The sequence below is a fragment of the Marinobacter litoralis genome (assembly GCF_016427555.1).
In the GTDB taxonomy this organism is placed as follows: domain Bacteria; phylum Pseudomonadota; class Gammaproteobacteria; order Pseudomonadales; family Oleiphilaceae; genus Marinobacter; species Marinobacter litoralis_A.
On the sequence record NZ_JAELVS010000004.1, the window covers coordinates 57,672 to 232,622 of the forward strand.

A 174,951-nucleotide genomic window follows, 5' to 3' on the forward strand; every position below is an offset into this window, starting at 1 on the left:
CGAGACCATTAAAGCGGACCTGACCAGCGCCATCGAGAACGACAAGTTAATCTTGCCAACGCTGCCCGAAGCGGCCCTGCAGGTCCGGGAGATCGCGGAGTCCGAAGATACTTCGATTGCGGATCTTGTGGCTGTGATCAGTAACGACACCGCTCTGTCTGCCCGAATCATTCGCGTTTGCAACAGCCCGCTGTTTCGCGGCACCCGCGCCATTGAAAACCTGAACATGGCGGTAAGTCGCCTGGGCATGACCTATACCAGCAATCTGGCCATGGGGCTGGCCATGGAGCAAATGTTCCAGGCCACCTCGGATATGGTCGACAAACGGCTTCGGGCGACATGGCAGGCCAGCACGGAAGTTGCCGGCATCTGTCATGTACTGGCTCAGCACTACACAAAACTAAGACCAGACCAAGCCACTCTGGCCGGGCTGGTGCATCTGATCGGCGTGCTTCCGATACTTCGCTATGTTGAAGATCAAAGCCTGGAACTGAGCGGCATCGTATTGGATGCGGTGATCGAAGAACTGCACCCCCGCCTTGGCAGCTTGATCCTGAAAAAGTGGCAATTCCCGGAAGCCCTGCAGAGCGTGCCTCTGGAGTATGCAAACTTCCAGCGTGACGTGCCCCAGGCCGACCATGCCGACCTGGTGATGATCGCCAACCTGCAACGGGTTGCTGGCACTAGTCATCGCTGGAATGAGATGGATTTCTCGTCTATTTCGGCGTTCAGCCGCCTGGGACTGGATCCTGAAATGAACATGGCTGAGGAAGAAGATCTGAGCGCCCAAATGGAAGCAGCCATGGCGCTGCTCGGATAGCTGGCCGGATTCAGAAGTCGAGCAGCTGCTGCGAAGAGGCAGGCAGAGCCCAGTCAATCGGGCTCTGGCGCTGCTCTACCAACCACTGATTGGTACGCGAAAAATGCTGACACCCGAAGAACCCGCGATAGGCACTGAGCGGTGAAGGGTGCGGTCCTTCCAACACCAAATGGCGTTCCCGATCAATGATCTGCCCTTTCTTCCTGGCGTAACTACCCCAAAGCAGGAACACCACGCCTTCGCGCTGCTCATTGACCAGCCCAATCACCCGGTCCGTAAACGTTTCCCAACCCTTGCCTTGATGGGCTCCGGCTTTACCCTGCTCAACGGTCAATACCGCGTTTAGCAACAAGACGCCCTGATCCGCCCATGACTGCAGGCAGCCGTGCCCAGCTGGCGCAATACCGAGATCCTGCTGGATCTCTTTGAAAATATTCGTCAGAGAGGGGGGCGTTGGTACGCCAGGGGAGACAGAGAAACACAAACCGTGCGCCTGACCGGGGCCATGGTACGGGTCTTGCCCCAGAATCACGACTTTAACCTGATCGAGCGGTGTGCTGTTCAGAGCATTGAACAGCTGCGACCTTGGCGGGAAGAGCGTCTTTCCTGCGCTCTCCTCTTGTGCCAGAAATTCTGCCAGGCGATGCATATAGGGTTGGCGGAACTCGCCCGCCAACCACTGATCCCAGCCGTGCCCGGGCTTTAATTCCTGAGCCAGCGCCTCGACCGGGTGCATGCCTTATTCGTCTCCGGAAGTCTGCTCTGCTTTATGCTCCGGACGCATGGCCGGGAACAGAATCACATCACGAATGGACGGGGAATCAGTCAGCATCATCGCCAAACGGTCGATACCGATACCTTCACCCGCCGTTGGCGGCAAGCCGTACTCCAACGCCATCACGTAGTCGTCGTCGTAGAACATGGCCTCGTCGTCGCCGGCGTCCTTCTCGGCCACCTGCGCCTTGAAGCGCTCGGCCTGATCTTCCGCATCGTTCAGCTCCGAGAAACCGTTGGCAATTTCACGGCCGCCCACAAAGAATTCGAAACGCTCAGTCACGAACGGATCGCTGTCTTTACAGCGAGCCAGCGGCGACACTTCTTTCGGGTACTCGGTGATGAACGTGGGCTGCATCAAGCGGTGCTCGGCGGTTTCTTCGAAGATCTCGATTTGTACCTTACCCAAGCCCCAGATGTCTTTAACCTTGATGCCCAGACCTTTGGCCAGCTCGCGTGCCTGCGCTTCGTCGGCCAGCTGTTCGCGAGTGAACTCCGGGTTATAGCGCAGGATCGCGTCCACGACGGTCAAGCGCTCAAACGGCTTGCCGAAGTCGTATTCAACGACTTCTTCTGTGCCGTCTTTCAACACACGGGTATTGGTGACCGTGGTCGTGCCCAGCACTTTTTGCGCGATGGTGCGCAGCATGTCTTCGGTCAGATCCATCAGGTCGTTGTAATCTGCGTAGGCCTGATAGAATTCAACCATGGTGAATTCCGGGTTGTGGCGGGTTGATAACCCTTCGTTGCGGAAGTTCCGGTTGATCTCGAAGACTCGCTCGAATCCACCCACAACCAAACGCTTGAGATACAGCTCTGGCGCAATCCGCAGGTACATGTCGATACCCAGCGCGTTATGGTGAGTCACGAACGGGCGTGCAGTAGCGCCACCCGGAATCACCTGCAACATGGGCGTTTCAACTTCCATGTAGTCACGCTCGGTGAAATACTGGCGCATCACGTTGATGATTTTCGAACGCGCATGAAACACCCGTCGGCTATCTTCGTTCATCATCAGGTCCACGTAACGATGACGATAGCGGGCTTCGGTGTCAGTCAAACCTTTGTGCTTTTCAGGCAGCGGACGCAGTGATTTGGTGAGCAAGGTGTACTCATCCATTGCCACGTACAGATCGCCTTTACCCGACTTGCACAGCACACCGCGTACACCCACAATGTCGCCAAGATCCCAATGCTTGGTGTCTTTCTGGACATCTTTGGTGGCGTAGATCTGAATGCGGCCGGTCATATCCTGAACCACTTTGAACGCCTTGCGGTCGAGCATCATGCGGCCAGCGATGGCCACCTGGATGCCCATGGCTTCCAGCTCTTCCTTGGACTTGTCACCGTATTTTTCCTGCAATTCGGCAGCGGTGGCATCACGGCGGAAATCGTTCGGGAACGCATTGCCCTGCTCTCGCAAGGTGGCCAGTTTGGCACGGCGCTCGGCAATCAGCTTGTTGTCCTCGGGCTGGGTCGCGTTCTGGTTCTGTTCAGTCATGTTAGCTCACTAAGAAGTCGGGGGTGTCCGGTTCGGGTTGAATGGCGCTGTTCACAGCGCCATCTTCAGACTGGCTTCAATAAACTTGTCGATGTCACCATCGAGCACCGACTGGGTGTTACTGGTTTCCACCTTGGTGCGAAGATCTTTGATACGGCTGTCGTCCAGCACGTATGAACGGATCTGGCTACCCCAGCCGATGTCAGACTTAGAGTCTTCCTGCTTCTGTTTTTCGGCGTTGCGCAATTGCATTTCACGCTCGAACAGCTTGGCTTTAAGCTGTTTCATCGCCTGGTCTTTGTTCTGGTGCTGGCTTCGCCCAGCCTGACACGCCACCACGATTCCGGTGGGGTTGTGGGTCAGTCGTACCGCCGATTCAGTCCGGTTTACGTGCTGACCACCGGCACCGGAGGCACGGTATACGTCAACCCGCAGATCGGCCGGGTTGATGTCGATTTCGAAGCTGTCATCCACTTCCGGCGAGATGAATACGGAAGAAAACGAGGTATGCCGGCGATTACCGGAATCAAACGGCGACTTACGTACCAGACGATGAACGCCAGTTTCGGTCCGCAGCCAACCGTAGGCATAGTCGCCCTGAATATGAATGGTCGCGCTCTTGATGCCCGCGACTTCACCTTCCTGAAGTTCGACGATTTCAGCTTTAAAACCCCGGCGCTCGGCCCAGCGCAAGTACATGCGCAGCAGCATGTTGCCCCAGTCTTGGGCTTCGGTACCGCCAGAGCCAGCCTGAATTTCCAGGTAGGCATTATTGGCATCCATTTCACCGGAGAACATGCGGCGGAATTCGAGCTTCTCGAGTTCTTTATCCAGACCTTCAAGGTCGGCCTCGATTTCCTGAACGGTACCTTCGTCGTCCTCTTCCACGGCCATTTCAAGCAGACTTTCTGCATCGGCCAGGCCGGAGGTGAGGTTATCAATGGTTCTGACGATCAGTTCGAGGTCAGAACGCTCTTTACCCAGTGACTGGGCGCGCTCCGGATCGTCCCACACGGTTGGGAGTTCAAGTTCGCGTTCTACTTCGACCAGACGTTCGCTTCGCTGATCGTAGTCAAAGATACCCCCTCAGCGCTTCGGTGCGCTCGCGAAGCTCTTTGATCTTCGTCACTATGGGATTAATTTCCATGAAACCTTGTCTCGCTTTGGAAAATGGTGCGATAAAAACTGAGGGCGAATTCTACCGGAATTCGAGCGCTAAATCAGCTATTCGTAGATGGGTGCAGGCACCGTACAAGGTAGGGCTTTCCGAGGGGTAAGGGTCTGGCCCCGGGGTCAGACCCCACCCCGGTTCAGCGGCTCAAGATAATCGACCATCAACTGCAGGTTGGTCCGCCCTCGGAAGGTGTTGGCATCCGGCTTGTAGACCACCCGGGCACCGGAGCGGGTGTAGTCCGGCACTTCAGGGCCTGTGTTAAAGGCGATGGCATCGATAATGCCGCCACCCTCTGCAGGCTGCAGCACCAGTTTCAAATGATTCTCCCCGACAATGCGCTGACTGACGACGTTGAATTCCCCGTCGAACAGGGGCTCAGGGAAGTGCTGCCCCCAAGGGCCACTACGCTTGAGCAGGTAGGCGGTATCGAGATTCAGCTCGTTAGCTGCTAGCGGACCATCGGTGACGATCGCCGCTTCCAGATCCTCTGGTTTCAGGCTATCCCGCACTGCCTCGTCGAAAGCTTTGCTGAAAGCCTCCAGGTCATCACGGGCAATGGTCATGCCCGCGGCCATGGCGTGGCCGCCGTATTTTTTCATCAAGCCGGGCGACTTGGCATCCACCACCGCGAGGGCATCGCGGATGTGCAGACCAGGAATGGAACGGGCAGAGCCTTTCAAGCTAACACCATCGTCATCCGGAGCAAACGCAATCGTCGGGCGATGGGTCTGCTCACGAATTCTGGCAGCAAGAATGCCGATTACACCCTGATGCCAATCCGGATCAAACAATGCCAGGCCCCAAGGCAAACCGGCAATGTCGAGCGACATAGAAGCCAGCAATTCTTGCGCTTGCTGCTTCATGTCTTTTTCGATGGTGCGTCGTTCGCGATTGAAAGTATCCAGTTCTTGAGCAAGCCGCAGAGCTTCATCCGGGCTGTCCGCAAGCAGGCAGGCAATGCCGATACTCATATCATCCAGACGACCGGCGGCATTCAGACGCGGCCCGACAACGAAACCCAAATCGGTCGAACTGATCTCGGTATGATCCCGGCCCGCCACTTTCAGCAGCGCCAGTATACCGGGGCGTGCCTCGCCTTTGCGGATGCGCCTTATGCCCTGCTCAACGAAGATTCGATTGTTATGGTCCAGTGGCACAACGTCCGCCACCGTGCCCAACGCCACCAAGTCCAGCAAAGTGCCCAGATTGGGCTCAGGATTCGGCAGCAGGTTGCGATCACGCAGGTGCTTTCGCAGCGCCGTAAGCACGTAAAACATGACCCCCACGCCAGCAGCGTTCTTGCTCAGGAACGGGCAACCGGGCTGATTGGGGTTTACAATGGCGTCCGCATCCGGCAGCTCTTCTCCTGCCAGGTGGTGGTCGGTAACAACCACTTTGATTCCGAGATTCCGTGCCGCACGCACGCCTTCGATGGCGGAGATGCCGTTATCCACCGTCACCAGTAAATCAGGCAGCTCCCCCTCTTCCTGCAATCGATGGATAATTCCAGGTGTCAGCCCGTAACCATCCGAGAAACGGCTTGGCACGCGGAAATCGACCGATGGCACACCCAGCATCGACAAGCCGAGCATGGCAACAGCGGTACTGGTGGCTCCGTCTGCGTCGAAATCACCCAAAATCATCACGCGCTGTTTCTGCACAACGGCATCGGCAAGCAACTCCACCGCCCGATCGATGCCTCGCAATTGCATCGGCGATGCCAGGTGCTTCAGGGTGTATTGGAGCTGATCATCGGAATGCACCCCCCGGGCGGCGTACAACCGGCGAAGGATGGGAGGCAGACTGTGCCCCCAGTTCGGCGTATCAGCCGGCTGGGGGCGGCGCAGGATCTTTTTGGGAGTCATGCCGGATCAGGCATTTTTCCAGTGCTTGGACAAAAAGCCCTGCACTTCAGACAGATCGTTTTCAAGAACGGTATAACGCTCTTCCCGCTCGAACAGATCCGCCATGTGAGGCGGCAACTGCGGCTTCACCGACAAGCCAGACTCAACAATGGCATCCGGGAACTTGGCCGGGTGCGCGGTACCCAGAGTGATCATCGGAACCGTTGCGTCGCGGCGGCAGTTGCGAGCCGCGCGCACACCGATTGCGGTATGCGGATCGAGCAGGTATTCATTCTGCTCGTAAATCTCGCGAATGGTGTCGCAAGTGGTTTTGTCATCAACCGCGTCGCTATCAAACAGCTTGCGGGCAGACTTCCAACGGTAGTCCTCGATGCTGACCGGGCCTTTGGCCGCATTTTCCAGCAGGTCCTTCACCGCCGCGCCGTCGCGACCGTGCAAGTCGAACAGCAACCGTTCGAAGTTACTGGACACCATGATGTCCATACTCGGCGACAGCGTGTGCTCCAACTGCTGTTTCTCGTATCGGTTGCCGCTCATGAAACGGTGCAAGATGTCGTTGCGGTTGGTAGCAATCACCAACTGGCTGATCGGCAAGCCCATCTTCTTAGCCAGGTAACCGGCGAAGATGTCACCAAAGTTACCGGTCGGCACGGAGAACGCCATGCTACGGTCAGGGCCACCCAACGCCAGTGAGGCCTGGAAGTAGTAGACGATCTGGGCCATGATTCGCGCCCAGTTGATGGAGTTCACCGCCGCCAGTTGGGTTTTTCCGCCCAGGAACGACTGATCACCGAAGCTTTCTTTGACCATGCGCTGACAGTCGTCAAAGTTACCTTTTACGGCAATGTTGTGAATATTGTCGCCCTGCACCGTCGTCATCTGGCGACGCTGCACTTCCGACACGCGCTGGTACGGATGCAGGATGAAGATATCCACGTGCTCACATCGGCGGCAGCCTTCGATGGCCGCCGAACCGGTGTCACCCGAGGTCGCCCCCATGATCACCACGTGCTGCTTACGCTTTTCAAGCACGTAGTCGAGCAAACGGCCGAGCAATTGCAGCGCAAAATCCTTAAAGGCCAGTGTAGGGCCACGGAACAGTTCCATCACCCATTCGTTGCTGTCGAGCTGAACCAGCGGTGCCACCGACTGGTGAGCGAATCCGCTGTAGGTTTCATCCAACATTTTGCGGAAGTCGTCAGCCGGGATGGCATCTTCCACAAACGGGTACATAACGTTAAAAGCCAGCTCCGCGTAGGGCAGGCCCCGCCAGCTGCGAATTTCTTCCAGGCTGAAGTGTGGCAATGACTCCGGAACGTAGAGGCCACCGTCGGTTGCCAAGCCAGTCAGAAGAACGTCTTCAAAGCCTAAAGCGGGTGCTTCGCCCCGTGTGCTGATGTATCTCACGTGCGTACCTGTTAGTTAAAATTTTCTGCGCGGATGCGAACAACGGAACCATCTACGTCGACCAGCGATTCCATCTCTTCAATCGCCAGATTCATCTGACGCTCCTGAACCGTGTGGGTCAGGATGATGACCGGAATCCGGCCATCCGCGAACTCGGATTCTTTCTGCATGATCGATTCAATATTGATGCCGTGCTCGCTCAAAATCGATGCGATCTTGGCCAGAACGCCCGGGCGATCGAACGCCTGAATGCGCAGGTAGTAAGCGGACTGAATCTCTTCCATCGGCAGCACTGGCAAATCTTCCAGCGCATCTGGCGTGAAGCCCAGATACGGCACTTTCTGCTGGCTTTCACTCGCTACAGAGCGAGCCACGTCAACGATGTCTGCAATCACGGCAGAGGCCGTGGCCTCGTCACCGGCACCCGGGCCGTAATACATGGTTTGGCCAACCGCATCACCATCCACCATGACAGCATTAAGCACGCCATCAACCTGAGCAATCAGATGTGTTTTCGGAACCAGTGTGGGATGAACCCGCAATTCGATCCCATCGTCACGACGGCGGGCAATCCCCAGATGCTTGACCCGGTAGCCCAGCAGCTCAGCGTGGGCAATATCACTCGGGGTCAACGACGAAATACCCTCGGTATACGCTTTTTCGAACTGCAGCGGAACGCCAATGCCGGACGAGGCCAGGATCGTAAGCTTGTGGGCTGCATCGATGCCTTCAACGTCGAAGGTGGGGTCGGCTTCTGCGTAACCCAGCGCCTGTGCCTCTTTCAGTACCTCGTCAAACGGACGACCAGCACGCATTTCGGTCAGAATAAAGTTACCGGTGCCGTTAATGATACCGGCGATGGTATCGATGCGATTGGCGGCCAAACCTTCACGGACCGCTTTGATCACCGGAATACCACCTGCTACGCCGGCTTCATAGGCAACGACAACACCCGCTTTTTCAGCGGCCTCAAAAATTTCGTTACCGTGAACGGCAATCAGAGCCTTATTGGCAGTGACCACATGCTTGCCGTTGGCGATGGCCGTCAACACCAGTTCCCGGGCAACGTCGTAGCCACCAATCAACTCAACGACAACGTCAACATCAGGGTCATTCACCACATCAAAAATGTCGGTGCTGAACGGAATATTACCCAGCTCAAGATCGTCCCGGCGCTTTCGGCTCGCCACTCGGGCAATTCGAATAGTGCAGCCGATACGGCCCGAAATAATCGCCGCGTTGCGAGTCAGGACATTGAATGTACCGCCGCCTACGGTTCCTAATCCGCAAATTCCGACATTAACGTCTTTCAAGCTCTCACCTCTGATCCCGCTCGGGGTGCTGATGGATTGCAATTGGGGGCATAGTATACCGATTCAGGCGCGTCTGAATAAGCCCTGAATCGGTTACCTTTCAATCAGTGGGAAACGACCCCGAACCGGGGCCGGTAAAACTTAAAGCAGGCCAAGGCCTTCTGCCAGATTTCGGGCCGGAACATAGCCGCGGATCATGTTGCCGTCTTCCAGAACAATTGCTGGCGTGCCGGTGACTCCTACCTTACCGCCCAGGCGATACTGATCACCGACCGGGTTATCACAGGTCTTGCTTGGCACTGACTTACCGCCTTTGGCTGCGTCCATTGCATCCTGTTGATCATCCGCACACCAGACCGACTCGTACTTGCGGAACGACGGCGTATTAGGGCCGGAACGCGGGAAGGCATAATAATTAACGGTGATACCGTACTCATTGAGTTGTGGCACTTCGTCGTGCAGCTTGCGGCAGTAGGGGCAATCAATATCAGTGAACACATCGATCACGGCTTTTTGCTTGCCTTTCGCAGGGTATGAGATCAACCCGTCGTCACCAAACGCCGCCATTTGCTTTTGACGCACCTGAGCGCGAGCCTCTTCTGTTACGTTGGCAATACCGTTATCGGTAATTTTCAACATATCGCCCGTCAGCAGATACACGCCGTCTTCAGTGGTGTAGATGGTGTCACCGTTGCTGCTTTGCACTTCGTAAAGGCCTTGAGCCTCGGATGCACGCACCGACATAATCCGCAATCCCGGTACCGCCGTCGACAAGCGCTCCTTGATCGTTTCTTCGATATCGCCCGCAAGAGCCGCTGGCGCAATTACCAGAGACGCCAACAGACCAGCTACTGCGGCCAAACTTTTCAGCTTCATGAGATAACACTTACCTTGTTGTTGAAGAAATTCGGGACTCCAGCCCCACTCACAGACAGGCACACACCATCACCCACCTTCTTGCCTGAGTGCGACACAGAGCGGCAGCAAAAGTTCAATACCACACCATAACAGATCACCCTCTGGGATGGTGCGTCTGATGCAAGTCTTGTAATCGCTGACGAGCGACATGGGTATAAATCTGGGTGGTCGAAAGGTCTGAATGACCCAGCAACATCTGCACCACCCTCAGATCGGCACCATGATTCAGCAAGTGGGTTGCAAAGGCATGGCGGAGGGTATGGGGCGACAGATGCTTCTGTATGCCAGAGCGGGAGGCGTATAATTTGATACGGTACCAAAAAGTCTGCCGGGTCATGGCAGTGGCGCGATTTCCGGGGAAGAGCGCATCGCTGCTCTTGCCCTTTAAAAGCTCGCCCCGCGCTTCACGCATATAGCGAACCAGCCAATCGAGCGCCTCTTCGCCCAGCGGCACCAACCTTTCTTTCCCGCCCTTACCGCTAACACGAACAACACCTTGGCGAAGATTTACCTGGTCAACCGTCAGGCCGGTCAGCTCCGTGACACGCAAGCCGCACCCATACAAAATCTCCAGCATCGCCCGATCACGCAATTCCAGGGGCAACTCCGGGTCTGGCTCTGCCAGCAGGCGCTCAACATCATCTTCCGTCAGAGTGTCGGGCAATCGCCGGGGTAAACGCGGACTGTCGATTCGCAAAGTGGGATCTTCGTCGATCAGACCTTCCCGCAACAAGAAACGATAGAAGCGCCGAATGCCTGAGAGGCGGCGCGCAGCGGTACTCGCCTTCAAACCGTCCGCCATGCCTCGCGACATCCACGCCAACAGAAGGGTACGCGTTGCTGATCGCAAGACGGGCGCCCCGGGTTGTTGCTGCAACCACAGTGACAACCCCGACAAATCACTGGCATAGGCTGCCCGGGTCTTCTCGCCCAACCCGTCCTCAAGCCAAACGGCATCAGAAAATCGGGAAATCAGCGATTCATCTTCAGCTCTGATCAAACGCACCCCCACGACTCACGCAACACCGAAATTTAAGCACAAAAAAAGCAGCCGCTGGGGCTGCTTTTTTCGGTACTGATCGGTCGAGCCGATATCAGCCCAGCTTTTCCTTGATACGAGCTGCCTTACCAGACAGGTCGCGCAGGTAGTAAAGCTTAGCCTGACGAACGTCACCACGACGCTTCACGCTTACGCTGTCTACCAGTGAAGAATAAGTCTGGAAAGTACGCTCAACACCCACGCCGTAAGAAATCTTACGAACAGTGAAGGAAGAGTTCATACCACGGTTGCGCTTACCGATAACCACACCTTCGAACGCCTGCAGACGCTCACGGCTACCTTCTTTAACGCGAACCTGAACAACCACGGTGTCGCCCGGCGCAAACGCTGGGAGTTCCTTGGTCATCTGTTCTGCTTCAAGTTGACTGATGATGTTGTTCTTGCCGCTCATCGTAATGCTCCTGATACCCAATCTTTCAATGCCCTGATGATTCAGAGGCACCCGGTTCGTTCAAAATTTCACCCAGTAGCTGACGCTCTTCTTCCGTAAACACCCGCTCTTCGAGCAGGTCGGGGCGCCGCTCCTGTGTTCGCCTCAACGATTCTTTCAACCGCCAACGCCGGATCTGTTCATGGTGACCGCCCAAAAGAACTTCCGGCACCGCCTGACCTTCGTAAACCTCGGGCCGGGTGTAGTGCGGACAATCCAGCAAACCATCAGCAAAGGAATCCTGCTCTGCCGACTGCGCATGACCCAGCGCTCCGGGGATGAGGCGTGTTACCGCATCAATCACAGCCATCGCCGCCAGTTCGCCACCTGAGAGCACAAAGTCACCCAGTGACACCTCCCGGTCGACTTCCGCCGATATCAGACGTTCATCAACGCCCTCGTAACGACCGGCAACGAGAATCAGCTGTTTTTCGGCAGCAAGAGACTCCACTACCGACTGATCCAGCCTTTCACCCTGCGGAGAAAGATAGACCACACAGGCCTTGCCGGGTGCCGATGCCCTTGCCTCATGTATCGCGTCCCGGAGCGGCTGAATCTTCATCAGCATTCCCGGGCCACCGCCATAGGGCCGGTCATCAACAGTACGGTGACGATCATGCGTGAAATCCCGGGGGTTCCAGCTCTTGAACGTCAAAAGACCTTCCCGAACGGCCCTACCGGTGATTCCGTACTCCGTCACCGAAGAAAACATGTCCGGAAACAGGCTGACTGCGCCAATCCACACTCGTCAGAACTCCGGATCCCAATCGACCACCATACGCGAACCGTTCAGATCCACACTCATAACCACCTGGTCCGGCAGATATGGGATGAGCCGTTCACGCTGATCGATAGAACCGGCTGTCGCACGCACAACCAACACATCGTTGGCGCCTGTTTCCAGCAGATGATGCACCTTACCCAGGCACTCATCTTCAACCGTGAAGACATCCAGACCTTCCAACTGAAACCAGTAGTACTCCCCGTCAGGAAGCGCTGGCAGTTGTTCAGTTGGAACTCTGATCTCGGCCCCCGCGTATGTGCGGGCCACTTCACGATCATCAAGTCCTTTCAGCTTGACGACGATCCCCTGCCCTTGGCGGCGACCATCCTCAAGCTTTGCCGGGATACGCTTACCGTCCAGAACCAAAGTCCAGTTACGGTAGTTCAGTATTCCCTCTTTGGGATCGGTATCAGAGAAGACCTTAAGCCAACCCTTGACCCCAAACACCGAGGTTACCCGGCCGATCACAGTTTCCTGCGAAGTCTGTGTCATGCCTGTCAAACCTCGATATTAAACTGCAATTACTCTGCAGTTTTCAGCAGCTGCGCAACGCGATCGCTGGTCTGAGCGCCTTGGCCCACCCAGTAATCAACGCGCTCACGGTTAACACGCAGACGCTCTTCCTGGCCGCGGGCAACCGGGTTAAAGAAACCAACACGCTCAATGAAACGGCCGTCACGGGAGTTACGGCTGTCAGTGACTGTCAGATGGTAGAACGGGCGCTTCTTAGAGCCGCCACGAGCCAAACGGATTGTTACCATTTCGACCAATATCCTGTTCTGTTGTACGAACTTTGTACGCTTCTCATCACACTGAATGCAGCCGACGAGAAGACCCATACTCGAAAGGGGCGCTATTCTATGCGAAAAAAGCGCCAATGAAAATAGGGAAACACTCGGTTTCCCTATTTTATGTGTAAGGCTTTTTACATACGGCCAAACGGAGGCATTCCGCCACCGCCGCCACCGCCGCCACCGCCGCCAGGTGGCATCATACCACCTAGACCGCGCATCATGTTGGCCATTCCACCTTTCTTGCCAAACTTTTTCATCATCTTCGCCATCTGCTTATGCTGCTTGAGCAGACGGTTCACGTCTTGTATCTGGGTGCCAGAGCCGGCAGCGATACGGCGCTTCCGCGAGTTATTGATGACATCCGGGTAGCGACGCTCTTTCGGGGTCATGGAGCAAATAATAGCTTCCATCTGCCCTACCGACTTGTCATTCACCTGCTGCTGGGCCATCTGGACCATTTGCCCCATACCCGGCAGTTTGTCGAGCAAACCACCGATGCCGCCCATATTCTTCATTTGCTGAAGCTGATCCCGGAAATCCTCCAGATCAAAACCCTTACCCTTTTTGATCTTCTTGGTCAGCTTCTCAGCTTTCTTCTTATCGAGCTTGCGCTCAGCTTCCTCGATGAGCGACAACACATCGCCCATGCCGAGGATGCGTGAAGCCACCCGCTCCGGATGAAACGGCTCAAGCGCGTCTGTCTTTTCACCGACACCCAGGAACTTGATGGGCTTACCGGTAATCTGGCGAACCGAAAGCGCCGCACCACCGCGAGCATCACCGTCAGTCTTGGTCAACACCACACCAGTCAGCGGCAAGGCATCGTTAAACGCTTTGGCGGTATTGGCCGCGTCCTGACCGGTCATGGAGTCAACCACGAACAACGTTTCGATCGGCTCAACGGCCGCATGCAAGCGCCCGATCTCACCCATCATCTGCTCATCAATGTGCAGACGACCGGCGGTATCAAGAATAACCACATCCACGTGTTTACGGCGGGCCGCATCAATTGCACCGTTCGCAATATCAACCGGATCCTGGTCCGCACTACTCGGGAAGAATTCCACCCCAACTTCAGAGGCAAGGGTTTCGAGCTGCTGGATCGCCGCAGGGCGATATACGTCGGCACTCACCACCATAACCGACTTTTTCTGACGCTCTTTCAGGAAGCGCGACAACTTGGCTACGGTCGTGGTTTTACCCGCACCCTGCAGGCCGGCCATCATGATCACCGCAGGCGGACGGGTGGAAAGGTTGAGGGATTCGTTACCCTCACCCATTACACGTTCAAGCTCTTGCTGAACAACTTTGACGAACACCTGGCCCGGCGTCAGGCTTCGCTGCACTTCCTGGCCGATTGCGCGCTTACGCACACCCTCGACAAAGTCTTTGACTACCGGCAACGCCACATCGGCTTCGAGCAGCGCCATGCGCACTTCGCGCAGCGTATCTTTGATGTTGTCGTCGGTGAGGCGCGCCTGACCAGAGATCTTGCGCAAGCTACCGGATAGACGGTCCTGGAGATTCTCAAACATGTTGCTCTTCCGTACCCCGGAGAAATTGTTCACACAAACCAAGAAGCCAGCCCGGGCCGCTTGATTCCTGTTGCATAATCGCGACATTATACCCAGACTTGGGAGCCTCAGAACAACTCCGAGGCCGCTTTAACCCTTAGACCAGCATATAAAGGATGTCATGGGTACGCTGATTATCGCGGTTACCGCTCTTTTCTTGTACAGCGTTGGAACTGCCCTGCAAGCACTTCACTTCAGGGGCAAAGTCGAAACCAGCCTTGCCATTACTACACTCATCGGCATCCTTGCCTTGACCGGGCACGGCCTTCTCATCGCGCAAACCGTTTACCTCGATGGCGGTTTCGATCTGAGCTTTTTTAAAAGTTCGGTGCTGATTTCCTGGCTGATTGTATTTCTCCTGTTGGGCCTCAATCTGACCAAGCCCGTGGGCAGCCTCTTTTTGGGTGCCTACCCGATTGCCGCGATTACCATTGCAATGGCGCTGATGGTCCATACCGAATCGCGGCTGATCTCGGAGCAAAGCTACGGAATGCTTTCCCACGTGGCACTGTCCGTTACAGCCTACAGCCTGTTCACCCTCGCAGCCATTCAGGCCATTTTGCTTTATATTCAGAACCGGCAGCTCAAGCACAACTACAACAGCCGACTGATCCGCAATCTGCCCCCCTTACAAACCATGGAATCACTGCTCTTTGAAATGGTCTGGGCAGGTGTTGTCCTGCTGGTTCTGGCCATTATCACTGGCGCGGTTTTCATTGAAGACCTGTTCGCTCAGGATTTGGCCCACAAAACCATCTTCTCCCTGCTGTCGCTTTTGGTATTTGCCAGCCTCCTGGTTGGCCGCTACACCAAAGGCTGGCGAGGGCTTACCGCAAGCCGCTGGACCCTGGCCGGTTGCGCACTTCTGATGCTGGCGTTTTACGGCAGCAAATTCGTCCTCGAACTTGTGTTTCGATAAGGCCTGATCGTCACCCGCGGCAGCGCTTGACAGCGCTGGCTTTGACACCTTATTTTCGCAACTTGTCATCCATAGAAGGGCTCCCCTCTTGAACGAGACATCGCTCACCGCGCTGTTCATTCTCCTTGCCGGCTTAATCATCCTATCCGCCTTTTTCTCCAGCTCCGAAACCGGGATGATGTCACTCAATCGGTATCGCCTGAAACACATGGCGAATACCGGCCACAAAGGGGCGAGGCGTGCCCAGAAATTACTGAACAGGACCGACCAACTAATCGGCGTCATCCTGATCGGCAACAACTTTGTCAACATTCTCGCGTCGTCTATCGCTACCGTGATCGCCATTCGGATATGGGGCGATGCCGGTATTGCCATCGCAACCATTTTACTGACCATTGTCATTCTGATTTTCGCGGAAGTGACGCCGAAAACACTGGCGGCCCTGTTTCCGGAAAAGATTGCGTTTCCGGCCAGCCATGTACTGGCCCCGCTCCTCAAACTCCTCTACCCCCTGGTATGGGCCGTCAATCTTTTCACCACGGGCATCTTGCGCCTGATTGGCATTTCCTCCGCCCAGGCGAACGAAGACCACCTCAGCCGGGAAGAGCTGCGCACGGTTGTTAACGAAGCCGGAGCCCTGATCCCCGCAAAGCACAAAGACATGCTGGTCGGCATTCTCGACCTGGAAAAGGTGACCGTTACCGACATCATGGTGCCCCGGAACGATGTCGTCGGAATCGACCTGGAAGACGACACCGACGATATCATCCGACACCTGCGCAACAGCCAGCACACGCGCCTGCCGGTATTCGAAGGCGACATCAACAATATTCAGGGCATACTGCACCTGCGCAGCGTTGCCAAGTTGCTGCACGAAGACGACATCACCAAAGACATGATTCGACAGCTGTGCCAGGAACCTTACTTCATCCCGGAGAGCACGCCGCTCAATACGCAGCTGCTCAATTTCCAGAGCGTAAAGCGCCGGTTCGGCATGGTGGTTGACGAATACGGTGAAGTGCTTGGGCTAGCGACGCTTGAAGACATACTGGAAGAGATCGTCGGCGAATTCACCACCGACTACGCCTCGACCTCACCGGACATTATTCCGCAGAACGACGGCACCTACATTATTGATGGCAGTACGGCGGTACGGACCATCAATAAGACGCTGGACTGGAAACTCTCAACCGACGGCCCCAAGACGCTCAACGGACTTATCACCGAGCGACTGGAAAACATTCCGGATACCAACGTATGCCTCAAAGTCGAAGGCCACCGGGTTGAGGTACTGCAGATAAAAGATAACGTCGTCAAAGCAGCGATTGTGCACCCGAAACAGGCGTCAAAACGGCTCCGGGCGCGGCCAGCGCAATAAATCGAATAACCACGAAATAGTAGAGGCCTCACCCAGAATCTTGACCCAGATCCCAGCTTTCGGTTTATTTGTGTTCTTTGTGCAAAAAATGCGCTAAATTTAACAAAAAACGATAACGTGGAAATAGCTCGGTCATGTATCCGGTTAAGGCGTAGACAGGAGTTGGCCATGAACAAGCAGTCCGGTATACATTACCTTCGCGAGCACAGAGAGGCTGCCAGCAGTGATTCTGTGCCGTCAGAGGTGACTCGCATACGCAATACCGTTGTGGCCGGATTGGGAGATCTGCTGCAAGGCGCATTCGATGCTGTGGACGACTCGCTCTTTGAGCTCGCCAACAATGCCCGAAGCAACAACGAACAAAACCGTTACTTCGAAGCGATGCGGGAAATCCGCATCAAGCGGAAAGGTGTAGAGCGCCACTTCCAAAGCGCGGTATCACAGTTTTTCACCTCACCACCCTGTGCTGGCGCCCAGCAAGACCCAGAAACGCAGGCCGATGCCTCCAGCCTTAGCCTGCTCGGCAACGACGACCTGGAAGAACAGGTCGCCCTGAACGCCATGATCAGCAAGGCCAAAACCCATTTTCAGGGGGCACTGCTTCAACTGCAGGCACGCTTCACCCAGGTTTACCCCTCAGCCAATGACGATCAACCGGTCAATCCCATGGCGCCGGAGCACCTGTGCAGTGCCTTTACCGAAGCGATTCAGGCACTCGACATCCAGATTCGTGAACGCTTGATTCTGCTCAAGCAATTCGATCGCTACGTTGTTTCGAATCTGGGCATGCTGCTTGATGAAGCCAACCGGATACTGATCCAGGCCGGCATCATCCCCAACTTCCGCTACCAGGGTAAGAGCCACGGATCTAAAGCGAAACCCGCCAGCGGTGGCGCCCCGCAAGCCGAAACAACGGCCGACACCGCCGCATCCGAAGTGGATCGCGAAGACAGCCTGATGTTCGAGCAAATCCGCGAGATGCTCAGCCTGCAAAGACAGAACGCGGGCACCATGCCCCGCAGCGCTGACCCTTCGTTGCACGTGATCGGAGGCCGCGAGCTGGCCAGTATTCTCAGCTCGATCCCCACACAACCTGTCGAACAGGATTTCGGCGACTTGAGCGCTGGCGAACCGGTCACCGTTGATTTGCGTGAGCTGGTACAGCAGCTGCTGGCACAAACCCAGACACCGGACGGCCGCAAGCCTGCACTGAACGAAGTTGACGAAGATCTGATCAACCTAGTTTCCATGCTGTTCGAGTTCATCCTGGACGACTACAACCTGTCAGCGCCGGTCCAGGTTCTCATCAGCCGGCTTCAGATCCCGATTCTGAAAGTCGTTATTAAAGACAAGAACTTCTTCAGTAAATCCAACCATCCGGCTCGCAAGTTACTGAACTCGCTGGCCAAGGCCGGTATTGGCTGGAGCAATAGCGATGAGAAGGCGCGAGACAAGCTGTACGGACAAATCCATAGCGTCGTCCAGCGAATCCTGAATGAATTCGACGGTGACGTGGCACTGTTTGAAACCCTGAACACCGAGTTTGAGCAATTCCTCGAGCGGGAGAACCGTAAGTCTAATCTGGTGGAACAGCGAACCCGCGAATCAGAGCGCGGTCGCATCAAATCCCAGAAAGCGCAGGAAGCCGTTGACCAGCTCCTGAAAGAGAAACTGCTCCGTTATAAATTACCGGACTCCATTCACGAGATACTCACTAACGGCTGGAGCCGGGTCATGTTCCTTGCCTATCTCCGAGACGATTCCGAACATCGTTGGCAGGAAACCGTTAAAGTGGTGGACGACCTCATCTGGTGCCTGCACCCGCACGAAGAAGACGACGAGCGGGATCAGTGGGTCCGCGTGGTGCCAAGACTTCTGAGAACCCTTCGCAGCGGTCTGGAAGAAGTCTCTTACAACGCCACCAAGCTAGACGACATGATGGCGCAGCTGAAACACCAACTGGCGGAAGCGTTTCGAACCAATGCGACAATCGAAGCGCGCAAAGATGAACCGACCCCGGAAGAGGATGCACCAGCCCCCGAGACCCAAACCGCCATCCAGCGACAGCAAGAACTGGAAGACGCTGCGGTATCCGAGTTCGTTACCAAGATCGATCAACTGGAAATCGGAAACTGGGTCGAATTTCGTCTGGTCAATGGTGCGAGCTTCCGCTGCAAGCTTTCCGCAATTATCGAAGAAGCCGATTGTTTCGTGTTCGTCAACCGCATGGGCCTTAAGGTCATTGAGAAAACCCGGGTTCAACTGGCGCACGAATTACGCCGGGGCCGCCTGACCATGCTGGAGCAAGGAGCCTTAATCGACCGGGCCCTGAACGCCGTTGTGGGTAGCTTGCGCGCAAAAACCGCCTAACGCCCTATGCTGCAGTCTGATTCTGGCCCAGCCAAGTCCGTTCCGGCCTCGTACCGGATCGGCTTGGCGCTTTCCTTCGCCCTTCTGTCACATATCCTTCTGCTTGCCGGGCTGGCGTTCCCGTCGTTGGAAACACAGGATTTCAGTCATCGGCTGGTTTTCACCCTGAGTTCACCCAACTCTCCGCCCTCGGTGCAGTCCACGCCTGCTCCTTCTGAGCAGCAACCGCTGAGGCATACTGAGTTCAGCGTCGCCCCCCATCGCGAGCAACCCCCGCAGAGCACTGTCAGGACTGAGCAAACCAAAACGTCCAACGCGTCAAAACGGCAGGACGCTCTTCAGCAACCCAGCAACACGCGAGCAGTCACTGCCGAAACCGCTACCGCACAATCTTCACAGCTGAACACGTCGCGACACGAGAGCGGGGAAACGATTCAGAGAATCACCCGCTCCACTTCTGAGCAAGACCCCTATTTGATCAAACTCGCGGTGCATCTGGCGGAGGAACTGCAGAAACTAAGAGTGCCGGCGATATCGCAACTGAATGAAACCAAGGAAATGACGCTTGAACTGCGAATATTGGCCAACGGAGCCCTAACCCGCGCGCAGGTGAAAGAAACAACCGGTATCGCCAATATTGACCGGGCGGCGTATCGAGCGGCTTTGTCAGCCAGCCCCTACCCGAAACCGGTGGGAGAGACATCAGACCGCTTTGACGTGAAACTGGTGTTCACGCCCAAGCGGCCGGAAAGGTAAATCAGGCTTCAGCCGGCTTCACGGCATCTTTGACCATTTTCTCAAGCTCGCCGTTTTCGGACATCTCGAGAACGATGTCGCAACCGCCTACTAATTCGCCGCCGATATACAACTGCGGATACGTTGGCCAGCTGGAGTAAACCTTCAACGCTTCGCGGAGCTCCTGGTTATCGAGAATGTTCACAAACGCGAACCGCTCACCACACGCCATCAGCGCCTGAACCGTGCGGGCTGAGAAGCCACACTGAGGAGCTTGCGGTGTGCCCTTCATGTACAGAATAACCGGATTTTCTTCTAACTGGCTTTTGATGGTTTCATTGATATCCATGAACACATACCTCTGGTTGAAAACTGGGGCGCCGGCTGACGGCCTATTACGCCATTGTACACGGCTGACCGAGGCCGCACCAAACCACCCGCCCTGACCTCGAACAACTGCTCGTTCACGAGCGTTGTTTTAACGGGAATGAAGGGCTAGACTTGATTCCCTTTTCAAAACTCAAACCTTAGCGCAGTTTCCTTGAAACAGGGGCCATTCATGGCAGTAAGACATTTTCTGACACTTAACGACATGACAACCAGCGAACTCGAGCAGTTGCTGGACCATGCTTCACGGCTCCGTAAGGAATGGCGTGAAGGCAAAGTCAGGGACTCCCTGAAGAACCGCGTGCTGGCCATGATTTTCGAGAAGTCATCAACCCGTACGAGAGTTTCCTTCGAAGCAGGCATGACCCAACTGGGCGGTACTGCCATGTTCCTATCCCCCCGAGATACGCAGCTCGGGCGCGGCGAACCCATTGAAGACTCAGCCATCGTCATTTCGAGCATGGTTGATGCGGTCATGATCCGCACCTTTGCACACGAAACCGTACAAACCTTCGCCTCGGCTTCGAGCAAACCGGTTATTAATGCATTGACCGACGATTTCCACCCCTGCCAGCTGCTTGCCGATATGCAAACCTACCGCGAGCACCGAGGCAGCATTCAGGGTGCGACCGTCACCTGGGTTGGCGACGGTAACAACATGTGTCATTCATACATCAATGCCGCGAGAAAGTTCGACTTTCATCTGAACGTCGCTTGCCCGGATGGTTACGAGCCTGACCAAGCCCTGCTCGAAGCACATAAAGACCGGGTTACCATCTTCCGTGAGCCTGAAGAAGCCGCCCGGGGCTCGAACCTGCTGGTAACCGATGTCTGGGCATCCATGGGGCAGGAAGACGAACAGAAAGCCCGTGAAGAAGCGTTCCGGAGCTATCAGATCAACCCGGAGCTGATGTCTCTGGCCGACAAAGACGCCCTGTTCATGCACTGCCTGCCAGCCCATCGCGGCGAAGAGATTTCCGCCGACATGATGGAGCATTCAAGCTCGGTGGTATGGCACGAAGCGGAAAACCGCCTGCACGCGCAAAAAGCCCTGCTTGAATTCCTTATTCTCAACCGTCTGGACTGAGCCCCATGCCAGAACCCAAGGTGCAGCCAACTGACTGGCTACTGAACGTCAATAACCTGTCTGTCGGGTATGGCGGCGAAGCCGTGGTCAAGAACATCAACTTCGCTTTAAGCCACGGCGATATTGGCTGCCTCCTTGGCCCAAGTGGTTGCGGAAAGAGCACCATCTTGCGAGCGCTTGCCGGCTTTCTGCCCATTCGCCAAGGTGAAATCAGCCTGCAATCGAAGGTCATCAGCCAGCCCGGCCGCTCGGTGCCCCCGGAAAAGCGCAAAATCGGCATGGTGTTCCAGGATTACGCTCTGTTCCCGCACCTGAGCATCGCAGACAACGTGGGCTTTGGGCTGAAATCCCTGAGCAAAAGTGAGCGGCAGCAAAAGGTCAGTGAACTGCTCAACCTGGTTCACCTGCGGGATCTCGCAAACAATTTCCCGCACGAGCTGTCAGGCGGCCAGCAACAGCGAGTCGCACTAGCCCGGGCGTTGGCCCCCGAACCGACACTGATCCTGCTGGACGAACCCTTCTCCAACCTGGACACCGATCTTCGGCGTCGCCTCAGCCTTGATGTCCGCGAGATTCTGAAAACTCTGGGCATCAGCGCCATTCTGGTCACCCACGACCAGCAAGAGGCGTTTGCCATGTGTGATCAGGTCGCCGTCCTCCGTGATGGCCACATCCAGCAATGGGATGTGCCCTTCAACCTCTACCATGAACCCGCCAACCGCTTTGTTGCCAGCTTTGTTGGCCAGGGCGGCTTTATTCCCGGCAAGGTGCTCGGGCCAGATACTATTGAGTCGGAACTTGGCGTGATTCACGGCAATCGTGCGTATAACTGGAAGGCCGGCACCCTCGTGGACATACTGATTCGACCCGACGACATCGTTCACGATGCAGATTCCGAGTTACGACCGAAAGTCGTGGAAAAAACCTTTGCGGGTACTTCAACCCTGTACCGCTTCCGTTGTTCGGAAGACACCGAATTTGAAGCATTATTCAGAAGCCATCTGGACTTCAACCTCGGCGAGCAGGTTCCTGTGCGGGTCGAAGCAGACCACCTGATCGCCTTTGAACGAACGGCTTAAGTCTCTACGTCGAAGCAAATTTCAGGCAAAAAAAAGGGCTGGTAAAAACCAGCCCCAAAATGACGAATGAAACAAGGAAAGTTCGTAAGAACTACAACCTCTAAAGTCATCCCTTACGCCACCGAGTATCCGGCAATCAGCGGCCAGCTTCAGTAGCGGTTATGTAGTGGTTTGTTACATCCCGTGAGGGCGTGAGACGCACGTCACAAAACAGACTGATCGGATTTACGCCTCGGCCACACCAGGCTGAATTTGGCTCCTCCCAGCTGCTCGCTGCGGCCAACAAATGCCTGTCCACCGTGCCAATACAAGATTCGGCGCACTATCGATAAACCCAACCCGTATCCGCCCGAGGTTCGTGTGCGGCTGTCATCCAACCGGGCAAAGGCGGTAAATACCTTCTCCCAATCCGATTCCGGAATCCCCTGACCGTCGTCCTCGACATCCACACGGCAGTTCTCTTCGTCCATATGGCATACCACCAGAACCTTCCCTTGCGCATAGCGTGCCGCGTTCCCTACCAGATTCTGAACCGCACGATGAATGTACCTGGGCTCAACGTCGGACTGGGCCCAACGCCCGTCACCGTCGTCAATGCGACACGCTATTTCCACGCCTTCCCGAATAATCCGTTGCTCAGCCACAACCTGTTCCACGATTTCCGTCACGGAATCATCGCGCAAGGTAAACACCGGCCCGCCCTGCTCCAAGCGAGCGTAGGTGAGTATTTCATCAATCAGCTCATCGAGCTCCTGAATATCACCGTCGATGCCTGTCATTTGCTTTTGGAGCGCTTCCGGTGAACTGGCGGATTCGATCATCTGAACACCAAAACGAATCCGGGCCACCGGCGTTCTAAGCTCGTGCGAGACTGCATGAATCATCTCCCGCTGCACCTGCACCAGCCGCTGGATATGCTCTGCCATACCGTTAAATGCCAGCCCCAGACGCGACACCAACGTGCCATCCTGTGACTCCACCCGCGCGCCCATTTCGCCACGGGCAATCCGGAGTGCCACCGACTCCACTTTTCGCAGATGCCTGTCTACGAAACGAAGCGCCAGATACAGCCCCAGAGCCAGCACGCCACCTACCAACAGCGCCAGCAGCAGAACAATCGGCCACCCCCATGGATTAAACGCCTCGGGCATGTTGACCGCAATCAGGTCGCCTTCTGACAAGCGCACCACTCCTGAAAGCCCGCCCTGCTCCGTTCTCAACAGGGCCAGCCCCGAGGAACTCAACCGATCAAGCACAGTCTGCGCGGGCAAGTCGGCTTGTTGCTGTAACGGGTTGATCTGCACGCCCAGCGTTTGCGCCAGACGGCGTGAGGTGTCAGCACGAGCCCCCGGAGGGACGGCATCCAAATGCCAACGAACAATCAACGCTGTTGCACGGGCAAGGTCCCGATAGGGCTGCTCCAGATTCAATCTGACCAATCCACCTGACTCGGCAGCCACATAAAACACGAACCCTTCACCGGAAGGCTCCGCCACCACCTGACCGTAGCTCAGCCGTTCACGGACAACCGGGGATAATGGAAAATCACGGTGATCACCGGTTTTCATGCCAAACAAGGCAGGCATCCAGTGGTATTGCTCGGCGGGATCGGGCACCTTGGCCAGCCACTCCATCAGAGGCTGAAGTGAGCGCTCGTGCCAGGCTTGGGCCCGCACATCGTTCAAACCATTAAAAAGAAAGACGCACAGCAACACCACAACCGCGGCAACAGCGACAACCTGGGCGTATGCTTTGAGGAGAAATTTCAGCGACATGGGCGCAACCCGGTTATTGGTGCGACGCCTGAAAGGCACCGCACCAAAAGGACGGTCAGGCTTCTTTCACGAAGAGGTAACCTTTGCTCCGAACCGTTTTGATTCGCCTCGGATGGATGGGATCATCACCGATTTTAGGACGGATGCGCGAAACCCGAACATCAATCGAACGGTCCTGGCCGTCGTATTCAATGCCGCGAAGTGCCGTAAATATCTCTTCCCGGCTCAAAACCCGACCGGCGTTGCTGGCCAGCAGCCACAGCAGATCGAATTCCGCGCTGGTCAGGTCGATGCTGTCGTCGTTCAACCAGGCTTCGCGCATTGAGCGATCAACAATCAGATCATTAAACTGCAACCTGACCGGCTCTTCCTCGTCGGTGTCGGAGGTGGTTGCGGGAGTGCTCTCCGCGCGTCGCAACATGGCACGAATTCTCGCCAGCAACACGCGCGGCTGAACCGGCTTACCAATGTAGTCGTCCGCGCCCATTTCCAGACCCAACACCTGATCCAGGTCATCGGTTCTGGCGGTCAGCATGATGATTGGCCCGGAATAGTCGGGGCGAACCCGCCGGCAGATCGACAGGCCGTCTTCACCGGGCAACATGAGATCGAGCACCACCAGATCGGGCTGCTCCTTGCGAATCCGCTCAACGGCAGCGCCGCCATGAGTTTCCAAAGAGACGGCCAGTCCATTGCTCTCCAGATACTCGCGGGTGAGTTCCGCCAGCCGCTCGTCATCTTCTACAATCAGGATCCGCCAACTCTCGCTTGTATGTTCCACGCCGTCCATCTCTGATTATTATCTTTGATTTTAAGGTTATACACACAACAATACAGGCAACCAACGGTTACAGCAATTATACACTGCGGCCACAACCACACACATCACAACACAACCTTACGATCTGTGACAAAGTTCCAATTCTGACACATCACCGGCGGACCAAGGTTTACAACGCTACCACTAGAACAAAGGGCGCCCTTGTGTGATTTCATCGTCGGTTGCTTCGCGGCGACCCACAACTTCCAAATCAAAATATAGCGTAAATCCGGCCAAAGGGTGGTTGGCGTCCACTTTTACCAGATTGCCATCAATACTGACCACCTGAACAATCTGTGCCTGATCGCCTGAATTGGTCTGGAATTTCATCCCGACATCCAGCTTTTCGACACCCTCGAACAACGACTTTGGCACGGTCCGAATCAGATCTTCCCGGTGCTCCCCGTAGGCCATCTCTGGCGGCACGGTGACTTCCAGACAATCACCGGGCGAGCGGCCTTTCACCGCGGCCTGTATTCCCTCAATCACATCCGGGCTACCCATTAAAAAGTGCAGTGGCTCACTGCCTTCAGAGGTATCCACCAGCTCGCCAATTCGGTTCTTCAGGATGTAATGAACTGTGTAAACTTCCGGTCTGGTTTGCTGAGAATCTGCTTGCATTAGCTTTTTACGCTTCCTTTTTGGGTCGGAGAGTCAAGTTGCTGGAGGCCATGTAAAACCAGTTTCTGGTCAAGCTTTTCCCGAAAGCTATCCGGTTTCGATAATCCCATTCGCTCGATCATTGACCGGTAACGACCATCATCGCTTACACGCATGGCCTGCCAAAGGGTCGAGAGTTTACCACGGGGCGTTGCCGTTGCGGCCTTAAGCGACTTAAGGGCTTTCCCCAACGTCAGCTCGTCATCGGTAAAGTCCCGGCCAAACGGGAAAGCCGGAAACCAATCCCCTTCTCCCGCCGCGGCTAATGTCTCGCGAATCTGCTGCGGCGTATTGTTTGTCCAATCCTTTGGCATCTTAAATTCTGAAGACACTTTCCCTGCTTTCTTGGCCTGTTTGAGCAATGATTCCTGAAAACGGGAATCGGCGATGCGAATCAAGCTCAAAAACACATCTTCATCCGACTTGCCCCGGAGATCCGCTATTCCGTATTCGGTGATTACGATGTCCCGAAGATGGCGGGGAATGGTGCAATGGGGATAACTGAACACAATATTGGACACCGCCTCTCCACCCGATGTGCGCGAGGCCCGCAATGCAATAATGGAACGAGCACCGGGCAACTCGTGAGCCATGGCAACAAAATTATACTGACCTCCGACGCCACTGACGATGCGGCCATCGGCCAGCCCATCCGACACCGCCGCGCCATTCAGGGTGTACATCATCGTGGTATTGATAAACCGGCCATGTATTCGTTGAGCCGCTTTGAGTTTCTGATCGCCGTAGGCGTGATCGTACAGGTGGTTGATAAAGTTCACGCTGGTCATGCAGATTTTTTCGCGCTGCGGCTCAGGCAGGCTTCTCAGTTCCTGATAGAACTTCTCCGGCCCTACAAAAAAACCGCCGTGCATGACAACACCGCCGGAAATCTTCTCACCCAGCCCGTTAGCCAGCAGCTGTTTCCGGGTTTCCGGTTCGTCCAGATTCGCATCAACCGACAGACCGCCATCCAGCCGCAGGCGGCCGCCCTTAAGCTCAACCGACCTGCGGACAATACCGTGGTCGATCAACCACTGCAGATTCCGGTTGCGTATCGGTGAATCGATCAGCCCTTCAGCGCGCAACACATCCAGCGCTTCAAGGGATGGCTTCGCCGATATCTTGCCTTCATTGATCAGGCGCTGAAGCCCCTCATGCTCGAAGACCTCCCGCTTCAAAATACCTTCCTGAAGCAGATACAAGAAACCATCCACCATCATTTCACTGCAACCGTACAAGCCAATATCAAACGGCTCGGTGCCACCATAATCACGCACAACCGGGAATCGCTCGTCCACACGGGCCTGCTGATAGATGGCCTTCCAAGCGTCATTGTGCTTGTGTCGAAGGATGGCGCTGTGCACTAAAGCCACTCCCAGCGAACCAATCCCGACTTGCAAGGTGCCACCGTCTTTGAGCAGGCTGCTGGCGTAAAATCCAATCATATGATCGGCCGGGCTAACCGCCATTTGCGGTGCAGAAAACAAGGGATAGTCCGTTGCCGGAGCAGAGAGGATGACATCAAATTGACTGTCCGCCACCACCGAGTGGCGGCCAAACCAGGGAAGTTGAGGGTTTTGCTCAGCCACCATAGCAACCGGAGTGCCTTCGGCCTCGCGCTGTCGTAACAGGGGCAAAATATCGAGAGAAAGGTCCGGATTGCAGCTGAAGCTCATCTTGCCGGGCTGCCCATGAGGTGCTCCCGGCGCCATCAACTGCCCGACCACATTGACACCCTGAGCCATCAGATCCCGGACGGCATGGGTGTAATTGGTGCAGATATAGTTCCGTTGCTGGCCGGGATTCTTGAGGTAACTGCCCGCTTTAAAAAAGAACTCCGAAACCTTTACGTTATCGGGCAGCCGGTTGTTCACCACATCCCGTGCGTAGACCAACTCCGGAACCGCGCCATAAAGGCGCTTGACGAACGGTTCCATAAATCGCCGCTCCAACGATGAGCTGCCCTCGGGAGCCAGTAACGAGAGCGCGGTAACGATATGCAGGCGAATTTCGGGATCATCTTTCGATCTTTGGTACAAAGCGTTGGCAAAGCGGATTGGCTTACCCAACCCCAACGGCAAACCCAACGTAATGTCTTTACCAACCCGAGCTATCACCTGATCAACGCAGGCATCTGCATCATTCAAATAGACCGTGTTCTGCCCTGTCATCGCAACCCTCATCATTCAGGAATGAGTCTTGGCCTTGATCATCACACGGTAGCAGGCGCCTGACAATGCAGCAGGAGAGCGATTCAGAACATCCAGCGAAGGTTTAGGCAGGCGCCTTCATTCAGCAGCGCGATGCCGTGATCAGGCCGGGCAGGATCAGATGCGTAGGTTTTTCGGGAGGATTGGCCCCGGTTGAAGCTCCAGCTCAACAACCTTGAACCAATGGCAGCCAAGGCGTCGTCGTGATCGTCCTGCTCGTCACCGGACATCCACTCCTGGAGCTCGTAGATGTCTTCCGCTGACATGGACTCTTCCCGTTCTGCCAACATCCGGTCAAAGAGCAACGGCTCTGACCGGGGCGGTTCTGCGGCTTCGGCGCGCACGACAAAAGCGGCGCAATTCAAAACCAACAGGACAAGGAAGATACGGATAATCATGACGAATAGCGTGCCTCAAAACTTCAAAATATGTGCAACCGTCTTTGCACTAAAGTCTAACTATTCTACTTGATAATAGTGTGAGTTTGCACACAAAAGCGCCAGCGCTACGGCCTGAATTGATCAGTTTTTTGTCAATAAATGGACGGTTTGTTTTGCAGTTTGTAACGCCCCCGGCTTCCATTTTACGAAGCCGGGGCCATCCCAAAAATATAACCAATTGATCTTATAGGCGTTTTACGGGCAAGGGTAAGTAAACTCGCCATGTATTTCGTCAATTGCGGAGACAATGTCGGTGCTCAGGTTAATGTCGGCCGAGCCGATGTTTTCTTTTAATTGTTCCATTGTCGTCGCGCCGATGATGTTACTGGTGACAAAATCACGGCTATTCACCCAGGCCAGAGCCATCTGGGCCGGGGTCAGCCCGTGCTGATGCGCTAATTCTGCATAGGCTCGGGTCGCATCAGCGGCGTGCTCACCGTTATACCGCGAAAAACGGTCATACAGAGTTAAGCGTGCCTTTTCTGGCCGCTTGCCCCCGAGATACTTGCCGGTCAGCATGCCAAACGCCAGCGGTGAATACGCCAGCAACCCTGTGCTTTCCCGGTGCGCGAATTCAGCAAGCCCGGCTTCGAATGAACGGTTCAACAAACTGTAAGGGTTCTGGATCGATACCGCCCGGGGCCAAGCGTTCTCGCGAGCCAGACGCAGATACTCCATCACACCCCACGGTGTTTCGTTCGACAGGCCTATGTGACGCACCTTGCCCTCTTGCACCAACTCATTCAGTGCGCCAAGCGTTTCCTCGATGGGGGTCATCACCTCGTTCGGATCGTGCTGGTAGCCCAGTTTGCCAAAGAAGTTCGCGTTGCGATCCGGCCAGTGCACCTGATACAGATCGATGTAATCGGTTTGCAACCGTTTCAGACTGCCTTCACACGCCTCGCGAATCTGCGCCCGGGTCATTCTGGGCCCACCGCGCATGTAACCCAGACTGGGGCCCGGACCAACCACTTTAGAGGCAATCACCAGATCATCACGACGGCCGCGCCGGGCAAGCCAATTGCCCAGATACTGTTCGGTCAAGCCCTGCGTATCAGCCTTCGGAGGCACCGGATACATTTCAGCCGTATCGATAAAGTTAATGCCGGCCTCTACCGCATAGTCCAGTTGCTCGAACGCTTCTTGCTCAGTGTTCTGCTCTCCCCAGGTCATGGTACCCAGGCAAATCAGACTGACGTCGATGTCAGTTTTCCCAAGTTTTCGCATACGCATAAAAAGCTCCTTAGCGGCCTTCAACAAAAGGGATAAACAAGCGTAAAAGGAATGTCACGAGGTTGTCGCAGAGTTGTCATGGCCCGCTTGCATAGTGATCACATGATAAACAGACTTGCGGGATGCACCGTGACCGACACCCAGCGATCAAACCGGCACAGGCAACACATTACCATTGTTTCCGAGACCTTTCCGCCGGAAATAAACGGTGTAGCCAACACGCTTCGCTACCTTTGTCAGGGCCTGATGAACCGCGGGCACCACGTCAGTGTGATTCGGCCAAGACAACCCCGGGAATCCAGACGACCTGACCCTAACACCTGCAGTCCGCTGTTTGAACACGAACGGGTGGTCGCAGGATTGCCGATCCCCCATTACAGCGAATTCCGGTTCGGCATCACTCGTCCCAGCAGTCTCGAAACCCTGTGGCAGAACCAGCGCCCCAACTGCATTTATGTTGCTACCCAGGGGCCTCTTGGCTGGGCCGCTGTCGCGGCAGCGAAACGGCTCAATATTCCGGTCATCTCGGGATTCCACACCAACTTCCACAGCTACTCCCGCTATTACCGGCTGGGTGTGCTCGAACGCGTGCTGTGCGCCTACGGCCGATGGTTTCACAACCGTACCCAACAGACCCTCGTCCCTACCCGCAAGACCATTGCGACAGCCCAGAACATGGGCATCCGCAATACCGCGCTATGGAGCCGAGGGGTGGATTGCGATCGTTTCTCTCCCTCAAAGCGCAGCAAATCCCTGCGACAGCAATGGGGGCTGCAGGACAACGATCGTGCGGTTCTGTATGTCGGTCGCCTCGCTCCGGAAAAGAATCTTCCGTTGGCCGTAGTTTGTTTTGAACGCATCCGCAAACTGTACCCGACGGCCCGGTTCATTCTGGTCGGCGATGGCCCCATGAGAGCGAATCTGCAAGAACGCCATCCGGAGTTCATCTTCTGCGGCCTGCAACAGGGAGATGATCTGGCTGCACACTATGCCTCCGGTGACCTGTTTTTGTTCCCGAGCAAAACCGACACGTTCGGCAATGTTGTGCTGGAAGCCATGGCCAGCGGACTGGGCGTTATCGCATTCAACGACGCGGCCGCCTCGGAGCATATTCGCAACAACGAAAACGGCATGAAAGCGCCGCTGCACAACGACGACAACTTCGTCCAGCACGCTCTGAAGCTGGCCGATCAACCCTCACTACTGCAAAGAGTCCGCACCAAGGCTCGCCTTGATGCCCTCGATCTCAGCTGGAACCAACAAATAGACGTATTCGAACGCTTGGCGTTTAACTCTTTCACACAGGTCTCAAGCCATGCCGACAACAAGCAAAGCTTCCCAGTTCTTTGAGCGGGCGGACCAACTCGAGTTCGCTTTGTGCCAATCCATCAACCGCGCCATACGATTCCGCCCCATCAAAAGCTACTTTCGTCTGGTGAGTTGGCTGGGGGATGGCTGGTTTTGGTACGCCCTGATTCTGGCGATCCCCTTTTTCACCGCCAGCCACGGCCAAAACATGGCGATTCTGATGACCCTGACGGGGCTGACCTGCACCCTGACTTACAAGGCGCTTAAGCATTGGCTGATTCGGGAACGCCCGTTCATTTCATTCCCGGCCATCAGCTGTGCCACGCCGCCACTGGACCGTTACAGCTTCCCGTCCGGACACACAATGCACGCGGCCTGCTTTCAGGCCATGCTATTCGCCATGTTGCCGGCGCTGGCCTGGGCAACACTGCCGTTTACGCTGTCTGTGGCTGCGTCCAGAGTGGTTCTTGGCTTGCACTACCCCAGCGATGTGGCCGCCGGCGCAGTGATTGGCGGGTTAATGGGGTGGGTATCGGTGCAAGTGTTTGCCGATCTGGTCGCCTGATCAATCAAACAACCGCAGTTGGGTGACGGGGGCTTCGTCGTTACGAAAACGCACCCCTACCCCCATCAGCCGGACCGGCCTGTCTTCACGGGTAACCAGCTCGTCCAGCAGCGGCTGGTAATCCGCCGCTTCGGGCTCGGAAAGCTGCTCCCGTACCCGCTCCAGAGTGTGGGTGGAAAAATCACTGTAACGGATTTTGACGAACAATTTATGAATCGGTTTACCCCGACTTTTGCGTGCCAGGCGCAGATTCAAATCTGCCACCAATGATGGCATCACCGATTCACAGGCCGCTTTACCGGCCAGATCCTGCGAGAAGGTGCGTTCCACACTGACCGACTTGGCTACCCGGGACACCACCACCGGCCGTTCGTCCCGGCCATGGGCCATTTCAAACAAGCGATACCCTTGTTTGCCGAACTTTTCGATCAGCACTTCAAAGCCCAGCGCCTGCATATCACCGCAGGTGTTCACCCCCAGGTCGTGAAGCTTGCCCGCGGTCACCCGCCCTACCCCGAACAACTTTTCGACCGGCAACGCCTGCACGAAAGCATCCACTTCATCCGGTGTAATCACAAAAAGACCATCAGGCTTGCGCCAGTCGCTGGCAATCTTGGCGAGAAATTTATTCGGGGCCACGCCTGCGGAAATGGTGATGCCGGTTTCCCGACGAACACGCTCTCGCAGGTGTCGGGCCATCAGCGTGGCACTGCCTTTGTGATCTGTAATTTCAGAGACATCCAGAAAAGCTTCGTCCAACGACAGGGGCTCCACCAGATCGGTCATGTCGCGCAGTATGCTCATCACTTGCTGAGACACCGCCCGATACTTGCTCATATTGGTCGGCACCATCACCAGCCCCGGGCACAAGCGCCTAGCCTCACTGCCGGGCATGGCCGAGCGCACACCAAAAGCCCGCGCTTTATAGTTGCAAGTGGTGACCACACCCCGGCCGCCGTCACCACCGACCGCCAGCGGAACATCCCTCAGGGTCGGGTCGTCCCGCATTTCAACTGCGGCGTAAAAACAATCGCAATCTACATGGATGATCTTGCGCTGGGACATAATCCGGAGCTCAGGTTAAAAATCTGTATGTTTATACAGCCTTGTATCTTACGGCAACATGCTGAGAATGTCAGGAGCCCCACATTCACTCCGGTAACCAACTGCGAGGCACCATGAACAACCCTATTCCCGACTCCGAACGCACTGAAATCGAAGCCGCTGCCTTCAGACGGCTGGTTGAGCATCTGCGCCAAAACACCGATGTGCAAAACATCGACCTGATGAACCTGGCCGGTTTCTGCCGCAACTGCCTGTCGAAATGGTATCGGGCTGAAGCCCAAGAACGCGGCTTCGAGCTATCCGACCCGGCGGCCCGTGAAGAAATCTACGGCATGCCTTACGACGAGTGGAAAGAAAAATACCAAACCGGCCCCAAGCAGGATCACAAATAATGAACGTCACAGAAGCCGTCCGCATTCATTTGGCCTCGCTCCGCGGCGGCCACGCTGATTTTGACGACACGCTCGCCCTGATCGACCAGCACTTCGAGTTCCAGCCGACTGGTTTTCACAACGGCCCGCTCCGCAACGAGGCTGGTGAAAACAGCGGTTCTTGCCGCGTTTTCGGCCTCGGCCAATACTGCAACCTCAACGAGGACGACACGCTTACCCTGTTCGCGCAGCATTACCAACAGGTTCTGGGCGACCCGACAGGCTCCAGCCATGGTAATATCCGGCAATTCATCAGCACCGGATGGTCCGGCATTCGTTTTGACAGCCAACCGTTGCGGGCCAAAGCCGAATCTACCCAGTAACCCATCAGGGAAACGAGCATTCATGAGCGATACTGCTAACCCCGAAGTAAAACAGAGTTTCCAACTAAAAAGCGCAAACATCTCGCTAACCGCGCTGGAACTGTATTACTTCGATGAACATGAATTCGAAGCGAACCTGCGGGACAAAATCAGCCAAGCCCCCGGCTTTTTCAAAGACATCCCGCTGGTGATCAGCCTCGACAAGTACGAAGGGCTGGATAGCGAGATCGATTTCTTCAAGATCATCGGTACCTGTCGCCGTCACAACATTCAAGTGATTGGAGTACGAGCCGCCAACGACAACCAGCGGCGGCTGGCCAAGGGCGCCTCTCTGGCCGTGATGCCGGGTGGTTCGGTTCGTGAAAAGGCAGCCGCACCCGAGCCCGTTGCCGAGGCAGCTGAACCGGTTACTGAAGCCCCGGCACCAACACTTGCACCGGAGCCAGCCCCCACCAAAATTGTGACCCAAACTGTGCGCTCCGGGCAGCAAGTCCATGCGCCTGAAGGTGATCTGATTATCCTTGCCCCGGTGCAAGCCGGTGCGGAAGTACTGGCGGCGGGTAATATCCACGTTTACGGCGCATTGCGGGGCCGGGCGCTGGCGGGTATTCACGGAGCAGAGTCTGCGCGAATTTTTTGCCAGTCTTTGGAAGCAGAGCTTGTGTCTGTTGCGGGACACTATAAAATTCCGGAAGATCTTCAAAACAATGGCTGGAAAAGCGCTGTGCAAATCCAGCTCAAGGATGACGTGCTGGTGGTATCGCCACTGGAGAAAGGCTAGTAGTGCTATAACAAACAAACGTTGAAGACATGACGAATCCACCGCGGAACAGGAATTGAATCTTGGCTAGAATCATTGTCGTTACCTCAGGAAAAGGCGGCGTTGGCAAAACCACCACCAGCGCTTCAATCAGCACCGGGCTTGCCAAACGGGGCTTTAAAACAGTCGTGATCGACTTCGACGTAGGTCTGCGTAACCTGGACCTGATCATGAACTGCGAACGCCGGGTTGTGTACGATTTCGTCAACGTGATTCAGGGCGAAGCCACGCTGAACCAGGCGCTGATCAAAGACAAGCGCGTAGAGACGCTGTACATCCTTCCGGCGTCACAAACCCGTGAAAAAGAAGCCCTCACGAAAGAAGGCGTTGAAAAAGTTATCAACGAGCTTTCGGAAACCTTCGATTACATCATTTGCGACTCCCCGGCCGGTATCGAGCACGGCGCACTCATGGCGCTTTATTACGCCGATGAAGCCGTTGTGGTCACCAATCCGGAAGTGTCCTCAGTACGGGACTCCGACCGAATTCTCGGCATCATGCAAAGCAAGTCTCGCCGGGCAGAAATGGGGCAAGACCCACTCAAAGAACATCTGTTGCTGACCCGTTACAACCCGGATCGTGTCGAGCGCGGTGAAATGCTGTCCGTGCAAGATGTTGAAGAAATTCTGGCCATCCCTCTGCTTGGCGTCATCCCGGAAAGCCAGATCGTATTGAACGCCTCCAACCAAGGCGTGCCCGTCATCCTGGAAGAAGACAGTGATGCCGGACAAGCCTACGACGATGCGGTCGCACGACTTCTGGGCGAGGAGCGCGAACACCGCTTCATGACCGCGCAGAAGAAAGGTTTCTTTTCACGGATGTTCAAGGGGGGCTAAGGGATGAGTTTCCTGGATTACTTCAGAAACAATAAGAGCAAAAGCTCGGCCAATGTGGCCAAAGAGCGTTTGCAAATCATCGTAGCGCACGAACGCGGCCAAAGGGGGCAGCCGGATTACCTGCCCCAGATGCAGCAAGAGTTGCTTGCGGTTATTCGTAAGTACGTGCAAATCAGTGATGACATGGTGCAGGTCGAAGTCGACCGGAACGACAGCTGCTCGGTACTGGAGCTGAACGTGACCCTACCGGAGCAATAGCACCTTCGCCCGCCTTACCAGCGGGCAAAATGGTCCTCCATCAATCCCCGTAGTCCCGCTACGGGGATTTTTTTGCCCGACGCATCGGCCACAGTGCCTTCGAAGGTTCCGACAAACTGGCGAAAGTTGGACGCCAGAATGCCCGCATTCAACTTCTCTTTGCGCACACCAGCGGACACAAATGATAAATCCACTCTGCCGTCTTCAGTGGTTACTCGCCAGTTTGCATCCTGTTGATAACGATCAAACTTGAACTGCGCTGCTCCAAGCACGAACCTCTGGCCATTCAACCAGAGGGCGTTTTCCGTCATGCCCGTTTCGTTAACACCCGCCGCCAGATTCAGGCCCACAGCCACGCCCTCGTCAGTCTGACCCGCCAGACACGCCCAGTTCCAGGCGGTTTCCCGACGCATGAAACCGCAACTCCAGTCAATCGAACCACGGCTTTGGTCATCCGTTCGCCAAATGCTCTGGCCCCAGCGCACTTCCCCTTCAACCGGCAGTCCTGCGGACTTTCGAGTAAACACCCAACCCGTGTATCCCGCCGGGCACACCAACCGATGCGGGTCTTTGTCGTCAGTCAGTTCCAGATCAACCTCGATGTTTCCGGGCGCGCTTACCCGCACATTCCGGCCGCCAACCGTCGGCTTGATCGACAACGACACGTCGCCCTTTCTGAAAAAGGCGCTGCCGCGCTCGGGATAAGGTTCAATTTCGGTGTGCCGTGCGAAAGGCTGAAGAAAGGATTGCTCCAACATCTGACCGGATTCGAAATCGAACAGATAGAAAAAACCGGACCCGACCAGCTTCAAATCAACAATGGCCATCCCGAACACCCAGCCCGGCGCCATCGCACTGACAAATTGAAACTGATTGAAGCGCCATTGCCGCGCCAGACGGGAGCGCGGTTTGTCCATCACCGTGCGCAAGTCGTAATCCATGTAATTAATATCATCCACAGGCTCGGACAACAGCCCCGGCGCAATCCGCCCTTTCGGGTCGATCAGTTTTTTTTGGGTCATAGTTTTCGTCAAATAAGGCCAATTCGAGGTCGGGCAAGATCAGGAGGCTACCTGGTTCACAAACTCCCGTTACGGGCGCAAACAGCGGTAGCACACCGTGGTAGACTTTTCCCGACCATTAACCGCAAAGTGTAGCTTATGACCATCACTCCTGTCCGTGGCATTATGGGCATCCTATTCGGGTTCGCCACGCTGTTGTTAGCCATCCCTGCTTCTGCAGCCGACCACCCGGCCTTGCCTCCGGAAAACTCCGAACACTGGGTCCTGCAAAAGCAGGTGGAGAACATTCGCATCTACGCCATGGATCAGCCTGGCTCAGGCTTTCGGGCGTTCAAAGCCGTTGCTGACCTTAACGTTCCCATCAATGATCTGATGGCCGTCATGATCAATCCCGAATCCTGCAAAGAATGGGTACACAACTGCTCCGAATCCTTCGCCTTCGGCAAAGGCAACTTCCATGACCGCTACGCGTACTCGGTCAACGATATGCCTTGGCCCGTTTCCGACAGAGATTATGTGTTGCGTATTCGTACGCGCGGCAACGCCGATACCGGCGAAGTCGTTATGGACCTGAACGCCACCCCGGGCATGCGCGCCGAAACCAAAAGCCGCGTGCGTGTGGACGTATCCAACACGCTTTACCGGTTCACCCCCACCGAACAGGGCACCCACATGGTATGGATACAGCATACCGAGCCTAACGGCGCCCTGCCGGAATGGCTGGTCAACCAACTGGTTATTGATATTCCCGTCAAATCCTTACAGGCGCTCGAAGCCGTAGCCCGTAAAGAGCGCTATCAGGGCTACCGTATTCAATGGGCTGACGACGGCAACATTGAGGCCGTGGTTCCTGACACCCCCTAAGCGCTTGATCAAACGGGGGTGACGACAAGCCAAGGAACGGCTAAGCTGCATCTGAAACACTGCGATTGGAAGAGCTGATATCTGATGCCTATTCTCGCCCACGAGATCATGACCCCCACCATCAAAGCGGTCCCTCAAAACTGGACCATGGATCGCCTGGCCCGGTTTCTTACCGATAACGAAATAACCGGTAGCCCTGTCACTGACGACAACGGCGAAATCATCGGCATCGCCACGCTCAAAGACATTACCGAGTTTCGCTGGAACGCGTCTCACTCAGACGACAAACCCAAGCTGACGGAAGAAGAGCAAGACGAAGCCCGGCGCCTGCGCATGGTGATTTTCGAGGAAATGGGCAAAGTGCCGGTAGAAGTCAGAGACATCATGACCCCTCTGGTATTCTCGGTCGATGAGAACACCCCCGTTCGAGACATCGCCAACGTCATGATGAGCGAACACCTGCACCGTATCTTTGTCACCCGGAATTCAAAAATCACAGGCATCATTACCACTTACGACATGCTCAAACTGATTTCAGATAAAGAACTGTCCCAGCGCTGCGCCGAATGCGACTGACACAACAGAGGTAACGCATCTATGCCAAGAGCACCGCAAGCTCGCAAAAAAATGTACGTCCTCGATACCAACGTCCTGATTCACGATCCCAATGCCCTGCTGAACTTCGAAGAACACGCTGTCATCATCCCGATGACAGTCCTTGAGGAACTCGACAGTCTGAAATCCGGCAAACAAACGGTTGCGGCCGACTGCCGTCAGGCCATTCGCAATATCGACAAGCTGCTCGGTGATGCCAACCCGAAAGACATCGAGAAAGGTGTGCCCATTCTGCGCGGTAAAAAAGCCGACCCACTGGGCACGCTTGCCATCATCATGAGCACCGAACGCAACGGCAACCATTCACTGCCCGAGCACCTGAACGACAACAAAATCATCAACACCCTGGCAGCCCTGCAAGAGCGGCACACATCGCACGACATCATCCTGGTCAGTAAAGACATCAACATGCGCCTGAAAGCGCGGGGCTTTGGAGTAGAGGCTCAGGACTACCACAACGACCAGTTGCTGGATGACATTGATCTGCTGCCCAAAGGCTACACCGAGTTCCCCGATTCCTTCTGGGACAACATCGCCAAGGTAGAAACCGTTCAGCGCGCCGGTGTTACCGAACACTTACTGAAGCGCGAAGGCGAACTGGCGAAACTCAACATCAACGAGTTCGTCATCGATGAGCGCGGCTTCATCGGCCAGGTTGTGGATGTCTCCGACGATCAACTGGTGATCAAAGATCTGCTACACGACGACCTGATGAACGAAGAAGTCTGGGGCCTGGTGCCCAGAGACATCTATCAGGCCATGGCCCTGCACCTGCTGCTCGACCCGGAAATCCATCTGGTGAACCTGACCGGCTCAGCCGGCTCCGGTAAAACCATTCTGGCGCTGGCGGCTTGTATCGAGATGACCGTGGCCAGCAAGCTTTACAAACGCATCATCGCTACCCGCTCGACCCAAGGGCTGGACGAAGACATCGGCTTCCTGCCCGGAACCGAAGCCGAGAAAATGGAGCCCTGGCTGGGTGCCATTGTGGATAACCTGGAAGCGCTGCACGAAGACGACGAGAACATGTCGGCCAGCGTTGATTACATCCTCAGCAAGGTGCCGCTGCACTTCAAATCGATGAACTACATCCGGGGCCGCAGTTTCCAGCACAGCCTGATCATCATCGATGAATCCCAGAACCTGACGCCCCATCAAATCAAAACCATCATCACCCGGGCCGGCAACGGGTCAAAGGTGATCTGTCTGGGCAACCTGGCACAGATCGACACCCCGTATTTAAGCCCCCTCAGTTCCGGCCTGACCTACATGACCGAACGCTTCAAAGGCTTCAAGCACGGCGGCCACATTCATCTTCAGGGTGTCCCCCGATCGGTCTTGGCCGAGTTCGCGGAAGCCAACCTTTGATCGACCCGCTCAAACACAGGGCGAGTTCTCTCGCCTTGTGTTTAGGCCCTCCCTGACAACCCGTCCTGTCTTGACCTGGCCTCCACCAAGGGGCAGCATCCCACTATAACTATTACAACCAGAGCCAACAGGACACTCCATGGCCCAAACCTTTTCATCAGACGTGCTGGTCGCTGGCGGCGGCCTGGCAGGTATCATTACAGCCCTTGAGGCCCTTCGGGCCGGAAAAACCGTCACCCTTGTTGATCGCGATACGCCCGAACGCCTCGGCGGACTGGCCCTGTGGGCCTTTGGTGGTATGGCCCTGGTGGATACACCACTGCAACGACGACTGAAAATCCCCGATTCCCCTGAAACCGCTCTGAACGACTGGATAAGGTTTGGCGAGCTGGATCCTGATGACGAATGGCCGATGAAGTGGGCCCGCTACTATGTGGAAAACTCACGCACCGAGGTGTACGACTGGTTGCTGAGCGAAGGGCTGAAATTCATGCCTGCGGTGAACTGGGTTGAACGTGGGCGACTGGCCGATGGCAACACCGTGCCCCGCTACCACATTGTTTGGGGCACATCACGCGAGCTCACACGAAAAATGATTGAGGCCATGCATCGGGCCAATTCCGGTAACCGCCTGACGGTGCTGCATCAACACAGGATTACAGGCTTGGATCATGAGGGTGGAAAGGTGTCCGGAGCCGTTGCCATCAACGAGGAGACCGGAGAAGAAGTTCGCTTCAGCGCGCCCGCGGTGGTTCTCGCCATGGGCGGCATTAACGGTAGCCATTCAGAATGCCGCGCCAACTGGCCTTCCGATCGCCCGCAACCCAGCCAGATGCTCAATGGCGCCCACCCGTTTGCCGATGGCAAGCTGCATCACTGGACCGAAGACAACCTGGGCGCAAAGATCAGCCATGCGGGCGAGATGTGGAACTACGCCGCAGGCTTTCCCCACCCCTACCCGCACTTTGAAGGCCACGGGCTTTCCACCATTCCCTGTAAATCAGCCCTGTGGCTGAACCACCGGGGCGAGCGCATCGGCCCGGAGCCTCTGGTTACCGGTTTTGATACGCACTGGCTGTGCCAACAAGTGGCGGCTCAGGAAAAACCCTGGACCTGGCACCTGCTGAACCGGCGCATTGCCCTGAAAGAATTCGCCATATCGGGCGCCGAGCACAACGCCCGTATCCGAGAGAAACAATTCCCGCTGTTCCTGAAAGAGCTGCTGCTTGGCAATAAGCCACTGGTGAAGCAGATGGAACACGAAAGCCCGCACTTTTTGGTGGCCGACACCCTGGAAGAACTGGCCGACAAAATGAACCGGCTGACCTGCTCGGTGGATATCGATCCCGCCACACTGAAAGCCACTGCCGACGCGTTCGACGCCAATTTCCATAAAGGCAACCAGCTGAATAACGACCCACAGATCCGGTTGATCCAACACGCAAGGCAATGGGGCCCGGACCGGCTTCGAACCTGCAAACCCGCGCCCTTGCAGAAACCCGGCGCTGGGCCATTTATCGCCATTCACATGCAATTAACCACACGGAAAAGTCTCGGCGGACTGCGTACGGATCTTCAAAGCCGAGTTCTGGATGGCGACGACCAGCCAATCCCCGGTCTTTACTGTGTGGGGGAAGCAGCAGGGTTTGGCGGCGGCGGGGCCAACGGCAAGCGCTCTCTTGAAGGAACATTTCTACCAGGCTGTATCATGACAGCCCGGGCGGCGGCCCGCTCCATCTTGGCAGCGGGTTAATTGAGACTGTTACAACACCAATAAGAAGATTGATCAGGAGAAGTTCGATGCCTAACGGCGCTCAGGCTTTGATGAAAACTCTGGTAGATGCCGGAATCGAGGTTTGCTTCAGCAACCCCGGCACCAGCGAAATGCATTTTGTCGCTGCTCTGGATAATGAGCCAAAAATGCGTGCGGTACTGGCCCTGTTTGAAGGTGTCGCCACCGGAGCTGCCGATGGCTACGCCCGGATGGCCGATAAACCCGCGGCCACCCTGCTGCACTTGGGCTGCGGCTTGGGCAACGGCTTGGCGAATCTACACAACGCCCGAAAAGGCAAGGTGCCGATCGTCAACATTGTGGGTGACCACGCCACCTACCATGTGAAATACAACGCGCAACTGCAGTCAGACATCGAAACCGTCGCGCGGAACGTCTCACCCGGTTTCGTTCGCACCTCTCAAACCACCGAACAACTGTGCCAGGATGCCGCCGAAGCCATTGCGGCTGCCAAAGGCCTGCCCGGCCAGGTGGCTACCTTAATATTGCCCGCTGACGTTTCCTGGGGCGAAGGCGGCGTACCCTGCGCACCTCTCCCAGAGCCCGAACTCATCGGTGCCGACGATGCCACGGTTCAAACCGTTGCGGACGCGATCCGCAGCGACAAGAAAACCGCGCTGCTGCTGGGCGGCCGGGCACTTCGTGAACCCAGCCTGATGACTGCGGCAAAGATTGCCGCCCACAATGGCGTAAAGCTGTTCGCGGAAACCTTTCCGACGCGCATTGAACGAGGCGCAGGCCTGCCGCCGGTTGAACGAATCGCCTATCTCGCAGAACTGGCTACCCTGCAATTATCCGAATACGACAATCTGATTGTGGTGGATGCCAAGCCACCGGTGTCGTTCTTTGCCTACCCCGGCAAAGCCAGTGATCTGGTGCCGGAACACTGCACGCTCTACACCTTATCGACACCCGAACAAGACGCACTCACCAGTCTGAATAAGCTGGCGGAAGCGCTGGGGGCCAGCAAAGCTGAACCGGAACTGCAGCAGCCTGCCCGTCCCTCTCGGCCGCGCGGCAAACTGACCGCCGAGAAAGTCTGTAAGGCGCTCGGCCACATGATGCCGGAAAACAGCATCATCGTGGATGAAGCCATCACCTCCGGCTTGATGCTCAATGCCATGACCGCCGGCGCCCCCCGGCACGACATCATCACCCTGACCGGTGGCGCCATCGGCCAGGGTTTGCCCAGTGCAACCGGTGCCGCCATCGCCTGCCCGGACCGCCCGGTCTACGCATTGATCGGTGACGGCACCGCCATGTACACCATTCAAGCCTTGTGGACCATGGCGCGCGAGCAACTCAACGTCACCTCGATTATCTTCAACAACGCCTCTTATTCGATTCTGAACGTCGAGCTGGAGCGGGTGGGCGCCGAAGAGGCGGGCGACAAAGCCAAGTCTCAGCTGGATATCAGTGGCCCCGTGACCCACTTTGCCCAGCTGGCGCAAAGTATGGGCGTGCACGGCATTCGGGTACACACCACCGAAGAGCTGTTGAAAGCCATGGAATACGCGCAGAACAACCCCGGCCCGCACCTGATCGAGGCCATCGTGCCGGAGTCACTGAACGGTGTGAAACGGAAGGTCTTGCCGTGGCTGCTGCGTTCGCTGCCAAGCTTGCCACGGCCGGTGACCAAGGCGCTCAAAAAGAAAATCGCGCCTTAAATCGTCACTGTCATGGAGTCGGTGCGGGTGACATTCCCGCACTGGCTCAGTCTTTGAACTCAGCCTTATCCAGACCGTGTTTTTTCATCTTGTCGTACAGCGTTTTTCGGGCAATGCCGAGTGCCACCATGGTGTCTTTAATACTGCCCTGACAGGCATTGAGCGCACTCACAATGGCCGCCCGCTCGAACCCGTCCATCATTTCTGACAGCGTTTGCCTACCGGATAAATGCCGGTTGTCGGCACTGTCGTTGTCTTCCAGGGCCGCAGGCCCCAACAACACATAACGCTCCGCCAGATTTCGAAGCTCCCTGACGTTGCCGGGCCAGGAATGCTGCATCAGCCGGGCGGCTTGCCGGGCATCCAGCGGCACACTTTCGCGGTCGTAACGGGCGGCCGCAATCAGCGCGAAGTGATGGAACAAGGTGGGAATGTCGTCTTTACGATCCCGCAGTGGCGGAATATCCACTTTCACCACGTTCAGGCGGTAATACAGATCCGGCCGGAACTCACCGTCATCGCTCAGCTTTTTCAGATCGGCCTTGGTGGCGGCAATGATGCGTACATCCACATCCAGTACCTGGTTACTGCCCAAACGCTCTACTTTCTGCTCTTCCAGCACCCGCAGCAGCTTGACCTGCAACGGCATGGGCATGCTTTCCACTTCATCCAGAAACAGCGTGCCCTGGTGCGCGTATTCCACCTTTCCGATACGGCGCTTATCCGCACCGGTAAAAGCCCCCACTTCGTGACCGAACAATTCACTCTCGATCAGGTTTTCGGGCACCGCGCCGCAGTTGATCGCAACAAAGTTGTGGGCGCTGCGGGGGCTGCTCTCGTGAATGTAACGCGCCAGCGCATCTTTACCCGACCCCGTTTCGCCGTGCAGCAAAATGTTCGCGGAAATATCAAGAATCGGCTCAACCGTTGCCATCACCCGCTGCATGGTTGGGGAGTCCCCCAAAATTCTGGGCCCTGGCTTGGCCAGTTGCCGCAACTGCGCTTTCAAACGGCGGTTTTCCATCGCCAGATGGCGTTTTTCCAGCGCATGTTTCAGAAGCTCGATCAGTTCCTCGTGATCAAACGGCTTCTCGATGAAATCATAGGCACCCTGCTGCATGGCCGACACCGCGGTACTGATATCGCCCTGGCCGGTCAACAGTATCACGGGGATGTCTTCATCAATGGTTCGCACGGCCTGCAACAACTCCAGACCGTTCATGCCCGGCATGTTGTAGTCGCTTAGCACGATACCTTCGTACTCGGGCCCCACCTGTTCGAGTGCGGATTCCCCATCGGCAAAACAGGCCACTGGCAGATCTTCCAGCGCCAGCGTCTGCTCCATCACCATCCGAATATCGGGATCATCATCCACAAAGATCACTACCGGTGCGGTCATTCTTCTGCCCTACGCTGTTTCAGTTTCAGAACAAACTCGGCACCCGGGCCATCTGCCCGGTTCTGTCCAGAGAGCCTACCGCCGAGCGACTCTACAATCTGCTTCGAAATCGATAATCCCAAGCCCAAACCTTGCTTCACCGAGCGAGTGGTGAAGAAGGGTTCGAACACCTGCTCAGTGTTACTAGGCAAACCGTGGCCGTTATCGGACACCACGCAGCACCAATAGTCACCGTCTGCCACAATCTCTACCTGAATCTCCGGCTCGGCCTGCCCTTCCACGGCCTGAACCGCGTTGGCCATCAGGTTCACCATCACCTGCTCAACCCGGATCAAGTCCCCATGACACATGGTAGGGGCTTCCGGCCGCAACCAGCTGATATTAATGCCGTCGCTACTGCTTTGCGCGGTGATGATTTTCAAGGCCGCGTCTACCGGTAGCCGCAGGTCCACCAACGAGGGCGGACCTTCGGATTTACGTGCAAACACTTTGAACTGGCGAATCAACTCCGCCATTTTGTCGCACAAGGTCACGATTTCCTGCAGGTTGGCGTCTACCATGTCACCGGCACCGCGCTCCAGAAACTTGCGGCTGTTGCGGGCGTAGGCCTGAATCGCCGTTAACGGCTGATTGATTTCATGGTTCAGGCCCGCCGACATTTGCCCAAGCACCGCCAGCTTGGCGGCCTGTATGAGTTCTTGCTGGGTTTCACGCAACTCCGTTTGGGCGCGTTCCCGCTCGTGGATTTCCGCAAGCAATTGATCATTCGAGCGTTTTAGATCCACGGTGCGCTGGGCAACCCGGCGCTCCAGTTGCTCGCCCCGGGCCGCCAGTTCCCGCTCGCGTCTTTGCCGTTCACGCAGATACAGCCAGGTCAGAAAGCCCGCGAGAAATATCGCGCCGCCGCCCACCAGAAAACCAACCCGGTTCCAAAATACCGAACGCGTGTCTGCAATCACCACCAGCCGCCAATCCAACCGTGGCAACCCGGCATCCAACGCCAGATAGCTATGCTCCGAGTTGCCGTCTTTTATTCGCATGCGGGTTGCCTGCTCCGACAACACCCATGGGCCATCCTGCAAACGGAAATCGAGCGGCTTCAGATCCCGCTGGGGATAGCGCTGACGTATTTTGGGGTTGCCGGCGGCATCGCCTGTGGCTGAAAAATCCCGGTACAGCCACTTTTGGTTACTGGCCAGAAAACTGATGCCGTCGCCATCCAACACCACCATTTCGGCTTGGTGTTTAATGTCCGGGCGTTGCCAATGGGATTCCAGCTCATGCACCAACACCTTGACGGCAACCACACCTAACACCTCACCCCGTTGACTCCGCACCGGGTGGGAAAAGTACAAGCCGCGCTCCAGCGACATAGTCCCCAACGCAAAGTACACCACCGACCCACCGGTGTTCAGAGCATCGTAAAAGTAAGGCCGGTAAGAATAGTTGCTCCCCACAAAACTGTCGGGCTGGCCAAAGTTGTTGGCGGCAATCGCAAGACCGGTCAAATCCATCAAGTAGATGTCGGAGCCGCCCACGATTGTCGCCATGCGCTGCATTTGCTCATTGGCTTTGAGCAAGGTAACAGGATCATCAGGGCGTTCGAGGGCTTCAGCCAGCAAAGGATGTTCCGCGATCAACGCGGGAACAGGGATATAACGGTTCAGTTCGTTGGCAACCAACTGCCGGTAGCGGAATGCTTCCTGATGACTATCGTTCTCAAGCTGACGATAGCCGAACCAACCGCCGAGCACCCAAGACAACAACAGGGTGGCAGTCAGAACGACAACAACGCTGATCCGATAAAACATGGGGTCGGGTTCCGGAAAAGCCTCTAGACTAACGTCCGGAACCCGGCAGGACAACCGGCGGCCCTGCCCGTTGCCCTGCTCTGACTTAATCACGTCAGGCCGCGGCCAGTCCTGGCGCACGCTTACGCTGAATCAGGAAGGCAATCACCGCCAACCCGATACCCGCCAAGTCGGTCCACATACCGCCTTCGATGGTCAGCAAAGCGGCCGCAACCAGCAGCAAGCGCACCAAAACCGGAGCCGCCGATTTGGCGAACCAGCCCAGCACACCGGCGGACAACAGGTACACACCGAACACTGCGGTAATCAAGGCCCGGGCAATCTCAACCCATTCGGCTTCCATCAACAAGGCACCGTTGTAGAAGAACATGAACGGCACGATGAACGCGGCGATACCGATGCGGAACGATGCCACTGAGGTAGACATGGCATTGGCACCGGAAATACCTGCCGCAGCGTAGGACGCCAAAGCGACCGGCGGTGTAATCGCCGATACCACGGCAAAGTAGAACACAAAGAAGTGTGCGGTCAGCGGTTCAATACCCAACTGCACCAGGCCCGGAGCCACCACCGAAGCGGCGACGGCATAAGCCGCTGTGGTTGGCATGCCCATGCCCAGCAAAATGGAGATGAACATCGCAAACACCAGCGCCAGCAGATTGCTGTGAGCCGCCACATCCAGCAACAGCACCGAGAAGCGCGCACCCACACCGGTCAGCGAGATCACGCCGACAATAACACCGGCGGCCGCACACACCACAATGATCTGGATCGACATATAAGCCGCGATTTCAAAAGCCCGTAAAATTGAACGGATGCCCATTTTGTTGGGTGAAATCCAGCTCACAACCGCGGCCGAAACCGTCGCCAAGGTGCCGGCACGAATCACCGAATAGCCCTGGAACAACGCCACAATCAAAATGATGATCGGTGCGAACAAGTAGACCTGGCGCACCAGAACTTTCAGGTTCGGCAGCTCATCACTGCGCATACCACGCATGCCCAGCTTCTTGGCTTCGAAATCCACCATGAAGAACACAGAGGCGAAATACAGAATCGCAGGAATAATCGCCGCAATGGCAATGTCGGTGTAAGGAATACCGGTGATTTCCGCCATGATAAAGGCGCCGGCACCCATGATCGGCGGCATGATCTGCCCACCGGTAGAGGCAGCCGCTTCAACCGCACCTGCAGATTCTTTGCTGTAACCCACCCGTTTCATCAACGGAATGGTCAACGAGCCGGTAGATACCACGTTACCGGCACTGGTGCCGTTGATCATGCCCATCAGGCCAGAAGCAAAAATCGCCACCTTGGCAGGGCCACCACGGGAGCGGCCCGCCGCTGCAAAGGCAAAATTCACAAAGTAGTCACCCACCTTGGAGGCCTGCAGGAACGCGGCAAAGATGATAAACAGAATGATGTACGTGGACGACACCGCCGTGGTCGGCCCCAAGATACCGGCATCGGTATACACCTGACTGAAGAAACGCTGAACCGACAGCCCCGGATACCCCAGGAACCCCGGCAGATACGGGCCGACAAACACGTAGGCAAGAAACACCAGCCCGATCACGACCAGCGCCATACCCGCCACCCGGCGAGTCAGCTCCATGATCAACGCGGTACCGGCAATCGCCGCGAACGAAATACCCACCGGCGCAAAAGCCGTACCCGTGGTCATACGCATGGAGGTGTTGAACACCACCAGCAGGTAGGCGGCGACGGCGATCGAGCACACCACCAACACAAGGTCGGGCACACTGAAACGGGCACGATCACGCTGGTGGAACCAGCTCATCACAATACCGATGCCCGAGGCTGCCAACAACGGCCAGCCAAAATGCCAGGTTTCCAGTTCAGCCGGAACCCGGAAAGCGCCAGCCTTCAGCAAGCTATCGAAAGCATAGGTTTGGTACAGCGCATAAAACGCCGGAATCAAAGCAACCGCACTGATCCACGATGTCCATTTATGCCGTGCAGCACCCTCTTCGGAGGAAACAAAACGGGCACCGGCAAACAAGATAAACCCCATCACCAGGGCGCCGGCAACGTGCACAATCCGGAACGACCAGGTTTCCATGGGTGCCACGTTCAACGTGTACAAATGGAACACGGAATAGGCAATGGCCAGCATGATCACGAACTTGAGCAGCAGCCCGGTAAACAAGCGGCGGTTCGCCTCTACAGGCTCTTCGTCAACATCGTGCGCGAGCAGGTGATCGTCGTTAATCGTCAGGTTCTCAGCCAACGGCTTCTCACCATCAGCGGGAAAATGTTCTTTGGTCATGATTGGTCCTGCCTATGAACAAGGCGTATTTTCAGAAACAACCAAGCCCCGGAGGCGGCAAAGCGCTCCGGGGCTCAAGCCGCATTACTTGATGGCGTCGGCTTCGATGGTGTAACCGTTTTCGTTAAACCAACGAGCAGCGCCCGGGTGCCAAGGCAGCACCGTGTTCTTGCTGTAGTTTTCAGGAACAGAGAAGCGCGCCGCTTTGTGGATCGACACCATTTTCTCGTTGTTTTCCATGGTCAGCTTGGTGATTTCATACACAAAGCTTTCCGGCATATCGCAGTTCACCATGGCGAAGTTCCACATAGACACAACGCGCGAAGGCTCGTCCAGTGACTGGTAAGTACTGGCCGGAATCACAAACTCGGAAACCGGGAACTGATCAACAATCTTCTTGGCTTCTTCATCGTTCATGCCAATGATATTTACATCGGTCTGAACCTCCAGCTGGCTAACCGCAGGGATTGGAATGCCGGCGGCAAACGCAACCACATCAATCAAACCATCCTGCAACTGGCCACCCAGATCCGACCAGCTCCCGTTACGGCGCTTAAAGTTAACCCCGAGGGCTTCCATCATGCGCGGGAAGTAGGTGTCTGACGTGGAACCGGCCGGGCCAAACCCGATAGTCGCGCCATCCGGAATGTCGGAAATCGTTTCAATACCCGTGCTGCTCAGTGCGGTGATGGAGAACGGGGTCTCGTACATCGGGAACATGGCGCAGACGTTATCCATTTTCATACCCGGCGCCAGCGGGCTTTCGCCGTCGCGGGATTCACGGGCGGGGCCCATGGTGGTCAAACCGAACTTCAGGTCACCGGTGTGCACCAGCGCCATGTTCTGAACCGGACCGCCGGTGATTTCAGCACCACCAGACACACCCAGGTTTTCGGCCACAAAGTTTGCCCAGCCAGAACCGTAGGCGAAGTAGGTGCCACCCTGACTGGCAGTACCGACGGTGAAGCTGTCCGGCCAACCGGCGCGGTCTTGTGCAACAGCCGGTGTTGCAGCAAATACAGATGAGGCGAACGCTGCCGCCACGATGGTCTGAAGTTTCATAAAAAGGCTCCCGATGCGTTTTGTTAGTTCGGTGCAGACGAGGCCGCGATCGACCCCTTGATTCAACGAAAAGCAAACATCGAGCCAATAAGAACAAGATAAGTAAAAACAACAATTTAAGAATCCAATAAAGAAACCCAAAGAGCATTTTGGGTGGAAACCCACACACACCTAGAGCGAATTGGGTCGAAACCCACCAACACCGCCAATCACGCACTTTTCCAGCCGATTCATTCGCCTTCTAAACAATTAACACGCCCCGAAACACCGCTACAGCCCTGTTACCGAGCCAGATCAGCCAAAAAACCGATTGCATAGGCGATTTGATATTTAGTCTTCAAACCATTACGCTTATCGAAATTGAACGCCCATTCAAAAAATTGAACACGTATTCAGAGCGAGTGGAGCCGGGAGCTCATGGCAAGAATCGGAGTAGAAACAATTCGGCGTCAGCAACTCATCGATGCAACGCTGAAAGTAATTGAAGAGCATGGGTTTCAGGGCGCAACGGTGGGGAAAATCGCTGCGCTTGCCGGCTTATCGGTGGGCATTGTCAGCCACTATTTTGGCGGCAAGCAGGGGTTGCTCGAAGCCACCATGCGGCACTTGCTGTCTTCACTGCAGCAAGACGTGTCGAAACTGATGGCCGATCGGCCCAATACACCCCGGGAACGGTTGATGGCCATTGTCGATGCCAACTTCTCCGGCGTTCAGACCCACGCCCAGTCCTCCAAAACCTGGCTGGCGTTCTGGACCCAAGCCATGCACAGCCCGGACCTCATGCGCTTACAGCGCGTGAACGAACGTCGCCTGCTGTCCAACCTGATGTTCTATTTGCGTGAGCTGATGCCAGAGCCCCAAGTGCGCAGCACCGCTCAAACCATCGCCGCTCTGATTGACGGCTTCTGGCTACGAGCGGCCATGAGTGAAGGCCGCATTGAGCCCTCGCAAGCCGTCACTCTGTGCAAAACCTATATCGACCAAGCCATTCAAGCAAATAACGGAGCTTCCTGATGACGCTGCCCATTTATCAATCGTTTATTAACGGCCAACCCATGGCCAACCAAAGCGGTGAACGGTTTGATGTCGTGAACCCGGCAACCGGCAAAGTGATCTATCAGGTGGAACAAGCCGACGAATCCGTGATGAAAGCCGCCGTTGAGAGCGCTCGGGTAGGTTTTAACGCCTGGTCCGCGATGAGCGGTCTGGAGCGCGGGCGCATTCTTAACCGCGCCGCCAATATCCTGCGCGAGCGCAACGATGCACTGGCGAAAATCGAGGTACTGGATACCGGCAAGCCCTGGCAGGAAGCCAGCGTAGTAGACGTAGTAACCGGTGCCGATTCGGTGGAATACTTCGCAGGCCAAGCCTCCAGCATCACCGGCGAAAGCCAGCACCTGGGGCCGGACTTTTTCTACACCCGCCGCGAACCGTTGGGCATCTGCGCCGGCATCGGGGCCTGGAACTACCCGCTACAAATCGCCTGCTGGAAATCCGCACCTGCGCTGGCGTGTGGCAACAGCATGATTTTCAAGCCGTCAGAAGAAACGCCGCTGGGCGCCATCAAACTCGCCGAAATCTATATCGAAGCCGGCGTGCCCGCAGGCGTGTTCAACGTGATTCAGGGCGACCATCGCGTGGGTCAGATGCTGACCGCCGACCCGGCTATCGCAAAAGTCTCGTTCACTGGCGAAGCGAAAACCGGTCGCACGGTCATGGCCGACTCTGCCTCGTCGCTGAAGTCCGTCACCATGGAACTGGGCGGTAAATCCCCGCTGGTGGTTTTCGAAGATACCGATCTCGAGCAAGCCGTCTCCGCCGCCATGATTGGCAACTTCTACACCCAGGGCGAAGTGTGCACCAACGGCACCCGGGTGTTCGTTCAGCGTTCCATTTACAACGCCTTCCTCGATGAACTGGTAAAGCGCACCGAGAACAACATCATCCCCGGCGACCCGGAGCACCCGGACACCAACTTTGGCGCCCTGATCAGCGCCAAGCATCGGGATCTGGTGATGAAGTACATTGAAAGCGGCAAAGCGCAAGGCGCACGGCTGTTAACAGGCGGCACAGAGCTGCAACCCGCCGGTTGCGAAGACGGGTATTTCGTGGCACCCACCGTGTTTGCCGACTGCACCGACGACATGACCATCGTGCAGGAAGAAATCTTTGGCCCGGTGATGTCGGTGCTGCCGTTTGATACCGAAGAAGAAGTGATCAAACGCGCCAACGACACCGACTACGGCTTGGCCGCCGCAGTGTTTACCACCGACACCACCCGCGCCCACCGCGTGATTCATCAGCTGGAGGCCGGCATCTGCTGGATCAACAGCTTTGGTGCCTCACCCGCCGAAATGCCCGTGGGCGGCTACAAACTCTCTGGTCTGGGCCGCGAGAACGGTCGCGAAACCCTCGCCCATTACACCCAGACCAAATCCGTCTACGTCGGTATGGCTCCGCTTGAGGCCCCGTTCTGACCCCGTCATTCCCACGAGTATCGCTGCGGGCAACTAGCCCGCATCCGTATGAAGGAGACAGCTTTGAAGTTTGATAATGAATTTGACTACGTGGTTGTGGGCACCGGCTCTGCCGGCTGCGTGCTGGCCAACCGGTTGAGCGAAAGCGGTGAGCACCGGGTGTTGGTGCTGGAAGCGGGCCGCCGCGACGACACCTGGAAGATCCACATGCCTGCGGCGCTCATGTACAACCTCATGGACGACAAGTACAACTGGTACTACCACACCGAGCCGCAGGAATACCTCAACAACCGCAAACTGTACTGGCCACGCGGCAAAGTCTGGGGCGGCGGTTCCACTCTGAACGCCATGGTGTACATCCGCGGCCACGCTTACGACTACGACCGCTGGCACGACGAAGGCGCCAAAGGCTGGCGCTACCAGGACGTACTGCCCTACTTCCGCAAAGCCGAAAGCCGGGAAAAGGGAGCCGACGATTACCGCGGCGGCAACGGCCCGCTGAACGTTCATACCGGCGACGAACCCAACCCGCTGTTCGGCGCTTTTCTTGAAGCCACCCAACAGGCCGGCTACCCCTACACGGAAGACATGAACGGTTACCAGCAGGAAGGCTTTGGCGAAATGGACATGACCATTCGCAAAGGCAAACGCTGGAGCGCGGCCCAGGCCTACTTGCGGCCCGCGCTGAACCGGCCGAACCTGACGGCTGAAACCGGCGCCATGACCACCCGCATTCTCTTTGAGGGCGAAAAGGCCGTGGGCGTTGAATACGTGCAGGATGGTAAAACCATTCGTGTAGCCGCTCGCAAAGAAGTCATCGTCAGCGGCGGGGCGATCAACTCGCCGCAACTGTTGATGCTCTCAGGCATCGGTGCCGCAGACGAATTGAACGAACACAACATTCCGGTTGTGGCCGACCGCCCCGGTGTTGGTAAAAACCTGCAGGATCACCTGGAAATCTACGTGCAGCACAAGTCCACCCAGCCGGTCACGCTGTACAAGTACACCACCCAGCCGGGCAAAACCATTGCCGGCGTGAAGTGGTTCCTGAACCACGATTGGGGCGCCTGCCGCACCGCACATCTGGAAGCCGGCGGCTTTATTCGCTCCGAAGCGGGCGTACAGCACCCGGACATTCAGTACCACTTCCTGCCCTCTCAGGTGATCGATCACGGCCGGAAAGACGCTGAATGCCACGGCTATCAAGCTCACGTTGGCCCCATGCGCCCAACCAGTCGCGGTTTCCTGAAGTTGAAATCCGCCAACCCGACCGACCACCCGATCATCGATCCGAAGCTGCTCAGCACCGAAAGGGACCGCTGGGAAATGCGTCAGAGCATTAAGCTGACTCGTGAGATTTTCGCCCAGTCGGCCTTCGACCCGTTCCGCGGCGAAGAACTTCGCCCGGGTGCCAGCGCCACTACCGACAAAGACATCGACGCGTTTGTTCGGGAATACGCTGACAGCGCATACCACCCGTCCTGCACCTGCAAAATGGGCGCAGCCGACGACCCCATGGCCGTTGTTGATGAAGAAGCCCGGGTGTACGGCGTGAGCAACCTGCGCGTGGTGGATGCCTCCATCATGCCGAGCGTGGTCAGCGGTAACCTGAACGCGCCCACTATCATGCTGGCCGAGAAATGCGCCGACCACATTCTGGGCCGTGAATTGCTTGCCCCTTCGTCAGCCCCCGTCTGGGAACACCCCGACTGGAAGAACACACAACGATAACGACGTGACAAGAAACCAAGAAAGGAGAACGACTATGAAAAAGATCATGCTGGCCTGTGCTGGCCTTGCAATGAGCGGAGCTGCTGCAGCAGCCCCGAACGCCGAATGTAAAGCCGTTCGTTTCGCCGACGTTGGCTGGACAGACATCACCGCCACCACCGCACTCGCCTCCGAAGTGCTGGAAGGCATGGGTTACGAGCCCAGCGCCAAGGTGCTGTCGGTTCCGGTGACCTACCGCTCACTGAAAAACAAAGACATCGACGTATTCCTAGGCAACTGGATGCCCACCATGGAAGGCGATGTGCGCCCGTATCTGGAAAGCGGCGACGTTGAAAACGTCATCACCAACCTGGAAGGCGCGAAATACACCTTAGCCGTACCTCAGTTTGTGTACGACGCAGGTGTAACCAGCTTTGCTGACATTGCCAAGCACGCGGATGAGTTCAACGAACGCATCTACGGCATTGAACCCGGCAACGATGGCAACCGCCTGATTCAGGAAATGGTGGATCAGAATGCCTTCGGCCTGGGTGACTTCCGTGTGGTTGAATCCAGCGAAGCCGGCATGCTGTCGCAAGTCAGCCGTTCCATTCGCCGCAACCAGTGGGTGGTTTTCCTGGCGTGGGAACCGCACCCGATGAACGCCAACCACGATCTGGCGTACCTAGACGGCGGTGACGACTTCTTCGGCCCCAACTACGGGGGCGCCACGGTTCGCACCAACGTTCGCAAAAACTATCTGAACGAATGCCCGAACGTAGGCAAGCTGCTGACCAACCTGAAGTTCTCTCTGGACATGGAGAACGAAGTAATGGGCGCCATCCTGAACGACGGCGAAGACCCGCGTGAAGCCGCCAACGCCTGGTTGTCCAACAACCCGGACGTGCTGACCAGCTGGCTGGACGGCGTTACCACTCTGAACGGTGAAGACGCACTGCCTGCGGTAAAAGCCTACCTCAAGCAGTAAAGCTCCCGGGGTGTTAAACCAACACCACCGCGGCTTATACAAGTACGCCCCGAGCTGATGCCCGGGGCGCTTGATCTGAAGTTCCGATACCATTCACATCCCGTGCTGGCATTGCCCGCACCCAAAAAGACAGAAAACCATGAACTGGATAACTGAGCATCAACTGCCTTTCGGCGACTTCATGGAAGACGTTGTTGATTTTCTAGTCATCAATTTCAGCGGCTTTTTCGACGCTGTATCCGAAGGCTTGCAAAGCATGATTCACGGGCTGACCGACGCCCTGCTATGGATACCGCCCGCTGCCCTCGTATTGCTATTCACCGTGGCCGCCCACCTGCGCCATCGCCGCTGGGGCCTCACACTATTTACCGCCGCCAGCTTTCTGCTGATCTGGAACATCGGCTATTGGGAAGACACCATGGCCACCTTGTCATTGGTGCTATACGCCACCCTGCTGTGCATCGTGATCGGCATTCCCCTGGGTATTTACGCCGCCCACAGCCAGTGGCTGTACAAATTTCTGCAGCCCGTACTGGATCTTATGCAAACCATTCCACCGTTTGTATACCTGATCCCTACCCTGACCCTGTTTGGCCTGGGCGTGGTACCCGGCGTTATCTCCACCGTCATCTTCGCCATTGCGGCTCCAGTGCGACTGACCTATCTGGGCATTTCCCAGGTGCCGACAGAACTGCTCGAAGCCGGCAAAGCATTCGGCTGCACCAAGCGACAGCTGCTGTTCAAAGTGGAACTGCCCGCCGCCATGAGCTCCATCGGGGCCGGGATTACCCAATGCATCATGCTGTCGTTGTCGATGGTGGTTATCGCCGCGCTGGTTGGCGCTGATGGCCTGGGTGTGCCAGTAGTCCGGGCACTGAACACTGTCGATATTGGTAAAGGTTTCGAGGCCGGCCTGGCCATTGTACTGCTGGCCATCTGGATGGACCGTTTCTTCCGCCAACGCAATGCTGGAGAGCCCTCACAATGATCGAATTCGAGAACGTTAACGTTGTTTTCGGCAAACAGCCCAAGCAAGCGCTACCGCTGATTGAACAGGGGCTCGACCGTGCTGAAATCCGCGACAAAACCGGCTTGGTGGTAGGCGTACAGAACGCCAACCTGACGGTAAAGAAAGGCGAAATCTGCGTATTGATGGGGCTGTCCGGTTCCGGCAAATCCAGCCTGTTGCGTTGTATCAACGGCCTGAACGAAGTCACCAGTGGTGCCATTCGCATTGAACACGACGGCGAAATGGTGGACTTCACCCAAGCCAGTGAGAAAGTGCAGCGCGATATCCGCACCCGCCGCATTTCCATGGTGTTCCAGAGCTTTGCATTGATGCCCTGGCTGAGCGTTGAAGACAACGTGGCTCTGGGCCTGGAGCTGCAAGGCATGAGCAAAGCCAAGCGCCGAAAAAAAGTGGCGCGCCAACTGGAGTTGGTCGGCCTTACGGCTTGGGCCAAGTGTCGCCCGGATGAACTGTCTGGCGGCATGCGCCAGCGCGTTGGCTTGGCCCGGGCATTGGCCACAGAATCGGAAATCCTGCTGATGGACGAGCCCTTCTCCGCATTGGACCCGCTGATTCGTCATCAGTTGCAGGATGAACTGCTGAGTTTGCAGGAAGAATTGCAGAAAACCATCGTGTTCGTCAGCCACGATCTGGACGAAGCGCTAAAGCTGGGCTCGCACATCGCCATCATGAAAGATGGCCAGATCGTGCAGCACGGCAAGCCGGAATCCATCGTGCTGCACCCTGAAAACGATTACGTCAAAAGCTTTGTGGCCAGCACCAACCCACTCAACGTGCTGGCGGCCCGCTCGCTGGCCCTGCCAATTGGCGAAATTCAGGAAGATGCCCAAGGCAATCGTTGCCTGAACAAGCGCTACGACATCTGGCTGCACACGCCCGAATTGGCGGAGAAAGCGGTGGTTACCAGCAATGGCCAAACCTTCCAGACTCAATCCTGGCAAGAGGGCCAAGCCATCGAGAGTTTAGCCAAGCAGCCAACCCGCATTGCACCGAATACACCGCTGCGCGATGCCGTGGAAATCCGCTACTTCACCGGCCACAGCCTGCTGGTTGAAGAAGGCGGACAAATCACAGGGGCTATTGGAGACAGGGAGCTTTACCACGCCATGCTTGGGAAGCATCTGGATGACTGAGCATTAGCCTGCCTGCGCTTGGCCCGGCACTTTTCCGGTGCCAAGCGCCCTAACTTCCGCCTCTTTCTACATCACCAGCGCCCCTGCAGCGTCGCCACAATCTTTCTCCCACCCGCATGATTCCGGTGTTCGCACAGGTAAATCCCCTGCCACATACCCAGCGCCAATTTGCCGTGGGTGATGGGAATGGTCAGTGATGGCCCGATGATCACATTCTTGATGTGGGAGGTGGTGTCGTCTGGCCCTTCCAGTGTGTGTTCGTAATAATCGGCGTGTTCGGGCACCATCACATTGAAGTGGCGTTCCAGATCGCCCCGAACATCCGGGTCGGCGTTTTCATTGATCGCCAAGGATGCCGAAGTATGCTGGATGAAAAGGTTCAGCAGGCCGACTTCGCAGTTGGTCATTTCCGGTGCCCGAGCGAGAATCTCTTCGGTAACCAGATTGAAGCCCCGCGGGTAAGGCGGCAGCTCAATGATATTCTGATGCCAGATCATAATCTCTCCACAGCTTATTTCTGCAGGTCGTCCCACGGGTGAACCGGCACGGCCACATCTTCCGGCACTTCGCTTTCGTAGGAACTGCGGAAGTGGTCCATGGCTTTTTCAGCCTCGCCCAGCTCATCAAACCGGGCGATGTGGTAAATCGCTTCCCCTTCATTCACCAGGGGCAAGTTGTTCACACAAATGACAATGCCCGAACATGGCGAGGTAATCGCCACCTCCGTTTCACCGAAGGGATCTGCCACCATGGCAAGCTTCTGTCCTTTGCGAACACGCTGCCCAAGGCGCGCCACCGGGCGCATGATGCCATCCAGGTCGGCTCTTACCCACTGGGAATTTGCGGCGGTTTCCGAGCGCTTCTTCGGTGCTTTCGGGCCTTTCTTGGCTGGCACCATTTCCAGTTCCCGCATCACGCGTATGATGCCTTTTACGCCGCTGGCAATCACCACATCATCAAAACGCAGAGCTTCCCCCCCTTCAAAGGTGATTACCGGTATGTCCAACGAATCGGCGTAAGCGCGCAAGCTGCCATCCCGCAGGCCCGCATTGATAATGATTGGCGCACCGAAGGCTTCGGCCATGCGCGTGGTTTCGGGGTTTTTCAGTTCGGCGCGGATTTGCGGCAGGTTAAAGCGATGGATGGCCCCCGTGTGCAAGTCGATGATATGGGTGACCTTCGCCATGATCATGGTGCGCAGCAAGTAGGCAATCCGCCCACCTAACGAACCGGATTCCGAGCCCGGAAAACACCGGTTCAGATCACGCCGGTCCGGCAGATACCGGGTACGCTGAACAAACCCGAAGATGTTCACGATGGGCACCGCCACCAAGGTGCCCCGCAAATGGCGCAGAGCCGAGTTTTTCAGTACCCGGCGGATGATTTCCACGCCGTTAATTTCGTCACCGTGAATGGCACCGCACACCATCAATACCGGGCCATCCCGACGGCCGTGCACTACCTCAACCGGTATGTGCAGCGGGGTGTGGGTGTATAGTTTCGCCACCGGCACTTCGACGGTTTCACGGGTTCCGGGCTTGATCTGCACACCGGCAATTTCAAACGGGGCTCTCGCCATACGCTGTTATCCTCGGCCCTTGGTTTTGGTTTTCCAGGGCTTATAGTTTTTCTCGGTCCAGTTAATGATCATGCCCGCCACATTCTTACCGGTGGCATTCTCGATACCTTCCAATCCCGGCGACGAGTTCACTTCCATCACCAGCGGCCCGCGGCTGGAGCGCAGCAAGTCCACACCGGCCACGTTCAGGCCCATGGCTTTTGCCGCCGTCACGGCGGTGCGCCGCTCTTCCGGGGTAATGCGCACCAACGAGGCGGTGCCACCACGATGCAGGTTAGAGCGGAACTCGCCCTCGGCACCCTGGCGTTTCATCGCCGCAATCACTTTGTCGCCAATCACGAAACAGCGAATATCCGCACCGCCGGCTTCTTTGATGAATTCCTGCACCAGAATGTCGGCCTTCAGGCCCATAAAGGCCTCGATCACACTCTCGGCCGCTTTGCGGGTTTCCGCCAGCACCACGCCGATACCTTGGGTACCTTGGAGTAACTTGATCACCACCGGCGCGCCGCCCACCATTTTCAGCAGTTCCGGCACGTTATCCGGTTTGTTGGCGAAACCGGTTACCGGCATACCCACGCCTTTACGGGCCAATAGCTGCAGCGAACGCAATTTATCCCGGGAGCGGGTAATCGCCACCGATTCATTCAAGGGAAACACGCCCATCATTTCAAACTGCCGCAACACAGCGGTACCATAGAAAGTAACCGAGGCGCCGATCCGCGGAATCACCACGTCGAAATCCTCTAGCACTTCTTCGTGATAATGGATCTTCGGGTCTGCAGAGGTGATGTTCATCGAGCAATGCAAGCAATCGATAACTTTCACTTCATGGCCGCGATTGATGCCTTCTTCCATCAAACGCCGAGTGGAATACAGGTGACGATTGCGCGACATAATCGCAATTTTCATGATCAGTTCCTTGGTGCCGGTTCGCCGGCAAGATAAGAAGCTTCAGGGTACACAACGGCGCGGCCCGACATGGCGGTGCGCCCCAACAGCATCCGGAATCGCATGGTATCCCGGTTGGTCAATGTCATTTCAATGGGCCAGCTTTCATCGCCCACAGTGACCGTGGTTTCAATCACCAGCCGCAGTTCTTTGTGGCCGCCGGAATCTGTCACCGTGCGCTCGTCCAGCACTTTGGCATCGCACTCGATGACCTCCTGCATATCGTTCTGGACAGGGTGCACCCAGAACTTCACGCGGCGTTCCCCATTTTCAGTATAGGGCTCTGTGCGGAAAGTATGCAGGCAAGAAGTGCGCGCTCCGGAATCGACCTTGGCTTTCATCCGGCCAATGCCCAGCTCTGGCAGCCCCACCCATTCGCGCCAGCCCAGACCTATTCTATTTTCGGTTGAGGTAGGCGGCGTGCTTATCACTTCTTCAGTCGTTTTGATCGACATCCGGGAGACCCTTCTCTTTTTGTTGTTCCGGCGCTAACAGTTGCACCCGGAATGGCTCTGAATGACTACCCGCATAAATGCTGGTATGTGGAAACGGAATTTCGATGCCTTGGCCGTCGAGCATTTTCTTTACGGCAACCATCATGCTGCTGCGACCTTCAAGGAATCGGTCTTTGGGCACCCAAAAGGAAAACTGTAAATCCACAGAAGAGGCACCAAAGCCGGTCACTTGCACGAACGCTTTAGGCTCTTCCAGACAGGCGGCGTTATCTTTCGCAAGTTCCAGCAGCAACTCGCTGACGCGCTCCACATCTTCTGCGTAGGCAATCCCCAGCGTCAGGTCAATGCGCCGGATGGGGAAACGCGAACGGTTCACCACCCGTGTTTTAATCAAAGTTTCATTAGGAATTCGCACGTACAGGTTATCAGGGGTGCGCAACTTCACGCTTAGCAGGTCGATGGCCACGACTTCTCCGGTGGTTCCATCCACTTCGATCGCATCACCAATCTCGAACGGCCGCTCCATCACCAGAAACAAACCGCTGATGATATTCGACGCCGACGTTTGCGAGGCAAAACCGATGGCCACCGTCAGGATGCCGGCAGCGCCCAAAACGACTTCCAAGGAAAAGCCAGCTTCGCGCAGCGCCGCCACCGCAAACAGCATGAAAACCAGATAGAAGCACAAGCGGCGTATCATCACCTGATGGTGGCGAGAAACCCGCTCTCCCACCAACCGCCCGACACTGCGGGCGAACAAGGTGGCTAGCACAACCCCCAGCAATACCAGGAACCCTGCGGAAAACCACTGCCCCCATGCGATGCCATTGCCGATTTCGGCGATTGTTTGCTGTATCGAATCAAACAAAACACTACTCCTGTTTTGGCGATCAGCCAAAGATATTGTCAACGGCCCGCACTAATCGACGGCCCCGGGCGAGTTTTTCCCGCGCCGGGGCTATGGCTTCGCACTTGCCCGCTTCCGGGATCACCGCGTGATCAAGGTGCAAACTGGCCGAACTCATATCAGTTTCGCATTTCACCGTGACACCCGAGGTCCAGAGTTGTCCCCGCTCGTTCCGATAAATAGCCAGTAGAGGAGTCGGCAAGCTGAACCGCTCCAGCAACAAAGGTTTCTCCCGCTCATTGATAATGGTTACCGGTGTTACCGCACGCCAGGGGCGCTTGGGCACGGCCTCCAGCGCCAGACGACCATAGGTGGACGAGGCATAGCACAACTCGCCTTCGCGGGTGTTTCGACCGAGCCAGGTCATCGACGGCGGTGCCAGCGGAAACTCCGCCAGCTCGGTTCGGGCTTCGCCCACACAGACTTTCATCCACAGTGTCGTACCCACGTACAGCACACATCGGGCACCGGCGGGAATGGTCAGGGGCTCGAAGGGCCGAATAACCGTCGGCAAGTCCGCCATTGCCGGCACAAAGCAGAGCACGCCGTCGTCCTGTGTGCGCACGAAGCGCTGCACCTTCACATCGGCCGACGGCAGGGTATGACCCGTCGATTCGTACCAGTTTTCCGGGTCTGTACCTTGCTTCGTGGATTGCTCCCGAACCTGCCACTCCAGATCCAACAGCGTGATCCACAACCGGGTATGACCAAGCTGATGCTGCTGGGTCTGGCCAGACATTAGCTGATAGGGATGCGCCCAGACACCATCGCGCTGGTTTTCAAATTGCTCTGTCATACCGTGGAAAAAACTCCTTTTTCCTAGCAGGGATTATTGTTTAACTATAATCCAATCAGGCAATGTCAGCGAATATATAAGTTAATGATTTTTCGCCTGTAATTACCCTTATTCCACAGCACGAGGAAAACCTGCTCATGGCTGAACTGGTTTGGTTCCGAAACGACCTGAGAATCGCCGACAACGCGGCGTTGACCGCCGCCTGCAAGAGCGGCGGTTCCGTGCAGGCGTGCTTTGTCGTGACTCCGGAACAATGGCACCAACACGACTGGTCGGCGGCGCGTGTCCAGTTTGTACTGGAACATGCCAACGCCCTGTCGAAGCAACTGGCCAAGCTCGGGATTGCGCTTAATTTCCTTCACGCAGACACCTTTGACGAGTGCGCAGACCTGCTGGAAGAGCATTGCCGGCAGCACAACATAAGCCGCCTGCATTTCAATGAGGAATACGGTTTCAATGAGCGCAAGCGCGACAAGCAGGTTCGGGACCGGCTATCAGAGCTGGACATAACAGTTAAAAAATACCGGGATCAAACCGTGGCGCCGGTGGGGCAGATTCTCACCCAGAAAGACGAGCCCTACTCCGTTTTCACCCCGTTTTCCCGCCGTTGGCGTGTGTGGATTGAAGAAACCCGCCCCACACTTTATCCAGTGCCCTCTGCCGTGGGATCAGAAATCAAACCGGAACAAACCGACACTCTACCCGCCCCGTTCGAGAATGCCCCGGAGCCTCTGGTGGAAACCGGCGAAGACGCCGCCCACGATGCACTGGAAGAGTTTCTCACAGAGCGCGCCGCCAACTACAAAGACACCCGTGATTTCCCTGCGCTGGATGGCACCAGCCTGTTGTCGCCCTATCTGGCTAACGGTGTTTTATCAGGCCGGCAGTGCTTGATCGCAGCCCAACAAACCGGCAATACCGGCGAGGGCATAGAAACCTGGATCAACGAAATCGCCTGGCGCGATTTCTACATCAATATTCTGTACCACTACCCCCGGTTGAGCATGCACCGCGCCTTCAAGCCGGAAACAGAAGCGCTGAAGTGGAACGACCCGGGCGAGCATTTTGAAGCCTGGAAAGAAGGCCGCACCGGCATTCCGATTGTGGATGCGGCCATGCGTCAGCTAAAAACCACCGGCTGGATGCACAATCGCCTGCGGATGATCACCGCGATGTTCCTATCCAAAAACCTGTTCATCGATTGGCGCTTGGGCGAAGCCTGGTTTATGCAGAATCTGGTGGACGGATTTCTGGCTTCGAACAACGGCGGCTGGCAATGGAGTGCGTCCACAGGCACAGACTCGGTACCCTACTTTCGAGTGTTCAACCCGGTCACCCAGAGCGAACGTTTTGACCCGAAAGGCGAGTTCATCCGCAACTGGGTGCCCGAACTGGCAAAATTGGATAACAAACGAATTCACGATCCGTCGAAAGGCGGGGTTATTCCGAAAGGTTATCCACGGCCTATCGTGGATTTGAAAGAAAGCCGGAAGGAGGCTATTGCCCGGTTTCAGGCGTTGAAGGACTGAGCTTGCGTTCTTGCAGCGACGATATCACCGGTCAGGGTTGGGGCGGCTCTCCAAAAACCGCTCCTTCGGCACGTCCATGTGACGCTTCTGCTCCGCCATCCATGGCTCCGCACATTTTTGGAGAGCCGCCCCAACCCTGCCCTACTTTGGAGTTAGACCGAACATACGGGGCAGTCAGGATCTTTCAATAGCTTCATTTCTCGCCACTGCATCTGCCAAGCGTCCAGAATAAGCAATCGGCCCACAAGGGGAGTACCGATTTGCGCGATAACCTTTATCGCCTCCATCGCCTGAGCCGAACCAATCATGCCTACCAAGGGTGCGATAACACCCGCTTCCGAGCAGGTCAGATCCTCGTTACCCTGCTCTTCGTACAAACAGTGGTAGCACGGGCTTTCAGGGTTTTGAGGGTCGTATACGGATATCTGCCCTTCCCCCCGAATCGCCGCACCGGACACCAATGGAACACCAGCGGCAACGGAGGCACGATTAAGAGCGAAACGGGTGTTGAAGTTATCGGTGCAGTCCAACACCAAGGTGGCATCCGCCACCAACTGCGCAAGGTCATCACCGTCAACCCGGCGATTAACCGCTTCCACCGTAATTTCAGGGTTAATCGCGCGAACACGTTCGGCGAGACGCTCGGCTTTGGAGTCGCCAAGCCAGCTTTGCTGGAAACCGATTTGGCGCTGAAGATTAGCCAATTCGATCTGATCGTCATCCACCAGCGTTAAATGCCCCACGCCAGCCGACCCCAGATACAACGCAACCGGGCAACCCAAGCCGCCGGAGCCCAGAATCATTACCCGGGCCTCTTTCAGCTTTTGCTGACCGGCTATGTCAAATTGGGGGATCAGAATCTGGCGGCTGTAGCGGAGCAGTTCGTCATCGCTGAGCATAGGGGGTCTCGCAGTTAATCGCTGGCTGGCTTGCGGGCCAGAGTCATGCGGTCGTTGCCGCCGTAATCTTTGCGGGTTTCTATGTTGCGCCAACCGGCACAGGCAAACAACTCCCGAACCGCCTCACCTTGGTCGTAGCCATGTTCCAGCATCATCCAACCATCGCCGTTCAACCACGCCAGCCCTTGGATGACCAGCAAGCGAATGTCATCCAGCCCATCGTCGCCTGACACCAGTGCCGATGCGGGTTCGAAGCGAACATCGCCCTCGCGCAGATGACGGTCGCTGGCCGGAATATAGGGCGGGTTGGAGATGAGTAAATCGAAGGCGCCGGCCGGGATGTCGTCAAACCAATGGCTTTGAATTACCGTAATAGGCAGGTTCAGGTTCCGGCTGTTCTCGCGGGCCAGTTCGACCGCTTCGGCGATGCGGTCGGTAGCGGTTATCTGCCAAGCGGGCTTTTCGCTGGCGAGTGCCAAGGCGATGGCACCGGTGCCGGTGCCCAAATCCAGCACCTTCGCCGCTTCGGGCAACGCTATTGATAAGGCGGTTTCTACCAGGCACTCGGTATCGGGGCGAGGTATCAAGGTAGACGCAGACACCTTCAAAGGCAGCGACCAGAATTCCTGCTGGCCGAGCAGGTATGCAATGGGTTTGCCTTCCACCCGTTCGGCGACAAGCAAGAAGAACTGTTCAGCCTGTTCAGCCGTGACTTCTCGCTCGGGCCAGGCCCGAAAACTGGTGCGGCTCAGGCCGCTGACGTGGCTCAGCAGCAGTTCGGCATCCAGTTTGGGTGAATCGCCACCGATTCTGGTTACCGCTTCTTTAATGAGCGCTTCACAGGTCAACAAGGGCTTATTGATCCTGCGACAGTTCGGCCAGCAATTCCGCCTGATGCTCCTGCTGCAGTGGAACCACCACTGCATCCAGATCGCCACCGACCACTTCATCCAGCTTATACAACGTGAGGTTGATGCGGTGATCGGTCACTCGGCCTTGCGGGAAATTGTAGGTGCGGATGCGTTCGGAGCGATCACCACTGCCCACCAGACTCTTCCGGGTTTCGGCCATGCTTTGCTGTTGCTTTTCCAGCTCGGCATTCTGCAGGCGTGAGGCCAACAGGCTCATGGCTTTGGCGCGGTTCTTGTGCTGTGAGCGCTCTTCCTGACACTCCACCACCAACCCTGTCGGGAGGTGGGTGATCCGAATGGCGGAGTCGGTTTTGTTTACGTGCTGCCCACCGGCACCGGAAGCCCGGAAGGTATCAACGCGCAAATCGCCTTTGTTGATATCAACGGCTTCCGCTTCGTCTGCTTCGGGAATGACGGCCACTGTACACGCCGAGGTATGAATACGGCCCTGGGATTCGGTTTCCGGCACCCGCTGAACCCGGTGTGCGCCGGACTCGAATTTAAGGGCACCGTATACACCCTCACCCGACAAACGGGCGATCACTTCTTTATAGCCGCCGTGTTCGCCTTCGTTCTCGTTCAGAATTTCAACCTGCCAGCGGCGCTTTTCGGCGTATCGGGAATACATGCGGAACAAGTCACCGGCAAAAATAGCCGCTTCGTCACCACCGGTGCCGGCACGCACTTCCAGAAACACGTTCTTGGTGTCGTTCGGGTCTTTCGGCAACATCAACCGCTGCAGTTCCGCGTCCAGCTCTTCGCTGCGGGATTGGGCATCGGCCAACTCTTCTTCGGCCATGGCGCGCATATCGGCATCGCCGTCTTTAGCCAACTCTTTCGCTTCAGAAACATCATCCAGAGACTGCTGCCACGCCTGAAAGCATTTCACTACCGGCTCAATCTCTGCGTATTCTTTAGACAGATCACGAAACTTATTCTGGTCGGCAATCACTGACGCATCGCTTAACAGCGCACTCACCTCCTCGAACCGCTCAACTAACTGTTCAAGGCGGGATTTAATCGATGGCTTCATAGTTTTTCCGTGGTGGTGTGCTCGTCAGCATCCAACGCTTCAAGCTGATAAAGCTCACGCAGGAAGTCCGCAACTTCGGTACGCCCCTCGGCCATGGCTTTACGCACTTGCGTGGATGGTTGGTGCAGAAGTTTATTGGTAAGGCCCCGCGCCAGACTGCGGAGCGCGGTTTCAGGATCGGTGCCGTTGCGCAGCGCTCTGAGTGCTTTCTCGGTTTCCGCATCGCGGAGCATTTCCGCCCGTGACCGGAACACCTTCAAGGTAGAAACCGCATCCAGGGCGCGGAGCTGGTCAAGAAAATCCTGCACACCGCTGGCGATCAGATTCTCGGCTTCACGGGCGGCACCCTCCCGTGAGCGAACGTTTTCTTCGATAACCTGGCGTAGATCATCAACGGTGTATAAGTAGACATCCGCCAGGCCCCCGACTTCTGGCTCAATATCACGGGGTACCGCAATATCCACCATGAAATAGGGGCGATGTTTACGTTTTTTCAAAGCACGCTCTACCGCGCCTTTGCCAAGAATCGGCAGCGGACTGGCCGTTGAGGAGATCACGATATCAACGTCGGCCAGATACTCCGGAATCTCCGAAAGCACAATGCCCTTACCGCCGTGCAATCCCGCCAATGCCTGCGCCCGCTCCAGGGTTCGGTTGGCGACCAGAAAATCTTTCACACCGGCATCGGCCAAATGCCGGGACACCAGTTCGATGGTTTTACCGGCCCCGATCAGCAGTGCCTTATTACGGGACATATCCGAAAAAATCTGATGCGCCATACTCACCGATGCGTACGCAACCGACACCGGGTTTTCACCGATCGCGGTTTCAGTACGTACACGCTTGGCAACGGAAAACGTGTGTTCGAACAAACGGGAAAGGAAGGTACCGGTGGCGTTGTGCTCGCGGGCCAAGGCGTAAGCATCTTTAAGCTGGCCCAGAATCTGTGGCTCTCCCAACACCATGGAATCAAGGCCTGCTGCCACTCGCATCATGTGCCGAACCGCATCGGAATCCCGGTGCACGTAGATCACGTTTTCCAGATCCGCCGCGTCCAGGTCGTGGAACCCGGCCAGCCAACGCAATACTGCCGGCGCACAGTCATCATCGCCTGCCAGATAGAGTTCGGTGCGGTTACACGTAGACAGGATGCCGGCTTCACTGGCACCCGTCGCCACCCGCAGCTCGGCAAAGGCCTCGGCCATCCGCTCCGGTGTGAACGCCACTCGCTCGCGGATCTCCACGGGCGCAGTGCGGTGATTTATTCCCAGTGTCAGCAATGCCATGGTGAGTTCGAAACACCCTAATCCAATGGAAGATAAGCTGCCTCATTCTACCGGCGCCCGGCTGCACCTGCCACCTCAAAACGCCCCCGCTTCGGCAACTGCGGACATGTTGGGCAACTTCAAGCGCTTATGCCATTATAGGCGCTCGGCCTTGACCACGATCCGATCTGCCTCAATTTTATCAGGCAAATAACGGTCATTCTGAAACACAGCCTCGAGCTCACAGGACGTTGCATGCAAAGAAACGCACCATACCTGGCCACCTGCCTGCTGGGAATTACCTTCGCCACTTTATCCGGCTGTTCCAGCTTTTCAGGGTCATCCTCACAACCACCGGCCCCCGAGCCCGCTACTACCCCCGCACCTGAACAAACCGACATCGAATACGCCGACTTCGAGCCCGAGGTGCTTTATCAACTCCTGTCAGCGGAAATCGCAGCGCAACGAGGCCGCTACGACGTCACCCTGGTCAACTATCTTCAGGCCGCAAAATCGTCTAAAGATGATGGCGTGATCGAACGGGCCATGCGCATCGCTCAAACACTCAATGCCGACAACGCCCAACAACAGCTGGCTAACCTGTGGCTCGAAAAATCGCCCGATAATATTCAGGCTCACCGCGTGGCTGCCATTCAAGCGGTCAAACGACAGAACCTGGAAACCGCCCTGTATCACATGGAAGAGATCATGAACCAAGGCGAAGACGCTGACTTTGACAGCCTCGCTGCCATGGCCACACAACTTCCTCCGGCACAACAACAGGAACTCCTGGCGCTGTACTTGCGCCTGGCGGAGCGCCACCCGAACACCCCGGATCTCGAGTACGGCATCGCTCTGCTGATGAAGGTAACCGGCGCTCCCCAGGATGGCCTTGACCGGCTGGAAACACTGCTTGGCGGGCATCCGAATTTTCAGCCCGCCATTACACTAAAGGGTGATCTGCTTTACCAAACCGGCCAGACAAAAACGGCGCTGAACTACCTCACGACCCATACCCGGCGATTCCCGGACAATCGCCAAATGGGCACGCTGTACGGCCGCATCCTGATTAACGAACAGAAGCTGCAAGCCGCACAGGACGAGTTTCAACGCTTGGTTGAACGCCACCCCGACGTGCCCGGGCTTAAGCTGTCACACGCTTTGGTTGCACTGGAAAACCAACAGCCTGCCATCGCGCGCGCCGAGCTTACCGCGCTTGCTGAGCAAGGCCACCACACCAATGAAGCCAAGTATTATCTGGGCCGAATTGAGGAGGAAGCCGGAAACCTCGAGCTGGCTATCAACCACTATCAAAGCGTGGAAGATGGCAACTACTACTTCCCATCCCTGTCACGGGCCAGTGAGCTGAAAGCACAATCAGGGGAGCTGAGCGAGGCCATCAGCCACCTGCACGCCCTTCGGGCCAACAACCCCGAACAAGCCGAGCAGTTCTGGCTACTGGAAATCAATCTGTTGATTGATCAAAACGAGAAGGCAAAAGCCCTGGCCGCCACCAATGCAGCCCTTGAGCAGCACCCGGAAAACGTTGAGGCCCGATACGCGCGGGCCATGCTGCTCGACGCCAAGGGCGAAACAAGTGCGGCAGAACAAGACCTCAAAGCCATTCTGGACATTGAGCCGGCCAGCTCTATTACCCTGAACGCGCTCGGTTACATATTGACCGAACGAACCGATCGCCTTCAGGAAGCTCAGGGCTACATCGAGCGCGCCCTTGCTCTCGACCCGGACAACCCTGCCATTCTGGACAGTATGGGGTGGGTGTTATTCAAGCAAGGCCGCACAATGGAAGCGCTGGATTACCTGTCAGAAGCTTGGGGCGCCTACCCAGACCCGGAAGTATCGGCCCATTACGGCGAAGCCCTGTGGAGCATCGGCGAAGAGGAGCAAGCCCGGATTGTCTGGGAAGAAGGTCTGGATAACGACCCTGATCACGAGATCCTTCTCGAAACCATCGAGCGCCTGACCAACGAAGGGAGCGAAGAATGATTCGCAGAACACTCCCCCTGCTAGCCCTGCTTATTTCAATAACGGGCTGTACCACCATACAGCTGGAACCCTTGCCCGAGGGCATGACGGAGCAGCCACCCGCAGAATGGGCGGCTCGCTCGGACAAGCTCACCAGATTCAACCACTGGTTGCTGTCGGGCAAACTGGCCGTCAAACAACCCTCCGACAGCGGCACAGCGGTGATCAATCGCTGGCAGCAACGCGACGAGGTCTACGAACTGGCGTTGTCGTCGTCATTTCTTGGTATGGGTAGCACCCAATTAAAAGGCGTACCGGGCTACATTCATCTGACCATGCCCAACGGCGACAGCTATCAGTCCTCGGAGCCGGAAAAGCTGATCAAGGCGGCCACAGGCTGGCAACTGCCCATCGATAACCTGACGTGGTGGATCAAAGGCCTGCCCGCACCCGACGGAGACTTCCGCCTGTTGTTTGATGAACGCAACAAGCTGGCCATTCTCGAACAGAATGGCTGGGAGATCCGCTACGATCGATGGCACTCGTTCGTGGACAGCCTGCCCGAACTGCCGGCACGAATAACGGCCTTGAAAGACGATAAACGAGTCCGTGTCGTTATTAGTCAATGGCAACGCGAGGACTAACCCAGTGACCACCCGCATCACCCTGCCCTCGCCGGCAAAGCTGAACCTGTTTTTGCACATCACCGGCCAACGCCCGGACGGTTATCACGAACTCCAAACCCTGTTTCAGTTTCTGGACTACGGCGACGAACTGACCTTCACGTTAACCCCGGAACAGCCCGGGGTGCGCCTTGAAAACTCCATAGCCAGCGTGCCCGATGATCAGAATCTCATCATCCGGGCGGCCAAGGCTCTGGCCGCCCGCAGTCCGGATGCCTTACCGGGAATCAGCATCAATCTGAACAAACATTTGCCCATGGGCGGCGGATTAGGCGGCGGCAGCTCCAATGCCGCTACCACTCTGCTCGGTTTGAACTATCTTTGGAACTTGAACCTGAGTGAAGACGAGCTAGCCCAAATTGGCCTGACCTTGGGTGCCGACGTGCCCGTTTTTGTTCGCGGCAAAGCAGCGGTCGGCGAAGGCGTGGGAGAAATCCTGACGCCCGCAAACCCGCCCCAGGACTGGTTTCTGGTGCTAAAACCAAATTGCGAAATCAACACCGGAAAGATTTTTTCAGAAAAAGGGTTGACAAGAGACACCCCAAAAATGAAAATACGCCCCGCTTTTGAGGGAGACGCCTCGAGGTACCGAAATGACTGCGAGGATGTAGTTCGTGAACTGTATCCTGAGGTTGACCGAAGCCTGGAATGGCTTGCACAATTCGGACCTGCAAGATTAACCGGAACCGGGGCTTGCATTTTTGGACGTTTCCCTACAGAATCCGCAGCGCGGATCATCTGGGAAAGCAAACCCTCCGGCATCAAGGGGTTCGTAGCTAAAGGGGTGAACATTTCACCGCTTCACACAAAGCTAACAGAGCTAAGATGATGCCAAAAAAGCACGATACTGGGGTGTCGCCAAGTGGTAAGGCAACGGGTTTTGATCCCGTCATGCGCAGGTTCGAATCCTGCCACCCCAGCCACCTTTCTCCCGCTTCTTCTGAATCAAACGCCGATACCGAGAAGGATGCCTTCGTGTCAAAACTGATGATCTTCGCTGGCAACGCCAATCCTGAGCTTGCCAAAGCAATCGCAAAGAAACTCCACATTCCCATGGGCGAAGCCACAGTTGGCCGCTTCAGCGATGGTGAAACCACCGTTGAGATCAATGAGAATGTACGTGGCCATGATGTATTCATCATTCAGCCCACCTGCTACCCAACCAACGACAACCTGATGGAACTGATCGTGATGGCTGACGCCCTGCGTCGCGCCTCTGCATCACGAATCACGGCAGTTGTCCCTTATTACGGGTATGCGCGCCAGGATCGTCGCGTTCGCTCTACGCGTGTTGCTATCAGCGCCAAAGTCGTTGCCGACATGATCTCCAGCATCGGCGTGGATCGTGTACTGACGCTTGACCTGCACGCTGACCAGATTCAAGGCTTCTTCGACATTCCGGTGGACAACATCTACGCCACACCGGTGATGATGGAAGACATCGAGAAGCAGCGTTTCGAAAACTTTGTTGTGGTATCCCCCGACGTTGGCGGTGTTGTGCGAGCCCGTGCCGTTGCCAAGCGCATGGATGATGCCGACCTGGCCATCATCGACAAACGTCGCCCGAAAGCCAACGTTTCTCAGGTTATGCACATCATCGGTGATGTAGCCGACAAGACCTGCATTCTGGTGGACGACATCGTGGATACCGCCGGCACCCTGTGCAAGGCCGCTGAAGCCCTGAAAAACCGCGGCGCTTCAAAGGTTGTTGCCTACATTACTCACCCGGTATTGTCTGGCCCTGCCATTGAGAACATTAACGGATCTGAGCTGGACGAACTGGTTGTCTGCGACACGATCCCGCTGAGTGACAAAGCGAAGAATTGTGATAAAATCCGCGTCCTCAGTATGGCTGGCCTGCTGGCAGAATCTATTCGCCGGGTCAGCAACGAAGAATCTATCAGCGCTCTGTTTGAGAACATGTAATTCGGAACCTCCGGAATACAGCGCTCACTCAATCAGTTAAATAACGCTGAAGCCGTATCAGAGTCGGGAGCCTAACTAGGCTCCCGACTCTTTTAGTCAGCCGGAGAAATAACTCTCGGGCTATTCAAAAAACATCATCTGTTCAAATGCCTGGTCGCGGGCTGTTCAGATGACGATTGAGGTACATATCATGTCCCAGGAATTTGTTATTGAAGCATTTCCTCGTGACGATCAGGGGAGAGGTGCGAGCCGCCGCCTGCGTCGTGAGGAAAAGAAAATCCCAGCAATCATCTATGGCGAAGGCAAAGAAGCCGTTTCCATTTCTATCTGGGAAAACGAGCTGAAAAAAGCTCTGGAAAACGAATCTTTCTTCTCTCAGATCCTGACCATCGATCTGGACGGCAAAAAAGAAAGCGTTATCCTGAAGGATCTGCAGCGTCACGCGTACAAGCTGCGCCTGATCCACGCTGACTTCATGCGTGTAGACAAGAACCACGAGATCACTGTTCAGGTTCCTGTTCACCTCGTGAACGAAGACACCGCTCCTGCGATCAAGACTTTCGGTGGCGTAGCCTTCCGTCTGCTGACCGAAGTTGAAGTAGCGTGTCTGCCTAAGGACCTGCCAGAGTTCATCGAGATCGATCTGACCGACGTGGAATTGGATCAAGTTGTTCACCTGAGCGACCTGAAACTGCCAGAAGGCGTTCGCATTCCGGCTCTGCAGCACGATTCTGAGCACGACCAGGCTGTTGTGTCTATCCAGAAGCCGAAAGGCGCCAAGGCTGATGACGCGGAAGACGCTGAAGAAGCCGAGGAAGGCGGCGAGGAGTAATTACTCCGGAGGGACTGGCATATGGCACAGGATATTGTCATGGTGGTTGGCTTGGGTAATCCCGGTGCCGACTACGAGAATACCCGCCACAATGCCGGCGCCCTGTTCGTCGAAGCGCTGGCCCGCGATGCGGGTCAGACGCTCCGCCCCGAAAAGAAGTACCACGGGCTTTACGCTCGCATCCATTGGCAGGGCCTGGACCTGCATCTGCTCAACCCCAGCACGTTCATGAACCGCAGCGGCCTGGCCATCAAGGCACTCGCGGATTTCTTCAAGATCGCGCCTGAAAACATCCTGATTGCCCACGACGAACTCGATATCGCCCCCGGCACAGCCAAGCTTAAGAAAGGCGGCGGCCATGGCGGCCACAACGGGTTGCGCGATGCGATCGCACATCTGGGTACCAAAGACTTCCAGCGCCTTCGTATTGGCATTGGCCATCCCGGCGACAGCCGCAAGGTAACCGGCTACGTGCTCGGCCGTCTCGGTAAAAAAGAAACCGAAGAACTCAATGCCGTCACCGCAGAAATCATGCGCGTACTGCCCGACGCCGCCACCGGCAAACTTGCAGCGGCTATGAACCGCCTGCACAGCTTCAAGCCTACGGCCTGAACAGGTCACAACCCCTTACTCGCACCTATACCGATACACCGGTATAATCCGCGCAAATTATCAGTTCCAGCAGAGGCATTCCATGGGATTTAACTGCGGCATTGTCGGCTTACCAAACGTCGGCAAATCAACTTTGTTCAACGCACTCACCAAAGCCGGTATTGGCGCCGAGAACTTCCCGTTCTGCACCATCGAGCCAAACGCCGGCGTGGTGGCCATGCCCGACCCACGCCTGACCAAACTGGCGGAGATCGTCAAACCCGAGCGCGTGGTGCCGACCACCATGGAGTTCGTAGACATCGCCGGCCTGGTTGCTGGCGCATCCAAAGGCGAAGGCCTTGGCAACCAGTTTCTGGCCAACATCCGCCAGACTGATGCCATCGCACACGTTGTTCGCTGTTTTGAAGACAGCAATGTGATCCACGTTGCCAACAAAGTTGATCCGGCTTCCGACATCGAGATCATCAACACCGAGCTCGCCCTTGCCGACCTCGATACCGTCGAGAAAGCCATCAAACGGGTACAGCGTGTTGCCAAAAGCGGTGACAAAGACGCCAAAGCCCAGCTCGAGATGTTCGAACAACTGCTGCCGGTACTGAACGAAGGCAAGCCGGTGCGCAGCATGAACCTCGATGACGATCAGCTGGCGCTGATTCGTGAGCTGTGCCTGCTGACCATCAAACCGACCATGTACATCGCCAACGTCAGCGAAGACGGTTTCGAGAACAACCCTCACCTTGACGTTGTGCGTGATATTGCTGCGTCTGAAAATGCGGTTGTCGTCCCCATCTGCAACAAGATCGAAGCCGAAATCTCCGAACTGGAAGACGATGAAAAGGCCATGTTCCTGGATGAAATGGGCATGGAAGAGCCGGGCCTCGACCGCGTTATCCGCGCTGGCTATGCGCTTCTGGACTTACAGACCTACTTCACCGCTGGCGTGAAAGAAGTGCGCGCCTGGACCGTTCGCGTTGGCGCAACGGCCCCTCAGGGCGCCGGTGTTATTCACACCGATTTTGAGCGCGGCTTCATCCGTGCCGAAGTGATCAGCTATGACGACTTCGTACAATACAACGGCGAAGCCGGTGCAAAAGAAGCCGGCAAATGGCGCTTGGAGGGCAAGGAATACATCGTTCAAGACGGCGATGTCATCCACTTCCGCTTTAACGTGTAAATTTTCGGAAATTTTGGCTTAGAAGCCTTGACAGCTTGAAGCCAAATGCCGAAAATACGCGCCTCGTTTGGGGTGATCCCCGAAACGATTTGGCAAGGTAGCTCAGTTGGTTAGAGCACAGCACTCATAATGCTGGGGTCGGCGGTTCGACTCCGCCCCTTGCTACCAGTATTCTAAAAGCCCGACTCGAAAGAGTTGGGCTTTTTTTTTGCTCATACCTTCTGGAATCTGCTGCCATGTCCGAAAACATCGCGTCCGGTTTGTCCATCAATACCCTTGACCGAATCACCCGCCATTTCGATGAACGTTACATCCAGCCCGGCAAACTGCCCGGCGCGGTCACTCTCGTGGCCCGTCACGGCAAAGTGGTCTGGACACAGGCGCAGGGGCTGATGGACGTTGAACGCAACCGCCCTATGCAGCGCGACACCCTGTTCCGCATCTATTCAATGACCAAACCGGTCACCTCTATAGCCATGATGCAACTGTACGAACAGGGCAAATTCCTGCTCAACGACCCGGTGCACAAGTACATTCCGTCCTGGCGCAATCGGCGGGTGTACAAAAGCGGCAGCTATCCGAACTTCGAAACCGAACCGGCCACCACAACGATGACCATTCGGGATCTGATGACTCACACCTCCGGGCTGACCTACGGCTTTACCGAGCGCACCGAGGTCGATGCGGCGTATCGGCAACTTAAGCTGGATGGCAGCTCCATTCTCACACTGGACAAGCTGGTCAACCGGCTGGCGGAACTGCCTCTGGAATTCTCACCCGGAACCGCTTGGAATTATTCGGTATCCACCGATGTGCTCGGGTATTTGGTAGAGCTGCTCTCTGGCCAGTCGCTGGATGACTACTTTGACGAACACATCTTCAAGCCACTGGGCATGACCGACACGGGCTTTCATGTTCGCGCTGACCAGCAACACCGGTTTGCGGCCTGTTATCTGTATCAGCCCGGCGACTCCATGAAGCTTCAGGACGACCCCGAACGCTCGAAGTACCTGAAAACACCACGCTTCCTTTCCGGGGGCGGCGGCCTGGTGTCTACCATCGACGACTATCACAAGTTCGCGCAAGCTCTGTGTCAAGGTGGCGAATTTCAGGGCCGGCGCATTATCGGCCGCAAAACACTGGCGTTCATGTGCCGCAACCACTTGCCCGGCAACCAGGACCTGCCCGCACTGTCAGTTGGCGGCTTTAGCGAAACGCCTTACCAAGGCAGCGGATTTGGGCTGGGCTTTTCAGTCAAAACCGACGTTCCGGCCTCACACACGGTAGGAACGGAAGGCGAATTTGGTTGGGGCGGGTTAGCCAGCACCAGCTTTTTCGTAGACCCCGAAGAAGATCTGGCGGTTATCTTCATGACACAGCTGATGCCATCATCCTCCTATCCGATCCGGCAAGAGTTAAGAGCTTTGGTTTACGGTGCGATGACCTAGATCGCCGCGGGAACGCGCATTACGTAACACTACCTATTCGATCCTGGCGGCCTGTGGCATACTCGGCCTCCTTAGCCAATAACGAACAACTCATCAGCAAGGACTGTTGTCATGAAACCAGCAACTCTCGCCCTGCACGCAGGCTTTAAAAGCGACCCGACCACCAAGGCCGCAACCACGCCGATTTACCAGACCACATCCTACACCTTTGACGACACCCAGCACGGCGCTGATCTGTTTGACCTGAAAGTTCAGGGCAACATTTATACCCGCATCATGAACCCGACCAACTCGGTTCTTGAAGAACGCATGGCCGCACTGGAAGGCGGTATTGGCGCGCTGGCCGTTGCTTCCGGCATGGCAGCCATCACCTATGCCCTGCAAACCATTTGCCGCGTAGGTAACAACATCGTCAGTACCGGCCAGCTGTATGGCGGTACCTACAACCTGTTTGCACACTCGCTGCCGAACCAGGGCATCACCTGCAAAATGGTCGCCCACGACGATTACGACGCTCTGGAAAACGCCATCGACGACCAGACTCGCGCCCTGTTCTGCGAGTCTATCGGTAACCCTGCCGGCAACGTTGTCGATATCCAGAAGTGGGCCGAAATTGCCCACAAGCACGGCATTCCCCTGATTGTGGATAACACCGTCGCCACGCCGGTTCTGTGTCGCCCATTCGAACACGGCGCCGACATCGTGATTCACTCCCTGACCAAGTACATTGGCGGTCACGGAACGACGGTAGCAGGCATTGTTGTGGATTCCGGCAAGTTTGACTGGAAAGGCAACGCCGACAAGTTCCCGATGATGAACGAGCCAGACCCGTCCTACCACGGCGTGGTCTACACCGAAGCACTGGGCGAAGCCGCCTTCATCGGCCGCTGCCGTGTAGTGCCGCTGCGTAACACGGGTTCTGCGTTGTCACCATTCAACTCTTTCCTGATTATGCAGGGCATGGAGACATTGGCACTGCGGATGGAGCGCCACTGCTCGAACGCCGAGAAAGTCGCCCAGTTCCTGCAGGATCACCCCTCGGTTGAGTGGGTCAACTACGCTGGTCTGGCCGACAGCCCGTATAAAGCTACCTGTGAAAAGATCTGCGACGGCAAGGCCTCGGGCATTCTGAGCTTCGGCATCAAAGGTGGCCGCGAAGCAGGCGCCAAGTTCATCGATGCACTCGACCTGATCCTGCGTCTGGTCAACATTGGCGATGCCAAGTCTCTGGCGTGTCACCCGGCCACTACAACCCATCGTCAGCTTGATGCCGACGAACTGAAGAGCGCCGGTGTCAGCGAAGATCTGGTCCGCCTGTCTATCGGCATCGAAGATGTTGACGACATCATTGCCGACGTTGCGCAGGCTCTGGAAAAGTCCCAGGCCTGATCTTCACCAACCGGGTACGACCAAAGTCGTGCCCGGTACCCTCGTGATTGCCCGTATCCACCTTGTAACTGCACGCCCCGCCCTTTAACCTTTAGAGCTCACCTTATCTGATTCGAGAGCTCCCGACGCCATGAGCGACAGCGCAAAACCCCGCATTACCAGTGGTTCCAAATTCCGCAACGAACACGGTTTCGCCGCCATCAAAGACGGTGTGAAGCGAACGGCCTCGAATGCGGAAGACAAGCCTCTGGAGCGCAAGCCAAAATGGCTGAGAGCGCGTATGCCCGGCGGGGAACGTTTCGAAGCGGTACGTCGCAACGTGTCAGAGCACCGCTTAAGCACGGTTTGCCAGGAATCCCACTGCCCGAACATCGGTGAATGCTGGACCAACGGCACCGCCACTATCATGGTTATGGGTTCGGTTTGTACCCGAGCCTGTAAATTCTGCGCGGTTGATACCGGCAATCCGAAAGGCTGGCTGGACCCGGAAGAACCCGAGAACACGGCCAAGTCCGTTGAACTGATGGGCCTGCGCTACATCGTACTTACGTCCGTAGACCGGGACGATCTGGAAGACGGCGGAGCCGCCCACTACGCCGCCTGTGTATCGTCTATCAAGCAGCGCACACCGGAAGTTGCTGTGGAAGCTCTGACACCGGATTTCGATGCGGTAATGAGTGATGTGGAGAAGGTGGTGGATTCCGGTCTGGATGTATTCGCCCAGAACGTGGAAACCGTCAAACGCCTGACCAGCCGCGTGCGTGACCCGCGCGCCGGCTACGAAAAGACCTTGAGCGTTCTTGCTCACGCCAAGAAACACCGGCCAGACGTACTCACCAAAACCAGCCTGATGCTGGGTCTTGGTGAAACGGAAGAAGAAGTCCTCGAGACGATGGACGATTTGCGCGCCATTGGCGTAGACATTCTGACGCTGGGCCAATACCTCCGCCCTACCCCGAATCACCTGCCGGTAGAGCGCTACGTGACACCGGAAGAGTTCAACCGGTTCCGTGAGATCGGTTTGGAGAAAGGCTTCATGGAGGTGCCCTCAGGGCCAATGGTGCGTTCCAGTTACCGGGCCGACCGGGTGTTTGACAAGAACAACCTGGGGCTGACGGTACCGGAAGTTCCCGCGTCCTCTCAGGCTATGCAAATTCCCGTCAAGCACGTCGATTAAGCCGTTTTTGAAAATACCGCCGAAGCCTCGCTCCGGCGGTATTTTTATATCAGGCTTTCCCGGGTTCCGGGTTGTCTGGCGTACTGATCATTTCATCGTGTTCGGCCATTTCCCACGGCAGCTTGCCCGGGGATATATCGAGGAAGTGCAGATAGTTCTCGAACTGGTCCAAAATATCCTTGATCACATCGTCTTTGTCATACCCGTAAATATCGTAGGCCCGGCCACCCCGGCGCAGATACACCTCCGCCCGGAAGTAGACGTCCGGCTTGTCCGGGTCCCGTTTAAGCTCGCCGTAAACAAACCCCGGCATGGCGTGCTCGGTTAAGCGAATGTCGTAAACGAAATCCACGTGGTTCTTACGATGCACCATCAAATGCGAGCGCTCGTTTTCAGAATCGAATTCGGCGGAAGCACTCCAACCCTGCGCCGTTAACTCTTTCTCAACGTCCCGCATGGCCTCCATCACGGTGCCTTCAATGTAGGTGACCACATCTTGGCGCGAGGGAAAGTCCACCATAGCCGCCAATCGATGCTTCCATTGCGCCCCGGTCATGTGTCGGTTGCTGCTGACGTGGGCCTGCAAACTGGTTTCACGGTGCCCTTCGATCACCAGCGCCCGCCACATGCCAATCGCGGCAATCAGCATGATGATGGCGAACGGCAATGCGCTGGCAATGGTCATAGTCTGCAAGGCGCTCAAACCACCCGCCAACAACAAGACCGACGCGACCGCACCTTCCAATACCGCCCAGAACACACGCTGCCAGGCAGGCGTTTCAATAACACCACCGGAGGCAAGCGAATCGATCACCAGGGAACCGGAGTCCGATGAGGTAACAAAGAATGTCACGATCAATAGCACAGTCAGCAATGAGATAAAGAACGACCAGGGCAACACATCAAACAGCTTGAACAAAGCCACGGCATGGTCGGCCTGGACATCGTTGATCAGAGTATCTAACCCCTCGTTCATAATGAGCGTGAGGGCCGTATCGCCAAAAACCGAGAACCACAAGAAGGTAAACACCGACGGCACCAGCATCACGCCAAACACAAACTGCCGGATGGTGCGCCCGCGACTGATTTTCGCAATAAACATCCCGACAAACGGGGCCCAGGCGATGGTCCAGCCGAAGATGAACAGCGTCCAGTTACCGATCCAGTCGCTGCGGGTATAGGCTTGCAAGTTAAAGGTGCGCTCAACAATGCCACTCAGATAACTGCCGGTGTTCTGCAGGAAGGTTTCCAGTATGTGGATGGTCGGCCCGACGATAAACACGAATAGCATCAGAGAAATGGCCAAAACCATATTAAGGATGGACAGTCGCTTTACCCCCTTATCCATACCGGCCACAACGGACACGGTTGCGGCTGCGGTTATCACTGCAATCGCGATAATTTGTACGGTTGTGTTGATGGGAACATCAGACCAGAGGTAATTAATACCCGCATTGATTTGAGTGACCGATAACCCCAACGTGGTGGCGATACCGAACATGGTTCCGAGGATGGCAAACACATCCACCACATGCCCCAACGGGCCATAGATCTTCTCACCGATTAACGGATACAGTGCGGAACGAATCGAAAGCGGTAAGCCATGACGGAAAGCAAAATACGCTAGCACAAGGCCCACCAAACCGTATATGGCCCAGATGTGGAAGCCCCAGTGGAAGAACGCGATTTGCATGGCTTGTTTTGCCGAGTTTACGGTTTCTGCTGCACCCGCAGGCGGAGCGGCATAGTGTAAAACCGGTTCCGCCACGCCAAAGAACAACAAAGCGATGCCATAACCCGCAGAAAACAGCATCGCGAACCATTCAGGGAAGGAGTATTGCGGCTCGGCATGGTCTGGGCCGAGCTTGATGTTGCCCCATTTGGAAGCACCTACAGAAACAATAAAAACCAGAAAGATGGCCACCGAGAGCATGTAGAACCAACCGAATGTCTCCGTGATCCAGCTCAGCGTGGCACTGAATGCTTCGCCCGCCAGTTCCGGATTGCTGATTGTTCCGACGACCAGTAGCAGCGCCACGACAACGGCGGGTATAAACACCGGCACCAATATCGTAGACCGCATCGCTTTCTTATCCGAAGCCATAAAATGACACCCATCCTTTTGTTAAATAAGAAGTTCCAATTTGCGATTTTACATTTCCGCACAGAAGCAAATGCACCTAGCAACACTATAGAAGCTCTAGGCCATTATTCCATTACTGAGATTTTTCGAGCTATTTCAGAATCGTTACAGCAAACGCGGGGAGAAATCAGAAAATAAAAAGAAGAGGCCGGGCACCCACGGCCGGGGTGCCTCGGAATTACCACCAGTAATGAACGATTACTGAGACTGCATCTGACGCTGTTGCATTTGTTGCTGCATCTGTTGCTGCATTTGCTTCATTTTGCGGTCGAGCTCGTCACGCTGCTCTTTGGTGAAAACAGCATCCACTTTGGCTTGCATCAACGCAGAAAGCGCGGCAATTTTTCCGGTTACATCGCCCAGTTTTTCAGCTTGGGAACGAATGGCATCTTCATCGTAATCCGCTCTGATTTCGCCTTGCAGCTCACGCTGAAGCCCCTGAGCGTCCTGGCGCAGCTCACCTAACTCGCCTTCCATTTCGCTGATGATGTCGCGGATCTCCGCCTGCTGGTCATCGGACAAGCCTACCATCTGCGCCAATTGAGCAACCTGGTCTGTTTGCCCCTGCTGGGCAAATGCCGGCATCGACAAACTAATGGCTACCAAGGCCGATCCAATAATTTTTTTCAGTTTCATAAAACGCTCCAAACGTGAGTGGTCACTTCACCACAATAGGGTCCATTTTAGTTTCAGTGCTTTACACCCTAAATCATTCCAGCAGGCGATTTCACCCCGATCCCCCTGCTTTTTGTACAGTTTCGGGAAGCATCCGCCCACACCCCGCGCCACTCCGGCATTTTGACAATGTGAAAATTTAGTCATTCCACTGCATAATGGCGGCTTTACCCACCATACGGAGCAGACATCATGGCCATTAACTGGTTTCCCGGGCATATGCACAAGGCCCGCAAGGAGATCAAAAAAGTCATGCCCCAGATGGACCTCATCATCGAGGTGGTTGACGCACGACTCCCCTTCAGCAGCGAAAACCCGCTGGTGCCATCGTTGCGTGGCGATACGCCTCTGATCAAAGTGCTGAACAAGCGGGACCTGGCGGATCCGGAAATCACCGATCAATGGCTGGAATGGATTGAACAGGAACGAGGGGTACGCGCTATCACCCTGACTCATAACCAGCGCCAGGAAGCCTTGAACATTCTCAAGCTCGCCGAGGAAATGACCCCGAACCACGACCGCCAGAAAAGCGCGTTGCGAGTGATGATTCTGGGCATTCCAAACGTTGGCAAGTCCACCTTGATTAATACTTTAGCGGGCCGACCCGCAGCGAAAACCGGTAACGAACCAGCAGTAACACGTGCCCAACAAGCCATCAAACTCCCGGACAACGTTCTGCTGTACGACACGCCTGGTTTTCTCTGGCCTAAATTGTCGCCCGAGCAGTGTGGCTACCGCCTTGCCGTTAGTGGCGCCATTCGCAGCGCTGTGCTGGATTTTGAAGACGTTGCCGTGTTTGAGGCGGACTATCTGGTAAGTGCTTACCCTGAGCTGGCTATGTCCCGATACGGCCTTGATCAACGCCCTCAAGACGGCCTGGCGTTAATGGATGCCATTGCAGCCAAACGGCGCTTCCTGGGCCGCGGCGGTGTCCCTGATCTACACAAGGTTTCCGAGGTACTCATCAACGAGTTCCGAGCCGGCACCATTGGTAGGATTTCTCTGGAAACCCCCGCCATGGTCGAGAAAGAATTAGCGGAAGCCCGGGCTTTAGCCGAGGCCGAAGCCGCGGCCAAAGAAACCCAGGAGAAGAAACGCAAACAGAAAGGGCGCAAGCAATAACCTTTCAGAATTACGCACAAATACAGCTAGCTAGAACATTCAGTATAAAGCTATCTTCTTTTGATATACTTGCTTGGCGCTCAACAACCCGCCGTTACCGGTATCGGCGGGCTGTTTGTTTACATCCTTTATTTCAGGTCTGTTGGTTATGGCTAAGGCAATTCCTCTTCGCTCCGTTTCACCGCTCAAGGCCTCGTGCAACCAATGCAGCCTGAGCAATCTTTGCCTGCCACTGGCTGTCGAGGAAAACGATCTGGATAGCCTGGAGGATATTGTTCAGCAGGGTAGAATCTACAACCGCGGCGAGCACGTTTTCGACCAAAGCACACCGGTCAAATCCTGCTTTGCGGTGAAAAGCGGCTCGATCAAAACCTCTATCATCACAGAGAGCGGCGAAGAACAGGTGACAGGCTTTTTCATGCCGGGAGAGCTCGTCGGTCTGGATAGTCTGGGCAGCGATCAGTACGCCTGTACAGCCAAAGCCCTCGAGCGTACCAGCTTGTGTGAGTTCCCCATGGATAAGCTGGAAGAGCTGACCCTCAAATTGCCTGAGCTCCAGCACCACATGTACCAATTGATGAGCAAGGAAATCCAGAGCAGCCATCAGCTCGCCCTGCTGCTCAGCAAAAATACCGCGGAAGAGCGAATCGCGGCACTGTTGCTGTCGCTATCCAGCCGATTCCGCCGTCGCCGGATGTCAGGCACGACTTTCACTTTGCCCATGCCCCGTAACGACATTGCCAATTTTCTGGGGCTCGCGGTGGAAACCGTCAGTCGCGTGTTCACGCGCTTCCAAAGCCAGGGCATCTTACGTGCGAAAGGGCGAGAGGTTGAACTTCTAGACGTAGAAGCTTTGCAGACTGTGACTCACGAAGTCAGCAAACAAGCCTGCCGTTCATCACAGGCCTGAACGCCATACGAGCCTAGCTTATTGAGCGGGCTCGTTTTCGTTTTTTTCAGCGGCGGTCGCCATCAGAAACTCTTCTTCCAGCCAACGCCGCCACGGCAATTGTTTTATGCCAAAGGTGTTGCGTATCTTGGTGCACACCATGGTTGTGTTCATCGGTTCAAGGTGTCCCCAGTCCGGGTTTTCATCCACAACCCGAATGCCCTCAGGAATACCCGGCATGTCTGCGATTGACAACCCGAGTTCGTACAAGGATATCTCCTCGGCGCCCGCATATTGGTAAGTGCCCCAGGCTTCCGCACCGCAATCCAGCTGCATAATGATGGCGGCCATTACCCTCGCCAGATCTTTCACCGCCACCGGTTGCCCATAACAGCGGCCCGGCAATGGCAGCGCATCGGCATTGGCACTGTTTTCATACACTTTCTTCGCAATCCGGGCCAGACTCCACCCGGTTCGCAAAATAATATGCCGGGGCAACTGGCTGCGTAACGCCTGTTCGCACTCCCATTGCCAACGCCCTAACTCATTGATGGGCTGGCCGGGATTGGAGGCGATATAAGCATCTTGTTTGCGGCCATCGAATACATAGCACGACGACAACTGAAGCATGGCCATGCCACGATCCAGGGCATGGCCTGCGAGAGCCAGCGGCAAGGAGAATGCCGCCTCATGAGTTGCTTCACGCTCGGCTTCTGCCTTCTCGGGGTCACCCAGCCACAACGCGTTCACGATTAAATCGGTGTCGTTCGGAATCCAGCTTGCCAGCGCATGCAGGTCAACCCGGGCAGGATCGCTGATCAGCAGAGGACTGACCCGAAGGTGCGAGTTTTTCAGGCGATCAAGAAGCACCCGGCCTAATGGGCCGTAATCGTGAACAACTAAGACATGCACGGGAATCCACTACCTCCGAATTTCGCTGATATGACAGGTTAATCCACGTTAGGGCCAATGGCCTTAGCGGCGGTTTTACTGCACCATTCATCGTATCGTATAACAACTGACTTATTGTCAGTTTGAACCACGCTCTGCGCAGCAACGCCCTTGCGCCGGAACCATGAGCATACAACACCAGGACTGATCATGCTGAAACAACAAAGCCACATTGTTGCCCCCATCCCGGATGAACTCCGCACCCGTGCTCTATATACGGTTAGCGAGTTGAAAGCTCGCGGGAAAGCCGATAAGGAAGCCATCGACAAGCTGTACAACCTGATTGTCGACCTGACCGAAAACGGCCTTGATTTCTTTTTTCTGGAACCGCTACGGCGCCTGAATGCCGGCAACATGACCATGAGTATGGCCAAAATGGGCATCAGCAGCATGCTTAAAGGCAGCAAAATGGTGGTTCATAAAGTCCTTAAAAAGCTGAACGACCGCAGTCTGGCATCCATCCTGGATTTTATCGAAGAAATCATTCACGAGCCGGAAGCCCAGTAATTTCGGCCAACACAACCGGGCTGCCGTTTACCGGCGGACCCGGGGCACCCTCGCCGTCACCCCGGTCAGCAGTTCGTATCCGATGGTATTAGCACACGCAGCCACCTCATCCACGCTGACGGTCTTCCCCCACAACTCCACCATGTCGCCTTCCTGAGCCTCTGGAACACCCGTTAAATCAACGGCCAACATATCCATTGAAACCCGGCCTAGCAGGCCTATACGCTGCCCTCGAACGGCTGCGGGCGTGCCGGTACCGGCGTGGCGGGGATACCCATCGCCATACCCGATCGCGACCATTCCCATGCGAGTTTCGGATTCGGCCACCCAGGTTGAACCGTACCCGATGGACTCTCCGGGCTGTACAATCCGTGTCGTGATTAAGGGCGCCTCAAGTGTCATCACCGGCTTGAGCCCCAAGTCCGCGCCAGTTCTGCCGATCATGGGAGAGGCACCGTAAAGCATAATGCCGGGTCTGCTCCAGTCATACAGCGGCTGATCAGGCAGGAAGTGTGCAGCGGAGTTGCCTACGCTTCGCATCAAGGAAGGCCAGGCCTTTGTGGCTTGCTCGAAACTCCGGGTCTGCTCTTGAGTCATGGGGCTCGAGGTGTCGTCTGCGCAGGCAAAATGAGTAACGAAACCCTGAAGCTCATGGTGCAGCCCGGACTGCTCAAGCTTCGCCATAACCGCAGGCAACTCGGCCGGCCTGAAACCTAACCTGTTCATGCCCGTATTCACTTTCAGCCAATACGCCGGAGCGCGGTCAGCGGCCAGCCATTCCAGTTGCAGATTGTTGTGCAGCACCGGTTCGAAGCCCTGCTGCGAACACAGCACCATATCCTCGCAACTGTGAACGCCTTGTAGCATCACCACCGACTGGTTCAAACCCGCCGACCGTATTTCAAGCGCTTCTTCCAGACAAGCCACTGCAAATTTTCGGGCATCGGTGGCCAACGCCTTGGCAACAGTTTGTATGCCATGGCCGTAACCATCGGCCTTGACCACAGCCATCGCCTGGGCCGAGCCTGCTTTGGCCCGGGCCACTTGATAGTTGTACTTCAAAGCATCCAGATCAATTCTGGCAACAGTTGCGCGAGGCATTAATAGTCACCACCGTAATCACCGTAATCCCCGTGCGCCAAGTCTTCGAACTTGGTGTACTTACCAATAAAGGCCAGGCGGATGGTGCCGATCGGCCCGTTCCGCTGCTTACCGATAATAATTTCGGCGATGCCTTTGTCCTGAGTGTCTTCGTTATAAACCTCATCCCGATACACGAACATGATCACGTCGGCGTCCTGCTCGATCGCACCGGATTCCCGGAGGTCGGAGTTTACAGGGCGTTTGTTGGGACGCTGCTCAAGACTACGGTTCAGCTGGGACAGCGCCACCACCGGGCAACTCAGTTCCTTGGCGATACCTTTCAACGATCGCGAAATCTCGGAGATTTCTGCCGTTCGCCCTTCGGTGTTACCGGGCACCCGCATCAACTGCAGGTAATCCACCATGATCAGACCGATTTTTCCGCCATTTTCCCGAGCAACCCGACGTGCTCGTGACCGCATTTCTGTGGGGCTCAGCCCAGGCGTGTCATCGATATACAGCGGCTTGTCTTTCAGCAAGCTGACCGCCGATGTCAGGCGCGGCCAGTCATCCTCCTCAAGCTTACCGCCACGCACTTTCGTCTGGTCAATACGGCCGAGTGACGACAACATACGCATGGCGAGCGCGTCCGCGGGCATCTCCATACTGAACACCAGGATCGGGGTGCCGGTACTGATCAACGCGTTTTCCACGATGTTCATGGCAAAGGTGGTTTTACCCATCGACGGACGACCAGCCACGATAATCAAATCGGCCGGCTGCATACCGGAGGTCTGGTCATCCAGATCACGAAAACCGGTGGTCAATCCGGTGGTCTGCTCACCCGACTCGAACAGTTCCTCGATGCGGCTAAGGGTGGTGGCCAGTATCGGATTGATGGCTTTAGGGCCAGAACCTTCTTTGGTGCGCGCCTCAGCAATCTGAAAGACGCTGCGCTCGGCCTCGTCGAGTATTTCGCTACTTTTTCGACCCAACGGATTAAACGCCGAATCGGAAATCTTTCCAGACACTTCAACCAGCTGACGCAAGACGGACCGCTCGCGCACGATGTCAGCATAGGCCGCAATATTCGCAGCACCCGGAGTTTTCTCGGCCAACTCTGCCAGGTATGAAAGACCACCTGCGTCTTCAATATCCCCGGCCCGTTCGAGGTATTCAGCCAAGGTGACCACATCCAGCGGCTCACTTTCGCTGGCCAGCCGCTCCACGGCACCGAAAATCAGGCGGTGATCCTGACGGTAGAAATCGGCCGCCGAGATCATTTCTGAGATTTCGTCGAACCGTCGATTATCCAGCATCAGGCCACCCAATACGGCCTGTTCGGCTTCCACCGAATGGGGCGGAACTTTAATACGACTGGTTTCTGAATCAATAGATGCAGGTTTGGGAGAAGGAGTTGCCATAGACACCAGACACGTAAGGAATGAAAACAGACCTACAAGAATACCAGAAACAAACAAGCCCGAAACCGTTTCCGGTTCGGGCTTGTTGTAGACCGCTGAGAACGAGCGCTTCAGCGGTCGCTGAACTTACCAGCTGTGGTGAAACCGATTACTCGGCAACAACCGCCAGCTTGATGGTAACTTCAACGTCTGAGTGCAGCTGCAGCTCGATGTCGTACTCGCCAGTTGTCCGCAGAGGACCTTCTGGCAGACGAACTTCGCTCTTCTCAACTTCAGTGCCGCCAGCAGAAACAACTTCTGCGATGTCGCGAACACCGATAGAGCCGAACAGCTTACCTTCGTCACCAGCCTTGGAGGTGATGGTGAAGGATGCGCCTTCCAGAGCTTCTGCACGGGACTGGGCAGCAGACAGCTTTTCAGCAGCGGCTTTTTCCAGCTCAGCGCGACGCTCTTCAAACGCCTTTACGTTTGCTTCCGTGGCAGGCACAGCCTTGCCATACGGCAGCAGGAAATTACGACCGTAACCGGCCTTAACATTTACCTTGTCGCCCAAAGTGCCAAGGTTTGCAACTTTCTCGAGCAGAATAACTTCCATCTCGTTAACCTCTTCGTGCTTTATTCAGCCGGTCCGGTTGGCGCGATGCGCTCCCGAATATCCAGCCAGCTATCCACAAAAGCCAGAACCAACAACAGCATCACTAGATTCAGACCCAACAGCCCCAACACAATGTAAAACGCGAGCAACGCCTGACCGCCCCACTGCTTACGACCAACCACACCGTGCACCAGAGCCAAACCTGCCACCAGAAGTGGCGTGCCTGCAGCCCAGGCCAACAGTACCGGATTCAGCCCCAATAAAGAGCCCGACATCATGGTTACAACGCATACCACCGCGATGGCCGGCGACAACCTGACCGCATGGAACTCGCGCCGGAAACCACCGGGGTTATCCAGCCCTGCCTGCCAGGATCTCGCCAACATGGCCATGGCAATCGCTATCGCGAGAGCCGAGCCCGCCATACTGGCGCTCATCGCGCTTCGGATGATTCGCTCCAGGTCGCCGCCCAGAGCCTGAACCACTTCAGCGTTGTATTGGTCGTAAAACTCGACACCGATTCGAACAAGTTCGTTTAACAGTGCCGGATACATGACCGGCAACATAAGGCCTGTCAGTATCGTCAGAAAGGCGCCGGATAACAGCGCGTTTTCCCAGGACAGCGATGCCCGGAAGACCGATGCAATCAGCATCGTTTGCAGCAGCACAATCAGCGCTGTCGGGTTCTGGCCGTATACGGCCCACCCCAATGCGGGCAAAACTGCCCAGAGGCCAATGGTGAGCCCCTGCCGAATTCCTTGTCGCATAATGACAAGGGCCGTAACTGCTGCGCCTATCCAGAACAACAAAGGAACAATAGTCGTTACTACTGCAACTCCGCCGGCCTGCATGGGACCGCGCATTACATACTGTGCCAGTGCACGCATGGTCCCGGGTCCTGTCTATCTGTGCTTAGTGGTCGTGACTGTCCGTATACGGCAGCAGTGCCAGGTAGCGGGCACGCTTGATAGCGGTAGCCAGCTGACGCTGATAACGTGCTTTGGTGCCGGTGATACGGCTGGGCACGATTTTGCCGGTTTCAGTGATGTAGCCTTTCAGGGTGTCCAGATCCTTGTAATCGATCTCTTTAACACCTTCTGCCGTGAAGCGGCAGAACTTACGACGTCTGAAAAAACGAGCCATAACTTAACTCCTAACTCCGGTGAATTACTCTTCTTCGCCTTTGGACTCAGTGCTCTGGCTTTCGCCAGACTCAGCCGAACGGCGTGGACGATCATCTCCGCCGGAACGACGGTCCTCACGGGACTCAGCGGCTTTCATCGGAGACAGGTCAGTAACAGCCTCGTCGCGACGCAGGATCAGCTCACGGATGATCGCATCGTTGAAGCGGAAGTTATGAGTCAGCTCGTCCATCGCAGCCTGTGAACATTCAACGTTCATCAGCACGTAGTGAGCTTTGTGAATCTTGTTGATCGGGTATGCCAGGTGACGACGGCCCCAATCTTCCAGGCGATGTACCTGACCGCCATCTTCAGTGATGAGGCCGGTATAACGCTCGATCATTGCGGGCACTTGCTCGCTCTGATCCGGATGTACCATAAATACGATTTCGTAGTGACGCATGAGTTCTCCCTACGGGTTAAACAGCTTTCGACCCCGGATGGTCCTTTCGGAACCGCTCCAAAGCACGGAAAGCAAGGAGGTGACAGCTAAGCTGCCGGTTTCTTTTTGCTTTATAAACAGGGCTCTGTATAAAACCGCCTGATCAAAAGCGAGATTTTGATCCCCTGAATTCAGGCAATACAAAACCACCCCTTCTAAAAGGGGTGACGTATTCTATGCCTACAAGGGGTATCGTGCAAGGATTAACCGGTTCGTTGACGCAAGGCTTCGTACAGACAAACCCCGGTTGCTACCGAAACGTTCAGACTATCAACGTGGCCGAGCATCGGGATATTGACCAACTGATCGCAGTGCTCGCGAGTCAGGCGGCGCATACCCTTACCTTCGGCCCCCATGACCAACGCCACAGGCCCTTTAAAGTCCGCCTGAAACAGGTTGGCGTCAGACTCACCCGCGGTGCCAATGAGCCAAACACCCTGATCTTTCAACTCGCGCAGAAAGCGAGCTAAATTGGTCACCCGAACAAACGGCACGGTTTCAGCGGCGCCACAGGCAACCTTTCGAGCCACCGGTGTCAAACTTGCCGACTTGTCTTTCGGCACGATGACAGCCTGAACCCCAACGGCATCAGCGGTACGCATGCACGCACCCAAATTGTGGGGGTCGGTCACGCCATCCAGCACCAGCAGAAACGGCGGCTTGTTGCTCGACGCCAATTGCGCCAGCAAATCCGCTTCAGTCCACTCGCGACTCTCCGCGACTTCGGCCACCACACCTTGATGCACGCCAGAAACACGCTCGTCCAGCTCGCGGCGATGCACAACACTCCAGCGCACCCCCAAACCGTCCAGCGCCTCGGTTACCGATTTCACGCGCTTGTCCTGCCGTCCGGTTTGAATCCACACGCGCAGCAAACGCTCCGGCTCCCGCTTCAGTACGGCATCCACGGCATGCCAGCCAAATACATATTCCTGAGACACTAGCGATCAATTCCTGTGTTACTGGTTACTTGCGGCTTTTACGTTTTTTACCGGCAGGGGCCGTCTTGCCTTTTGCGCCCTTCTTCGAGGCTTCGCGCGCCGCCTCTCTGGCCAGACGCTCTTTCGCACTGGCCGGCTTTCCGGATTTGCCGCGCTTTCCGCCTTTATCGGCCCGATCACCTTTACCCCGCGGTTCACGCTTGGCAACATCCAGCGCGTCCCGGTCCGCGGTACGTTTTTGCGGTTTGCTGGTCAGTTCCAGATCAATCTTGCGATCTTCCAGACCAACCCGCACCACCTTCACCTTCACCTCATCGCCCAAGCGGAAACTAACGGCGGTACGCTCTCCAATCAACCGATGCTTGGCAGCATCGTGATGAAAGTAATCGCCGCTGAGCGTCGAGACATGCACGAGTCCTTCGATATAGATATCGGCCAGCTCTACAAAGAAGCCAAACGGCACCACCGCCGAAATCACCCCTTCGTATTCCTCGCCCACGTGGTCTTTCAGGAATTCACACTTGAGCCAGGCCATCACGTCTCGTGTGGCATCGTCTGCGCGGCGCTCCGTCATCGAGCAGTGCTCGCCCAGCTGCTCCACTTTGGCGTAATCGTAGGGGTAAGCCGCTAACTCGGCATCCAGCTCTTGTGGCGCCACCACATCCTTCTGTACTTCCGGGTTATGAATGCAGGACTTGATAGCCCGATGCACCACCAAGTCCGGGTATCGACGGATAGGCGACGTAAAGTGCGCGTAGCTGGCAAAACCCAGACCGAAGTGGCCGCTTTCTTCAGGGCTATACACCGCCTGGCTCAACGAGCGCAGCATTACGGTCTGGATTACATGGGCATCAGAGCGGTCCGCAACTTCAGACAGCAACTGCTGATAATCCGCCGATGTTGGCCGATCACCACCACCTAACTGCAGCCCCAGCTCACTCAGGAACAGGCGCAATTTCGCCAACCGCTCCTCGGAAGGGCCATCATGCACCCGATACAGCGCCGGCATTTTGTGCTTTTTCAGGAACCGCGCGGTAGCTACGTTCGCACACAACATGCACTCTTCGACAATCTTGTGAGCATCGTTTCGATGCACCGGAACAATCTCTTCGATTTTGCGCTGCGCATCGAAAACGATCTTGGTTTCGGTGGTTTCGAAATCAATGGCGCCGCGCTCGGTCCGCGCTTTCCGCAGCAGCTTATAAAGCTCGTACAGATTGTGGAGATGAGGCAACAAGTCGGCATAGTGCGCACTGAGCTGATACCCCTGCTCAGTATCCGGGTGCTCGAGCATGGTACTGACCTTGTTATAAGTCAGTCGTGCATGGCTGCGCATAACCGCTTGATAGAAGGTGTAGCCACTGATGTTACCAGCCGCACTGATGGTCATATCGGCCACCATACACAGGCGATCGACACCCGGATTCAGCGAACACAGGCCGTTCGACAGCTTCTCCGGCAACATCGGCACCACGTGATCCGGAAAATACACCGAGTTACCACGCTCAAACGCTTCTTCATCGAGCGGGGATCCGGCACGCACATAGTGCGACACATCGGCAATCGCTACAACCAAACGATATCCACCCCGTGGACGCGGCTCACAGTAGATCGCATCATCGAAATCGCGCGCTGATTCATCATCGATGGTGACCAGCCGCATGTTTCGAATATCAACGCGATTGGCTTTGTCTTTCTCTTCCACTTCCGCAGGGATCGCTGCGGTTTGCTCGCCCACAGCTTCCGACCAACTGTGCGGAATCTCATAAGAGCGGATGGCGACATCGATTTCCATGCCCGGCGCCATGTGCTCGCCCAGCACTTCAACGACCCGCCCGGTGGGCTGGGTTCGAATGGTTGGCTGACGCAAGATTTCAACGACCACATACTGGCCGTGCACGGCAGCGCCAACATTTTCGTCCGGCACTAAAATTTCGTGATTAATGCGCGCATTTTCAGGAACAACGAACGCAATGCCGCTCTCTCTAAAGAAACGCCCCACGGTCTGTTCCGTCCGGTGTTCCAACACCTCAACGATCACACCTTCACGGCGACCACGATCATCAACACGATCCACTCGTGCTGCCACTCGATCACCATGGAAAACCTGGCGCATCTGGCGGGCGGTCAAAAACAGATCGGAACTGCCATCATCGGGAATCAAAAAACCAAACCCGTCGCGGTGCCCAGAGATCTTGCCGGTAACCAATGCCGCCTCTTCGATAGGCAAAAACGCATTCCGGCGATTACAGATCAACTGACCGTCACGACACATGGCAATCAAGCGCCGGCGCAGCGCCTCTATGCCTTCTTCCGTCGCCTGCCCCAACTCCTGACACAGGGTCTCGTGGGTGGCTGGGGCGCCACGCTCCTTCAGGTGATTGAGGATAAACTCCCGGCTTTGGATGGGGTTCTCGTATTTCTGGGCCTCACGATCCGCGTGAGGATCCCGTGTATTTTTTTTCTTGGAAACCATTCGGGTCCTTGTTATTCAGGCCGCAATCACTGCGGCAAAATTCATTAACTCACACAGTATAACGTTGGCATCTTAAACCTGCATGACAAGGGGGGCATTAATAGGCACAAATACCGTGAAAACTTTTTTCACTAAAACGTTTGACAGACCATAAAGGAATTATTAAAGTACGCGCCATCGGTTGAGGGGCACCCTTCAACTCTGGCAGGAACGCCCACTCTTAAAGAGCTCAAGGCGTTACTGCAAATCACCTGCCGAGGTGGTGAAATTGGTAGACACGCTAGCTTCAGGTGCTAGTGGGGGCAACCCCGTGGAGGTTCAAGTCCTCTCCTCGGCACCATTTCCTCCCCCAGGAAATGGCCTACAGAAAAAACTCTTCGTCGATTACCAAACAAGCCAATACGCTTGACCGTCTTCGTGTCTGCAAAAAAGCGGCAGCCCTGTGGACATACCGCTTGTTGTACTACCCGAACCTCAAGCTATTCGGAAACTTCTCCCCCCAGCCCTTGAATCAAATAATCTGCAAGAGTTTTATACACATAGCTCAGTTGTGCGAATGCAACTCCGGCCCTTTCCTGGACCGGCACCCCGCATGTCGAGGCCGCACCGGCACGCCTCAGTTCGGCCTGATGAATGTAGTTTACAGTTTCAGCAGTTACATCATCGTGGCCCAAAGCCGGATAGGATAAATGCCACTGGAACGCGCCATCCACAGAATCTACCCGGGCAAGACTTGCAGCGGCCGAGTTTTGCACAGGGTATTTGAGGAGCCGCTGCACCTGCAGCTCATCCGGTGATTCGTCTGAACTGCTGTAGCGGCGGTCATCGTACTCATAAATACGATCGTACTCGTTTGCCTCCTCAGAAAGAGTCGCTCCGAACAGCCGGGTGACATAAGCATTTTCCGGGACAACCGGCTCATCGTCGCTACGGGCCGGGTCGCAGACATCACCGGCTGCAGCAGCTTTAAAGATCACCGAGCGCTCTACAAACTCACCACTTTCAATGCGGTATCCACTGACCTGACTGTCACCCTTCAATTCGGCCGGAGAATTCTCGACAACCAGCGAGATTACCTTGTCTGGTTGCCCTGAAACAGTTTCAACAACGGCGCTCCCGTCTGTCCAGCTCCATTCTATTTCAGCGCTTCCATCCAGTTCCGTGCTGTCTGGTTCAATGCCCCGGGTAACCTTATGGCACAGGGTGACGGTGTCAAAGTATGCACGTTTATTTGGCCAATCGAATACGATGCGTTCGTGAACACCACCCTGTTCGTAAAGTTCCTGACCTTGATCAGACAAGGCCGCTGCGGGCAACCACTGTGTATTCAGCGCCGCCATGTCGCCATCTACTTTCACCAGCCGCATCACCTCCGGCAACGAAGGCTCCATGCAACCCCGGCTGGAAACCGACAACAGCTGCCCACCTTCGGAGTAGTCGAACACCAGCTCGGCTGAGAGGCTCAGATCTCTCGCGGGCAACGTACTGGAGCGATCAGAGTGCGCGGCAATAGTGACGCCGGTTAAAAGCACTGGGTTACTCAGCTCGATGGGAACAACCGGTAAACCCACTGCGCCGGCATCCACATTGGCATAATTGCCCCCGGTTGCCGCGGCATCCACCAGCTGCATCACCTCTGCGGCATTCTGAACCAACGAAATCCCGAGCAACTTCACCGACTCCGATGACAAGAAACGCTCTGTACCATCACCGCTACGTTCCGCCAGCAGCGCGTTGTAGTCATCCGGAATCTGGCTGGCCATAAAGCGGGCCAGAGCTCGGGCGTAGGCATGCGCCCGGTCATCGCTGGAGAGCACATAATCTTTCAACAAGTTCAGCCCGCCCAGATCGGCATAGCGCTCTGGCGAAACAGTACCAAGCTCTGGGCTAATGGAATTCCCAACGACTGCGCGGTAGCGGGCCAGTGTGGTCAGCGGGGTTACGTTGGTCACGCCGGGGCTGGCGGACATCAGGTAAGCCCGGGCCACTGCAACCTCACCGTTACGGGTTTCTTCCAGCGTTTTACCGGGCAACGCCAGCGCAAACAGGGGGTAATCCCTGGGATCTAAATCCTTGCCCAGAGTATCCGGAACATCAAACTCAGTGATGTCGAGCTCAAAACGCCCGCCAGCAACGGTCATGGCCGTAGGCTCGCCGTTGGCCAGCGTGTACGTCTCACCGCTCGCCAACGAAACCTCGAGCGGGCCCTTGCTGTATTGCCCATCGCCATCCAGATCCAGCCACACGCGAGCGTTTCGCAGGTAGCCGTCAATAACCCGCCCCGAATACGGTGTCGGCTTGCTGTAACTCACACCATCAAAATCACGGCCATCTACCGGCAGCTGGTCGGACTCTTCACCACATCCGGCGAGCATCAACGTCAACAGGGGAACGGAAAGACTGAGCAAGCGTTTCATCACGGCAACCATTTATCCTTGTTAGAAGGTTGTGCCGTTACTGTAGGGAATACCGAAGCAGGAGACCTTGACCGGCTTGGCAAATTGTAAAGTTTGGTAAACGACAGACCTGATTACTCAAAGCCTGTCGTCAGGAGGAATATTAGAACGAGCGGGCGACGATTTCTTTCATGATTTCGTTGGTGCCGGCATAGATCCGCTGTACACGTGAGTCGGCCCAGGCGCGAGCAATCGGGTACTCCCACATATAACCGTAACCACCGTGCAGCTGCACGCACTCGTCCATGACTTTGCACTGCAGGTCAGTGGTGTGCTGTTTGAGCATGGCCGCCGTTGGAATGTCCAACTTCTTCTCCAGGTGCAGCTCCAGGCAGCGATCCGTGAACACGCGAGCAGCCGTGATCTCCGCTTTTAGTTCCGCCAGTTTGAAACGGGTATTCTGGAACGCCACCACCGGTTTACCAAACGCTTTCCGCTCTTTCACGTAATCCAGAGTCCACTGCCAAGCGGCTTCCGAAGCCGCCACCGCCGTGAGCGCCACTTGCAGTCGCTCTGCCGGCAACTCGCTCATCAACTGAACAAAACCGTGCCCCTCGCGACCACCCAACAGATTGCCTGCTGGCACTTTTACGTCCTGAAAGAAAAGCTCCGAGGTGTCCTGCGCCTTCATTCCAACCTTGTTCAGGTTCTGCCCCTTCTCGAACCCCTCAGAAGCAGACTCAACAATGAACAGGCTGGTGCCTTTAGCGCCTTCTTTGGGATCGGTTTTCGCAACCACGACAACCAAATCCGCTAACTGACCATTGGTAATGAAGGTTTTGGAACCGTTCAGAAGATAGTGATCGCCATCTTGGATGGCCGTGGTTTTCACGCCCTGCAAGTCGGAACCGGCACCCGGCTCGGTCATCGCAATCGCGCCTACCATTTCCCCGGAAGCCAGCTTGGGCAGGTAATGGGCTTTTTGTTCTTCAGTGCCGTAATTATAGATATAAGGGGCGACGATATCCGAGTGAAGGCTCCAGCCGATGCCTGTCAAACCGCCTCTGGCCACTTCTTCCATGACCACAGCGGAATAGCGGAAATCTGCTCCGACTCCGCCGTATTCTTCGGGCAAAGTCGGGCAAAGGAAGCCCAGTTCACCGGCCTTGTGCCAGATTTCGCGGCTGACTTGGCCGTCTTTTTCCCATTGCTCGTGATGAGGCGCCGCCTCTTGTTCGAGAAACTTACGAACGGAATCCCGAAAACCTTCAAGATCGGCATCAAACAGAGTACGTGGAATCATGGCAGAACCTCGTGTGTCGAGTGGCTTGTTATTGTCTTCAACCAGTCTGTGACGAGGGCGCCGCGCACTCAATGGTGAAAACCATCAATCGCTTTGGCCAAAACCAACGCTGGCCGTGCCGAAGCTGCGAGTTATTTTTCACCCCAGCGCGGGACCAGAGTTTGCGGAAAGCCCAGATGGTCCAGAATCCGCGCCACCATGAAGTCCACCAAATCATCAATCGATTGCGGTTTGTGATAAAACCCGGGGCTCGCCGGCATGATGACGGCACCCATGCGGGTAAGCTTGAGCATATTATCGAGGTGCACTTCTGAATAGGGGGATTCCCGCAGCACCAAAATCAGCGGCCGACGCTCTTTCAGCGCCACATCACCTGCGCGTTCAATGAGGTTATTGCTGGCACCGGTGGCCAGCGCCGAGAGCGTGCCGGTACTGCAGGGACAAATCACCAGCGGAGCTTTTTCGCCCGACCCGGACGCAGGGGCTGAAAACCAGTCTTCACGGCCAAACACCTGAATCTGGCCCTCGTCGGCACCGGCGTATGCGGTAAACGAGTCGGCCATAGCAGGCGGCGAGCCCGGCAGGCGGAAGTCGGTTTCAGTGGCAATCACCACCTGCGCTGCGCGGCTGACCATCACGTTCACCCGGCAACCATTGGCCACCAGGCACTGAATCAATCGCAGCGCATACTGGGCGCCAGAAGCACCGGTGATAGCAAGATTAACGACCTGAGGTGCCTCAGCCACGCACTTTCTCCAATTCGGCGACCAGTTTGCGGTGAATACCACCAAAACCACCGTTGCTCATGATGACAATGTGGCAGGTTTCCGGCAGTTGTTCCAATGCTCGGGCGATCAGCGTCTCGACGGAATTCTCAACGCTGTGATGATCCAGCTCGCCGTGTTCTGCCCGCCAGCTTTCGACCAGCTCCGGCAACCAATCCATATCGCTGAGGTTACCCCACAACACACGGTCTGCTGCGGCGGCACTGGGGATCAGGGTTTGCTGGTGCACACCCTGCTTCATGGTGTTGGAACGCGGTTCGATGATCGCCAGAATGGGTTCGTCGCCTACCTGATTCCGCAGCCCTTCCAGGGTCAGGGCAATGGCAGTGGGATGATGGGCAAAGTCATCGTATACGGTCACGCCACCAACCTCCCCCACTCGTTCCATGCGGCGTTTTACGCCGGAGAACCGGCACAGGGCGGCCACTGCATGATCCGGCGTCACGCCCACATGGCGCGCAGCGGCAATGGCCGAGAGCGCGTTACGAACGTTGTGTTGACCGGTCAGATTCCACTTCAATACCGCCACCGGCTGCTCATGGTGAATCACCATAAACTGGCTGCCGTCTTCCCGTAGGAGTTCCGCGCGCCAGTCGGTGGTACGGGATATTTCGCTACCAATGGCGGTGTCCTGAACCGGGCTCCAGCACCCCATGTCCAACGCACGATCTAAATGCTGATCAACAGCGGGGCGAATGATCAGTCCTTGCGACGGCACTGTTCGCACCACATGGTGGAATTGACGCTCTATCGCTTCAACGCTGTCGAAAATATCCGCGTGATCGTATTCCAGATTGTTCAGGATCAAGGTATTCGGGCGGTAATGAATAAACTTGGAGCGTTTGTCGAAAAACGCGCTGTCGTATTCATCGGCTTCGATGACAAAGAAATCACTGGTGCCTAACCGCGCAGACACCGGAAAATCCTGCGGCACACCACCGACCAGATAACCGGCATCGAACCCGGCCTGATCCAGAATCCACAACAGCATCGAGGTGGTGGTGGTTTTGCCATGGGTGCCGGCCACCGCCATCACCCAGCGATGCCTCAGCACTTCCCGAGACAACCATTCGGGGCCAGACATGTAATCAATGCCGCGATTAAGCACGGCTTCTACTTCCACATTACCCCGGGACATGGCGTTGCCGATCAGTACCAAATCTGGCTTCGGCTCCAGATTTTCCACCCGGTAGCCTTCCATCAGCGCTATACCTTGGGCCTCAAGCTGGGTGCTCATGGGGGGATAAACACCTTGGTCGGAACCGGTCACGGTATGACCCAATTCCCGCGCGATCACGGCCAAACTGCCCATGAACGTGCCACAGATGCCCAAAATATGTATATGCATTAGGGTATTGCCTCCGATTTGAATCCTGCCAAGCCTCTACCATACTTTCTGCGGGGTCAAGAGTCGGCATCCCCTCATGAAAAACGACCGAGTTTGGCGTATCATTCGCGCCAACTTTGAACCAGCAGGAGGCTTGAGCCCGCGATGGCCATCAAGAACGCATTTTATGCCCAGTCTGGCGGGGTAACCGCCGTCATTAATGCCAGTGCATGCGGTGTTATTCAAACCGCACGCAAGTACCCGGATCTGATCGGCAAAGTATACGCCGGCCGCAACGGTATCATCGGTGCACTGACCGAAGAACTGATCGATACCAGCCTGGAATCTGATGAAGACATTCAGGCGCTGATCCATACACCGGGCGGTGCGTTCGGCTCTTGCCGCTACAAGCTGAAGAACTTCTCTGAAAACCAGCGTGAATACGAGCGCCTGATCGAAGTTTTCCGCGCTCACGACATCGGCTACTTCTTCTATAACGGCGGTGGTGACTCCCAGGATACCGCTTATAAGGTGTCACAGCTGGCCGACAAAATGGGCTACCCCATTACCTGTATCGGCGTGCCGAAAACGGTCGATAACGACCTGCCGTTCACCGATTGCTGCCCGGGCTTCGGCTCCGTAGGCAAATACATCGCCACCTCAACGCTGGAAGCCAGCCTGGACATCAAGTCCATGTGTGAAACGTCCACCAAGGTGTTCATTCTGGAAGTGATGGGCCGCCACGCTGGCTGGATCGCCGCTGCCGGTGGATTGGCTGGCCAGGAAGAAGGCGAGCCGCCTCACATCATCCTGTTCCCGGAAATCCCGTTCGACCGCGAGAAGTTCCTGGCGCGTGTTGATCAGTGCGTGAAAGACTACGGTTACTGCGTGGTTGTAGCCTCTGAAGGTGCCCAGTACGACGATGGCCGCTTTGTTGCCGATGCCGGCGCTAAAGATGCCTTCGGCCACACCCAGTTGGGCGGTGTCGCTCCGGCTCTGGCGAACATGGTCAGACAAGCTCTGGGCCACAAGTACCACTGGGCCGTTGCTGATTACCTGCAGCGTTCCGCTCGTCACATTGCATCCGCCACAGACGTAGAGCAGGCTTACGCAGTGGGTGAAGCAGCCGTAGAAATGGCTCTCGCTGGCAAGCAGGCCTTGATGCCCACCATCGTGCGCGATCAGGCCAAGCCTTACCGCTGGTCGATCGGCGAAGCCAATCTGAGCGAAGTGGCGAACCAGGAAAAGAAAATGCCCATCCATTACATTACGGATGACGGCTTCGGCATTACCCAGGAATGCCGCGACTACCTGCAGCCGCTGATTGAAGGTGAAAACTTCCCACCGTTCGAAAACGGCCTGCCGAAGGTTGCCAAACTGAAGAATCAGCTGGTTGAGAAAAAGCTGAAGACAGAGTTCAAAATCTGATCAGCAACCCTGAACGAAAAAAGCCCGGCTACTGACCAGTAACCGGGCTTTTTTTCGATCAAAACATACCTCAATGGGCTGTGTTCTCAGGCTCCGCGCTGGCGCACGTAGGCAAAAAACTCATCACAGCCACCCACATACTCAGACCCCACCAGAATCTGCGGCACCGTGTGAACCGGCTGACCAATCCGTTCAGCCACATCCTGCTTGCTCAAACCCTGCTCGACCATATCAATCCAGGTGTACGGCATGTTCTGGGACTCGCACAGGGCTTTGGCTCGCAAACAAAACCCACAGCTTGCACGCCCGTATATTGTGACTTGTTCCATAACAACCTCCTGCAACAAGGACTAAACCTTGTGATGAATAAGACAGTAACTGTATCTGCACCAAATGATGCCACGCGCAGAACAATTTAAAAATTGATCCTGCGCATAATGCTCATAGTAAGTACCGATACTTAGCAGGTGGTCGAACTCAGGTTTTCAGGCGCTTTAACTCACCGCCCAGAACCTCGACTTGCCCATCGAGCGCTTCGCCACTTTGACGAACCCGCTGGGCCAGTTCCCGCAGATCCGTAGCGGCATCACCGATCTGGGTCAGGTTGCGGTTGATCTCCTCACTCACCGAGCTTTGCTCTTCAGCAGCGGTGGCCACTTGGGTCACGTGTTCGACAATCACACCAATGCGATCCACCACGGTGGCCAGGGAATGAGCCGCTTCCTGAGTGCCATCGACAGCACCGGACGCACGGCTCACACCGTGTTGAATCACCGATACGGCACCGCTGACATCGCCTTTCAGGGAATCAATCATCGTGCTGATTTCGTCGGTGGATTCTCGGGTTTTCGAGGCCAGGCTGCGAACTTCGTCCGCCACTACTGCAAACCCACGGCCCTGTTCGCCCGCGCGGGCAGCCTCGATGGCCGCGTTCAAGGCCAGTAAATTCGTCTGCTCTGCGATGCCACGAATCACCTCGATAATCCGGTTTATCTCTTCGCTGCGCTGTTCCACATGCCCGATCGCCGAGCTTGCCTGCCCCATATCGTTGGCCAGCGCATCCACCTCTTTCACGGCTGCGCCCAGCGTGTCTTGGGTAAACTGGATGCCGTCGCGGGCAGCACGGGCATTGTCCGCCGCCTCGCCGGCGAAACCGGCCACCTCACCAGCCGCTGCGGACATTTCATTCATGGCCGTGACCACACTGTCGATATCGCCGTGCTGCTGACCGGTTTGGTCATCTATATCCCGGCTGACCGCCCCCATATCGGTGGCCTGGGCTCGCACTTTGATGTTGACCTCTTTCAGGTCTCTGATCATGTCCCTCAGGCGGGTGAGAAACTGGTTGAACCCGCCGGCGAGTTCGATGAGTTCCGCGTGGGTATCAATATTCAGTTCTCGGGTCAGATCACCTTCCGCACTGGCCAGATTCTGCATCCGGTCGCGGATGGTATTCAGCGGCCGGGTAACCGAACGAACCAACAAAATCAGCAACGCTATGGCCACCAGCACGACAATCGAGGCCACCACTGCCTGCCGCACCGCCGTGCTTGCAACCTCGCCCGACAACAAACCGGTGAGGTCATTCACGCTGGCAAGAGCCACCTCTCGCGGCAGCTCGATCAATAACGACCACTCGCTACCCGATAGCGCGACTTTAACCGGGTGTGCCACCGCCAGCGTCTGGCCATCATCGAGACGACCATCCTTTTTATGCAGGTTGGTCAATGTCGGCGCCAGTTCCGGCAAAGCTTCCTGCAATGGTCGCCCCAAATGCCGCTGATAATGGCTGGATGCGGCAATAAGCCCTCGCTCGCTCAGCAGCGTCACTCTCGACTCTCCGTCATACAGGCTTTGGCTCAGGTTCTTTACCATAGCCTGTAACGTGGTGAGATTGATGTCGATGCCGACCACACCAGCGAACTGATCCTCTCTCAACACCGGCACAATCAGGCTGGTCATCAGCTCGGAATACCCCTGCTCGATTTCGTAATCGTAGGGCTCCAACAAGCAGGGATTGAGAGAGTCCATCGCACACAGATACCACTCCGCCTCGCGATCACCAAACTCATTGCGAGCACTTAAATACTTTTCCGACGGGTCCTCCGTTCGGTTGAATTCAATCTCACCCTGCGGATTTCGAAAATAATAAATATCCAGTGTGCCTTCGTCGCTGCTGTGCTCGGCAGCGCCGTCTTTGAAAAACTCATCCAGCCCATCGTAGGCGTTCGGCTCAAACTGGGCGTAGATGGCGCTCATATCAGATTGCTCCGCCAGAACAGCCCGAAGCACATCCTGCAGCGCCCACCGGCTCATAGGTCCGAACTTGTCGTCTTCTATGTTTTGACGGATCAGAACGCCGAGTGTTTCCGGTGTTTGGTAGGCGGCTTCAAACTTGCCGGCCACTCGTTCACCATACTGGCCAGCAGTTGCACTGAGCTGGTCCATCACAATACCCTGCACGGTAGCGCGTGTTTCATCCGACAGGCGCGCTTTCATGGCCCCCAATGACCACTGGGCCGTCAAAACGATGCTAAGGCTGAGCAGCAATAACAGCGCGATCACAAAGCCATATAGCTTATAGCGGAGCGAAAGGTGTTTCATAGAAACCAAAACCTATTAAAGTAAGCGTTAAAACCCATAGTAGAGCATGGAGCGCCCATGGCGTACCTCACCCTGTTTTTGACATCTTTCGCAGCCGCCACGCTGCTGCCTGCGTACTCAGAGATACTGCTGGGCACATTGGCGAATCAAGGGTTGCCGCTGTTCTGGTTATGGCTGTCAGCCACCCTCGGCAATACATTGGGTTCTGTTATTAATGGGCTTATCGGCCGGCAGGTGGATCGCTTTAAAGACAAACGGTGGTTTCCGGTCAGCGAGATGCAATTGCACAAAGCCCGAAACCGTTTTAACCGTTACGGGCAATGGTCACTTTTGCTTGGCTGGTTGCCGCTAGGCGGGGATGCCCTGACACTCATCGGGGGCGTCATGCGAGTGCCCTGGCTTAACTTTATTGTTTTGGTGGGAATCGGTAAAGGCCTTCGCTACGCCCTCGTGATCTGGGCGGTCGAGAAAGCCTTCAGCTAGCCTTACTCGGGGTACAGATAGCGGCGCAGGATGTCTTCGCCGTTAAATTCCGAATACAGCACGGCGATGAAGGTGTACACGCCAATCAGCTTTCGGTTCAGGAACACAAACTCTTTGGGTGGCACCCGGAAGTACCGGCTGATGGCCGAACGGGCGGCCTGCTTGGCAACCCGGGACGGCAAATCGCTTTGCTTCCAGCGGTATTCGCCCTGACTGTTCACCGCATAGTCCGGCCACTGAGATCGATCCCTGGCCAAGGGTTCCAGAACCGACATACACACAGAGCCGAACTTCTCCAGAACCGCTTCGGGCCAGTCCCGGCTCATAAAATTCAACGTGACACCGCCTTCAATCACGGCTTCCAGATCATTCTCGTATGAGGCTTTGATCATCTGTATGACTGGCGCGAGGAATTCATCGGTATAGCTTTGCACTGCACCGAAATCGAGCAACACGATCTTGTCCTGCCCACTGTCTTCGCCCGACTCGTTTGCAATTCGAATTCGGTAATTGCCAAAGTTCGGGTCGGTCTGGATTTCCCCCCAATCAAACAGCTCCCTGAAGAACAACTCCAGAGCCGCTTTACCCAGTTCGCTGCGCCGCGCCTGAGGCAAGGCGGCGACTTCCGGTGAGCTCACAGAATGGCCGTGTTCGTAGGTGGATGCGATGATATGGTCGGTCGAATATTCCTGCAGCACGCGGGGCACAACGAACCGCGGATCGCCGCTGAGCATGGTGCGGAATTTCTCGGTGGTGCGAGCCTCCAGTCGATAATCCACTTCCCGGTGCATCATCTCCCGGACTTCTTCCAGCCAGTCGTTGAACTCAGGCCCAAAACTCACCAGCCGGGCAACTTTCAACAATTGGGCGACGGCATTCAAATCGCTGTCTACTGCATCCGCGACTCCCGGATACTGAACTTTCAATACCAGCTCCAGCCCGTCGCTTTTTCGAACCGCACGGTGTACCTGCCCCAAAGATGCCGCACCGATGGGTTCGGGATCAACCTCCAGTTCCGCCAGCCGATCAGCGCCGATTTCTTCTTTGAGAACCCGCTCGATGGCCGGCCATTCCAGCGAAGTCGTTTGGTCTTCCAGCGTGTGCAGGGCTTCAGTGACTTCGTCCGGCAAAAAGTGTTCACCGTATAAGGCCATCACCTGACCAATCTTTACCACACTGCCTTTCAGCCGGCCCAGCTCGTCCACCAGAAAACGAGATTGGTTCGAAAGCATGGCACGATGCCGCTGTTCACGGGTTTCTTTGTCACTGAACCAGTTCGTAGCCATGTGCGAGGCCATCCGGGTTCCGGCGAACAAACCGGCCTTGGTCAGGGACAATCGACGCTCAAAGCTGCCGGTTTTGATTCGAGAAACGGATTTTGCGGGCTTTCTGGTAGACATGAAGAACCTGTCTTAATGTGGGGTGTTCGAAATGTAGTCGGCAACGGTACCGACCAACAACTCTCACGCTACATTATATCGGCACTCAGTGCAGACTACTTATCCCCTGCGCCCCTGAGGGATTGCTATACGGGCCAATGCGTGCGGCCTTACCAACCTTGCTTGAACTCGACGTTTTGCCCGTTTAATCCGGCCACCAGTTCTTGCACCAGCTGTTGCTCAACATCGTAAACCGACACACCCGGTACAAAATTGCTGACCTGAGACATCGACATCCCCGCATAGCCACAAGGGTTGATACGTGAGAATGGCTCCATGTCCATGTTTACGTTCAACGCCAGCCCGTGAAACGAGCAGCCCTTTCGGACCCTCAGCCCCAGAGAGGCAATTTTGGCTCCGTTGACATAGACACCCGGCGCATCGGATCTGGGCGCCGCTTCGATTCCGTAGACTGCCAACGCCCGAACAATGGCTTGCTCGATCTCATCCACAAGTGATCGAACGCCCAGCTTACGGCGGGTGAGATCGATAAGCAGATAAACAACCAACTGCCCGGGGCCGTGGTAAGTTACTTGCCCTCCCCGGTCCACCTGGATCACCGGAATATCTCCAGGCAGAAGAATGTGCTCCGCCTTACCGGCCTGCCCCTGGGTAAACACTCTCGGATGCTCAAGGCACCAAAGCTCGTCAACCGTGGTTTCGCCCCGGGTCGCGGTGAACGATTTCATCGCTTCCCAGGTTTCCATGTACGGCTGTTGCCCCAGAGAGCGGACGATAAGATCGGTCATCACAGCACCATGTGAACGCGGCCAGTAGCCTTCAGTTCTTCGAACAGCGCTTTCAGCTGTGGTTCCCCGGTGGCCACAATCTTTACCCGAACCGAGCAAAACCGACCGTTTCGACTGTCGTTGACGGTCAGGTCGGCCTTATCAATGCCCGGCGAGTGTTTTTCGACAATGGCGGTAACCACCTCGATGAAATCCGGGGCGGAGTCTCCGATCACCTTGATCACGTAATCACAGGGAAACTCAATTTTCGGTGCTTTCGGCTCAGTCATGCCGCCCTATACTCCTGCGTCGTCGCGTTCATACCGCGCGTTCTTAGTTAAATAATTGAATGAAAAAGAGCTTGATGGCATCCCACAGGCGTTTAATCAACCCGCCCTGCTCGATTTCAGTCAGTGCCAGAACCGGTTGCTCAACCACGGTTTCGCCATCAAGCATCACACGCACTTGCCCCAGTTCCTGACCCATCTTAATGGGCGCTTTGATCACAGAATCAAGGTCCACCGTTGATTCCAGTTTATCTCGGGAGCCTCGCGGAATCGTAACATAGACATCTTCAGCCATACCGACAGAGACTTGGTCCGCAACGCCACCCCAGACGTCCGCCGCCATCAACTCCTGACCGGCACGGAACAGGCGCTCGGTTTCGTAATAGCGGAATCCGTAATTCAGCATTTTCTGAACTTCCTGCGCCCGGGCTGCCGAGCTGCTGGTGCCCATGACCGAGGCAATCAAGCGGGTGTCATTGCGCTTGGCGGATGCAACCAGGCAGTAGCCGGCTTCTTCGGTGTGACCGGTTTTCAGCCCGTCAACACTGTCATCACGCCACAACAGCGCATTGCGGTTCGGCTGACGGATATTGTTGTAGGTAAAGTGCTTCTCGGCATAGATCGGGTAGTTTTCCGGGTAGTCCTGAATAATGGCCCGTGCCAGCAATGCCAGGTCGTAAGCGGTAGAGAAATGATCCTGCGCGGGCAAGCCGGTGGCATTCCGGAAGTTGGTATTCTTCATGCCGAGCAATTGCGCCTGCTGATTCATGATATCAACGAACGCCTCTTCACTGCCGGCAATGAATTCCGCCAACGCCACGGACGCGTCGTTGCCGGACTGAATAATCACGCCTTTCAGCAAATCGTGAACGGTCGCGGTAGTGCCTTCACGAAGAAACGTCCGGGATCCTTCGGTGCGCCACGCATTCACACTGATCGGCACACTGTCCTGCATGGAAATCCGCCCCTCATCCAGCTCGCGCTCAACGATGTAGGCCGTCATCATTTTCGTCAGGCTTGCCGGCGGCAAACGTTCGTTGCTGTTGTGCTCCATGATCACACGGCCACTGAGCGGATCCATCAGTACCCAGGAACTACCCGCTATTTTAGGAGCCGACGGAATCAACACCGACTGCGCGGTTGCCTGCGTGGAGAATACTGTCAACGACAGAGCCAGAAGAAAGATTCGAGTAAACATTTTGAAAGCCATGGGTCGTTTCATTCGCTGTCAGAGGTTTGTCTTATGTGTGTTCTGAACTCAGTCGGTTCAGTGCGTATCCGTCAGGACAATGGAATTACCAAAACCTTTAGATTCAATCAGGCTTTGGGCATACCGGGCGTCGTCTTCACTGCCGAAGGGCCCAACCTGCACCCGGTGAAAGCGCCCGCTACTGGTCGAAACTTGTCGAACCCGAACCGGATTTTCAAGCTCTCGTTGCGCGCGGGCGAGCATTGCGTTGGCCGGCTCCGGGCTGCCAAAAGCACCCAGCTGGACAAACAACGCCTTGCGAACAGATTCAACGGCCGGTTGTTCAGGCGGGACCGATTCCGGCGCGGGTTTGGCCATCACAGTTTCGCCATTCGGATTATAGGGTTGCCCGGCCAAAAACATGGAACCGTCGGGTTTAACGGTAATGGCCGCCACTTCGACGCGCGCGGTACCACGGGATTGATACCCCAGCTTTTTGGCGGCTGCGTATGACAAATCGATCAACCGGTCGCCGTGAAAGGGGCCTCGGTCGTTAACCCGAACAACCACCGACCGGCCATTATCCAGGTTGGTCACTCTGGCATAGCTCGGGATGCGAAGCGATTTATGGGCGGCCGACATGCTGTACATGTTGAAGACTTCACCATTGGAGGTTTTATGGCCGTGAAACTTTTGACCATACCAGCTGGCGATTCCCCGCTTCACGTATCCGTCATTGGAATCAACCACGTGGTAGCTCTTGCCCCAAACCTGGTAAGGCGATTTGTTCCCGGCCCGCCGGGGGGCTTCGTAGCGCGGTTCGGCATCGGCCAGGCCACTGACATCGTAATCTCCGTCCGGCGCCCGGTCCTGCTTGATGGTGTATCTTGAGGAATGGTCGACCTCCGGTGTGCTGGAGCAGCCGGCCAAGACCACGGCCACCAACGCCAACCAAAATCCCCTGTTAAAAATGTTCGCCATAGCTGAGCGCAACTCGTCGTGTTGGTTTGTCAGAGCTTACTGACCTGCAATATTGTAACGGGTTCCCCCGGGCCTTAACCATTACCGGCCAGCCATGATTAGGCTTGCATCAGGGCGTCAGGCTGTAATCATCCGGCGATGGGTATGAATCGACATCAGCACACCGAATGCTGCCATCAACGTCACCCCGGACGTTCCTCCATAGCTGATTAGTGGCAATGGCACACCGACCACGGGCAATAGCCCGCTGACCATGCCCACATTAACGAAAATGTAGATAAAAAACGTCATGGTCAACGCGCCCGCCAGCAAACGGGCATAGGAATCCTGGGCCGCCACGGCGATGTACAGGCAGCGAACAATAATGAGGAAGTACACCGCCATCAGCAACATCATGCCGACAAAGCCAAATTCCTCGGCCAATACGGCAACGATAAAATCGGTGTGGCTTTCCGGTAAAAATTCCAGATGGGATTGAGTCCCCTGCAACCAACCTTTGCCATCCATGCCCCCCGAACCGATCGCGGTCTTTGACTGGATAATATTCCAACCGGCTCCGAGCGGGTCACTCTGGGGGTCCAGCAAGGTCAGTACACGTTGCTTTTGATAATCGCGCATGACGAAAAACCACATCAACGGCGCAGACACGGACACCACACCGAAAAACGCTGCAATCAGCTTCCAGCTCATTCCGGCAAAAAAGACCACAAAAATGCCGGCCATCCCTACCAGCAATGAGGTTCCCAAGTCAGGTTGCTGAACAATAAGGAACATGGGGAGCAGCACGATAAACAAGCCCACCATCACGCGCCCGAAAGTCGGCGGCAGGAAATAACGGGAGAGGTACCAGGCAGCCATCATTGGCACCACCAACTTCATCAGCTCGGAAGGCTGGAACCTTGGCAGCCCCGGGATGGCTAACCAGCGCTGTGCGCCTTTTGCACCGACGCCCACCAGCAACACCGCCACCAAACCCGCCAGACCCAGCACATACAGCCACGGCGACCAACGCCGGAACACCGCAGGGTCCAGCTGAGCAAACACCAACATTACGCCAAACGCCACTGCAAGGCGGATCCCTTGTGCCTTTACCACTTCAATATTCCGGTCGGCACCGCTATAGAGAACGAACAAGCCCCCGCCCACAAGGATTGCAAGAAGAAAAAGCAGGATCGGATCCAGATGCAACACGCTCCAGATGCTTCGCGACCGCCCTAACCCGGTGCCGGTCTGGGCTCTCAGCATATCGTTTCCCAGCCCCATCAGTGGTCACTCCCAGTTTGGTTCAGCTGCCCCAGCAGTTGCTCTGTTTCGGCCGCCGGAAATTCCTCCAGCCAGGCATCGAACAAGCCCCGGGCAACCGGAGCCGCAACACTGCTGCCGCCACCACCGTTCTCGACAATAATGGCCACAGCAATCTTGGGATCGTCTGCCGGTGCAAAGCCTACAAACAGGGCGTGGTCGCGTAAACGCTCCCGTACTTCTTCCGCATCGTATTCTTCGTCCTGGCCCAGGCTGAAAACCTGCGCGGTGCCGGTTTTGCCTGCCATCCGATAGCTTGCCCCCCGAGCCGCCCGGCGGGCCGTGCCTTTCGCTCCATGCATGACTTCTTCCATGGTATCGACAACGTACTCCCAGTTTTCCGGGTCTTTCAGAACCAGCGGGTTGTGCGTTTCGGCGGGCAAAAACTCATCGGCGGTGCGATCGCCGCGAATATCCTTCAACAAACGTGGTTCTACCCACTCGCCCCGGTTTGCCACCAGCGCGGTTGCCGTGGCCAGCTGTAGCGGCGTCGCCAGGAAAAACCCCTGGCCAATCCCCATGTTTACTGAATCCCCGGGATACCAGCGTTCGTTGCGCATGGCGCGCTTCCAGTCATCGGAAGGCAGCAGTCCACTCAGGGCACCGGATACGTCCAGGGTAGCGTCTTCACCAAAACCGAACGCGGAAAGATACTTATGCATGGTATCGACACCCATTTCGACAGCCACATCGTAGAAATAGACGTCACAAGACTGGGCCACCGAGTCTTTCAGATCTACCCAGCCGTGCCCGGAACGCTTCCAGTCGCGGTACCGGCGGCCACCCTCGCGTAACTGGTAGTAGCCCGGGTCCCAGATTTTGCGGTCACGAGTTGTTACTCCGCTGTCCAGTGCCGCTACCGCCATCATCGGTTTGATGGTCGAGCCCGGTGGATACTGGCCGCGCAACGCCCGGTTAAACAGAGGCTTGTCGATGCTTTCGCTGAGTTCGCGGTAGTCGGCCACACTGATGCCTGTGACAAACTTATTGGTATCAAAGCCCGGCACACTGGCCAACGCCAGAATACCGCCTGTTGCCGGTTCAATCGCCACAATGGCTCCGCGCCGCCCTTCCAGTAACTCATGGGCTTTGCGCTGAAGGCGTAAATCCAGGTGCAATTCGAGATCTTCGCCCGGCACCGGATTCTCGCGTTCGAGCACACGCAAGATGCGGCCACGGGCGTTGGTTTCGACATGCTGGTAGCCAACACGACCGTGCAGGACCTCTTCGTAAAAACGTTCGATTCCTGACTTACCGATGTAGTTGGTTCCCGCATAATTGACGGGATCGATCCGATTCAATTCTTCGCGGTTAATACGACCCACAAAGCCCAGCGCATGTGCCGTGAGGTCACTGTGGGGGTAGTAGCGCACCAGCTCTGCTGATACCTCGACACCGGGAAACTCATGCCGGTGCACCGCCATCTTGGCAATCTCCGGCTCGCCCAGATCATAGAACAAGGGGATTTCCTGAAACGGTCGCCGCGGCTCGTTCAAACGCTTTCGGAAGCGCTTGAGGTCTTCGTCTTCGATCTCGATAATGCGCCCCAAACGGGCCAGAGTGTCGTCAATCGGCGCAGCCCGTTCAGGCACAATGGTTAGGCTGAATACAGGGCGGTTCTCGGCCAGCAACTCTCCGTTGCGGTCATACACCAAGCCCCTGGGTGGCGGCACCGACTGAACCTGCACACGGTTTTTATCAGACAAGGTGGTGTAGATGTCGTGCTCGATTACCTGCAACTGATACATGCGGGCCAGCAACCCCGACATCAGCAACATAACAAACACCAACATCACCAAAGCACGACGCTGGAATAGCCGGCGTTCTGCCGCGGTGTTTTTGAATTCACCCCAAGCCATAGTAGATCCTAGGCCCGGTGATAAGGATGGTTACGCGTGATCGACCAGGCGCGATACAGCTGTTCTGCCAGCAGAATACGCACCAGAGGATGAGGTAAAGTAAGAGGTGAGAGCGACCACTGCTGGTCAGCGCGCTGCCGGCAAGCCTCGGCCAGCCCATCAGGGCCACCCACCAGAAAAGAGACATCCTGCCCGTCTTGCTGCCAGCGTTCCAGCTGACTGGCTAGCTTTTCGGTTGACCACGGCCGACCACCCACCTCCAAAGCAACCACCCTGTCCCGCGGCCCCACAGCGGAAAGGATGGAATCACTTTCACGCTGCATGAGTCTTGGAATATCCGGGTTTTTGCCGCGGTGAGGCATGGCAATTTCAGTCAACTCGAGGGGCAGCTCCGGTGGCATCCGGCGCACATAATCGTTAAACCCCGCAGTGACCCAGTCGGGCATTTTCTGCCCCACGCAGATCAATCGCAGGCGCATGATTACTCGCTGCCTGCTGCACCAGCTTCTGGAGCATCACGCCAGAAGCGTTCCAGATCGTAGAACTCGCGAGCGGCCGGCATCATCAAATGCACCACTACGTCGCCCAGATCCACTAGAATCCAGTCGCTGCCCGGTGCACCTTCTACGTTATTGGCTCGCATCCCCTGCTCCTTGGCTTCAATAACCACGGAATCGGCCAGCGATTTCACGTGCCGGCTGGAGGTACCCGATGCGAGAACCATAAAATCAGTAACGCTGGTGCGATCACGGACATCCACCACACTGATGTCCTGCGCCTTGATGTCTTCCAGCGCGTTTACGACCAGATCTTTCAGTTGTTCTGCCTGCATAATTACCCTGTGTTCCGGGCGATGGCCCAGATGGCCGCCCGATTAGTGATATTCAAACGCGATTGTAGCACTAAAAGTTTCAGTCAGGGCAGGCACCGTACAGGCCTTGCTCATGAATTCTTTGCAAGACCGAATCAGGCAGCAGATAACGCGGTGAATGTCCGCCAGAAATACGCTCTCGAATGCCGGTGGCCGAGATGTCCAGAAGCGGCGCATCGAAGCTCAGAATCCGGCCCGCGGGGGTCTGCCAGAGGTCTTCCGGTCGTTCGGCACGACGCGCCTCAAGCAGGCCCTTGGCCAAACTTGCTTCCGGCAATGTCGAGCCGGGCCGACGAACCACGATGATATGCGCCAATTCAGGGATTTCCTGCCACTCGCGCCACTGATCAAAGCTGGCAAACGCGTCAGTACCCACGACCATTACCAATGGCCGCTTCGGACCTAGTTCCTGCCGCAACTGCCGCAAGGTATCGGCGGTATAGGAAGCCCCTGCGCGCTGCAACTCGCGATCATCAACGCGCAATCTTGATTCGCCTTCTACTGCGAGGCGAATCATCTCGAGCCGCTGAGCCGAGGTTGCACCGGTGCTTCCTCGGTGGGGTGGGATGTGGCAAGGCACCAGATCCACCCGCTCCACCCGAAGCGCATCGGCCACTTCCAGTGCCAGCCTCAGGTGTCCGTGGTGGATCGGGTCGAAGGTGCCGCCATAAATAACGTGCATCAATCAGGCCCGAATGTGGCCGTCGCCAAATACCACATACTTTTGAGAGGTTAAGCCATGCAGGCCCACCGGGCCACGAGCATGAATCTTGTCGGTGGAAATGCCAATTTCGGCACCCAGCCCGTATTCGAAACCGTCCGCAAAGCGTGTCGAGGCGTTCACCATCACCGAGCTGGAATCCACTTCCGTGAGGAAGCGGCGGGCCCGGGTGTAGTTTTCGGTAACGATGCTTTCAGTATGCTGGGAACTGTAGTGGTTGATGTGGTCAATGGCACCGCTCAAACCCTCCACCACACGCACGGCAAGGATCGGCGCCAGATATTCTTCGTGCCAATCGTCTTCGCTTGCCGCAACGATGCCCGAGAGAATGTTCAGCGTTTTTTCACAACCGCGCAGCTCAACACCTTTCGCTTCGAATTCGGCTGCCAGTAACGGCAGGATATCCTCAGCGATTTCCTGATCTACCAACAAGGTTTCCATGGTATTGCAGGTGCCGTAGCGGTGAGTCTTGGCATTTACCGCAACCTTGAGCGCTTTCTCGGGGTCTGCGTGGCTGTCGATGTAGACATGGCAGACACCATCCAGATGTTTGATAACCGGCACCTTGGCGTCGCGCGAGATACGCTCGATCAAGCCCTTTCCGCCCCGGGGCACAATGACATCAACGTACTGCGGCATGGTGATCAATTCACCCACGGCATCCCGGTCGGTGGTTTCAACCACCTGCACGGCGGATTCCGGCAAGCCGGCGGCGGCCAAGCCCTGAGCGATACACGCAGCTACCGCCTGGTTGGAATGAATAGCTTCCGAGCCACCCCGCAAAATCGTTGCATTGCCGGATTTCAGACACAGGCTGGCGGCTTCAATGGTTACGTTCGGGCGGGATTCATAAATGATTCCGATCACGCCCAAGGGCACCCGCATTTTCCCGACCTGGATGCCGGACGGGCGGTAGTTCATATCGGTAATCTCACCCACCGGGTCAGGCAAGGCCGCAACCTGCTTCAGACCTTCGATCATGGTGTCGATACGGGCCGGCGTCAGCTCGAGCCGATCCAGCATGGCAGCATCAAGCCCGTTAGCCCGCCCATTTTCCAGATCTTTCTGATTGGCCTGTGCAAGCTCAGCACGGGCACGATCAAGAGCGTCTGCGGTGGCAGAAAGTGCGTGATTCCTCACTTCCGTTGTTGATCTGGCAACTTCTCGCGCGGCGGCCCGGGCCTGCTGGCCCAGCTGCGTCATATACGCTGCAACGTTCATTGATATACCTTCTTATTTGCAAGCTGAATCTAAAACCGGTGAGTTACTTTACCTTTCCCGTTTCAAGTCCGCACCCCAAACGACTATTATACCGCTGCACAGGATTCAATATTCAACGGATGTGCCGGTATAGGACTGTCACCATGCCTCAGTTGGCCGAAAAATTTCTGCCCAGCAAACTCTCGAAAATAGGCTTTATTGTGCTGGCATTAACCGCGGCGGGATTTGCCACTTTGAGAGAACCGATAGCGGCAGCCGCGGCGGCGTCTACAGCAGGGTTGTTTCTGACCGGCATGCACGGCAACCGTCGCAGGCAATCCATGCCTTGGCCCCAACTGCGCATATTGTTTTTTATCACCCTGAACATCGCGCTATTCACCGCACTGTGGCGCGGGCCCTGGGCGTTGAGCCATTGGCTGTATGCCCTCCCCCTGATCACCTTCGGCTTTGTTCCGGCCTACCTCGCAACGGCGGTGACGATCGCGGGCGTTATTCTGGTGATGGCCAGCACCCAATGGTTTATCACACTCCCCGACCGCCATCAGATGATCAGTGCCTTCATGCTCTCCACGCTGCTCGGGGCAATCCTGATCTTTCTGCAGAAATACAAGGATCGGCAACTCAAACCCTTGCGGCGCACCGATCAGCTGACCCAAGCGGCCAGCCGCGAATACTTGTCTGCAGATTTACACAAAGAAATTCAGCGCAGCGAGCGGGAAGGCACACACCTGACCGCCATGGCGATCGGGCTCGACACGCACCTGAGCGATACGGCTCCCGATGCCGACATAAGTGCCATCCTGCCGCGCATTGGCCGATACCTGCATTCACAATTACGGGATTTCGATACTTACTATCGCATGGCCGACCTGCAGTTTTTGGCCATTCTGCCCTGCACCAATACCGCCGAAGCCGCCGATACGGCGGAACGCATTCGGAACGGCCTGTGCACCCTGATGGCCTCTCACGGTTTGAAACTGACCGTTAGCGCGGGCGTTGCCGGCCTAAACATTGGCGACGATGCCGACAGCCTCCAGATCAGCGCCTCCAATGCGCTTCGGCGCGCCCAGCAACAAGGTGGCAACCGAACACAGACCTACAGCAATCCCGTGCCCAACGATATCGCCGGGAATCACAACAACAGAGGCGCAGCACAATGACGGAAACCCGACTGCGAACCTGGACTCATAGCGCCGCCTACACGCTGGCAGCCATTTTTATCGGTGCGCTGGCGTTCCAAAATCTGCGTTACGGTTTCTATCAACTGTTCTACCTCGCGTCGATGATGGCCACGCTTTTGTTCGCGGGTTTGATCTACACGTTCATTTCGCGCCGCCAGCAACTGTCAGCACCCGGCCATCTGATCATTCTGAGCCTTTTGAACGCCGGATTATTTTTTTCATGCCTGACCCTCGAAGCCCCCGGAATCAGTCACTGGGCAATGCCTTTGCTGGTGCTTAATCTGACCATTCTGCCGCTGCGTCAGGGGCTCGGCCTGTCGGCCTTACTCGTAGCGACCCTCTCTGTCTCGTTGCTGTTCAAACTCCCCTTCGCTGACGCATTGATATCCAGCTCCGGCCTGGGCCTTATGCTGGCGGTGGTCGGGCTTTACATTTGGGGCTACGACTACATGGCGCAATCCGCCCAGAACCTGTCCACCACGGATCCGCTGACGGGCGCCCATAACGCTCGCTTTCTCGATGAAAACTTGCAGAAAGAAATCAGCCGGGCCATTGCCACGGGGCACCCGCTCTCGGTCGTCAGTATAGGCCTGAGCCACGCAGAGGAAATTCGGGATCTGCACGGTAAAGCCGGGTTGCAGAACTTACTGAAAAACATAACCGAGCACTTGTTCGAAACCATACGAACCGGCGATACGCTGTACACTATAAACGAGTCTGAGTTTTTCCTGATCCTCCCTTTCACCCCCGAGGAAGGCGTTCGGGTGATTGCCGAGCGTATTCGCCGCAACCTCGTTGAGTACGACTGGCCCGAAGTCGGCAAAGTCACCGTTTGTCTTGGCTGTACCACACGGGGCAATGGCGATACCAGCACCTATTCCCTGCGTTCCCGGGCCAAGACAGCTATGGAAGAAGCGCACGCAAGAGGTGCAGATTCAGCGTGGTTCAGCCCCGGAGAACCCGTAAAAGCATGACTGAAACCTGGCTCAACGAGGCAACTGCGTGGGTTGCTGCAAATCCGGGCTGGCTGGCGCTAGCGCTGGCTGCCACCGCCTTTATTGAATCCCTGGCCGTGGCCGGCATCATTGTTCCCGGCGTGGCCATGCTGTTTGCGTTTGCGGCCATGGCCGGCAAATCCGGCATGCCTCTGGCAGAGGCACTTGTCTGGGCCGGCGTTGGCGCGGTAGCAGGAGATGTACTGAGCTTTGCTATCGGAAGGATGCTTCAAGGGCGCCTGCACTCGGTCTGGCCGCTGAGCCGCTACCCGAAACTGTTGGCCCGGGGGGAAGCGTTTTTTCATGCTCACGGTGGCAAAAGTGTCATCATCGGGCGTTTTGTTGGCCCCATCCGGCCCATCATTCCGCTAATCGCCGGCGCTTTTTATATGCCATGGCAGCGTTTTCTGCTGTTCAATTTACTGTCCGCCGTAGGCTGGGCGCTGACGTACATTTTACCGGGCTATTTGGTGGGTGCTGCGCTGGCAACGGGAATCAAACCACCGCCGCATTTCTATTGGGTGCTGGGTATCAGTGGCGCAGCATTGATTGCCGTGTACCTTGTCGCGCTTCGAATGCGGCTCGGCCTGGGTGAAGGCAGTCGCCTGTATCACTGGCTGGAATTGCGAATGACCGCTTACGATGCCACACACCGGTTCTGGCGACTATACACCAGCGCCCGCCCGGCCCAGCGAGGTGAATTTCCGTTGCCGTCGTTAATGATGGCCACCACGGCTCTGGCACTCTTCCTGATTCTTGCCCAGCTGGTCAGCCTCAGTAGCCACCTGTTCCTGCTCAACCAGTTGGTCAGTGACTGGTTCCAACTGCTTCGGCAACCGCTGCTGGACCTGCCGATGATCGCTTTTACGCTCGCCGGTGACCCACCGGTTCTGATTGCAGCGGCAGTGCTGGCGACCGCGACCCTTACGTTCAGAGGCTACTACGCGGCCGCTATCCACATCGCCACGGCCGCTCTGCTCGCCATCGTCAGTGTGTGGCTTCTCAAAGCGGGCATCGGCGTAAGCCGACCAGACCAGGTATTCAGCCCGCCTGATTCGGGCGCATTTCCGAGCGGCCACACGGCCGGTGCGACGGTTCTGGTCACATTGGCCGCCAGCTTTATCGCCGGGGAGAATCATCACAAGCAACGTTGGCAAAGCTATGTGCTGCTGTCGCTGCCGCTGATTCCGATCGCACTCAGCCGGCTGTATCTCGGGGTGCACTGGTTTACCGACGTATTGGGGGGATTCTTTCTCGGGCTGGCGATTACCGGATTTATTCGAGCGAGCTACAGCCGCTATGATCGGGTACCGATCAAGGCAGAGGCGATTTCCTGGGCGGCACTCGTGGTTTGGATACTGTTTACCGTTGTTTATATCAGTGAGCAATGGGGGCTGGCCATACAGAGCTACGCCCCGAAACTTTAACCGCTGCCATCAAGCGCTTCTAACAAACGCTGCAGCCGGTCGAGGCGCTCTAACGGGTCCTGCAATTCCGCCAAACGTTGTTTTTCAGGCGTGTCCAGAGGCAACAATTCCGTAAGACGCCAGCCCACGTGCCGCGCGTCATCGTAATCCACTTTCATGTCGAGATTCTTTATTGCAGGATGCCGGAACAATGCCCTGAGCACAGAGGGCAATTCATGGTAACGCTCCGGAACCTCGCTCTCAGCCTCTGTTATCAAACACTCCACGTCACCCAGGTTCAGCCCGTCTGCTTGCTGCCAGCTTCGAACCACCGTCACCTTACTTTCACCTTCCACCGTAATGCCCAACAATCCATTATCCAGCTGCTGGAAATCAATGATGCGTACATAGGTTCCGATATCGTAAAAAGCGGCGGTTCTTGAGGTTTCGGGGCCATCCTGCAAAAGTACAATCACGAAACCACGGTCTTCTTTGAGGCAGCGGCTGAGCATGTCGATATAGCGCGGCTCAAACAGCTGCAATGGAATGCGCCCTTGCGGTAAGACGACGGAATTCAGCGGAAACAGAGGCACATTCATATGGGTTTCAATCACTGCAAAGCAGACCCCCGATGACGGGTTAATTTAACGACCGGACAGAAGCTTCTGAGCTTCATTCACCCGCTCTCGTGCATCACTGAGCACCTTAAGACTGCGTGAAGCATTCAACTGCAGCTCACCCAATCGCCGCCAGGCCGGAACCTGATCAAACGCGGGTAACCCGCCACTTTTACTAGAACCAATCATGGCGTGCATTTGCGCAACGATCACGATATCGACAATCTGTGGCGCAGGCTGACGGCACTCGTAACTCCAATCTTCGGCATGCCGAGCAGCTTCAATAAAGGTTTTCGGGAAAGACCAACTTTCCAGCACCGCGCAACTGACATCTGCCCGCAACTCCGAGATTGCATGCTGCAGGTTTTTCTCGTCAGCAAACAGCGTCCCGTGTTTCTCGGCCTGCACCAGCACCGACACCACCCCCACATCGTGCAGGAGCCCTGCCAACATTGCTTCCTCGGGATTCACGCCGGTGGCATGATCCGCCAGCACCCAACACAAGGCAGCCACCTCTCGCGAATGCTGCCACAAAGCTTCCATTTCTTTTTTCAAGGCTGGCCGCTGGGTTTTGAACACCTCGCGCATGGCAAACACCGTTACCAACTGCCGCGTTGTTCGCATCCCTAACCGGACAACGGTTTCCTGCACGCTCCGAACATCACTGAAGCCACGGTATAACGGACTGTTGCAGGCTCGCACCAATTTTGCCGCCATGGCCGGATCAGCCGACACGGCTCCGGCCACCTCACCGGCGCCGGTATCGTCTCGCTCCACCAACCGGCGTACTTTCCAGGCAACATCCGGCACGCTCGGCAGTTGCAACTGGTTCGACCGCAGTTCTGCATAGAACTCCATCAACAGCTGGTGTTCCTCACTTTGCCCGCCCTCTTCAACCGTTGACGCCATGCCATCCTGCTCTACAGGCGCATCACGTAAAAGCTGGCTGAGTATTTCCTGTTCAACCACCAGAAACTCACAAGGCTCCAGCGCTTTGACGTCATACATCCTCGGCTGAAGCCTGGCTATCGGGTTGACTGCTTTGTCGGTTCCGGCCTGGATCACCGAGTTTCGGCCATCATGGGACGCCAACTGAACAGACCCGGACACCAAAAAGTAATCCAGACCATCCCGCACGCCCCGCTCCAGGATTTTCGCACCGCGTTTGAACGCACGGCGCTCGGCACGATTGGCCAACACCACCAACTGTCCGTCTGTCAGCCGACCGAGGGGATTGAAGTCTTTCAACCGGCGAAGCGTTAGCCTTTCCTGGCTTCCCATAAACAAACTCTCAAGCTAATGAATAATCGTTGTTACTTATTGTAATCACACACGGCCAAAACAGCCATGCGAACGCAACGAATCTGGTATCCTTTGCTGTCTACAGCACGAACAGCTTTTAATATAGTTTCAATAAGATCATTCGGGAGAGAAAAGCACATCATGCCCCAGTATCGTTCGCACACATCGACAGCCGGCCGGAACATGGCCGGAGCTCGCGCCCTATGGCGTGCAACCGGTATGAAAAACGAGGACTTCGGTAAGCCGATTATTGCCGTTGTTAACTCCTTCACCCAATTCGTACCGGGTCATGTTCACTTGAAAGATCTGGGCCAGCTGGTCTGCCGCGAAATTGAAGAGGCCGGCGGTGTTGCCAAAGAATTCAACACCATCGCAGTTGATGATGGTATCGCTATGGGGCACGACGGCATGCTCTACTCCTTGCCATCCCGTGAAATCATCGCCGATTCGGTCGAGTACATGGCCAACGCCCATTGTGCCGACGCTCTGGTGTGCATTTCCAACTGCGACAAAATCACCCCGGGCATGCTGATGGCCGCCCTGCGTCTGAACATCCCCGCGATTTTTGTTTCCGGCGGGCCGATGGAAGCCGGTAAAACCAAACTGTCCGAGAACAAACTGGATCTGGTCGATGCCATGGTGATCGCGGCCGACCCAACCGCCAGCGACGAAAAAGTAGCCGAATACGAGCGCAGTGCCTGCCCGACTTGCGGCTCCTGCTCCGGCATGTTTACCGCCAACTCGATGAACTGTCTGGCGGAAGCCATTGGCCTGGCACTGCCCGGCAACGGCTCGATGCTGGCCACCCACGCCGATCGCGAGCAACTGTTCCTGAAAGCTGGTCGCCAGATTGTTGAAAACACCCGACGCTACTACGAGCAGGATGACGACAGCGTGCTGCCGCGCAGCATCGCCTCGCTGGAAGCGTTCAAAAACGCCATGGTCATGGATATCGCCATGGGTGGTTCAACCAACACCATCCTGCACCTGCTTGCTGCCGCTCAGGAAGGCGAAGTTAATTTTGACCTGTCAGACATTGACCGCTTGTCCCGGGAAGTACCACAGCTGTGCAAAGTGGCGCCAAACTCTCCGAAATACCACATGGAAGACGTTCACCGCGCCGGTGGCATTATGGGCATTCTGGGTGAACTGGAGCGCGGCGGGTTGATTAACACCAACTTGCCAACCGTGCACAGCAAGACCATGAAAGAAGCCCTGCAAACTTGGGATATCATGCAGTCGCCCACGCCAGAAGTGATCGAATTCTACAAAGCCGGCCCGGCGGGTATTCCAACTCAAACCGCGTTCAGCCAGAGCACACGCTGGCCAAGTCTCGATGGTGACCGCGAAAACGGCTGTATCCGCTCGGTTGAAAACGCCTACTCATCTGAAGGCGGCCTTGCCGTTCTGTACGGCAATATCGCCCTGGACGGCTGCGTGGTGAAAACCGCCGGTGTTGATGAAAGCATTTTCGTCTTTGAAGGTAAGGCCAAAGTATTTGAAAGTCAGGATGCCGCCGTTGCCGGCATTCTGGGTGACGAAGTGAAATCTGGCGATGTGGTTATCATCCGCTACGAAGGCCCCCGCGGCGGGCCAGGCATGCAGGAAATGCTCTACCCCACCAGTTACCTGAAATCCAAGGGGCTGGGTAAAGAATGTGCCCTGCTGACCGACGGCCGTTTCTCCGGCGGCACCTCAGGTCTGTCGATCGGTCACGCTTCCCCTGAAGCAGCAGCCGGCGGCGCTATCGGCCTGATCGAAGACGGTGACACAATTCTGATCGACATCCCGAACCGTTCGATCAACGTGCAGCTCAGCGACGAAGAGCTGAGTGAGCGCCGTAGCAAGCGGGATGCCATTGGCTGGAAGCCAGCCCAGCCCCGCGAGCGCAAAGTGTCCACAGCGCTCAAAGCATACGCGCTGCTGGCGACCAGCGCCGACAAGGGTGCGGTCAGAGACGCGTCCAAACTGGACTGACACAAAAAAGCCCGGCTCACTCAGAGCCGGGCTTTTTTCTTACAGCCGCTCGATTACCAGAGCGACCACTCCTCATCTTCTTCTGTTTCCTCAGCCTGCTCAGCAGCCGGTTGCTCAGTGGCTTTGACTGGCTCGGCAGACTTGGCCGAAGACGGAGCAGCGGTATCAGCAGCAGAGGATGCGGCGGCCTGCTGGACCGGAACCATACCCAACACTTTCTTCGTTTCCTCAGTCACCATGCCATTGGCTTTCAATCCGTGATCTTTCTGGAAGCGAACCAGTTCGGCGCGCGTGCTGTCATCCATGGTTGGACTGACGTTGGTAATGTTATATCCGGCACCGTATAGCGCATGTTTGAGGGCCACCGTGTCGTTCGCCTGAGCGCTGGAGGCCAACATAGTCAGTACCATTGCCCCAACCAACAACGTCGATTTACCGAAATAACGTGCAACTGCTCTCATGCTTTTCACCAACCTTACTCCTGATATTCGTCTAGTTGTTATGTTGTGCAGCCTGGTCACCTACGGCTAAAAAACCGTAACATATTTTAAAGCTTGGAATCGTGCTCGCTGTCGCGTAATTCCGCCTCTGCTTCAGCCCCTTCACTGAACTCGCGTATAAAGATGCCCCAGAACGCCATGAACAATGCCGCCACCAATGGCCCCATGACGAACCCGTTGATACCAAACATGGCAATACCGCCGAGCGTTGACAACAGCACCAGATAATCCGGCAACTTGGTATCACGCCCCACCAGAATCGGGCGTAACAGGTTATCCGCCAGCCCGATCACAACCACACCAAATACTGTGAGCACAACCGCCGAGACAATATCCCCCACCGCTGCCAGATAGATGGCGGCCGGCACCCAGACAATGGCGGCACCCACCGCCGGCAACAGAGACACAATCGCCATCACCACCCCCCAAAGCAAGGCTCCGGTAATACCGAGGACAGCAAAGATAATTCCGCCTAACGCCCCCTGAACGATCGCGATCAGCAGATTGCCTTTGACCGTTGCTCGGGTCACTTCGGCAAATTTGGCAAACAACAGTCGCTCCCGCTCGTCTCCCAACGGCAGCGCCTTGATCATCAGCTCAATGAGCTTGCTGCCATCCCGAAGCAGGAAAAACGCCAGATAGATCATAAGCGCCAGGCCCAGAAAGAACTGGAAGGTATTCTGCCCGAACCCCAGCGCCTGCTTGGCCAGGAACTGGCTTCCTCCCAAAAATGCGCTCACAGTGCGATCCCTGAGCTCGCTGACGTTGATATCGAACTGCGTGAGAAACGACTGAATCGCCGGGAACGCCTTGTTCACCTGATCGATATACTCACCGGGGCGAATCTCGCCATCCTGAATCTTCTGGTAGATCCCGACACCTTCACCGATCATCGCAGCCCCCAGTATCAGGACCGGAATAATAACGATCACCAAACACACAAAGAGCGTAATCAGCGCGTTGATGTTTGGCCGGTCACCCAGCCGCCGATGGAGAATCTGTTGCACCGGATGGAAGATCAACGCAATGGCGACCGCCCAAAAAATGGGGCCGAAAAAAGGCTTCATCAGCAAAACGAACGCTAAAGAAACGCCCACCAGCATCGCCAGAAAAGTTCGTGTTTCAAGCTTGGCGTACATATCGGATCAGACCTTCAAATAGGGGGATAAGAGGAAACCAAGACTATCACGAGAGCGTGGCCACTGTAGCCGTCTTCGCGTTATAGTTGTTGGTTGTTGACCTACGATTGAACTCGTTATGCCACTGCCTTCTGAAGACTTCAGCATTGAGACGGCACTCGACGCTGCTACGGAATTGCGACGAGTGCTCGCCGCCCGCATGCACCGCCGAAAGGTCATGGGGCAGGAGGTTCTCGTGCCCGGACAGTTAGGGGAAGCTCTGCAGCTGCCGAAAATCATCAACCGCCTCACCAGCAAACAACAACGCTATCGCGAGATGGGTCTGAACGACTTTCAGGAACTCTGGCCAACCCTGTCTGACCGCACGCGGGAAAAAGTGCTGGACGCCATCGGCTGGTACGATCCCAAAGAACTGGATTGGGATGACAAACGATCCAATCGCCGCCCGGTTATTGACCCAAAAGATGGCCCGGATTGACAGCCCAACGCACTAAAATGGCGCACCTCGGCGGGGCCGGATTCAAACTGACAACGCGCTGTTACGCAACTCAAACAAACAAATTTGCCATCTGTTCTATTCTGGATTCCTAAGATTGTCGACCGGCAGTCGCGCACCCAATCAGTTAGGATAGTCGATGGCATGCGTATCCTGAGAACCGACGAAGCACGCTTCGAAGGCCTACCGGATTACCCGTTTCTTCCAAATTATCAAGAGGTCGAACCCGGCCTGCGAATGCATTTCGTGGACGAGGGACCGGCAAACGGCGTTCCCGTGATCATGCTCCACGGCGAACCTACGTGGTCGTACCTTTACCGGCACATGATCCCGGTTGTCGCCGCGGCGGGTCATCGGGTTCTGGCGCCCGATCTGATCGGCTTCGGCAAATCGGACAAGCCCATCGCGTTAGGCGACTACACCTACGATAACCATCTGCGCTGGTTGTCCCACTGGCTGGAAACGCTCGACATCCGGGGAGCGACACTGGTTTGTCAAAACTGGGGTTCGTTGCTTGGCTTACGATTGGCGACAGATCATCCGGGCAGATTCAACCGAATCATCGTCGGAAACGGCATGCTGCCGACCGGCGAAGCTCGAGTGCCGACCGCATTCAAAGTCTGGAAAGCCTTTGCCAGCCGAAGCCCATGGTTTCCGGTGAGTAAAATGGTACAACTCGGCACCGAAAGAGCATTGTCCAAGCGGGAATTGGCAGCTTACGAAGCACCTTTCCCAAGGGATGAATACAAAGGCGGAGCCCGTGCCTTTCCGGCGCTGATCCCGACCTCTCAGTCAGATACCTCCGGTGCTGCAAACCGCGAAGCGTGGCGAAAACTGGAAAAGTGGCGCAAACCGTTCATTACCTGCTTCAGCAGCGGTGACCCGATCACCCGAGGCGTTGACCGTCAGATGCAACGCCGCATACCGGGCGCCCACGGGCAGCCTCATATGACCCTGCCCGGTGGCCACTTTCTGCAGGAAGATTCACCGAACGCGTTTGCCAGAGTGATCATTGACGCTCTGAAACACGAGATGGCTGCCTGACGATAGCCATCCCCTATTTAACCAAAGACAGTAACCGCCTGACGGCTCAGGGCAACCAGCTCTCCGCTGGAGGTCCAAATACCCGCATGGGTGTGTCCGTAGCCTGAACCCGCCTGATCCACCTTAGCCCGATACAACAACCAGTCACCCGGTTCCACCACAGGCCTGGGGTGTACAATCTCCAGATTCCAGCTCAGTGAGCTGGCCGGAGCTGGTCCTTTCAAATGGGGCAGGATAGCCGGCGGCCATGCGTCGGCCAACGCAATAATGTGGGCATCTGTCATCGCATCCGGTGCTTCCCGGAATTGCATCCAGCCGCCCATTTCTCGTCCACCTTTGCCGGAAAATGGCATGTTCCCGAACGCCCAGCGCATTTCAATGTGCTGGGTAAATTCCGGAGTTACACCTTTTATGTAGGGCAACTCCTGACATTCTGCAACGGGTTTGGCTGTCGGCCCCGGCTCCGGCGTTACCTGCACGGCCGATTCACGGTCACCACCAAAACTCGCCAGACAAACCAGGCGAGGCTCGCCGTTTTGCACAATACGCCCGGTGACCTGGGAAGCTGCTTTCCCTTCCCGCAGTAATTCCACTTCAAATAACGCAGGAACGTCTGGCTCAACCGGCCCGACAAAGGATACCTGCAACGCCCGAACCGCCCGCCCTGCAGCTACTTTGGAGGCCATCACTTCATAGGTCAACGCAGCAACCACGCCGCCAAAGCTGGCCCGCCCCTGGCCCCAGCTCGCCGGGATAACCACCTCAAGACCGTGGCGCGCGCCTTTCAAAAGCTCGTCAAACTTCATACCCACTCTCCAACCGTTAGCCTGCAAACATCGGAGATTGCCCAACTTCGCGCCCGCTGGCAAGACACCCGCCCCGGCAACTACCTACCTGACCTACAGCATAAAATATGTCAATAGAACCACAAAACGACTATAATCCTCGAAAATCATGCATTGCGTTTGCAATGTCATATCCTCCGAATACCGAGTACATTCATGTCAGAATTGTCTTTTGCCGAACTGGGGCTGGATCCAGCTGTCCTGGAAGCCGTATCCTCCGTTGGCTACGAAACACCATCGCCCATTCAGGCACAATCCATTCCCGCCCTTATGGCCGGCAACCACTTGCTGGGTGTTGCCCAGACCGGCACCGGAAAAACTGCAGCGTTCGCCCTGCCCTTGTTGAGCCGTATCGACCCGAGCGTTGCCCAGCCGCAGATTCTTGTGTTGGCACCTACACGGGAACTGGCCATCCAGGTAGCCGAGGCCTTCACTACCTACGCCAGCAAATTCCGTCAGTTCCATGTTCTACCGATTTATGGCGGCCAGGATTTCTCTCCGCAAATCCGTGGATTGAAACGCGGCGCTCAGGTAATCGTCGGCACGCCCGGCCGTATGCTGGATCACCTGCGTAAAGGCACCTTAAGACTGGAAAACCTGCGGGCCCTGGTTCTTGATGAAGCCGACGAAATGCTGCGCATGGGCTTTATCGACGACGTTGAGGCGATTCTGTCCAAAACACCGCCCAACTGTCAGCGCGCTCTGTTCTCGGCCACCATGCCGCCGCAGATCAAGAAAGTTGCCCAGACTTACCTGAAGAACGCCACTGAAGTTCGCATTGAAAGCGAAACACGCACGGTTGAGCGCATTGCCCAGTTTGTTCTGCCGGTCTATGCGGAGCGCAAACTCGACGCTCTGACCCGCATCCTGGAAGTCGAACCATTTGACGCTGCGATTATCTTTGTTCGCACCAAAGCGGAAACCACGTTGCTCGCCGAAAAGCTGTCGGCCCGTGGCCACGCCGTTGCTCCCCTGAGCGGCGATCTGAACCAGCGTCAGCGTGAGCAAACCGTTGAAGATCTGAAGCGTGGCAAGAAAGACATCATCATTGCCACCGACGTAGCGGCCCGTGGCCTGGACGTGCCCAGAATCACCCACGTAATCAACTACGACGTACCCTACGACACCGAAGCCTACATTCACCGCGTAGGCCGTACCGGCCGTGCAGGCCGCACCGGTAAAGCCATCTTGCTGGTAACTCCACGTGAGCGTAGCTGGTTGCGTACCCTTGAGCGCGCTACCAACTCGCCCATGGAACCGTACCAGCTGCCCTCACCGGCTGCGCTACAGCAGATGCGTGTTGAGCAGTTTGAAGCGCAGCTTCTGGGCTTCACCGACGATCCTCGCACTGCCAAAGCAATCGCTTTGCTGGACGAAATCGCCGAACGCAACGACATGGACATCACCGCAGTAGCAGGCGCCTTGGCCTGCTGGATGGAAGCGTCTCAGCCAGATTCACTGCCACTTGAGCAGCCTGAAGCCCTGCCGGAAGTGTCGTCTGCACCGCCACGTCGCAGAGGCGGTCCCTCTGGCAAAGGCAACTTCCGCAAAGGCGGTCATGGTAAAGGGAACTACCGTAAAGACGGTAAACCCGGCGGCTATCGCAAAGACGGTGGTCGTGGTCGCCCCGGCGGCGGCAAGCCCGGCGGAAAATCCGGCCCGAAGCGCGCTCCGCGCTCCTAAGCCAGTTGGCGTAGCCGGTCAGTTCGACCGGTTACGCTGATAGACTACAAAGCTGTAGTCGTAAGGATTATTGTCTGACGCGGAGAAATCTTCGCGTCCGATTTCTTCCCACTCATCCCAGTCCACTTCCGGAAAGTAGGCATCCCCGTCCACTTCGGCGTGCACTTGAGTGATATAAATCCGATCAACCATTGGCAGGGCTTCTGCGTAGATCTGCCCACCGCCGATAATCATCACTTCCTCACCGCCATCCAACTCAGCCTGTGCTTCGGCTTTGACCAGTGCCGCATCCAATGAGGTGGCCGACACCGTTCCTTGTGGCGCTTCCCACTCCGGATTTCGGGAAATAACCACGTTCATCCGCCCCGGCAACGGCCGACCAATGGAATCCCAAGTTTTCCGACCCATGATAATGGGCTTACCCATGGTAGCTTCTTTGAAATAACGCAAATCCCCCGGCAAGTACCAAGGCAACGCATTGTTCCGGCCGATAACCCGATTTCGGGCCATGGCTACGATTAGTGCTTTTCTCATTTGGTCTAATCCCCATTTGAATTTGGAGTTAGCAAAGGGCGGGGTGCGCTGTTCAAAACACGCTCGAGCACATCCATGTGGCGCTTGGGCTCCGCCATCCATGGCTCCGCACAGTTTTGAAAAACACACCCGCCCTTGGCTGCGATACTTTAAGTGCTGGCTTCTCTCAAAATAAACGCTTTAACGTCTAGAACCCCGCATGCATACCGCGATGCTGAAGCGGATAAACGGGGCAAACCCTCCAAAAATGTGCGTAGCCATGGATGGCGGAGCAGAAGCGCCACAAGGATGTGCCGAAGGAGCGGTTTTTGGAGGGTTTGCCCCGTTTATCCGTCACCACCCAAGTCCACGATAAAGGTCAAATAGCAATAGGAGCCTTAATCCCCGGATACGGGTCATACCCCGCAAACTCGAAATCTTCCAACTCGTAATCAAAAATCGAATCCGGCTTACGCTTGATCACCAGCGTCGGCAGAGCTCTAGGCTCCCGCTTCAACTGCTCAAACACAATCTCATCCGTCAGGTGATTCTGATACAAATGACAATCGCCAAACGTATGCACAAACTCACCCACATCCAGATCACACTGCTGAGCAATCATATGCGTCAACAACGCATAAGACGCGATATTGAACGGCACACCCAGAAACAAATCCGCACTGCGCTGGTATAACTGACAAGACAACTTGCCATCAGCCACATAAAACTGGAACAAACAATGACACGGCGCCAACGCCATGCGCCCTTCCCGCACGTTATCCTGCGGACCAATCGACTCATCCGGCAACTCGGCCGGGTTCCAGGCGGAAACAATCAATCGGCGGGAGTTTGGCTTATTACGGATCTGATCAATCACCTCGCTGATCTGATCAATCACACCACCATCGTGGCATTGCCAGCTGCGCCATTGCTTACCGTAAATAGGCCCCAGATCACCATTCTCCAGCGCCCACTCGTTCCAGATGGACACCTTGCGTTCTTTCAGCCAATTGTTGTCGGTGGAGCCTTTGAGGAACCACAACAACTCATAAATAATACTGCGCAAATGCACTTTCTTCGTGGTGACGAGCGGAAAGCCTTCCTGCAGATTGAAACGAATTTGCCGACCAAATACCGAGCGAGTTCCAACCCCGGTGCGATCGCCTTTATCGAATCCGTTATCAACCACGTCTTGCATCAGATCGAGGTAAGCTTTCATGATGTTTCTCTCCGGTAAGCAATGGCAATCAAGGCGGCGCCAGCAATGATCATGGGCAACGACAATACCTGCCCCATGGTGACCCAATCAAAGGCCAGGTAACCCAGGTGTGCGTCTGGCAAGCGGACAAACTCGACCAGAAAGCGGAACACGCCGTAACACAATAAAAACAGCCCTGAGACCGCCATCCTCGGCCGTTCTTTCGCCGAGAACCACCACAGGATGACAAACAGTGCCACACCTTCCAGCGCAACCTGGTACAACTGCGACGGGTGCCGCGCCAGCGCGTCTTGTGCTTGAGGGAACACCATCCCCCAGGGCAGATCTGTGGGCTTGCCCCACAGCTCGCCATTAATGAAATTACCCACGCGGCCGGCACCTAAGCCCACGGGCACCAGTGGAGCCACGAAATCGGCGATTTTCCAGAACCCGGCACCGGTTTTTCGGCCGTACCAGACCATGGCCACCATGACACCCAACAGGCCCCCGTGGAATGCCATGCCGCCTTCCCAAACCCGCAACAACCAGAGCGGGTCGGCAATGAACGCATCGAAGTTATAAAACACCACGTATCCGAAACGGCCACCGAGGATTACACCCAGCGCCATGTAAAAGATCAGGTCACCAACCTGCTCTTCTTTCAACGGCGACCAAGGCTTGCGGCTACGGAGGGTCCCCAGCCACCAAGCGGCAGCAAAGCCGACCAGATAGGTCAGCCCGTACCAATGAATTTTGAGGGGGCCGATCGCGATTGCGACCGGGTCAATCTGTGGGTATTGCAACATGGACAGACTCTTAACTCAGCAGGAATCGTAGGCCGACAATAATCAGCACAATGGCAAAAATTCGTTTCAGGAGGCGACCGTCAAGGCGATGGGCCAACTTGGCTCCCAATCGGGCGAAGACGACGCTGGTCGCGACAATACCAATGAGTGCCGGCAGGTAAATGAATCCGAAGCTCATTTCTGGCAATTCAGGGTGCTGCCACCCGGTCCAGATGTTCCCCACGGCTCCCGCGAGCGCTATCGGAAAGCCACAAGCCGCAGACGTGGCCACCGCCTGCTGCATGCGCACGTTGGACCAGGTCAGGTAAGGCACAGAAATCGTGCCACCGCCAATACCGAAAATCGCAGACGCCCAACCAATAAAGCCGCCAGCCACACCCAGCCCGGCCGTACCCGGTACGTCCCGGCCCGGTTTGGGATTCACTTCCAGGATCATCTTCAGCGCCACCAAAATGGCAAACACACCAATGATGGTTTCAAGGAACGGCCCGCTTAACATAGCAGCCGTCCAAGCGCCCAATAGTGCGCCCACAATGATTCCGATCGTCATAGGACGAAAAAGATCCCAACGCACCGCTCCGTGTTGGTGATGGGTGCGAATAGAACTGATCGAGGTAAACAAAATGGTCGCCAGCGAGGTGCCAATCGCCAAATGCGCGGCAATCTCCGGGCTGAATTCCATAAAGTTGAAACTGAAGATCAGCACAGGCACGATCACCAGACCGCCGCCAATACCAAACAGGCCAGCCATCGTGCCAGCAAGTGCACCCAGTAACAGGTACAGAACAAGTACGCCAATCAGGGTCATAATCGTTAAGGGTCCGGGGAAGCATTCAGGCTGGTATGATACGCATTGTTGCCAATCGCTGCAGCCCCGATGAGTAAGGATCATTACCTGCTATGTGCACCATCGTTTTTGCTATTGGCCAAAGCCGCCAGCATCCGCTCGTGGTGGCCGCCAATCGTGACGAATTTTACCGGCGCCCCACTGCGGCGATGGACTGGTGGGCGGCCGACAACGGCCAGGAAGTTCTTGCCGGTCGAGATTTGGAATCCGGCGGCACCTGGCTGGCCGTGTCACCTGACGGCCGGGTAACCGCCGTCACCAATGTCCGGGAAGGCAGCCCGGAAGCAGGCCGCTGTAGCCGGGGAGAACTGCCCCTGAACGCGCTCAGCCTGCCCTATTCGGAATTAAAAGAAGCATTAGCCTCAGAGCCCGGGCGCTACGCAGGCTTTAATTTGGTTTCGCTATCCCCTGACAGCGGCTGGTACTACAGCAACCGGGATGCTCACCCGGGACGACAAGTATTCCGAGGCATCTACGGCCTTAGCAACCATTTACTGCAAACCCCCTGGCCCAAATTGCTGCGCTTGCGGTCCGCTGTTGGCCAATCAATCGACACTGCACACGCTGATACAAAGGCCCTGCACAGCGAGTTGATTTCCGTACTTCAGGACACCACACCCGCGCCGGACAGCCAGCTGCCTGACACAGGCGTAGGGCTGGATACCGAGCGTTTTCTCTCTTCCCCATTTATCAGTGGCGAGCACTACGGCACCCGCGCCACCACCGTCGTCACACTGTCAGCTGACGGCGAAGTACAGGTTACCGAACAGTCCTGGGGACCATTCGCCCGCAAGCTGGAAACCCGGGAGTTTCGTTGGCAGCGATAGCTTGGGGACTCTGTTATAATCCGCGCATTTCCTGACACATTGGAGCGGAGGGCGCCCATGGCCGGTGACAAAGACAAGACATCAATAGCCGACTTCGAAAAATCGCTGGACGAGCTCGAAAAGCTGGTTCGTGATCTGGAGCAGGGCGAACTGCCACTGGAACAGTCATTGGCGGCCTTCGAACGGGGCATAAAATTGACTCGCGAGTGCCAAAGCGCCCTGAAATCGGCCGAACAGCGGGTTGAGCAGCTGATCCAGAACAGTGACGGCTCACTGGAAACTCGCCCTTTCGCTTCGGATGATACCCACTGATGACTGATCGCACCGCTCTGGCGAAACGTTATATTGAACAATGCCGCCAACGCATCGATGCCGAACTTGATCGCAGTATCCGCCAGGACTCCGCGTCGGCGCGATTGCAAGACACCATGCGCTACAGCGTTCTGGGCGGTGGCAAGCGAATTCGCCCTGCACTCTGTCTGGCAGCCGCGCAAGCCGTTGGCTGCGATGAAGAAGTCGCTCTGATCCCCGCCTGTGCACTGGAATTAATCCATGCCTACTCGCTGGTCCACGACGACCTGCCAGCGATGGACGACGATGACCTGCGCCGGGGGCGACCGACGGCACACATTGCCTTTGACGAAGCCAGCGCCATTCTCGCCGGCGATGCGCTGCAAACTCTGGCCTTCGGTTTGTTGGCCAGCGCACCCCAATTAACCGATAGCCAGCGCATCACTATGATCGCCAAACTGGCGCAGGCCAGCGGGCACGCGGGCATGGTTGGCGGCCAAGCCATTGATCTGGAGTCTGTCGGTGTCCAGTTAAGCCTCGATCAGCTTGAAAACATGCACCGCCATAAGACCGGAGCGTTGATTGAAGCCAGCGTGGACCTTGGCGCTGTTACCTCTGCCAGCGTCACTCGGGAGCAACGGGACGCTCTGGCAACTTACGCCCGGGCGCTGGGACTGGCCTTTCAGGTTCAGGATGATCTGCTGGACATCGAAGGTGACACAGCCATTATTGGCAAACGACAGGGCTCGGACGCCGCCAAAGCGAAGCCAACCTACCCGGCCCTGCTTGGGCTAGAAGGCGCTCGGGCGCACCTTGCCACGCTTCTGGAACAGGCCCAAAAGGCATTAGATGGTTTTGGTGACGAGGCCAAGCCGCTGCGCGCGATGGCTGATTACGTGGTGACACGCAACCACTAAAGCCCGTATGAACAGATGGCAATGCGCCGTTTTGTAACATCTGGCCCGGGAAGCATGAAACAGCCACCGCTGTTCCCTATAATGGCCCGCCAGAGAACTCATATTTTCGAGAAAGACCCGAGCTGATGCAGGACACTTACATATTCAGGGAAATCCCCTCACAGCGGCCGAACACACCGCTGCTGGACCGTATTGACGCTCCGGCCCAATTGCGTGAGCTGCCACCGGAGAACCTGCCTCAACTGGCCCGGGAGCTGCGGTCGTTCCTGCTTTGGACCGTCGGCCAGACCGGCGGCCATTTCGGTGCCGGCCTCGGTGTTCTGGAGCTCAGTGTTGCCCTGCATTACGTATTCAACACACCGGAAGACCGCCTGGTCTGGGACGTAGGCCATCAAGCCTATCCCCATAAAATTCTGACCGGTCGCCGCGAGCAAATGGGCACCATTCGGCGCAAAGGTGGCCTTGCCGGCTTCCCCAAGCGCGCTGAAAGCGAATACGACACCTTTGGTGTGGGCCACTCAAGCACATCGATCAGTGCCGCCTTGGGCATGGCCATTGCGGCCCGCATGCAGAATACCGGTCGCAAGAGCATCGCCGTGATCGGCGACGGAGCGATGACCGCAGGCATGGCGTTTGAAGCCCTGAACCACGCGGGGCATTTACACGCCGATATGCTGGTCATCCTGAACGACAATGACATGTCGATTTCCCGGAATGTAGGCGGTCTCTCCAATTATTTTGCCAAGCTTCTGGCAAGCCGCACCTACAACCAGGTTCGGGACAGCAGTAAAAAGGTGCTTGCAGGCACACCGAACCTGATGGCGCTGGCGAAAAAGACCGAAGAACACTTCAAGGGCATGATTGCCCCCGGCACCCTGTTCGAAGAACTGGGTTTCAATTATATCGGCCCTATCGATGGTCATGACCTGCCCCTGCTGGTAGAAACTCTGGAAAACATCCGGGATCTCGACGGCCCTCAGTTTTTGCACATTGTGACCACCAAAGGTAAGGGCTTCGCACCTGCCGAGGCCGACCCGATTGGCTACCACGCCATCAACAAGATTGAACCGGTACCGGCCGACAAACCGGAGCCCGTGGCCCCGAAACCGGCCAGTCCAAAATACGCAAACGTCTTTGGCCAATGGCTGTGCGATGCGGCAGAGCAAGACGATCGCGTTGTCGGCATTACGCCGGCCATGTGCGAAGGCTCAGATTTGCTGGCCTTCTCCGAGCGCTTCCCTGATCGTTATTTTGATGTGGCCATTGCCGAACAGCATGCGGTCACACTGGCCGCCGGGCTGGCCTGTGATGGTGCGAAACCGGTCGTCGCGATTTATTCAACCTTCTTGCAACGGGGCTACGATCAACTGGTCCATGACGTAGCCATTCAGGATCTGGATGTTCTGTTCGCCATCGACCGCGCAGGGCTGGTGGGTGAAGATGGCCCGACCCACGCAGGTGCCTTCGACATCAGCTATCTGCGCTGTATCCCGGGCATGGTCATCATGACCCCATCCGATGAAAACGAAACTCGCCAACTGCTGCACACAGGCCTGCTGCACGAAGGCCCTGCAGCCGTGCGTTACCCTCGCGGCACCGGGCCAGGCGCCGAGATTGCGCAGGAACTGACAGCGCTACCCATCGGCAAAGGACGCCGTCTTCGTGAAGGTGCCCGTGTCGCCATCCTGAACTTCGGTTCACTGCTGGCGCCCGCATTAGAGGCTGCCGAAGCGCTCAACGCCACAGTGGCCGACATGCGTTTCGTCAAACCTCTGGATGAGGCTTTGGTGCTGGAGCTTGCCGAGCAGCACGATCTGCTGGTCACACTGGAAGAGAATGCGATTGCAGGCGGTGCTGGCAGCGCCGTCACCGAGTTCCTGTGCGCCAATGAAGTGACACTTCCGGTCATGCAGCTCGGCTTACCTGACCGCTTTGTTGACCATGGCAAACCGTCCGAACTATTGACTGAGTGCGGACTGGATGCGGAAGGCATCAAAAACGCCATCACCGGGCGACTGGAGCGACTCATCAGAGGCCCGGTTACTGCGGCCAAATAAGAAAAAAGCGCTGGTGGAATGCCAGCGCTTTTTTTAAGAAAGATCAGACCGGATCATCGTCCTGATGGGTTTCAAGCCAATGCCCCAGTTTACTCTGTTTGGTGTTGAGGTAATGCTCGTTGTGGGGATTCCGGCCTACATGCAGAGGTACCCGCTCAACAATGTTTACCCCATAAGACTCGAGCGCCTTCACCTTTCTCGGATTATTGGTCATCAGCTTCAAGCGACCAATGCCCAAGTGCTTCAACATGTCCTGGCACATGCTGTAATCCCGCATGTCTGCCCCAAAGCCCAGCTGTTCGTTGGCTTCGACTGTGTCAGCGCCTTGGTCCTGCAAGCGATAGGCCCGAATCTTATTGAGCAGTCCAATGCCCCGACCTTCCTGGCGCAAATACATCAACAATCCACGCCCTTCACGGGCAATGCTTCGCAATGCCTCCTCAAGCTGGTAACCACAATCGCAACGCATGCTATACAGGGCATCCCCCGTCAGGCACTCGGAATGGGTTCTCGCCAGCACGGGTTCATCGGTGCTGATGTCACCCAATGTCAGGGCCACGTGCTCCTTACCGGTTTCGATCTCTTCAAAGCCGTGCATATCGAAGACACCAAAGGGGGTAGGCAAACGGCAGGTCTCAATGTAACGAACAGCCACTGTAATTCCTCGTGGTTCTGACAAATGGGGCGGGCATTCTATCACGTGGCCGCTAGCGGGGCGTAGTCTGAGCTAACCAATGACCGGAACGACCGCCTTTTTTTTCCAGCAGCCGAACGTTATCGACCACCATTCCTTTATCCACCGCCTTGCACATATCGTACAGTGTCAGCGCGGCTACCGAGGCGGCCGTCAGCGCTTCCATCTCGACACCAGTCTGGCCAGACAGCTTGCAGCGGGTTTCAATATGAACCGACGCGCCATCAGCCCCCGGCGACAACAGCACCTTGGTGGAGGTCAGATTCAACGCGTGACAAAGCGGAATCAAGTCGTGAGTTTTCTTGGCGGCCATGATGCCCGCAATCCGGGCGGTAGCCAAGACATCACCCTTCGGGTGCTCGCCATCGATAATCATCCTGAGAGTTTCCGGCAACATACGCACCGTTGCCTCAGCCCGCGCTTCCCGCTCGGTGACGGCTTTTTCCGTCACATCGACCATTCGCGCTTCGCCTTTTTCATCAAGATGGGTCAGTTTGCTCACGCTTGGCTCCCTCTGTATTTATTTTCAGCTTATCGATTTTCATGGGGCGGCCACCAGAAACTGATGCCGGCAACACCTTGCCCGCCACATTCCCGCGCTCGAGCTTGATGCTCCAGCGCTAAACCACCCAACCCATAAACCGGAATTACGGCCGCCGATACCTGGCGCTCAAACTCCTGCCAGCCCAACCCAGGCTCACCGGGATGACTGGCCGTTGGCAAGACCGGACCAAAGACCGCGTAGTCCGCCCCCACACGTTCCGCATGGCGCAATTGCTCAGCACTATGGCAAGACACGCCCAACCACCGGTTTGCCGGCACAGGGCGCTCTGACAACCTTTCAGCCTCGCGCCAAGGCAGGTGTACGCCGGCGGCCTCGGGAAATTCAGACAGCAAATCCGGACGGCCGTGCAGCAACACCCCAACTCCGGAATTTTCGGCCGCACTCAATACCGCTTTCGCCAACTTTCGGTAATCCTGCGCGGACAACTCCGGCGCGCGCAGAACCACCAACCCGGGTTGCAGGGAAGGCAATGCAGCTGCAAACCGACGACACCCATTTTCCCACGATGCCATGGCACCGGTTATTGGTAGATTCACGGGTAGGTTCAACGCTCGAATGATCGGCCGGTTGGCCGCCGGAAAATCCGCGTCCTGTAACAAATGCGGCGGTAACCATTCAATGGGCTGACCTTCTCGCCCTTCCGGCTCACCTTTCGCCGCCGAGGTTTTCCACACATCCAGAAAAACCTGCTTGTCGCCGTAGTCGTGACGAATACCAATCACCGGCTCAAGGCTCTCCAGCGGAACCGCTAACCCGGTTTCCTCCGCGATCTCGCGCACCAATGCCTGCTGAACGCTTTCCCCCGCCTCTACCTTGCCACCGGGGAACTCCAGCAAGCCGCCCTGATGGACGTGATCAGGGCGGCGCGCAATCAACACGCGACCGTCGCGGACAATAACCGCAACGGCAACATGAACCAGCTTGGGCACGGACGGGCGATTAACTGCGGTATTCGGCATTGATGGTCACATAGTCATGGGAAAAATCGCAGGTCCAGACCGTTTCCCGCACTTCTCCGCGCTTCAGGTCGATGGCGATGGTAATTTCTTCCTGATCCATCACCGCCTGGCCACGCTCCTCGGAATAGTCATCAGCTCGACCACCATCACGCACCAAGCACACATCGCCGAGGTAGATCTCCAGCGCCTGCAAGTCCAGATCCGGAACTCCAGCCCGGCCCACGGCCGCCAGAATACGGCCCCAGTTCGGGTCTGACGCGTACAGCGCGGTCTTCACCAATGGCGAATGAGCCACGGTATAGGCCACATCCAACGCCTCTTGCTGAGTCGCTGCGCCGGCCACATCAATGGTCACAAACTTGGTGGCGCCTTCACCATCACGAACAATAGCGTGAGCCAACTCCAGATAGATCTTCCGCAATGCTTCTTTGAGTTGGTTGAACAGCGGGCTGTCTTCGGTAATCTCCGGGCCATCGTATGATCCGCTGGCAATGAGCATGCAAGCGTCATTCGTCGAGGTATCGCTGTCGATGGTTATCCGGTTAAAGGATTTTTCACCCAGTTCGGAAGCCAATGCTTGCAAAGCGGCCGGCGCAATCCTGGCGTCCGTGGCAATAAATCCAAGCATGGTGGCCATGTTGGGGCGAATCATCCCGGCGCCTTTACTGATCCCGGAGATCGTCACCTTATGACCATTCAAATCAATTTGGCAGGACGCGCCTTTCGGCCGGGTGTCGGTGGTCATAATACCGCTGGCCGCTTCCGCCCAGCGGTCTTCGGATGCACCGGCCAGCGCGTCGGGTAAAACCGCAACGATCTTCTCAACCGGCAATGACTCGCCAATCACGCCGGTAGAGAACGGCAATACGCAGTTTGTGTCCACACCCGCCTTTTCTGCCAAAGCCTCACAACAGCGCTGCGCATCCGCCAACCCGGCATCGCCAGTACCGGCGTTGGCATTGCCGGTATTAATCAGCAAATATCGGGGTGCGGTTTCAGCCAGATGGCGGCGGCTCAGCACAACAGGGGCGGCGCAGAACTGATTCTGCGTAAATATGCCCGCTACCCGTGCCTCGGGAGCCAGTTCGAACACCACAACATCCTTACGACCAGGCGTTTTGATGCCTGCACTGGCAATACCAATCTTAACCCCTGCTACCGGATGAAACTCCGGCAAAGTTCCGGGACCTACCGCCATGCGAATCTCCTTGAATGAGTACCAATCTGAAAACGACAAAACCCGCAAGCTGCTCCTGATCAGGCAGTTTGCGGGTTCTGGTTCGTGCGCTTAGGTGCCGGTTTAACTCACCTTACCGCAGCATTGCTTAAACTTCTTACCAGACCCGCAAGGGCAAGGCTCGTTTCGGCCTACTTTTCGCTCTTGGCGGACGAAGGTGTCCGGCGTTGCTTGCTGCCCACCTTCTCCTTCACCTTGCACAGGCGCAGCGGCGCTGGTTTCGTCGTGACGCAGATTGGCCCGCGCCATTTCGCGCTCAAGCTCCTCTTTGCGGCGACGCTCGACTTCTTCCATCTCTTCGCGGCTCTGCACGCGAACGTGGCTCAACACTCGGGCGACATCCCGTTTCATGCCTTCCAGCATGTTTTCAAACAGGTTGAACGCCTCGCGTTTGTATTCCTGCTTGGGGTTCTTCTGGGCATAGCCACGCAAATGAATGCCGCGGCGCAGGTGGTCCATGTTGGACAGGTGCTCTTTCCAAAGCGTATCCAGCACCTGCAGGAACACCTGCTTTTCGAACTTGCGCATGGACTCGGCGCCAGCGATTTCTTCCTTCGCTTTATACTCGGCAACAATCGCGTCGAGTACTTTCTTGCGCAGATTGTCTTCGAACAGTTTGCTGTCCTCTTCCAGCCACTGCTGGATCGGAAGTTCAATGGCCATTTCAGACTGCAGCTGCGCTTCCAGCCCGGCCACGTCCCACTGCTCGGGCATGCTCTGGGGCGGAATGAACTCACTGATCAGCGAATCCACCACATCTTCCCGAATGGTATCGACCATTTCAGATACGTCTTCTGAGGCCATAACCTCATTACGCTGTTCGTAAATAACAGTACGCTGATCGTTGGCAACGTCGTCGTATTCAAGCAGCGTTTTACGCATGTCGAAGTTTCGGCCTTCCACTTTGCGCTGGGACTTTTCGATGGCGTTGGTGACCATGCGATGCTCGATGGCTTCGCCTTTTTTCATGCCCATCGCCTGCATCAGATTCTTCACACGCTCGGGCGCGAAGATCCGCATCAGGTTATCCTCCAGCGACAGGAAGAAACGGGACGACCCCGGGTCACCCTGACGGCCCGCACGACCACGCAGCTGGTTGTCGATCCGGCGGGATTCGTGACGTTCGGTACCGATAATGTGCAAGCCACCGGCTTCCAGCACCTGATTGTGGCGCTCGGTCCACTCCGCCTTGAGTCGGGCAATTTTTTCTTCCGAGGCATCGGCCATGCCAGCGGCTTCAAATTCCCAGTTACCGCCCAGCACGATATCCGTACCACGGCCTGCCATGTTGGTGGCAATGGTGACAGCCCCCGGGCGGCCCGCCTGAGCAATAATCTGAGCTTCGGATTCGTGCTGCTTGGCGTTCAGAATTTTGTGCTCGATACGCGCTTTCTTCAGCAACATCGACAACAATTCAGATGCTTCAATGGAAGCCGTACCCACCAGAATCGGCCGACCTTCGGCGGTGACGTCTTTGATCTCATCGATGATGGCGTGGAATTTTTCTTCCTGCGTCAGATACACCAGATCGTTGTAATCAATACGCTGGATGGGTTTGTTAGGCGGAATCACCACCACGTCCAGGCCGTAAATCTGGCGGAATTCGAACGCTTCGGTGTCTGCCGTACCGGTCATGCCGGCCAACTTTTCGTACAACCGGAAGTAATTCTGGAAGGTGGTTGAAGCCAACGTCTGGCTTTCAGCCTGAATTTTGAGACCTTCTTTTGCCTCTATCGCCTGATGCAGCCCTTCGCTCCAGCGGCGGCCCGGCATAGTACGGCCAGTGTGCTCATCAACAATAACGACCTGACCACCCTGCACGATGTAATCGACATCTTTCTGGAAAAGATGGTGCGCCCTAAGGCCGGAGTGAACATGGTGCAGCAGGCCCAGGTTGGCTGCCGAGTAGAGGCTTTCGCCTTCCTGCAACAAACCACGGCTCAGCAGAAGCTCTTCCACTTTTTCGTGGCCGGTTTCGGTCAACTCCACCTGGCGGGACTTTTCGTCAATGGTGAAGTCACCGGTGGATTCACCTTCTTCACTGACCTCGCCTTTTTCCAAACTGGGGATCAGTGTATTGATAGCCTGATACATCTTCGAGGAGTCTTCCGCAGCGCCGGAAATAATCAATGGCGTGCGCGCCTCATCGATCAAAATGGAATCGACTTCGTCAACAATAGCGAAGTTCAGCCCGCGCTGCACCTTGTCTTCGATGCTGAAGGCCATGTTGTCGCGCAGGTAATCAAAACCGAATTCGTTGTTGGTGCCGTAGGTTATGTCAGCCTGGTAGGCAGCTTTCTTTTCTTCCGGCGCCTGCCCGGCAACGACAACACCGACTTCCATGCCTAGGAAACGGTAGAGCTTGCCCATCCATTCCGCGTCACGGCGTGCCAGGTAATCGTTCACGGTAATAACGTGTACGCCCTTGCCCGGCAGTGCGTTCAAATACACCGCGGCGGTCGCAACCAGGGTTTTACCTTCACCGGTTTTCATTTCGGCGATACGCCCTTCGTGCAGCGTCATACTGCCCACCAGCTGAACATCGTAATGGCGCATACCCATCACGCGACGGCTGGCCTCACGAACGGTGGCAAACGCTTCGGGGAGAATGGCGTCGAGCGTTTCGCCCTCTTCCAACCGACGGCGGAACACGGCAGTCTTGCCCTGCAATTCGGTATCCGACAGTGCACTAAACTGCTCTTCAAGTTCATTGACACGCAAGACAACCTTGCGCATCCGCTTGATTTCTCGAGCGTTCTTACTGCCAAACATCTTGGTTGCGAGCTTTGTGAACATAGACCACGGCTTCTTCAGTTAAACGGAGGAAGCCGGCATTCTAACCTTATTTAGGCGAAGGACAAAAGGAGGGCTTCACGGGAATGAAATCAGCGGCTTGCGCGCCGGATATATTTTTCGGGGTTTTCGGGTTTTCCATTGCGGATAACTTCAAAATGCACATGCGGCCCGGTAGAGCGGCCGGTACTGCCCATCAGAGCGACACTCTGACCCTTCTGAACGATATCTCCCACCTTCACCTTGATGGCTTTCGCGTGGGCGTAACGGGTCACAAGCCCCTCGCCATGATCAATCTCGACCAGATTGCCGTACCCATAACGCTCGTCAGCATAAGTCACAACGCCGCTGGCCACTGCAATGATGTCGCTGCCGTCTTTTCCGGCAAGATCCACACCGCTGTGCCAGGTACGCTTGCCGGTGAACGGATCGGAGCGGTAACCATACTTTGAAGACAGCCACCCCCAGGTAATCGGACGGCCCTGTACGTACAGCTCGTCTTCCAGCTTCTGGCGCGAGGCAACCTTTTCCAACAAGCGCAACTGTTTTTCCCGGTCTTCAATTTGCGCTTCGACCTGATCGATCATGTCGGTCAGTTCAGGTGCGCGAAAGGAATCTGCCGACAGCCCACCCTCTTCCGGGCCACCCACGGCTGCAGGTTGATCAAAATTAAACTCGTCGCTGGTGACAATACCGGATTCGACAAAGCGCTGGCCCAGCGCATCCAATCGCAGCAAGCTACCCTGAATTCGGCCCAACCGGAGGGTCAAAGCATCAATCTGCAGATCCACATCCTGACGTACCCGGTCCATTTCGGCCTTTTGCTCTTGCAGTTTTGCCCGCCATTCAGCGACCAACTCGGATTCCGTCGGTTCCGCTGCAGCGACCTGTTCCATAGCAAGACGGTAGCCCCCCCAACCGGCTGCAAACACCACTGCCAATACGGCTAGCAAGAGGCCAACTAGGGTTGCTGCATTCAGGTTAAGAGATCTTGGCTGACCATGGCTTTTGCCAACGAAAATTACATTCATATCGTCGTTCGGTGTCATATAGGGAGTCGCAACCATATCCGTGTAGTGCTGCGACCCGGAGTGTTTCCGAGCGGGTCTGCTATCCTTAGCAACAACTACGCACTGAAAAAAGTCGTAGCATCCGGTAGACATTGACTTCCATCACAATGTAAAACGGCCGTGTTATAGACGCTACGCATAAAACGTGCCGAAGTGTAACCAATCGTAAACCGCAGAGTCGAGCAAAACCCGGCAATGAGCAAAAAAATCGATCAAAAAACGATCTTCAGCACAGTTTCGGAAAGCTCCGGGACCACCCTGAAGCAACTGTTTGCGAAAGCCGGAATGCACCTGGAAGCTGAACAAATTGTGCTTTCGGCCATTCCCGATGAACTCAGGGAAGGCTCTCGATTTGTCTCTTGTCAGGACGGGGAACTGGTCTTGTCAACGGATACCGCCAGCAAAGCCACCCGGCTGAGATTCCGCCAACACGAAATTATGGAAGCACTGAGGGAAAACGAACTCTTCCGGTTCGTCTGGAAGGTGCGGGTTAAGGTTGCGCCCGCCCGCTATAAAGCACGCAAAAAAGTCGAAAAAATGCCCCTTAGCAAAGAAAATGCCCGGCTCCTCTCAGAGGAAGCCGGGCACACGAAGGATAAAGCTCTACGCGAGGTTCTCGAAAAACTCGCAAGCCACGTCCGAGATTAAGGCGTCCCGCCTTAGCCCTCGACCGCCAGCACAGGCTTCATATAGGAAATCGGAGCAGTTGCTTCGTCTTCGAAGGTCACTACTTCCCAGGATTCCTCTTCAGCCCTGAGCTTACGCAGCAGTTTGTTGTTCAGGTCGTGGCCAGATTTCACGCCACGGAACTCACCAATCAAACTGTTGCCGAGCAGATAAAGATCCCCGATCGCATCCAGCACTTTGTGCTTGACGAACTCGTCGTCGTAGCGCAAACCGTCTTCGTTCAGAATCTTGTAGTCATCAACCACAATCGCGTTATCGACACTACCACCGAGGGCCAGGTTCATGGCTCGCAGCTTTTCGATATCACGCATGAATCCGAATGTACGGGCGCGGGACACTTCTTTCACGAAGGATGTACTTGAGAAATCGACCGTGGCGGTTTGGGCGCGGCCCTTGAATACCGGGTGATCGAAATCAATACCAAAGCTGACCTTGAAGCCCTCGAAAGGCACGAAAGTGGCTTTCTTGCCATCTTCTTCAACGGTCACTTCCCGCTTGATACGGATAAAGCGCTTGGCGGCTTCCTGTTCGGCAATGCCTGCAGACTGCAGCAGGAACACGAACGGTCCGGCCGAGCCGTCCATAATCGGCACTTCGGCAGCGCTAAGCTCCACGTAACAGTTGTCGATTCCGAGACCAGCCATAGCAGACAGCAAATGCTCTACTGTTGCCACACGCACACCGTCTTTTACCAGCGTCGTGGACAGCGTGGTCTCACCCACATTTTCCGCGCAGGCACGAATTTCAACCACGGGGTCGAGGTCCGTGCGCCGGAAAATGATTCCGGCGTCGACCGGGGCCGGTTTCAGGGTCAGGTAAACCTTTTCCCCTGAGTGCAGGCCTACACCGGTCGCGCGGATGGTGTTTTTGAGTGTGCGTTGTCTAATCATCGGTCATTATTCCGTCACAAAAGAGCGATATTCTGAGCAAAAATCTGCCCGAAGAATATCAGAATTCAAGACTGAGCACCATTTAACCAACACAAGTTTAGTTAACTTGTGCAATAGCTTATGGCTATGATCAACCAGCTCGTCTTTGACAAAGGCTTACAACCCTGCACTCTTAACGAATGCACGCCTGCCTGTCAGCATCGAGCCAGACTATCAATCAGCCTGCCTACGAAGGAATGCGGGAATATCGAGATAGTCCACGCCTTGCTCTTCGCTTTCTTTGCTCTGGTCCAGTGCCACGTTGCCCTGCGTAACTGCGCGACGACGCAGAATGGCCGGACGATCCAACTGGTTGTAATCGGTTTTGCCATCCAGAGTGCGGGAGTTATCCACCACTTTGGTCGGCTTTTCGCGATCACCACCCAGACCGGTTGCTACAACCGTGACTTTCAACTCTTCCGTCATTTCCGGATCAATCACGGTACCCACAACAACCGTGGCAGATTCGGAAGCAAATTCACGGATAATGTCGCCCACCTCGGTGAACTCACCCAGGTTAAGATCCATACCGGCTGTGATGTTAACCAGAATACCTTTGGCACCCTGCAGGTTAACGTCTTCAAGCAGCGGGCTGCGAACGGCCGCTTCAGCAGCTTCCTGCGCCCGATTTTCACCGGTAGCACGAGCGGTACCCATCATCGCCATGCCCATCTCGGACATCACCGTTTTCACGTCGGCAAAGTCAACGTTGATCATACCGTTACGGGTGATCAGGTCGGCGATCCCCTGAACAGCACCCAGCAGAACATCGTTAGCTGCAGCAAATGCATCCAGCAGGCTGGTCTTCTTGCCCATGACCGCCAGCAGCTTTTCGTTCGGGATGGTGATCAGTGAGTCAACGCTTTCTTCCAGCTCTTTCAGGCCGGATTCCGCCACGCTCATGCGCTTGCCGCCTTCGAACTGGAACGGCTTGGTGACTACCGCTACGGTCAGAATGCCCAGTTCACGGGCTACCTCGGCAACAATCGGTGCTGCTCCGGTACCAGTGCCGCCGCCCATACCTGCGGTGATAAATACCATATCGGATCCGCTCAGCGCTTCAGCGATGCGGTCACGATCTTCAAGGGCCGACTGACGCCCAACTTCCGGGTTGGCACCCGCACCCAGCCCTTTGGTGATGTTGCCACCCAACTGAATGATCTGACGCGCGTCCAGGTCTGTCAGTGCCTGGGCGTCTGTGTTGGCGCAAATAAATTCCACGCCTTCAATGTCACTGTTAAGCATGTGACGAACGGCGTTACCACCACCGCCACCAACACCGACAACCTTAATGACTGCGCTTTGCTGCACATTATCTACGAGTTCAAACATATCCCCTACTCCTTCGTGCTGTTTCCGGTCTATCCAGACCGGCTATTGCATTCGTTTTGTGTTTTCGAGAAACCTTCGTGTACTACTTCCTGATCACCGTCAGAACTGACCGGTAAACCAGGCTTTCATGCGCTCAATTAATGAGGGAGCATCCTCAGCTTTGAGCACCGGTGTCCGGCCAAGATCCATTTGCCGGAAACCATGTATCAACAACCCAACGCCGGTGGCGTAAATCGGATTGTTGACGACCTCCGTCATCCCGGAGACCGCCTGCGGACAGGCCAGCCTTACCGGCATGTGGAAGATCTCTTCAGCCAGCTCTACCACCCCTTCCATGGTGGAGGAGCCGCCGGTGATCACGATGCCTGCGGGAATCATTTCTTCAAATCCCGAGCGGCGTAACTCTGACTGCACCAAGGTGAACAGCTCTTCGTAGCGAGGCTCGACAACTTCCGCCAACGCTTGTCGGGAAAGATCGCGTGGAGCGCGGTCACCAACGCTGGGCACTTTGATGGTGTCCTCTGCACCTGCGAGCTGGGTCAGAGCGCAGGCGTATTTGATTTTGATTTCTTCCGCATTCTGGGTCGGCGTACGCAGGGCCATGGCGATGTCGTTGGTCACCTGATCACCGGCGATGGGAATAACAGCGGTATGGCGGATGGCGCCACCGGTAAATACGGCAATATCGGTGGTTCCGCCACCCACATCCACTACACAAACCCCAAGCTCTTTCTCGTCTTCGGTCAGAATCGCGTGGCTGGAGGCCAACTGTTCCAGAATGATGTCATCCACTTCCAGTCCGCAGCGCTTCACACACTTGTCGATGTTCTGGGCCGCGTTGACCGCACATGTCACCAAATGCACCTTGGCCTCAAGCCGCACACCGGACATGCCCATGGGCTCTTTGATGCCTTCCTGGTTATCGATGACAAACTCCTGCGGCAGAATGTGCAGCACTTTCTGGTCTGCCGGAATCGCGACGGCCTGAGCCGCATCAATCACCCGGTCAATGTCCGCCTGGGTTACTTCCCGATCCCGAATCGCAACGATGCCGTGTGAGTTCAGGCTCTTGATGTGGCTTCCGGCAATACCCGCGTAAACAGAGTGGATCCGACAACCTGCCATCAGTTCGGCTTCTTCCACCGCCCGCTGAATGGCCTGCACAGTAACCTCGATATTCACCACCACTCCGCGCTTGAGTCCGCGAGATGGGTGCGAGCCAATTCCGACGACTTCAATGGTTCCATCCATTTTGCGCTTGCCGACGATCGCAACCACCTTGGAGGTTCCGATATCCAGGCCGACAATCATGTTTTCCGTTTCAACCGATGACATGTGATTCACCAAACCCCAAGTTCGTAATATTCGTTATCAGGATTTCGGAGCAGCCACTGCTGCATCCGCTTTCCACTGCACCGCTATGCCATTGGTATAGCGGGCATCTACCCGGCTGACCTCGTCCACGCGGGACGCCAACCGGTTCTCGTAAACCGTTATGAAGCGCTCAAATCGCTGTTCGACTTTGTCACGCCCCAGCACCACTTCGATGCCATTCGCGAGCGTCAGCGTCCAGGCACCTCGCGCCTCCAGCGCTAACCCGGCAAAACCAAGCCCGTAGCCGTATAGCTGCTCACTCATTGTCCGCGCCATGGTGATCACCTCTCTCACCCGCTCATCCGGCCCCGACAGTCTTGGCAGGCGGCCTGCCACCTCCGGGTTCGGCGGTGAGAACAGCTCGCCGGAACGGCTCACCAAGCGGCCGTCACTCCAATAAGCCAGCGGCTTTTTCTCGCGAATATCGATCACCAAGCGCCCGGGCCAAACCCGCTTGACTGCGGCAGATTCAACCCACGGTCTCTGCTCCAGAGACGCTTTGATGTCTGCCAGATCGGTCGAAAAATAGCTTTTACCGATCCAGGCTCCGGCTGCCCGCTCCAGGTCAACCCGGCTGTCGCCGACAAACTGCCCCTGAACATCGACGGCGAGGATCTGCTGATCCATGGCCGTTAACAAACGATCGGTTCCCCACGGAACCAACGCCGCTAACAGAACGATCGTTGCGCCCAGGCCAACCTGCAACCAGGGCACAGCCGCCAAAATTGCTTTCAACACCCCAAACCGGTCTTGCCCTGGCTCTACGGTGGTTGCCCCCCGTCGCCGGGGCTGCTCAGGCGGTACCGCCCGGCTCCGGATCAGTAGTGTTTCAAGCATTCGGTGCCTCCACCAAAGTGTCTTCCAGAATCCTCACCACCAACTCCTGAAAGCTGATGCCAGCCGCTTTCGCCGCCATCGGAACCAGGCTGTGATCGGTCATGCCCGGTACCGTGTTAACCTCCAGCAGCCAGAATTCCCCTTGCGCATCCTGCATGATGTCCACGCGGCCCCACGTGCGGCAGCCGACCACACGAAACGCGTCTAGCGCCAACTGCTGCAACTGCAACTCTTTTTCCACCGACAACCCGCAAGGAATGCGATAGCGGGTATCGTCCGCCAGATACTTCGCGTCGTAATCGTAGAAGTCGTGATCGGTGCTTAATCCAATCGCAGGCAGTGCTTTGTCTTGCAGCAGGCTGACGGTGAACTCCGGGCCTTCAATCCACTGCTCTACCAGAACCAGATCATCCATCGCTGCGGCCGCTTCGTAGGCTTCCACCAACTCACTGACACTGCGCACCTTGCGAATGCCAATACTGGAACCTTCATGAGCAGGCTTTACGCTCAGCGGAGTGCCCAACTTGGCCACAATGTCTTCGGCTTCTTCGGCAGACTTCATGGCTCGAAACGCCGGAGTCGGAAGCCCGCAGCCTTCGAACACGTATTTGGTGCGCAACTTGTCCATTGCCAGCGCCGATGCCAGCACTTCACTACCGGTATAGGGAATTCCCGCCTGCTGCAAAATCGCCTGCAACGTCCCGTCCTCGCCACCACGACCGTGCAAGGCAATAAAGACCCGGTCAAACTCCGGGGATTCTACGGTGCTCAGCAAACAGCCCTGAACATCGATCCCATGGGCATCCACACCAGCCGACTGCAGGGCTGACAACACCGCTTCGCCACTATTCAGGGAAACCTCCCTCTCGGCAGAGTTGCCTCCCATAAAGACCGCAACCCGGCCCAAGGCTTTCACCAGCTCGGGCGATGCCAAATAGTTATCGGAGTCGGTATGGCTCATATCACTCACTTTTCGCTACTCCTGCTGCGGCGAGGCGTGCCGCCACGCCGCCAATGTCTCCGGCGCCTTGGGTAATCAGCAAGTCGCCGTCTTGAAGCATTTTTTCCAGAAGACCTTCGATCTCCCGGTTGTCTTCAACGAATACCGGCTCGACGTTGCCGCGCTGGCGAATACTGCGGCACAACGCGCGCCCGTCGGCTCCGGGAATGGCGGCCTCGCCGGCGGAATACACGTCCATCAACAACAGACCATCGACTTCGGAAAGCACCCGAACAAAATCTTCGTAAAGATCACGGGTACGGGTGAACCGGTGAGGTTGGTACAGCATGACAATACGGCGGTCAGGCCAGGCGCCTCGAGCCGCCTTGATAACCGCTTCCACTTCTGTCGGATGGTGACCGTAGTCATCCACCAAGGTGGCTTGCGCGTTCGCTGTCTGGTATTCGCCGTAGACCTGGAAACGGCGGCCCACGCCGGCAAATCCGGCCAGGCCCCGACAGATAGCCTTATCGTCTACACCTTCATCCGTCGCAACCGCGATCACCGCCAGTGCATTCAGCACATTGTGTCTACCGGGCATTTTCAGCTCGACGTCCAGATCAGGGCGACCACCCGGGCGGCGCACTACGAAACGCGTCTTCAGGCCGTCGGAGGAAATATTCTCGGCCCGATAGTCTGCATCCGGATTGTCGATGCCGTAGGTGATGATGGCTCGGGAAATGCGCGGAATAATTTCCTGCACATAAGGGTCGTCCACGCACATCACAGCAATGCCGTAGAACGGCAGGTTGTGCAGAAAGTCCACGAACGTCTGTTTCAGTTTTTCAATATCGCCGCCATAGGTTTCCATATGGTCTGCTTCGATATTGGTAACCACCGAAATTGTGGGCGTCAGATGCAAGAAGGAGGCATCGCTTTCATCGGCTTCTGCCACCAGATAGCGGGAGCCACCCAGTTTGGCGTTGGTACCGGCACTGTTGAGTTTGCCGCCAATGACAAAGGTGGGGTCCAGTCCTGCCTCACCAAACACTGACGCGATCAGGCTGGTGGTCGTGGTTTTGCCGTGGGTACCCGCAACCGCAATTCCGTGGCGGTAGCGCATAATCTCCGCCAGCATCTCGGCACGAGGCACGATGGGCACCCTGCGACTACGGGCTGACACCACTTCCGGGTTATCCGACGACACCGCAGACGACACCACCACCACATCGGCGTTGGCACTGTTTTCTTCACGATGGCCGATATAAACCTGGATGCCCATGGCGCGGAGGCGGTCAGTGACCACGCTCTCTTTGATATCTGAGCCGGATACGTCATAGCCCTGGTTCTTCAGAACCTCGGCAATGCCGCTCATACCTGCGCCGCCGATACCAATAAAATGGATACCGCGGATACGGCGCATTTCGGGAACCTGATACACCAGTGGCGTATTGTTCGAATCAGCCATTGGCGGCCTCCAGACAATAATTCACAACTCTCTCCGTTGCATCAGGGCGCGCCAGCGAACGGGCGGCCTGTGCCATAGTAAGAATACGTTCGCGGTTACCCGCCAAATCCTTCAGGGTGTCGGCCAGGACTTCCGGCGTCAGTTGAGACTGCGGCACCAGTAAGGCGGCACCGGCCTTCACCATGTGCTGGCCATTGCGGGTCTGGTGGTCGTCCACGGCATGCGGGAAAGGCACCAGTACTGCGCCGACACCCGCTGCGCACAACTCCGAAACCGTCAATGCGCCCGCCCTGCAAATAACAAGATCTGCCCAGCTATAGGCTTCCGCCATATCGCGGATAAAGGGCTCAACACAGGCTGTAACCCCTGCGGCTTCATAGGCTTGGCGCGCGGCGTCTGCGTTTTTTTCGCCGCACTGATGGCGCACTTCCGGCCGCTCGCCTTCCGGTAAGGTTGCCAGCGCCTGCGGCAATTGCTGGTTAAACACTTGCGCGCCCAAACTGCCACCGACCACCAGAATTCGCACTGGCGTGGTTCTGCCGCCCAATCTTTGCGCGGGGTCCGGCAACGTTGCCAGGTCTTTCCGCACCGGGTTACCCGTGCAGCGGGTCACGGTCTTGTCACCGAAACTGCCCGGAAAGGCTTCCAACACTGTGCTGGCAAAGCGCGTCAGCAGTCGATTGGTCATGCCCGCTACAGCGTTCTGTTCATGAATGATCAACGGCTTGCGTAACAACCAGGCGGCCACTCCACCGGGCCCGGTCACAAAGCCACCCATACCGACCACACAGTCCGGGTTGATTTTGCGCAGCAGGGTATAAGCTTCACCGAGCGCCCGCATCAAACGGAACGGTGCCAGCAACAACGCCAGCTTGCCCTTGCCTCGCAACCCCTTAATGTGAATCAGCGACAGCGGTATCTCGGTTTCGCCAATCAGCCGCTCTTCCATGCCACCTTTGGCACCGAGCCAATGCACTTCATGGCCCTGCTCTTCCAGAGCCCGGGCCGTTGCCAGTGCCGGAAACACATGACCACCAGTGCCACCGGCCATCATCAGGAATCGACGTGGATTAGTCATAAACCGCGCCTCCCTTTATTTTCCGGACAGGCTTGCTTGCCGCCATTTTCTCTTTATCCAGCCGCTCCATTTCCACCCGGGCGATAATGCCTAGCCCGATACACGTCACCAGCAGACTGGATCCGCCATAACTGACCAGGGGTAACGTGAGCCCTTTGGTGGGCAACAAACCGGTCGTGACACACATATTGATGGCGGCCTGCAATCCAACCAGCATCGTGATGCCATAGCTGAAACACGCGCCGAATGGCATACCGCTTCGCTCGGCCCGGCGACCGATCACAAAACCGCTGACCACCAAGGCGGTAAACAGAGCGACGACAATTAACGCGCCAATCAAACCAAACTCTTCAGCAATGATCGCGAAGATGAAATCGGTGTGGGCCTCCGGCAAAAAGAACAGTTTCTGAACGGAGTTACCCAGCCCGACGCCGGTCCATTCACCGCGCCCAAAGGCAATCAGCGATTGGGTCAGCTGGTAACCGCTATCGAACTGATCTTTCCAAGGGTCCAGGTAACTGACGACCCGCTTCAAACGGTAAGGCGCACTGACAACCAATATTGTTCCGGCAACCACCATCAACCCGATCAACGGCAAGAATCGTGTCAGCCGAACGCCACTGAGAAAAATCACGCCAGCTGCTGCTGCACTGAGCACCACCGAGGCACCAAAGTCCGGCTCGATCATCAGCAGACCAACCGCCAATCCCAAAACGATCAATGGCCGGAAAAAGCCCGACCAATCATTCAACAAAGCTTCACGGCGGCGCACGACGTAACCCGAGAGGTAAGCAATCAGGCACAGCTTGGCCACCTCGGACACCTGAACGTTGAAAATGCCCATGGGTATCCAGCGGGTTGACCCATTTACCGTGCGGCCCAGTGGAGTCAAAACCAGAACGAGAACCATCAAACCGACACCTAGCAGCAACCAGCCACTACGCTCCCACCAGGACACCGGGATATTCACGGCCACCAGCGCGGCCACACAACCCAACATGGCGAAAATCACTTGCCTTACCACGTAGTGATAGCTGTTACCTAATGTGGCAGCGGCAACGTCCATCGAGGCGGAAGAGATCATCACCATACCGATCACCAGTAATGCCACGGATGTCAGCACCAACACCGGCAGAGGCTGAAGTTCGAAAGCTTTGGCCTGATGTTGAGGGATACTGGCGGCGATCTGCATCACAGTGCCTCCACCAACGCGCGGAACTGATCGCCGCGGTCGTTGTAGTCTTTGAACATGTCGAAACTGGCGCAGGCTGGCGACAACAACACCCGGTCACCGGCGCAGGCCACTTCCCGAGCTTTGCTGACGGCTTGCTGCAGAGTGTCCGCAGAGATCTTTTCAATACCGTGGCCCAGCGCGTCTGAAATGGCTCCGGCATCCCGGCCAATCAACACCACGGCACGACAACATGCGCGAACTGGCGCAGCCAAGGGCGCAAAATCAGCACCTTTGCCATCGCCTCCTACAATCAAAACCACTTTGCCCTGATCCGGTGCCAGGCTCTCGATCGCGGCGACCGTTGCGCCGACGTTGGTGCCTTTGGAATCGTTGATGTAATCCACGCCATCCAGATTGCGGACAAATTCACAGCGGTGCGGCAAACCACGAAACGCTCTAGCCACATCCAGCATCACGGCCATCGGCAGTCCGGCGGCCTGACCAAGCGCCAACGCCGCCATCACATTGCTGATGTTATGGCGCCCCATCAACTTCAATTCGCTGGCGAGCAGCAAGTTATCAAAGCCAAAGGTAATCCAGGTACCTTGATCGTCGTCCCGGGTACTGAAGGTATCGGGGTTAACCCGATTGAAGCCGAAGCACAGAAAGCGCAGGTTATCCCGCGCCATTGGAGTGCTCAGCGCATCATCAAGATTCACAATCGCATGCTTGCAGCCGCGGTATACCCGTTGTTTGGCCTGAAAATACGCCATTTTGTCCGGGTAACGATCCATGTGGTCATCACTGACGTTCAACACGGTCGCCGCCACAGCATTGAGCGCATCGGTGGTTTCCAGCTGAAAACTCGACACCTCGAGGATGTAAAGATCTGCGCCCTTTCCAAGCAGATCCAGAGCTGGCGTACCGATATTCCCGCCCACTTGTACGTTCCGGCCGGCCGCTTTCGCCATCTCGCCCAGCAACGTGGTTACCGTGGTTTTTCCGTTCGATCCCGTGATTGCAACGACAGGCGCATCAGCGGCCTCGGCAAACAGATCAATGTCACCGCGGATCAAAGCTCCGTTCTTTGCAGCCGCCTCTATGGCGGGCTCTGCGATGCTGATCCCGGGACTGACAACGAGTTCACTGAAGCCGGTGAATAGATCGGGATCAAACTCTCCAAGGTGCACCGACACGTCTGGCCAGTCCTCTTTCAGCTCGCTCAGCCCCGGCGGGTTAGCACGACTATCGGCCACGGTCACCGACCGGCCTTGCTCGGACAAATAACGCACACACGAGAGCCCGGTCTTACCGAGCCCTACGATCAATGTGCGACGATCCGAAACAATGAGAGTCATAACAACGTTACTTTCCTATCGGAGTTTCAGACTGGCCAGGCCAATCAGTACCAGAACCACAGTAATGACCCAGAACCGCACGATGACGCGCGGCTCCGGCCAACCTTTCAGCTCAAAATGGTGGTGCAGCGGCGCCATCCGGAAAATCCGGCGCCCTGTCAGGCGGAACGACGCCACCTGAAGAATGACCGACACGGTTTCCATAACAAACACACCGCCCATAATGAACAGCACAATCTCTTGGCGAACGATGACCGCGACCACTCCCAGAGCCGCCCCCAATGCCAGCGCGCCTACATCACCCATAAACACCTGAGCGGGATAGGTGTTGAACCACAAGAAGCCGAGACCCGCGCCGACCAGCGCGCAACAGAACACAATCAGCTCGCCGGTACCCGGGAGGTGCGGAATTAACAGGTAATTGGCAAATTGTGCGTGCCCGGACACATACGCAAAGATGGCAAGCGCACCGGCTACCATCACGGTGGGCATAATGGCCAGCCCATCGAGGCCATCGGTCAGGTTTACCGCGTTGCTACTACCGACAATGACGAAATAAGTCAGCAGAATGAACAGCACTGGCCCCAGAGTGAGAGAGACGTTTTTCAGAAACGGCAAATACAAAGATGTTTCCTGAGGCAACGTAGATGTGGCGTACAACACCACGGCAGCCGCTGCCCCAATCACCGATTGCCAGAAATACTTCCAACGCCCCGGCAACCCGCGGGGGTTCCGCTCAACCACCTTTCGATAATCATCTACCCAGCCGATGGCTCCGAACAGAATGGTGACCAATAGCACGGTCCAGACATAGCGGTTACTCAGATCAGCCCACAGCAAAGTTGAAATAGCGATGGCCACAAGAATCAGCGCGCCACCCATGGTGGGGGTGCCAGCCTTACTCAGGTGGGTCTGAGGGCCGTCGTCTCTGACTGCCTGCCCAATCTGGTACTGGCTGAGCTTACGGATCATCAACGGACCGATCATCAGCGAAATCAGGAGTGCTGTCAGCACTCCGAAAATAGCGCGCACGGTCAGGTACTGAAATACCGTCAGCGCAGAAAAATATTGAGATAAAACCTCTGTCAGCCAGAGCAGCATGCGTTTTTCACCTTTGTCAGCATTCCCTCCACCACGCGATCCATGGCGGAACTTCGAGAACCTTTTACCAGCACCACCTGAGCACCCTGCCGGCCATCTACGATGGCATTCACAGCTTGCTCATGGGTCTGGAATTGTTCAGCACCTTGTCCGTAGCCTTTGGCGTAGCCCTCACAACCCGGCCCCACCAGCAACAGACGCTCTATTCCTTTGTCCTTGGCGTGCGCTCCGACCTCGGCATGCAGGTCATCGCCCTGCTCTCCCAGTTCAGCCATCGCACCCAACACCGCTATCCGCTCCCCTTGGTATCCGGAAAGCACGTCGATCGCCGCCTTCATGGACGCCGGGTTGGCGTTGTAGCTGTCATCAATCACGGTAAAGCCCGGCACAGGTTCGAGCACTTGCAAACGCCCTTTGACGGCCTGAACGCCGCCCAGACCCTGAACAAGCTGCTCGTCCGTCGCACCCAGCTCACGGCAGGCGGCAATGGCGCACAAAGCATTACTGACGTTATGCTCACCGACCAGTGGCAAAGTGAACGCACAACGCCAGCCATTTGGCCCTTCCGCCGTGACTGCCATGGTCTGATCCGACGCGACCTGTGCCTCAGCCCGGTAATCCGCCTCCGGGTGTTTCATCCGGGACACGCTCACCACCCGGCGCTGACCGACTCGCTCCAACCACTGATCAAACGCAGGATCATCCCGGTTGAGCACGACCAAACCCTGCTCGGCGACGCCGTCAATGATTTCGCCTTTGGCTTTGATGATGTTCTGGTAACTACCAAAACCTTCAAGGTGAGCCTGACCGGCATTGGTCAGAATCACGACTTGCGGGCGCGCAATCGCCACCGTGTGGGCGATCTCACCCAAGCCGCTCGCACCCAGTTCTACGGCGCCGTACTGGTGTTCCGGGCACAACCGGAACAACGTGAGCGGCACTCCGATGTGATTGTTCAAATTGCCTTCGGTCGCCAGCACCTCACCCATTTGTTCGAGAATGGAAGCGGTTAACTGCCTAACCGTGGTTTTGCCGCTGCTACCCGTAATCGCCACCAGCTGCGCGCTGCTGTTGTTGCGATTTTCCGCCGCCAAAACAGCTAGGGCATTGACCGTGTCATCGACCACCAATTGCGGAAACGGCACCGCCTCGTCTGCGGTATCAACCACCGCAGCCACAGCGCCTTGCGAGCGGGCCTGCTCCAGAAATTCATGGCCATCGAAACGCTCACCGCGCAGGGCCACAAACAACTGCCCCTCGCCAACCGCGCGGGTATCGGTAGACACACCGTTGAACTGAATCTCTTCAGCGTTTACCGGCGTGCCCGCCATCGATGCGCGTAGCCAGGATTTGGCTTCTGCCAGCGAAAAGGCGCGCATCATGCCACACCTCCATTCAGGTGCAACTGAATCTGCACCTGCTCGGCATCACTGAATGGTAATTTCTGGCCCGCCACTTCCTGCCAGGCTTCATGGCCTTTGCCGGCAATCAACACCAAGTCCTTCGGACCGGCCATGGCAATGGCCTCTGCGATGGCGGCCGCGCGGTCATGAACCACCCGACACTTGCCTGCTTCAGAGAAGCCTTTCTCGATATCCTTGACGATATGTGCCGGGTCTTCTGACCTCGGGTTGTCGTCTGTCACAATGACCACATCGGCACCCTTTTCTGCTTCAGCCGCCATCTCAGGGCGCTTACCGGGGTCACGATCACCGCCACAGCCAAACACGCAGATCAACTTGCCCTCTGCGTGGGGGCGCAAAGCCGCTAACGCATTTGCCAGCGCATCGGGTGTATGCGCGTAATCAACCACCACACAACGACCATCGGCTGCCAGATATTTCTCCAACCGGCCCTGAGGTGGCACCAGCCGGGAACAGGCATCAACTGCCCGGTCTAATGGAACGCCCAGCGTCAGAACGGTAGCCATTGCGGCCAGGACATTGCTCGCATTGAAACTGCCCAACAGAGGCACATCCAATTCAAACTCGCCCCACAGACCGTCAACTACGGCACGAAAGCCTGTTGCGGTCGGGGTAAACTCTTTTAACCACAGTTCGGTTTGGGCTTCATGCAAGCTGTAACGGACACGGTCGCACAACCCTTCCGTCTGCTCGAACAACTGGCGCCCGAACGGGTCGTCGAAGTTGATCACAGAAAAGTGCAGTTCTTCACGGCGGAACAAGCGGGCCTTGGCCTCGCCGTAGGCTTCCATGGTGCCGTGATAATCCAGATGATCCCGGGTCAGGTTGGTAAAAACCGCCCCAGTCATTGCCACCTTATCAATCCGCCCCTGCGCCAACGCATGAGAGGACACTTCCATAACCGCAGCTCGACCGCCGTCCCGGCGGATCTGATGCAACACCCGGTTCACCTGAACCACATCCGGCGTGGTATGGGTGGCTGGCTGCAAATTACCGGGCATGCCGTATCCCAGTGTGCCAAGCACACCGCAGGACGTGCCCGTTTCGTTCAGCAGAGCCGAGATGTACTGCGTCACCGACGTTTTTCCATTGGTGCCCGTTACACCCACCACCCGCAAGTGCCGTGAGGGATGCTCGAAAAATCGCGTGGCGATACGCCCCATCTGGTCTCGAAGACCTACAACCGGGACAACCAGCGCGCCCTGACGTTCGTGGCATTCTTTCGGGATCGCCGTTTCCAGCAACACCGCGGTGGCCCCGGCCTCAATCGCTTGATCAAGATAAGCGTCCGCCGGTGTCTCGGCTCCCGACAAAGCGATAAACGCATCGCCCGACGTAACATTTCGACTGTCCGTTTGCAGGCCATGGATAGTGACATCAAACACCGAAGGCACATCAACAATGCCTTGCAAAAGGGTACTGATCGACGTGATGCACATAGTTACCCCCTATCCCCTGACGCATTGGCACCAGACCCGACACCAGACACTTCCAGCTCCGGCTTTACGTTCAACAAACGCAACGCATCCCCCATTACCCGAGCAAACACCGGTGCAGCCACTTCACCACCGTAATACTCGCCTGACTGGGGCGCATCTACTGCCACTACCGTGACAATTTTCGGATCATCAATCGGTGCCATGCCCGCAAAAATGGCTTTATACATGCTGTCTTCATAGCCGTGGGCGCCAACCAGGTGCACGGTGCCGGTTTTACCGCCAGCGGCATACAGGCCTGGCTGAGCTCTGCCCCCTGTACCTTTCGCTACCGCGTCTTTCAGCATCTGGCGGACTTCGTAGGTTACTTTCTCACTGAGAACCCGCTGCCCTTGTGGCCGCTGATCTTGCTTCAGCAGACTGACCGGATACCGGATGCCCCCATTGGCCAACACCATATAGGCTTGAGCCAACTGCAACGCATTTACGCTCAGGCCGTAGCCATATGACAGTGTTGCCTCTTCAACCGGCCGCCATTTTGGCCGGGCAGGCAAGACACCAACGGCTTCCCCGGGAAAACCAATCCCCGTGGCCTGCCCGAGCCCCATGCGAGAAAACAGGTTACTCAGAACGTCTCCACCCAAATCGTTGGCAATTTTGCTGACCCCGACGTTGCTCGACTTGACGATAATCTTGGTCAGGTCCATCACGCCGTAGTTACGATGATCCCGAATAGTGAATCGCCCGAAGCGGCGATACCCGGGTGAGGTGTCGATGGTGCTGTTGGCGTTGTACTCTCCAGATTCCAGAGCCGCCGCAATCGTCAACGGCTTAATGGTGGAACCCGGCTCAAACAGATCGGTTATGGCCTTGTTTCGCAGATTCTCGACCGCCAACTGGGAGCGGTCGTTCGGGTTATAGGAACCCTGGTTAACCATCGCCAGCACTTCCCCCGTACTGACATCCAGCATCACCAACGTACCGCCACGCGCCTTATGGGCTCCCACTACCGCTTTCAGTTCGCGGTAGGCGAGATACTGGAGCCGGAGGTCAATGCTCAGCTCAAGATCTTTGCCCGGGCGGGCATCTCGCACCAGCATCAGGTCTTTGATGATGTGGCCTCGACGATCCTTCAGAACCCGTTTTGCGCCCGGTTCACCTTCCAGCCACTGGTTATAAGCCAGCTCAATTCCTTCCTGGCCGTCCTCATCAATATTGGTGAACCCAACAACGTGCGCAGTCACTTCACCAGCAGGGTAATAGCGACGATATTCCTGACGTGCATAAATGCCGCCGAGCCCCAGCGCCAAAGCCTCTTTTGCCATCGCTGGCTGCACTTTGCGGCGCAGGTAAATAAACTCTCGGCTGGCGTAATCACGAAGGCGCTGGCGCAGCTCGCCTTCAGAAAGCTCCAGCAGCCGGGCCAGCACCGCCAATTTCGGATGCTCGGGATCGATCTCGGACGGGTTTGCCCACACAGTCTGAACCGGAGTACTCACCGCAAGCGGTTCGCCGTGGCGATCTGTAACCACCCCGCGGTGGGCGTCAATGGATTCCGTTCGAATAGTACGGACATCGCCCTGCTGGCGCAGGAAGTCATTATCAACGACAAGCAAATCAGTCAGGCGCCAACCAATACCCAGCATCACCAGCAGAAAAACGCCGAGCACAGAATAAAAGCGCCAGGCTTTCAAGCCTGCCGCCAGTCGCTGCACCCTGCTGTTTGTCTGTTCGCTTCGAGCGGACAAATTGGCCACCTTGCTGCTGTTATAGTTTTAGTTAGCCGCAATCGGCGTCATCAACGGCACCAGCACGATATCCTGGCGCCCCGGAACCCTCATACCAAAACGCTCTGCTGCCAACTTCTCGACATGACCATGAGCACTCAATGCACTCTGTTCCAGAAGAAGCTGGCTCCATTCGCGCTCATGTGCGTCGCGCTGCTGCTGCAGAGTCGACAAGCGATTGAACAGCTCGCGGTTTTCATGGGCGCTTACCACCACGCCAATGGCTGACACCGTTAGTGCCAATATCAGCACTAACGTCACCAGCACTTGTTTTTCCCGGGCCGTTTCAAAGACTTCCCGTGACACGCGAACCGCTGAGACGACGCCCTCTCGGACCTTCTCTTTGTTGAGCTTCGCGGTTTTCGTTGGTTGTTCAATTGCTACGGCGCCCATGGCGTCTCGCTCCCTTGCGAATTCGCTTCAGTGAGTTCTTCGTTCCAGCACGCGCATCACTGCACTGCGAGCCCGAACGTTTTCGTCTATTTCGTGATCGCTCGCCTTATTGGCCTTGCCGATCAAACGGTAAGAAGACTGCATCTGCTCTGCCGTCACTGGCACGCCTTTTGGAATCTTTGGCCCTTGGGCCAGATCTCTCATAAACCGCTTAACCAAACGATCTTCCAGAGAGTGGAAACTGATCACCACCAATCGACCGCCCGGTGCCAAACGCTCCGCGGCGACCTTTAACCCGATCTCCAGATCTTCAAGCTCCCGATTGATAAAGATTCGGATCGCCTGAAACGTGCGTGTAGCCGGATGTTTGTGCTTTTCTTTTTTGGGGACCGCTTCGGCCACCAGTTCCGCCAACTGCCGGGTTGTTTCCAGCGGCTCTTCCGCCCGGCGCTGAACCACCAAACGCGCAATACGGCGAGAGAAACGCTCCTCGCCGTACCGAAAAATGACATCAGCAATATCTTTCTCATCCGCGCTAGCCAACCATTGTGCTGCGCTTGGCGCCTGCTGCGGGTTCATACGCATGTCCAGCGGGCCGTCTCGCATAAACGAGAAGCCTCGCTCAGCATCATCCAACTGTGGCGAAGACACCCCTAAATCCATCAACACACCGTTGACCGTTGGCCACTGCTGCGTACTTAGCGCCCCTTCGAGTTCAGAAAAAGAACCATGAAACCAGTCGAAGCGCTGATCGCCGGCCGCCAATTCTTCAGCCACCCGGATAGCCTCGGGATCTTTATCAATACCCAGCAAGCGCCCTTGCTCACTGAGCTGGCTCAGAATCAGCCGGCTATGCCCGCCACGCCCGAAGGTGCAATCGACATAACAACCTGCGTTATCACTAACCAGATAATCAACAGCCTCATCGAGCAATACGGAGCGATGTTTGAAACCCTCAACTGAATCAGATTCCGGCTTGGTCATAGCGACAGCGCCTCCATTTCGGGGGGCACATCATCATCGTCAGCGGAATCATCCAGCCAGGCCATCCAACGCTCTTCGCTCCAGAGCTCCCACTTATTACCCTGACCGATCAACATTAATTTCTTTTCCAAATAGGCGTATGTTCGGAGCGTCGGCGGCACCAGAATACGGCCCGCCGAATCCAGTTCCATCGGGGCAGCGTTGCCCAGCATCAAACGCTGAAGACGCCTAACCGGCTTCTTTATATTGGGAAGGGCTTCAATTTTTGGGCGCAAGGCTTCCCATTCCGGTTCCGGGTACAACAATACGCAGCGTTCTTCATCGGTATTGGCGCTGGCAGTCAAAACAATACGGCCGCCACAAAGCTGCGCGAGTTCTTCGCGCAGCTTTGTGGGGATCGCCAAGCGACCCTTTGCGTCCATATTGATGGCATGACTGCCAAGAAAGTTGCTCATTTACGCCGTGTCCAAGGGTGCCATTTCCACAAAAAACCACTAGAAACCACTTTTTCCCACTTCCGCACACTATAGAAACACGCAAAAGACAATGCAAGCGCCGCTTTCGCCGCCGCAAGGCCAAAAGTTCCTTTAATGACAAGAGGTTACGAAATAGAAATTTATGGAGAGCCTGAACAGGCAATGAGAAGTAGTGAAAAAACAAGAACCTGCAGAACGTTCTAAACGCTCAGCCTAAAGTATAAGATCTTTTGGCTATAACCGCAGGGCTGTGATAAGTACGCACATTAAATAATGATAGGAAAAAGAGCTCGCCGATAAGCCGGGTTCTGTCGTGGACAGTCATTCATCTAGGGCCTGCGTCACCACAGGCCTCAAGCAACCTACCCGAATCCAGCGCGGGCCACGCCAACGGATTCCTATTTGGTCTTGCTCCAGGTGGGGTTTACCATGCCGTGAACTGTTGCCAGTCACGCGGTGCGCTCTTACCGCACCATTTCAACCTTACCGGCGCCCGAAGGCACTTAGGCGGTGTATTTTCTGTTGCACTTTCCGTCGACTCGCGCCGCCCAGGCGTTACCTGGCACCTTGCCCTATGGAGCCCGGACTTTCCTCCCCCGGTAAAACCGGCGGCGACTGTCTGGCGAGCTCGGAGCTGACAATACCCCTGCAGCCGCCCACACGCAAGCGCTTTAACCTTCCTTCAACGCCAGCGCCCGCTGATACAGCTCGTTCTTCCCGAGACCGCAGACATCGGCAACGATTCTGGCCGCCTTCTTCACCGGTAACTCTTTCACCAGCATGGCCAACAACTTATCTGCATCCACCGACGCCTCCGCGCCCGGAGCCTCGTCCGAACCACGAACCATCACCACAAACTCTCCCTTGGAACCGTGCGGATCGGCTTGCAGATCGGTTAACACCTGAGCGGCGGGCCCTGAGTAGAAGGTCTCAAAAGTCTTGGTCAGCTCTCTGCCCAACACGCACTCACGCTCTGCGCCCAGCACCTCGACAAGGTCCTCCATAAGATCCGTAATACGATGAGGCGATTCGTAGAACACCAGTGTTGCGGGCTGGCGCTTAAAATTTTCCAGGGACGACTTGCGCCCCGCCCGTTTCGCCGGTAAAAAACCCGCGAACAAAAACTGGTCAGTTGGAAGCCCTGCGGCCGACAGAGCCGCCACCAAAGCGCAAGCGCCGGGAATCGGAGAAACCTGAAAACCAGCCGCCCGTGCTTCTCTCACGAGAATATACCCGGGATCGGAAATCAAAGGCGTGCCCGCATCCGACACCAACGCAACGCTCTGCCCTTGCGACAACGCTTCAAGAACCTGGTTTACCCGCGCCCTTTCATTATGGTCATGGAGCGCCAGCATCTGCTTATTTAGCCCAAGATGCTGAAGCAGCCTACCGCTGTGACGGGTATCTTCGGCCGCCACCAAATCGGCTTTGGCCAACACCTGGCGCGCCCGCTCGGTTAGATCCTCGAGATTTCCGATCGGCGTGGCAACGACGAACAACTGGCCGCCGACACTTACGGGCGTTCGCTCAGTTATGGGCATAAATGACTCCGGAGAATGAATAACACGAATATATAGCCGCCCCATGACAGGCACGTCATGTGAAAAAGGCCGGGAGCTGGTAAACTTGCCAGCTAATTAGCGGCATCACAAGCCTAAAGATCCGGAGACCACCGAGCCTGCCATGATGACAAACCGCAACGCATTATCCACGATTACGTTACTCGTTGTTCTGACATCCCTGTTCAGCGGCTGTGCATCCATTAACCTGGACACGCACATTGCCGAAACACCGGAACAAGCCTTGTCCATAGCGGCGGATGAAAACGACCCCCAACGCGCCCAACGCTATCTTCTCCGCACGGCCAGCAATTACCAGACAAAGGGCGATCACACTGCCGCCAGGAATATCCTTCGGCACACTCTATTAAAGTCCACCGAAGGCCAGCTCCGCGAACAGCAGCGATTACTTGCCATGGCCAGCGCCATCGAGCTGGAAGACCAAGAGTGGGCACAAGAACTTGCGAACACCAGCAAGGTTGAAGACTTTCTCCAGTACCCCAGCGATATGCTGGCCCGGGCGGCAAACCTGCAGGCCCAAACTCTGGCCCTGGCGGGCGAACCCCTCGATTCAGCCATGACGCTGATCCTGCTAGCCCAAACCGACAGCAGTACCAGCCCCCAGAACATACACGACAGAATCTGGAGCCAGCTGAAAACCGTTGGCAATCAGGAGCTGCAGACCAGCAACACCAAAGCCATCGGCTTTGAAAACCAGGGCTGGCTGGAACTGGCAAGCACACTAAGAAACACCGGCGGTAACCTCGATGCACAGGGCAAACTCATTCGCCAGTGGCAGAACAACTGGCCGGGCCACCCGGCGGCCCAAACCCTGCCCAAAGAACTTGCTCTGATGGCCGACATTTCCTCGTCGCGACCGGAAAACATCGTCCTGGCACTGCCTCTCAACGGGCCACTAGCCAGCGCCGGCAAAGCGATTCGAGACGGATTCATCGCCGCTTACTACAACGACCAAAGCGCGAACCGGAGCAAAACCGATATCCGGGTGGTGGATACGGCCAACCAGCCGTTTCTCGATCTGTACCGCAAGCTCAGCAACGGCAACACCGATTTAATCGTAGGCCCGCTTGAGAAAACCGGCTTGGCGGAACTGTCTGAGATGAACACGTTGCCGGTACCCGTGCTGGGCCTGAACTACCTTCCCAATGACCACAAGGCGCCCAACGGGCTCTACCAATACGGGCTGTCCGCTGAAGATGAAGCTCGCCAAATTGCCGAGCAACTCGCCAAAGACAAGGTCACACGTATTTTGGCACTCATTCCCAACGGTGAATGGGGCGACCGGGTGACCACCGCATTAACCGATAAACTTGAAGAGATCGGCGTCACAGCACTTCACGTTCAGCGCTTCTTCCCCGAAGACAACTTGCGTGCCATCACCGCCGACGTTCTTGGTGTAACCGCATCCCGGCAGCGGGCAATCGACGTAGAACGCACCATAGGCCTGAACGTTGAGTTTGAGCCCCGCCCGCGCCAGGATGCCGAGGCTATCGTGATGGTCGCCGCGCCGACAATCGCCCGACAGTTTAAACCGCTATTTGCGTTCTATTTTGCGGGGAATCTGCCGGTATACGGCCCATCCATCACATACGAGGGCGTGCCCAATCCAAGCCGGGACCGTGACTTGAACAACGTCATCTTCACCGATATTCCGTGGGTTCTCGCGGAGAACGACAACCCTCTGCGCAGTGATGCGGAACAGTATCTTAGCGGCACCAAAGGGCAACTCGGGCGACTATTTGCCATGGGCGCTGATGCCTGGCAACTCAGCAAACGCCTACCGCTCCTGCAACAAGTTAAAGATGCCGCTATTAACGGCCACACTGGCACACTGACCATGGCCCCATCCGGCGCAATACACAGAGAGCAGCTTTGGGCCAGGTTTGTTAATGGCAGCCCCGAAGTACTGGAGACTAAATCGCCGGACGCTCTTGTACCGGGCGAATAATCACCGAACAGCGATAAATCATGGCCAAGGACGGCACAAAAGCGTTAGGCGACTTCTACGAGGGCGTGGCCGCCCGGTACCTCGCCAGCCGGGGCGTTTCTATTCTTGAACGCAACGTCTACAACCGCGGAGGCGAAATTGACCTCATCGGCCTGGACGGAACAGCGCTGGTATTTTTTGAAGTACGGTACCGGAAAAGCAACAGCCTGGTAGATCCTTTGGATTCGATCACTCCGAGCAAGCAGAAGCGACTGGTGAGAGCCGCCTCCTTTTATCTTCACAGAAACAACCTTTGGGATGCAGAGACACGCATCGACGTAGTCGGTATTACGCCGGGAACTACCAGCAAATACCGGGTACAATGGGTTAAAAATGCAATTCAGGCAGATTAGTACCGGCACCATGACCAATACCGAAGAACGAATCAATTACTGGTTTGCAAACCACATGGAACAGACAGCCCAAGCGGCTGTCACTGCAGGCCCGGCCATCGGAACCGTCGCAGACGCGTTTGTAGCCACACTGCTACAGGATGGCAAAATAATCGCCTGCGCGAACGGCAACGCCAACGTGCTTACCCAATACCTGTGCACCGCACTTCTTTCGAGGTTTGATCAGGATCGGCCCGCACTCCCTGCCATCAACCTGGGCGCCGATGCAACCACCTACTCTGCGATCTGCCGGGACAACCGCTTTAACGACACCTTTTCAAGACAAGTAAGGGCCGTAGGCAAACCCGGCGACCTACTGTTTGTGGTTGTGGACGACGGCCACAAAGCTAACCTGATTCAGGCTATTCAGGCGGCCCACGACCGGGAAATGATGGTCGTTGTACTCAGTGCTCGGGAAAAATCAGACATCACCTCGCTGATGCACCCTGAAGATCACGAAGTGGCGCTGAACGATCTTTCGCCGCACGAAGCAACGCCGTTAATGATGGTGATCATCAACGCGCTGTGTGACCAGATCGATGCGAAGCTATTTGGCGGGTAAGAAAAAAGCCGGCAAGCCGGCTTTTTTTATTTCACTACCTTTAACGTCGGCCGGCCGGTAGGCCGTTCGTCCGCTTTCGGGGCGGGAGCCTCATCCCCTTCCGGATCAGGAAAGCCCGGCTCGCTGCCGAACACCATTCCCTCACCATTTTCTTTGGCATAGATTGCCAGCACAGCCTGCAGGGGAATGAACACCTGCATGGGTACGCCGCCGAAACGTGCACTAAACTCGATCGCCCCATTACCAATCACCAGGCCCCTTACGGCCCCCGTGCTGATATTCAGAACAATCTGACCATTAGCCACGTGCTCTGTCGGCACCTGAACACCTTGCACACCCGCATCAACCACAATATACGGGGTGCAGTCGTTGTCCAGAATCCACTCATTCAGCGCCCTCACCAAGTAGGGGCGGCTGGAGGTCATGGCAATATTGAAATCAGACACTTCAACAACTCCTGATTTGGAAGCCGGGCGCTATGCCATCAGCTGCGAATATCTTCCTCAAGGTCAGAAAGGCTAGCCTTAAAGCCTTCGCGACTGAAGATACTCTCCATATACTTGAGTAGAGGCTTGGCCTGCTTGTCTTTATCGCTCAGCTCGATCCCCAGAGCGGGCAAACGCCACAAGATCGGCGCAATGCAGCAGTCCACAATGGTGAACTCTTCAGACAAGAAGAACGGCATTTCCGCAAACAGCGGGCCGGTCGCCAGCAAACTTTCTTTCAGTTCTTTACGCGCAGCGTCTGAAGCCTTTCCGGTTGGCTGAGCAACGATCTGATCAACCAGAGCACACCAGTCTTTCTGGATGCGATGGATCATCAAACGGCTGTTAGCGCGTGCAACGGGGTACACAGGCAAAAGCGGTGGATGCGGAAAACGCTCATCCAGATACTCCATCATGATGTTCGGCTCGTACAGAACCAAGTCACGATCCACCAATGTCGGTACGGCGTTGTACGGGTTCAGATCCGCCAGTTCTGCCGGAGGGTTATCCGGCTCTACATCAACAACATCAACGGTAACGCCCTTCTCAGCCAATACGATACGCACACGATGGCTGTAGTGGCTGTTCGGGTCCGAGAAAAAAGTCATTGATGACCGCTTGGTCACAACGCCCATATAAGCTACCTCACGATTCTAAAATCGAAACAATCCAGTAAACGCAAAAAACCAGCGGTCCTTTGAGGGACCGCTGGAATCTAGGATTAAGGATTATACCCTAAATCTTAATGTACGTCTTTCCAGTACTCGCGATTGAGCAAGTAGGCAAAGACGAAGAAGATGGCCACAAAGATCAGCACGAAAATACCCAGACGCTCGCGCTCAACCTTCACCGGGTCACCCATATAGGACATGAAGTTGGTCAGGTCCCACATTGCCTGATCGAACTCAGCACCACTCATGCTGCCTTCGATGGCGTACTCAGGGCAGGCATCGCCGTTGTTGATGTTGCCGCTGAGAGGCTCAACCGTCGGCTTCACGCCAATGTTGGGTTTAACCGCACACAAACCTTGCAGGCTGACCATCACGTGAGGCATACCAACGAGATCGAAAACCACGTTGTTCACGCCCAGCGGACGGCTTTCGTCTTTGTAGAAGCCACGCAGGTACGAATATACCCAGGACTCACCACGCAAACGGGTCTCCAGAGTGAGGTCAGGTGGCGGAGCACCAAACCAGCCTGCAGCCAAACTTTTGTCCATAGAGTTCTTCATCAGCTCACCAATCTTGGCGCCGGTAAAGATCAGGTTCTCTTCGTACAAATCGGCCGGGATTTCCAGATCTTCGGAAACACGCTTGTAACGTGCGTATTCCATCGAATGGCAACCCATGCAGTAGTTGGTGAACAACGCAGCACCACGCTGCAGAGACGCCTTGTCAGTGTGGTCCGGGGTCATCTCGTCCAGAGGAACCGCGGCACCCGCTGCCAGCCCGAAAGCCGGCAGGATCGCTATGAAAAGACCAAATATCAGCTTTCTCATTACCCTGTCACCCTCTCTGGTACTGGCTTGGTTTTTTCCATGCGCGTATAGAACGGCATGAGAATAAAGTACGCGAAGTAGAGCGTGGTCAGGATCTGCGCAACCGTGGTACGGCCTTCCGTTGCAGGCACGATGCCGAGGTAACCCAGCACCACAAAGCTGATTACGAAAATCGCCAGAGCGATCTTGCTCAGCCAGCCTTTGTAGCGAATTGACCGAACCGGACTTCTGTCCAGCCAAGGCAGAACGAACAGGATGGCAATGGCCGCCCCCATCACAACCACACCCCAGAACTTGGCATCCAGACCGAACAGGTCAACCGTTACCGCACGCAGCATGGCGTAGAAGGGCGTGAAGTACCAAACCGGTGCAATGTGGGCCGGTGTTTTCAGGCTGTTAGCCGGCTCAAAGTTGGGCTTCTCAAGGAACAGGCCGCCCATTTCCGGGAAGAAGAACACTACGATAAAGAAGATAAAGAAGAACACCGCCACACCCAGCAGGTCGTGCACTGAGTAGTACGGGTGGAACGGGATACCGTCTTTCGGAATGCCGTTCTCGTCTTTGTTTTTCTTAATGTCGATACCGTCAGGGTTGTTTGATCCCACTTCGTGCAACGCCAGGATGTGCAGCACAACCAACGCCAACAGAACAATCGGCAGCGCAACAACGTGCAGAGCAAAGAAGCGGTTCAGCGTGATACCGGAAATCAGGTAATCACCACGAATCCACAGAGACAGGTCTTCACCAATCACCGGAATAGCACCAAACAGGTTAACGATAACCTGGGCACCCCAATAAGACATCTGACCCCAAGGCAGCAGGTAGCCCATAAAGGCCTCTGCCATCAGCACCAGATAGATCAGCATGCCGAAGATCCAGATCAGCTCGCGCGGCTTCTGGTATGAACCGTACATCAAGCCACGGAACATGTGGAGATAGACCACCACAAAGAATGCCGATGCACCCGTCGAGTGCAGGTAACGCAGCAACCAACCCCATTCAACATCACGCATGATGTATTCAACGGAGGCAAACGCGCCTTCGCCGGACGGGTTGTAGCTCATGGTCAACCAGATACCGGTAACCAATTGGTTGACCAGCACCAGCATGGCCAACGAGCCAAAGAAGTACCAGAAGTTAAAGTTTTTGGGCGCGTAATACTTCCCAACGTGTTTGTTCCAGGCGTCGATGACCGGCAGTCGCTCATCTACCCAATTCAGAAGTTTTTGCATTACGCTGCCTCCGGATCAAGACCAATCGTCATGGTCGTATCGTTATCAAACCGGTAAGGCGGCACTTCCAGGTTCAGAGGTGCTGGCTGCCCGCTTAGCACGCGGCCCGACAAATCGAATTTCGAACCGTGACATGGGCAGAAAAACCCGCCCAACCACTCGGCGCCCAAGTCTGCTGGAGCCACCTCAGGACGATAGGTAGGCACACACCCCAGGTGCGTACAGATACCCACAAGAACCATAAACTCCGGATTCAGGGAGCGGTGGGTTCCTTTGATGTATTCTGGCTGCTGACTGGCTGCCGTTGACTCTGGATCTTTCAACCGGGGAGTCATTTCCTCGACACGATCCAGCATCTCTTTGGACCGGCGAATTACCCATACCGGCTTACCTCGCCACTCAACAGTTACCTGCTGACCCGGCTCAATTTTGTCGACATTCATTGTTACCGGCGCACCGGCCGCTTCCGCTTTCGCACTGGGGTTCCAGGACGCTACGAAAGGAACGGCTGCACCGACGACGCCGACACCACCTACCACGGATGTGGCACCGATTAGAAATCGGCGCCGACCTTGGCTCACGTCGCCATTACTCATTATGGTTTTCTCCCATCAGGCGAGGCACAGACGCGGAAACACCGATACTGCGCTTCGAAAAGGACTTCACAACCCAAAATTATAAGCGAGGAAATGGTAATGAAATTAACCTTCGCTTACAAGTTAGAAAGGCCCGCCGCTGGGCCTTCCCCTGCGCCAGGTCAAAAATTTTTATCGTCTTCAGGCACAAAAAAACCCGACCAAAAGATCGGGTTTTTCCATCGGCACGAAGTGCAGATTAACGCTTGGAGAACTGCGGACGCTTACGCGCTTTACGCAGACCAACCTTCTTACGCTCAACCTTACGTGCGTCACGGGTAACGTAACCCGCTTCGCGCATTGCCGGGCGCAGAGTTTCGTCGTAATCCATCAGGGCGCGAGTCAGACCGTGGCGAATTGCGCCGGCCTGACCACTGATACCACCACCCTTAACAGTGATATTGATATCGAAACGATCTTCAGAACCCGCAACAACCAGCGGCTGACGAACGATCATCCGAAGAGTCTCACGACCGAAGAATTCTTCGATAGTACGACCATTGATAGAGATGTTACCGCTTCCCGGCTTGATAAAAACCCGAGCCGTGGATGACTTGCGGCGACCAGTACCGTAATTTTGTGCTACAGACATATTCGCCTTCCGTTAAATGTCGAGTTCTTTGGGCTGCTGGGCGGCATGCGCATGCTCAGCGCCGGCGTACACTTTCAGCTTCTTGAACATGGCACGGCCAAGCGGACCTTTCGGAAGCATGCCTTTCACAGACTTCTGAATGATTTGCTCGGGAGCCTTGTCAACCAGCTTCTCGAAATTGATGGATTTGATTCCACCTGGAAAGCCGGTATGGCTGTAATACATCTTATCAGATGCCTTGTTGCCGGTAACCTTCACCTGGCTGGCATTGATAACAACGATATAATCGCCAGTGTCCACATGAGGGGTATACTCAGGCTTATGCTTGCCCCGCAGACGAAGGGCGATTTCGGTTGACAGACGACCCAGCGTCTTGCCGGCTGCGTCTACAACGTACCAGTCACGTTTTACAGTTTCTGGTTTCGCACTCAGAGTCTTCATTGATTCCGCCTTGAACGCTAAAAGAAACGTTAAAAACCACCACCGGTACATGCAAGGCATCCGGAGGAGGTCCATACCTAGTTTGCGCTGGCACTATTCGGGGCTGAGATAGTGACATCGCCTTGAAAAGCCAGGGCGCGAAGTATACTCGAACCCCGAAAGAAAGCCAACCCTACGTCGCTTTGTCTCGTAAATCCCCTACACAACGCTTAAGTTGGCGCTAATACATCCGGCGCCCGGCCGTAGAGCTTGCCCGCATTTTCCAACAACACCTCTGCAAGCCAATCCCTGGATTCGCCCCGAAGATTAGCCAGCTGAGCAAAAATATCCGGGAGGTACTCCGGGGAATTCCGCCCCTTGGCAACTCCCGCAGGCGCCATATCCGGCGCATCGGTTTCCAGCACCAAAACGTCAGACGGCAAGCGAGCAATCACATCCTGCGTTTTCTTTGCCCGGTCGTGAGTGATCACGCCCCCCACTCCAATATAGCAGCCCAGTTCAATAAAGCGGCAGGCTTGCTGATAACTTCCAGAAAAACCGTGAATCAGTGCGCACCCCTGCCAACGCTCCGAGCGAAGCAGCGCCGCCGTCTGATCATGCGCCTTAACAGAGTGGATCACCAACGGCATATTAAACCGGGCCGCTACCTGAACCTGCGCCGCAAACCAGGGCAATTGCTCAGTTATCGAACCCCGCAACGCATCAAGACCACACTCGCCGACACCAAGACACCCGGGCGCCTTTCTTTCCACCGCCACTTCCAGTGCATCCAGATCCGCCGCGTCATGCTCGCCGATGAACCAGGGGTGAATCCCCAGGCAATACCACAATCCGTCATCGGGTGAACTCAACGCGGCCAATCGCCCCCAATCGGCTTGCCGAACTCCGGGCATAACCAAGCCCGTTACGCCAGCGGCTCGCGTTCGAGTTAAGACCTGCTTCCTACACTCGTCAAATTCCGGAAAATCGAAATGGCAATGGGCATCGAACAGGCGCATTGTCGGCTCCGTGAGATTTTCTTAGTGCTCCCGGGTTTTATGGAACTGAATGTCCGGATAGCGCTCCTGTGCCAGAGTCAGATTCACCATCGTTGGCGCGATGTAAGCCAGTCTGTCGCCACCATCCAGCGCCACGTTCTCTTGGTTTTTGCGCTGGAATTCTTCCAGCTTACGCTCATCGTCACACGTTACCCAGCGCGCAGTAGCTACGTTGATCGGCTCGTAGATGGCCTCTACTTTATATTCGCTCTTCAGCCGGGCAACCACCACGTCAAACTGCAGAACACCAACAGCGCCAACAATCAGATCGTTGTTTTTAAACGGCCGGAAGACCTGAACCGCGCCTTCCTCAGACAGCTGAATCAATCCCTTCTGAAGCTGCTTGGCCTTCAACGGATCTTTCAGACGAATCCGGCGGAACAACTCAGGCGCAAAGTTCGGAATACCGGTAAACTTCATATCTTCACCGGCGGTAAAGGTATCGCCTAGCTGGATCGTTCCGTGGTTGTGCAAACCAATAATATCGCCTGCGAACGCCTCTTCGGCATGCTCCCGATCACCAGCCATGAACGTCAATGCGTCCGAGAAGCGGACATCCTTGCCGATACGCACATGACGAGCCTTCATGCCCTGCTTATAGCTGCCAGAGACAATCCGAACGAAAGCGATCCGGTCCCGGTGTTGCGGGTCCATGTTCGCCTGAATCTTGAATACGAAACCGGAAAAGCCGTCTTCCTCCGGCGCTACCGTCCGCACATCGGTGGCACGGGGCTGCGGTGTTGGCGCCCAATCCACCAGTCCATCCAACATATGATCGACACCGAAGTTGCCCAGCGCCGTACCGAAAAATACCGGCGTCAGCTCGCCAGCCAGGAACGCCTCTTGGTCAAACTCGTGGGACGCCCCTTTCACCAGCTCGATCTCGTCACGCAAGTCTTCGGCATAGCCACCGAGCGCCTCGTCAAGCTCCGGGTTGTCCAGACCCTTGATGATCCGCTGCTCCTGAATGGTGTGGCCCTGTCCCGTTTGGTACAAAATCACCTCATCGCGGATCAAGTGGTACACACCCTTGAAGCTTTTACCCATACCGATTGGCCAGGTTACCGGAGAGCAGGCAATCTTCAGTACATCCTCCACCTCATCCATCAGCTCAATCGGATCGCGAGTATCACGGTCGAGCTTGTTCATAAAGGTCAGTATGGGCGTATCCCGAAGGCGAGTTACCTCCATCAGTTTGATGGTCCGTTCCTCTACCCCTTTCGCGCTGTCGATCACCATCAGACAGGAGTCAACGGCAGTCAGAGTACGGTAGGTATCTTCTGAGAAATCTTCGTGGCCCGGGGTGTCCAGCAGGTTGACCAACTTGCCGCCATAGGGGAACTGCATCACCGAGGTCGTTACCGAGATGCCCCGCTCTTTTTCCATTTCCATCCAGTCAGATTTTGCGTGCTGGCCCGACTTCTTACCCTTAACCGTACCGGCTTTCTGCAAAGCCTGCCCGAACAGCAGTACCTTTTCAGTAATGGTAGTTTTACCGGCATCCGGGTGCGAGATAATCGCAAAGGTATGGCGCTTGGCCACTTCCTTCGATAGGTTAGACATAAGACAACAGCCTGAATGGAATGGATGATAAACGCGGCATTATAAGGCCTAGCGGGGGGTCAGGTGAACTGCAACTCCATGACCCTGGCATCTTCTCCACCGGATGGCCCGGGATAGTATTGCGGCCTGATGCCAATCTGTTGAAAACCTTCGCTTCTATACAGCATGGTTGCTGCACGATTGCTTTTACGGACTTCCAGAATCATGCATGCAAGGTCGTCTTCAATGGCGACCGCGATTGCATGCTTCAGCAGTTTTCGCCCGAACCCCATGCCTCGACATTGCGGGTGCACGCACACGTTAAGCAAGTGCGCCTCGTCAAACTGATAACTCACGATTGCATAGCCAACCAATTCGTTATCGTAATCAAGCGCCCAAAGCCGGTAACTGTCTTTGAAACAATCCCGAAAGATCCCCTCCGTCCAGGGGTGCGAATGGCCAAGCCGCTCCAGCTCCATCACTCTCGGCAGATCTTCCAGAGCAAGAGGACGAATAGCGAAAGAGGCGCCTCGAAGCACGTCTGATGCCGTCATAGACTCGCCAACGGTTTGAGCTCTTGCCATAGCTGTCGCTTTAACTGAGGATCTGCCGCCAGTTTCGCCAAGCTGCCCGAAAACCGCACAGCTACCGGCTTTTCAAACGCCCGCTCAAGCAATTCCCCATCACTACCCAGAACAATGATTTGCCGAGCCTCGGCGTTACCGTAGCTCGCGGAAATTGCCTCCAGCAAATGCTCAATGCGATTGATCGAAACTTTCAGGTTATTAAACAATGGCCATTGCAAAGCGCCAAGCCCTGCAGGAGAACTCTCTCCCAGGCTTTTCAATATGTTGACTGCCAATGTCTGTTGCAGCGACAGGCTGGTATCCTCGGACATTTCCCCGACTAACAAGAAACGATTGCCCTGCCATGCCTCGACAAACACACGCGGTACTGGGTCTGGCAATTGACTCGGAACGACTTCACGCTCCTTCTCTTCGGCTGGAACTTCCTCAGCCGGCCCCAATTCATCAACGGGGGTTACATGCGCTCGTGCAGGCTCCGGCGATTCAACCTGCTGAGGTTGTTTGGTTGGCGCATCGACCGCCGACATCAAACTTTGCAGATGAGCTATCTTGTCACGACTGCGGGCTGCGAGCTCCGGATCTTTTTGAGCAGGCGCTGTCGGCGCAGAGACCGAAATTTCTGATGCCACCGATGCCTCTTCTGACTCCCCAAAGTCAAACTCCGGACTCGGCGCAGCGCCAGGCAGTGGTTCACGCGCATACCACATCCTGACCCCGGCGACGCCAAGATAGAATTGTCTTGCCGCTTCAGTGTGCATAGAAACCAAACCCCATCGCTAGCGATGAAGCTAACGGCAAGACTTCAGACATCAGCAACCTGTGGGTGTTGACGAATACCACCAGAAGTCACCAGATTGAGCGCCTCGATATAGGCTTTGGCAGACGCGATGATGATGTCGGTATCTGCGCCCACACCGTTCACAATGCGCCCCCCACGCTCTAAACGAACAGTTACCTCACCCTGCGCATCCGTGCCGCTGGTGATGCTGTTCACTGAGTACAACTGCAAGTTACAACCGGAATCCACCAGTGACTCAATAGCCTTGAAAGCCGCATCCACCGGACCACTGCCTTCGGCAGTCACCGTATGCTCGTTACCGTCAACGGTCATGGTCAGCGTCGCTTTCGGCACAACGCCAGTTTCTGATGCCACTTTCATGCACACCAGGCCATAGCGGCCAACTTCTTCTTTTTGCTTGGTATCGCTGGCGATCGCCTGCAAGTCTTCATCGAAGATCTCGTGCTTAAGGTCTGCCAGCGCTTTGAAGCGAGTAAACGCTTCATTCAACTCGGTCTCGGTTTCGAACTGAATGCCCAGTTCCTGCAAACGGGTGCGGAAAGCGTTTCGCCCTGAATGTTTACCTAACACCAGACTGTTGGTATGCCAGCCGACATCCTGCGCTTTCATGATCTCGTAGGTTTCACGGTGTTTAAGCACACCATCCTGGTGGATGCCCGACTCATGGGCAAACGCGTTAGCACCCACAATGGCTTTGTTGGGCTGAACGGGGAACCCGGTAATGGTGGAGACCAGACGCGAGGCAGGAACAATGTGCTCGGCGTTCACGCGAGTATCGATATTGAACAGATCTTTACGGGTGCGCACCGCCATGACGATCTCTTCGAGAGAGGCGTTACCGGCACGTTCGCCCAAGCCGTTAATCGTACACTCAACCTGCCGCGCACCATTGGTTACTGCCGCAATCGAGTTGGCCACTGCAAGGCCAAGATCGTTATGGCAATGAACCGAGAAGATCGCCTTGTCAGCGTTAGGAATACGATTCAGCAGCTGGCGAATCGTTTCGCCGAATTCTTCAGGAATGGCATAACCGACGGTGTCCGGGATATTAATGGTGGTGGCACCGGCATCAATAGCCGCTTCGATAATCCGGCAAAGAAAATCCAGTTCTGAACGCCCTGCGTCCTCGCAAGAGAACTCGACATCATCAACGTGGCTTCGCGCACGCTTGACAGCGCGTACTGCTTGCTCGACGACCTCATCCGGTTTCATCTGCAGTTTGTGCTGCATATGAATAGGCGACGTCGCGATGAAGGTATGAATTCTACCCTGAGCAGCCGGGCGAATCGCCTCGGCGGCCCGGTCGATATCTTTATCAAGTGCTCGCGCAAGGCTGCAGATGGTTGATTCTTTGATGGTTTCAGCGATGGCTTTAACCGCCTCGAAGTCACCCTGGCTGGCAATAGCGAAGCCTGCTTCGATCACATCAACTCGCAGTTTTTCCAGCGCTTTGGCGATACGAAGTTTTTCATTTTTGTTCATCGTAGCTCCGGGACTTTGTTCGCCGTCTCGGAGAGTAGTATCGAAAATCACCAAATGATCAGGTGCAGCCATTGCCGGGCTCCCATCAGAAACAATGTGTTATTTATTGGCGTGAGT

164 protein-coding genes, 3 tRNA genes and 1 other RNA gene (1 of these 168 cut by a window edge) are annotated in these 174,951 nt (G+C 56.1%); 59 read left to right on the forward strand and 109 right to left on the reverse strand.

The features are described from left to right. Nucleotides 1–820: the 3' portion of an HDOD domain-containing protein gene (locus JAO79_RS12225; RefSeq protein ID WP_199007544.1), read on the forward strand. Its footprint begins 14 nt before the window's first position; the window shows 820 of its 834 coding nt (coding positions 15–834); the start codon falls outside the window, past its left edge; it ends in the stop codon at nucleotides 818–820. Nucleotides 821–830: 10 nt separating this feature from the next. Here JAO79_RS12225 and ung read toward each other — a convergent pair whose 3' ends face one another. From ung to ffh, 13 genes are all read right to left on the reverse strand, one after another. After that, complete coding sequence (gene ung, locus JAO79_RS12230) at nucleotides 831–1,556, reverse strand: uracil-DNA glycosylase (protein ID WP_199007545.1); 726 nt, start codon at nucleotides 1,554–1,556, stop codon at nucleotides 831–833. Nucleotides 1,557–1,559: 3 nt separating this feature from the next. Then, the gene (gene lysS / locus JAO79_RS12235; RefSeq protein ID WP_199007546.1) at nucleotides 1,560–3,095 is read right to left on the reverse strand and encodes a lysine--tRNA ligase; all 1,536 of its coding nucleotides are present in this window, start codon (nucleotides 3,093–3,095) and stop codon (nucleotides 1,560–1,562) included. A gap of 51 nt (nucleotides 3,096–3,146) precedes the next feature. Continuing rightward, a protein-coding gene (gene prfB, locus JAO79_RS12240; RefSeq protein ID WP_114333037.1) for a peptide chain release factor 2 occupies nucleotides 3,147–4,242 on the reverse strand; the annotation gives its coding sequence in 2 pieces (ribosomal slippage) (nucleotides 3,147–4,169 and nucleotides 4,171–4,242; 1,095 coding nt in all). A gap of 146 nt (nucleotides 4,243–4,388) precedes the next feature. Continuing rightward, the gene (recJ, locus tag JAO79_RS12245) at nucleotides 4,389–6,134 is read right to left on the reverse strand and encodes a single-stranded-DNA-specific exonuclease RecJ (RefSeq protein WP_199007547.1); all 1,746 of its coding nucleotides are present in this window, start codon (nucleotides 6,132–6,134) and stop codon (nucleotides 4,389–4,391) included. Between the two features lie 6 nt (nucleotides 6,135–6,140). Further along, on the reverse strand, nucleotides 6,141–7,541 hold the full coding sequence (gene thrC / locus JAO79_RS12250; RefSeq protein ID WP_199007548.1) for a threonine synthase: 1,401 nt from the start codon (nucleotides 7,539–7,541) through the stop codon (nucleotides 6,141–6,143). Nucleotides 7,542–7,552: 11 nt separating this feature from the next. Continuing rightward, on the reverse strand, nucleotides 7,553–8,854 hold the full coding sequence (locus tag JAO79_RS12255; protein WP_199007549.1) for a homoserine dehydrogenase: 1,302 nt from the start codon (nucleotides 8,852–8,854) through the stop codon (nucleotides 7,553–7,555). Nucleotides 8,855–8,995: 141 nt separating this feature from the next. Then, nucleotides 8,996–9,730: a thioredoxin fold domain-containing protein gene (locus JAO79_RS12260; protein WP_199007550.1), complete on the reverse strand. Its 735-nt coding sequence runs from the start codon at nucleotides 9,728–9,730 to the stop codon at nucleotides 8,996–8,998. Between the two features lie 136 nt (nucleotides 9,731–9,866). Next, on the reverse strand, nucleotides 9,867–10,772 hold the full coding sequence (gene xerD / locus JAO79_RS12265; protein ID WP_199007551.1) for a site-specific tyrosine recombinase XerD: 906 nt from the start codon (nucleotides 10,770–10,772) through the stop codon (nucleotides 9,867–9,869). Nucleotides 10,773–10,866: 94 nt separating this feature from the next. Next, a complete protein-coding gene (gene rplS, locus JAO79_RS12270; RefSeq protein ID WP_114333033.1) occupies nucleotides 10,867–11,223 on the reverse strand; it encodes a 50S ribosomal protein L19 in 357 nt (118 codons plus the stop codon). A gap of 25 nt (nucleotides 11,224–11,248) precedes the next feature. Then, nucleotides 11,249–12,007, reverse strand: a complete 759-nt coding sequence (gene trmD / locus JAO79_RS12275; RefSeq protein ID WP_199007552.1) for a tRNA (guanosine(37)-N1)-methyltransferase TrmD — start codon at nucleotides 12,005–12,007, stop codon at nucleotides 11,249–11,251. A gap of 3 nt (nucleotides 12,008–12,010) precedes the next feature. Further along, nucleotides 12,011–12,538, reverse strand: coding sequence for a ribosome maturation factor RimM (gene rimM / locus JAO79_RS12280; RefSeq protein WP_199007553.1), 528 nt, complete (start codon nucleotides 12,536–12,538; stop codon nucleotides 12,011–12,013). A gap of 29 nt (nucleotides 12,539–12,567) precedes the next feature. Next, nucleotides 12,568–12,807, reverse strand: coding sequence for a 30S ribosomal protein S16 (gene rpsP, locus JAO79_RS12285; protein ID WP_114333030.1), 240 nt, complete (start codon nucleotides 12,805–12,807; stop codon nucleotides 12,568–12,570). A 164-nt stretch (nucleotides 12,808–12,971) separates the two neighbouring features. Further along, on the reverse strand, nucleotides 12,972–14,375 hold the full coding sequence (ffh, locus tag JAO79_RS12290) for a signal recognition particle protein (protein ID WP_199007554.1): 1,404 nt from the start codon (nucleotides 14,373–14,375) through the stop codon (nucleotides 12,972–12,974). A gap of 160 nt (nucleotides 14,376–14,535) precedes the next feature. On the opposite strand from ffh, the gene JAO79_RS12295 reads away from it, so the two are divergent. The 4 genes from JAO79_RS12295 to JAO79_RS12310 all read left to right on the forward strand — a co-directional run bounded on the left by JAO79_RS12295 (nucleotide 14,536) and on the right by JAO79_RS12310 (nucleotide 19,837). Continuing rightward, complete coding sequence (locus tag JAO79_RS12295; RefSeq protein ID WP_199007555.1) at nucleotides 14,536–15,333, forward strand: inner membrane protein YpjD; 798 nt, start codon at nucleotides 14,536–14,538, stop codon at nucleotides 15,331–15,333. Nucleotides 15,334–15,421: 88 nt separating this feature from the next. Next, nucleotides 15,422–16,711 (forward strand): HlyC/CorC family transporter, encoded by a 1,290-nt coding sequence (locus JAO79_RS12300; RefSeq protein ID WP_199007556.1) that lies wholly within the window; start codon nucleotides 15,422–15,424, stop codon nucleotides 16,709–16,711. A gap of 168 nt (nucleotides 16,712–16,879) precedes the next feature. Beyond that, nucleotides 16,880–19,081 carry a DUF1631 domain-containing protein gene (locus JAO79_RS12305; protein ID WP_199007557.1) on the forward strand — a complete coding sequence of 734 codons (2,202 nt, stop codon included), beginning with the start codon at nucleotides 16,880–16,882 and terminating at the stop codon, nucleotides 19,079–19,081. Nucleotides 19,082–19,087: 6 nt separating this feature from the next. Next, nucleotides 19,088–19,837: an energy transducer TonB gene (locus tag JAO79_RS12310; RefSeq protein WP_199007558.1), complete on the forward strand. Its 750-nt coding sequence runs from the start codon at nucleotides 19,088–19,090 to the stop codon at nucleotides 19,835–19,837. A gap of 1 nt (nucleotide 19,838) precedes the next feature. Here the strand turns inward: JAO79_RS12310 and grxD are convergent, their stop codons facing one another. Beyond that, nucleotides 19,839–20,165 (reverse strand): Grx4 family monothiol glutaredoxin, encoded by a 327-nt coding sequence (grxD, locus tag JAO79_RS12315; protein WP_199007559.1) that lies wholly within the window; start codon nucleotides 20,163–20,165, stop codon nucleotides 19,839–19,841. 210 nt (nucleotides 20,166–20,375) lie between these two features. Between grxD and argF the strand changes: the two genes are divergently transcribed. Continuing rightward, nucleotides 20,376–21,290 carry an ornithine carbamoyltransferase gene (gene argF / locus JAO79_RS12320; protein WP_199007560.1) on the forward strand — a complete coding sequence of 305 codons (915 nt, stop codon included), beginning with the start codon at nucleotides 20,376–20,378 and terminating at the stop codon, nucleotides 21,288–21,290. A 5-nt stretch (nucleotides 21,291–21,295) separates the two neighbouring features. Beyond that, nucleotides 21,296–22,369 (forward strand): ABC transporter ATP-binding protein, encoded by a 1,074-nt coding sequence (locus JAO79_RS12325; protein WP_199007561.1) that lies wholly within the window; start codon nucleotides 21,296–21,298, stop codon nucleotides 22,367–22,369. A 203-nt stretch (nucleotides 22,370–22,572) separates the two neighbouring features. Here JAO79_RS12325 and JAO79_RS12330 read toward each other — a convergent pair whose 3' ends face one another. The 6 genes from JAO79_RS12330 to JAO79_RS12355 all read right to left on the reverse strand — a co-directional run bounded on the left by JAO79_RS12330 (nucleotide 22,573) and on the right by JAO79_RS12355 (nucleotide 29,507). Continuing rightward, entirely contained in the window at nucleotides 22,573–24,144 is a 1,572-nt protein-coding gene (locus JAO79_RS12330) for an ATP-binding protein (protein ID WP_199007562.1), read from the reverse strand. Nucleotides 24,145–24,199: 55 nt separating this feature from the next. Beyond that, nucleotides 24,200–24,934: a response regulator gene (locus tag JAO79_RS12335; RefSeq protein WP_199007563.1), complete on the reverse strand. Its 735-nt coding sequence runs from the start codon at nucleotides 24,932–24,934 to the stop codon at nucleotides 24,200–24,202. A 174-nt stretch (nucleotides 24,935–25,108) separates the two neighbouring features. After that, nucleotides 25,109–25,585: an FKBP-type peptidyl-prolyl cis-trans isomerase gene (locus JAO79_RS12340; RefSeq protein WP_199007564.1), complete on the reverse strand. Its 477-nt coding sequence runs from the start codon at nucleotides 25,583–25,585 to the stop codon at nucleotides 25,109–25,111. Beyond that, entirely contained in the window at nucleotides 25,585–27,795 is a 2,211-nt protein-coding gene (locus JAO79_RS12345) for an acetyl-CoA hydrolase/transferase C-terminal domain-containing protein (protein WP_199007565.1), read from the reverse strand. The genes JAO79_RS12340 and JAO79_RS12345 overlap by 1 nt, the downstream gene beginning before the upstream one ends. An 83-nt stretch (nucleotides 27,796–27,878) precedes the next feature. Next, nucleotides 27,879–28,232, reverse strand: a complete 354-nt coding sequence (locus JAO79_RS12350) for a hypothetical protein (protein WP_199007566.1) — start codon at nucleotides 28,230–28,232, stop codon at nucleotides 27,879–27,881. A gap of 237 nt (nucleotides 28,233–28,469) precedes the next feature. Beyond that, on the reverse strand, nucleotides 28,470–29,507 hold the full coding sequence (locus JAO79_RS12355; protein ID WP_199007567.1) for an NADP(H)-dependent aldo-keto reductase: 1,038 nt from the start codon (nucleotides 29,505–29,507) through the stop codon (nucleotides 28,470–28,472). Nucleotides 29,508–29,609: 102 nt separating this feature from the next. Here JAO79_RS12355 and JAO79_RS12360 point away from each other — a divergent pair, with 102 nt between their 5' ends. Together JAO79_RS12360 and JAO79_RS12365 are read left to right on the forward strand one after the other, a co-directional pair. Further along, a complete protein-coding gene (locus JAO79_RS12360; protein ID WP_227664592.1) occupies nucleotides 29,610–30,857 on the forward strand; it encodes a glycosyltransferase family 4 protein in 1,248 nt (415 codons plus the stop codon). Beyond that, nucleotides 30,823–31,380 (forward strand): phosphatase PAP2 family protein, encoded by a 558-nt coding sequence (locus JAO79_RS12365; RefSeq protein ID WP_199007569.1) that lies wholly within the window; start codon nucleotides 30,823–30,825, stop codon nucleotides 31,378–31,380. The genes JAO79_RS12360 and JAO79_RS12365 overlap by 35 nt, the downstream gene beginning before the upstream one ends. Here JAO79_RS12365 and dinB read toward each other — a convergent pair whose 3' ends face one another. Beyond that, complete coding sequence (dinB, locus tag JAO79_RS12370; RefSeq protein WP_199007570.1) at nucleotides 31,381–32,445, reverse strand: DNA polymerase IV; 1,065 nt, start codon at nucleotides 32,443–32,445, stop codon at nucleotides 31,381–31,383. Between the two features lie 113 nt (nucleotides 32,446–32,558). Here dinB and JAO79_RS12375 point away from each other — a divergent pair, with 113 nt between their 5' ends. The 5 genes from JAO79_RS12375 (at nucleotide 32,559) to minE (ending at nucleotide 35,113) form a co-directional block, all read left to right on the forward strand. Next, entirely contained in the window at nucleotides 32,559–32,837 is a 279-nt protein-coding gene (locus tag JAO79_RS12375; RefSeq protein WP_199007571.1) for a DUF1244 domain-containing protein, read from the forward strand. Further along, nucleotides 32,837–33,199 carry a HopJ type III effector protein gene (locus JAO79_RS12380; protein ID WP_199007572.1) on the forward strand — a complete coding sequence of 121 codons (363 nt, stop codon included), beginning with the start codon at nucleotides 32,837–32,839 and terminating at the stop codon, nucleotides 33,197–33,199. Before JAO79_RS12375 ends, JAO79_RS12380 begins: the two co-directional genes overlap by 1 nt. Before the next feature lie 22 nt (nucleotides 33,200–33,221). After that, nucleotides 33,222–33,980 (forward strand): septum site-determining protein MinC, encoded by a 759-nt coding sequence (gene minC, locus JAO79_RS12385; protein ID WP_199007573.1) that lies wholly within the window; start codon nucleotides 33,222–33,224, stop codon nucleotides 33,978–33,980. A gap of 62 nt (nucleotides 33,981–34,042) precedes the next feature. Further along, a complete protein-coding gene (gene minD, locus JAO79_RS12390; RefSeq protein WP_199007574.1) occupies nucleotides 34,043–34,855 on the forward strand; it encodes a septum site-determining protein MinD in 813 nt (270 codons plus the stop codon). A gap of 3 nt (nucleotides 34,856–34,858) precedes the next feature. Next, nucleotides 34,859–35,113: a cell division topological specificity factor MinE gene (minE, locus tag JAO79_RS12395; protein ID WP_199007575.1), complete on the forward strand. Its 255-nt coding sequence runs from the start codon at nucleotides 34,859–34,861 to the stop codon at nucleotides 35,111–35,113. 14 nt (nucleotides 35,114–35,127) lie between these two features. On the opposite strand, the gene JAO79_RS12400 is transcribed toward minE, so the two are convergent. Continuing rightward, on the reverse strand, nucleotides 35,128–36,135 hold the full coding sequence (locus JAO79_RS12400) for a DUF2804 domain-containing protein (protein WP_199007576.1): 1,008 nt from the start codon (nucleotides 36,133–36,135) through the stop codon (nucleotides 35,128–35,130). A gap of 138 nt (nucleotides 36,136–36,273) precedes the next feature. Here JAO79_RS12400 and JAO79_RS12405 point away from each other — a divergent pair, with 138 nt between their 5' ends. The 5 genes from JAO79_RS12405 to JAO79_RS12425 all read left to right on the forward strand — a co-directional run bounded on the left by JAO79_RS12405 (nucleotide 36,274) and on the right by JAO79_RS12425 (nucleotide 42,441). Then, the gene (locus JAO79_RS12405) at nucleotides 36,274–36,999 is read left to right on the forward strand and encodes an START domain-containing protein (protein ID WP_199007577.1); all 726 of its coding nucleotides are present in this window, start codon (nucleotides 36,274–36,276) and stop codon (nucleotides 36,997–36,999) included. Between the two features lie 84 nt (nucleotides 37,000–37,083). Continuing rightward, the gene (locus tag JAO79_RS12410) at nucleotides 37,084–37,575 is read left to right on the forward strand and encodes an HPP family protein (RefSeq protein WP_199007578.1); all 492 of its coding nucleotides are present in this window, start codon (nucleotides 37,084–37,086) and stop codon (nucleotides 37,573–37,575) included. A gap of 21 nt (nucleotides 37,576–37,596) precedes the next feature. Beyond that, on the forward strand, nucleotides 37,597–38,982 hold the full coding sequence (locus JAO79_RS12415; RefSeq protein WP_227664593.1) for a PhoH family protein: 1,386 nt from the start codon (nucleotides 37,597–37,599) through the stop codon (nucleotides 38,980–38,982). 139 nt (nucleotides 38,983–39,121) lie between these two features. Beyond that, nucleotides 39,122–40,735: an FAD-dependent oxidoreductase gene (locus tag JAO79_RS12420; protein ID WP_199007579.1), complete on the forward strand. Its 1,614-nt coding sequence runs from the start codon at nucleotides 39,122–39,124 to the stop codon at nucleotides 40,733–40,735. A gap of 47 nt (nucleotides 40,736–40,782) precedes the next feature. Continuing rightward, a complete protein-coding gene (locus tag JAO79_RS12425; protein ID WP_199007580.1) occupies nucleotides 40,783–42,441 on the forward strand; it encodes an acetolactate synthase large subunit in 1,659 nt (552 codons plus the stop codon). Between the two features lie 46 nt (nucleotides 42,442–42,487). On the opposite strand, the gene JAO79_RS12430 is transcribed toward JAO79_RS12425, so the two are convergent. The 4 genes from JAO79_RS12430 to JAO79_RS12445 form a co-directional block, all read right to left on the reverse strand. Continuing rightward, the gene (locus tag JAO79_RS12430) at nucleotides 42,488–43,840 is read right to left on the reverse strand and encodes a sigma-54-dependent transcriptional regulator (protein WP_199007581.1); all 1,353 of its coding nucleotides are present in this window, start codon (nucleotides 43,838–43,840) and stop codon (nucleotides 42,488–42,490) included. Continuing rightward, nucleotides 43,837–45,651, reverse strand: coding sequence for a sensor histidine kinase (locus JAO79_RS16455; protein ID WP_199007695.1), 1,815 nt, complete (start codon nucleotides 45,649–45,651; stop codon nucleotides 43,837–43,839). Before JAO79_RS16455 ends, JAO79_RS12430 begins: the two co-directional genes overlap by 4 nt. 94 nt (nucleotides 45,652–45,745) lie before the next feature. Further along, nucleotides 45,746–47,941: a TRAP transporter permease gene (locus tag JAO79_RS12440; protein WP_199007582.1), complete on the reverse strand. Its 2,196-nt coding sequence runs from the start codon at nucleotides 47,939–47,941 to the stop codon at nucleotides 45,746–45,748. An 84-nt stretch (nucleotides 47,942–48,025) separates the two neighbouring features. After that, nucleotides 48,026–49,003 (reverse strand): TAXI family TRAP transporter solute-binding subunit, encoded by a 978-nt coding sequence (locus tag JAO79_RS12445; RefSeq protein WP_199007583.1) that lies wholly within the window; start codon nucleotides 49,001–49,003, stop codon nucleotides 48,026–48,028. A 417-nt stretch (nucleotides 49,004–49,420) separates the two neighbouring features. Here JAO79_RS12445 and betI point away from each other — a divergent pair, with 417 nt between their 5' ends. The 6 genes from betI to choV all read left to right on the forward strand — a co-directional run bounded on the left by betI (nucleotide 49,421) and on the right by choV (nucleotide 56,341). Next, nucleotides 49,421–50,017 carry a transcriptional regulator BetI gene (gene betI / locus JAO79_RS12450; protein ID WP_199007584.1) on the forward strand — a complete coding sequence of 199 codons (597 nt, stop codon included), beginning with the start codon at nucleotides 49,421–49,423 and terminating at the stop codon, nucleotides 50,015–50,017. Further along, entirely contained in the window at nucleotides 50,017–51,480 is a 1,464-nt protein-coding gene (gene betB / locus JAO79_RS12455) for a betaine-aldehyde dehydrogenase (protein WP_199007585.1), read from the forward strand. Before betI ends, betB begins: the two co-directional genes overlap by 1 nt. 63 nt (nucleotides 51,481–51,543) lie before the next feature. Beyond that, complete coding sequence (gene betA / locus JAO79_RS12460; protein WP_227664594.1) at nucleotides 51,544–53,211, forward strand: choline dehydrogenase; 1,668 nt, start codon at nucleotides 51,544–51,546, stop codon at nucleotides 53,209–53,211. A gap of 34 nt (nucleotides 53,212–53,245) precedes the next feature. Then, entirely contained in the window at nucleotides 53,246–54,178 is a 933-nt protein-coding gene (locus tag JAO79_RS12465; RefSeq protein ID WP_199007587.1) for a choline ABC transporter substrate-binding protein, read from the forward strand. Between the two features lie 139 nt (nucleotides 54,179–54,317). Further along, the gene (gene choW, locus JAO79_RS12470) at nucleotides 54,318–55,166 is read left to right on the forward strand and encodes a choline ABC transporter permease subunit (RefSeq protein ID WP_199007588.1); all 849 of its coding nucleotides are present in this window, start codon (nucleotides 54,318–54,320) and stop codon (nucleotides 55,164–55,166) included. Next, complete coding sequence (gene choV, locus JAO79_RS12475; protein WP_199007589.1) at nucleotides 55,163–56,341, forward strand: choline ABC transporter ATP-binding protein; 1,179 nt, start codon at nucleotides 55,163–55,165, stop codon at nucleotides 56,339–56,341. The genes choW and choV overlap by 4 nt, the downstream gene beginning before the upstream one ends. Before the next feature lie 71 nt (nucleotides 56,342–56,412). Here the strand turns inward: choV and JAO79_RS12480 are convergent, their stop codons facing one another. Genes JAO79_RS12480 through JAO79_RS12505 form a run of 6 tightly spaced genes read right to left on the reverse strand, consistent with a single transcriptional unit; the run spans nucleotide 56,413 to nucleotide 61,029 of the window. Beyond that, entirely contained in the window at nucleotides 56,413–56,838 is a 426-nt protein-coding gene (locus JAO79_RS12480) for a secondary thiamine-phosphate synthase enzyme YjbQ (protein ID WP_199007590.1), read from the reverse strand. Between the two features lie 14 nt (nucleotides 56,839–56,852). Beyond that, nucleotides 56,853–57,920 (reverse strand): succinylglutamate desuccinylase/aspartoacylase family protein, encoded by a 1,068-nt coding sequence (locus JAO79_RS12485; protein WP_199007591.1) that lies wholly within the window; start codon nucleotides 57,918–57,920, stop codon nucleotides 56,853–56,855. 6 nt (nucleotides 57,921–57,926) lie between these two features. Beyond that, nucleotides 57,927–58,832 (reverse strand): 30S ribosomal protein S6--L-glutamate ligase, encoded by a 906-nt coding sequence (gene rimK, locus JAO79_RS12490; RefSeq protein WP_199007592.1) that lies wholly within the window; start codon nucleotides 58,830–58,832, stop codon nucleotides 57,927–57,929. Between the two features lie 2 nt (nucleotides 58,833–58,834). Beyond that, nucleotides 58,835–59,326, reverse strand: coding sequence for an ATP-dependent zinc protease (locus tag JAO79_RS12495; protein ID WP_199007593.1), 492 nt, complete (start codon nucleotides 59,324–59,326; stop codon nucleotides 58,835–58,837). Continuing rightward, nucleotides 59,307–60,194 carry a mechanosensitive ion channel family protein gene (locus JAO79_RS12500; RefSeq protein ID WP_199007594.1) on the reverse strand — a complete coding sequence of 296 codons (888 nt, stop codon included), beginning with the start codon at nucleotides 60,192–60,194 and terminating at the stop codon, nucleotides 59,307–59,309. The genes JAO79_RS12495 and JAO79_RS12500 overlap by 20 nt, the downstream gene beginning before the upstream one ends. A gap of 22 nt (nucleotides 60,195–60,216) precedes the next feature. Continuing rightward, the gene (locus JAO79_RS12505; RefSeq protein WP_199007595.1) at nucleotides 60,217–61,029 is read right to left on the reverse strand and encodes a hypothetical protein; all 813 of its coding nucleotides are present in this window, start codon (nucleotides 61,027–61,029) and stop codon (nucleotides 60,217–60,219) included. 137 nt (nucleotides 61,030–61,166) lie between these two features. On the opposite strand from JAO79_RS12505, the gene phrB reads away from it, so the two are divergent. Further along, a complete protein-coding gene (gene phrB, locus JAO79_RS12510) occupies nucleotides 61,167–62,558 on the forward strand; it encodes a deoxyribodipyrimidine photo-lyase (protein WP_199007596.1) in 1,392 nt (463 codons plus the stop codon). Nucleotides 62,559–62,710: 152 nt separating this feature from the next. Here the strand turns inward: phrB and JAO79_RS12515 are convergent, their stop codons facing one another. The 4 genes from JAO79_RS12515 to hemA are packed head-to-tail and all read right to left on the reverse strand — an operon-like array spanning nucleotide 62,711 to nucleotide 66,687. Next, entirely contained in the window at nucleotides 62,711–63,457 is a 747-nt protein-coding gene (locus JAO79_RS12515; protein ID WP_199007597.1) for a HesA/MoeB/ThiF family protein, read from the reverse strand. 14 nt (nucleotides 63,458–63,471) lie between these two features. Next, nucleotides 63,472–64,305, reverse strand: coding sequence for a peptide chain release factor N(5)-glutamine methyltransferase (prmC, locus tag JAO79_RS12520; protein WP_227664616.1), 834 nt, complete (start codon nucleotides 64,303–64,305; stop codon nucleotides 63,472–63,474). Between the two features lie 7 nt (nucleotides 64,306–64,312). Beyond that, complete coding sequence (prfA, locus tag JAO79_RS12525; RefSeq protein WP_199007599.1) at nucleotides 64,313–65,401, reverse strand: peptide chain release factor 1; 1,089 nt, start codon at nucleotides 65,399–65,401, stop codon at nucleotides 64,313–64,315. Continuing rightward, entirely contained in the window at nucleotides 65,398–66,687 is a 1,290-nt protein-coding gene (gene hemA / locus JAO79_RS12530) for a glutamyl-tRNA reductase (RefSeq protein ID WP_199007600.1), read from the reverse strand. Before hemA ends, prfA begins: the two co-directional genes overlap by 4 nt. 234 nt (nucleotides 66,688–66,921) lie before the next feature. On the opposite strand from hemA, the gene JAO79_RS12535 reads away from it, so the two are divergent. The 12 genes from JAO79_RS12535 (at nucleotide 66,922) to lipA (ending at nucleotide 77,893) form a co-directional block, all read left to right on the forward strand. Continuing rightward, nucleotides 66,922–68,673 (forward strand): tetratricopeptide repeat protein, encoded by a 1,752-nt coding sequence (locus JAO79_RS12535; RefSeq protein ID WP_199007601.1) that lies wholly within the window; start codon nucleotides 66,922–66,924, stop codon nucleotides 68,671–68,673. Further along, a complete protein-coding gene (lolB, locus tag JAO79_RS12540) occupies nucleotides 68,670–69,296 on the forward strand; it encodes a lipoprotein insertase outer membrane protein LolB (protein ID WP_199007602.1) in 627 nt (208 codons plus the stop codon). The genes JAO79_RS12535 and lolB overlap by 4 nt, the downstream gene beginning before the upstream one ends. Before the next feature lie 4 nt (nucleotides 69,297–69,300). Beyond that, nucleotides 69,301–70,164 carry a 4-(cytidine 5'-diphospho)-2-C-methyl-D-erythritol kinase gene (gene ispE, locus JAO79_RS12545; RefSeq protein WP_199007603.1) on the forward strand — a complete coding sequence of 288 codons (864 nt, stop codon included), beginning with the start codon at nucleotides 69,301–69,303 and terminating at the stop codon, nucleotides 70,162–70,164. Nucleotides 70,165–70,183: 19 nt separating this feature from the next. Continuing rightward, nucleotides 70,184–70,258: transfer RNA gene (locus tag JAO79_RS12550), tRNA-Gln, on the forward strand. Nucleotides 70,259–70,310: 52 nt separating this feature from the next. Next, nucleotides 70,311–71,261 carry a ribose-phosphate diphosphokinase gene (locus JAO79_RS12555; RefSeq protein WP_199007604.1) on the forward strand — a complete coding sequence of 317 codons (951 nt, stop codon included), beginning with the start codon at nucleotides 70,311–70,313 and terminating at the stop codon, nucleotides 71,259–71,261. 190 nt (nucleotides 71,262–71,451) lie between these two features. Next, a complete protein-coding gene (locus tag JAO79_RS12560) occupies nucleotides 71,452–72,093 on the forward strand; it encodes a 50S ribosomal protein L25/general stress protein Ctc (protein WP_199007605.1) in 642 nt (213 codons plus the stop codon). Between the two features lie 21 nt (nucleotides 72,094–72,114). Next, entirely contained in the window at nucleotides 72,115–72,705 is a 591-nt protein-coding gene (pth, locus tag JAO79_RS12565) for an aminoacyl-tRNA hydrolase (RefSeq protein ID WP_199007606.1), read from the forward strand. 82 nt (nucleotides 72,706–72,787) lie between these two features. After that, nucleotides 72,788–73,879, forward strand: coding sequence for a redox-regulated ATPase YchF (gene ychF / locus JAO79_RS12570; RefSeq protein WP_199007607.1), 1,092 nt, complete (start codon nucleotides 72,788–72,790; stop codon nucleotides 73,877–73,879). 91 nt (nucleotides 73,880–73,970) lie between these two features. Next, a tRNA-Met gene (locus tag JAO79_RS12575) sits at nucleotides 73,971–74,047 on the forward strand. Between the two features lie 68 nt (nucleotides 74,048–74,115). Beyond that, nucleotides 74,116–75,327: a serine hydrolase domain-containing protein gene (locus tag JAO79_RS12580; protein ID WP_199007608.1), complete on the forward strand. Its 1,212-nt coding sequence runs from the start codon at nucleotides 74,116–74,118 to the stop codon at nucleotides 75,325–75,327. Between the two features lie 111 nt (nucleotides 75,328–75,438). After that, nucleotides 75,439–76,716, forward strand: coding sequence for an O-acetylhomoserine aminocarboxypropyltransferase/cysteine synthase family protein (locus JAO79_RS12585; RefSeq protein ID WP_199007609.1), 1,278 nt, complete (start codon nucleotides 75,439–75,441; stop codon nucleotides 76,714–76,716). A 130-nt stretch (nucleotides 76,717–76,846) separates the two neighbouring features. Further along, nucleotides 76,847–77,893, forward strand: coding sequence for a lipoyl synthase (gene lipA / locus JAO79_RS12590; RefSeq protein ID WP_199007610.1), 1,047 nt, complete (start codon nucleotides 76,847–76,849; stop codon nucleotides 77,891–77,893). Between the two features lie 49 nt (nucleotides 77,894–77,942). Here the strand turns inward: lipA and JAO79_RS12595 are convergent, their stop codons facing one another. Both JAO79_RS12595 and JAO79_RS12600 read right to left on the reverse strand, forming a co-directional pair. Next, nucleotides 77,943–79,997, reverse strand: a complete 2,055-nt coding sequence (locus JAO79_RS12595) for a BCCT family transporter (RefSeq protein WP_199007611.1) — start codon at nucleotides 79,995–79,997, stop codon at nucleotides 77,943–77,945. 237 nt (nucleotides 79,998–80,234) lie between these two features. Further along, nucleotides 80,235–80,672, reverse strand: a complete 438-nt coding sequence (locus tag JAO79_RS12600; RefSeq protein WP_199007612.1) for a Spy/CpxP family protein refolding chaperone — start codon at nucleotides 80,670–80,672, stop codon at nucleotides 80,235–80,237. A 231-nt stretch (nucleotides 80,673–80,903) separates the two neighbouring features. Between JAO79_RS12600 and ylqF the strand changes: the two genes are divergently transcribed. Together ylqF and fnr are read left to right on the forward strand one after the other, a co-directional pair. Next, complete coding sequence (gene ylqF / locus JAO79_RS12605; protein WP_199007613.1) at nucleotides 80,904–81,833, forward strand: ribosome biogenesis GTPase YlqF; 930 nt, start codon at nucleotides 80,904–80,906, stop codon at nucleotides 81,831–81,833. Nucleotides 81,834–81,981: 148 nt separating this feature from the next. Then, complete coding sequence (gene fnr / locus JAO79_RS12610; protein ID WP_199007614.1) at nucleotides 81,982–82,743, forward strand: fumarate/nitrate reduction transcriptional regulator Fnr; 762 nt, start codon at nucleotides 81,982–81,984, stop codon at nucleotides 82,741–82,743. A gap of 18 nt (nucleotides 82,744–82,761) precedes the next feature. On the opposite strand, the gene JAO79_RS12615 is transcribed toward fnr, so the two are convergent. After that, nucleotides 82,762–83,634 (reverse strand): sugar nucleotide-binding protein, encoded by an 873-nt coding sequence (locus tag JAO79_RS12615; RefSeq protein ID WP_199007615.1) that lies wholly within the window; start codon nucleotides 83,632–83,634, stop codon nucleotides 82,762–82,764. 189 nt (nucleotides 83,635–83,823) lie between these two features. On the opposite strand from JAO79_RS12615, the gene JAO79_RS12620 reads away from it, so the two are divergent. Continuing rightward, on the forward strand, nucleotides 83,824–84,180 hold the full coding sequence (locus JAO79_RS12620; RefSeq protein ID WP_199007616.1) for a hypothetical protein: 357 nt from the start codon (nucleotides 83,824–83,826) through the stop codon (nucleotides 84,178–84,180). Between the two features lie 27 nt (nucleotides 84,181–84,207). Here JAO79_RS12620 and alr read toward each other — a convergent pair whose 3' ends face one another. The 8 genes from alr to rnr form a co-directional block, all read right to left on the reverse strand. Next, a complete protein-coding gene (alr, locus tag JAO79_RS12625; protein WP_199007617.1) occupies nucleotides 84,208–85,281 on the reverse strand; it encodes an alanine racemase in 1,074 nt (357 codons plus the stop codon). Further along, nucleotides 85,281–86,687: a replicative DNA helicase gene (gene dnaB, locus JAO79_RS12630; protein ID WP_199007618.1), complete on the reverse strand. Its 1,407-nt coding sequence runs from the start codon at nucleotides 86,685–86,687 to the stop codon at nucleotides 85,281–85,283. The genes alr and dnaB overlap by 1 nt, the downstream gene beginning before the upstream one ends. A 148-nt stretch (nucleotides 86,688–86,835) precedes the next feature. Next, the gene (gene rplI / locus JAO79_RS12635; RefSeq protein WP_199007619.1) at nucleotides 86,836–87,282 is read right to left on the reverse strand and encodes a 50S ribosomal protein L9; all 447 of its coding nucleotides are present in this window, start codon (nucleotides 87,280–87,282) and stop codon (nucleotides 86,836–86,838) included. Between the two features lie 20 nt (nucleotides 87,283–87,302). Further along, the gene (locus tag JAO79_RS12640) at nucleotides 87,303–88,169 is read right to left on the reverse strand and encodes a hypothetical protein (protein WP_199007620.1); all 867 of its coding nucleotides are present in this window, start codon (nucleotides 88,167–88,169) and stop codon (nucleotides 87,303–87,305) included. A gap of 25 nt (nucleotides 88,170–88,194) precedes the next feature. Further along, the gene (gene rpsR / locus JAO79_RS12645; RefSeq protein ID WP_008937282.1) at nucleotides 88,195–88,425 is read right to left on the reverse strand and encodes a 30S ribosomal protein S18; all 231 of its coding nucleotides are present in this window, start codon (nucleotides 88,423–88,425) and stop codon (nucleotides 88,195–88,197) included. Nucleotides 88,426–88,449: 24 nt separating this feature from the next. Next, on the reverse strand, nucleotides 88,450–88,866 hold the full coding sequence (rpsF, locus tag JAO79_RS12650) for a 30S ribosomal protein S6 (protein ID WP_199007621.1): 417 nt from the start codon (nucleotides 88,864–88,866) through the stop codon (nucleotides 88,450–88,452). A 242-nt stretch (nucleotides 88,867–89,108) separates the two neighbouring features. Beyond that, nucleotides 89,109–89,846, reverse strand: a complete 738-nt coding sequence (gene rlmB / locus JAO79_RS12655; RefSeq protein ID WP_199007622.1) for a 23S rRNA (guanosine(2251)-2'-O)-methyltransferase RlmB — start codon at nucleotides 89,844–89,846, stop codon at nucleotides 89,109–89,111. A gap of 25 nt (nucleotides 89,847–89,871) precedes the next feature. Beyond that, nucleotides 89,872–92,322, reverse strand: coding sequence for a ribonuclease R (rnr, locus tag JAO79_RS12660; RefSeq protein WP_199007623.1), 2,451 nt, complete (start codon nucleotides 92,320–92,322; stop codon nucleotides 89,872–89,874). Between the two features lie 253 nt (nucleotides 92,323–92,575). Here rnr and JAO79_RS12665 point away from each other — a divergent pair. Next, nucleotides 92,576–92,662: transfer RNA gene (locus JAO79_RS12665), tRNA-Leu, on the forward strand. 139 nt (nucleotides 92,663–92,801) lie between these two features. Here the strand turns inward: JAO79_RS12665 and JAO79_RS12670 are convergent. The 4 genes from JAO79_RS12670 to mpl all read right to left on the reverse strand — a co-directional run bounded on the left by JAO79_RS12670 (nucleotide 92,802) and on the right by mpl (nucleotide 98,154). Next, entirely contained in the window at nucleotides 92,802–94,739 is a 1,938-nt protein-coding gene (locus tag JAO79_RS12670; protein ID WP_199007696.1) for a hypothetical protein, read from the reverse strand. Nucleotides 94,740–94,881: 142 nt separating this feature from the next. Then, nucleotides 94,882–96,021 (reverse strand): acyl-CoA dehydrogenase family protein, encoded by a 1,140-nt coding sequence (locus JAO79_RS12675; RefSeq protein WP_199007624.1) that lies wholly within the window; start codon nucleotides 96,019–96,021, stop codon nucleotides 94,882–94,884. A gap of 131 nt (nucleotides 96,022–96,152) precedes the next feature. After that, entirely contained in the window at nucleotides 96,153–96,767 is a 615-nt protein-coding gene (locus tag JAO79_RS12680) for a flavin prenyltransferase UbiX (protein ID WP_199007625.1), read from the reverse strand. Beyond that, nucleotides 96,760–98,154 (reverse strand): UDP-N-acetylmuramate:L-alanyl-gamma-D-glutamyl-meso-diaminopimelate ligase, encoded by a 1,395-nt coding sequence (gene mpl / locus JAO79_RS12685; RefSeq protein ID WP_199007626.1) that lies wholly within the window; start codon nucleotides 98,152–98,154, stop codon nucleotides 96,760–96,762. The genes JAO79_RS12680 and mpl overlap by 8 nt, the downstream gene beginning before the upstream one ends. A 144-nt stretch (nucleotides 98,155–98,298) precedes the next feature. On the opposite strand from mpl, the gene JAO79_RS12690 reads away from it, so the two are divergent. Next, nucleotides 98,299–99,561 (forward strand): 6-phosphofructokinase, encoded by a 1,263-nt coding sequence (locus JAO79_RS12690; RefSeq protein ID WP_199007627.1) that lies wholly within the window; start codon nucleotides 98,299–98,301, stop codon nucleotides 99,559–99,561. Nucleotides 99,562–99,647: 86 nt separating this feature from the next. On the opposite strand, the gene JAO79_RS12695 is transcribed toward JAO79_RS12690, so the two are convergent. Together JAO79_RS12695 and JAO79_RS12700 are read right to left on the reverse strand one after the other, a co-directional pair. Beyond that, nucleotides 99,648–99,890 carry a GrxA family glutaredoxin gene (locus tag JAO79_RS12695; protein ID WP_199007628.1) on the reverse strand — a complete coding sequence of 81 codons (243 nt, stop codon included), beginning with the start codon at nucleotides 99,888–99,890 and terminating at the stop codon, nucleotides 99,648–99,650. Nucleotides 99,891–100,038: 148 nt separating this feature from the next. Next, on the reverse strand, nucleotides 100,039–102,165 hold the full coding sequence (locus JAO79_RS12700) for a methyl-accepting chemotaxis protein (RefSeq protein WP_199007629.1): 2,127 nt from the start codon (nucleotides 102,163–102,165) through the stop codon (nucleotides 100,039–100,041). Nucleotides 102,166–102,222: 57 nt separating this feature from the next. Here JAO79_RS12700 and JAO79_RS12705 point away from each other — a divergent pair, with 57 nt between their 5' ends. Then, nucleotides 102,223–102,648: a YqaA family protein gene (locus JAO79_RS12705; RefSeq protein WP_199007630.1), complete on the forward strand. Its 426-nt coding sequence runs from the start codon at nucleotides 102,223–102,225 to the stop codon at nucleotides 102,646–102,648. A gap of 2 nt (nucleotides 102,649–102,650) precedes the next feature. Here the strand turns inward: JAO79_RS12705 and JAO79_RS12710 are convergent, their stop codons facing one another. The 11 genes from JAO79_RS12710 to JAO79_RS12760 form a co-directional block, all read right to left on the reverse strand. Beyond that, the gene (locus JAO79_RS12710) at nucleotides 102,651–104,048 is read right to left on the reverse strand and encodes an ABC1 kinase family protein (protein WP_199007631.1); all 1,398 of its coding nucleotides are present in this window, start codon (nucleotides 104,046–104,048) and stop codon (nucleotides 102,651–102,653) included. A 149-nt stretch (nucleotides 104,049–104,197) separates the two neighbouring features. Beyond that, nucleotides 104,198–104,836, reverse strand: a complete 639-nt coding sequence (gene lipB, locus JAO79_RS12715) for a lipoyl(octanoyl) transferase LipB (protein ID WP_199007632.1) — start codon at nucleotides 104,834–104,836, stop codon at nucleotides 104,198–104,200. Further along, on the reverse strand, nucleotides 104,836–105,105 hold the full coding sequence (locus JAO79_RS12720) for a YbeD family protein (RefSeq protein ID WP_199007633.1): 270 nt from the start codon (nucleotides 105,103–105,105) through the stop codon (nucleotides 104,836–104,838). The genes lipB and JAO79_RS12720 overlap by 1 nt, the downstream gene beginning before the upstream one ends. Before the next feature lie 43 nt (nucleotides 105,106–105,148). Next, a complete protein-coding gene (locus JAO79_RS12725) occupies nucleotides 105,149–106,312 on the reverse strand; it encodes a D-alanyl-D-alanine carboxypeptidase family protein (protein WP_227664597.1) in 1,164 nt (387 codons plus the stop codon). Nucleotides 106,313–106,369: 57 nt separating this feature from the next. Further along, nucleotides 106,370–107,272 (reverse strand): septal ring lytic transglycosylase RlpA family protein, encoded by a 903-nt coding sequence (locus JAO79_RS12730; RefSeq protein ID WP_199007635.1) that lies wholly within the window; start codon nucleotides 107,270–107,272, stop codon nucleotides 106,370–106,372. 117 nt (nucleotides 107,273–107,389) lie between these two features. After that, complete coding sequence (gene rodA / locus JAO79_RS12735) at nucleotides 107,390–108,517, reverse strand: rod shape-determining protein RodA (protein WP_199007636.1); 1,128 nt, start codon at nucleotides 108,515–108,517, stop codon at nucleotides 107,390–107,392. 17 nt (nucleotides 108,518–108,534) lie between these two features. Beyond that, nucleotides 108,535–110,433: a penicillin-binding protein 2 gene (gene mrdA / locus JAO79_RS12740; protein ID WP_199007637.1), complete on the reverse strand. Its 1,899-nt coding sequence runs from the start codon at nucleotides 110,431–110,433 to the stop codon at nucleotides 108,535–108,537. Nucleotides 110,434–110,441: 8 nt separating this feature from the next. Continuing rightward, the gene (gene rlmH, locus JAO79_RS12745) at nucleotides 110,442–110,912 is read right to left on the reverse strand and encodes a 23S rRNA (pseudouridine(1915)-N(3))-methyltransferase RlmH (RefSeq protein WP_199007638.1); all 471 of its coding nucleotides are present in this window, start codon (nucleotides 110,910–110,912) and stop codon (nucleotides 110,442–110,444) included. Between the two features lie 2 nt (nucleotides 110,913–110,914). After that, nucleotides 110,915–111,265 carry a ribosome silencing factor gene (gene rsfS, locus JAO79_RS12750; RefSeq protein WP_199007639.1) on the reverse strand — a complete coding sequence of 117 codons (351 nt, stop codon included), beginning with the start codon at nucleotides 111,263–111,265 and terminating at the stop codon, nucleotides 110,915–110,917. Nucleotides 111,266–111,344: 79 nt separating this feature from the next. Then, nucleotides 111,345–111,986: a nicotinate-nucleotide adenylyltransferase gene (gene nadD, locus JAO79_RS12755; protein ID WP_199007640.1), complete on the reverse strand. Its 642-nt coding sequence runs from the start codon at nucleotides 111,984–111,986 to the stop codon at nucleotides 111,345–111,347. A gap of 3 nt (nucleotides 111,987–111,989) precedes the next feature. After that, nucleotides 111,990–113,246: a glutamate-5-semialdehyde dehydrogenase gene (locus tag JAO79_RS12760; RefSeq protein WP_227664598.1), complete on the reverse strand. Its 1,257-nt coding sequence runs from the start codon at nucleotides 113,244–113,246 to the stop codon at nucleotides 111,990–111,992. A gap of 143 nt (nucleotides 113,247–113,389) precedes the next feature. On the opposite strand from JAO79_RS12760, the gene JAO79_RS12765 reads away from it, so the two are divergent. Genes JAO79_RS12765 through JAO79_RS12775 form a run of 3 tightly spaced genes read left to right on the forward strand, consistent with a single transcriptional unit; the run spans nucleotide 113,390 to nucleotide 116,849 of the window. Next, nucleotides 113,390–114,406 carry a GGDEF domain-containing protein gene (locus JAO79_RS12765; RefSeq protein WP_199007641.1) on the forward strand — a complete coding sequence of 339 codons (1,017 nt, stop codon included), beginning with the start codon at nucleotides 113,390–113,392 and terminating at the stop codon, nucleotides 114,404–114,406. Next, a complete protein-coding gene (locus JAO79_RS12770; RefSeq protein ID WP_199007642.1) occupies nucleotides 114,403–115,401 on the forward strand; it encodes a GGDEF domain-containing protein in 999 nt (332 codons plus the stop codon). The genes JAO79_RS12765 and JAO79_RS12770 overlap by 4 nt, the downstream gene beginning before the upstream one ends. Continuing rightward, the gene (locus JAO79_RS12775; RefSeq protein ID WP_199007643.1) at nucleotides 115,398–116,849 is read left to right on the forward strand and encodes a bifunctional DedA family/phosphatase PAP2 family protein; all 1,452 of its coding nucleotides are present in this window, start codon (nucleotides 115,398–115,400) and stop codon (nucleotides 116,847–116,849) included. Before JAO79_RS12770 ends, JAO79_RS12775 begins: the two co-directional genes overlap by 4 nt. Here JAO79_RS12775 and JAO79_RS12780 read toward each other — a convergent pair. Together JAO79_RS12780 and JAO79_RS12785 are read right to left on the reverse strand one after the other, a co-directional pair. Then, a complete protein-coding gene (locus JAO79_RS12780; protein WP_199007698.1) occupies nucleotides 116,846–117,427 on the reverse strand; it encodes an LON peptidase substrate-binding domain-containing protein in 582 nt (193 codons plus the stop codon). The genes JAO79_RS12775 and JAO79_RS12780 overlap by 4 nt on opposite strands. A 45-nt stretch (nucleotides 117,428–117,472) precedes the next feature. Continuing rightward, nucleotides 117,473–118,726, reverse strand: coding sequence for an HDOD domain-containing protein (locus JAO79_RS12785; protein ID WP_199007644.1), 1,254 nt, complete (start codon nucleotides 118,724–118,726; stop codon nucleotides 117,473–117,475). A gap of 162 nt (nucleotides 118,727–118,888) precedes the next feature. Between JAO79_RS12785 and ilvD the strand changes: the two genes are divergently transcribed. Next, a complete protein-coding gene (gene ilvD, locus JAO79_RS12790; protein ID WP_199007645.1) occupies nucleotides 118,889–120,724 on the forward strand; it encodes a dihydroxy-acid dehydratase in 1,836 nt (611 codons plus the stop codon). A 53-nt stretch (nucleotides 120,725–120,777) separates the two neighbouring features. Here ilvD and JAO79_RS12795 read toward each other — a convergent pair whose 3' ends face one another. After that, nucleotides 120,778–121,185, reverse strand: coding sequence for a peptidoglycan-binding domain-containing protein (locus tag JAO79_RS12795; protein ID WP_199007646.1), 408 nt, complete (start codon nucleotides 121,183–121,185; stop codon nucleotides 120,778–120,780). An 86-nt stretch (nucleotides 121,186–121,271) separates the two neighbouring features. Continuing rightward, nucleotides 121,272–122,363 (reverse strand): AI-2E family transporter, encoded by a 1,092-nt coding sequence (locus JAO79_RS12800; protein ID WP_199007647.1) that lies wholly within the window; start codon nucleotides 122,361–122,363, stop codon nucleotides 121,272–121,274. A 118-nt stretch (nucleotides 122,364–122,481) separates the two neighbouring features. Here JAO79_RS12800 and JAO79_RS12805 point away from each other — a divergent pair, with 118 nt between their 5' ends. Further along, on the forward strand, nucleotides 122,482–122,841 hold the full coding sequence (locus JAO79_RS12805; RefSeq protein ID WP_199007648.1) for a hypothetical protein: 360 nt from the start codon (nucleotides 122,482–122,484) through the stop codon (nucleotides 122,839–122,841). Between the two features lie 162 nt (nucleotides 122,842–123,003). After that, entirely contained in the window at nucleotides 123,004–123,903 is a 900-nt protein-coding gene (locus JAO79_RS12810; RefSeq protein WP_199007649.1) for a haloalkane dehalogenase, read from the forward strand. A 17-nt stretch (nucleotides 123,904–123,920) separates the two neighbouring features. On the opposite strand, the gene JAO79_RS12815 is transcribed toward JAO79_RS12810, so the two are convergent. Beyond that, a complete protein-coding gene (locus tag JAO79_RS12815) occupies nucleotides 123,921–124,709 on the reverse strand; it encodes an acyl-CoA thioesterase (RefSeq protein ID WP_199007650.1) in 789 nt (262 codons plus the stop codon). Between the two features lie 195 nt (nucleotides 124,710–124,904). Here JAO79_RS12815 and JAO79_RS12820 point away from each other — a divergent pair, with 195 nt between their 5' ends. Then, nucleotides 124,905–126,431 (forward strand): DEAD/DEAH box helicase, encoded by a 1,527-nt coding sequence (locus tag JAO79_RS12820; RefSeq protein WP_199007651.1) that lies wholly within the window; start codon nucleotides 124,905–124,907, stop codon nucleotides 126,429–126,431. Between the two features lie 18 nt (nucleotides 126,432–126,449). On the opposite strand, the gene JAO79_RS12825 is transcribed toward JAO79_RS12820, so the two are convergent. The 4 genes from JAO79_RS12825 to JAO79_RS12840 form a co-directional block, all read right to left on the reverse strand. Continuing rightward, nucleotides 126,450–126,965 (reverse strand): dihydrofolate reductase, encoded by a 516-nt coding sequence (locus tag JAO79_RS12825; protein WP_199007652.1) that lies wholly within the window; start codon nucleotides 126,963–126,965, stop codon nucleotides 126,450–126,452. 358 nt (nucleotides 126,966–127,323) lie between these two features. Beyond that, a complete protein-coding gene (locus tag JAO79_RS12830; protein ID WP_199007653.1) occupies nucleotides 127,324–128,163 on the reverse strand; it encodes a thymidylate synthase in 840 nt (279 codons plus the stop codon). Next, complete coding sequence (lgt, locus tag JAO79_RS12835; protein ID WP_199007654.1) at nucleotides 128,160–128,948, reverse strand: prolipoprotein diacylglyceryl transferase; 789 nt, start codon at nucleotides 128,946–128,948, stop codon at nucleotides 128,160–128,162. The genes JAO79_RS12830 and lgt overlap by 4 nt, the downstream gene beginning before the upstream one ends. Before the next feature lie 10 nt (nucleotides 128,949–128,958). Next, nucleotides 128,959–129,756, reverse strand: coding sequence for a sulfite exporter TauE/SafE family protein (locus JAO79_RS12840; protein WP_199007655.1), 798 nt, complete (start codon nucleotides 129,754–129,756; stop codon nucleotides 128,959–128,961). 92 nt (nucleotides 129,757–129,848) lie between these two features. Between JAO79_RS12840 and JAO79_RS12845 the strand changes: the two genes are divergently transcribed. The 4 genes from JAO79_RS12845 to dxs all read left to right on the forward strand — a co-directional run bounded on the left by JAO79_RS12845 (nucleotide 129,849) and on the right by dxs (nucleotide 133,887). Further along, on the forward strand, nucleotides 129,849–130,622 hold the full coding sequence (locus JAO79_RS12845) for an NRDE family protein (protein WP_199007656.1): 774 nt from the start codon (nucleotides 129,849–129,851) through the stop codon (nucleotides 130,620–130,622). 57 nt (nucleotides 130,623–130,679) lie between these two features. Further along, a complete protein-coding gene (locus tag JAO79_RS12850) occupies nucleotides 130,680–130,934 on the forward strand; it encodes an exodeoxyribonuclease VII small subunit (protein WP_199007657.1) in 255 nt (84 codons plus the stop codon). Between the two features lie 17 nt (nucleotides 130,935–130,951). Beyond that, nucleotides 130,952–131,830: a (2E,6E)-farnesyl diphosphate synthase gene (ispA, locus tag JAO79_RS12855; RefSeq protein WP_413785058.1), complete on the forward strand. Its 879-nt coding sequence runs from the start codon at nucleotides 130,952–130,954 to the stop codon at nucleotides 131,828–131,830. Nucleotides 131,831–131,955: 125 nt separating this feature from the next. Further along, nucleotides 131,956–133,887, forward strand: coding sequence for a 1-deoxy-D-xylulose-5-phosphate synthase (gene dxs / locus JAO79_RS12860; RefSeq protein ID WP_199007659.1), 1,932 nt, complete (start codon nucleotides 131,956–131,958; stop codon nucleotides 133,885–133,887). A 43-nt stretch (nucleotides 133,888–133,930) separates the two neighbouring features. Here the strand turns inward: dxs and ribA are convergent, their stop codons facing one another. The 6 genes from ribA to JAO79_RS12890 form a co-directional block, all read right to left on the reverse strand. Next, complete coding sequence (ribA, locus tag JAO79_RS12865; protein ID WP_199007660.1) at nucleotides 133,931–134,542, reverse strand: GTP cyclohydrolase II; 612 nt, start codon at nucleotides 134,540–134,542, stop codon at nucleotides 133,931–133,933. A 52-nt stretch (nucleotides 134,543–134,594) separates the two neighbouring features. Beyond that, on the reverse strand, nucleotides 134,595–135,083 hold the full coding sequence (gene moaC / locus JAO79_RS12870; RefSeq protein WP_199007661.1) for a cyclic pyranopterin monophosphate synthase MoaC: 489 nt from the start codon (nucleotides 135,081–135,083) through the stop codon (nucleotides 134,595–134,597). A gap of 29 nt (nucleotides 135,084–135,112) precedes the next feature. Beyond that, nucleotides 135,113–136,105 carry a Nudix family hydrolase gene (locus JAO79_RS12875; protein WP_199007662.1) on the reverse strand — a complete coding sequence of 331 codons (993 nt, stop codon included), beginning with the start codon at nucleotides 136,103–136,105 and terminating at the stop codon, nucleotides 135,113–135,115. Then, nucleotides 136,086–137,303, reverse strand: a complete 1,218-nt coding sequence (gene argJ, locus JAO79_RS12880; RefSeq protein WP_199007663.1) for a bifunctional glutamate N-acetyltransferase/amino-acid acetyltransferase ArgJ — start codon at nucleotides 137,301–137,303, stop codon at nucleotides 136,086–136,088. The genes JAO79_RS12875 and argJ overlap by 20 nt, the downstream gene beginning before the upstream one ends. Before the next feature lie 102 nt (nucleotides 137,304–137,405). Beyond that, entirely contained in the window at nucleotides 137,406–140,138 is a 2,733-nt protein-coding gene (gene secA, locus JAO79_RS12885) for a preprotein translocase subunit SecA (RefSeq protein WP_199007664.1), read from the reverse strand. Nucleotides 140,139–140,227: 89 nt separating this feature from the next. After that, nucleotides 140,228–141,184 (reverse strand): M23 family metallopeptidase, encoded by a 957-nt coding sequence (locus tag JAO79_RS12890; RefSeq protein WP_199007665.1) that lies wholly within the window; start codon nucleotides 141,182–141,184, stop codon nucleotides 140,228–140,230. A gap of 216 nt (nucleotides 141,185–141,400) precedes the next feature. Here JAO79_RS12890 and JAO79_RS12895 point away from each other — a divergent pair, with 216 nt between their 5' ends. Then, complete coding sequence (locus JAO79_RS12895; protein WP_199007666.1) at nucleotides 141,401–141,853, forward strand: DUF721 domain-containing protein; 453 nt, start codon at nucleotides 141,401–141,403, stop codon at nucleotides 141,851–141,853. 11 nt (nucleotides 141,854–141,864) lie between these two features. Here JAO79_RS12895 and lpxC read toward each other — a convergent pair whose 3' ends face one another. From lpxC to rsmI, 18 genes are all read right to left on the reverse strand, one after another. Continuing rightward, nucleotides 141,865–142,782 (reverse strand): UDP-3-O-acyl-N-acetylglucosamine deacetylase, encoded by a 918-nt coding sequence (lpxC, locus tag JAO79_RS12900; protein WP_199007667.1) that lies wholly within the window; start codon nucleotides 142,780–142,782, stop codon nucleotides 141,865–141,867. A 213-nt stretch (nucleotides 142,783–142,995) separates the two neighbouring features. Further along, nucleotides 142,996–144,153, reverse strand: coding sequence for a cell division protein FtsZ (gene ftsZ / locus JAO79_RS12905; RefSeq protein ID WP_199007668.1), 1,158 nt, complete (start codon nucleotides 144,151–144,153; stop codon nucleotides 142,996–142,998). A 99-nt stretch (nucleotides 144,154–144,252) separates the two neighbouring features. Then, the gene (ftsA, locus tag JAO79_RS12910) at nucleotides 144,253–145,488 is read right to left on the reverse strand and encodes a cell division protein FtsA (protein ID WP_133006405.1); all 1,236 of its coding nucleotides are present in this window, start codon (nucleotides 145,486–145,488) and stop codon (nucleotides 144,253–144,255) included. Nucleotides 145,489–145,524: 36 nt separating this feature from the next. Then, on the reverse strand, nucleotides 145,525–146,364 hold the full coding sequence (locus JAO79_RS12915) for a cell division protein FtsQ/DivIB (RefSeq protein ID WP_199007669.1): 840 nt from the start codon (nucleotides 146,362–146,364) through the stop codon (nucleotides 145,525–145,527). Continuing rightward, nucleotides 146,357–147,325, reverse strand: coding sequence for a D-alanine--D-alanine ligase (locus JAO79_RS12920; protein ID WP_199007699.1), 969 nt, complete (start codon nucleotides 147,323–147,325; stop codon nucleotides 146,357–146,359). Before JAO79_RS12920 ends, JAO79_RS12915 begins: the two co-directional genes overlap by 8 nt. A gap of 1 nt (nucleotide 147,326) precedes the next feature. Then, complete coding sequence (murC, locus tag JAO79_RS12925; RefSeq protein WP_199007670.1) at nucleotides 147,327–148,772, reverse strand: UDP-N-acetylmuramate--L-alanine ligase; 1,446 nt, start codon at nucleotides 148,770–148,772, stop codon at nucleotides 147,327–147,329. Next, nucleotides 148,765–149,850 carry an undecaprenyldiphospho-muramoylpentapeptide beta-N-acetylglucosaminyltransferase gene (murG, locus tag JAO79_RS12930; protein WP_199007671.1) on the reverse strand — a complete coding sequence of 362 codons (1,086 nt, stop codon included), beginning with the start codon at nucleotides 149,848–149,850 and terminating at the stop codon, nucleotides 148,765–148,767. Before murG ends, murC begins: the two co-directional genes overlap by 8 nt. Further along, nucleotides 149,843–151,042, reverse strand: a complete 1,200-nt coding sequence (ftsW, locus tag JAO79_RS12935) for a putative lipid II flippase FtsW (RefSeq protein WP_199007700.1) — start codon at nucleotides 151,040–151,042, stop codon at nucleotides 149,843–149,845. Before ftsW ends, murG begins: the two co-directional genes overlap by 8 nt. Then, nucleotides 151,042–152,382, reverse strand: coding sequence for a UDP-N-acetylmuramoyl-L-alanine--D-glutamate ligase (murD, locus tag JAO79_RS12940; RefSeq protein ID WP_199007672.1), 1,341 nt, complete (start codon nucleotides 152,380–152,382; stop codon nucleotides 151,042–151,044). The genes ftsW and murD overlap by 1 nt, the downstream gene beginning before the upstream one ends. Before the next feature lie 15 nt (nucleotides 152,383–152,397). Then, nucleotides 152,398–153,483: a phospho-N-acetylmuramoyl-pentapeptide-transferase gene (mraY, locus tag JAO79_RS12945; protein WP_133006412.1), complete on the reverse strand. Its 1,086-nt coding sequence runs from the start codon at nucleotides 153,481–153,483 to the stop codon at nucleotides 152,398–152,400. After that, entirely contained in the window at nucleotides 153,468–154,865 is a 1,398-nt protein-coding gene (locus JAO79_RS12950) for a UDP-N-acetylmuramoyl-tripeptide--D-alanyl-D-alanine ligase (protein WP_199007673.1), read from the reverse strand. Before JAO79_RS12950 ends, mraY begins: the two co-directional genes overlap by 16 nt. After that, nucleotides 154,862–156,346 (reverse strand): UDP-N-acetylmuramoyl-L-alanyl-D-glutamate--2,6-diaminopimelate ligase, encoded by a 1,485-nt coding sequence (locus tag JAO79_RS12955; protein ID WP_199007674.1) that lies wholly within the window; start codon nucleotides 156,344–156,346, stop codon nucleotides 154,862–154,864. The genes JAO79_RS12950 and JAO79_RS12955 overlap by 4 nt, the downstream gene beginning before the upstream one ends. 2 nt (nucleotides 156,347–156,348) lie before the next feature. Continuing rightward, complete coding sequence (locus JAO79_RS12960; RefSeq protein WP_199007675.1) at nucleotides 156,349–158,091, reverse strand: peptidoglycan D,D-transpeptidase FtsI family protein; 1,743 nt, start codon at nucleotides 158,089–158,091, stop codon at nucleotides 156,349–156,351. Between the two features lie 27 nt (nucleotides 158,092–158,118). Further along, nucleotides 158,119–158,523, reverse strand: a complete 405-nt coding sequence (gene ftsL, locus JAO79_RS12965) for a cell division protein FtsL (RefSeq protein ID WP_199007676.1) — start codon at nucleotides 158,521–158,523, stop codon at nucleotides 158,119–158,121. A gap of 27 nt (nucleotides 158,524–158,550) precedes the next feature. Next, complete coding sequence (gene rsmH, locus JAO79_RS12970) at nucleotides 158,551–159,507, reverse strand: 16S rRNA (cytosine(1402)-N(4))-methyltransferase RsmH (protein WP_199007677.1); 957 nt, start codon at nucleotides 159,505–159,507, stop codon at nucleotides 158,551–158,553. Further along, entirely contained in the window at nucleotides 159,504–159,962 is a 459-nt protein-coding gene (gene mraZ / locus JAO79_RS12975; protein ID WP_199007678.1) for a division/cell wall cluster transcriptional repressor MraZ, read from the reverse strand. The genes rsmH and mraZ overlap by 4 nt, the downstream gene beginning before the upstream one ends. Nucleotides 159,963–160,264: 302 nt before the next feature. Beyond that, nucleotides 160,265–160,614, reverse strand: an RNA gene (rnpB, locus tag JAO79_RS12980) — RNase P RNA component class A. 40 nt (nucleotides 160,615–160,654) lie between these two features. Then, the gene (gene rsmI, locus JAO79_RS12985) at nucleotides 160,655–161,524 is read right to left on the reverse strand and encodes a 16S rRNA (cytidine(1402)-2'-O)-methyltransferase (protein WP_199007679.1); all 870 of its coding nucleotides are present in this window, start codon (nucleotides 161,522–161,524) and stop codon (nucleotides 160,655–160,657) included. Nucleotides 161,525–161,666: 142 nt separating this feature from the next. On the opposite strand from rsmI, the gene JAO79_RS12990 reads away from it, so the two are divergent. From JAO79_RS12990 to JAO79_RS13000, 3 genes are read left to right on the forward strand one after another with little or no spacing between them, the layout of a single operon-like run. After that, nucleotides 161,667–163,511 carry a penicillin-binding protein activator gene (locus JAO79_RS12990; protein WP_227664600.1) on the forward strand — a complete coding sequence of 615 codons (1,845 nt, stop codon included), beginning with the start codon at nucleotides 161,667–161,669 and terminating at the stop codon, nucleotides 163,509–163,511. 20 nt (nucleotides 163,512–163,531) lie between these two features. Then, the gene (locus JAO79_RS12995; protein ID WP_199007680.1) at nucleotides 163,532–163,903 is read left to right on the forward strand and encodes a YraN family protein; all 372 of its coding nucleotides are present in this window, start codon (nucleotides 163,532–163,534) and stop codon (nucleotides 163,901–163,903) included. 10 nt (nucleotides 163,904–163,913) lie between these two features. Then, nucleotides 163,914–164,504 carry an SIS domain-containing protein gene (locus JAO79_RS13000; RefSeq protein ID WP_199007702.1) on the forward strand — a complete coding sequence of 197 codons (591 nt, stop codon included), beginning with the start codon at nucleotides 163,914–163,916 and terminating at the stop codon, nucleotides 164,502–164,504. A 26-nt stretch (nucleotides 164,505–164,530) separates the two neighbouring features. Here JAO79_RS13000 and JAO79_RS13005 read toward each other — a convergent pair whose 3' ends face one another. The 12 genes from JAO79_RS13005 to JAO79_RS13060 all read right to left on the reverse strand — a co-directional run bounded on the left by JAO79_RS13005 (nucleotide 164,531) and on the right by JAO79_RS13060 (nucleotide 174,906). After that, nucleotides 164,531–164,929 carry a ClpXP protease specificity-enhancing factor gene (locus tag JAO79_RS13005; RefSeq protein ID WP_199007703.1) on the reverse strand — a complete coding sequence of 133 codons (399 nt, stop codon included), beginning with the start codon at nucleotides 164,927–164,929 and terminating at the stop codon, nucleotides 164,531–164,533. A gap of 59 nt (nucleotides 164,930–164,988) precedes the next feature. Further along, nucleotides 164,989–165,624 (reverse strand): glutathione S-transferase N-terminal domain-containing protein, encoded by a 636-nt coding sequence (locus tag JAO79_RS13010; RefSeq protein WP_199007681.1) that lies wholly within the window; start codon nucleotides 165,622–165,624, stop codon nucleotides 164,989–164,991. Between the two features lie 107 nt (nucleotides 165,625–165,731). Then, on the reverse strand, nucleotides 165,732–166,487 hold the full coding sequence (locus JAO79_RS13015) for a cytochrome c1 (protein WP_199007682.1): 756 nt from the start codon (nucleotides 166,485–166,487) through the stop codon (nucleotides 165,732–165,734). Then, entirely contained in the window at nucleotides 166,487–167,719 is a 1,233-nt protein-coding gene (locus tag JAO79_RS13020; protein ID WP_199007683.1) for a cytochrome b, read from the reverse strand. Before JAO79_RS13020 ends, JAO79_RS13015 begins: the two co-directional genes overlap by 1 nt. Beyond that, on the reverse strand, nucleotides 167,719–168,315 hold the full coding sequence (gene petA, locus JAO79_RS13025; RefSeq protein ID WP_199007684.1) for a ubiquinol-cytochrome c reductase iron-sulfur subunit: 597 nt from the start codon (nucleotides 168,313–168,315) through the stop codon (nucleotides 167,719–167,721). The genes JAO79_RS13020 and petA overlap by 1 nt, the downstream gene beginning before the upstream one ends. Nucleotides 168,316–168,553: 238 nt before the next feature. After that, nucleotides 168,554–168,946 (reverse strand): 30S ribosomal protein S9, encoded by a 393-nt coding sequence (gene rpsI / locus JAO79_RS13030; protein ID WP_114332874.1) that lies wholly within the window; start codon nucleotides 168,944–168,946, stop codon nucleotides 168,554–168,556. Between the two features lie 12 nt (nucleotides 168,947–168,958). Next, a complete protein-coding gene (gene rplM, locus JAO79_RS13035) occupies nucleotides 168,959–169,387 on the reverse strand; it encodes a 50S ribosomal protein L13 (RefSeq protein WP_114333849.1) in 429 nt (142 codons plus the stop codon). A 209-nt stretch (nucleotides 169,388–169,596) separates the two neighbouring features. After that, nucleotides 169,597–170,385, reverse strand: a complete 789-nt coding sequence (locus JAO79_RS13040) for a TatD family hydrolase (RefSeq protein WP_199007685.1) — start codon at nucleotides 170,383–170,385, stop codon at nucleotides 169,597–169,599. Between the two features lie 21 nt (nucleotides 170,386–170,406). After that, nucleotides 170,407–171,987 carry a peptide chain release factor 3 gene (gene prfC, locus JAO79_RS13045; RefSeq protein WP_199007686.1) on the reverse strand — a complete coding sequence of 527 codons (1,581 nt, stop codon included), beginning with the start codon at nucleotides 171,985–171,987 and terminating at the stop codon, nucleotides 170,407–170,409. A gap of 59 nt (nucleotides 171,988–172,046) precedes the next feature. Next, a complete protein-coding gene (gene rimI / locus JAO79_RS13050; RefSeq protein ID WP_199007687.1) occupies nucleotides 172,047–172,520 on the reverse strand; it encodes a ribosomal protein S18-alanine N-acetyltransferase in 474 nt (157 codons plus the stop codon). Then, a complete protein-coding gene (locus JAO79_RS13055; protein WP_199007688.1) occupies nucleotides 172,517–173,182 on the reverse strand; it encodes a hypothetical protein in 666 nt (221 codons plus the stop codon). Before JAO79_RS13055 ends, rimI begins: the two co-directional genes overlap by 4 nt. Before the next feature lie 173 nt (nucleotides 173,183–173,355). Then, the gene (locus JAO79_RS13060) at nucleotides 173,356–174,906 is read right to left on the reverse strand and encodes a 2-isopropylmalate synthase (protein ID WP_199007689.1); all 1,551 of its coding nucleotides are present in this window, start codon (nucleotides 174,904–174,906) and stop codon (nucleotides 173,356–173,358) included. Nucleotides 174,907–174,951 lie beyond the last annotated feature (45 nt).

Excerpts from the sequence above, each read along its gene's own strand:
- ung (WP_199007545.1), bottom strand. The coding sequence starts at position 1,556 with ATGCACCCGGTCGAGGCGCTGGCTCAGGAATTAAAGCCCGGGCACGGC.
- lysS (WP_199007546.1), bottom strand. The coding sequence starts at position 3,095 with ATGACTGAACAGAACCAGAACGCGACCCAGCCCGAGGACAACAAGCTG.
- recJ (WP_199007547.1), bottom strand. The coding sequence starts at position 6,134 with ATGACTCCCAAAAAGATCCTGCGCCGCCCCCAGCCGGCTGATACGCCG.
- JAO79_RS12260 (WP_199007550.1), bottom strand. The coding sequence starts at position 9,730 with ATGAAGCTGAAAAGTTTGGCCGCAGTAGCTGGTCTGTTGGCGTCTCTG.
- rplS (WP_114333033.1), bottom strand. The coding sequence starts at position 11,223 with ATGAGCGGCAAGAACAACATCATCAGTCAACTTGAAGCAGAACAGATG.
- rimM (WP_199007553.1), bottom strand. The coding sequence starts at position 12,538 with ATGACACAGACTTCGCAGGAAACTGTGATCGGCCGGGTAACCTCGGTG.
- rpsP (WP_114333030.1), bottom strand. The coding sequence starts at position 12,807 with ATGGTAACAATCCGTTTGGCTCGTGGCGGCTCTAAGAAGCGCCCGTTC.
- ffh (WP_199007554.1), bottom strand. The coding sequence starts at position 14,375 with ATGTTTGAGAATCTCCAGGACCGTCTATCCGGTAGCTTGCGCAAGATC.
- JAO79_RS12295 (WP_199007555.1), top strand. The coding sequence starts at position 14,536 with ATGGGTACGCTGATTATCGCGGTTACCGCTCTTTTCTTGTACAGCGTT.
- JAO79_RS12305 (WP_199007557.1), top strand. The coding sequence starts at position 16,880 with ATGAACAAGCAGTCCGGTATACATTACCTTCGCGAGCACAGAGAGGCT.
- JAO79_RS12310 (WP_199007558.1), top strand. The coding sequence starts at position 19,088 with ATGCTGCAGTCTGATTCTGGCCCAGCCAAGTCCGTTCCGGCCTCGTAC.
- grxD (WP_199007559.1), bottom strand. The coding sequence starts at position 20,165 with ATGGATATCAATGAAACCATCAAAAGCCAGTTAGAAGAAAATCCGGTT.
- argF (WP_199007560.1), top strand. The coding sequence starts at position 20,376 with ATGGCAGTAAGACATTTTCTGACACTTAACGACATGACAACCAGCGAA.
- JAO79_RS12325 (WP_199007561.1), top strand. The coding sequence starts at position 21,296 with ATGCCAGAACCCAAGGTGCAGCCAACTGACTGGCTACTGAACGTCAAT.
- JAO79_RS12330 (WP_199007562.1), bottom strand. The coding sequence starts at position 24,144 with ATGTCGCTGAAATTTCTCCTCAAAGCATACGCCCAGGTTGTCGCTGTT.
- JAO79_RS12335 (WP_199007563.1), bottom strand. The coding sequence starts at position 24,934 with ATGGACGGCGTGGAACATACAAGCGAGAGTTGGCGGATCCTGATTGTA.
- JAO79_RS12340 (WP_199007564.1), bottom strand. The coding sequence starts at position 25,585 with ATGCAAGCAGATTCTCAGCAAACCAGACCGGAAGTTTACACAGTTCAT.
- JAO79_RS12345 (WP_199007565.1), bottom strand. The coding sequence starts at position 27,795 with ATGACAGGGCAGAACACGGTCTATTTGAATGATGCAGATGCCTGCGTT.
- JAO79_RS12350 (WP_199007566.1), bottom strand. The coding sequence starts at position 28,232 with ATGATTATCCGTATCTTCCTTGTCCTGTTGGTTTTGAATTGCGCCGCT.
- JAO79_RS12355 (WP_199007567.1), bottom strand. The coding sequence starts at position 29,507 with ATGCGTATGCGAAAACTTGGGAAAACTGACATCGACGTCAGTCTGATT.
- JAO79_RS12360 (WP_227664592.1), top strand. The coding sequence starts at position 29,610 with ATGATAAACAGACTTGCGGGATGCACCGTGACCGACACCCAGCGATCA.
- JAO79_RS12365 (WP_199007569.1), top strand. The coding sequence starts at position 30,823 with ATGCCGACAACAAGCAAAGCTTCCCAGTTCTTTGAGCGGGCGGACCAA.
- dinB (WP_199007570.1), bottom strand. The coding sequence starts at position 32,445 with ATGTCCCAGCGCAAGATCATCCATGTAGATTGCGATTGTTTTTACGCC.
- JAO79_RS12375 (WP_199007571.1), top strand. The coding sequence starts at position 32,559 with ATGAACAACCCTATTCCCGACTCCGAACGCACTGAAATCGAAGCCGCT.
- JAO79_RS12380 (WP_199007572.1), top strand. The coding sequence starts at position 32,837 with ATGAACGTCACAGAAGCCGTCCGCATTCATTTGGCCTCGCTCCGCGGC.
- minC (WP_199007573.1), top strand. The coding sequence starts at position 33,222 with ATGAGCGATACTGCTAACCCCGAAGTAAAACAGAGTTTCCAACTAAAA.
- minE (WP_199007575.1), top strand. The coding sequence starts at position 34,859 with ATGAGTTTCCTGGATTACTTCAGAAACAATAAGAGCAAAAGCTCGGCC.
- JAO79_RS12400 (WP_199007576.1), bottom strand. The coding sequence starts at position 36,135 with ATGACCCAAAAAAAACTGATCGACCCGAAAGGGCGGATTGCGCCGGGG.
- JAO79_RS12405 (WP_199007577.1), top strand. The coding sequence starts at position 36,274 with ATGACCATCACTCCTGTCCGTGGCATTATGGGCATCCTATTCGGGTTC.
- JAO79_RS12410 (WP_199007578.1), top strand. The coding sequence starts at position 37,084 with ATGCCTATTCTCGCCCACGAGATCATGACCCCCACCATCAAAGCGGTC.
- JAO79_RS12415 (WP_227664593.1), top strand. The coding sequence starts at position 37,597 with ATGCCAAGAGCACCGCAAGCTCGCAAAAAAATGTACGTCCTCGATACC.
- JAO79_RS12420 (WP_199007579.1), top strand. The coding sequence starts at position 39,122 with ATGGCCCAAACCTTTTCATCAGACGTGCTGGTCGCTGGCGGCGGCCTG.
- JAO79_RS12425 (WP_199007580.1), top strand. The coding sequence starts at position 40,783 with ATGCCTAACGGCGCTCAGGCTTTGATGAAAACTCTGGTAGATGCCGGA.
- JAO79_RS12430 (WP_199007581.1), bottom strand. The coding sequence starts at position 43,840 with ATGACCGCACCGGTAGTGATCTTTGTGGATGATGATCCCGATATTCGG.
- JAO79_RS16455 (WP_199007695.1), bottom strand. The coding sequence starts at position 45,651 with ATGTTTTATCGGATCAGCGTTGTTGTCGTTCTGACTGCCACCCTGTTG.
- JAO79_RS12440 (WP_199007582.1), bottom strand. The coding sequence starts at position 47,941 with ATGACCAAAGAACATTTTCCCGCTGATGGTGAGAAGCCGTTGGCTGAG.
- JAO79_RS12445 (WP_199007583.1), bottom strand. The coding sequence starts at position 49,003 with ATGAAACTTCAGACCATCGTGGCGGCAGCGTTCGCCTCATCTGTATTT.
- betI (WP_199007584.1), top strand. The coding sequence starts at position 49,421 with ATGGCAAGAATCGGAGTAGAAACAATTCGGCGTCAGCAACTCATCGAT.
- betB (WP_199007585.1), top strand. The coding sequence starts at position 50,017 with ATGACGCTGCCCATTTATCAATCGTTTATTAACGGCCAACCCATGGCC.
- JAO79_RS12465 (WP_199007587.1), top strand. The coding sequence starts at position 53,246 with ATGAAAAAGATCATGCTGGCCTGTGCTGGCCTTGCAATGAGCGGAGCT.
- choW (WP_199007588.1), top strand. The coding sequence starts at position 54,318 with ATGAACTGGATAACTGAGCATCAACTGCCTTTCGGCGACTTCATGGAA.
- choV (WP_199007589.1), top strand. The coding sequence starts at position 55,163 with ATGATCGAATTCGAGAACGTTAACGTTGTTTTCGGCAAACAGCCCAAG.
- JAO79_RS12480 (WP_199007590.1), bottom strand. The coding sequence starts at position 56,838 with ATGATCTGGCATCAGAATATCATTGAGCTGCCGCCTTACCCGCGGGGC.
- JAO79_RS12485 (WP_199007591.1), bottom strand. The coding sequence starts at position 57,920 with ATGGCGAGAGCCCCGTTTGAAATTGCCGGTGTGCAGATCAAGCCCGGA.
- rimK (WP_199007592.1), bottom strand. The coding sequence starts at position 58,832 with ATGAAAATTGCGATTATGTCGCGCAATCGTCACCTGTATTCCACTCGG.
- JAO79_RS12495 (WP_199007593.1), bottom strand. The coding sequence starts at position 59,326 with ATGTCGATCAAAACGACTGAAGAAGTGATAAGCACGCCGCCTACCTCA.
- JAO79_RS12505 (WP_199007595.1), bottom strand. The coding sequence starts at position 61,029 with ATGACAGAGCAATTTGAAAACCAGCGCGATGGTGTCTGGGCGCATCCC.
- phrB (WP_199007596.1), top strand. The coding sequence starts at position 61,167 with ATGGCTGAACTGGTTTGGTTCCGAAACGACCTGAGAATCGCCGACAAC.
- JAO79_RS12515 (WP_199007597.1), bottom strand. The coding sequence starts at position 63,457 with ATGCTCAGCGATGACGAACTGCTCCGCTACAGCCGCCAGATTCTGATC.
- prfA (WP_199007599.1), bottom strand. The coding sequence starts at position 65,401 with ATGAAGCCATCGATTAAATCCCGCCTTGAACAGTTAGTTGAGCGGTTC.
- hemA (WP_199007600.1), bottom strand. The coding sequence starts at position 66,687 with ATGGCATTGCTGACACTGGGAATAAATCACCGCACTGCGCCCGTGGAG.
- JAO79_RS12535 (WP_199007601.1), top strand. The coding sequence starts at position 66,922 with ATGCAAAGAAACGCACCATACCTGGCCACCTGCCTGCTGGGAATTACC.
- lolB (WP_199007602.1), top strand. The coding sequence starts at position 68,670 with ATGATTCGCAGAACACTCCCCCTGCTAGCCCTGCTTATTTCAATAACG.
- JAO79_RS12560 (WP_199007605.1), top strand. The coding sequence starts at position 71,452 with ATGTCCCAGGAATTTGTTATTGAAGCATTTCCTCGTGACGATCAGGGG.
- pth (WP_199007606.1), top strand. The coding sequence starts at position 72,115 with ATGGCACAGGATATTGTCATGGTGGTTGGCTTGGGTAATCCCGGTGCC.
- ychF (WP_199007607.1), top strand. The coding sequence starts at position 72,788 with ATGGGATTTAACTGCGGCATTGTCGGCTTACCAAACGTCGGCAAATCA.
- JAO79_RS12580 (WP_199007608.1), top strand. The coding sequence starts at position 74,116 with ATGTCCGAAAACATCGCGTCCGGTTTGTCCATCAATACCCTTGACCGA.
- JAO79_RS12585 (WP_199007609.1), top strand. The coding sequence starts at position 75,439 with ATGAAACCAGCAACTCTCGCCCTGCACGCAGGCTTTAAAAGCGACCCG.
- lipA (WP_199007610.1), top strand. The coding sequence starts at position 76,847 with ATGAGCGACAGCGCAAAACCCCGCATTACCAGTGGTTCCAAATTCCGC.
- JAO79_RS12595 (WP_199007611.1), bottom strand. The coding sequence starts at position 79,997 with ATGGCTTCGGATAAGAAAGCGATGCGGTCTACGATATTGGTGCCGGTG.
- JAO79_RS12600 (WP_199007612.1), bottom strand. The coding sequence starts at position 80,672 with ATGAAACTGAAAAAAATTATTGGATCGGCCTTGGTAGCCATTAGTTTG.
- ylqF (WP_199007613.1), top strand. The coding sequence starts at position 80,904 with ATGGCCATTAACTGGTTTCCCGGGCATATGCACAAGGCCCGCAAGGAG.
- fnr (WP_199007614.1), top strand. The coding sequence starts at position 81,982 with ATGGCTAAGGCAATTCCTCTTCGCTCCGTTTCACCGCTCAAGGCCTCG.
- JAO79_RS12620 (WP_199007616.1), top strand. The coding sequence starts at position 83,824 with ATGCTGAAACAACAAAGCCACATTGTTGCCCCCATCCCGGATGAACTC.
- alr (WP_199007617.1), bottom strand. The coding sequence starts at position 85,281 with ATGCCTCGCGCAACTGTTGCCAGAATTGATCTGGATGCTTTGAAGTAC.
- dnaB (WP_199007618.1), bottom strand. The coding sequence starts at position 86,687 with ATGGCAACTCCTTCTCCCAAACCTGCATCTATTGATTCAGAAACCAGT.
- rplI (WP_199007619.1), bottom strand. The coding sequence starts at position 87,282 with ATGGAAGTTATTCTGCTCGAGAAAGTTGCAAACCTTGGCACTTTGGGC.
- JAO79_RS12640 (WP_199007620.1), bottom strand. The coding sequence starts at position 88,169 with ATGCGTGCACTGGCACAGTATGTAATGCGCGGTCCCATGCAGGCCGGC.
- rpsR (WP_008937282.1), bottom strand. The coding sequence starts at position 88,425 with ATGGCTCGTTTTTTCAGACGTCGTAAGTTCTGCCGCTTCACGGCAGAA.
- rpsF (WP_199007621.1), bottom strand. The coding sequence starts at position 88,866 with ATGCGTCACTACGAAATCGTATTTATGGTACATCCGGATCAGAGCGAG.
- rnr (WP_199007623.1), bottom strand. The coding sequence starts at position 92,322 with ATGGTTTCCAAGAAAAAAAATACACGGGATCCTCACGCGGATCGTGAG.
- JAO79_RS12670 (WP_199007696.1), bottom strand. The coding sequence starts at position 94,739 with ATGAAACGCTTGCTCAGTCTTTCCGTTCCCCTGTTGACGTTGATGCTC.
- JAO79_RS12675 (WP_199007624.1), bottom strand. The coding sequence starts at position 96,021 with ATGATTCCACGTACTCTGTTTGATGCCGATCTTGAAGGTTTTCGGGAT.
- mpl (WP_199007626.1), bottom strand. The coding sequence starts at position 98,154 with ATGCATATACATATTTTGGGCATCTGTGGCACGTTCATGGGCAGTTTG.
- JAO79_RS12690 (WP_199007627.1), top strand. The coding sequence starts at position 98,299 with ATGGCCATCAAGAACGCATTTTATGCCCAGTCTGGCGGGGTAACCGCC.
- JAO79_RS12695 (WP_199007628.1), bottom strand. The coding sequence starts at position 99,890 with ATGGAACAAGTCACAATATACGGGCGTGCAAGCTGTGGGTTTTGTTTG.
- JAO79_RS12700 (WP_199007629.1), bottom strand. The coding sequence starts at position 102,165 with ATGAAACACCTTTCGCTCCGCTATAAGCTATATGGCTTTGTGATCGCG.
- JAO79_RS12705 (WP_199007630.1), top strand. The coding sequence starts at position 102,223 with ATGGCGTACCTCACCCTGTTTTTGACATCTTTCGCAGCCGCCACGCTG.
- JAO79_RS12710 (WP_199007631.1), bottom strand. The coding sequence starts at position 104,048 with ATGTCTACCAGAAAGCCCGCAAAATCCGTTTCTCGAATCAAAACCGGC.
- lipB (WP_199007632.1), bottom strand. The coding sequence starts at position 104,836 with ATGACCGATCTTATCGTCCGCTCTCTGGGGCAACAGCCGTACATGGAA.
- JAO79_RS12720 (WP_199007633.1), bottom strand. The coding sequence starts at position 105,105 with ATGACTGAGCCGAAAGCACCGAAAATTGAGTTTCCCTGTGATTACGTG.
- JAO79_RS12725 (WP_227664597.1), bottom strand. The coding sequence starts at position 106,312 with ATGGCTTTCAAAATGTTTACTCGAATCTTTCTTCTGGCTCTGTCGTTG.
- JAO79_RS12730 (WP_199007635.1), bottom strand. The coding sequence starts at position 107,272 with ATGGCGAACATTTTTAACAGGGGATTTTGGTTGGCGTTGGTGGCCGTG.
- rodA (WP_199007636.1), bottom strand. The coding sequence starts at position 108,517 with ATGCTGAGAGCCCAGACCGGCACCGGGTTAGGGCGGTCGCGAAGCATC.
- mrdA (WP_199007637.1), bottom strand. The coding sequence starts at position 110,433 with ATGGCTTGGGGTGAATTCAAAAACACCGCGGCAGAACGCCGGCTATTC.
- rlmH (WP_199007638.1), bottom strand. The coding sequence starts at position 110,912 with ATGCGCCTGCGATTGATCTGCGTGGGGCAGAAAATGCCCGACTGGGTC.
- rsfS (WP_199007639.1), bottom strand. The coding sequence starts at position 111,265 with ATGCAGGCAGAACAACTGAAAGATCTGGTCGTAAACGCGCTGGAAGAC.
- nadD (WP_199007640.1), bottom strand. The coding sequence starts at position 111,986 with ATGCACGTTATTTATGGCGGCACCTTCGACCCGATCCACCACGGACAC.
- JAO79_RS12760 (WP_227664598.1), bottom strand. The coding sequence starts at position 113,246 with ATGAACGTTGCAGCGTATATGACGCAGCTGGGCCAGCAGGCCCGGGCC.
- JAO79_RS12765 (WP_199007641.1), top strand. The coding sequence starts at position 113,390 with ATGCCTCAGTTGGCCGAAAAATTTCTGCCCAGCAAACTCTCGAAAATA.
- JAO79_RS12770 (WP_199007642.1), top strand. The coding sequence starts at position 114,403 with ATGACGGAAACCCGACTGCGAACCTGGACTCATAGCGCCGCCTACACG.
- JAO79_RS12775 (WP_199007643.1), top strand. The coding sequence starts at position 115,398 with ATGACTGAAACCTGGCTCAACGAGGCAACTGCGTGGGTTGCTGCAAAT.
- JAO79_RS12780 (WP_199007698.1), bottom strand. The coding sequence starts at position 117,427 with ATGAATGTGCCTCTGTTTCCGCTGAATTCCGTCGTCTTACCGCAAGGG.
- JAO79_RS12785 (WP_199007644.1), bottom strand. The coding sequence starts at position 118,726 with ATGGGAAGCCAGGAAAGGCTAACGCTTCGCCGGTTGAAAGACTTCAAT.
- ilvD (WP_199007645.1), top strand. The coding sequence starts at position 118,889 with ATGCCCCAGTATCGTTCGCACACATCGACAGCCGGCCGGAACATGGCC.
- JAO79_RS12795 (WP_199007646.1), bottom strand. The coding sequence starts at position 121,185 with ATGAGAGCAGTTGCACGTTATTTCGGTAAATCGACGTTGTTGGTTGGG.
- JAO79_RS12800 (WP_199007647.1), bottom strand. The coding sequence starts at position 122,363 with ATGTACGCCAAGCTTGAAACACGAACTTTTCTGGCGATGCTGGTGGGC.
- JAO79_RS12805 (WP_199007648.1), top strand. The coding sequence starts at position 122,482 with ATGCCACTGCCTTCTGAAGACTTCAGCATTGAGACGGCACTCGACGCT.
- JAO79_RS12810 (WP_199007649.1), top strand. The coding sequence starts at position 123,004 with ATGCGTATCCTGAGAACCGACGAAGCACGCTTCGAAGGCCTACCGGAT.
- JAO79_RS12815 (WP_199007650.1), bottom strand. The coding sequence starts at position 124,709 with ATGAAGTTTGACGAGCTTTTGAAAGGCGCGCGCCACGGTCTTGAGGTG.
- JAO79_RS12820 (WP_199007651.1), top strand. The coding sequence starts at position 124,905 with ATGTCAGAATTGTCTTTTGCCGAACTGGGGCTGGATCCAGCTGTCCTG.
- JAO79_RS12825 (WP_199007652.1), bottom strand. The coding sequence starts at position 126,965 with ATGAGAAAAGCACTAATCGTAGCCATGGCCCGAAATCGGGTTATCGGC.
- JAO79_RS12830 (WP_199007653.1), bottom strand. The coding sequence starts at position 128,163 with ATGAAAGCTTACCTCGATCTGATGCAAGACGTGGTTGATAACGGATTC.
- lgt (WP_199007654.1), bottom strand. The coding sequence starts at position 128,948 with ATGTTGCAATACCCACAGATTGACCCGGTCGCAATCGCGATCGGCCCC.
- JAO79_RS12840 (WP_199007655.1), bottom strand. The coding sequence starts at position 129,756 with ATGACCCTGATTGGCGTACTTGTTCTGTACCTGTTACTGGGTGCACTT.
- JAO79_RS12845 (WP_199007656.1), top strand. The coding sequence starts at position 129,849 with ATGTGCACCATCGTTTTTGCTATTGGCCAAAGCCGCCAGCATCCGCTC.
- JAO79_RS12850 (WP_199007657.1), top strand. The coding sequence starts at position 130,680 with ATGGCCGGTGACAAAGACAAGACATCAATAGCCGACTTCGAAAAATCG.
- dxs (WP_199007659.1), top strand. The coding sequence starts at position 131,956 with ATGCAGGACACTTACATATTCAGGGAAATCCCCTCACAGCGGCCGAAC.
- JAO79_RS12875 (WP_199007662.1), bottom strand. The coding sequence starts at position 136,105 with ATGCCGAATACCGCAGTTAATCGCCCGTCCGTGCCCAAGCTGGTTCAT.
- argJ (WP_199007663.1), bottom strand. The coding sequence starts at position 137,303 with ATGGCGGTAGGTCCCGGAACTTTGCCGGAGTTTCATCCGGTAGCAGGG.
- secA (WP_199007664.1), bottom strand. The coding sequence starts at position 140,138 with ATGTTCACAAAGCTCGCAACCAAGATGTTTGGCAGTAAGAACGCTCGA.
- JAO79_RS12890 (WP_199007665.1), bottom strand. The coding sequence starts at position 141,184 with ATGACACCGAACGACGATATGAATGTAATTTTCGTTGGCAAAAGCCAT.
- JAO79_RS12895 (WP_199007666.1), top strand. The coding sequence starts at position 141,401 with ATGAGCAAAAAAATCGATCAAAAAACGATCTTCAGCACAGTTTCGGAA.
- lpxC (WP_199007667.1), bottom strand. The coding sequence starts at position 142,782 with ATGATTAGACAACGCACACTCAAAAACACCATCCGCGCGACCGGTGTA.
- ftsZ (WP_199007668.1), bottom strand. The coding sequence starts at position 144,153 with ATGTTTGAACTCGTAGATAATGTGCAGCAAAGCGCAGTCATTAAGGTT.
- ftsA (WP_133006405.1), bottom strand. The coding sequence starts at position 145,488 with ATGTCATCGGTTGAAACGGAAAACATGATTGTCGGCCTGGATATCGGA.
- JAO79_RS12915 (WP_199007669.1), bottom strand. The coding sequence starts at position 146,364 with ATGCTTGAAACACTACTGATCCGGAGCCGGGCGGTACCGCCTGAGCAG.
- JAO79_RS12920 (WP_199007699.1), bottom strand. The coding sequence starts at position 147,325 with ATGAGCCATACCGACTCCGATAACTATTTGGCATCGCCCGAGCTGGTG.
- murC (WP_199007670.1), bottom strand. The coding sequence starts at position 148,772 with ATGGCTGATTCGAACAATACGCCACTGGTGTATCAGGTTCCCGAAATG.
- murG (WP_199007671.1), bottom strand. The coding sequence starts at position 149,850 with ATGACTAATCCACGTCGATTCCTGATGATGGCCGGTGGCACTGGTGGT.
- ftsW (WP_199007700.1), bottom strand. The coding sequence starts at position 151,042 with ATGCAGATCGCCGCCAGTATCCCTCAACATCAGGCCAAAGCTTTCGAA.
- murD (WP_199007672.1), bottom strand. The coding sequence starts at position 152,382 with ATGACTCTCATTGTTTCGGATCGTCGCACATTGATCGTAGGGCTCGGT.
- mraY (WP_133006412.1), bottom strand. The coding sequence starts at position 153,483 with ATGCTGCTCTGGCTGACAGAGGTTTTATCTCAATATTTTTCTGCGCTG.
- JAO79_RS12950 (WP_199007673.1), bottom strand. The coding sequence starts at position 154,865 with ATGATGCGCGCCTTTTCGCTGGCAGAAGCCAAATCCTGGCTACGCGCA.
- JAO79_RS12955 (WP_199007674.1), bottom strand. The coding sequence starts at position 156,346 with ATGTGCATCACGTCGATCAGTACCCTTTTGCAAGGCATTGTTGATGTG.
- ftsL (WP_199007676.1), bottom strand. The coding sequence starts at position 158,523 with ATGGGCGCCGTAGCAATTGAACAACCAACGAAAACCGCGAAGCTCAAC.
- rsmH (WP_199007677.1), bottom strand. The coding sequence starts at position 159,507 with ATGACCAAGCCGGAATCTGATTCAGTTGAGGGTTTCAAACATCGCTCC.
- mraZ (WP_199007678.1), bottom strand. The coding sequence starts at position 159,962 with ATGAGCAACTTTCTTGGCAGTCATGCCATCAATATGGACGCAAAGGGT.
- rsmI (WP_199007679.1), bottom strand. The coding sequence starts at position 161,524 with ATGCCCATAACTGAGCGAACGCCCGTAAGTGTCGGCGGCCAGTTGTTC.
- JAO79_RS12990 (WP_227664600.1), top strand. The coding sequence starts at position 161,667 with ATGATGACAAACCGCAACGCATTATCCACGATTACGTTACTCGTTGTT.
- JAO79_RS12995 (WP_199007680.1), top strand. The coding sequence starts at position 163,532 with ATGGCCAAGGACGGCACAAAAGCGTTAGGCGACTTCTACGAGGGCGTG.
- JAO79_RS13000 (WP_199007702.1), top strand. The coding sequence starts at position 163,914 with ATGACCAATACCGAAGAACGAATCAATTACTGGTTTGCAAACCACATG.
- JAO79_RS13005 (WP_199007703.1), bottom strand. The coding sequence starts at position 164,929 with ATGACCTCCAGCCGCCCCTACTTGGTGAGGGCGCTGAATGAGTGGATT.
- JAO79_RS13010 (WP_199007681.1), bottom strand. The coding sequence starts at position 165,624 with ATGGGCGTTGTGACCAAGCGGTCATCAATGACTTTTTTCTCGGACCCG.
- JAO79_RS13015 (WP_199007682.1), bottom strand. The coding sequence starts at position 166,487 with ATGAGAAAGCTGATATTTGGTCTTTTCATAGCGATCCTGCCGGCTTTC.
- JAO79_RS13020 (WP_199007683.1), bottom strand. The coding sequence starts at position 167,719 with ATGCAAAAACTTCTGAATTGGGTAGATGAGCGACTGCCGGTCATCGAC.
- petA (WP_199007684.1), bottom strand. The coding sequence starts at position 168,315 with ATGAGTAATGGCGACGTGAGCCAAGGTCGGCGCCGATTTCTAATCGGT.
- rpsI (WP_114332874.1), bottom strand. The coding sequence starts at position 168,946 with ATGTCTGTAGCACAAAATTACGGTACTGGTCGCCGCAAGTCATCCACG.
- rplM (WP_114333849.1), bottom strand. The coding sequence starts at position 169,387 with ATGAAGACTCTGAGTGCGAAACCAGAAACTGTAAAACGTGACTGGTAC.
- JAO79_RS13040 (WP_199007685.1), bottom strand. The coding sequence starts at position 170,385 with ATGCGCCTGTTCGATGCCCATTGCCATTTCGATTTTCCGGAATTTGAC.
- prfC (WP_199007686.1), bottom strand. The coding sequence starts at position 171,987 with ATGTCTAACCTATCGAAGGAAGTGGCCAAGCGCCATACCTTTGCGATT.
- rimI (WP_199007687.1), bottom strand. The coding sequence starts at position 172,520 with ATGACGGCATCAGACGTGCTTCGAGGCGCCTCTTTCGCTATTCGTCCT.
- JAO79_RS13060 (WP_199007689.1), bottom strand. The coding sequence starts at position 174,906 with ATGGCTGCACCTGATCATTTGGTGATTTTCGATACTACTCTCCGAGAC.